At 69.7% G+C, this 164,417-nt stretch carries 154 protein-coding genes and 6 pseudogenes; 77 read left to right on the top strand and 83 right to left on the bottom strand.

Annotated elements, in window-relative coordinates; genetic code table 11:
- Positions 1-99 precede the first annotated feature (99 nt).
- Positions 100-615, bottom strand: coding sequence for a GNAT family N-acetyltransferase (locus N4G66_RS18560; RefSeq protein ID WP_261705252.1), 516 nt, complete (start codon positions 613-615; stop codon positions 100-102).
- Between the two features lie 158 nt (positions 616-773).
- On the opposite strand from N4G66_RS18560, the gene N4G66_RS18555 reads away from it, so the two are divergent.
- Positions 774-1,151 carry a VOC family protein gene (locus N4G66_RS18555; protein WP_261705251.1) on the top strand — a complete coding sequence of 126 codons (378 nt, stop codon included), beginning with the start codon at positions 774-776 and terminating at the stop codon, positions 1,149-1,151.
- Positions 1,152-1,358: 207 nt separating this feature from the next.
- Here the strand turns inward: N4G66_RS18555 and N4G66_RS18550 are convergent, their stop codons facing one another.
- Positions 1,359-1,703: a PadR family transcriptional regulator gene (locus N4G66_RS18550; protein ID WP_261705250.1), complete on the bottom strand. Its 345-nt coding sequence runs from the start codon at positions 1,701-1,703 to the stop codon at positions 1,359-1,361.
- Positions 1,704-1,978: 275 nt separating this feature from the next.
- Positions 1,979-2,428 (bottom strand): NUDIX domain-containing protein, encoded by a 450-nt coding sequence (locus N4G66_RS18545; protein WP_261705249.1) that lies wholly within the window; start codon positions 2,426-2,428, stop codon positions 1,979-1,981.
- A 124-nt stretch (positions 2,429-2,552) separates the two neighbouring features.
- Between N4G66_RS18545 and N4G66_RS18540 the strand changes: the two genes are divergently transcribed.
- Together N4G66_RS18540 and N4G66_RS18535 are read left to right on the top strand one after the other, a co-directional pair.
- A complete protein-coding gene (locus tag N4G66_RS18540; protein WP_261705248.1) occupies positions 2,553-2,735 on the top strand; it encodes a hypothetical protein in 183 nt (60 codons plus the stop codon).
- A 737-nt stretch (positions 2,736-3,472) separates the two neighbouring features.
- Positions 3,473-4,294 (top strand): SAM-dependent methyltransferase, encoded by an 822-nt coding sequence (locus N4G66_RS18535; protein WP_261705247.1) that lies wholly within the window; start codon positions 3,473-3,475, stop codon positions 4,292-4,294.
- 417 nt (positions 4,295-4,711) lie between these two features.
- Here the strand turns inward: N4G66_RS18535 and N4G66_RS18530 are convergent, their stop codons facing one another.
- Complete coding sequence (locus N4G66_RS18530) at positions 4,712-5,323, bottom strand: hypothetical protein (RefSeq protein WP_261705246.1); 612 nt, start codon at positions 5,321-5,323, stop codon at positions 4,712-4,714.
- 377 nt (positions 5,324-5,700) lie between these two features.
- Here N4G66_RS18530 and N4G66_RS18525 point away from each other — a divergent pair, with 377 nt between their 5' ends.
- Positions 5,701-6,975: an aromatic ring-hydroxylating oxygenase subunit alpha gene (locus N4G66_RS18525; RefSeq protein ID WP_261705245.1), complete on the top strand. Its 1,275-nt coding sequence runs from the start codon at positions 5,701-5,703 to the stop codon at positions 6,973-6,975.
- Positions 6,976-7,064: 89 nt separating this feature from the next.
- Here N4G66_RS18525 and N4G66_RS18520 read toward each other — a convergent pair whose 3' ends face one another.
- From N4G66_RS18520 to N4G66_RS18495, 6 genes are all read right to left on the bottom strand, one after another.
- Positions 7,065-8,279 carry an MFS transporter gene (locus N4G66_RS18520; protein ID WP_261705244.1) on the bottom strand — a complete coding sequence of 405 codons (1,215 nt, stop codon included), beginning with the start codon at positions 8,277-8,279 and terminating at the stop codon, positions 7,065-7,067.
- Positions 8,280-8,698: 419 nt separating this feature from the next.
- Positions 8,699-9,799, bottom strand: coding sequence for a histidinol-phosphate transaminase (locus N4G66_RS18515; RefSeq protein WP_261705243.1), 1,101 nt, complete (start codon positions 9,797-9,799; stop codon positions 8,699-8,701).
- A 3-nt stretch (positions 9,800-9,802) separates the two neighbouring features.
- On the bottom strand, positions 9,803-10,822 hold the full coding sequence (locus N4G66_RS18510; protein WP_261705242.1) for a 3-oxoacyl-ACP synthase III family protein: 1,020 nt from the start codon (positions 10,820-10,822) through the stop codon (positions 9,803-9,805).
- On the bottom strand, positions 10,819-11,472 hold the full coding sequence (locus N4G66_RS18505; RefSeq protein WP_261705241.1) for an SRPBCC family protein: 654 nt from the start codon (positions 11,470-11,472) through the stop codon (positions 10,819-10,821). The genes N4G66_RS18510 and N4G66_RS18505 overlap by 4 nt, the downstream gene beginning before the upstream one ends.
- Positions 11,444-13,297: a thiamine pyrophosphate-binding protein gene (locus tag N4G66_RS18500; protein ID WP_261705240.1), complete on the bottom strand. Its 1,854-nt coding sequence runs from the start codon at positions 13,295-13,297 to the stop codon at positions 11,444-11,446. The genes N4G66_RS18505 and N4G66_RS18500 overlap by 29 nt, the downstream gene beginning before the upstream one ends.
- Complete coding sequence (locus tag N4G66_RS18495) at positions 13,294-14,310, bottom strand: GlxA family transcriptional regulator (RefSeq protein ID WP_261705239.1); 1,017 nt, start codon at positions 14,308-14,310, stop codon at positions 13,294-13,296. The genes N4G66_RS18500 and N4G66_RS18495 overlap by 4 nt, the downstream gene beginning before the upstream one ends.
- Positions 14,311-14,821: 511 nt before the next feature.
- Between N4G66_RS18495 and N4G66_RS18490 the strand changes: the two genes are divergently transcribed.
- The 4 genes from N4G66_RS18490 to N4G66_RS18475 all read left to right on the top strand — a co-directional run bounded on the left by N4G66_RS18490 (position 14,822) and on the right by N4G66_RS18475 (position 17,200).
- Positions 14,822-15,235 carry a hypothetical protein gene (locus N4G66_RS18490; protein ID WP_261705238.1) on the top strand — a complete coding sequence of 138 codons (414 nt, stop codon included), beginning with the start codon at positions 14,822-14,824 and terminating at the stop codon, positions 15,233-15,235.
- Between the two features lie 301 nt (positions 15,236-15,536).
- Positions 15,537-15,761: a DUF7660 family protein gene (locus tag N4G66_RS18485; protein ID WP_261705237.1), complete on the top strand. Its 225-nt coding sequence runs from the start codon at positions 15,537-15,539 to the stop codon at positions 15,759-15,761.
- A gap of 100 nt (positions 15,762-15,861) precedes the next feature.
- Positions 15,862-16,185, top strand: coding sequence for a hypothetical protein (locus tag N4G66_RS18480; protein WP_261705236.1), 324 nt, complete (start codon positions 15,862-15,864; stop codon positions 16,183-16,185).
- A gap of 259 nt (positions 16,186-16,444) precedes the next feature.
- A complete protein-coding gene (locus N4G66_RS18475; protein WP_261705235.1) occupies positions 16,445-17,200 on the top strand; it encodes a tetratricopeptide repeat protein in 756 nt (251 codons plus the stop codon).
- A 55-nt stretch (positions 17,201-17,255) separates the two neighbouring features.
- Here the strand turns inward: N4G66_RS18475 and N4G66_RS18470 are convergent, their stop codons facing one another.
- On the bottom strand, positions 17,256-18,257 hold the full coding sequence (locus tag N4G66_RS18470) for a hypothetical protein (protein ID WP_261705234.1): 1,002 nt from the start codon (positions 18,255-18,257) through the stop codon (positions 17,256-17,258).
- A gap of 279 nt (positions 18,258-18,536) precedes the next feature.
- Between N4G66_RS18470 and N4G66_RS18465 the strand changes: the two genes are divergently transcribed.
- Positions 18,537-18,887 carry a PRC-barrel domain containing protein gene (locus N4G66_RS18465; protein ID WP_261705233.1) on the top strand — a complete coding sequence of 117 codons (351 nt, stop codon included), beginning with the start codon at positions 18,537-18,539 and terminating at the stop codon, positions 18,885-18,887.
- A gap of 110 nt (positions 18,888-18,997) precedes the next feature.
- On the opposite strand, the gene N4G66_RS18460 is transcribed toward N4G66_RS18465, so the two are convergent.
- Together N4G66_RS18460 and N4G66_RS18455 are read right to left on the bottom strand one after the other, a co-directional pair.
- Positions 18,998-19,822, bottom strand: a complete 825-nt coding sequence (locus tag N4G66_RS18460; RefSeq protein WP_261705232.1) for an SDR family oxidoreductase — start codon at positions 19,820-19,822, stop codon at positions 18,998-19,000.
- Between the two features lie 201 nt (positions 19,823-20,023).
- The gene (locus N4G66_RS18455; RefSeq protein WP_261705231.1) at positions 20,024-21,295 is read right to left on the bottom strand and encodes a phosphatase PAP2 family protein; all 1,272 of its coding nucleotides are present in this window, start codon (positions 21,293-21,295) and stop codon (positions 20,024-20,026) included.
- Positions 21,296-21,671: 376 nt separating this feature from the next.
- Between N4G66_RS18455 and N4G66_RS18450 the strand changes: the two genes are divergently transcribed.
- Together N4G66_RS18450 and N4G66_RS18445 are read left to right on the top strand one after the other, a co-directional pair.
- On the top strand, positions 21,672-22,472 hold the full coding sequence (locus tag N4G66_RS18450; protein ID WP_261705230.1) for a class I SAM-dependent methyltransferase: 801 nt from the start codon (positions 21,672-21,674) through the stop codon (positions 22,470-22,472).
- Positions 22,473-22,841: 369 nt separating this feature from the next.
- A complete protein-coding gene (locus tag N4G66_RS18445; protein WP_261705229.1) occupies positions 22,842-23,753 on the top strand; it encodes an oxidoreductase in 912 nt (303 codons plus the stop codon).
- 92 nt (positions 23,754-23,845) lie between these two features.
- Here N4G66_RS18445 and N4G66_RS18440 read toward each other — a convergent pair whose 3' ends face one another.
- The gene (locus N4G66_RS18440) at positions 23,846-24,661 is read right to left on the bottom strand and encodes a spermidine synthase (protein WP_261705228.1); all 816 of its coding nucleotides are present in this window, start codon (positions 24,659-24,661) and stop codon (positions 23,846-23,848) included.
- A gap of 495 nt (positions 24,662-25,156) precedes the next feature.
- Positions 25,157-25,813, bottom strand: coding sequence for a hypothetical protein (locus tag N4G66_RS18435; protein ID WP_261705227.1), 657 nt, complete (start codon positions 25,811-25,813; stop codon positions 25,157-25,159).
- Between the two features lie 489 nt (positions 25,814-26,302).
- On the opposite strand from N4G66_RS18435, the pseudogene N4G66_RS18430 reads away from it, so the two are divergent.
- Together N4G66_RS18430 and N4G66_RS18425 are read left to right on the top strand one after the other, a co-directional pair.
- Positions 26,303-26,413, top strand: a pseudogene (locus N4G66_RS18430) (DUF899 domain-containing protein); the annotation flags it as partial.
- Between the two features lie 208 nt (positions 26,414-26,621).
- Entirely contained in the window at positions 26,622-26,933 is a 312-nt protein-coding gene (locus N4G66_RS18425; RefSeq protein ID WP_261705256.1) for a hypothetical protein, read from the top strand.
- Between the two features lie 113 nt (positions 26,934-27,046).
- On the opposite strand, the gene N4G66_RS18420 is transcribed toward N4G66_RS18425, so the two are convergent.
- Positions 27,047-27,814: an AraC family transcriptional regulator gene (locus N4G66_RS18420; protein WP_261705226.1), complete on the bottom strand. Its 768-nt coding sequence runs from the start codon at positions 27,812-27,814 to the stop codon at positions 27,047-27,049.
- A 54-nt stretch (positions 27,815-27,868) separates the two neighbouring features.
- Between N4G66_RS18420 and N4G66_RS18415 the strand changes: the two genes are divergently transcribed.
- A complete protein-coding gene (locus N4G66_RS18415; protein WP_261705225.1) occupies positions 27,869-29,089 on the top strand; it encodes an MFS transporter in 1,221 nt (406 codons plus the stop codon).
- A gap of 55 nt (positions 29,090-29,144) precedes the next feature.
- Here the strand turns inward: N4G66_RS18415 and N4G66_RS18410 are convergent.
- Positions 29,145-30,248 (bottom strand): annotated as a pseudogene (locus N4G66_RS18410) (GNAT family N-acetyltransferase).
- Between the two features lie 31 nt (positions 30,249-30,279).
- On the opposite strand from N4G66_RS18410, the gene N4G66_RS18405 reads away from it, so the two are divergent.
- The 3 genes from N4G66_RS18405 to N4G66_RS18395 all read left to right on the top strand — a co-directional run bounded on the left by N4G66_RS18405 (position 30,280) and on the right by N4G66_RS18395 (position 32,443).
- The gene (locus tag N4G66_RS18405; RefSeq protein ID WP_261705224.1) at positions 30,280-30,747 is read left to right on the top strand and encodes a MarR family winged helix-turn-helix transcriptional regulator; all 468 of its coding nucleotides are present in this window, start codon (positions 30,280-30,282) and stop codon (positions 30,745-30,747) included.
- Positions 30,748-31,031: 284 nt separating this feature from the next.
- Positions 31,032-31,673: a tetratricopeptide repeat protein gene (locus N4G66_RS18400; protein ID WP_261705223.1), complete on the top strand. Its 642-nt coding sequence runs from the start codon at positions 31,032-31,034 to the stop codon at positions 31,671-31,673.
- A 122-nt stretch (positions 31,674-31,795) separates the two neighbouring features.
- On the top strand, positions 31,796-32,443 hold the full coding sequence (locus N4G66_RS18395) for a class I SAM-dependent methyltransferase (protein WP_261705222.1): 648 nt from the start codon (positions 31,796-31,798) through the stop codon (positions 32,441-32,443).
- Positions 32,444-32,582: 139 nt separating this feature from the next.
- Here N4G66_RS18395 and N4G66_RS18390 read toward each other — a convergent pair whose 3' ends face one another.
- The 3 genes from N4G66_RS18390 to N4G66_RS18380 form a co-directional block, all read right to left on the bottom strand.
- Positions 32,583-33,326 (bottom strand): class I SAM-dependent methyltransferase, encoded by a 744-nt coding sequence (locus N4G66_RS18390; protein WP_261705221.1) that lies wholly within the window; start codon positions 33,324-33,326, stop codon positions 32,583-32,585.
- 680 nt (positions 33,327-34,006) lie between these two features.
- Positions 34,007-35,005, bottom strand: coding sequence for a patatin-like phospholipase family protein (locus N4G66_RS18385; protein WP_261705220.1), 999 nt, complete (start codon positions 35,003-35,005; stop codon positions 34,007-34,009).
- A gap of 395 nt (positions 35,006-35,400) precedes the next feature.
- Entirely contained in the window at positions 35,401-36,024 is a 624-nt protein-coding gene (locus tag N4G66_RS18380; RefSeq protein WP_261705219.1) for a TetR/AcrR family transcriptional regulator, read from the bottom strand.
- Positions 36,025-36,357: 333 nt separating this feature from the next.
- Between N4G66_RS18380 and N4G66_RS18375 the strand changes: the two genes are divergently transcribed.
- Positions 36,358-36,759, top strand: a complete 402-nt coding sequence (locus tag N4G66_RS18375) for a nuclear transport factor 2 family protein (protein WP_261705218.1) — start codon at positions 36,358-36,360, stop codon at positions 36,757-36,759.
- 431 nt (positions 36,760-37,190) lie between these two features.
- Here the strand turns inward: N4G66_RS18375 and N4G66_RS18370 are convergent, their stop codons facing one another.
- The 12 genes from N4G66_RS18370 to N4G66_RS18315 all read right to left on the bottom strand — a co-directional run bounded on the left by N4G66_RS18370 (position 37,191) and on the right by N4G66_RS18315 (position 46,420).
- Entirely contained in the window at positions 37,191-37,994 is an 804-nt protein-coding gene (locus tag N4G66_RS18370) for an SAM-dependent methyltransferase (protein ID WP_261705217.1), read from the bottom strand.
- Between the two features lie 77 nt (positions 37,995-38,071).
- Entirely contained in the window at positions 38,072-38,302 is a 231-nt protein-coding gene (locus N4G66_RS18365; RefSeq protein WP_261705216.1) for a DUF397 domain-containing protein, read from the bottom strand.
- On the bottom strand, positions 38,299-38,511 hold the full coding sequence (locus N4G66_RS18360) for a hypothetical protein (RefSeq protein WP_261705215.1): 213 nt from the start codon (positions 38,509-38,511) through the stop codon (positions 38,299-38,301). The genes N4G66_RS18365 and N4G66_RS18360 overlap by 4 nt, the downstream gene beginning before the upstream one ends.
- Positions 38,512-38,673: 162 nt before the next feature.
- Positions 38,674-39,048 (bottom strand): hypothetical protein, encoded by a 375-nt coding sequence (locus N4G66_RS18355; RefSeq protein ID WP_261705214.1) that lies wholly within the window; start codon positions 39,046-39,048, stop codon positions 38,674-38,676.
- A 303-nt stretch (positions 39,049-39,351) separates the two neighbouring features.
- The gene (locus tag N4G66_RS18350; protein ID WP_261705213.1) at positions 39,352-40,344 is read right to left on the bottom strand and encodes an ACP S-malonyltransferase; all 993 of its coding nucleotides are present in this window, start codon (positions 40,342-40,344) and stop codon (positions 39,352-39,354) included.
- A gap of 430 nt (positions 40,345-40,774) precedes the next feature.
- On the bottom strand, positions 40,775-41,488 hold the full coding sequence (locus N4G66_RS18345; protein WP_261705255.1) for an alpha/beta hydrolase: 714 nt from the start codon (positions 41,486-41,488) through the stop codon (positions 40,775-40,777).
- A 5-nt stretch (positions 41,489-41,493) separates the two neighbouring features.
- The gene (locus N4G66_RS18340; protein WP_261705212.1) at positions 41,494-42,807 is read right to left on the bottom strand and encodes a beta-ketoacyl-[acyl-carrier-protein] synthase family protein; all 1,314 of its coding nucleotides are present in this window, start codon (positions 42,805-42,807) and stop codon (positions 41,494-41,496) included.
- On the bottom strand, positions 42,804-44,096 hold the full coding sequence (locus tag N4G66_RS18335; RefSeq protein WP_261705211.1) for a beta-ketoacyl synthase N-terminal-like domain-containing protein: 1,293 nt from the start codon (positions 44,094-44,096) through the stop codon (positions 42,804-42,806). Before N4G66_RS18335 ends, N4G66_RS18340 begins: the two co-directional genes overlap by 4 nt.
- Positions 44,086-44,892 carry an SDR family NAD(P)-dependent oxidoreductase gene (locus N4G66_RS18330; RefSeq protein WP_261705210.1) on the bottom strand — a complete coding sequence of 269 codons (807 nt, stop codon included), beginning with the start codon at positions 44,890-44,892 and terminating at the stop codon, positions 44,086-44,088. Before N4G66_RS18330 ends, N4G66_RS18335 begins: the two co-directional genes overlap by 11 nt.
- Complete coding sequence (locus N4G66_RS18325) at positions 44,892-45,365, bottom strand: MaoC family dehydratase (RefSeq protein WP_261705209.1); 474 nt, start codon at positions 45,363-45,365, stop codon at positions 44,892-44,894. The genes N4G66_RS18330 and N4G66_RS18325 overlap by 1 nt, the downstream gene beginning before the upstream one ends.
- Positions 45,366-45,390: 25 nt before the next feature.
- Positions 45,391-46,158, bottom strand: a complete 768-nt coding sequence (locus N4G66_RS18320; RefSeq protein ID WP_261705208.1) for an SDR family NAD(P)-dependent oxidoreductase — start codon at positions 46,156-46,158, stop codon at positions 45,391-45,393.
- A complete protein-coding gene (locus N4G66_RS18315; RefSeq protein ID WP_261705207.1) occupies positions 46,151-46,420 on the bottom strand; it encodes a phosphopantetheine-binding protein in 270 nt (89 codons plus the stop codon). Before N4G66_RS18315 ends, N4G66_RS18320 begins: the two co-directional genes overlap by 8 nt.
- A 440-nt stretch (positions 46,421-46,860) precedes the next feature.
- Between N4G66_RS18315 and N4G66_RS18310 the strand changes: the two genes are divergently transcribed.
- Entirely contained in the window at positions 46,861-47,475 is a 615-nt protein-coding gene (locus N4G66_RS18310) for a helix-turn-helix domain-containing protein (RefSeq protein WP_315903654.1), read from the top strand.
- A gap of 199 nt (positions 47,476-47,674) precedes the next feature.
- Here N4G66_RS18310 and N4G66_RS18305 read toward each other — a convergent pair whose 3' ends face one another.
- Both N4G66_RS18305 and N4G66_RS18300 read right to left on the bottom strand, forming a co-directional pair.
- Positions 47,675-48,991: an alpha-amylase family glycosyl hydrolase gene (locus N4G66_RS18305; protein WP_261705205.1), complete on the bottom strand. Its 1,317-nt coding sequence runs from the start codon at positions 48,989-48,991 to the stop codon at positions 47,675-47,677.
- 11 nt (positions 48,992-49,002) lie between these two features.
- The gene (locus tag N4G66_RS18300) at positions 49,003-49,506 is read right to left on the bottom strand and encodes a MarR family winged helix-turn-helix transcriptional regulator (RefSeq protein WP_261705204.1); all 504 of its coding nucleotides are present in this window, start codon (positions 49,504-49,506) and stop codon (positions 49,003-49,005) included.
- A gap of 183 nt (positions 49,507-49,689) precedes the next feature.
- On the opposite strand from N4G66_RS18300, the gene N4G66_RS18295 reads away from it, so the two are divergent.
- The 3 genes from N4G66_RS18295 (at position 49,690) to N4G66_RS18290 (ending at position 53,783) form a co-directional block, all read left to right on the top strand.
- Positions 49,690-51,231 carry an FUSC family protein gene (locus tag N4G66_RS18295; protein ID WP_261705203.1) on the top strand — a complete coding sequence of 514 codons (1,542 nt, stop codon included), beginning with the start codon at positions 49,690-49,692 and terminating at the stop codon, positions 51,229-51,231.
- Positions 51,232-51,478: 247 nt separating this feature from the next.
- On the top strand, positions 51,479-52,324 hold the full coding sequence (locus N4G66_RS45650; RefSeq protein ID WP_315903653.1) for a hypothetical protein: 846 nt from the start codon (positions 51,479-51,481) through the stop codon (positions 52,322-52,324).
- The gene (locus N4G66_RS18290) at positions 52,263-53,783 is read left to right on the top strand and encodes a peptidoglycan recognition protein family protein (RefSeq protein WP_315903652.1); all 1,521 of its coding nucleotides are present in this window, start codon (positions 52,263-52,265) and stop codon (positions 53,781-53,783) included. The genes N4G66_RS45650 and N4G66_RS18290 overlap by 62 nt, the downstream gene beginning before the upstream one ends.
- A gap of 195 nt (positions 53,784-53,978) precedes the next feature.
- Here N4G66_RS18290 and N4G66_RS18285 read toward each other — a convergent pair whose 3' ends face one another.
- Complete coding sequence (locus N4G66_RS18285; RefSeq protein WP_261705202.1) at positions 53,979-55,049, bottom strand: protein kinase family protein; 1,071 nt, start codon at positions 55,047-55,049, stop codon at positions 53,979-53,981.
- Positions 55,050-55,284: 235 nt separating this feature from the next.
- On the opposite strand from N4G66_RS18285, the pseudogene N4G66_RS18280 reads away from it, so the two are divergent.
- The 3 genes and pseudogenes from N4G66_RS18280 (at position 55,285) to N4G66_RS18270 (ending at position 57,357) form a co-directional block, all read left to right on the top strand.
- Positions 55,285-55,802, top strand: a pseudogene (locus N4G66_RS18280) (hypothetical protein).
- Positions 55,803-55,886: 84 nt separating this feature from the next.
- Complete coding sequence (locus tag N4G66_RS18275; RefSeq protein WP_261705201.1) at positions 55,887-56,561, top strand: alpha/beta fold hydrolase; 675 nt, start codon at positions 55,887-55,889, stop codon at positions 56,559-56,561.
- A 211-nt stretch (positions 56,562-56,772) separates the two neighbouring features.
- Positions 56,773-57,357, top strand: coding sequence for a maltokinase N-terminal cap-like domain-containing protein (locus N4G66_RS18270; protein ID WP_261705200.1), 585 nt, complete (start codon positions 56,773-56,775; stop codon positions 57,355-57,357).
- Positions 57,358-57,544: 187 nt separating this feature from the next.
- Here the strand turns inward: N4G66_RS18270 and N4G66_RS18265 are convergent, their stop codons facing one another.
- From N4G66_RS18265 to N4G66_RS18255, 3 genes are all read right to left on the bottom strand, one after another.
- Complete coding sequence (locus N4G66_RS18265; RefSeq protein ID WP_261705199.1) at positions 57,545-57,979, bottom strand: ankyrin repeat domain-containing protein; 435 nt, start codon at positions 57,977-57,979, stop codon at positions 57,545-57,547.
- Positions 57,980-58,282: 303 nt separating this feature from the next.
- The gene (locus N4G66_RS18260) at positions 58,283-60,205 is read right to left on the bottom strand and encodes a glycoside hydrolase family 5 protein (RefSeq protein WP_261705198.1); all 1,923 of its coding nucleotides are present in this window, start codon (positions 60,203-60,205) and stop codon (positions 58,283-58,285) included.
- A 440-nt stretch (positions 60,206-60,645) separates the two neighbouring features.
- Positions 60,646-61,377 (bottom strand): TetR/AcrR family transcriptional regulator, encoded by a 732-nt coding sequence (locus N4G66_RS18255; RefSeq protein WP_261705197.1) that lies wholly within the window; start codon positions 61,375-61,377, stop codon positions 60,646-60,648.
- Positions 61,378-61,439: 62 nt separating this feature from the next.
- Here N4G66_RS18255 and N4G66_RS18250 point away from each other — a divergent pair, with 62 nt between their 5' ends.
- Positions 61,440-62,888, top strand: coding sequence for a hypothetical protein (locus N4G66_RS18250; protein ID WP_261705196.1), 1,449 nt, complete (start codon positions 61,440-61,442; stop codon positions 62,886-62,888).
- Between the two features lie 283 nt (positions 62,889-63,171).
- On the opposite strand, the gene N4G66_RS18245 is transcribed toward N4G66_RS18250, so the two are convergent.
- The gene (locus N4G66_RS18245) at positions 63,172-64,758 is read right to left on the bottom strand and encodes a peptidoglycan-binding protein (protein ID WP_261705195.1); all 1,587 of its coding nucleotides are present in this window, start codon (positions 64,756-64,758) and stop codon (positions 63,172-63,174) included.
- Between the two features lie 519 nt (positions 64,759-65,277).
- Between N4G66_RS18245 and N4G66_RS18240 the strand changes: the two genes are divergently transcribed.
- Entirely contained in the window at positions 65,278-65,640 is a 363-nt protein-coding gene (locus N4G66_RS18240; RefSeq protein ID WP_261705194.1) for a hypothetical protein, read from the top strand.
- A 62-nt stretch (positions 65,641-65,702) separates the two neighbouring features.
- On the opposite strand, the gene N4G66_RS18235 is transcribed toward N4G66_RS18240, so the two are convergent.
- Positions 65,703-66,014: a WhiB family transcriptional regulator gene (locus tag N4G66_RS18235; protein WP_261705193.1), complete on the bottom strand. Its 312-nt coding sequence runs from the start codon at positions 66,012-66,014 to the stop codon at positions 65,703-65,705.
- Positions 66,015-66,268: 254 nt separating this feature from the next.
- Between N4G66_RS18235 and N4G66_RS18230 the strand changes: the two genes are divergently transcribed.
- A complete protein-coding gene (locus tag N4G66_RS18230; RefSeq protein ID WP_261705192.1) occupies positions 66,269-66,634 on the top strand; it encodes a nuclear transport factor 2 family protein in 366 nt (121 codons plus the stop codon).
- Positions 66,635-66,692: 58 nt separating this feature from the next.
- On the opposite strand, the gene N4G66_RS18225 is transcribed toward N4G66_RS18230, so the two are convergent.
- Entirely contained in the window at positions 66,693-67,592 is a 900-nt protein-coding gene (locus N4G66_RS18225) for a LysR substrate-binding domain-containing protein (protein ID WP_261705191.1), read from the bottom strand.
- 139 nt (positions 67,593-67,731) lie between these two features.
- On the opposite strand from N4G66_RS18225, the gene N4G66_RS18220 reads away from it, so the two are divergent.
- Together N4G66_RS18220 and N4G66_RS18215 are read left to right on the top strand one after the other, a co-directional pair.
- Positions 67,732-68,742, top strand: coding sequence for an aldo/keto reductase (locus N4G66_RS18220; RefSeq protein WP_261705190.1), 1,011 nt, complete (start codon positions 67,732-67,734; stop codon positions 68,740-68,742).
- Between the two features lie 53 nt (positions 68,743-68,795).
- Positions 68,796-69,227, top strand: coding sequence for an SRPBCC family protein (locus N4G66_RS18215; RefSeq protein WP_261705189.1), 432 nt, complete (start codon positions 68,796-68,798; stop codon positions 69,225-69,227).
- Positions 69,228-69,346: 119 nt separating this feature from the next.
- Here the strand turns inward: N4G66_RS18215 and N4G66_RS18210 are convergent, their stop codons facing one another.
- A complete protein-coding gene (locus N4G66_RS18210) occupies positions 69,347-70,363 on the bottom strand; it encodes an Lrp/AsnC family transcriptional regulator (protein WP_261705188.1) in 1,017 nt (338 codons plus the stop codon).
- A 165-nt stretch (positions 70,364-70,528) separates the two neighbouring features.
- Between N4G66_RS18210 and N4G66_RS18205 the strand changes: the two genes are divergently transcribed.
- Positions 70,529-71,962, top strand: coding sequence for an MFS transporter (locus tag N4G66_RS18205; RefSeq protein WP_261705187.1), 1,434 nt, complete (start codon positions 70,529-70,531; stop codon positions 71,960-71,962).
- A gap of 360 nt (positions 71,963-72,322) precedes the next feature.
- Here the strand turns inward: N4G66_RS18205 and msrA are convergent, their stop codons facing one another.
- Positions 72,323-72,835, bottom strand: a complete 513-nt coding sequence (gene msrA / locus N4G66_RS18200; RefSeq protein WP_261705186.1) for a peptide-methionine (S)-S-oxide reductase MsrA — start codon at positions 72,833-72,835, stop codon at positions 72,323-72,325.
- A 319-nt stretch (positions 72,836-73,154) separates the two neighbouring features.
- Between msrA and N4G66_RS18195 the strand changes: the two genes are divergently transcribed.
- A complete protein-coding gene (locus tag N4G66_RS18195) occupies positions 73,155-74,123 on the top strand; it encodes an MHYT domain-containing protein (protein WP_261705185.1) in 969 nt (322 codons plus the stop codon).
- 210 nt (positions 74,124-74,333) lie between these two features.
- The gene (locus N4G66_RS18190; RefSeq protein ID WP_261705184.1) at positions 74,334-75,149 is read left to right on the top strand and encodes an alpha/beta fold hydrolase; all 816 of its coding nucleotides are present in this window, start codon (positions 74,334-74,336) and stop codon (positions 75,147-75,149) included.
- Positions 75,150-75,572: 423 nt separating this feature from the next.
- Here N4G66_RS18190 and N4G66_RS45920 read toward each other — a convergent pair whose 3' ends face one another.
- The gene (locus N4G66_RS45920) at positions 75,573-76,181 is read right to left on the bottom strand and encodes an ATP-binding protein (RefSeq protein ID WP_391858833.1); all 609 of its coding nucleotides are present in this window, start codon (positions 76,179-76,181) and stop codon (positions 75,573-75,575) included.
- A gap of 242 nt (positions 76,182-76,423) precedes the next feature.
- On the opposite strand from N4G66_RS45920, the gene N4G66_RS18180 reads away from it, so the two are divergent.
- Positions 76,424-77,020, top strand: a complete 597-nt coding sequence (locus N4G66_RS18180; protein ID WP_261705182.1) for a TetR/AcrR family transcriptional regulator — start codon at positions 76,424-76,426, stop codon at positions 77,018-77,020.
- A 126-nt stretch (positions 77,021-77,146) separates the two neighbouring features.
- On the opposite strand, the gene N4G66_RS18175 is transcribed toward N4G66_RS18180, so the two are convergent.
- Positions 77,147-78,793 (bottom strand): sigma-70 family RNA polymerase sigma factor, encoded by a 1,647-nt coding sequence (locus tag N4G66_RS18175; RefSeq protein WP_261705181.1) that lies wholly within the window; start codon positions 78,791-78,793, stop codon positions 77,147-77,149.
- Positions 78,794-79,159: 366 nt separating this feature from the next.
- Between N4G66_RS18175 and N4G66_RS18170 the strand changes: the two genes are divergently transcribed.
- Positions 79,160-80,578, top strand: coding sequence for a DEAD/DEAH box helicase (locus tag N4G66_RS18170; protein ID WP_261705180.1), 1,419 nt, complete (start codon positions 79,160-79,162; stop codon positions 80,576-80,578).
- Between the two features lie 255 nt (positions 80,579-80,833).
- On the opposite strand, the gene N4G66_RS18165 is transcribed toward N4G66_RS18170, so the two are convergent.
- Positions 80,834-81,286, bottom strand: a complete 453-nt coding sequence (locus tag N4G66_RS18165) for an iron chaperone (protein WP_261705179.1) — start codon at positions 81,284-81,286, stop codon at positions 80,834-80,836.
- A gap of 160 nt (positions 81,287-81,446) precedes the next feature.
- Here N4G66_RS18165 and N4G66_RS18160 point away from each other — a divergent pair, with 160 nt between their 5' ends.
- From N4G66_RS18160 to N4G66_RS18150, 3 genes are all read left to right on the top strand, one after another.
- Positions 81,447-82,046, top strand: coding sequence for a TetR/AcrR family transcriptional regulator (locus N4G66_RS18160; protein ID WP_261705178.1), 600 nt, complete (start codon positions 81,447-81,449; stop codon positions 82,044-82,046).
- 195 nt (positions 82,047-82,241) lie between these two features.
- Positions 82,242-83,162, top strand: coding sequence for a helix-turn-helix domain-containing protein (locus tag N4G66_RS18155; RefSeq protein ID WP_261705177.1), 921 nt, complete (start codon positions 82,242-82,244; stop codon positions 83,160-83,162).
- Positions 83,163-83,347: 185 nt separating this feature from the next.
- A complete protein-coding gene (locus N4G66_RS18150) occupies positions 83,348-84,319 on the top strand; it encodes an SMP-30/gluconolactonase/LRE family protein (RefSeq protein ID WP_261705176.1) in 972 nt (323 codons plus the stop codon).
- Positions 84,320-84,416: 97 nt separating this feature from the next.
- Here N4G66_RS18150 and N4G66_RS18145 read toward each other — a convergent pair whose 3' ends face one another.
- The 3 genes from N4G66_RS18145 to N4G66_RS18135 all read right to left on the bottom strand — a co-directional run bounded on the left by N4G66_RS18145 (position 84,417) and on the right by N4G66_RS18135 (position 88,536).
- Entirely contained in the window at positions 84,417-86,057 is a 1,641-nt protein-coding gene (locus N4G66_RS18145; RefSeq protein WP_261705175.1) for a WD40 repeat domain-containing protein, read from the bottom strand.
- A 408-nt stretch (positions 86,058-86,465) separates the two neighbouring features.
- Positions 86,466-87,371: an LLM class flavin-dependent oxidoreductase gene (locus N4G66_RS18140; protein ID WP_261705174.1), complete on the bottom strand. Its 906-nt coding sequence runs from the start codon at positions 87,369-87,371 to the stop codon at positions 86,466-86,468.
- 145 nt (positions 87,372-87,516) lie between these two features.
- The gene (locus N4G66_RS18135; protein WP_261705173.1) at positions 87,517-88,536 is read right to left on the bottom strand and encodes an aldo/keto reductase; all 1,020 of its coding nucleotides are present in this window, start codon (positions 88,534-88,536) and stop codon (positions 87,517-87,519) included.
- Between the two features lie 184 nt (positions 88,537-88,720).
- On the opposite strand from N4G66_RS18135, the gene N4G66_RS18130 reads away from it, so the two are divergent.
- Positions 88,721-89,314 carry a TetR/AcrR family transcriptional regulator gene (locus tag N4G66_RS18130; protein WP_261705172.1) on the top strand — a complete coding sequence of 198 codons (594 nt, stop codon included), beginning with the start codon at positions 88,721-88,723 and terminating at the stop codon, positions 89,312-89,314.
- Between the two features lie 74 nt (positions 89,315-89,388).
- On the opposite strand, the gene N4G66_RS18125 is transcribed toward N4G66_RS18130, so the two are convergent.
- The gene (locus N4G66_RS18125) at positions 89,389-90,147 is read right to left on the bottom strand and encodes an ABC transporter permease (protein WP_261705171.1); all 759 of its coding nucleotides are present in this window, start codon (positions 90,145-90,147) and stop codon (positions 89,389-89,391) included.
- Positions 90,137-91,069 (bottom strand): ABC transporter ATP-binding protein, encoded by a 933-nt coding sequence (locus N4G66_RS18120; protein ID WP_261705170.1) that lies wholly within the window; start codon positions 91,067-91,069, stop codon positions 90,137-90,139. The genes N4G66_RS18125 and N4G66_RS18120 overlap by 11 nt, the downstream gene beginning before the upstream one ends.
- Positions 91,070-91,130: 61 nt before the next feature.
- Between N4G66_RS18120 and N4G66_RS18115 the strand changes: the two genes are divergently transcribed.
- A complete protein-coding gene (locus tag N4G66_RS18115; protein WP_261705169.1) occupies positions 91,131-91,766 on the top strand; it encodes a TetR/AcrR family transcriptional regulator in 636 nt (211 codons plus the stop codon).
- On the opposite strand, the gene N4G66_RS18110 is transcribed toward N4G66_RS18115, so the two are convergent.
- The gene (locus N4G66_RS18110) at positions 91,767-93,227 is read right to left on the bottom strand and encodes a PucR family transcriptional regulator (protein ID WP_261705254.1); all 1,461 of its coding nucleotides are present in this window, start codon (positions 93,225-93,227) and stop codon (positions 91,767-91,769) included.
- A 100-nt stretch (positions 93,228-93,327) separates the two neighbouring features.
- Here N4G66_RS18110 and N4G66_RS18105 point away from each other — a divergent pair, with 100 nt between their 5' ends.
- From N4G66_RS18105 to N4G66_RS18095, 3 genes are all read left to right on the top strand, one after another.
- Positions 93,328-94,863, top strand: a complete 1,536-nt coding sequence (locus N4G66_RS18105; RefSeq protein ID WP_261705168.1) for a purine-cytosine permease family protein — start codon at positions 93,328-93,330, stop codon at positions 94,861-94,863.
- Positions 94,864-94,937: 74 nt separating this feature from the next.
- A complete protein-coding gene (locus N4G66_RS18100; RefSeq protein ID WP_261705167.1) occupies positions 94,938-95,339 on the top strand; it encodes a YybH family protein in 402 nt (133 codons plus the stop codon).
- A gap of 17 nt (positions 95,340-95,356) precedes the next feature.
- A complete protein-coding gene (locus tag N4G66_RS18095; protein ID WP_261705166.1) occupies positions 95,357-96,796 on the top strand; it encodes a gamma-aminobutyraldehyde dehydrogenase in 1,440 nt (479 codons plus the stop codon).
- Positions 96,797-96,870: 74 nt separating this feature from the next.
- On the opposite strand, the gene N4G66_RS18090 is transcribed toward N4G66_RS18095, so the two are convergent.
- The gene (locus tag N4G66_RS18090) at positions 96,871-97,647 is read right to left on the bottom strand and encodes a polysaccharide lyase family 7 protein (RefSeq protein ID WP_261705165.1); all 777 of its coding nucleotides are present in this window, start codon (positions 97,645-97,647) and stop codon (positions 96,871-96,873) included.
- A gap of 265 nt (positions 97,648-97,912) precedes the next feature.
- On the opposite strand from N4G66_RS18090, the gene N4G66_RS18085 reads away from it, so the two are divergent.
- The gene (locus N4G66_RS18085; RefSeq protein ID WP_261705164.1) at positions 97,913-98,404 is read left to right on the top strand and encodes an SRPBCC domain-containing protein; all 492 of its coding nucleotides are present in this window, start codon (positions 97,913-97,915) and stop codon (positions 98,402-98,404) included.
- Between the two features lie 186 nt (positions 98,405-98,590).
- Here N4G66_RS18085 and N4G66_RS18080 read toward each other — a convergent pair whose 3' ends face one another.
- Entirely contained in the window at positions 98,591-100,204 is a 1,614-nt protein-coding gene (locus N4G66_RS18080; protein WP_261705163.1) for a sodium/solute symporter, read from the bottom strand.
- 293 nt (positions 100,205-100,497) lie between these two features.
- On the opposite strand from N4G66_RS18080, the gene N4G66_RS18075 reads away from it, so the two are divergent.
- Both N4G66_RS18075 and N4G66_RS18070 read left to right on the top strand, forming a co-directional pair.
- Positions 100,498-101,127 (top strand): ParA family protein, encoded by a 630-nt coding sequence (locus N4G66_RS18075; RefSeq protein WP_261705162.1) that lies wholly within the window; start codon positions 100,498-100,500, stop codon positions 101,125-101,127.
- Positions 101,124-101,348, top strand: coding sequence for a hypothetical protein (locus N4G66_RS18070; protein ID WP_261705161.1), 225 nt, complete (start codon positions 101,124-101,126; stop codon positions 101,346-101,348). The genes N4G66_RS18075 and N4G66_RS18070 overlap by 4 nt, the downstream gene beginning before the upstream one ends.
- Before the next feature lie 100 nt (positions 101,349-101,448).
- On the opposite strand, the gene N4G66_RS18065 is transcribed toward N4G66_RS18070, so the two are convergent.
- Both N4G66_RS18065 and N4G66_RS18060 read right to left on the bottom strand, forming a co-directional pair.
- Positions 101,449-101,709 (bottom strand): hypothetical protein, encoded by a 261-nt coding sequence (locus N4G66_RS18065; RefSeq protein ID WP_261705160.1) that lies wholly within the window; start codon positions 101,707-101,709, stop codon positions 101,449-101,451.
- A 99-nt stretch (positions 101,710-101,808) separates the two neighbouring features.
- On the bottom strand, positions 101,809-102,648 hold the full coding sequence (locus N4G66_RS18060; protein WP_261705159.1) for an alpha/beta fold hydrolase: 840 nt from the start codon (positions 102,646-102,648) through the stop codon (positions 101,809-101,811).
- Between the two features lie 71 nt (positions 102,649-102,719).
- Here N4G66_RS18060 and N4G66_RS18055 point away from each other — a divergent pair, with 71 nt between their 5' ends.
- Together N4G66_RS18055 and N4G66_RS18050 are read left to right on the top strand one after the other, a co-directional pair.
- Positions 102,720-103,199: a MarR family winged helix-turn-helix transcriptional regulator gene (locus tag N4G66_RS18055; RefSeq protein WP_261705158.1), complete on the top strand. Its 480-nt coding sequence runs from the start codon at positions 102,720-102,722 to the stop codon at positions 103,197-103,199.
- A 113-nt stretch (positions 103,200-103,312) separates the two neighbouring features.
- Positions 103,313-103,846 (top strand): GNAT family N-acetyltransferase, encoded by a 534-nt coding sequence (locus tag N4G66_RS18050; RefSeq protein ID WP_261705157.1) that lies wholly within the window; start codon positions 103,313-103,315, stop codon positions 103,844-103,846.
- Positions 103,847-103,892: 46 nt separating this feature from the next.
- On the opposite strand, the gene N4G66_RS18045 is transcribed toward N4G66_RS18050, so the two are convergent.
- On the bottom strand, positions 103,893-104,303 hold the full coding sequence (locus N4G66_RS18045) for a YrdB family protein (protein WP_261705156.1): 411 nt from the start codon (positions 104,301-104,303) through the stop codon (positions 103,893-103,895).
- 260 nt (positions 104,304-104,563) lie between these two features.
- Here N4G66_RS18045 and N4G66_RS18040 point away from each other — a divergent pair, with 260 nt between their 5' ends.
- Positions 104,564-105,481 (top strand): NADP-dependent oxidoreductase, encoded by a 918-nt coding sequence (locus N4G66_RS18040; protein WP_261705155.1) that lies wholly within the window; start codon positions 104,564-104,566, stop codon positions 105,479-105,481.
- Positions 105,482-105,578: 97 nt separating this feature from the next.
- Here N4G66_RS18040 and N4G66_RS18035 read toward each other — a convergent pair whose 3' ends face one another.
- Complete coding sequence (locus N4G66_RS18035; protein ID WP_261705154.1) at positions 105,579-106,145, bottom strand: TetR/AcrR family transcriptional regulator; 567 nt, start codon at positions 106,143-106,145, stop codon at positions 105,579-105,581.
- 130 nt (positions 106,146-106,275) lie between these two features.
- Between N4G66_RS18035 and N4G66_RS18030 the strand changes: the two genes are divergently transcribed.
- Both N4G66_RS18030 and N4G66_RS18025 read left to right on the top strand, forming a co-directional pair.
- Positions 106,276-107,211, top strand: coding sequence for an SDR family oxidoreductase (locus N4G66_RS18030; RefSeq protein WP_261705153.1), 936 nt, complete (start codon positions 106,276-106,278; stop codon positions 107,209-107,211).
- A gap of 107 nt (positions 107,212-107,318) precedes the next feature.
- Entirely contained in the window at positions 107,319-107,690 is a 372-nt protein-coding gene (locus N4G66_RS18025; RefSeq protein ID WP_261705152.1) for a VOC family protein, read from the top strand.
- A 145-nt stretch (positions 107,691-107,835) separates the two neighbouring features.
- On the opposite strand, the gene N4G66_RS18020 is transcribed toward N4G66_RS18025, so the two are convergent.
- Positions 107,836-109,026, bottom strand: coding sequence for an MFS transporter (locus tag N4G66_RS18020; RefSeq protein WP_261705151.1), 1,191 nt, complete (start codon positions 109,024-109,026; stop codon positions 107,836-107,838).
- A gap of 240 nt (positions 109,027-109,266) precedes the next feature.
- On the bottom strand, positions 109,267-111,882 hold the full coding sequence (locus tag N4G66_RS18015; protein WP_261705150.1) for a PA14 domain-containing protein: 2,616 nt from the start codon (positions 111,880-111,882) through the stop codon (positions 109,267-109,269).
- A gap of 159 nt (positions 111,883-112,041) precedes the next feature.
- On the opposite strand from N4G66_RS18015, the gene N4G66_RS18010 reads away from it, so the two are divergent.
- From N4G66_RS18010 to N4G66_RS17990, 5 genes are all read left to right on the top strand, one after another.
- On the top strand, positions 112,042-113,055 hold the full coding sequence (locus N4G66_RS18010) for a LacI family DNA-binding transcriptional regulator (RefSeq protein ID WP_261705149.1): 1,014 nt from the start codon (positions 112,042-112,044) through the stop codon (positions 113,053-113,055).
- 143 nt (positions 113,056-113,198) lie between these two features.
- Complete coding sequence (locus N4G66_RS18005) at positions 113,199-114,299, top strand: ABC transporter substrate-binding protein (RefSeq protein ID WP_261705148.1); 1,101 nt, start codon at positions 113,199-113,201, stop codon at positions 114,297-114,299.
- A 1-nt stretch (position 114,300) separates the two neighbouring features.
- Positions 114,301-115,857, top strand: coding sequence for a sugar ABC transporter ATP-binding protein (locus N4G66_RS18000; protein WP_261705147.1), 1,557 nt, complete (start codon positions 114,301-114,303; stop codon positions 115,855-115,857).
- Positions 115,850-116,812 (top strand): ABC transporter permease, encoded by a 963-nt coding sequence (locus tag N4G66_RS17995; protein ID WP_261705146.1) that lies wholly within the window; start codon positions 115,850-115,852, stop codon positions 116,810-116,812. The genes N4G66_RS18000 and N4G66_RS17995 overlap by 8 nt, the downstream gene beginning before the upstream one ends.
- On the top strand, positions 116,809-117,831 hold the full coding sequence (locus N4G66_RS17990; RefSeq protein ID WP_261705145.1) for an ABC transporter permease: 1,023 nt from the start codon (positions 116,809-116,811) through the stop codon (positions 117,829-117,831). The genes N4G66_RS17995 and N4G66_RS17990 overlap by 4 nt, the downstream gene beginning before the upstream one ends.
- 502 nt (positions 117,832-118,333) lie before the next feature.
- On the opposite strand, the gene N4G66_RS45645 is transcribed toward N4G66_RS17990, so the two are convergent.
- The 5 genes from N4G66_RS45645 to N4G66_RS17965 form a co-directional block, all read right to left on the bottom strand.
- A complete protein-coding gene (locus N4G66_RS45645) occupies positions 118,334-119,185 on the bottom strand; it encodes a lamin tail domain-containing protein (protein ID WP_315903651.1) in 852 nt (283 codons plus the stop codon).
- A 439-nt stretch (positions 119,186-119,624) separates the two neighbouring features.
- Entirely contained in the window at positions 119,625-120,110 is a 486-nt protein-coding gene (locus tag N4G66_RS17980) for a hypothetical protein (RefSeq protein ID WP_261705144.1), read from the bottom strand.
- Positions 120,111-120,139: 29 nt separating this feature from the next.
- A complete protein-coding gene (locus N4G66_RS17975) occupies positions 120,140-120,511 on the bottom strand; it encodes an ArsR/SmtB family transcription factor (protein ID WP_261705143.1) in 372 nt (123 codons plus the stop codon).
- Positions 120,508-120,954, bottom strand: coding sequence for an SRPBCC domain-containing protein (locus tag N4G66_RS17970; protein ID WP_261705142.1), 447 nt, complete (start codon positions 120,952-120,954; stop codon positions 120,508-120,510). Before N4G66_RS17970 ends, N4G66_RS17975 begins: the two co-directional genes overlap by 4 nt.
- 166 nt (positions 120,955-121,120) lie before the next feature.
- Positions 121,121-121,471, bottom strand: a complete 351-nt coding sequence (locus tag N4G66_RS17965) for a hypothetical protein (protein WP_261705141.1) — start codon at positions 121,469-121,471, stop codon at positions 121,121-121,123.
- Between the two features lie 806 nt (positions 121,472-122,277).
- Here N4G66_RS17965 and N4G66_RS17960 point away from each other — a divergent pair.
- From N4G66_RS17960 to N4G66_RS17950, 3 genes and pseudogenes are all read left to right on the top strand, one after another.
- On the top strand, positions 122,278-122,454 hold the full coding sequence (locus N4G66_RS17960; protein WP_261705140.1) for a hypothetical protein: 177 nt from the start codon (positions 122,278-122,280) through the stop codon (positions 122,452-122,454).
- A 557-nt stretch (positions 122,455-123,011) separates the two neighbouring features.
- Positions 123,012-123,446 (top strand): annotated as a pseudogene (locus N4G66_RS17955) (carbohydrate binding domain-containing protein); the annotation flags it as partial.
- Between the two features lie 57 nt (positions 123,447-123,503).
- Positions 123,504-123,647: pseudogene (locus N4G66_RS17950) on the top strand (IS701 family transposase); the annotation flags it as partial.
- A gap of 204 nt (positions 123,648-123,851) precedes the next feature.
- Here N4G66_RS17950 and N4G66_RS17940 read toward each other — a convergent pair.
- Positions 123,852-123,974, bottom strand: a complete 123-nt coding sequence (locus tag N4G66_RS17940) for a hypothetical protein (protein WP_261705139.1) — start codon at positions 123,972-123,974, stop codon at positions 123,852-123,854.
- 665 nt (positions 123,975-124,639) lie between these two features.
- Here N4G66_RS17940 and N4G66_RS17935 point away from each other — a divergent pair.
- Positions 124,640-125,173 (top strand): COG4315 family predicted lipoprotein, encoded by a 534-nt coding sequence (locus tag N4G66_RS17935; protein WP_261705138.1) that lies wholly within the window; start codon positions 124,640-124,642, stop codon positions 125,171-125,173.
- Between the two features lie 74 nt (positions 125,174-125,247).
- Here N4G66_RS17935 and N4G66_RS17930 read toward each other — a convergent pair whose 3' ends face one another.
- Positions 125,248-127,113 carry a glycoside hydrolase family 76 protein gene (locus N4G66_RS17930; RefSeq protein WP_261705137.1) on the bottom strand — a complete coding sequence of 622 codons (1,866 nt, stop codon included), beginning with the start codon at positions 127,111-127,113 and terminating at the stop codon, positions 125,248-125,250.
- 357 nt (positions 127,114-127,470) lie between these two features.
- Between N4G66_RS17930 and N4G66_RS17925 the strand changes: the two genes are divergently transcribed.
- A complete protein-coding gene (locus N4G66_RS17925; protein ID WP_261705136.1) occupies positions 127,471-127,923 on the top strand; it encodes a hypothetical protein in 453 nt (150 codons plus the stop codon).
- Positions 127,924-128,488: 565 nt separating this feature from the next.
- On the opposite strand, the gene N4G66_RS17920 is transcribed toward N4G66_RS17925, so the two are convergent.
- Positions 128,489-128,947, bottom strand: a complete 459-nt coding sequence (locus tag N4G66_RS17920) for a hypothetical protein (protein WP_261705135.1) — start codon at positions 128,945-128,947, stop codon at positions 128,489-128,491.
- A 113-nt stretch (positions 128,948-129,060) separates the two neighbouring features.
- On the opposite strand from N4G66_RS17920, the gene N4G66_RS17915 reads away from it, so the two are divergent.
- Complete coding sequence (locus N4G66_RS17915) at positions 129,061-129,747, top strand: hypothetical protein (protein WP_261705134.1); 687 nt, start codon at positions 129,061-129,063, stop codon at positions 129,745-129,747.
- A gap of 112 nt (positions 129,748-129,859) precedes the next feature.
- The gene (locus tag N4G66_RS17910; protein WP_261705133.1) at positions 129,860-130,192 is read left to right on the top strand and encodes a deoxyxylulose-5-phosphate synthase; all 333 of its coding nucleotides are present in this window, start codon (positions 129,860-129,862) and stop codon (positions 130,190-130,192) included.
- A 173-nt stretch (positions 130,193-130,365) separates the two neighbouring features.
- Here N4G66_RS17910 and N4G66_RS17905 read toward each other — a convergent pair whose 3' ends face one another.
- Together N4G66_RS17905 and N4G66_RS17900 are read right to left on the bottom strand one after the other, a co-directional pair.
- A complete protein-coding gene (locus tag N4G66_RS17905; protein WP_261705132.1) occupies positions 130,366-131,448 on the bottom strand; it encodes a DNA polymerase III subunit beta family protein in 1,083 nt (360 codons plus the stop codon).
- A gap of 88 nt (positions 131,449-131,536) precedes the next feature.
- Entirely contained in the window at positions 131,537-133,582 is a 2,046-nt protein-coding gene (locus N4G66_RS17900; RefSeq protein ID WP_261705131.1) for a serine/threonine-protein kinase, read from the bottom strand.
- A 732-nt stretch (positions 133,583-134,314) separates the two neighbouring features.
- Here N4G66_RS17900 and N4G66_RS17895 point away from each other — a divergent pair.
- Both N4G66_RS17895 and N4G66_RS17890 read left to right on the top strand, forming a co-directional pair.
- On the top strand, positions 134,315-134,941 hold the full coding sequence (locus tag N4G66_RS17895; RefSeq protein WP_261705130.1) for a hypothetical protein: 627 nt from the start codon (positions 134,315-134,317) through the stop codon (positions 134,939-134,941).
- Between the two features lie 102 nt (positions 134,942-135,043).
- Entirely contained in the window at positions 135,044-136,516 is a 1,473-nt protein-coding gene (locus N4G66_RS17890; protein WP_261705129.1) for an FUSC family protein, read from the top strand.
- A gap of 81 nt (positions 136,517-136,597) precedes the next feature.
- On the opposite strand, the gene N4G66_RS17885 is transcribed toward N4G66_RS17890, so the two are convergent.
- From N4G66_RS17885 to N4G66_RS17870, 4 genes are all read right to left on the bottom strand, one after another.
- Positions 136,598-137,152, bottom strand: coding sequence for a TIGR03086 family metal-binding protein (locus N4G66_RS17885; RefSeq protein ID WP_261705128.1), 555 nt, complete (start codon positions 137,150-137,152; stop codon positions 136,598-136,600).
- Positions 137,153-137,178: 26 nt separating this feature from the next.
- Positions 137,179-137,691, bottom strand: coding sequence for an SRPBCC family protein (locus N4G66_RS17880; RefSeq protein WP_261705127.1), 513 nt, complete (start codon positions 137,689-137,691; stop codon positions 137,179-137,181).
- Entirely contained in the window at positions 137,688-138,050 is a 363-nt protein-coding gene (locus N4G66_RS17875) for an ArsR/SmtB family transcription factor (RefSeq protein WP_261705126.1), read from the bottom strand. The genes N4G66_RS17880 and N4G66_RS17875 overlap by 4 nt, the downstream gene beginning before the upstream one ends.
- Before the next feature lie 124 nt (positions 138,051-138,174).
- Positions 138,175-138,684, bottom strand: coding sequence for a molybdenum cofactor biosysynthesis protein (locus N4G66_RS17870; RefSeq protein ID WP_261705125.1), 510 nt, complete (start codon positions 138,682-138,684; stop codon positions 138,175-138,177).
- A 172-nt stretch (positions 138,685-138,856) separates the two neighbouring features.
- Here N4G66_RS17870 and N4G66_RS17865 point away from each other — a divergent pair, with 172 nt between their 5' ends.
- The 5 genes from N4G66_RS17865 (at position 138,857) to N4G66_RS17845 (ending at position 144,489) form a co-directional block, all read left to right on the top strand.
- Entirely contained in the window at positions 138,857-139,435 is a 579-nt protein-coding gene (locus N4G66_RS17865) for a hypothetical protein (RefSeq protein WP_261705124.1), read from the top strand.
- Between the two features lie 208 nt (positions 139,436-139,643).
- A complete protein-coding gene (locus tag N4G66_RS17860) occupies positions 139,644-140,090 on the top strand; it encodes an SRPBCC family protein (protein ID WP_261705123.1) in 447 nt (148 codons plus the stop codon).
- Positions 140,091-140,313: 223 nt separating this feature from the next.
- Positions 140,314-141,315, top strand: a complete 1,002-nt coding sequence (locus N4G66_RS17855; RefSeq protein ID WP_261705122.1) for an acyl-CoA desaturase — start codon at positions 140,314-140,316, stop codon at positions 141,313-141,315.
- A gap of 397 nt (positions 141,316-141,712) precedes the next feature.
- A complete protein-coding gene (locus N4G66_RS17850) occupies positions 141,713-143,440 on the top strand; it encodes an ATP-binding cassette domain-containing protein (RefSeq protein ID WP_261705253.1) in 1,728 nt (575 codons plus the stop codon).
- A gap of 95 nt (positions 143,441-143,535) precedes the next feature.
- On the top strand, positions 143,536-144,489 hold the full coding sequence (locus N4G66_RS17845; protein WP_261705121.1) for an NUDIX hydrolase: 954 nt from the start codon (positions 143,536-143,538) through the stop codon (positions 144,487-144,489).
- 25 nt (positions 144,490-144,514) lie between these two features.
- Here N4G66_RS17845 and N4G66_RS17840 read toward each other — a convergent pair whose 3' ends face one another.
- Positions 144,515-145,744, bottom strand: a complete 1,230-nt coding sequence (locus tag N4G66_RS17840) for an AI-2E family transporter (protein ID WP_391858832.1) — start codon at positions 145,742-145,744, stop codon at positions 144,515-144,517.
- A 749-nt stretch (positions 145,745-146,493) separates the two neighbouring features.
- Here N4G66_RS17840 and N4G66_RS17835 point away from each other — a divergent pair.
- The gene (locus tag N4G66_RS17835; protein ID WP_261705119.1) at positions 146,494-149,337 is read left to right on the top strand and encodes a SpoIIE family protein phosphatase; all 2,844 of its coding nucleotides are present in this window, start codon (positions 146,494-146,496) and stop codon (positions 149,335-149,337) included.
- 24 nt (positions 149,338-149,361) lie between these two features.
- On the opposite strand, the gene N4G66_RS17830 is transcribed toward N4G66_RS17835, so the two are convergent.
- A complete protein-coding gene (locus tag N4G66_RS17830) occupies positions 149,362-149,907 on the bottom strand; it encodes an ArsR/SmtB family transcription factor (protein ID WP_261705118.1) in 546 nt (181 codons plus the stop codon).
- A 57-nt stretch (positions 149,908-149,964) separates the two neighbouring features.
- Between N4G66_RS17830 and N4G66_RS17825 the strand changes: the two genes are divergently transcribed.
- On the top strand, positions 149,965-150,870 hold the full coding sequence (locus N4G66_RS17825; protein WP_261705117.1) for a S41 family peptidase: 906 nt from the start codon (positions 149,965-149,967) through the stop codon (positions 150,868-150,870).
- An 85-nt stretch (positions 150,871-150,955) separates the two neighbouring features.
- On the opposite strand, the pseudogene N4G66_RS17820 reads toward N4G66_RS17825, so the two are convergent.
- Positions 150,956-151,486, bottom strand: a pseudogene (locus tag N4G66_RS17820) (ABC transporter substrate-binding protein); the annotation flags it as partial.
- Positions 151,487-151,749: 263 nt separating this feature from the next.
- Positions 151,750-152,577, bottom strand: coding sequence for an alpha/beta fold hydrolase (locus tag N4G66_RS17815; protein WP_261705116.1), 828 nt, complete (start codon positions 152,575-152,577; stop codon positions 151,750-151,752).
- Positions 152,578-152,948: 371 nt separating this feature from the next.
- Between N4G66_RS17815 and N4G66_RS17810 the strand changes: the two genes are divergently transcribed.
- Positions 152,949-154,190, top strand: a complete 1,242-nt coding sequence (locus N4G66_RS17810) for a cytochrome P450 family protein (protein WP_261705115.1) — start codon at positions 152,949-152,951, stop codon at positions 154,188-154,190.
- 154 nt (positions 154,191-154,344) lie between these two features.
- Complete coding sequence (locus N4G66_RS17805; RefSeq protein WP_261705114.1) at positions 154,345-155,118, top strand: crotonase/enoyl-CoA hydratase family protein; 774 nt, start codon at positions 154,345-154,347, stop codon at positions 155,116-155,118.
- Between the two features lie 88 nt (positions 155,119-155,206).
- On the opposite strand, the gene N4G66_RS17800 is transcribed toward N4G66_RS17805, so the two are convergent.
- Entirely contained in the window at positions 155,207-156,094 is an 888-nt protein-coding gene (locus N4G66_RS17800) for a GntR family transcriptional regulator (RefSeq protein WP_261705113.1), read from the bottom strand.
- Between the two features lie 297 nt (positions 156,095-156,391).
- On the opposite strand from N4G66_RS17800, the gene N4G66_RS17795 reads away from it, so the two are divergent.
- Together N4G66_RS17795 and N4G66_RS17790 are read left to right on the top strand one after the other, a co-directional pair.
- On the top strand, positions 156,392-157,825 hold the full coding sequence (locus N4G66_RS17795) for a cellulose binding domain-containing protein (RefSeq protein ID WP_261705112.1): 1,434 nt from the start codon (positions 156,392-156,394) through the stop codon (positions 157,823-157,825).
- A gap of 230 nt (positions 157,826-158,055) precedes the next feature.
- On the top strand, positions 158,056-158,508 hold the full coding sequence (locus tag N4G66_RS17790; RefSeq protein ID WP_261705111.1) for a hypothetical protein: 453 nt from the start codon (positions 158,056-158,058) through the stop codon (positions 158,506-158,508).
- 132 nt (positions 158,509-158,640) lie between these two features.
- Here N4G66_RS17790 and N4G66_RS17785 read toward each other — a convergent pair whose 3' ends face one another.
- From N4G66_RS17785 to N4G66_RS17770, 4 genes are all read right to left on the bottom strand, one after another.
- On the bottom strand, positions 158,641-159,564 hold the full coding sequence (locus tag N4G66_RS17785) for an SGNH/GDSL hydrolase family protein (protein WP_261705110.1): 924 nt from the start codon (positions 159,562-159,564) through the stop codon (positions 158,641-158,643).
- Positions 159,565-159,798: 234 nt separating this feature from the next.
- Positions 159,799-160,473, bottom strand: a complete 675-nt coding sequence (locus N4G66_RS17780) for an acetoacetate decarboxylase family protein (protein WP_261705109.1) — start codon at positions 160,471-160,473, stop codon at positions 159,799-159,801.
- Entirely contained in the window at positions 160,470-162,194 is a 1,725-nt protein-coding gene (locus N4G66_RS17775; RefSeq protein WP_261705108.1) for a GMC oxidoreductase, read from the bottom strand. The genes N4G66_RS17780 and N4G66_RS17775 overlap by 4 nt, the downstream gene beginning before the upstream one ends.
- Entirely contained in the window at positions 162,194-162,844 is a 651-nt protein-coding gene (locus N4G66_RS17770) for a TetR/AcrR family transcriptional regulator (protein WP_261705107.1), read from the bottom strand. The genes N4G66_RS17775 and N4G66_RS17770 overlap by 1 nt, the downstream gene beginning before the upstream one ends.
- A gap of 227 nt (positions 162,845-163,071) precedes the next feature.
- Between N4G66_RS17770 and N4G66_RS17765 the strand changes: the two genes are divergently transcribed.
- Positions 163,072-164,409: an NAD(P)-binding domain-containing protein gene (locus N4G66_RS17765; RefSeq protein ID WP_261705106.1), complete on the top strand. Its 1,338-nt coding sequence runs from the start codon at positions 163,072-163,074 to the stop codon at positions 164,407-164,409.
- Positions 164,410-164,417 lie beyond the last annotated feature (8 nt).

Here is a 164,417-nt window from a genome sequence, read left to right as displayed (position 1 = left end):
CACACTCCGGGCGTCGAAGCCCTGTACAGGTCCGCCGGTTCACCTGGGGAGCAGGGTCACGTTCGCCGGACGGCCGCCCGGACCGAGACACCGTTCGGCTCAATCCCGCGTGAGCCGGAACTGAGCCACCCGCAATCCGGGGGCGGGCTCGATGGTGCCCTCACGGGAGAAACCCAGACGCTCGTAAAGCGCCACTGCCGGAAGATTGTCAGCACCGGTACTGACCAGAACGTGCCCGCCGGGAACCAGGTCTGTCAGGAGATGACCGAGCAATCCTGAAGCCAGGCCGCGGCGGAACCATACGGGGTCGACGCACACGCGGTCGATGTCGAGAGTGTCCTCTCCCGCTGGCCTCTGCCAGGCGACGAAGGCGGCAACCTGTCCGTCGTCCGTCACCGCCCCGAGCCAACGCAAAGACCGGGCCCGCATCTCTTCTACGCTCTCCCGCAGGGCCGGGATGCCGTCGAAGCCGATCAGGTCAGCCTCGACCGCGTACGCACGGCGACCGATCCGGTGCACCGCTGCCGCCGTCGTCCCCTCGGCCAGATCCAACTCGCGCACGCTGAAGCCCTGGTGAATGTGCTCAGCGCGTTCAAGAGGCTCAGGAAACGACATCCCCCGATGCTAAACGACGCCGAAACGGAAACGTATGCTCCATATCTCCAACGTCAAGGATGGAACGCTCCTTTTGCACTCCTGTCGACCGGCTGATTCCCGTGGGCCCGGTAATCCAGCTGTAGATCGTGATCAGGCGTCGTGAGACGCTTCCCTTCGTGATCGCCAAGCTGCAGTGCGTGGTGCTGGACTGTGCCGATGTCCTTGAGCTGTCCCGCTTCTACCAGTCGCTTCTCGGCGGCGCAGTGAACCAGCCGGATCCGCGATGGTCGCTCGGCGAGGGCTGGGCGACGCTCCACACCGACGGTGGTTTCGTGCTGGCCTTCCAGCGCGTGAAAGACCATCAGCCGCCGCGGTGGCCGGACTCCACTCACCCCCAGCAGATACACCTCGACCTGGGGGTCACGGACCTGGAAGGAGCCCAGGCAGACGTCCTCGAGCGGGGCGCCACCCTGCTCGACGAGGGTGACGGAAAGCGGAGTTGGCGCATCTTCGCCGATCCGGCGGGACACCCGTTCTGTCTCGTGCGGGACTGACAGGGACGCCGATGGGGGCGGCCACCGGTGAGCAGCTTCGGCTGTCCCCTCCGTCCCCGGACAACGACGCCACCGACTCAGGACAGGCACGAAGGTCAACCTCTCCTCGCTGCACCCCCCGAACAACACGTTCGCTCACCGGCAGATCGTCATCGGACGGGCGTTGATCCCCGCGCCTGCTGCGCCACGTCCGTAACCGCGCAGGGCTCATGGCACTCCGCCGTCGGTGGGACGAGCCGCCGCCCATCCCGGCAACGACTGCTTGCGGGACCGGTAGTCGCGCGCCAGGGCGTCACGGGCCTGTTCGGCGCCGTCGTGCGTGATCCGGTAGAAGCGCCGCCGCGGTCGGCCCACCTCCTCGTGCACCGCCGGGTCCTCCCACGCGCTGTCCACCCAGCCGACCTGTCCCAGACGGGCCAGGATCGGATAGACCGTGCCCGAGGGCAGTCCCGCCAGCTCGCACAGCTCCAGGCCGTACCGCTGCCTCGCGGGATCCTCCAGCAAAGGCCGCAGCACCAGTTGGGTCTGCAGGGTCATCCGCAATGTCGCCACACTTGCACTCTATATAGCCCATATACAGCCTATCCAGAGATACCGCAGGCCACCACAGCTCTCAACACGGCTGTGCAAAGCCTCCGTTCAGACGTCCGCCATGCCCCCGCCCATGTCCCAGGGCCCGTCAGTGCGTGGAGGAAGTTCCACATCCCGCAGGCCTGAGCGACTACCCCCGCGGGGTCGGACTGCCACAGCGGCCCGACCCGCCGCATTCCCTGCTCTGGTCAGTCCTGGCCTTCTGGTCTTCTGGTCTCCTGAGCGGGAGGGCAGGGTCACACCGCGTCCAAGTCCATCAGCAACTGCGGCCAGGTGGCCGCGAATCCGGGGTGGAGCGGAAGCGAGTCGGTCTCGGCAGGGGTGCACCACCGGTAGGCGACACCTTCGCCGTCGCCATGGCGTGGAGAGAACGACTCCATGACGTCCATGACGAGCGTGTGGTAGGCCCATCCGCCGTGGTCGTCCACGAAAGTGCGGACGTGGCGCAGTGCCGGAACAACGCCGAGTTCCTCCCCGAACTCTCGCCGGGCCCCCTCCCGCGGGCTTTCACCGGCCTTCAGCGCTCCGCCCGGAATGCTCCAGGTGCGGCGATGATGGACTCTCCAGGAACGGCGCTGGAGCAGGAACCGACCGTCCTGGCGCAGGAGCAGTCCCGCGGCGCCGTGCGGGCCCCAATGACGGCATCCGCGCCGGTCCCTGACGTATCCGCGGCTGCTGTCGGCCATGCTGCCTCCCGTGCGTGGTGCCTGCCTGGGCCGGACAGGCTGAACAGACTTCAGTACCGAGTGCCATCCTGCAATGCACAGCGTCCCGCCATGGACAACAGCGACGAGAAGGAGATTCATCAAGGTGAAAACAGCTGTTGTCATTGTGCTCTGCGTGTTGGCGGTGGTTCTGATCGTGGCCGTGGTGGGGTTCTGCCTCCTGCTGGACCTCCTGGAGGAGCGACGCGTCGATGACGCGGCACGGCGTGGCGCGGAGGGGCCGCGTTCGGGCGAGCGCGACCGTCAGGAGCGGCCGGAGGAGAAATGAGCGTGCGCGGTCCTCAGCGCGACGCCGCAATTCGTTCCCCACGCCATCTCCACCATGGTTCGGTTGGTGGCGCGCGTGGTCATCAACAGGAGCGCAGCCCGGCCGACGCGGCCGGCCACGATGCCCAGAGCGACCACACCCGATGACAACACCCAGTCGCACCAGGCGACTTCAAGCAGATCTTGTCGCAGCCTCATAGGCCGTGAGTCCCCGCAACAAAAAGACCCTGCCCGGACAACACGGGACAGGGTCTTCACAGAGCGCCGGGCAGGCCTTGCACCTGCATCTCCCCGCAGGAAGCGGGACGTCTTTCCTTGGACCACCAACGCATCGCGAACCAGGACGACTTCCACCGACCAGCTCAAGATCAATGTTAGCGCACGCCCTGGCTCGCACAACACGCCGACCCGTAGGGCTCATGTGCCTCATGCGGCAGCACCGCGGGAGTCCCGGCCGGCGTCGGTGGACGGTGCGCGGGGGCGGCCAGGGCCGGCAGCCGTGCCGGGCCAATTCGAACGAACCGGTCTGCCTGCTGTTTCAGCGTGCCTACGATGCTGTCGTGCGGAATATCAAGGCGCTCAAGGGAGCCGCTCTCCGGACGCTCGCCGAGTCGGCCCGGCGACGCTCGAGGCGGCAATCGCAGGTCCCCGTCGTCGGAGCCGACCGGTTCCTCGTGGTGCGATGAACCGCTGTGGATCCAGGGCGAAGACCCGTCATACGTAGCCGAGGAGAATACGTTGTTACCTGAGTCAGGTCGAGGGTCGACGCCCATCGATACCAGCAAGCCGCACCCTGCCCGCATGTACGACTACTACCTGGGGGGCAAGGACCACTACCCGGTGGACGCCGAGGCGGCTGAGCAGGTACTGGGCCACACCCCGGACGCCCGCACCTTCGCCCGCGCGAACCGACTGTTCATGCACCGGACCGTGCGCGTCCTGGCCCGCGACCACGGGGTGCGGCAGTTCCTCGACATCGGCACCGGCGTGCCGACCGAGCCCAACCTGCACCAGATCGCGCAGGCGGAGGCCCCGGAGTGCCGGGTTGTCTACGCCGACAACGATCCGATCGTGCTGGCCCACGCGCGGGCACTGCTGCACGGTACCCCCGAGGGCCGGGTCGCCTACCTGCAGGCGGACGTGCGTGAACCGAAGGCCGTCCTGGAGTCCGACGAGACCCGGACGACACTCGACTTCGACCAGCCGATCGCGCTGAGCCTGTGCGCCCTGATGCATTTCGTACCGGACGAGCACGGCGCGTACGAGATAGTGCGGGAACTCATCGAGGCGCTGCCGTCCGGCAGTTTCCTCACCCTCAGCCACGGCACCACCGACTTCGACCCGGAGGGCATGGCCCGGACCCAGGACGTGTACGTCCGTGCCGGCATCCCGATCCAGCTGCGGTCCGGGACCCGAATCGCCCGGTTCTTCGACGGGTTGGAGCTGCTGCCGCCGGGGCTGGCCGTAACGCATCGCTGGCACCCGGAGCCGGACCAGCCGCTGGCCGGCATCACCGACGCCCAGGCCGGCTTCTACGGCGGAGTGGCCCGCAAGCCGTGACCGCGCGCCGTCCCGCCCGCCAATCCAACCTCCCCCGGACTCCGTTGCCGACCTCGATTCCGGGGAACCTGGATCCCGGACGCTCGGGCACCACCGCCATTCACCGCTGCGGCGTCTGCGAGTGCCCGATCGAACAGGGCGGACTGCGTCAGGTGTGGATCTCACTGCGCGTGGCCACCGACGTATTGCCACTGCTTGTCAGTGCCTGCTCATCGGCATGTGTCGCCGCACTCCCCGGCGGTGCTCGTGACCACCCTTCACCTCACGAGGGCGGCCGAGTCGACCAGTGAGCGACCTGGATCGAGGTCCGCCTGACCTGGTCCGCCTGCGTCGGTGGGTGCGGCTTCCTCACCAGGTCATCGCGCGGCGTGGATGCCGCGTGGCCCCGAGCGACACTGCGCAGCGTCCGGGCCGCGACTACCGATGGCCTTGCTGTCTGCGCTCGCTGCGCCGCAGCGCGCGGCGCTGCTTTCCCGGCAACGTGGCGGCCAACTCGCCCACCGGGGAGACGTCGTGGCACTCGCCGTCCCCGCTGCCCCGGCACCACCACACCGGCGGGCCGTCCGAGTCCGTTTCGCCCCCGAACCAGTCTTCAGTGGTTCCCGCAGGGCGGGGGTGCATTCCGGTCTTGTGTTCCCGGCAGACGGGCCAGACCTGCCGGAGCAGTTCCATGACGGTCGCCTGCACGGCATCCGCGACCACGGTCAGGACCGTCCTGGCATCGTCCGGCTCCGGCGGGTCGCCCTCCTCCAGATCACACGCATTCACCGAGTCGCCGTGCCAATGGCCATCTGGCAGCGCCACGTAGATCTGATCCCCATCGATCGCGCCCCGGGACGTCGGCTCCCCTTGCGGGACGACCGTCAGTACCAGCGCGTCCTGACCCGGCAGTGTTGCCATCAGGTCGCGGTTGACGACCGTGAGCGCAGCCTCCGACTTCGGCCACTGGCCCGGGTCGGCTCGCCTGGGCTGCGGGCCGTGCTGCCTGTCCTGATCGGGACCGATGCTGAAATACGAGAAATAGCTCACCGAGGCGTCGTCCCAGCCATGCCGTCCTACCCACCTCGTCCGTCGACTGCCTCACCGCGATTGGCCTGCCCGCCTCACCGCGATTGGCCTGCCTGAGGCGCGACCGACTCGACGGAAATCTCAGTAGCGGCATCAGGCCCCGGCCGCCTCGGCGCGGGCCTGCCCGGCTGCGACACCAACGCGCTTCTGCGGTTGACGACCGGGGTGCCCCCGGAGACCGTAGGGAGGTGGAGCCCCTGCGGCGGCGGGCGGATCACCCCCGTCGGCGGCGGCTGTCCGCAATGGCGTCGCGGGCGGGCGGGACACCGAGAACCTGGTGGGCGGGGTCCCCGACCGCACGACACGATCTCCCGCGCGAGCGCAAAGGACCACAACCCATGACCGAGGCCCGACCCAGCGGCTCCGGAGCAGGCCACCAGCAGAACCGGTCGGCCACCACCGGCCCGGTGGCGTATCCGCCCCATCGCGTGGACGGCCGACTCAGGGACCTGCCCGGTCCGGTCCCCGACCTGCGGCGGATCGGTATCTCCCCGGACCACTGGTATCCGGTGGCGACCTCCCGGAGCGTGCGGCGCAACCGGACGTTCGCGGCCGTGTTCGCCGGTCAGCGGATCGCGCTGTACCGGGGGCGCAGCGGCACGGTCCACGCGTTGGAGGACCGCTGCGCGCACCGTCAGGTACCGCTGAGCATGGGTGTGGTGGAGGGTGACATTCTGCGCTGCTGCTACCACGCCTGGGCCTACCGGGGCGACGGCCGCATCTCGCAGATCCCCTACCTGCCCAAGGGCTGCGAGCGACCGCCGCGCGGGGTGCGTTCCTACCCGGTCCGAGAAGCCTACGGCCTGGTGTTCGTGTTCCCCGGAGACCCGGCTCTGGCCGCGGCGGCGCCGTTCCCGCTGCTGCCCGAATACCATTCGGCCGCCCATCGCACCATGACGTTCTCCCGTACCGTGCGGTGCCACTACTCCTTCATGCACGAGAACCTGCTCGACATGAACCACCAGTTCCTGCACCGGAGTGTGCTCGGCAGGATCCGGCCCGAGCTGCTCGGGTACGAGACCGGCCCACGCCACGTCGAGGCCCGGTACCTTTTCGTCCCCGCCGGAGGGCGCAAGGACCGGGGCGCGGGTCTGCTGTCCGCGGAGGGGATCGGCGGCCGGGACAGGCCCGACGTCATCACCATCCGCACCGAGTATCCGTACCAGACCCTGCGGGACGTCCCTGAAGGCACCGGCCTCCCGGTGTTCTCCCTCTGGGCCGCCTACGTGCCGGAGGACGCGGAGCAGCGCGTCAACCACGCCTACGGCCTGCTGACGATCGCGAAACCGTCGGTTCCCGGGGCGCTCCAGCTCGCCTGGCCGCTCATCCGCCGCTTCACCGAGCGGGTCTTCACCCAGGACCGCACGGCGGTCGAGGCCGAACAGCGTGCCTGGGACGAACAGGGCGAGGACCGCAACCACGAGGTGTTCCCGCTCATCCTGGACCTCCGCGACGTGCTGCGCAGCAATGGCGTGCCGCTGGGCCCGGACCAGGCTTCCGGATGTGCGCCGTGCGGGTTCGCCGCCCCGTCGCACCACGCCGGCGTCACGGACCATGCCGGGCCGATGCAGTCCGCCGACCCGGCCGCGGAAGGCGCCGTCAGGTCCGAGTAGACCCGACGGCCTTTCGTCCGAGCAGTCTCAGCGTTCTGTCGTCCGAGCAGTCCCAGCGCCCTTTCGAAGGTCGGTCGAAGGACAACGCGTCAGTCCGCAATGCCGACGCGTGCCTCTGGTTCGGCCGCGGGCGATGCTTGCGCGATCACTTCGGAGCGTCGGTAGCCCCGTTCCATGAGACCGCCCGTGAAGGCGAGGCCGAGACCGGCCAGGGCGAGAGCCGCGCCGACCAGGTTGGGGGAGGCCCAGCCCCAGCCCGCCGAGATGACCAGGCCACCGAGCCAGGCACCACCCGCGTTGGCCAGGTTGAAGGCGGAGTGGTTCGAGGCCGCCGCCATCGTCGGGGCGTTCTTCGCCTTGGACATCAGGAGCATCTGAACCGGCGTGGTGATGAGGGAACCCATGGCGCCGATGAACGTGATGGTGATCAGGGCGGGCACGGTGCTGTGGACCGTGAAGTAGAACGTCGTGAGCGCCGCGGCGAGCAGGACGAGCCCCCAGTACATCGTCGGGCGCAGTGCGCGGTCCGTGAGCGGTCCGGCGATCAGGGTGCCGAGCGTCATCCCTACGCCATAGAGCGCGAGTACCCAGGTGGTCGAGGAGCCGGCGATTCCGGTCAGGTGCGTGAGCATGGGCACGAGATAGCTGTAGACGGCGAAGAATCCGCCGAACCCCACGACGGCCGTGGCGAGGCCGGTGGCGACCTGCTTGTTGCCCATGGCCCGCAGTTCGTGCCGGATGCCGGACTGCTGCCCGCGCGGCTGGTGCGGGACGAAGGCTGCCACTCCGGCCAGGGCGACGAGGCCGATGACAGCGACGGCGCCGTACGCGGACCGCCAGCCCAGGTGCTGCCCGAGGGCCGTACAGGCCGGAACCCCGACGATGTTGGCGATGGTGAGACCGAGGAACATCTTCGACACGGCGCGTGCCGCTCTCTCCGGGGCGACCAGTCGTGAGGCGACGACGGCGCCCACGCCGAACAGCGCCCCGTGCGGCAGACCTGCCAGGAAGCGTGCGGCGAAGAGCGTGCCGAAGTCGGGGGCGAGCGCGGACGCCATGTTGCCCACCACGAACAGCCCGGTCAGGAGCAGCAGCAGGCGCTTGTGCGGGACGCGCGCGCCGATACCCGTCAGCAAGGGCGCGCCGACGACGACACCGAGCGCGTAGGCCGATACGACGTTGCCGGCGTGCGGCACGGACACACCGATCCCGTGAGCGATCTGGGGCAGCAGCCCCATCGTGGCGAACTCCGTCGTGCCGATACCGAACGCGACGACTGCCAGGGCCAGCAGAGCCAAGGGCATGGTGCAGGAAAACCTTTCGAAGACAGCGGGCCAGGGCATGGAAGCAGACAGGATCGAGATCGTTGACGGTTCTCGTGTCCAGTCGTACCGAGCACCATCGCCCGGAGCACCCCCAGAACAGGGCGAGCCCGTAGCGAGTGCAGCAATGCCGAGGGGCCATACATTCCAAGATCGACCTGCGGCTTGCCGCATCGGGCAGGGCCCGGTCCCCCAGGCTGTGGCGGTCGGCCCCGGCCGGTGAGAAGGATAGCCGCTGCGGCTACGGCACCCTCCTCGGCAGTCGCTGTCGCATCCCCCGCCGCAACGGCAGCCGGGGTATCTGGGGGAAGCCGCCCCGCCGGGGCATGAGCTCGTATCCGGTGACAGGCTCATGGCCGACGGTCGTGCTCTCGTCACCAAGGGACTTGCGCGCGACTCGTTCAGACCCGGGGGCGACCTCGTACACGACTCGGATCGCCGACAGGGCGTCGTGCCGACGCGGCCACCGATGAGACAGCGTCGAGGTCCCGCGATGCGAACCCGTGCGTGGGCAGTCCCGCCAGTGCGGCAAGCACCGTGTCGTTGGCCTTCCGGCTGCCGACGGTGACCCGCAGGCCCTCGCCGGGATAGTGGCGTGTCAGGACGCTCGCGTCGGTGAGCGCCTCGGCGCCCTCGTCGATCGGATCGGGCGCGGCGAGCCAGACGGAATTGGCGTGGCCGGGACGTACATGCCAGCCCAGGTCGAGAAGTTCGTGCCGGAGCCGTTCGCGTTCGGCGACGATGGTGTCCACGCGTAGACGCAGCTCGCCGTGGGCGCGCAGGGAGGCCTGAACCGCTGCGGTCGCCACCGCGTTGATCCCGAAGGGCAGCTGTTGCCGGCGGATCCGATCCACCAGGGCGGGGGCGCCGAGGCCGTAGCCGATCCGCAGGGCGGCGAGTCCGTAGGCCTTGGAGAAGGTGCGCAGGACCAGCACGTTGGGGTGCGTGCCCAGGAACGTGGGCATGTCCGCCACGCCGGTGTCGTCGGCGAACTCCACGTATGCCTCGTCGAGGAGCACGGTGATGTGTCCGGGAACCCGGTGCAGGAACGCCGACAGGGCGTCGACGGTGATCCGGCTCCCGGTGGGGTTGTGCGGATTGCACACCACTACAACGCGGGTGCGGTGGTCGAGCGCGGCCAGCAGGGCGTCCAGGTCCTGCCGGCCGTCCGGCGTCAGGGGCACGGGAACGGGTTCGGCGCGGACCATGGTGGCCAGCAGGGGATACGCGTCGAAGGTGCGCCAGGCGTGGACCATCGTGTCGCCCGGCTCCATCACCGCCTGAAGCGACTGCAGCGCCACCCCCACCGATCCGCTGCCGACCGCGACGCTGTCGGGTGGCACCCCGCACCAGGTGGCGATCCGCTCAGCGAGGTCGTCGGGATAGAACTCCGGGTACCGGTGAGCTTGTGCGACGGCCCGCCGCATCGCCTTGCGCACGGAGGGCAGCGGAGGGTACGGGCTCTCGTTCAGGGCCAGTCGGTGCAGTGCGGGAACGCCCATGGGTCAGCCCCGCCCGCCGTGCCAGCGGACGGCGGCGCCGCCGGCGAAGTCGCCGGCGTGGGCGAATCCCCCCAGTACCACCAGGTCACCGTCCTTCACCTGACCCGAGCGGATCGCGTGGTCCAGGGTGACCGGGATCGCCGCTCCGAAGAGGTTCCCGTACTGGTCGAAGGTGTTCAGGTGCCGTTCGGCGGGCAGTTGCAGCGCCTCGCGCCAGTTCCGCAGGAAGGTTCGGTTCGGCTGGTTGGTGACGAGGACGTCGATGTCGCCGGTCGCCACGCCGAGCCGCCGGCACAGGTCCGTGATCACCTCGGGAACGAGGCGGTTGCCGCGCGCCAGGACCTTGGCGACGCTGGCGTCGGTGAACCCGATCCGAAGCTGTGACTCTCCCGGTTCCCAGTACTTGCGGCCGTCGTCGACCGCCACGGTCATGTCCCCGGCGTAGTCGCCGATGTGCCGGGTCTCCACGTCGAGGACCGGGGCGCCGGCCGATGTCGTTACGAATCCCACCCCGCAGCCGTCGCCCGGGATCGCGGCCTGCGCGAGCCTGCGCACCTCGGACTGGGTGAAGCACTGGCCCGCGGCGCTCTGCGCGTTGCAGATCAGCGCGGTCTTCGCATCGGTGGTGCTGAGGATCTGCCGGGCCAGCTTCAGCATGTACACGAAGGAGGCGCAGCCTGCGTTGGCCACATCGACGAGCCACTCCGGGTTCAGCCCCAGTCGGCGTGCCACCTCGGTACCGGCACCGACGAACGGCAGATCCGGCAGCTGGCTGTGCACCAACAGCACGTCGACACTCCGGATCTCGTCCCTGCCGTGCCGTTCGATCAGGGGCTGCACCGCACGCTCGACCATGTCCGCGTTGGTCTCGTCCGCGGCCACGTGGTGCCGTGACGGCGGGACCTTGAACATGGGGTGGTTTCGGAGCTTGTCCTCCGCTCCGGGGTAGTCGGTGTAGAACTCCGCGGGGACCGGTTTCCCGGGAAGGTAGCTCGCGACGTCGGTGAGGCTGACCGTGGTCACTGTGCCACCGCCTTCACCGGAGCGACGCTGATCGGAAGTCCGTTGCGGTGGCGGTGTTCCAGGATCGCCTTGAGGTTGTTCATCTCCACGGTGTGCCCCGCGTAGAAGAGGTCCCAGTAGTCACCCACCCAGGGCCGGTCCGGGCGGGGAGCCAGGCCGGGGTGCGGGTTGTTGTCGTAATAGGGGTGCCGGCAGTTGGTCCAGGTGATCACCGATCCCGGCTTGTCGAGCACCCGGCGGGCCGGTACGACACGCATCAGGTAGATCATCCACAGTTTGTCGCCCTGGTCCCAGGAGCAGTGGTAGTCCACGGTCATGGCCTCGGGGTTGGCGACCACCTCGCAGTAGATCCTGGTGTCGTCCTCCAGCCGGTCGTGGCCGACCCACAGACCCGGTGTGCCGGAGGGAGCGAAGTCCCGCAGGCTGCAGGTCCACTCCTCCAGGTGGTGGCCCTGGCGCAGGTAGTCGTAGACCAGTTCCGGGGGACAGTCGACGTACTCGTGGATGGTGCAGTACTGCCCGTAGACCTGGTGGTGGGGGTAGACGGCGTGGGTGAGCTCCATGCAGTGGGCGGTCAGCTCGTCCCTGCCGGGGTTCTCGATCCGCATCAGGCCGGGGATGTCAGCCAACGTGGACGACTCGTCGCTCATCTGAACTCTCCTTGCTGTCGGCGTGCTGGGTACTGCCGGTGGCTTCGGCGAAAGGCTGGAAGGGGAGGAACGGAGGGACCTCCTCCGGGTCGCAGTCCAGCGCGACGAATGCGGGGCCGATGCCCGTGTTGCCGCGCAGCAGCGCGTTGCGCAACTGCGCCGCGTTCTCGGCACCGGTGACGTCGAGGGACGGGAAGGCGGCGGCCACCCCGGCGGCGATGTCCGTCCGGCGGAACAGGTCGTCGCTGCGGACGCCGCCCTGAAGGAACTCCTCGCGCAGCACGCACATGGCGTGGGCGTCGTTGTTGAAGATGACGAACGTCACGGGTGCGGCGTACTCCACGGCGGTGTGCACTTCCATCCCGTGCATGAAGAAGGACCCGTCACCGGCGAGTACGTAGGTACGTCGCCCGGTGGCGAGGGCGGCTCCGATACCGGCACCGAAGGTGTAACCCATGCCCCCCATACCGAGCGCCACCACGAAACGGCCGTGGCGTGGTGCCGGGAGGAGGTGGACCGCGCTGGCGCCCGCGTTGCCGGCGTCCACGAAGACGTGCGCGTCCTGAGGGAGCGCCGCCTGAACCGCGGCGACCGCCTGGGGGTAGGGAATGCTTCGCCCCCTCGCGGCCGAGGAAGCCGGGCCCGCCATGACGGTGGGAAGGGGACCGGAATGCTCGGGGCAGTCCTGTGGGCGTGACGGGAGCCGGACGGTCACCGCGCGCAGCGCGTCCCGCAGGTCCCCGCCCAGTGCCGTGGCCGACACGAACGGCGGCTCGGGCCCGAGGCATACGACGTCCGTGGCGGCCAGTGCCTGCTCCAGCCCACCGCGTGCCAGGAGTGGCAGCCGGGTACCGACCAGCAGGCACACGTCGGCCCGCCGCAGACAGTCTTCGACGTTGGCGTGGCCCATCACTCCGGCCACACCCGCGAACCGGGGATCACGGTTGTCGAAGACGTCCTTGGCGTCCGGGGTGACCGCCACCCATGCCCCGAGGCTCCGGGCCAGTTCGGCCAGTTCAGCACGCGCGTCTGCCGCGGCGACACCCTCACCGGCGATGACGAGGATCCTGTCCGCCCTACGAAGGATGTCCGACACCTTGGCGAGAGCCGCACTGTCGAGCCGTATCGCCGGTGCCGTCGGCGCCGGTATCGGCAGGTCATGTGCGGACGCCGGTGTCGGCCCGCCCGATGTCAACGCCGGTGCCGGTATCGGCCCGCCCGATGCCTGTGCCGGTGCCGGCACCTGGTCGCGGCCGGGCAACCGGATCCGTGCCTGCTGCACGTCCTTGGGCAGCAGCAACACCGCTGGACCGCGCGGATCGGCCTGTGCCGCCGCCAGCGCCCGCGGCAGCAGTTCCACGAACGAGTCCGCGTCATCGACCCGGGCGCAGAACCGGGAGATCGGCCTGAAGACCTCCCCGGCGTCGAACGAGTCCCCCTTGCCGCTGGTGTCCTGGAACGCTCCGTGGCCTTCCTGGCCGGTCGGCGGCTGGCCCACCAGGGCCAGCACGGGCACCCGGGAGGCGTACGCCTCCGCCAGACCCGGTACCAGGTTCATCGCACCGCCGCCCGAGGTGGCGGCAACAACGCCCAGGCGCCCGGTGGTTCGGGCGTAACCGTCGGCCATCGTGACGGCCGAGAACTCGTGCTTGGCGACGACACCGCGGACGGTTCCCCCGCGGTGAACGGCGTCATACAGGTCCTCGATGTTCGCGCCGCCGACGCCGAACACATGGGTGACGCCCGCCCTCGCGAGCTCGTAGGCCACATAGTCGACCAGGCGTACCGTTCCTGCCTCGGGCTCGTCCGAGGTGGTGATGGTCATGCGGGACTCCTGTCCGTCTCGTGGCGCCGGTCGATGAGGCCGGATGACGTGATGACCTGAAAGCGGTGCCGGTACTCCTTCGGGGTGACTCCCAGGGTTCGTCCGAAGGAGCGGAAGAAGGTCTCGGGGGCGCCGAATCCGCAGCGGCCGGCTATCTGACCGATCGGCAGATCGGTGGTCTCCAGCAGCTCGCGCGCACGGGAGATGCGCGTGCGCTCGACGTACTGGCCAGGGGTCGTGCCCACCTCGCGCCTGAAGACGCGGGCGAAGTTGCGCGGGCTCATGTTGGCCCGCTGGGCCATCTCGGCCACGGGTAACGGGTTGTGCAGGTTCTCCAGAATCCACTCCTGCGCGGTCCGGATCGGCGGATGGTCGGCCAACTGGGCGTCGAGCATCGCGCTGAACTGGGACTGCCCTCCATGCCGTTTGAGGAAGAGCACCAGAAACCGTGCCGTCTCCAATGCGAGTGCCGCACCGTGATCGGCCTCCACCAGGGCCAGCGCCATGTCGATCCCGGTCGACACGCCCGCCGAGGTCACGAAGGGGCCGTCCCAGACGAAGATCGGCTCCGCGTCCACCGTCACGGCCGGATAGCGGCAGGCCATCGCCTCGCTGTACGCCCAGTGCGTGGTGGCGCGTCTGCCGTCCAAGAGGCCTGCCTCGGCCAGCAGAAAGGATCCGCCGCACACAGAGGTGACCCTGCGCGACCGGGCCGCCGCCGCGCCGATCCACGAGACCAGCGCCCGGTCCCGAAGCGCTTCTCCGACACTCCATCCGCCCGGAACGAGGAGGGTGTCGACGGGACCCTGCCCCGCCTCCAGCGGCAAGGCTCCCACGATCAATCCTGAACTCGTGCGCACCAGTGGCGCGTCGGCGGAGACCACCTCGATCCGATAGGGGGCCGCCGCCGGGGGAAGGAGCCGGTTGGCGACATCGAACACTTCAATCGGTCCGGTGATGTCCAGCGCCATGGCACCCGCGTACACCAACACAACAACACGTCGCTCTGCCACGGTCACAGCCTGTATTGGACCTCACACCGACCGCAATGACAGATTAATGACGCATACGGCCAACACGCGGCCGCCGGATGACCAAGAGGGGCTACTGGCCAGGCAGTTCGTGCACGGGAACCGACCGTGCCGGGTGAGGCAACTCACAGGCGATCAGGTGCTGATCAAACCGGACGAGGGGTTCCGTGTCGCCGGCCGGCTGATCTCCCAGGCGTCCCCCCGGCCAGGAACTCGGGACGTGCGGGCACCAGCAGCGTGAAGGTCGTCGGGTCGCTGTTCGCCAGGCCCAGTCTGCCGACCTGCTCATGTGCTCCGGCCGGTCCGGTTCCTCGCCGATCGCCTCGCGCGGGACATCGTGCTGCGGACCGAGCGCGAACCGCTCGCTTTCCGGAACAGGCAAGATCACGATTGAGGCAGGAGTGTGGACCCGGTGAAGGATTCGGGGTTAATTTGTGCCGCCCGACTCTTCGCGCACGGTGTCGTTGCCGGTCAGGGCTCCGAGGGGGTTGCCGTGGAAGACACTCCGAACGCTTTGCCGGAGGACTATGAGAGCGACCCCGAGTACCTGGCCATCATGGCGAGACTTGAGAAGCCCTGGTGGAGACGGTCGGCCGTACTTGTGACGGGCGGCATCGCCATTGTCGCCGCGGTCTTCTTCGCAGGCGTATGGGTCGGGTCCTCCGACGGCAGTTCGGGCACGTCGTCCCCGGACCCGTGGGTGCAGGGTCAGCTGGATGACCAGTCCCGGAACAACCAGCCGCAGGACAACCAACCTGCCGGGGTGACCGCCGCTCAGAAGTCCCAGCTCCTGAGCAGGTTCTGCACCCAACAGGCCGGGGGCCCGTACGACGTGTCGGAGGCTGCGCTCCTGGAGTGCCTCAACACCTACTACGTCACGGATCAGGGCCAGGTCCTGCCGAAGTAGTCCTGGGCGCCGACTGCGTCACGTAGTGCGGGCATGTTGTGCGGACAGGGAGTCGAGCGGGCGCCGACGGTGCTGTGGGAGAGGCCACGACGTCCTCCGCCTCCCCATAGGGTCAAGATCGCGCGCCGACCTGCGGAAAGTCCGGACAGGAGGCTTCCCGGAGGCAGGGCGTGGACACTGGCGGCGAGGTCGCTGGGCGGGCTGACGCGATGGACCTGCGGTGTGCTCGCCGCGTATGTCCTGCCGACCGAGCCAGGGTCCAGCCATGTCCAGCGACGCGCCCGATCCATTCAAGGAAGTCATGACGCGGGAATCCCTCGCCGCCGTGATCTACAGCCTGTGCGACGACTTTCACCGCCGGGGCGAGGAATGGGAGAACCGCACCGTCGAGGAATACCTCGGTGCGCCGGCCGCGTGGATCACGGACTCGTCCGGCTGGTACCGGAACTCCGACAAGGAGATGCCGCCGGACGGCGACTGGACGTTCTTCGCTCGGGCGCTCTGCGCGGCCGTCACCTACGAGTAACGGGATGGGACGTCGTCGATATCGGTATCTGGTTGTCGGCCCCGAGCGTTTCCGGTGGTGGGTCAGCCATCAGCATGTGCCGGCTTCGGACCCTGGCCAGGTGGTCGGACCCTCGTGCCGCGAGGTGCTCACGTTCGCGCGCGAGGGCACGCGGGGCATGATCCGCGTCGTCTTCGGTTCGGGTCCCGATCGCGTGGTGGGCGGCGGTGGTTGGGGTGCTCACGAGGGAGGGGTCGGCCGGATCAGCGGGGGCTGCCTCGACCTCCACAGGCCCGCGACCGTAAGAGCGTTGATCGACGAGGTCCTGGCGGACGGGCAGCACTTCGGGCACGCCACCCATGTCGACGGGTGGCAGTTCTTCGACGCCGCGCTCACCCGCCTGCCACCGGAGCCTCCGGAGGCGTCGCGCGATCCATCCGGATGACCGTCTCGAATCGTGCCCTTGGACCGCACTGCGATCGGTACCCGTCACGTCGCCGCAGCGGCCACTGAAAACAGGTCACGATGGCGATCCACGTCGACCGCCGAGCGGGCTTTCCGACGACCAGGCCTACGATTGTGCCGACCGGCAAGCCATGGCATCGGTGAGGCCCGACGCACCGGGACGACGTACGGGAACAACCGGCTTGTCCCTCACCGTCGATACGGCCCTCATCGCGAGGCTGTGGAGGAACGAACCGCACGTGCCCGCCGAGGCAGGCCAAGACGCGAAAGGCAGCGACGTGGTGCAGTGGCAGGGGACCAACTTCACCGTGGACGGCCATGAGCCGACCAACGCCGACGAGTACTACCAGATCGGCCTGCACTGCTGGAACACCGCGCAGCACCCCGGTGCGGAGGTCTTCTTCCTGGAGTCCGCGGCGTCCAGGGGCCACAGTGCCGCGATCGAGCTGCTGGGGCACATCGACTATGTACAGGGACGGTACGCGAGCGCGGTGCCGCGCCTGCGGCGCAGCGGCGGTTCGCCGCGAGCGACCTTCTACCTCGCCTCGCTCTACCACCACGGCTGCCCCCAGGCGGGCATCGTGGAGTCGTTGGACGAAGCAGCCCGCTGGTATCACGCCTCGGCCGAACTGGGCGAGCCCGAAGCGATGCTCGCCCTGGGCGACCTGTACCTGGAGCGGCTGCTGCCTCTCACCCGGGCCCCTGCAGAACATGCCCTGGAGCAATTCCTCGCGGCCGCCGCCCGCAACCACCCCTACGCCCAGTACCGTGCCGCGGAGGTCTACCGCACCCTCTACCAGGACAGCGAACGAGCCGCCGTGATGTACCAGTCCTGTGTGGACAACCCGAGGACCGAGCGCCACGCGCTCGGCTCGATGATGATGCTTCAGAGTCAGGCGCACCTGCGGGAGATATCAGCCGTCAGGACAGCCCGCCTGCAGCAGCAGCGGCGTGACAACGTCAACCCGGCGCAGCGCCGAGACGACTTCTACTGAGGCCCCCTGCCACGGGCCTGACCCACGACCGCCCGCAGCGACGTGCTCCGACCCGTCAGCTGCACGCCAGGATCAACGAGAAGACTGCGACCGCCCGCACCAGGTGTTCCGTTTCCTCGGTCTGGGCCACCAGTGCGCCCGGTACGCGGGTCGGTTCCCAGGAAGCCGGGTCCGCGGGTTCGTGCGGCTCCGCCTCCCACAGGCGCCCGACCTCCTCGGTGCTGACCGCCAACCTGGCGCACGCATCGGCGGTGGCACCGAGGACCTGCGCCAGCGGGCCTGCGCTGCCCCGGCCGTCGATCGGCAGCGTGCCGGCTGCGCTGGACAGGGCCGCGGCCGTATCGGCCAGGCGCGACGCCCGTTCCAGCCAACTCGGTGACGGGTGCCCGTACGCGGCGGACGTCTCGGCCGGTGGTTCCCAGTCCCGGCCGATCCGTGCGCCGACGGACCGTTCCTGGTCGCTCGGCTGCCATGCCCCCTGCTCCCGCAGATCGTCCGCCCGCCCCATGGCCCGGCGAGCCAGGGCAAGGGCCGCCGGCCAGTCGCCGAGCTCCCAGTCGGGCGTCGCCCGCAGCTCCCGGACGCGGTAGCCGACCGTCACAGGCGCCCCGGCGGGGCGCGGCCGCGGTGGATCGGCCGAGACATGGGACTCGAGTACGGGCCTGATTCCGGCCACCGATGCGGCGCTGCCGACTCCGATCGCAGCGTCGCGGGCAGCGGCGGGCAGCAAACCTGTGTCCAAGGGGTCGGCCCCCTGGACGCAGTACCGCATGGCATCGGTCAGGGGGACCTCGTCGACCAGGATCCCGGTCTCGTAGGCGGCCCGCCACAGCAGCAGGCCCACCGTGGTGTGCCGGGCCGCCCCCCACGGCCATTTCACCCGCGGACCGGGATCCGCGTAGAACCGCCGGGGTACCGGCGCGCCGAAGCCGAGATCGCGCTCCTCGTGCCAGGCGACCAGCAGGCGTGCCTGGTGACAGGCCCGCTCCCACGCCCCGCAGTCGTAGGCGACCTGGTGCCCCGACTCCCACCCCTCCACGTCCACGTGCGTGTTCACGGGGCGAACCGTACCCGGCCCGCCTGGGCGCACGCCCCTCGTGGATCCACTCTCGAATTTCGTCACCCTGAGTCCCTGTCGAGCCCCTGCCGTTCCTCCGCCGGGACGCACGGCGGTGAATACGGATTTCGAATTCCTTCGGTGCGAAATGTGTGACGGCGACATCCGGAAGGCGAGGCGAGCGACGTTCCGCGAATGGGTCATCTAATCTGGATGACGCCTGTGCGATTCCCCGGTTCTGCTGCGGAAGAGCGCGGAATTTCGATGAGGGAGCCGTTCATGAGTGACAACATCTGGGGCTACCACCCGGCCTCCGGGCACATCGTGGGCACCGATCTGATCGGGTACAAGGTCGAGGCCACCGACGGCGCCATCGGGAAGGTCGACAAGCATGCGGACGACGTCGGCTCCTCGTACCTCGTCGTCGACATCGGTGTATGGATCTTCGGCAGGCATGTCATGTTGCCCGCCGGCACGGTGAAGAAGGTCGACCGCGACGAGCGGAAGATCTACGTCGCGCTCACCCAGGAACAGATCAGGGAGTCACCCGAATTCGACAGGGCGAAGCATGTCGGCGATGCCGACTATCACCAGCAGGTCGGCGGCTACTACCAGAGCCACCGCGCCTGACCTCTGGGCACCGGGCGACAGGTGGGGCGACCGGAGACACTCCGATCGCCCACGTTCCTTTGCGCCGCACAGGGTCCGGTCACTCGCTCCGTGCCGAGTCCGGCCGCTGCTCAGCCCTGGGCCAACTCCGCCACCGGCTGCCACTTCTCCCATGACGCCAGACGCTGCTCGTAGTCGGCCTTGGCGATACCCAGCGGTGCCGAACCGAAGAAGCAGCGCAGCGGCGGCTCTTCGGCGTCCACGATCTCCAGCACCGCCGCGGCGGACGCGCGCGGGTCGCCCGGGGTTCCGACGCGCTTGCGTCGCTGTTCCTGTACTTCCTTGTGGAAGTCGGCATACGCCGGCAACTGCTGGGACGTACTCGCCGAAGATCCGGCCCAGTCGGTGGCGAACCCGCCGGGCTCGATCAGTGTGACCTTGATGCCGAACGGCGCTACTTCCTGTGCCAACGCCTGGCTCATTCCTTCGAGCGCCCATTTCGAGGCGTGATAAATGCCCACCAGCGGGAAGGCGCTGATACCGCCGATGGAGGAAACCTGCAGAATGTGGCCGCCGCCCTGCTCCCGCAGGAACGGCAGCGCCGCCTGGGTGACCCACAACGCCCCGAACAGGTTGGTCTCCAGTTGCGCGCGCGCCTCCGCCTCGGTGAGCTCCTCGACCATCCCGAAGTGGCCGTAGCCGGCATTGTTGACCACCACGTCGAGCCGCCCGAACCGCTCGTGCGCCAGCCTCACCGCGGCGAAGTCGGCGTCGCGGTCCGTGACGTCGAGTTGCAGGGGCAGCAGCCGCTCTCCGTACGTTTCACGAAGATCACCCAGCGTCGACAGGTCACGCGCCGTCGCGGCCACCGAATCGCCGCGTTCCAGTGCGGCAATCGCCCACTCCCGCCCGAAACCACGTGAGGCGCCGGTGATGAACCAGATCTTCTGTGTCATGGAGTGCTCCTCATGAAACCCGTCGTCCACTCGGTCACCACGTCGCGACGCGGTGTCTCATCCACCACCCAACACCCTTGAGTGGGCTCCAAGACAACTCCAGACTTCCCGGGCGCGGCCCGCCACCGGCTCCAGCCCCCCGTCCCAGAAGGCCTCCGCGGCCGGTCCAAGGCGTTTCGACAGGTTGTGGGCGGACAGCGGTCACACCTGTACGAGTTGCGGTTCCGGTTGCTGCGCCGGTACGGCCTTCGGATTCCACTGCTTGGTGGTCCGCACGTAGCCGTACACCACTGAGGCCATCGCCAGAAGAAGGCTCGGCCCGAACACCCAGGGATGTCTGGCCATCTCCAACGGCAGGTAGCGATACGACACCAGGAGCACGGAGAAAACAATGGCGCCGTAGCTCACCAGCCGGATTCCCGAGCGGTCCCAGCCGCGGTCGAACGATCGCATAGCCGCCTCGACCGTGAGCGCGAACACCACGCCGGCAACGAGATCCGCGCCGTAGTGGTAGCCGAAGCCCAGGGTTGCGGTGAGCGTGCCGACCAGCCAGAACGTTCCCGCGAACCGCAGAATCCGTGAGGCCTCCCGGGAATGGATGAAGAGCGTGGTGGCCCAGGCCGTATGCAGGCTGGGCATGCAGTTGCGAGGAGTGACCTCGTCGAACAGCATCTTGTGCGGGGCACCGATCGGCGGTGCCGTCTGCGGCCACAGGTTGGCCGCCGCCCAGTGCCCGCCTTCGGCACCGTAGGCGAAGACCGGTCCTGCCACCGGGAAGATCATGTATATGACCGGCCCGAGCAGGCCGATGACCAGAAAGGTGCGCACCAGATGATGGCCCGGGAATCGGCGCTCGACCGCCACCTTACGCAGCTGGTACAGCGCGAAGACGGCCGCTGCCAGCGGGAGCTGACCATAGACGAGGTGGAGAGCATGGCTGCCGATCGGCCCGGTGGCCGCGACCATCCGGCCTGCCACCCATGACGGGTTGCCCAGCGCGTGATCGGCTGTTGCCACGTACGGGTCGAGGACGGCCGGTCGCGTCTTCGATGTGATGAGCAACCAGGTGTCGCCGGTCTTGTGGCCGGCCACCAGGAGCAGGCCCAGCCCGACACCCTTCAGCAGCAGGACACGTTCCCGGCCCGTGCGCCGCGTGACGGCGATGAACGCATAGGCCAAGATCACCCAGAGCGCGCCATTGCCGAAGCTCATTTTGGCGTCGACCGCCCACCGCACCAGCACGAAGACAACGTCGATACCGAGCGCCACAGCCACAGCGATGGCCCGTTGCCGCCAGGTGAGCACCACCATCATCAACGCCAGGCCGGCATACAGCAGCGGCCCCGAGGTGGGGGCGACTATCACCTCCCGCGCCTGGTTGGTCATCGGCCCCGGCAGGCCGTAGTGACGCGCGACGATCTCCATCGTGACGAGGAATACGAAGGCCACCACACCCGCCACGACCCACAGCATCGCCCGTGGTTGACGTCGTGCGACGAACGCAATTCTGTTGTTTATTCGCGAAAGCATTCGCGATGATATAGATATCAACTAATTGGCCGATTTGTTAGATATTGGTCAAATGACTCACCCTTCACGCTAGATGGCGTGTTCTTCTAGTGAAGGACGGACGATCAGGGTAATCGTCGTGAGTTCGATCATGTTATGAGCGTTACGGGCGGGTTTCAAGGGTCACAGCCGGTGCAAAGGTCAGCCGATCCTGTGATCAACATCTGCCGTGCGGCCCGAAAGCTGTCACCCTGGCCGTAACCGATCTTCAATGCTGAGGAGTTCGCATGGCACGGACCGGCAGGAGAGGTACAGGAGGACCGAGGCTGGAGGGCCGGTCATGACCGGCCCTCCAGCCTCCGGCGGCCATTACGGACAGGACCTGTTCGAGCCGGAGCACCCCCAGGAAGCCGAGCGCATCGACGCGGCGGCGCTGGTCTACGACCCTGTCACCACGGGTCGTCTGCGCGCTCTGGGCCCAGGGCCGGGCAGCCGCTGCCTGGAAGTGGGGGCCGGAACGGGGACTGTGGTCCGCTGGCTGCTGGAGGAGGCGGGCGCCGCGGAGGTGGTCGCACTGGACCGGGACACCGCCGGTCTGGACGACCTCGCGGGTCCGCGGATGCGGGTGGTCACCGCCGATCTGCGGGACGAGAGCCTGGACCTGGGCGGCTTCGACCTGATCCATGCCAGGTTCGTTCTCATGCACCTGCCCGAACGCCGTCGGCTCGTCTCGCGTCTCGTGCGATGGCTGAACCCGGGCGGCCGGCTGCTGCTCGGTGATGCCGTGGAGGTGCCGAATGCCCTGGACACCTCGTCGCCCTACCGACGGACCATGGACGCCATGTGGCAGGCACTGCGGTCGACCATCGGCACGGACACGTCGGGCGTCCCGGCATATCCGCACTTCCTGAGAGAGGAAGGCCTCCAGAACGTCGCCGGTGAACTCTTCTGCCCGCCGCTGGTCGCCGGCAGCCCCCTGGCTCGTTTCTGGTCCGAGACGTGGAACCGGATGCGGCCCGCCCTGGAGGAAACCGGGCGGGTGGACGCCGCCGACATCGACGACGCACTCGCCTACCTGGCCTCACCCCAGCTCGCCGAACTCGGCCCCGGCCTGATGATGGCCTGGGGGCAGCGCCTCTGAGCCACGGACACCGGCCGGCATCGCCGACCGGCCGACGTTCGCCCCGCGACGTTCACGCCGCGGCCCGCGCGGAACGGGTCCGACGAGAGACTCGCCCACCCGGCGGTCGGTGGCAGGTCCCGGACGCTGCTCCGTGGTGGCGTCCGTATATCTTCCAACGCGACACGGTGCCAACTCGTTCCAGTTCTCCATGTGACTCTTCCCGCCCGGTTCATGCCTTCTTTTCGTAGTGAACGCGACCTCATACTCCGAGGTCGGCAGAGGCGGCGAACCGCGGTAGCCCTTGTTGGTGCCGGACAGGGTCCCCCGCCCTCGCCGAAGGATCAGAGCATCTTCAGTCGCTCCAAAGTCGTAAGGAAGGCCTGAATCTTGATCTCGGAGACGACCACCGCGGCGGCCGCGGGCACCTGGAAGCTCGGCGACCGGGAAGTCAACCGTCTCGGCTTCGGCACGATGCGCCTGACGGGGAACGGCATGAGGGGGAGCACCGATGACGCCCCGACCGACCGCGACCTCGCGGTCAGGGTCCTGCGTCGCGCGGTCGAGCTCGGCGTGAATCACATAGACACCGCCGCGTTCTACTTCTCCCCGTTGCGCTCCGCCAACGAGCTGATCAACCGGGCGCTTGCCCCGTACCCCGATGACCTGGTCATCGTCACCAAGGTCGGACCGGGGCGGGATCCGTCGGGTGAGTGGCTGGCCTCGGCCACGCCCGAGCAACTGCGCGGGCAGGTCGAGGAGAACCTGCGCCAACTCGGCCGCGACCATCTCGATGTCGTCAACCTGCGCAGGATGGACCAGGACTCGATCGCCGAACACTTCGGCGCCCTGGCCGAGTTGCGCGACGCCGGGCTCATCCGCCACCTGGGCATCTCCAGCGTCAAGCCCGAGCACCTCGCCGAAGCCCAGGCCATCGCACCGGTGGTCTGCGTGCAGAACTGGTACGGCCTCGACCACCGACTCGCTGATGCCAACGGCCTACTGGACAGCTGTGGCGAGCAAGGTATCGCGTTCGTACCGTACTTCGCGATCTCCGGAGACCGGCGCGAGGCGAGTGCGAGCGACACGCACGACGACGAACTGCTCGCCGTCGCGCGCGCACACGGCGCGACGCCCGCGCAGGTCCGGCTGGCGTGGACACTGCACCGTGGACCACATGTACTGGCCATCCCGGGCACGCGCGACCCCGACCACCTGATCGAGAACGTCGCCGCCGGTGCGCTGCGGCTCTCGCAGGACGACCTGGCCCGCCTCCAGCCCCTCCACCGGAGTGGAGTCTGAGGCCGGCCACGCGAACCGGCCAAGGTCGTCCCACGTCCAGACAGTCCGGCCCCCAGCCCCGTTCGGGGTGGTCGCAGTCCGCCTCGGGGCTGTCAGCCGTCGCGCCTTCGGGCGACGTAGACGGTGTTGGCCGAGGTCCCGCCTTGTAGTGGATTGTCGAAATCCACTACGTGCGCGGCGGTCTCCGCGAAGACTTCCGCGAGCACCGAGCTGAACTCCTTGTCCGGTGGGTCGTTCGACCACAACGCGAACACGCCGCCGGGATACAGCAGTTCGGCAAGAGCCGTCAGACCGGCCCGGGTGTAGAGCACGGCGTGGTCGGGGTGCAGCACATGACGCGGCGAGTGATCGACGTCCAGCAGGATCGCGTGGAAACGGCGGCCAGGAGATTCGGGGTCCAAACCGTGCGGCGCCGCACCGGCGCCGTCGGCAGCCTTGTCCCCCGTCGGCACCGGAGCGTCCGCCCCCGCACCACCGGCAGACGACGGTTTCCCCGCCACGCTCCCAGCAGTCATCGCGAAGAAATCCCCGCGCACCAGGCGGCATCTGGGGTCCGACGCCAGTCCCGCTCCCAGCGGCACAAGCCCGCGACGGTGCCAGTCGATCACTTCGGCCAGGGTGTCGACGACGATGAGCGAACGCACACGCGGATCGTCCAGCGCCGTCCTGGCCGTGTACCCGAGACCGAGTCCACCCACTACGACGTCGAGCGGGCCGTCGGACAGCTCCGCCAGGCCGAGCCGGGCCAGCTCGACCTCGCCCGTGGTGAAGAGACTGGACATCAGGTACTCGTCACCGAGCTTCACCTCGTACACGTCCTCGCCCGACAGCGGATCTCGCCGGCGACGCAGGCTGATCTCGCCCATGGCCGTCGGCCGCCAGTCGATCTCCTCGAAACGTGCGCTCATCCGATGCCCTTCTCCCCAACCTCGTCCCACCAGCGCGGGCCGAGGGACAGCCATCAGCGCCGACTGCCACGGCCGGTTCGAGATGCGGAACCAACAGCCACCGCACCGTCCGGCTCGGGCCCGACGCTTTGGAGGATCTTCACACGGAGCGCTTCTGACGGGGTGCTCAAACGGCCGTACGGCACCGGATCGAGTCCGTCTGCCTGCTCCGGCCTCGCCGGAGGACCGCCTCACGCCCCAAAAAAACCACCTGCACCACCCTTCTCGTGCCGTCGCGACGGCACGAAGGTGCCTGGGATCGCGGGACAGGAACGGGCGGACCGCGCGGCACGGTGCGTGGCCCAGCGGTCGGCCTGCCCGACGAGAGCGATGGCGAGGCCCTCGCAGTCGGCAAGTCCTTCGGGGCCGCGCACGGTCGTACTCCGCTCATCCCCCGGAGCCGACGGTCATCGCGGACAGGGACAGCAAGGCCACCTGCCCCTGCGCGCCGCCGAGTCAGGAGTGCGGGGCGGCCTCGCTGATGTCCTGGTGCATATGGCCCATGAGTTCGCCCATCTCGCGGACGTCCGGACTCGGGGTGTCGGCGTTCCGTGCCGCACGGCGCAGCCAGTCGGCGGTCGTCAGGGCGAGTGCGGTGGCGTCCTCTTCGCGGTTGTCCCCGAGGAGTTCCTCGATCCGGAAGGCGAGACCGCCCAGGGTTTCGTCGTTCGTCTCCGGCGTCAGGTAGCCGCGCAGGCCGACGGGGTACGGGTCCTGAGCTCTGGCGTGCCGCACAGCCGCGAGTACCGCCGGGTCGTCGCTGTACTGGTCGAGGTGGCCCAGGAGGACGTAGATCCGCGCGATCAGCCGTGCTCGCCCGGGGTGACGGTCCAGCCAGGCCATCAACTCCGGCTGGCCACCGAGGTGGTCGATGACCGGAGTCAGTGCCTCCACCGACTTGGTGGGGAGATCCCAGTGGTGCGGAAGAAGCTGGGCGACTTCGTCGGCGAGCGTCGCTTCGTCCTCGGCACTGAGCGTACCGGCGATGAACCCGCTGGCCTTCAAGCCGTCCAGGGTGAACCCGTCCGGCCCCGCCTGCTGGGTGCGGCCCGAGGAACCGTGCCGTCGGCGCAGCAGTTCACCGACGCTCTTGAGGAGCGGCTTGTCGTGCACGAAACCTCCTGGTGAATGCGCTCAAGGGCCTCTCGTCCGGGACAGGAACCGCGGACGACGCCGCGGTCCGGACGGCGATTCCGATCGGTGGTCTCCGACGTCGGCACCACTACCCTGCCGCCCGGTCGCGGTGTCCGCGCGCCCGGTGACCCGGATGAGTTCGGGGCGCCGGGTGCCGGAGGAGCGTGACCCCTGAGCAGCAGCGCGATGCGATCGGCAGGCCGTCGGACGGCGTGGGTCCGACGCCCCGCGTCGACGACGGTCCCGCGGCTGAGTCGGCCACGCGTATGGACATCACCCCTGAGTCGCGGGTGCCCGGCAAGCCTGCCGAGAGCGCGACCGTGACCTCGTCGGCACGACGTGGTCCGTACAGGTTCGACCGGGGGCACCTTCTGCCGCGATGAGTTCCGGCCGTGTCGCGAGTCCGTTCTGGTGACCGTCATAGAAGTCGTACGGCCATGCCCGGCACGAGACACCGCGGAGGACACCATGACGACCACGCCGAACGATCCGGCCATCGCGCTGCCCGGTCGCCCGCCCGTCGTTGACCTGGCCACCTGGCAGACGGCCCGTGACGAGCTCCTGGTCCGCGAGAAGGCCGGGCGGTGGGGTGGGCCATCCCCGTCCGATCGTCAAGGCCACAGGGGGTGGCCCACGTATCGTGGATGCGAGGAATCGTCGTCTGGTCGTTCGGGGGTCGGGGGCGGGTCGAACACCATGCTGCCTGGGGGCGGGACTTCCCGGTCAAGTACCTGCTGGTCCGTGAGGACGAGGAGGGCGAGGAGAAGCTCTGGGGCGGTGCACCGGCGTGGAGGGCCTGTTCTTGGACAGGGTGCCGCCGCCGCGCGAGGTCCTGACCCTGCGGGGATGTACGCCCGACGGGGCGTTCTCAGATGCCCTTTCCCAGGCCGGGAAGGCGACCGGATTGCTGGGCGACGTATGCGTCGAGGTCTGGGACCACCAGGGGCCGGTGCAGTGGTGGAACCTGGTGGACACAGTCGTCATCGCTCACCGGCCCAGCCGGACTGATCCCTCCCTGGTGGATGTCGTCGTGGGGGCTGGGGTCGAAGAGGAACACGCGTGGTCTGCCACGCCGCCGGAGTCGGTTTATCGCCGCTGACAGCCGTGCCTGACTGGCGAGTTGGATTCAGCGAGCGTCGGATCCGCTGGCGCGCTGCCTTGGGGACCGTGCCGTGCGAGCGTTACTCCGCGACCGCCCCGCCGCTTTGGCCATCATTCCTCCTGCGAATTGCCCACGCCTGCGCGGTAGATACCTGGGGTGATGCCTACCGTCTGGGCGAAGGTTTGGACGAAGGCGCTGGTTGTCGCCCATCCGCAGGCGTGGGCGGTGTCGGTGACGGTGGCGCCCTCGGCGAGCATGACCATCGCGGTGAAGATCCGGGCGCGGGTGCGCCACTGGGGGAAGGTCATGCCGAACTCGTCGCGGTAGAGGCGGGAGAGGGTGCGCTCGCTGGTGTGCACGCGGCCGGCGAGCTGGGCGAGGGTGCAGGGCTGGTGCAGGTCCTCTTCGACGAGGCGGCAGGCGTCGGCCAGTCGTTGGTCGCGGGCGGCGGGCAGGGCAACGGGCTGGGTTGTCACGCGGCGCAGTCGGTCGCGCAGCACTTCTTCGATGTGCCGGGTCTCGGTCCGTGTGAGGGTGGTGCTGGTGAGCGCGATGAGCAGTTCGCGCACCAGGGTGTCGACGGCGATGACCGTGGGGAGTTCGGCGTCGAGCAGGGGCGTCCTGCCTTGGGCGGGGAAGCCGATGGTGTGGAAGCGACTCTGGCCGTAGAAGCGGTGTTCGTGCCAGGTGTTCGCCGGAATCCACAGGGCGCGGTCGTTGGAGGCGATCCAGGAGCCGTGTTCCGTGGTGATCGCCAGCACGCCCGAGCTGACGTAGATCAGCTGGTGGTCGTCGTGGCGGTGCCGGTCGATGGTCTCGCCGCCACCGAGGAACCGTGTGCTGGTCGGCGCGATGGGCTGGTGGCGGATCTGCGACATGGATAGGCAGAATACGGGAAGCGCGCAGGGGGTGCTTTTGTCCATCGTGAGTGTGTGACAACGATCCAGGAAACAAGTACTCCCCGTGAGGCGGGCCGTCCGCCCGGGCACTGGCGTCGGATGCGGATCTGGGCCGGCGCCCATGCCGTCGACGACTTCTACCAGGGCCTCGTACCCGCGGCGGTCCCATACTTCGTGCTGCAGCGCGACTTCAGTTACGTGCAGGCTTCGGGGCTGGCACTCGCCGCGACACTCGGCAGTGCATTGCCGCAGGTACCGATCGGACTGCTCGCCGACCGGTTCCGGCTGCGGTGGATGTCGCCGCTGGGAATCAGCCTGGCGGGTATCGGGGCAGGCATGTCGGGACTGGCGCCCTCCTACCCGCTGGTTTTCGCCCTCCTGCTGATGGCGGGTGTCGGTATCGCGATGTTCCATCCGCCCGCGGGGCGCGACGCGCGCCGTGCGGCCGGGGGCAGTGCCACCGCGATGAGCTACTTCGCCGCGGGCGGCAGCGTGGGTTTCTTCATCGCCCCGGCGCTGGTCACACCGGCCCTGGGCAACCTCGGGATGGGCGCGACCGCGCTCTTCATCCCGCCTGCTGTCCTCATGGGCTTCGTCCTGCTGCGCCACCACAACCGCACGTCCGACACGGCGGTCAAGAAGGTGCAGCGCCAGGGCAAGGACCGGCCAGGCCGGTTCGCGGCCCTGACCGCCGTCGAGATCATGCGGTCCACCATCTCGACCGGACTGAACACCTTCATCTCGCTGTACTGGATCCGCCACCTGGAGGCGAGCAGCGGCCTCGGTGGTCTCGCGCTGACGCTTGAACTCGGCGGCGGTGTGGCCGGCACGCTGCTCGGCGGGCGGCTGGCAGACCGCATCGGCATGGTGCGCACCGTGCAGATCGGCAACGCGGCTATGCTGCCCGCCCTGTGGCTCATGCTGATCTGCGACGACAAATACGTCGCGCTGCCACTTGCGTTGCTGGTCGGCCTGATCTCGAACATCCCGTTCGCCGTCCTCATCAAGCTCGGCCAGGACTACCTGCCCAGCCGGCCCGGGACCGCTGCCGGCGTCACTCTCGGCCTCGCGATGAGCGCCGGTGGACTGTTCATGCCGCTGCTGGGCGTCATCGCAACCCACTACGGTCCCCGAGGCGCACTCGCGGTACTCGCCACCGTGCCGGTGCTCGCGATGCTGCTCTCCGCCTTCTTGCGCGAACCGGTCCAGGACGAACCGGTGCCCGCCGAGGACGCATCCCTCACCGCCCCCTGACGTTCCGATCAGACGTACGCTGTTGCGCCCGGCCCGGTGCACGGCCGTTCGGGCATCAGCGATGAACCTGATCACCGGTCGTCACCTGCGGCTGTCGGGTCACGTCTTTGGTGAGGCGGACGGTCTCGTCAGCGCTGCCGCATGACGCCGGCTCGTATCCCTCGCTCCGGTAGAGGTCGATGTTCCGCCGACTGCGCGCGCCGGTGGACAGCACGATGCGACGGCAATTCGGCTCGACTGCGGCTTCGGCAGTGCGCAACAGCCAACGACCCAGCCCCTGACCTCACAGGTCGGGCACGACGCCGAGCCGGCCCACGTGCCAGTCCGTGTCGGTGCGGCGGGCCCGCACCATGCCCAGAAGCCGACCGTCGCGCCACAGGCCGGTGGCATGCCAGGTCGCCAGCCACTCGCGCACCTGCTCCGGTGACTCATGCAGAGCGGGGATGGCCAGGGTGTCGTTGACGAGGGCCTCGTCCAGCCAGCAGCACCGCTGCAGCACGGTGACCTCGGGCGCATCATCGGGGACCAGTCGCCTCGTGTAGGAGCCCGGCAGCGGACCGGGCGGTAGTCCAGGTCGTACCCTCTCGCGCATCGGCCGCAGAGCGTGGGCAAGCCGGACCAGCTCGTCCAGGACGCCGACTGCCGCCCCGACGAGAGCGGCGTCCGGGCGGACTCGCCCCTCCTTCACCGCATCACTGATGCGCAGCGCGACCGTGGAACCCAACGGCACCAGACGCAATGTGGTCACTACCTGCTTGGCGTGCTGGACCGACCGCGTGCCGGCCGAGGTATTCCCGTAGCTGACGAAGCCGATCGGCTTCCACGCCCACTCGCGGCCGAGGTAGTCGAGCGCGTTCTTCAAGGTCGCGGGCATCCCGTAGTTGTACTCGGGCGTCACCACGATGAAGCCGTCAGCGGCGTCCACCATCGCGCTCCACCGTTGCGTGTGCTCGTGTCTGTAAACACCCGAAGACGGGTGTTCCTCCTCGTCGAGGAACGGCAGATCAAGGTCGCCGAGGGCTATCGGCGCGAGCTCGACACCGAGGTCAACGGCACGAGGCCCGATCGTCTCGGTCAGCCACTTCCCGACCGTCGGGCCGAGGGCACCGGGGCGAGTGCTGCATATGACCACGAGAACACGTACCGTTTTCGTTGACATGGAAACGAAGCTTAGACAGTAGATTGATTACATGTCAAAGAAACCGTCGGCCGCGACTGCGCACTGGCTGAACCCGGACGAGGAGCGAGCGTGGCGAGCCTTCCGTCGCATGATGATCGCCGTGCAGGCAGCCACAGCGCGTGACCTGACCGCAGTCGGACTCTCCGAACCCGACTACGAGGTCCTCAGCACGCTGTCGGAGCGCCCCGACCACACCAGCACCCTGCGTGAACAGGCCGCCAAGATGGGATGGTCCCGCAGCCGGCTCTCCCGGCACGCCACCCGGATGGAAGCGCGCGGTCTCTTGCGACGTGCACCCGACCCAGTCGATGGCAGAAGCTGCTTCCTCGTTCTCACGGACCACGGTCTGGAGACGCTCGAGAATGCCGCACCAGCGCATGTCGCGTCGGTACGACGCCACTTCATCGACCGGCTTGCGCCCGACGATCTCACCGCTCTCGAACACATCGCTCTGAAGCTGGAGGGCTCCGAGGACTGAACCCCAGCCATCACCGACCGGTCGGCGCTCGTCCCGTCCGTCGCGTACGCGGACAGGAGGACGGATCCGAACGGACGGCCCGACCCATCCCTTCCGGCCGTGGCCTACGAATCCCATCAGCGGATTTCGCCCGAAGGTCTTCTTCCAGGCCGCGGGGAACGCACCGGCGGACTCGGCGGCCTACGTGGGCGTCATCATCGCGGACGCGGTAAATCCCGGATGCTGCACAACTACCTGACGGTAACCTCGCCGCGGGAGCCATGCGACAGCGGGAGGGACAGGCGATGCGGGAGCAGGACCGGATCGAACGGGCTCGGGAACTCTACGAGTTGGCGATGTTCGGCGGAGACACGTCCGCCCTGGCTACGGCCGATCGGGAGCTCGACGCCGTCGAGGCAGCGGTTTCGTTGGAACGCGGGAAACTGTTGCACGTACGCTTCCTCGACGATCGTCGGGAGGACCCGCAGGAACTGGTGCTGTTCGAGCGTGCGGCCGAGCTGTACCACCGCCTGGATGACGCGACTGGTGAGGCCGACGCCCTGTTCTGGATCGGTTGCTGGCACCAGGTGGTACGCGACGACACCGGCACCGGCAGGCCGCACTTCGAGAGGTCGTATGCGCTGGCGCAGACCGCCGGTGATCAGAAGACCATGTCCTACGCGGTGCGCCATCTCGGCTTCGCCGAGAAGGAAGCGGGGCGGTTCGACCGAGCACGCGCCCTGCTGACCGAATCGGTGAGCCTGCGACGGGACATCGGCTTTTTGCCCGGAGTGGCGGCGGGTCTGGTGGCGCTCGGTTACCTGTCAGCTGAGACCGGCGACCGCGAGGCGGCCATCGGACACCTCGACGAGGCGCAGAACATCGCCGAACAGTGCGGCGCCGAGGGCGTGTTGGGATGGATCGAACGGGCACGAACGCACATCTGAACCGAGCGCCGCCGCAGCGTTGTGCCGCGAATGCATGCTGCAGTTTTGATCACTTGGGCCTGTTGCTCAAGTGGACCAGGTTGCGGCGAATGGAGTCACGAACGACCGTATGCTGCTCTCGCATGAAGGGTCTTGCTGGTCAGATCGCGTACTGGGGCAGCGTCGGCGCAACGAAGACGTTCACCCACCCGGTGAACCTCGACTGGCTGACGGGGGTGAGCCGGGTCGCTCGATTCCTGGACTACGGCTGCGGATACGGCCGCGTCATGGGAGAGCTGAGCGGGTACGGCTTCTCCGGCATATCGGGTGTGGACCTGTCCCCCGCGCTGATCGACCGAGGCCGTCAGCTGAGGCCCGAGCTGCGCTTCGCGGTCCTGGAGTCCCCGCCGGCTCTGCCTGATGCGTCGGGGAGTTTCGACGTCGTCCTGTTGTTCGCCGTGCTGACGTGCATCCCCGACGACAACGCTCAACAGGCGCTCATCGCAGAGCTGGTCCGGGTCTTGGCACCTGGCGGGCTGCTCTACGTCAGCGACATGGTCTTGCAGGACGACGAGCGGAACCGGAGCCGCTACGCCGCGCATGCCCAGGAGTTCGGTACCCCCTATGGAGTGTTCGCCACCGACGACGGCGCGGTGTGCCGACACCACGACATCACCGAATTGCACGCCCTCCTGGCGGACTTCGACCTGATGGACGAGCGCCGCATCGACGTCGCCACGATGAACGGCCACCGGTCGCAAGCGGTGCAGCTGCTGGCCCGCAAGCGGTGACGCTCACAGCCACTCGTCGAGGGCCGCGACCAACACGGTCGCTTCGTGGCGGACGGAGTGCCTCTCGTACCTTGTGGCTGATTTTGACGTTGCGAACTCGGCACTACGAGCGCGTTCCTCGCCCGACTCCTGGCGCAGGTCAGGCGTCTGCCACCAAGAGTCGATAGCCGACGTCGATGGTGTCGAGCGCGAGCAGATCAGCGTGCCGATGGTTCCAATGGCCGGTCTCGAGGTCGTCGGTCAGCATTGCCAGGCCGGGAGCGAGGACGTCTTCTCCGGTCTGGGCGAACATGGAGATTCCGGCGCGCACCTGTGGATCGAGGTAGGCGTGGGGGCGGCGCCAGTAGGCCGCACCGAACCCGTCCGTGCAGTCGTGCGGGACATGGACAGGCTCCAGGTGCGCCCCGCCGAGCAGGGTGGCCAGCCGGTCGATCGGGATGGCTCGGCTGTCGTCGAAGGCTGCGGCCTGGGGGAGGTATTCGCGCACGAGCCAGAACTTCTCGCGGAAGATCTGCTGGTCCCAGGTCAGTATCACGACGCGGCGGCGCGCGACCCGGCGGAGTTCGGCGATGCCGGCCGCCAGGTCACTCCAGTGATGGACGGTCAGCAGTGCCATGACGGCGTCGGCGGCGTTGTCGCACAGCGGAAGGTGTTCGGCGACCGCGCGCACCGCGGACGCGGACCGGCACGGACGCTGGGCGATCATGATCTGGCTGGGCTCGACGGCGAGAACTGTCTGCGGTGGCTCGTAGGAACCGGTGCCCGCTCCTACGTTGATCACATCCGCGGCGTCCCCGAGCGCCGCGTGGATCTGCGCCGCGATCCGCGCATCCGGCTGCCGGGTCCGGCCGTACGTCGTGCCGAGCGTGTCATAGATGGCCATGCCTATCAGTATGCGAAGGAGCGGCCACGGCGGGGCCCGCTCCGCGCAAGGGAGCCAGTGGCTTTGCAGAGGTGGGGAGTGCCTTCTGCGTCAGCGGCGGAGCTGGGATCTCCGCGTTGGCAGGGGTGCCGAAGGGCGGCACGGAGGCGTCCGTGACCCGTCTCGTCTCGGCTCGGCTCGGCTCGGCTTTGGCGCAGTGACGCTGACAGCGACATATGAGCCTGCTGTTGGGGTTGGACAACAAAAGACCCTGCCCCCGCGGATCACGGGGCAGGGTCTTCACAGAGCGCCGGGCAGGCCTTGCACCTGCATTTCCCCGCAGGAAGCGGGACGTCTTTCCTTGGACCACCAACGCATCACGAACCGGCGCGACCTCCGCCGATCAGCTCAAGATCCATATATCAGACGAGCACGCTTGTCTCCTTGCCCAGCCGCGAGTGCGCGGTCGCTGTCGGCGCTGCCCGATTGCCGGCGCGCGTCGACAGCATCGCCCGACCGTGCAAGACGTCCGCGAAGGCACCGGATGTCCCACCAAGTCGCGCGCGCTGCCGCCGGCGTCGATCCTCGTCGCTGCGCGCTCCTCGTCACATCCTCGAGTTCCGCGCCACCCTCGAACACCATCTGGATGTACGCGATTTACGCGTTGCCACAACTCCGCCCGGCGTGGGTCCGCGAATCGGTCAGTGGCCGCTGGGCGTTCGCGCGCCGTACAGATGGCCATAGGCGTCGTGCACGGCGGCGCGCCCGGCTTCCAGTGCGGTTTCGAGGAGGTCGCCCTCGCGAGCCAGACGGCCGACCGGAGGCGAGCCCGCGGCGGGGCGGATCGAGACGATGGCCGAGTGGTCGGTCAGGCGGGCGTCGTCTTCGGCCAGGCGTGCTTCGCGGTCGAGGAACACCTGGCGCAGGGCCACGGGCTCACGGCGCAGCACCGTCTTGGCGATGAGTGGGGCAGAGCGCGACGGTCGCGCGACGTCGATCGCACGCCGGGATCGCAGCACCATGACGTGGGTCGCGCCCTGAGCCAGCGCGGTCCGGTACGGCACGGATTCGGAGACGCCCGCGTCATAGAACCGGCGCCCTCGCAGCGTCACCGGGTCGCCCGCCAGGAGCGGCAGGGCGGCACTGGCCCGCAGCGCGAGGCGCAACTCCGCGGCGTCGCCTATGAAGGGCCGCAGGTCGGTGGATTCCCCTGTCTCGGCGTCGGTGGCCAGCGGGTGGTACTCGACATCGCTGGCGAGTATCGACGCGAAGTCCATCGGCGCGCAGTCCTGGTCGCCGTAGCGGTAGAGCACCTCGTAGAAGGCGTGCAGGTCCACGAGCGGTCGCCCGCGCAGCGGGTTCGAGCGCCGGATCAGTGTTCTGGCGTACTTGGGGACCGCCCAGAAGCGCAGTGATTGCGGGCTCGTGCTCAGCAGCCACGCACCGGAGGCCGCACCGGCGGAGGCACCGTAGACGGCGTCGAAGCTGTTGGTCAGGCCGAGTTCGTGGAGCGCCAGGGCCATCCCGCCGGCGATGATGCCGCGCATCCCGCCGCCCTCGATGGCCAGTGCGACGCGGTGCCCGTCGGCGCGTGCGCCGGGGCGGCTGCCGACCCGCGCGCGCTCGGTGAGTACGCGCCAGACCGGGTGCGGCTGCTCGGGCCCGGGCGTCGCGGCAGGGGTCGTGGCGATCGTCGTCATGGTGGTCAGGGCTCCAGGAGACTGCTCGGGGGTGTTATCTGCGCGCAGGGGGTGAGGACAACTCGGCGCGATCGCCTGCCACCCCGGATCACCGCGTGGCTGCTGGTGGGCCGCGGAGCGGGCGGCTGGCCTCGCCGACGGTAGTGGCCTCACGAATACGCCGATCACTTTACCAGTAAATAGCCACTCACTAGCCGATGGCTAGCGAAATATGTTCCGCACCGGCCAATTGGCCAGAGTGGGGGCTACAGCACCGGCCGAGACTCGGGACGAGGTGAGGTCGAGTTCTCCGAGGGCGCCGGGGCTCCGTACGCAGCACCTCGTCCTACCGAGCCGAGGCCATGGGGTCTCTACTTCGCATTCATCAGCCGGTACCGGCGATCATCGGCGCTGGCTCAGACCTCGCCGGTCGGCGCGGCCAGGAGACCGCGGGCGGTCAGGAGAAGCGTGGCCCTCAGGTCGTCGTCCGAGAGATCGGACAGTTCGCCGAGCCCCTCCAACATCCACACGCACATCACATAGGCCATGCGTTCCGCCGGGGTGGGTGAGGTGCCGAACAACACCCGAAGGACACGGCGCCTTCGCCCGTCGTTCTCGGCGTAGATGCTGGCGGCCCGAATCTCGGGATCGTGCAGGAGCATGGTTCCCAGTTCACGGTTGCGCACCAGGAAGTCGACCCAGCCGACCGCGTAGGCGTCCAGCTTCTCCTGGCGTGACGTCATGCCCGCCAACTCGTCCAGAAGCACGGTCATCTCCTCCACCGCCGGATCGAGCGAGGCCTGGAGGATCTGCGCCTTGGTTCGGAAGTGGTAGTAGACCGCGGCCTTGGTGAGGCCCATTTCGTTCGCGATGGCCTGCAACGAGGTGGCTTGGTAGCCACGGCGGGCGAAGAGTCGCTGGGCCGTCTCGACGATCTGCTGCCGCGTCGCCGCGGCCTGGGCGGATCGACTGACCACCGGGACGTCCGACTCTCGCTCACTGAGCACGCTCGCTCGCTCCCGCATCGGTCTTGCCTTCATGGGTCCGTGGTAGCCAAAAGCCGAGTGTCCACTTTACCCCGCGCTGTCCGTCGACCAGCCACTGGCTAGCCACTCCGGACGCCTGGTCGTCAGCCGGCCACAGCCGGATCAGGTCTGCCGGAGACTCTCCGCGTCGGCCATGTTCGCGACATCGGTCGTTGAGCACTGTAGGTGTATTCGAGCGATCAAGAATCGGGGCCCGACTCCCGCGGTCGTCGGCGGGTGCGGGTACGGGGCCGTGCGGCGCTGTGCCGTGCCGTGCCGTGCCGTGCCGTGCCGATGACAGGATGGACGCTCGGCTCGGCCGTCGGCGCCGGGCAGGAGAGGACGCGTGTGTCACTCACTCTTGAAGATCGCTTGGCCATCACCGAACTGGTCTCCTTGCACGGTCACATTGTCGACGACGGACGTCTCGACCGGTTCGAGGAGTTGTTCACTTCGGATGTCGTCTACGACCTCACAGACTTCGGCCAGGCGCCACTGTTCGGGGTGGACGCCATCCGCGACGCGGCTTTGGCGCTGGGCTCCGCCAACCCCGTCGCGCATCACGTCACGAACGTCGTCGTGACGACATCCACGGACGGCCGGGTACAGGTCCGGTCCAAGGGCTTGGGTATCAAGGCGGACGGCTCGTGCGGTTCCGTCGCCTATCACGACACGGTCGTGCTCACCGCTGACGGCTGGCGGATCAGCCATCGCAAGGTATCGCCACGCCGCACACCCTTGAGCCCTTGAGCCCTTGAACTCCTGAGCTCCTGAGCCGTCGAGCAGCGCCGCCATGACGCGGCGGCGTCCGAAATACGTAGAGCGCTGGTTGGACGGACCAGCGGCAGAAGCTGAGGTCCGGGTCGCTCAACGCCGCGGCCATCAATGGGGCCCAGAACTCCTCGGGCGGGGCAGCGCGTTCGAGCAGTGGCCTGCGGACCGCATGGGCCAGGAGCCGCACGCGCCGGTCTTCCGGCACCCCGGCCGATTCCATGACATCGAGCAGCCGGGCCACTTCAGCCGCGCACCACAGGAACGAGCGCCCTTCTACGCCGTTGTCCTCATGCTCGGACATGGCAGCACTCTGGACCGTGCCGCACCTGGCACGTGCAGAAGTGTTCGGATTCTCCACGTCGGCCGCGGGCCGGTGCAACGACCCGGCCCGTCGGTCCACGTGGCCTCTACAGCTTCCGGGCGACACCCACGTACAGGGGGATCTGTTCACCGTCGGTGTGCTGATGCTCTCCCTCGGGGTGCCAGCGCGCGGCGAGTTCGATGCCGGGGGCGAGGAGCTCAAGTCCGGTGAAGAACCTGGCGAATTCCCCGCGCGATCGGACTTGCGCCGATGTTCCGCCCTTGCGGTAGACCTCGACGACTCGCTCCCACGCTTCGGGGTCGAAGTCTCCCGTCGCGTGGGACAGCGCCAAGTGGCTTCCGGGGGCCAGGGAGTCGAGGAGTTCCACCACGATGCCGTAGGGATCGTCCTCGTCCCCCACCAAGTGCAGCAAGGCCACCATGGACAGTGCGATCGGCTGATCGAAGTCGAGGGTGTCTCTGGCCGCGGCCAGGATCTTCTCCGGTTCCTGCACGTCGGCCCGGATGTAGGCGGTACGTCCCTGCGGGGTGCTGTGCAGAAGTGCTTCCGCGTGCCTGAGGACGATCGGGTCGTTGTCGGCGTACACCACGCGGGCGGCAGGGGCAATGGCCTGGACGATCTGGTGGAGGTTCGGCGCGGTCGGAATCCCGGTGCCGATGTCGAGAAACTGGCGGATGCCCCGCTGTGCCAGCAGACGAGCGGCACGATGCATGAAGTCCCGGTTGGTCCGGGCCATTTCCTTGACGGCGGGGAAGAAGGATATGACCTGCTCGGCAGCTTCCCAGTCGACCGGATAGTTGTCCTTGCCGTCGAGGAAGTAGTCATACATGCGCGCCGACTGGGGTTTGCTGGTGTCGATGTCGTCGGCACCTGTGCCTGTGTCCGTCACTTCAGTCCTCCGCCGCTACGGCGTGATCGTAGGAGTTGATCCGGTTGCGGCCGGACACCGTCGTCAAGGGGCGAGTCTCAGGTGATGAGGAAGTCGGCTCGCCCTTCCTTGGCGGCGCCTACGAACTCGGCGACGACCGAGGAGGCGCAGATGAGGGCCGGGCCGTCGGGGTCTGTCGACTGCCTGACCGCCACGATGCCGCCGCCGAGCTTCTTCATTTCGACGCAGCTGCCGTTGTTGCCGGCGCTCCAGGGCTTGCGCCAGCCATGGGGTCCCAGCTCTGTGGCGGCGTTCATGGCGTGCTTCATCGTTCTGTCTCCTTGCGGACGTCGCCCAGGGACTGCCTGGTACGTCGTTTGGGCATGGCTTGGGCACTCATCCGGTCGAACACCTCGGGGTACAGGGCGACTTCCTCGTGGACCTCCGCGGTCCTCGCGGCCCCCGCTGTACCGAGCACCGCCGAGTTGAACTGGGCGCTGGTGAGCTGTACTGGGCACTGGGCACTGGTGAGCTGCACTGGGCGCTACTGCGGCTGTCCGAGGCGTCAATGTCCAGGAAATCCGGCATCGGAAGGTGAAGGAGGCGGACGCCCTCCTCGGCCACCGGGGCCACCGGGGCCCTAGGGAGCTTCCGGGCGCAGCCGGGCGGCGCGACCCAGCTCTTGAAGGGTCGAAAGGGCTCAGGTCAGAACGTCGTGCGCGGAGCCCTTGGCCCACAGCAGCCCGGTAACCGCACGGGGTGCGTCGCCGCGAATCCGGGCGGCCGAGTTCTCCCGACCGACCTGCACGGCGAACCGGTTCGGCAGGGCATCGCGGTAACTCCGCCGGCAGCCGGGCTCGTTGGCCTGGTCCGGCAGAGCAAGCGAGCCCCCGGCCTCGGCCACCTCGATGCCGTAGGCCTCCGGCACTGTCTTGACCGTCGCCCGCTTCAGCGCGGCCTTGGCCCGCTCCATCCGGATGACCTCGGTGTGCGCCTGCCGCAGCTTTCCACCGGCATCCTGCGCCAAGAGGCCCTTCGCGCGGCGCAGTTGCCGGCGTTGTTTGCCCAGCACCATCTAAAGAACGGTCGGAGCAGACCGCGTTGCGCTCACGTCTCACGCCTCATCGACCCCCTGGACGCCGAGCAGTCTGCCATGCCCCGCCCCCTCACGGACAGGTCTGGTGATCCCGACAGCGCACGAGGACCGGAACTCCCTGCGCCGGCTCCGGGGGAACCTGCGTGACTGCGCTCAGGTCGGGTTTCCGCCAGGCAGGGCGGTGACGACGGAGGCAGGCAACGGACCTTCCCGGCGGCGGTGTTGTAGTGGCGGTGTCGTAGCAGGGCCGGTCTCCGCGCGCCGTTGGTCTTGCCGGCCCGGTCAATGCCACCACTCGGCGACAAGGGCCTCCACCTGAGCCGGAGTTGCGACGGAGCGAACCGGGATCTCCGCGGGCAGAACTCTGCGTGCGAGGTTGGCCAGTGTGGACCCTGGGCCGACTTCGACAAGGCGGAGACGGCCGCGTGCCATGGCGGTGAGGGTGCGCATGGAGCCTGCCCAGCGCACCGGCATGACGAGCTGACGGAGCATCATCGCCCGCCATCGCTCCTGATGGTGAAGGTGGGCGCGCGCATCGACGTTCGCGATCACCGGACAGTGTGCGGGGTGCAGGGGAGTTCGGTCGACGGCTTGCGCCAGGCGTGGGCCGGCCGGAGCCATCAAGGGTGTGTGGAAGGCACCACCGACCGGGATACGGATCGCCCGCGCGCCGCCGCGAGTGGCCTCCTCCACCAACGTCGCCACGGCATCGACGGCTCCGGAGATCACGACCTGTTCGGCGCCGTTGATGTTGGCGACCCACACCTGGGCTCGCCGCACGGCACGCATCCGGGCGGCGAGTTTTTGTGTTCGCGGCACGATGTCGGTTCCGATGAGTACCGCCATGGTGCCGGGCGTGAGCCGGTTCGCCTCCTGCATGGCGGCCCCGCGCTCGGCGACCAGCCGTGCGCCGTCCTCAGGGGCGAGCACCCCGGCGGCGGTCAGAGCCGCGTACTCGCCGAGGCTGTGCCCTGCGCACGCCGCGGGCCGCAGCTCGCCCACCGCCGTGCGCAACGCGTCGAGCACCACCATCTCCAGCGCGAAGGTGGCCAGTTGAGCGGTGTCGGTGCGGGTCAGCTGCTCTGCTCCGGCGTGCAGCAGCAGCCGTCCGAGGTCCCTTCCGCAGACCTCGGAGAGACGTGCGACGACCTTCCAGTGCGGGGTGTCGCGCCAAGGCTCGCCCATTCCGGGCCGCTGGGCGCCCTGACCCGGGAAGAGCAGGCCGACACCGAACGGCTCGGCCTCCGGGAGGCGGGCCGCCCTCAGGGGCGACACCCGTGACACCTGTGACACCTGTGGCACCTGTGACATCAGTGCAGACAACTTCCAGTCCCTTCCCGGTGCAGGTACGGCGTCCGGGCCAACCGCGTTGCGGCGCGGTACGACGACGAGCCGATGGTGACGAGATGGCGCACAGGACTCGGCCGGCCTCGATCTGTCCCCCGATCCGTCCCTGTCGGCGGTTGTCGGGCCGGAGCGGGTCCCGTCCGGCCCGACCCGTCTCCCCGGGACCGGGCGACGGAGTGCCGACCGAGCGCGGTGTCCGCGGACGAACACCTCAACAGGACCGGGCCGTGCCTTGCCTTGCCGTGCCTTGCCGTGCCTTGCCGTGCCGGATATGGACACACCCCGGACTTCCGGAACCTGGAGAGGGATACCGGTTCCGGTAGTCCGGGCCGTGCGGGACGCATGCCGGGATCCCCGCTCAACGCGCCCGCGCTGCCGGCCCTGACCCGGGAATCCGCGGCACGTGGACATCCAGGACGTCACCGAGGTAGGCGGGCAGCGACGCCCGTACTCCGGCGAACGGCTCGTGTCCGCCGGGATAGCGCTGCCACGTCACCGGATGTCCCCAACTGGTGAGCAGGTCTCTCAGCCCGGCACCACTGCGTTCGGGGACGACCCAGTCCCGTGCCCCATGGCCGATCCACACCGGCAGGCCGCTGTTGGCGGGCGACGGCCGACCGGCCGGGAGCAGTGCGGGCAGATCGGGAGGGGTGAAGGGCGCGTAGAGGGCCACGCCCGCCAGCCGTTCGGTGTACGTCAGTGCCAGTGTCAGGGCGACCGTGGCGCCCTGGGAGAAGCCCGCCAGCACGATCCTTCCGGCGCCGATCCGGTCCGCTTCCGCCTTCAGCAGCGTCGAGAGCGGCCGGTGCGCCGCCAGGAGCCCCTCGACGTCGATCCGGTCGATCGTGAGGAGGTTCTGCGGGAACCAGCACGGCACCGACAGACCGCTCAGCAGGCTCGGGGCCGCGACGGGCGCGCGCGGGAACACCCCGCGCACCCCCGCCTCGGGGAGCCGGAACCGCTGGGTCACGGCCATCAGATCGCCCGGTGCCTGGCCGATGCCGTGCAGCCAGACGACGGTGCCCCGGTGCGGTCCGGCGGGATCGGCCGTCTCGTATTCCAGCCGGTCCATCGCGCTCACACCGGCTGGGGTGCCGGCCGTGGCGTGGCCGGACGACGGAAGAGCATCGAGGCGTACTGGCCGCCGAAACCGAAGGAGTTCTTCAGTACGGTGCCGACCGGCCGCCTCACCGGGGTGAGGGAGGTGCGCACGGCGCAGGCGGGGTCGGGCTCGGTGCAGGTCGCGACGGGCGGGATGATTCCCCGGCACATCGTGAGGGCCGCCACCGCCGTCTCCACCACACCGGACGCCGCCGATCCGTGCCCGGTCAGCGACTTCACGGCGCTGACGTCGAGGTCCGCCATCCGCTCGCCGAAGAGCCGGTGCAACGCGCGGGCCTCGGTGACGTCGTTGAGACGGGTGGAGGTGCCGTGGGCATTGACGGTGTCGACGTCGTCCGGGTGCGCGTCGGCCTGTTCGAGGGCGGTCCGCATGACCCGTTCGATCATCTCCACGCTGGGAGCGGTCATGTGGCGGGTGTCCACCGCCAGCCCCCAGCCACCGATGACGGCGTACGCCTGCGCCATGCCGCGCCGGGCGGCGTGCTCGGCCGTCTCCAGGACGAGCGCACCCGCGGACTCGTTGATGACCATGCCCGTACGGCGTTTGTCGAAGGGCATGGAGGCCAGGGCGGGCTCGCCCTTCCAGCGCGACAGCGCCATGAGCTGGCCGTACTGGGAGAGCACGTACGGCGTGTTGCGGGAGACGGCCGCCGACACCACCGCGTACTGCGCGCGTCCCGAGCGCAGCAGCCGGGCGGCTTCCGCTATGGCACGCAGGCCTCCGGAGCAGGTGGCTTCCAGCCGGACGGGGATGACAGCCGTCCCGAGGCGTTCGGTGATCTCGGTGGGATAGGCGGACAAGTCGCGTGTCTCGGGCGGGAGATGCCTGCCGCGCAGATGTTTCAGGACGGCCGAGGGCTCGTTGCCGATCCTGTCGTAGCGTTCGGCGAGGTCTTCCATGTGCGTGACGTAGTCCTGGGGGAACGATCCGGTGGGGCCCGGCCACACTCGCGCGTAGACCAGGGCGGCCGGCCCGTCCTCCGCGGGCAGTTCGTCGAGGCGGGCGTCGCCGAGGGCCTGGTCCACGGCGGCGAGCATGAGGGAGTCGCCCCAGGAGCGGTCGGGTGCGCCGTAGTCGGCGGCGACCTTCGCCTTGACGTCCTCCGGGATCAGTCCGGCCGTCCAGCCGCAGGGCAGTCCGGCGGTGTCCATCCGCTCCTCCAGGACCACTCCGGAGCGGCCTTCGAGGTTGGCCGACCAGAAGGTCTCGACGTCTCCGCCGATGGGGGTGATCACCCCCATACCGGTGATGACGATGTCGCCGCTCATGTCCGTACCTTCCCGTCGCCGGTGGCAGCCCCGTGCGTCGATGCGATGACGATGGCTCCCGCCGCTGTCGAGTGGTGTCCCTGGTTGAACGCCGTGACCAGCGCCATCGGCGCCGGGCTGAGGGGACGGGTCTCCCCCATGACCGGATCGAGACCGCCGAGTCCGGGGTCGGGGCGACGCAGCAGGCCCACGGGGGGAAGTTCGCCGCGTCCGAGGCTCTCCACGACCAGCGCGGTGTCGATGAGCGCCGAACACTCGAAGGCGTTGCCGATGGTGCCCTTCGAACCGGTGACGGGGAGGCTGCCCACCCGGGGCAGTACCGCCAGGGTTTCCACGCGGTCGAGGAGCGGCGAACCGGCGCCGTGTGCCCACCACATGGTGGGTGTGGTGTCCGCGTCGGCGAGTACGGAGTCGACGACAAGGCGCGCCGAGGCCGCGACGTCGGCGGCGACCAGCACCTCACAGCCGGCGAGCCGGGCCCGAGCCGTTCCGCGCGCGGTGTCGGCACGCTCCAGCAGGACTGCGGCGGCCCCCTGGCCGACCAGGGTCCCCGACCTGTCGGCGTCGAAGGGACCCGCACCGGCCGTGGCGCGCGTGCCGAGCGGTTCGTCCTGGTCGAAGGCGGCCATCGCGGTGATCGTGAGCGGCGCTCCGACGCCCACGACGAGCATCCGGTCGAGTTCGCCGCTCTCCAACAGCCGTACGGCCAGGGCGAGTGCGCCCGTGCCGCCCGCCGCCGCCTCGCCGTAGGCCGCGACGTTCGATCCCCGGAATCCGCTGGCCATGGAGACGAACTGGCCCAGCTGGGAGGGGATGCCGCGTATGTAGGAGTAGTCGGGCACCTCGTCGTGGAGGAACTTCGCCAGCGGCCTGGGATCGTTGCGGAAGCGCGAGGCGAGCTGTGGGATGACGTCGCTCAGTTCGTCGCTGCTGCTGCCCACGGCCATGACGGTTCCGCCGCGTACGTCCTCCGTGTCGCCGGTGATCCCGGCCTGTTCCAGGGCCTGACGCGCGACGGCGACCGCCCAACGGGCCGACTGGTTGGCGTACTTGCCGGCGTTGGCCCAGTCACGGCCGGCGGGCCAGGTGATCTCCGTGGTGTCGACGGCGGCCGACGGCCACGGCAGCGCGGGGGCCGGCCCGTCGTTGCCACCCGTGTCGAAGAATGTCTTGCCTGCGGCCATGGCCTCCCACAGCCGGGCCGCGCCGATGCCCGCCGGGGAGATCACACCGATACCGGTGACGACGATGTCGGGACGGTCCTGCCGCCCGCCGCGCTCACTCGGCACGACGGCCTCCACCGCTGATCCCGCCCCACAGACGGTATCCGCCGTCCACGGTGATGGTCTGCCCGGCGATCCAGGACGCCTCTTCCAGGCAGAGCAGCGCCACCACGTCTGCACTGTTCTCCGGCGTCGTCATGCGGTCGCCCGGCCACGGAGAGACGGACAGTTCCTTGGTGACACCGTGGGCGAAGTCGGGACGGACCTTGAAGACGCCGGTCTGTACGAGTCCGGGACGCACGCAGTTGGCGACGATGCCGTACGGCGCCAGCTCGTAGGAGAGGTAGTCGGTCAGCGCCTCGAGTCCCGCCTTGGCCGCCGCGAAGAGACCGGCGCGCGGGATGATGCGCGTGGTCGTGGAGTTGGTGATGGTGATGAAGCGGGCTCCCGCGCGCTCACGCATCAACGGGAGCGCGTGCTTGGCGAGCAGCCAGGTGGCCCGGGAGTTGGTGTCCTGCACGAACTGCCAGTCACCGAGGGAGGCTTCGGCGAGCCTGGCGAACTTGGTGGCGGCCGCGTTCTGGACGAGGATGTGCAGGTCGTGGTGGATCTCGCCGATCTCCGCGATCAGGTTCTCGATCTCCTCGGGCTCGCTGAGGTCGGCGCGGTGCAGGGTCACTTCCGTACCTTGTTCACCGAGTTCGGCCGCGAGTTCCTTGGCCGGTCCCTCCCGGTCGACGTAGTTGATGGCCAAGGTCGCTCCCCAGGCCGCGAGTTTGCGGGTGATGCCCGCGCCGATGCCCCGCGAGCCGCCGGTCACCAGGGCCACCCGCCCCTTGAGCGGCTGATACTGACTGCCCATCACTGAACCCTTCCTGCCGCTGCGGTCCGCTGCGCGGCGTGCCGCAGCAGTACGACGCTCATGCGTCCGATGGCGTACGTCCGGTCGTTCTCGTCGAACACCCGGCGTGTGGTTTCGACCAGGCCGATCCGGTCGTCGATCTCCTCCGCCCGGTCGGTTGCGGTGGTGAACCAGAACGGGGTGTCGGGATACAGCGGTCTGACGAAGTCCCAGCTCAGTCTCCGCATACCGACGATGGCGGCCGGGGAGCCGTGCTGGACCACCCAGCCCGAGGTGATGGAGTGGATGAAGCCCCCGGGCACGATGCGCTGCCGGCGGTCCGTGCCCTGGGCGAAGTCGTCGCTGTCGTGCACCGGGTGCTTCTCCCCCATCAGATCGAGGAGTTGGTCAAGGAGCGCGCCGCCAAAAACCACCGGCCCGAACCGGCGCACCGGTGCGTGCGCCAGGTCCTCCCAGTACTTCACTGCCCCCACGGCTGTTCCTCCGTTCGCCCCGGGCTCACCGGGATCGCCGACCCGGGCTGCGCATGATCATGCGGCCGCCGTCCACCGTGAACGTCTGGCCCTGGATGTAGTCCGCCTCGTCACGGGCGAGGAAGGCGATCAGTCCGCTGATGTCCTCGGGGAGCCCCCAGCGGGTGCCGTCACTGTCCGAGCCGAGCTGATCGGCGACGGCCGCGGTCATCTCGGTGCGGACCTTGCCGGGTGCCACGCAGTTGACGCGGATGCCCTTGCGACCGACCTCCACGGCCAGGGCGCGGGTGAGTGCCTCGAGGCCGCCCTTGGACGCCGCGTAGGCGCTCTGGCCCGGTCCTGGGGTACGGGCCGAGTTGGAGGAGATGTTCACGATGCGGCCCCAGCCCTGGTCCAGCATCGCCGGCAGAACCGCCCTGCTGGTCAGGAAGGGGCCGGTGAGATTGGTCCGCAGAACGTTCTCCCAGCGGTCGGTACGGGTGACCGCGAGGAGTTGATCGTCGATCACCGCCGCGTTGTTGACCAGGACGTGCAGTGCGGCCTCCTGTGCGGTCACCTGCTCGACCAGGTCCTCGACCTCGGCCTCGACGCCGACGTCCGCCTGGTGCAGGACGGCGCGGCCGCCTGCGGCCTCGATCTCCTTCACCACGCGACGTCCGGCGTCCAGGGCGCTGCGGCAGACGAGGTGCACCGTGAGTCCGTCGGCGGCGAGGCGGTGCGAAACAGCGGCCCCGATCCCCCGCGAACCACCCGTGACGAGAGCGACGCGGTTGGTCGCAGCCGGCTCAGGCACGACTGCCGGCGGCTACGACGGCCACGATCGAGGCGATGCTCCGGTGGTGCTCGTCGGCTTCGGCGTTCCACTGGTCGAGGTCGAACTCGACGCCGAAGTGCCGGTTGATGCGACGGGCGAGCTGCAGCAGGTCCAGTGAGTCGAGGCCCAGGTCCTCGACGACGGAGTGCCCGGGTTCGACCGTCTGATCGGCTATACCCGGCTTGACTTCCTTGATCAGTTCGATGATTTCACCGAGAGCGGCGTTGGACACGGTTGTCATTGCATTCCTCCGCTGATTCGACAGGATCAGGAGTGACCGGCACCTCCGGCCGGCCAATCCATGTCAGCAGAGCGGCGAATGAGCCAGCAAGACCGTTATGCAGCAGGATTCTGGACACCCACTGGGCCGCTTACCCGACGCCCGCGCAAAACCCCATGTGGACGCACGGATCTCACCACTCCACTTCTCGGACAAAATGAACCAAACATCCACCGAAAGGAAAGGGATTCCCATGCAGAGTAAAGTAAAGTAAAGCCTCCTTGACTCTTCATCGGGGTCATCCATAGCGTCGATATACGTGAGCCCAAGTAAAGACCAAAACGGGCCCTCCTAGCAGTACGCAATCCTCGGGTCCCGATATCGACCGAATCAATGGGCGTCGTCGATCGACATACCATCGGACGCGTCACGCATCCGGCAGTCTCGACATCCAGGGGGCAGTGGTGGGGCGGAGCAGAACGCCGATCCCGCAATCCGCACAGTGTTACGAACTGGCTCAGTGGCTACGCTCGCTGCGTCAACGATCCGGACTCACCTACCGGCAGATGGCGGAGCTGACCGAAGGACTCCGGATCGCGGATCCGGCTTGTTCGGCCGTCACCCTGTCGCGGGCCGACCGTGGCACCTTCCTGCCTCGTCGCCATGTCGTGGAAGCGTATGCGCAGGTCTGTGGCGCCACACGGCGCGAGGCCCGACAACGCTGGGAGCAGGCGGCCCGGCAATCCGGCCACACTCCCGACGGCCGCGAGGTTCCCTCCGCGCCACGCGTCGGACGCAAGCTCGAACTCGTATACCACCCGGCTCATCTGCTGGAGGCCATGCACCAGGCGCGGCTCGCCGCCGGCCAGCCGTCCCTGCGTGAAATGGAGAAGAAGGCCCGCGACCTCGGGGCGGGACCGTTGCCGCGCAGCACGGTGGCCGACATTCTGGCCGGTTTTCGCATGCCGTCGGAGGAAGTCCTGGTCGCCTATGTCCAGGCATGCGGACAGCACGGGCGCCGGCTTACGCTCTGGCGCAATGCATGGGCACGCGCATTCAGTGCCGACGCCGCGTGAGACGAGTGCCTGAAATTAACTTCCGAGAACATTTCAACAATGTGAAAATTGCGACGCCCTCAACGCGACGGAAGCGTTTTCCGACAGTACAGATTTGATACGTCAACAGTTTCCGTACACCTGACATCATGGCCGACACGCCATCCTCGGTCCTCGTTCCGGCCGATGTCCGGAAAACCGAGGGCACGGCGGCCGAGAATCAATTGCGGCTTCCCGATGTCGTGGCGATGAACCAGCCCACGGGTGGAAGCGAGACGGAACCGGTGACGGAATCGACGGAAGCGTCACCCGCGACAGGCGCCCACGGTGCGGCCGGAATGCCGGCGGTGGCCGGGGCAGGCCCGAAGTTGAGGGCGACCGCGAGGGTGGCGCCGGCGTCGGGCGCGGCCAGGGTGTAGCTGAGGACGGTGTTGTCGAGGGAGTGGATCCGGGTCTGCGCACGTACGAGCCAGGGGTGGCGGCGACGCATGCCCACCAGGGTCTGATGAAGCCGCTGGACGGCCAGCCCGTCGGGGCCGAGATCCGAAGGGGAGACGGGAAACGCGGGACGGATGGCATCGTCCCCGCCCGCGCGGTCCTCCTTGACTCCCTCCCAGGCACGCTCGTCTCCCGCGTAGATGGACGGTGTCCCCCCGACGGTGAACAGCACGGTGAGCGCGTGCGCCAGGTGACGGGGCTCGCCCAGCCGGCTGGCGACGCGCGTGACGTCGTGGTTGCCGACGAATGTCTGGGGCGCAAAGGTGTCGATCATGGAGTTGTGGCGTTTGAGCGCCCAGGCCAGTTCGTGCGGGTTGCTGTCGTTGAGCGAGCTCCAGACGGCCTTCCACAGCTCGTACTGCGTGACGGTGTCCAGTCCGCCCTCGACGACGTACGCCGCGTAGTCACCATGGATCACCTCACCGCTGAACCACACGCCGGGGTGGCGGGACCTGACCCGGTCCGTGACAGTACGCCAGAACGGCCGGGGAACCGCGTAGGCGGCATCCAGCCGCCAGCCGGCGATGCCCCGGTCCAGCCAGTGGTCGAGAACCTCGACGACATGGTCGGCGACCGCCGGAGACCCGTGGTTCAGGGCGACGAGATGACGGTGCCCCTCGAACGTGCGGAAGTCGTCACCCTCGGGGACGAACCAGTCCGCGTACGGGGAGGCGATGCCGCGTCGCGCCACGTCGGCGAAGGGGCCGAAGGACCTGCCGACATGGTTGAAGACGCCGTCGAGCAGGACGCGGACCCCGCGCGACGCGGCCCGGTCGACCAGTTCGCGCAGGTCTTCCTCGGTGCCCAGCCGGGGATCGAGGCGGAAGTAGTCGGTCGTGTCGTAGCCGTGGGTCTCGGAGGCGAAGACGGGCCCCAGGGCGAGGCCGTTGCAGCCGAGCCCGACCAGATGGTCAAGCCAGTCGGCAAGGACCGGCAGGCGGTGCCGCACCGGTGCACCGGCGGACAGGGCGGCCGGCTCCGCGCCAAGGAAACTCAAGGGGTGGACGTGCCACCAGATGGCGTGGTCGGGCCAGGACACGGGAGCCTCCGTCAGTGGGGTCGGTTCGTGGAGCCGGGCACGGTGGCCGACGAGTCGGCGAGGCGGTTCATCAGGCGGGCGGCGAGCAGCAGGACCTGACGCTCCGTCTCGGTGAGGTCGACGAGGGCGATGTCGAGCCATGCGTCGCGCTGCGCCATGTCACGGGCCAGGGCCTCACGGCCCGCTTCGGTCAGTTGCACCACGCGCTGTCGGCCGTCGTGCATGTCGCGCGTGCGGCTGATCAGGCCTTCTTGTTCGAGGTCGGCGAAGACCCGCGTCAGGGACTGCGGCTGCTGATGGTCGGCGGCGGCCAGCGCACCGGCCGGCATGGGTCCGTTGCGCCGCAGGTGACCGAGGACGCTGCTCTTGTTGAGGCTGAGCCCGTCGGCGGGGCGCTCCGCGCTCAGCCTGCGGGCGAGCCGGATGACGCCCTGCCGGATCTCGGCGGACGCCCGGCCGTCCCGCCGCTCGGACCCATATCGTTCCGCGTCCTCGTGTTCTGTTCGCTCTCCCATCACATTGCTAAGGTATCACTTACGATACGGCTGGAGGGTGCATCTCCAGATGGCTTGCTCCATGGCTTGTTCCAGGGGTCCTCTTGGCGGTGGTTCTACGTGTTGCGTAGCTTTTTGACGTCGTCGCGCCGTGCACTGCACTTCGATCCGCGAGGGACGCACCTGCGTACGACGGTCGTGGCCATGGCCACGGTGCTGGGCACGTACGGCTGGGCGCTGCTCGTCGAGCACGAGGCGGGGCTGTACGTGGACAGCGTGGTGCAGGCGGTGGTGATCGCCTCGGCGCTCGGTCGCGTGCAACGCCTCTTCGACCGGACCGATCGGCTGCTGGCCTGCGTCGTGCTGCCCTGCGCGGCAGCGGCGGGCACGGAGCTGAGCACCTTGATCCAGCAGCACCCCCTTGCGGGTGACGCGGCGTTCGTCGTGGGAGTCGCGGGGGCGATCTGGGTGCGCCGGTTCGGAGCGCGCGCCACCCGGGCCGGCACACTCGTCGTTCTGCCACTGATTGCGGTCCTGGTGGTGCCCGCCGGGACGGTGCCCGTGAGCGGGCACGAGCACACCGGCTGGGCGGCGGTGACGGCCCTGGCGGCGGTCGCCTGGGGAACCGTGGTGACGTGGACGGCGCAGCGCACCGGCCTCGTGGCGCGACCGCCCTCCGCGAAAGTGACCACGGCGCCACGCGCCACGCGCCGCCGGCTGCCCGCCGGCACCCGGATGGCTCTGCAGATGGCGGCGGCGTTGACCGCCGCGTTCGCGATCGGCCGGAACCTGTGGCCGGACCACTGGGCGTGGGTCGTGCTCACGGCGTTCCTGGTGTGCAGCGGTGCGCGCAGCCGCGGCGACGTACTGGTCAAAGGGGCCTGGCGCACGCTCGGCGCGGCGGCCGGCACGGTGGTGGCCTCCGCTGTCTCCGGACAGTTCGGACCGCGGTCGGACACCGCGGTCGTCGTGATCTTCGTCGTGCTGGCCGTGGCCACGTGGCTGCGCGAACTCAGCTACGCCTACTGGGCGGGCTGTGTCACCGCCGTACTCTCGCTGCTCTACGACTGGTTCGGGCAGAACCCCGGAGACCTCCTGCACACCCGGTTGGCGGGAATCGCGGTCGGCGCGGTTCTCGGCCTGACGGCCTCCTGGCTGATCCTGCCCATCCGTACAGAGGCGGTGATACGGGCCCGCGCCGCGGCGGCGCTGTCGGGTCTGGGCGAGTTGATGGAGGCCGACTGGCGCGACGGCCCGGCCGTACGCATGGCGCAGGCTCGATTCGCCTACCGCGTCGAGCAGTTGGGAGCCGTGACGGCTCCGCTGCGGATCCTGGCCGCCGTGCCCGCACCCCGGGCACTGTCCGCTCGGCGGCACCCGGACCACTTCACGCTCCGGTCCGTGACGGCGCTGCGGCGCTGCGGCGATCCCGTCGACCACCTCGCCCTCGCCGTCGGTGCGGCCCCGGACGCCCTCGCCGCCGATCCGGCCGTCCTCCGACGCCGCACTCAGGTCGCGGCGCACGCACTCACCGTGCGCCGGGCGATCGGCCGCCGCCCGGCCCCGCCCACCGCAACGGGAGCGGCACCGCCGGAACAGGTGCGGACAACTGGAGCGGCGCCACCCGCGCATCGATCGGCCCTCGCCGCCCTCGACGCGATCGACACCCAACTCGGCACTCTCGGCGCGTTGTTCGGACTGTCCGCCGCACCCGCGGCCGGCACGACCACACCCGCGGGCGACTGACCGGCGAGGAACCCGGCGGCCTCCCCGCAGAACAGTTGCGCACCGTCCCGGTCGACGGCCGGCGTTCGGGGCCGGCCCGCGGACCGGCGGTCGGGGCGGCAGGTGGCCAGGTCAGGCCGGCGCGGCTCCGTGGACCGGTGACACACAATCGAGCCAGAAACCGTTTCCAGCCATTGTTTAACTCTCATATATTTTCCCTGTACATCACATACATGCGTGACACACGGAGAAGTGAGAGGGTAGGGCATTGAGACGTCGTGGGTGGGGTGCGGCCGTTCTGGTGGCCGCAGCGGTCTCCGGAACGTTGGTCGTCCAGGGGGTCACCGGCGGGGGCAGCGGTGACTCGGGGAACGAGGGGAAGTCCGGGCCCATCCGGACCAGCGCGAAGACGGCGGCGTTGAAGGTGGCCGCCAGCGGCACGTCCGCCGGCCTGGTCCGGCGGGGTACCGCGCCCTTCAGCATGCTCGGGGTCACCTGGGCCGAACCGTCCGCACGGGTGACCGGCACGATCGAGGCCAGGGCGCGGAACGCGGAGCACGGTACGTGGTCGAAGTGGCTGCGGCTGGACGGCAACAGCGGTGACGGCGAGCAGGGCGCGTCCCGCGGCGGCACCGATCCGGTGTGGGTGGGCCCATCCGACGGCGTGGAGGTGCGGATGTCCGGCCGGACATCACAGCGGCTGCCCGCGGGCCTCCGGCTGGACATGATCGACCCTGGCGGCGGCAAGAACTCCCGGATGCAGCCGGCCGGGTTCGTGATGGACCCGACCGATCCCGCCGACCCGACCGATCCCACCGACCCGGCCGTGACGGACCCGCCCGCGGAGACCACCTCCCCCGACCCGTCCCCGTCCCTCCCCTCCGAGCCTCCGAGCCTCCGAGCCTCCGACGGAGACGACGACCTCCGCCGCGCCCACGGAGTCGGAGACCTCGGCCGAGAGCGCGTCTCCCAGCGCCCCCACGTCGGACTCCTCCTCCCCGACCCCGACCGCCTCGTCGACGGCGACCGTCCCGCCGGCCCCGCCGTCCACCGTGCCCCGCCCGTCGATCGCCTCACGAGCGGACTGGAGCGCGGACGAGTCCATCAGCCCTGAGGAGCCCGGCTATCTCCCCGGCGGGAAGATCAAGGCGGTGGTGCTCCACCACACCGCAGGGTCCAACGACTACACCTGCGCCGAGGCCCCGGCCATCATCCGGGCCACGTACGCCTACGACGTGGAACAGCTGACCTGGAAGGACATCGGCTACAACTTCCTCGTCGACAAGTGCGGCACGATCTACGAGGGGCGCAAGGGCGGCGTCGACCGACCGGTGATGGGCGCGCACGCCTACGGCTTCAACTCCGAGACCACCGGCATCGCCATCATGGGCGACTACAGCTCGATCGCCCCGTCGAAGGAGTCGATGGCCTCGGTCGCCCGGCTCGCCGCGTGGAAGCTCGGCCAGTACGGCGTCGACCCGACCGGCACCACCACCCTCACCGCGGGCGCGACCGGACCGAACTACTACCGCCAGACGTGGGAGGCGGGCACCAGGATGACCCTCCCCACGATCCACGGCCACCGTGACGGCTACAACACGGTCTGTCCGGGCGACGCCTACTACGACCTGCTGCCCACGATCCGTACCTGGGCGGGCGGACCGGTCACCGGCCTCACCCTGAACTCCGTCACCGGCGCCGCCCAGTCCGGCACCACCGTCCTCACCAAGGCCGCCGTCACCCTGAACTGGTCGGCCACGACCCCGGCCGCCCTGGTCAAGCAGTACGACGTGCTGGTCGACGGCAAGGTCGCGGCCACCGTCCCCGGCACCGCGGCCTCCGCCAAGGTGAACCTGGCCGTGGGCACACACAAGGTCGCCGTACGGGGCGTCCACCAGTCCGGGAGGACCGCGACCACCTCGGAGGCCACGGTCGTCGCCGAGACCACCGCGCCCGTCTTCTCCACGAAGCCGAACCTCGCCCTGGGCGCCGGCACGGTGAACACCACGGCCGTCCCGCTGACCCTGAAGTGGAGGGCCACCGACACGTCAGGGCTGAAGGAGGTCCGCCTCACCGCCCCGGTCGCGAAGACCTACGGTCCGACGGTCACGAGCGCGGCCTTCACCGCCAAGTCCGCGGTCGCCACGAGCTGGAACATGACCGCGTACGACCAGGTCGGCAACACTGCCTCGGCCTCGGTGAGCGGTACCCTGGTCATCCTCCAGGAGACCTCGGCCACCCGGTCGGGCACCTGGACGGCCAGGTCTTCGACCAGCTACCTGGGCGGCAAGGCCTACGGCAGCTCGACGAAGAACGCCTCGCTGACCTGGACCTTCACCGGCCGCTCGGCGGCCCTGGTGGTCTCGCGCGCCGCGACCTCCGGCCAGGTGTACGTCTACGCGGACGGCAAGAAGACCGCCACCGTGGACCTGAAGTCGACCACGACCAAGTACCGCGACGCGATCTGGACGGACACCTGGACCACCACCGCCAAGCACACGGTGAAGATCGTGGTCGTCGGCACCAGCGGCCGGCCCACGGTCACGACCGACGGGCTGGTCTACCTCAAGTAGCCGGTCGAACAACCCCTCAGGGGCCACCGCGCCACGCCGACGCGGTGACCCCTGGGTTCCGGACGGTACGACGTGACGCCGGACGACCCTCTCCTGTGACCCGCCACATCGAACGCGCGGAGGACCCCACCGCACCGCGGCGAGCACACGCCGACGAAGGAACGCCTCACCGTCGGCCGCACGTCAGGCCAGGCCTCAGCCCGTGCGCGATGCGAGGATCCGCTCGATGGCCGCCTGCGGGTACGCGATCTCTCGGCTCTCGTCCCGGAGCCTCTCGTGGAAGTCCGTCACGGCTGCCGCGAGAGGAGCGTGACGGTCAAGGAGCGCCGTGGCCTCCGGCGGGCCCGCGGGAGGGCGTGCCCCTTGGGCACACGCGCGTATCAGCGCCACCCGTTCCGCCCGCTCGTAGCCGTACAGGCCCGTGATCAGCCAGTTCACCAAGTAGCTGAGCGTGTACGCGCGGTCGTACGTCCGGTGCCGCTCGAAGAAGTCGGCCTCGGCGGCGGACAGGTCGAAGCGGGCCGACAGGGCAAGGCCGTAGTCGGCGAAGTAGAGGCGCCGGCCGTCGGTCAGGATGTTCTCGAAGTGGGCGTCGAAGTGCAGGAGACTTCGGTCGTTCATGAACGAAGTACCGGCCGCCAGTTCCCTCTCCACCAGGGCACAAGCCCGGTCGACGGCCCCGTCGCCGGCTCGTACCTGCTCGTTGAGCCAGTCGTGCAGCGTCTTAGGGATGTACTCGAGGAACAGCACGAGGCTCGCCGGGGACTCCCTGAGGGCCTCGATACGACGACGTACCTCCGGCCCGCCTCCCCAATAGGCCACGGCCTGATCCACGTCGGCGAGCTCGTCCGGAAGGGTGGGTGCCTCGTCCGGCAGCACCCGCCAGTGGTACATCAGCGGAAATCCCTGATGCTGCCCTGCGAGCACCCAGTTGGTGGTCATGGTGTGGACGGCGGCTTCCCGCCACGCCCCGAACCCCGGCCCCCCGATGCCGTACTGGCAGAAGACAGGTAGTCCGAACATGTTCGCCGTGGACCGCACGCGGTCGGGCCGAAGCTCGACCTCCGTCAAGGGGACCCGCTTGACGAACACCGGCGTGCCGGCGACTTCCAGCAGCGCGGACCGCCCGCCGATACCGGAACCGAGCGGTGCGGCGGCGTCCACGAGCTCGCTGAGCCCTCGATCACTGTGCAGGGCCAGATGAGTGGAAACGGTGCTGTACGCGGCCGGCCGAGCACCATGCGGCGCGCCGACGCCCTCGGCCATGGCCCGCATCGAATGCCTACCTCGTCTCTCGCCTCGGACCACGAGCTTCCAAGAGGCAACAGTCGCTGCCGAAAGGCGAGTCCTGACCGCACTGTACGTTGACGCCGGCGCCCCGGGACCAGCGATCGCATCCGGTGGACGGGTACCCGCTCCCCGATCACCTGACTGTGTCGACAGCTCGATAAGGGCGTAATTCCCCATGTCCTGGCCGTGGCGCCGGTCTAGGTTGGCCGGTATGAAGGCACCGGGACGGGACTACCGCTATGTGGGGCCCAGTGATCTTAGGGGTCTTGTCCGGCCTGGCGGAGAGGGCGCACGCATCCGCTCGCCGACGGACTTCACTCGGTGGGTGTCGGCTCGCGACGTGGAAGAACTGGCTGAGCCGTTCACCTTCGTAGTTGATACCCAGGGCGCCCTCCGATTGGCGCGCCGCGCCGCAGCGAGCACGTGGTCTGCGCGGGCGGGGAAGCGGTGCTGGGTGCTGGTGAGGTGAGCTTCCGCGAGGAGTTCGGGCAGTGGGTGGTCGACGAGGTCAGCAATCAGTCGACCGGATACTGCCCGGACGTCGGCTCATGGTCGGCCGTAGCGGATGCCCTGGAGCGAGCCGGGGTCGATCGCCCCGACCGGTTCACGCACCAGGTGGTGTTCCGGCGCTGTGTGTCATGCCGACAGGTCAATGTCGTGCGTGAGGACGACTTCGTCTGCGTGTTCTGCGATGAAGCCCTGCCGTCCGACTGGAACATCGACCGATAACGGTGTCAGGTCGTCACCGCGACCGATGAGTTCCGTCGCTGTCGGCGGTCTGTACGTCGTGAGGGTGAACGGACGGAGGCGAGGATGAGCGTGTTTGTCTTGGTTCCCGGGGCCGGGGGTGCGGCCTGGTACTGGCATCGGGTGGTGTCCGAGTTGCAAGCGAGGGGGCACGAGGCGGTCGCGGTGGATCTGCCCGGCGCCGATGAGTCCTCGGGGCTGCCCGAGTACACCGACGCTGTGGTCGCGGCGATCGGCGATCACGACGATGTCGTCCTGGTGGCCCAGTCGATGGGCGGCTTCACGGCACCGATGGTCTGCGCCCGTGTTCCCGTAGGACTGCTGGTGCTCGTCAATGCGATGGTGCCGCTCCCGGGCGAGACGCCCGCACAGTGGTGGGGCAACACGGGATCGGAGCCGGCCCGCCTCGCCGCGGCCGAAGCGGGCGGCTACGGCACCGAGTTCGACCTGGACACCTACTTCCTGCACGACGTACCGGCGGCGGTCGCCGCCGCAGGGGCGGATCACGAGCGACCCGAGGCCGACATCGCCTTCGGCCAGCCATGCGACATCAAGCGATGGCCCGACGTGACCACGCGTGTGCTTGCCGGGGCCGAGGACCGGTTCTTCCCTCTGGAGTTCCAGCGCCGAGTGGCCCACGACCGCCTCGGGATCGAGGCCGAGACCGTTCCCGGTGGGCATCTGGCCGCACTGTCACACCCGGCCCCGCTCGTCGACCGGCTGGTCGAGCAGCTTCCGTGAGTCGTCCTTCGACCTCCGGTGTTCTGTGACACCACCCCCTTCGGGAACGTGACTGTCCGAGGCGACATGGGCAACGGGCAAGCCTGTGGGGCCAGTTGCTGTCGCTCGGGAAGCACAGGAGGTTTCCGACAGGTTCGATCACACCCCGTCGGAGGACGGGCCCGGACCTACGCGTGAGGGAGCTCGCACGGCCTCTGTCCACCACACCACCATGACGCCCACCAAGCCGGAACTGCTCACCGGCTGGCTGCCGAAGCAGAGTTGGTACGTGGGCGACACGGAAGCGCCGGAGCTCGTCAAGGCCGGCGGGTTCCGTCTGGACGATCCCGAGGGCGCTGTCGGGATCGAGTTCATGGTCGTGGTGGACGCCACCGCGCAGCCGCCGGTGGCGTATCCGGTGCCGATGGGCTACCGCGGTGCGGTACTGGAAGGTGTCCCCGACGAGGCGTTGATCGGGACCTCCGAGCACGCGGTGCCCGGCACCCGGTGGATCTACGACGGCGTCCACGACCCGGTGGTGATGGCGCAGTTGCACGCGCTGCTGCGCGGCGAGACGGAGCCACAGCATCAGAGCAGGAGCGACACCCCTGACCCGACCGTCGCTGTCCACGGAATTGGCCCCGGCGACGCTTTTGACGTTCAGGTCAACCGCGTCCCGCGGCCGGAGGAGGTCGCACAGAGTTCGTCCGGTCGCCTCGTCGCCGGGTGGGCCCGGCCGAACGGAACGACCGCTCGGGGAGTACTCGCGGACCTGGTCGAGCGGCGGATCGTATCCCTCGGGCACGAGGCTCGTTGAAGAGGTCATCGCGCAAACGCCCCCGACGGATGCGCGGCACGTGAGGGCCCGAATCCCTGCCCGGTCTCGGGCCCTCACCCCAATCCATCGCACACATGACGTCCTGCCGCCCGTCGGCGGCCCGACGGCTCCGTCCCACGGCGGCCTGGAAATCGAGCCGAGTGGCATGCTGACGACGAACGGCGATCTACGTGGTTCCCCCGCTTGGGGTGGCTCGCGCTGCGGCGAGGAGTTCGGCGGTTTCGGGGTGGGGGCCGTTGTTCGCCCAGTCCAGGGGGGACCAGCCCGTTCCGCGATCTTCACGAAGGCTCGGGTCCGCGCCGTGCGCCAACAGTTCGCGAACCGTTTCGACGTGCCCCCAGCATGCGGCTGCGCACAACGGCGTGCCCTCCGAACCGAGTCCGCTGCTCTCGGTGTCGGGGGAGGCCCCGGCCGTCAGGAGAAGGCGGGCTATCTCTGCTTCCCCGTTCACGGATGCCGCGTACAGAGGGGTAGTGCCCTCACTGTCTCTCCGCTCCGGGTCGGCTCCAGCCCGCAGAACCCATTTCACTCGGGCGGCGTCACCTGTCACTGTTGCCGCGAAGAGATGACGGGAGAGCTTCTTCCGCCTGCGCTGGTTCATGGGTGGCGAGGTTAGCGACCAGGTACACGGCAGGGCCAGTCATATCCACTCGGTGTCGACGTCGATGGGCGGCTCCTTCTGCAGATCCCCTCGGGTCCCCTGCATGTTCGTCAGGTGTCCGAAGTCGGCGTGGAGTCGGGTGGACACGCCGCCGGGACCCAATCGGCCTGTGTGCGCAGGGGCTTGGTCGGCCGGGTCCCGGCGGCGAGGGCTTTCGCGCGGCGGTACGTCACTCACGGCACGGCACCTCTTGGGCACCCTCCGCCCAGTGCGCGGACCGCGTCCATGCCGGACGAGCGGTGATCAGCTCAGCTTGCGGCAGAGCAGGGCGGCCGGCCCCTGACCGGCGCCGAAGCGGGTCGTGAAGGCGATCCCGGCGGCGTACTCGTCATCGGCGCACTGGCCCTTGTAGTCGCCGTTCGCGAAGTCGCCGCCGGCCGCGTTGGCGGGCCGGTTGTCGGAACGGTCGAACCACACGGTTCGCCCGGCGCCCGCCAACGCGGGGCCGGCGGGAACGCACAGGCCCGCCGACGTCCGGCCGCCGCGGCGGCTGTAGCCGATGAGGAAGTTCCCCGTCGGACACTGCAACTTGGTGTATCCGGAGGCCCAGTCACCGCCCGCGGGAACGTAGCGCTCGTCGGTGACGACAGTCTGGCTATTGCCCGCGGAGCGCAGGTCGCCCGTGGAGACGTCGGTGCACAACGCTCGGACGCCGCTGTGCCCGAGACCGATCAGCCGCTGCCCGTCGGGGCAAGTGGCCTTGGACGCACCCGAGTTCCAGTCGCCGCCCGCCCGCACCCGGAGCGACTGCACATAGTCGCCGTGATCCGTGGCGAGCATGCGCCAACTGGGGACCGCGGCGACGGACCCGGTGCGGGTCGGGGCGGTCATGAGCCGGTTCCATGCGCTCCCGCGCCAGTCGGACTGGTCGAGGATGCCGTACCGGTTGCCCGAGGTGTCGTAGCGCAGCAGGGACCAGTCGTCGTGGCCCTCCCAGCCGACGAGCGGCCAGTAGGCGAAGTCGGCGTCGTGGTCGGCGAAGTAGTCGGTGACGTTGCCGAACCAGGTACGGGCGGCCGTGTTCGTCTCACCGGCTCCGATGCCGAACTCGCTGATCCACACAGGTGCGGTGAAGTGCTGGTTCTCCTCCGAAGAGACGAAGAAGGCCTGGTCGTTGAGGACTTGGTAGAGCTGGTCGCGCGTGAGGTCCTGGTAGCGGGCGTCGTGGGTTTCGCCGATCCCGCTGGCGCCGCTGTGGTTGGGGCCGGTGTATCCGTAGAAGTGGGCGGAGTACACCAGCTTGTGAGCGGCGACGAGGGTGTGCGAGAGCATGCGCGCGGGGGTGAGGGTGGGGCGGCCGTGCGGCAGCCCGTCGACCGGCAGACCGGTCCAGTTGATCCCCTCGATGACGATGAGGAGGTTGGGGTTGGCCTCGGAGAGGATGCGGTCCCCGGCGAGCTGGGCGGCCGCGTACCAGTCGTGGGCGTCGCCCAGGCCCCAGTTGGGGTCGTCCAGTACGTCACGGCGTACTTCGTTGTAGAGGTCGGCGCCCACCACCCGCGGGTCACCGGCGTAACGGCGGGCCATGAAGACCCAGTCGTCCGCCCACTGCTGGGTCGACTGCCCGCTGTTCCAGCGTTCGTTGCCGTCGACGCCGCAGCACCATCGAGAGGTGTTGGTGTGGTTGTTCAGGATGACCGCGAACCCGTCCTGGGTGAGGGCGGCGACCACGGCGTCGTAGACCTGCAGGGGTGTCTTGCCCCGTAGCCCCGGATTGGCCGTGACGGCGACGTCCGGCACCGGTGTCGTCGCATGGATCATCTCGTTGGAGAAGGGCAGCCGGATACTGTTGATACCCAGCCGGTGGAAGTCGCCGAGCAGTTGGGGCAGGGAAGCACGGTCCAGGCCGAGGGGTATGCCGTAGGAGTCCTGGCCTGCGTGATGGTTGGCCGGGTCGTCGATGCTGCCGCTGCCTGTCCAGGAGCCCTGCGCGCCGTCCCAGTTGGCCGACTTCAGCCGGAAACGGTTTCCGTCGGCGTCCACGACGTACCGCCCGCGGGTGGACAACGGCGGTTGCCACGTCTCGGTGGCGGAAGCGGTGGCCGAAGCTGCCTGCGCGCTGCCCGCGGGATCCCCGGTGGCGGCGACCGCCCCGGGGGCCGTGGCGAGCAGCAGAAGGGCCGCGGTCGCTAATGTCAGGTACTTGCCAAATCTGAGGGTGGGCATCGGACCTCGGTGAGTAGGTGTTGATACGTGGACGGGCGTGTCTGCCGGTCGGCGCCCGAGCAGCAGTGCCGACGGGCGCGTCCCGGGGTGGCGGGCCGAGTCGGCTCCCGTTCGGGCGGCGGCCACCGGTATACGAAAGCCGGATACCGCGTGGACGGACGGGTCGTACTGTCGTGCTCTTGAACAGGGTCTTGCGAGGCGCTCGTGACCGGAACGCCGGCTACGCCACGGGCGCTTCATCCTTCCCGCTGACCACAGGTACGAACCTGAGGGAACCTGAGCCTAGCGGGAAGGCCGGGCCCGGGCGACGGTTCCGGTCAGGCGTGACACCCGGCCCGGAAGGGCATGTCCGCCGAACCACCATGCCGGGCCACAGGCTCGCACGGACACCTGCAGCGCCGACCCGTCGGGCGCATCTGGCAGCTCCGCTCGCCAGGGACTCAGCGGTTCAACTCGGACTCGATGCCGTCGAGCAGAAAGGTCAGGCTGATTTCGAACTGCTCGTCCATGCCGGGTCCGGTCGGTGCTTTCATCCAGCGGGCGAGCAGTTCGTGACCTCCCTGCTCCGCCAGCCCTTGGGCCGCGGCGACGGCTTCGGTGAGCCGCTGCGGGGTGTCGAGGCCGAGCCGGCGCCGCATCGCGTGTTCCTCGGCCACCTGTTGCGCGCTGCCCAGGACATGGCGGTCGAGGAGTGCCGCGTAGGCGACGGCCCGGCCCAGGTCCGCACCCTGCTCCAGCAGGACACGGAGCTGGAACTCTGTACGGCGCATCGCATGCGGGCCCAACGGTGGCCGGGTCGGGGCGAGTTGGGCGTACCAGAGGTGCCGTTTGGCCATTGCCCAGGTCTCCGTGGCCACCGCCCTCAGGTCTGACCATCCGTCAGTTCTTCGCTCCGGAGGCAGTGGGACTTCCGCGGTGGCGGCGTCGAGCATCAGATCGACGAGTCCGTCCTTGCTCAGTACGTGACGATAGAGGGCCATGGGCGTGTACGGGCCCAGCCACCTGGCCACCGCGGACATCGTCAGCGCCTCCGCACCGCCCTCGTCGGCGACGGCCATGGCCGCTCGCACGATGTCCTCGCGCTCCAGCGGGCTCTGCCGACGCCGGGGCTCGGGATGGGTCCAGATCAGCGAGACGCCGGGCTCCCCGACCGTTTTCCGCACTTCGTCCACGGGCGTAGTTTATACCATCAGCTACAGTTTAAGGCGTATACGTAAGCACGAAGGGAAGTGTCATGGAGAGGGAAGCAGTACCGGCCGGGATCCGGCTGGGTATCGGCCGGGGCATCGGCTACGGCCTGTTCGGTGAGCCGGACGCCTTTGTGCCGCAGGTCCGGGCACTCGGCGGCACCCTCGTACGGGTCTACGTGTACTGGGCCCAGGTCGAGCCGGAGCCCGGCCGCTTCGACTGGGCGACGGTGGACGCGATCCTCGACCAGCTCGACCCGGCCGCCGAGACCTGGTTCACGGTCTGCTCCAGCTCGCCCTGGGCCACCCGTACCCCGTCCGGCTTCCTGCCGTCGTCTCCGGCGAAGGACGACGCGCGGTACGCACACTTCGTCGATCGTCTGGTGTCCCGGTGCCGGGGCCGTGTCGAGTACTGGCAGTGCGACAACGAACCCAGCAACACCGGTCTGCTCTGGGACGGCACCGCACCCGAGTACGTCGAGCAGCTCGCCGTCTTCGCCCGGGCCGTACGGGAGGCCGACCCCGCAGCCCGTGTCGTCCTCGGCGGCTGCGGCTACGACGTACTGTCCAGCCCGCAGGACAGCACGGCCAGGCAGTTCTTCGACCATGTGGTGGACCGGGCCCGCGACGACTACGACCTGTTCTGCGTGAACCTGTACGGCGACCCGCACGACATCCCGGTACACGTCGACGATGTCCGCGCCATGATGCGGCGACACGGCTACGAGCGGCCCGTGGTGGCGGGCGAGTACAACGGCCCGACACTGTTCGAGTTCCCCGAGGCGCAGACGGCGTTCGAGCGGGAGATGACCGCGGTCTTCACCGCCCCGGTCCCGGGTCCGGAGACGGAGCCGCCGGACCGCCGCACCATGCGTGCGTTGTACGACCGCGCGGCCGAACTCCCGGACACCCTGCGGATGTTCATGGAGGACTGCCCGCCGGAACTGAGCGCGCGGCGGGACCGGATCAACTGCCGGCAGATCGTGACCCGCAACATCCTCGCCCTGGCCGCCGGCATCAGCCGCACGGTGTGCTGGAACCTCGCCCCGGAGATCCCCGGCTACCACGACCGGCTCAACCTGATGGGATTCCTCTACGGCAAGCTGGCACTGCTCGACTACGACGGAACCCGGCTGACCGTCCGCCGTCCGTCGGCGGACGCCTTCGCGCTCCTGGCCGCGCGGCTGGAGGGCGTCGATCATGTGCGCCGGGTCGCCGTCGAGCACCGTCCCGACCTCTACGTCTTCACGGTGGAGCGGCACGGGCGCGGCGCCCTGGAGGTCGCCTGGACCGCCGGTGACGTGTTCGCGGGCGAGGAAGAGGCCGCCACGCGTGTCGAGCGCCCCTGGCCCCATGCGGAGGCGCACGCAGTCGACGTCTTCGGCACACCCGTGCCGGTGGAACGCGACGGCGGAGTGATCGCCCTGCCGGTCTCGGTGACACCGGTTTTCCTGTCCGCCGAGTCGGCTCCCGGGCCGGTGTCGGCCACGGTGTGACCGGACGGCCCGTCCGGTCACACAGAAGGCCCGCAGGCCGCGATCCATTCGGTGGTGCCTGTTGGATCACGGCCTGCCGCCTCACCGACGCGGCCACGTCTCGCGGCGGGGACCCGGCATCACGGGCTCGGTCTCCGGCCGCGAGACGAAACGCCTGGGTGAACGCTCTCGGCGAGACACCCGATCAACGGGCCAGCCGGTGCACCGGTCAACGGTGCACCGGTCAACGGTGCACCGGTCAACGGTGCACCGGTCAACGGTGCACCGGTCAACGGTGCACCGGTCAGCGGACTCGGATGAACAGCACGTCGTATCCGCTGTTCTTACCGCGGGTCTTGACGTAGACGCCGTCCGAACCGCCGTTGGGATTGCCGGTGTTGCCTTCGACGGTGGTGAAGCTGGAACCGCCGCTCACCGTTCTCACGATGCCTATGTGCTCATGCCCGCCGGTGTAGTCGTTGCCACCGTTCCAGTCGAAGGCCACGATGTCGCCCGGCTGCGGGTTGGTCGTCACCGACAGGTGGTAGTTGCCGGCCCGAGCCTGCTTGACCCAACCCGAAACGTAGGTGTTGCGGTACGAGGAGGCCCCGGTCTGCTTGGCCACCCAGCTCACGAAGGTCGCGCACCAGGCGTAGTTGCTGGTGGACAGCGACAGGCCCACGGCCGAACCGTAGCTGTTGGCGCGAGCACTGCCCTCGACCGTGCCGACCTCGGCCGCGGCCACATCGAGGATCTTGCTGTACCCGCCGCCGGGCGCGGGCGAGGACGGCGGGGTGACCGCGCCGTACAGAGCGGCCTTGGTGTTCGGGCCCACCTGGCCGTCGACCGACAGGCCCTTCTCGGCCTGGAAGTCCCGCACAGCGCTGTCGGTCATCGACCCGAAGTCGCCGTCGACGGCGAGATCGGCCCCGTGGTGGTTCAGCAGGCTCTGCAGCTCGGTGACGCAGCCGCTCTTCTGGCCCTTCACGATGTTGCTCGGGCACGAGCTGGAGTTCAGGTTGATCGGCGCCGGTGCGCCGCTGCCGCCACCGGTGCTGATGTTCGAGTACAGGGCGGTCTTGGTGTTCGGGCCGACCTCGCCGTCCACCGAGATGCCCGCCGAGGACTGGAACGACTTCACGGCCGTCAGCGTCAGGGGCCCGAACTGGCCGTCCACATCGAGATGTTGACCCTTGCCGTTGAGCAGGGCCTGCAGCGTCGCGACACAACCGCCGCTCTGCCCCTCCACTATGTTCGACGGGCAGGACGCCGATCGCAGGTCCAGAGCCGTCGACGGCGACTCGTCGGTGTCGTAGAGCTCCCGCTTGGTGTTCGTGCCGACCTGGCCGTCGACCGACAGGCCGTGCGCGGACTGGAAGTTGCGGACCGCGCTGTCCGTCGCCGGCCCGAAATCGCCGTCCACATCGATCGCGTAACCGAAGTGGCGGAGCAACCGCTGGAGTTCGGTGACGCATCCGCCCTTGTTGCCCTGGACGATGTTCGCCGGACACGACGAGGACGTGAGATTGACCGGTGCTGGCGCCGAACCCCCGGTCGCGTACAGCTTGCTCTTGGTCTGGGGGCCCACCTCCCCGTCCACGGCGATCGCGACGGAGGCCTGGTACTCGCGCACCGCGTAGAGCGTGTTCGCCCCGAAATTGCCGTCCACCACCAGACCGGCACCGTGCGCGTTGAGCAGGTTCTGCAGCTCCGTGACGCAGCCGCTCACCTGGCCCCGCAGGATCACGCCAGGGCAGGACGAGGAGGTCAGTTTGATCGCCGCGGGCGCCGCCGACGCCGGATTGGCACCGAGCAGGGTGCCCGCCGAGAGAAGCGCCGTCGTGGCGGCGAAGACCCCGACCCGGACCCTCCAACCCGGTCTCGCGCTCATGATGCTCCCCTGCCGGATGCGCGCTTTGTCTGCGTGAACATGAAATGAACCGTTTATCATGACTGCGAAACATCTCCTTCGATGGATCTGCGGACATCCGTCGGACTGGTCGACCGACCCGAAACCGCACAGTGCTGCGATGTGTCGTTCATGGAAGGAGTCGCCCGCCCGGCACCCGCCTTGCTCAGGCCTGGAGCCGGTAAATGGCGGAGAAATTGGCATTTTTGCCGTGTCGGCGCATTTGCCGGCCAACGGCCTTACCTGGCAACGGAGTTGAGGTCGTCGAAAGTCATGATCGGGCTGTTCATTCCGCGCATGACGGTGACAGTTCACGCCCCTGCGCACAATGTCGCACCACACAACTGGCTGGATTTCATCGCTGCCGGTGGCCGGTAAAAACGCACACGTGACAGCTTTTGCGAATTAGGGCCTTTTCGGCGACCTGTCTCGTTGAGCCGTCTCCCACCTCATTTTGCGCAGACCAAGCGGAAGGCGAAGATCGCCCGGCCGAGGTCGGCAATGCGGGGGTGGGGTGCCGCGGCGGAGATCGCGGAGAATTCGCTGCGCGGTGAGGGTGGCCACGGCTTGCTCGCCCTTGCCGCGATCGTGGCGTGGGAGACATCGACGGCCATCGGGTGGCACCCCGCGCCGGGCGCCGGGGTCGGCCTCCGCATCCACTTCATTCACGGCGACGTCGAAGCGTCGACTCATGCGGCCATCGCGATCGAGTACGGCCCACGTCCGAGTACGGCCCACGTCCTGCACGACCGGCTCGGACTCCCCGCGCCGCATGAGCCGTCGTCGCCCGTCACCGTCGCCCGGGCCACCACGGTGACGGCGGCGTCCGTCCGGAGAACGGACGAGGCCCGGCCAACGTGGTGACAAGGCGAGCCGCACCGGTGATGCGTTCTCCGGAGCCTTGTGCCTGCGGAGGTGCGAGGGCGTCAGCTCGCCCGGTGTGCGACAGCGGTGGCGTCGTGTGTGCGCTCGTGTTCCACGCGCGCCGTCTCCAGGAGGTGCAGCCAGGAAGTGACCGTCGGACGGCGGCGCAGCAGGGCCCTGCGCTCGCGCTCGGTCATGCCTCCCCATACGCCGTGCTCGATGCGATGGTCCAGCGCATAGGCGAGGCACTCGGTGAGTACGGGGCAGCCGCTGCACAGTATCTTGGCCCGGTTCTGCGCGGCGCCCTCGACGAACAGGTCGTCAGGATCGGCCGTACGGCACAATCCTCGGTCGCTCCAGTCGGTGCTCGTCATCTCGTGATGCCGTCCTCTCCCCTGGCCCCCGCCTGCGAGTTGCCCGCCTGCCCTGGGCAACAGGCATATGACACTACGCCTTTCGAGGACCGTCACTCTATCTGCCGTACGGACCACACCTTCGAGTGAGCGCCGCTTGCCTCCCGCGCACAGCAGCGCTATGGAGGTACCGCAACGGTCTACGGTCCGGTTCAGGGCCTCCGGAGAGCGATGCAGTCGTCCTTGCGCCTTCCTTGCGCTGGAAAGCAGGAGCCATGTCCCGGAACAAGCAGACCGTCGAGACCTATCTGGACGGCTTCCGCAAGAACGATCACGCACAGATCCTGAGTTGCCTGACCGATGACATCGAGTGGACGGTCTTCGGCGGTTTCCATCTGACCGGAAAAGAGGCGTACGACGCCGCCATCGAGGGCCCCGGCTTCGTCCCGCCTCCCCAGTTGGAGGTGGTACGCATGGTCGAGGAGGACGACGTGGTCATGGCCGAGCTCACCGGAACGGTGATGCGTGACACGGGAGAGGTGATGCGCATGTCGATGGCCGAGGTGTTCCGCATGCGTGACGGGAAGATCTGCGAACGACGCGCTTGGGTGATCGAGCTCAAGCAGAACGACTACCTCTGAGGTCGCCGGGGGCTGCTCGCCAAGCCTTCTGTGTCGGTGCGCGGGCCGCCGCCTGCGCTCACGTCGCGACCCGATCCGCGAGCACCGTTTCGCGGAACGCGGCCACCACGGGCCGCAGATCGACTCGGTGCCAGGCGGCCCACAGCTGAACGGACCCTTCGTACCAGGGCAGTTCACGTACCGCGACGCCTTCGGACGTGCCGCGCACCATGCTCTTCTGGATGAGCGCGAGGCCCAGACCGGACGCGACCAGACCCAGCGCGGTGAGAGGGTCGGCCGCGTCGAGACGGATGTCCGGCGTGAAGCCGGAGGCGACGCACGACGCGACGAACGTGTCACGCCACGCCGGATCCCGGGCGTCGCCCACCGCGATCCACGGCTGCCCTGCAAGGACGTCGGGCGTCAACTCCTCCGTCAGGGCGAGGGGATGCTTCTCGGGCAGCGCGAGCAGCAGGGGGTCCCGCAGCAACGACGCCGCCTTCAGGTCCGGGTCGTCCTCGGGCGGCGGCGTGCGCACCAACGCGATGTCGAGGCTGCGCTGGCGCAGCCCCTCGAACTGCTCGGCCGACTCCTGGTCGTACAGCGCTACGTGGATTCCTGGGCGCTGATCACGCAGGGTGCGCAGGGCCGAGGGGAGGACGCCCGTGTGCATGGCATCGGCCACGTATCCGATGCACAGGCCGCCCTCCTCCCCGCGGCCGAGTCGGCGGCCGAGGTTCTCCAGCCGGTCGGCGTGGCGCAGCAGGGCCCGCGCCTCGGTCAGGAATACCCTGCCGTCGGAAGTCAGCCGGATGCGCTGCTGACTGCGTTCGAAGAGGGTGAGCCCCAGGTTCTTCTCGAGCTGGGCGATCTGCCGGCTCAGGGGTGACTGGGAGATGTGCAGGCGCTCGGCGGCACGGCCGACGTGTTCGGCCTCGGCGACGGCGACGAAATAGCGAAGTTGTCGCAGGTCAAGCATTTAGGACCTCGGAGGACTCAACCATGTCCAAGCAAGTCTTGGACAGTCTCATGTAGGGATCCTAGCCTCGAACAGGCAAGCCCGACGGATCGCACATTCAGTGATGTATCCGTCCGAACCACCATCCCGAGGATCTTCCATGAGCATCAAGTCCCTCCTGCCCGGCGCGCTCGGCTTCGGCACCGCACCGCTCGGCAACATGTTCCGCGCCATCCCCGACGAGGAGGCGGCTGCCACCGTCGAGGCCGCCTGGGACCAGGGCATCCGCTACTTCGACACCGCGCCCTTCTACGGCGCCGGCCTCTCCGAGATCCGGCTCGGCGACGTACTGGCACAACACCCGCGCGAGGAGTTCGTGCTCAGCACGAAGGTCGGCCGCGTCGTCCTCGACGAGATCGAGGACCCGAGCGCCCGGGACCTCGGCGAGAAGGGCGGCCTCTTCGAACACGGCCGCCCGAACAGGATGGTCAACGACTACACCGCCGATGCCACCCTGCGTTCCATCGAGGACAGCCTCGAGCGCCTGCGGACGGATCGCCTCGACATCGTGTGGGTGCACGATGTCGCGCAGGACTTCTACGGGGACGAGTGGCTGGCCTCGTACGAGAGCGCGCGCACCGGTGCCTTCCGAGTGCTGCAGAAGCTGCGCGAGGAAGGCGTGATCAAGGCCTGGGGCCTTGGCGTCAACCGCGTGGAGCCCCTGGAGCTCACCCTGGACCTGGACGAGCCGAAGCCCGACGCGTTCCTCCTCGCGGGCCGCTACACACTTCTCGACCACGACCGGGCCCTGCAGCGGTTGCTGCCGGCCGCCGCCGCCCAGGACGTCGACATCGTGGTCGGCGGCCCGTACAGCTCGGGCATCCTCGCCGGAGGTACCCACTTCGAGTACCAGAAGGCTCCCGCGCACATCGTCGACAGGGTGGAGCGGATCAAGGCGGTCGCCGAGCGGCACGGGGTCGGTATCAAGTCCGCCGCGCTGCAGTTCTCCCTCGCCCATCCGGCGACGGCCGCCGCGATCCCCGGTGCCACCAGGCCCAGTCGCATCGCCGAGGACGTCACCGCTCTCGGCGAGCGGATCCCGGCCGCGTTCTGGACCGACCTGCGCGACGAGCGGCTGATAGCGCCGGACGCCCCCGTCCCCGCCGCCTGACCCCCGTCCCCGCCGCCCGCCCCTCGTCACCCCGCACACTCCAGGAGAATCCCGTGGCCACGACCACCGCGTCCATCGACATCGCCGCGTCACCCGACCGCGTCTGGCAGCTCATCGGCGGCTTCGACTCGCTGCCCGACTGGCTCCCCTACATTCCCACCAGCGAACTCAGCGACGGCGGACGTCTGCGCCGCCTCGTGAACGAGGAGGGCGACGTGATCGTCGAGCGGCTCGAAGCCTTCGACAACGAGGCCCGAACATACAGCTACTCGATCCTGCGGGCCCCGTTCCCCGTCACCGGCTACCGCTCCACGCTCAGCGTGCACGAGACGTCCCGCCAGGACACGGCCCGCGTGGAATGGTCCGGCACTTTCACGCCCGACGGCATCAGCGACGACGACGCCATCACCCTGTTCCACGGCATCTACACGCAGGGCCTGACCGCGCTGATCCACACCCTCACCCCGCCCCCCTCCTCGTTCTAGATCCAGACCGAGACCGAGACCGAGACCGAGACCGAGACCGAGATCCAGACCGAGATCCAGATCCGGACCTGCGCCTGCGCCTGCGTGCTTCGGCCCGCCCATCGTTTCGGCGGACGGCGTCAGCCCGAGCGCAGCGTCGCCGCCGCCTTGTAGGTGCGCAGTACCGGCGCCGTCTCGATCCGCGTGACCGCGTCCCAGGCCACCCGCCGCGTCAGGTAGTGGTGCAGGGCCTCGGCGTCGCGGCACAGCGCGTGGGCGACGAGGTTCGTCGGGCCGGTCGTCGCCGCGACCACCGCGAGTTCGTCGTGTAGGGCCAGCGCCGTCGCCACCGTATCCAGGTGTGCGGGGGCCACCTGCATCCACAGCAGCGCGGACACCGTCACGCCCAGAAGCGCCGGATCGATGTCGATGTCGAAGAACAGCGCGCCGCGTTCCCGCAGTTGGGCCAGTCGGCGGGCGGCGGTGGACGCGGTGGTGCCGGTGGCGGTGGCCAGTTCCGCATAGCTGAGGCGCGCGTCCTCGCGCAGTGCGGACAGCAGCAGCCGGTCCGCGTCCGTGAGGAGGTGGGCGGTGTCGTCGAAGGCCGCGGGGCCGGAGGCGTCCGCGGTGTTCGACGTCTCCGCCGTGCCGGTCCCGGAGCGCAGTCGCGCCTCCTGGTCCGCGTTCAGGGCGTCGACCCGGCCGCGCCACGCTGTCGGCCCGCCCAGGTAGGTGTGCAGCAGGTAGTGCGCGGACACGGCGGTGATCCCGGCGGTGCGGGGGATGTCGCGCAGCAGCAACGCGTGCGCGTCCGGACCCGCGGGCGCGGTGTGGATGATCGCGACGATCTCCGTGCCTCCGGAGGTCAGTCGTACCCAGGAGGTGTCGGGACGTCGGGCGAGCGCCAGCGCGATGTCGTGCGCGCTGCGCGTCGCGGCGGTCAGCCGTACGAACCACTGGTGCGTGCCGGAGCTGCGGGGCGTGGGCAGGGCGACCACGCGCAGCCCGGCCTGCGCGTACAGCCGGCGGTAGCGGCGGACCACTGTCTGCGTCGAGGAGCCGAGGACGTCGGCGACGAGCGTGAAGGGCGCCCGTGCGTCCACATGCAAGGCGTGGATCAAACCGCGGTCCAGCTCATCCAGTACGAGCACACTCACCAAATTAGCCGACCGCGATGGAAGTAATCACTGAAGGTGGCTGAAGAAATGGAAGTACGTGTGGGTCGGGCGGCACGGTGGTCACCGACCGTCCGCCGTACGGCGGCTGTCTTGTCCACGGCCCGGCCGCCACCGACACGCCCGTGCAGTCCCGGGGGGAGACCCATGTCCCGCGCCACGCGTTCCACCACCGGCCCCGGTCGGCCCACTACCGTTGCCCCGCCGTCCTCCGGCCACCGCGGGCTCGCACTCGCCGCGGTACTGACCGCCGAGGCGATGAACCTCCTCGACGCCACGATCGTCCAGGTCGCCGGCCCCGTCATCCACACCGACCTCGGCGGGGCACGGGGCACGATCCCGTGGTTCAGCGCCGCCTACACCCTCGCGTTCGCCCTCGGCCTGCTGACCGGCGCCCGGCTCGGCGACATCGCCGGCCGCGGGCGGGTCTTCCGCATCGGCGTCATCGTGTTCGCCGCCACCTCCCTGGCCTGCGCACTCGCGCCGGGCAGCATGACACTGATCGCGCTGCGCACCGTGCAGGGCGCTGCGGCCGCCGCGATCATCCCGCAGACATTCGGGCTGATCCGCGCCATGTACAAGGGCGACGAGCTCACCCGGGCTCTCGGCATGATCGGTCCGGTCATGGGCCTGTCCGCGGTCATCGGCCCGGTTCTCGGTGGCGTCCTGACCCATGCCGACATGTTCGGCTCCTCGTGGCGCGCGGTCTTCCTCGTCAATCTCCCGCCGGCCGCCGCGGTCCTGGCCGCGTCCCGGTACCTGACCGAGGACCGCGCGCCGACACGGCCCCGCCTCGACCCGGCCGGCACCGTCCTCGCCATGCTCGGCACCGCTCTGGTCGTATGCCCCCTGGCCTCGGGCAGCCCCGGCCCCGCGAGGTGGGCCGTCGCCGCCGCGGGAGCCGTGGTTCTGGGCGTGTTCGTCGTCCACCAGCGCCGCGCCGGCCGTCGCGGGCATGCCCCGCTGATCGAGCCGGCCCTGCTGCGCGGCCGGGCGTTTCCCGCCGCGCTGGCCACGTCGACCCTCTTCTTCGCCGTGATGAACGGCGTCATGATCACCGTCGTCCTGCACCTCGAACTCGGCCTCCACGACGGCCCGCTCACCGCCGGACTCACCCTGCTGCCGTGGTCCGCCGGACTTGCGATCGGCTCCTGGGCGGCCGGCGCGCGTCTGGTCACGCGATACGGGACGCGCGTCATGCACACCGGCATCGCCGTCCTCGCGATCGGCCTGGCAGCCGCCGTCCTCGCGTACCGCGGTGCGGACCCCGGCAGTTATCCGGCCGGATTGCCGGTCGCGCTCGCCGTCGCCGGGCTGGGCACCGGCCTGTTCACCCCGCCGTTCTTCAGTACGGCGCTCGGCGGGGTCGGCCCGCAGGAGACCGGCTCGGCCGCGGGTCTGCTCAACGCCGTACAGCAACTCGGCGGCACACTCGGTGTCGCGGTCATCGGCGGCATCTATCTGGGGGCGGCGGGCAACGCACGCGGCGCGGCCCAGCACGCGCTGGGGGCGACCGCGGTGATCCTGGCGGCCACGGCGGTGGCCGCCACGGTCATGACCGCACGCCCCACCGCCCGGTGACGGCGAACGGCGGGACAGCCGGGAACAGTCGAGGACGGCCGGGCCGCCACCACTGAGGGGAACGGCCCGGCCGACATCGGCGGCGTGAGGACGAAGGACCCGCGCCCGCAGCCGACTCACCGGGGTGCCCGGACGGGCGCAGGGACCGCTCGCGGATGCCCCGCCGCGCACCGGCCCGAGGCACCCGCCCGCGACCGGCGCAGACGCGCGCGACGCTCGCCCGCAACCGGCACCGGCACCGGCACCGGGCCCGGGAAACCCGCCCGCCACCGACTCGGGCGCATGGCACCGGCCCTCGACGGGCGCAGACGCGACATCAGGCTCTGTCGGCGGCACGGGCCGCAGGGGGTCAGGCCCGGCTCAGGATTCCGCGCGCCTCGGCAGCCGCCAGTTCGGACGTACGAAGTGGCAGGTGTACCCGTCGGGGTAGCGCTGCAGGTAGTCCTGGTGTTCCGGCTCCGCCTCCCAGAACGGACCGGCCGGCGCCACCTCGGTCACGACCTTCCCCGGCCACAGCCCGGAGGCGTCCACATCCGCGATGGTCTCCTCGGCGACACGCTTCTGCTCGTCGTCGACGTAGAAGATGGCGGACCGGTAGCTGAGACCGATGTCGTTGCCCTGCCGGTTCTTCGTCGACGGGTCATGGATCTGGAAGAAGTACTCCAGGATCGTCCGGTAGTCGGTCTTCGTGGGATCGAACGTGATCTCGATCGCCTCGGCATGCGTGCCATGGTTGCGATACGTCGCATCGGCCACGTCGCCACCGCTGTACCCCACCCGCGTGTCCAGCACGCCCGGGAACGTCCTGATCAGGTCCTGCACGCCCCAGAAGCAGCCGCCGGCCAGCAGCGCCTTCTCCTCGTTCCGGCTCATCGCACGCACCCTTCTTCCTCGTCTTCGTCGGACTCGCACAGGCGCCACCGCACACGCTCCCGGCGGTCCGTTCTCCCCCGCCGTCGCAGCCGCATGGCGCTGAACTGCACAAGGCCCGAAGGGCCGGTCGAAATTCCCGGTCGGGCCCCTGGGACGTGAGAGAGCCCGGCTCCCGTCCCGACCGGCAGGGGCGGACGCCCGCACGACACCGATAACAATCCTGCAAGTTTCAATCAACATCCGCTTGAGAATTTGCTATCGCTACCAGGAAAAGGGCTCAATGTCCTTGCTATGTCAGCAGAAAAGCGTTAGGGAGCGGATGAACGGCACGATCGACGGCTTCAGCTACGGGCTGGTCACACCGGTGGCCGCCTACGTCATGGCCTGTGTGGGCTCGGCGTTGGGGCTGCGCTGTGTGGTGCGGACGGTGCACCACGAGCCCGGCTGGAGGCTGGGCTGGCTCGCACTGGGAGCCAGCGCTCTCGGCTGTGGGATCTGGACGATGCACTTCATCGCCATGACCGGCTTTTCCGTGGCGGAGACGCCTATAACCTACGACGTCCCCATGACCGTGCTCAGTCTGGTCGTAGCGATCGTGATGGTCTCCGCGGGCGTGCTCATCGTCGGGCACCGCGGTGCCACGCGGGCCGCCCTCACCGTGGGCGGCAGCATCACCGGACTCGGTGTCGCGATGATGCACTACCTCGGCATGTTCGCGATGCAGCTCAACGGAGACCTCCGCTACAACGCGTTCACCGTGACCCTGTCCGTGGTCATCGCCCTCGTCGCGGCGACCGCCGCACTGTGGGCCGCCGTCTCCGTGCAGGGCCTCCTTCGCACCCTCGGCGCCAGCCTCGTCATGGGCCTGGCTGTCACCGGCATGCACTACACGGGCATGGCGGCCGTGAGCGTCCATCTCCACAACGGTATGCAAGAGGCGGTCGGCGGCCAGGAGGGCACCTCGCTCCTGCTGCCCATGCTCCTGGGCCCGATCATCTTCCTCATCCTCGCCGCGGCCATCGTCATGTTCGACCCGGTCCTGATCCTCGGAGACGGCGAGTGGAACAAGTCGGCCGAGCGACGCTCCAAGGTAGTGGCGCGCGGAAACCGTATGCCGGTGCGCGTGTCCGGCATCGAGAGCTCTCCGGCGCCTATGGCACCCGGTGGCCGACAGGCCGACGGCTGGTCGTCGTCGGCACCCCAGCGGCCGGCCGCCGATGAGCGCGCCGCGCATTACAGCGACGCGGGAGCCGGTGACTCCTACGGACCCCGCTACGAGGCGGAGTAGTCCCGCCGCTTCTGATCCGATGGCCCGGCCGGTGCGTTCGACCTCGCGCTCCTGCCGGGCCATCGCCACATGTGACGGGCGGTTTCGGCGCGGCGCCAGGCCGGGCGGGCAGACGGGCAGACGTACTGGATCCCCGCAGTGACGCGCAGCGTGAAGCACTCCAGAGCACACTCCGGCCCTTCGGATGATCTTGAGGCTAGTGTGCCAGGCATGACTTCCATAGCCTTGCGCGGTACGACGTTCCACTACGACGACACCGGCTCCTCGGCCGGCCTGCCCGTCCTGTTGGTCCACGGACATCCCTTCAACCGGACCCTGTGGGCTCCGCAGGTCGAGGCGCTCGTCGCGGCCGGACACCGTGTCATCACCCCGGACCTGCGCGGCTACGGCGACAGCGGGGTGGAGGCGGGCACCGTGTATCTCGCCGACTTCGCCGACGACCTCGTCGCGCTCCTGGATCACCTGGGCATCGAGGAGGCGGTGGTGGGCGGCGTCTCGATGGGCGGGCAGATCGCGATGGAACTGCAGCGCGGCCACGCCCACCGTGTGCGCGCCCTCGTCCTCTCGGACACCTCCGCGCCGGCCGAGACGGACGAGGGCAAGGCCTTCCGCAACCGGCTGGCCGACCGCCTCCTGACGGAGGGCATGGGCGGCTACGCGGACGAGGTCATCGGCAAGATGCTCGCCGAGTACAACGTCACCGCCATGCCGGACGTCGCCGCGCACGTCCTGGGCATGATGCGTGCCACCGATCCCCGCGGTGCCGCTGCGGCCCTGCGCGGCCGGGCCGAACGTCCCGACTACCGGGACACCCTCGGCGCCGTACGGTCCCCCGTACTGATCGTCGTCGGCGCCGACGACGTGTACACACCGGTCGCCGAAGCCGAGGCCATCCACGACCTCGTGCCGCACGCGGTCCTGACCGTCATCGACGGCGCCGGCCACCTCCCCGGCGCAGAACAGCCCGCACGGTTCAATGCCGCACTGCTCGACTTCCTCGCCGACGGTGTGGCCGTCCGTACCTGAGCACTCCGACCGGTCGTCGCGGGGACACCGGAGCGGGGCCGCCGAGGTGGTCGTCGACTTCGGCGTGCCTCGACGTCGTACGGGGGGGTGCTCCTCGTCGCGACTTCAACGGCAGAGCGCCCCAGATGACGGTTCGCGCTGCGCGGCGGGCTTTCCTTCTGGGAGGCGCACTCGGCTTCGCTGCGTACGAACGGGTCCGTCACCGCTCGCTCGGGGGCGCGCCCTGGAGGTGGCTGCCTTTCGGGGCGGCCGCGGCGGCCACTCTCAGCGCCTTGTTTCCGCGACGGCGGGAACGTCGGCGACGGGCGGTCGCCGCCGGCCCCTCATCGACGGGGCTGGAGCGGTCACAGCAGGTGAGGAGGGGAGGGGAAGGAAGGGAAGGGCGGAGCCGGAGCGGTCACAGCAGGAGGGGTACAGCGGGTGCTACGACGGAGTCTGTGTCGGCATTTCGAACCACATGGTCTTGCCGGTGGGCGTACACGTGCTGCCCCAGCTTTCGGCGAGCAGGCCGAGCAGTTCCGTACCGCGTCCGCCCTCCGCGTCGGCGTCGGCCTCGCGACGCACGGGGCGGGACGGCTCCGTGTCCTCGACCTCGCACAGCAGGCGGTCCCCCCGCACGCACAGGTTGAGCCGCAGCGGGCCGCGCGTATGACACAGAGCGTTGGTGACCAGTTCGCTGACCAGGAGCTCGGCCGTGTCGGCCAGGTCTTCCAGGCTCCACTCGTCCAGTTGCGCCGTCACGAGGCGGCGGGCCCGGCGGGCCGACGTCAGCTCCCGTGACAGGGGCCAGGAGGCGTCCCAGGGGGTGACACAGGCGCGAGGCGCGTCGAACGGCCGAATCGGTTCCAGCGCACGCGACCAGAGTGCCCGGTTCCGGGCGAGCCACGAGGTGGATGCGGCCTCGGCGGACCCGTCCTCCTGCTGAGCTCGTTTCGCGGCGTCCCCCCGCCCCGACCCCTCAGGCCGACGGTAGAACCGGGCAAAGCGCCTCCGGCGAGATATCGCCGGGAAGTCGATGGCCCCCGGGGCCATGAGAATCAGTCCCTTCTGCACTGCTGGCGACCAGACTGCCGGAGCGGCGCGGACCCGTCGACGACCGGTCCGAACATACGCCAGGTCACACGTTCACGTAACGCCCGTCACGATAACAAATATACATGTAGCACTCGCTACGGTAAATATCCTTTTCGAGGGTACAGATTCGGATATATGGGATGTGTTCGGTGTCACGCCACCACACCGTAGCCATACCGCAGCCACTCTGGGGAGCCTTCATGCCACGGCCGTCCGACCAGGCCAAACGACGCGACCTGATCGACCGGATCCGCGCGTACCTGATTCACAACGGCCTGGCCGACCTGTCCCTGCGCCCTCTCGCCCGAGCGCTGGGCACCAGCGACCGCATGCTCCTGTACTACTTCGGGACCAAGGAAGCCATGGTCGCCGAGGCACTGGCCCTGGACGAGAGGCGACCGCTCCTGCGGGCCCGGGGCATGCTCGAACCTGCGGAGTCCCCCGGCGACCCGGCGGGACTCCGCAGGTTCATGGAGGGGATCTGGCAGCAGTTCAGCGCCTCCGACCTGCGCCCCGCGCTCCCCCTCTATCTCGAGATCATGACCGCCAGCCTGCTCCACCCCGATCGGTACGGGCCTGTCATGCGCGACACGCTGGCCGAGTGGACCGACCTGCTCACCTCCGCCTTCCGCGGCCTCGGCATGACCGAGGTCCGAGCCCGAACGGAAGCGACCCTCCTGGTCGGCGCGACCTTCGGCCTGCTTGCCGCTTCCCTTGCCGAGGGCGACCGGGACCGGGCCGACGCGGCCTACCGTGCTCTCCTCGACCGCCTAGAACCCGGCTGGCACGTCACGTGAGGCGTGTCCGGACCCGGGGCTCGGCCGGACTCTCGGTGCGTCCGGACTCCCGGTTTGTACGGACTCCCGGTGCGTCCGGCAAGACCGTGACCAGCGGATTTCCCGCCCGGGAGGAAACACCCGGCGTCACAGCTTCGCCCCGAAGTCCTGTGTCCACCACGGGCCGCCGGACCCCTTGTGCACACCCACCCCTATGTTCTTGAACGAACAGTTGAGGATGTTCGCACGGTGCCCCGGGCTGTTCATCCAGGAGTCCATCACGGCCTGTGGAGTCTGCTGGCCCTTGGCGATGTTCTCGCCGTACGTGGACCAGCGGTAGCCCGCGGCTGTGATGCGCTGACCGGGGTCGGCGCCGTCGGGGTTGGTGTGGTCGAAGAAGGCACGGGCTGCCATGTCATCGGAATGGGCCCGGGCGGCGTCCTCCAGCTGCGCGTCCTCCGTGAGCGGACCGCAGCCGGCGGCCGCCCGCTCCTTGTTCACCAGTGCGACCACCTGTGCCACGGTGCCCGTCGGGGCCGACTGCGCCTGGGGTGCGCCGGACACCCGCCGGGTCGGCGGGGCCGAGGACGCGGCGGCCGACGCACTCGACTCGGCAGGGCGAGGTTTCCTGGAGGCTTTCGCCTTTGCCGTTTCGGACGCGGACACCGACGACGACGGAGATGCGGAGGCCGAGGGCGGCGACGAGGTGGCGCCGGGTGCCGAGAGGTCCATGACGGGGTCGCCCGCGGTCCGCGAGGGGGCTGCCCCGTCGGTTCGTGTTCCGGGCCCTGTACCGAGGTACCAGAGGCCGCCGCCCACGACACAGGCCGCCACGAGCACGCCACCCAGGGCCCGGCGCCGGACGCGTCGGCGTCGGCGCGCCTCACTGCGCGAGGCCGCTCTGCCGTGCGGCGCGCGATGCCCGGCCCCCGCCGAGCCCGCTTCTCCGTCGCCCGCGACGGCCGCGGTCTGTGATGCCGAGCCCGCGGCGGCCATCCCGCCGGGGGCGGTCCGCAGTGCCGCGGCCAGTCCAGGTGATACGGCGATCAGCGCCAGGCCGGCCAGCAGTCCCTCGGCGGGCACCAATCCGCTCCACAGGCCGGAGCAGCGGACACAGTCGCGGGCGTGCCGGGCTATTCGCTTGCGCCACAGCGCCGAGGGCCGGCCGTTCCAGGAGGCGAGGACACCACGCAGTTCCTCGCAGGGCGGGCGCGCGTCGAGGGCCCGTACCACCACACGGGCCGTCTCCAACTGCGCCTTCATCCGCTGCACTTGGACCGCGGTGTGCTGAGGCGACAGTTCCAAGGCCTCGGCGACCTCGGTCCGGGTCAGTTCACCGGCGCATTCCAGCCACCACAGCGAGAGCACGCCTCGATCGTCGGGTTCGAGCCAGCGGGTCGCCAGCGCGGTCTCGCGACGCTGGCCGGAAAGCTGGAGCCGCACCATGGTCAGGTCCACGAAGTCGGCGCCGGGGTCCGCGAGATCCTCCGCCTCCTCCACGGAGCCCGGAGCGAGCTGCCGGTCCCGCCAGTGCGCCCGGACCTGGTTCATCGCGATCGCCACGAGCCAGGAGCGGAAGCTCGCCGGTGTACGCAGCCCCTCCAGGCCGTCCAAGGCGCGGAGCATGGTGTTCTGCACGACGTCGTCGACATCGACAGAGCCGTTCAGAGCGCGTCCGACGATGTTGTAGACCAAGGGGAGAAACGCGCTGACCAAGGCGTCCTGAGCCGCCGGGTCGCCCGACCGGGCGGCAGTCACCAGTGCCGCCGGCTCCACCGCGTGCTGTCTCCTCATGAAAACTTCCCTGTCCTCGACTCCGAACGATGCTGCCGTCGCCTGGGAGACCGCCCGCGGAACCTCGGATAACAGTTCTTCGAACACTCGTTGCGGAGAGACTGACCACACCGGCCCGCCGATCGCAAGGGAGCAGGTCACATCGGGGGCCATCTCCTGACCCGGCCGGTCCGTGCTCGGCACCCGCCCGTCCCCGCCACCGGATCCGCCCGTCCCGGCCAGCGGCCCGGCGGGTGCCGAGCAGTGGACCGGCGGGCGCCCGTGTGCCCGCTGGTAAAATGGAGCCACGCTTCGAAGTCGCCGGGGCCCGTACCAAGGGGTACGGGCCCCGGGGCGTTCCGGGCGTCAGACTGAGGAAGGTTCCCCATGAACGCGAAGCCGCCGGCCCCTGGACTCTCCGACGCCGGCGAGCACCAGCCGACGACAGCGGCGGAGGGCGACGTCCCGACGCCACAGGCCCTGGCCAAGGGCCTGCCTCCGGCCGCGTCGTTCGACGCCCTCGGCCTGCCGCCGGTGCTGGTGAACAAGATGACCGGCCTCGGGGTGACGGAGCCTTTCCCGATCCAGGCCGCGACGCTGCCCAACGCGCTGGCCGGCCACGACGTCCTGGGCCGGGCACGGACCGGGTCCGGCAAGACGCTGGCCTTCGGACTGGCCCTGCTCGCCCGGACGGCAGGTCGCCGAGCGGAGTCGAAGCGGCCGCTGGCGCTGGTTCTGGTACCGACCCGGGAGCTCGCACAACAGGTGAGCGACGCGCTGGAACCGTACGCGCAGACCTTGAACGTGCGACTGGCGACGGTGGTGGGGGGCCTGTCGATCAACCGGCAGCAGGCCCTGCTGCGGACCGGCGTCGAGGTGCTCATCGCGACACCGGGGCGGCTGACCGACCTGGTGTCACGCCGGGACTGCATCCTGAACCACGTGCGGATCACGGTGCTGGACGAGGCGGACCAGATGTGCGACCTGGGCTTCCTGCCGCAGGTCTCGGAACTCCTTGACCAGATCCCGGCCGACGGACAGCGGCTGCTGTTCTCGGCCACGCTCGACCACAACATCGACCAGCTCGTACGGACCTACCTTCACGACCCGGTTCCCGCCTCGGTCGACCGGGTGGCGGGCTCGGTCACCACGATGGAACACCATGTGCTGAACATCCACGCCGCCGACAAGTACGCGACGGCGACCGAGATCGCCGCCCGCGACGGCCGGGTGCTGATGTTCCTGGACACCAAGGCCGGCGTGGACCAGTTCACCCGACATCTGCGGGCCAGCGGCATTCGGGCCTCCGCGCTGCACAGCGGGAAGTCGCAGCCGCAGCGGATGCACACGCTCGCCCAGTTCAAGAACGATGAGATCAACGTGCTGGTGGCCACCAACGTCGCCGCCCGGGGCATTCACATCGACGCGCTCGACCTCGTCGTCAACGTCGACCCGCCCGCCGACGCCAAGGACTACCTGCACCGGGGCGGGCGCACGGCGCGCGCCGGGGAGTCCGGGAGCGTGGTCACCCTGGTCACGCCCAATCAGCGGCGCGATGTGAACCGGCTGATGTCCGAGGCCGGTATCCGGCCGACCGTCACCCAGGTGCGCTCGGGCGAGGCGGCGCTGACCGCCATCACCGGCGCCAAGCGCCCGCCGGCCGGGCCGAAGACCAGCACCGGCAACGCGCCCTTCCGCGGTATGGGCACCCGTCCGGGACGCCCCGCCAAGGAGTCGCGCAAGACCGCGGACGCCCGAAAGGCCGCCGAGGCCCGTGCGGCGGCCCGGGTGCGCAAGGGCCGCTGACATCGGACGGAACCGTCCTGGGCCCCGGTCGGGTTCCGCGGCGCTCGCGCGCGGCATCCTCTAGGCGGCCGCCCAGGAGTGACCGACCGCGAAGTGGTACGGAAGGGCCCGGGGCATGACGCTCCGGGCCCTTCCGTTCGGTCGCTCCGGGTGGGGGTGTGCGGCATGCACACACTGCCCCGGCCAGGGACCGGAGCGCGGCCCGCGCGGTGACGCGGGTCCTGGTGCGGGTGCGAGGTGCGGGTGCGGTGCGCCTCAGCTCACCGCCTGCTTCACGAGCGCGCCGATCCGCGTCTCCACCTCGGCCGTCAGCTCGGTCAGGGCGAACGCGGTGGCCCACATCGCGCCCTCGTCCAGCTTCGCCAGATCACTGAACCCGAGTGTCGCGTATCGCGCCTTGAACTTCTCCGCGCTCTGGAAGAAGCAGACGACCTTCCCGTCCAGCGCGTAGGCGGGCATGCCGTACCAGAGCTTCGGCGCGAGGACGGGAGCGCCGGCGGTGATGACGGCATGGACGCGCTCGGCCATGATCCGGTCGGAGTCCTGCATCTCGGCGATCTTCGCGAGTACGTCCCGCTCCGCCTCGGCCGCCTTGTCCGCGCGCGAGCCGCGGCGGGCCTCCTTCTTCAGCTCCTGGGCATGGTCCTTCATGGCGGCCCGTTCCTCGGCCGTGAATCCCTCGTGTTTGCCGCTTTCCGTACTGCTCATGGCAGAGCTCCCCTCGAGGATCCGATGTGCGGAATGCCGGGCGCGCAGATGGAGACACGCCGCCTTCCATCATCGGCACGGGCCGTGCCGATGATGGATGAATATTCCGCGCAACCCCCGGCATTGTCAACGGCACGGCACGTGCCGATAAACTGGCCCCATGACCGACCCGCCCGCCGCGCCACGACGCCGAGGTGCCGCGCGCACCGACGAGCTGCTGCAGGCAACCCTCGATCTGGCCGCGGAGGTCGGGTACGCGGGCCTGAGCATCGAGGCCGTCGGCCGCCGGGCCGGAGTCGGAAAGCACACGATCTACCGGCGCTGGCCCTCGAAGGCGGCGCTGCTGCTCGACGCGCTCAGCCGTGTGTGGACCAGCGACCTGGACTACCGCGACACCGGGGACGTCCGCGAGGATCTGCGCGAGCAGTTCTTCCGTTCGGGCGTCGCCCTCTCCAGTCCGCCGATCGGTCCCGTCTACCGCGCGGTCATCGCCGAGGCGCAGGGCGATTCCGCGCTGCGGGCGACCCTGCACGAACGCTTCCTTGCCACCGTCGAGCAGCGCACCCTCGACCGGATCACCCGCGCCCAGCGCACCGGCGAACTGGCCGCGGAAGCGAACCTGGAATTCGCCGCCGAGGTGCTGTGCGGCGCTCTTTACTACCGCAGCCTGCTGTCGACCCGTCCCATCGACGAGGACGCGGTCGACGGTCTCCTGGACATGTTCATGGCCGCCTACGGAACCACCGGCCAGACCGGGTGAGACCTGTCCTCCGGGTCCGGGCGTCCGGGTGTCCGGGGCGGGATCCATCGCCGGACCGAACCCGGTCGGCCACGCTCCGCGAGCGGGGAGCCCGACCCGGGGCGCCGGGGCGCCGCGAGTGAGGAGCCGAACCCACCGGTTCCTACCCACAGTTGGGGCAGGCTGTCCGTCCGGAGTCGGCCCATACTCGGATCCATGACCGGAAAATCGCAGCTCGGGGACTTCCTCCAGGCCCGGCGCTCCCAACTGCGCCCGGAGGACGCCGGGGTGACCACGTACGGGGAGCGGCGCCGTGTGCCGGGGCTTCGGCGTGAGGAGCTGGCGCTGCTCGCCGGAGTGAGCGCCTCCTACTACACCCGGCTGGAACAGGGGCAGTCGCTGAGCGCCTCGCCCGAGGTGCTGGATGCCATCGCGGGTGCGCTGCGTCTGGACGAGTCCGAGCGCGGCTACCTGCACGACCTGGCGCGGGCCGACCGGCCTCGCGCCCGGCGCCGACGGCCCGCGCCGGAGCGAGTGACGCAGGCGACAGGACAGTTGCTGGACGCGCTGGCGGACACTCCGGCGATCGCGCTCGGCCTGCGGGGTGACGTGCTGGCCTGGAACCCGATGGGCCACGCCCTGTTCGCGGGGCACCTGGATCCCGGCACCCCCGACTCGCCGGACCGACGCCCCAGCATGGCCCGACTCGTCTTCCTCGACCGTCACACCCGCGACCTGTACGCGGACTGGCCGAGCAAGGCCCGAGCGGTGGTCGGCAACCTCCGCCTGGTGGCGGCCCAGCATCCGCAGGACACCGCGTTGCACACTCTGCTGGGTGAACTGAGCGCACAGAGCAGCGAGTTCGCCTCGATGTGGGCCGACCATCGCATCAAGGCGTGCACCGTCGCGTCCTATGAGATGCGGCATCCACTGGTCGGTCCACTCACTGTCCTGCAGCAGACCCTGAGCCACGGGCCGGGCCCCAGCGTCGTGATCGCCACGACCGAGGCGAACTCGTCCTCGCGAGCGGCGCTGACTCTCCTCGCCCAGGTCGCCGTCCCCCTTGCCGGTCGGGACCCCGTCCAGGCCCACCCGCCCCACCCGGCGCGAACGGGCGCCGCTGCCGCCACCGACTGACCCCGCACCGCCGCGCTCTCCGCTCGCCCGGAACCTCCGAGCGCCTGTCCTGTCCGGGCCGGCTCGTCCCACAACCAGCCACCGCCCAGAGCCGGTTCGGGGCCCGCATACCGAGCGGAACTCACTCACCCACCCCCGCGCATCGGCCTGTCACAGCCGCATGCCCGAATACAAGTGAAGGAACCATGTCCAAGAAGCTCTCCGCGCCCGCTCTGTCGACGGCCGTCCTTGCCGTGGCCGCTGTCGCCACCGCGACACTCACCCCCGTACCGGCGTCGGCGGTCTCCGCCCCGCTGGACAACGCACGAATCGCCGTGCACTTCGACCTGGCCGAGGGCCAGACGCCGGAGAACATCGCCCTGACGCCCCGCGGCACCGCATACGTCACGTTCGCCCAGGGTCGTCAGATCGCCGAGATCTCCGCCAAGGGCTCGACCCGGATTCTGGCCACCCTGCCCGAACCCGCAGACGGCGGCGTCCACACCCCCGTCCTCGGCTTCCCACTGACCTCGGGCATCGTCCGCGCCCACGACGGCACCCTGTACTTCCTGTACGCCACCGGCACGCCCGACCTGACCGGCGTATGGCGCCTGCGCGCCGGCGGCGAACCGCAGCGGATCGCCGAGCTGCCCGCGGACGGCCTCCCCAACGGCCTGGCTCTGGACCCGCGCACCCGCACCCTGTACGCCGCCGACTCCGCACTCGGCACCATCTGGAGCGTGCCCACCTCGGGCGGCACAGCCACCGCCTGGTCCACCGCCCCCGAACTGGCCTCCACCGGGTTCCTCGGCGCCAACGGCCTGAAGGTCCACCACGGAGCGGTCTGGGTCACCAACCTCGACAAGGGCACCGTCCTGCGCATCCCCGTCCACCACGACGGGCGCGCCGGTTCGGTCCGCACCCGGGCCACCGGTCTGCCGGGCGTCGACGACTTCGCCTTCACCGGCCACGGCGACCAGCTCCTGGCCGCCCTGGACGGCCCGAGCGAGGTCGCGCTCGTCCAGCCCGACGGCAGCCACTCCACCGTGCTGAACCCCGCCGACGGCCTGCAGAACCCCACATCCATCGCGCTGCGCGGCGATGCCGTCTACGTACTGAGCGCGGGCTGGATCACCGCGAAGGACCCCAACCTGATCCTGGCCCACCTCAACGAATAGGACCTGTCCGGTCGAACCGTGGGGATCAGCTCTCCAACTGGACCGCGACAGACGGACGCACACGCCCACGCACACCCACGCACACCCGCGCGCGAAGTCAGGGAACGACAGTGGCCGCGTCCCACACGATGAGGGTGCCTTCACGGTCCATTGTCAGCAGGTACTTCCGGTCGGGTGACATGTGGCACTCCAGAACGTTGTCCGTGTGGACTTCGAGCGTGCGCAGAAGGTCACCGGTGCGGATGGACCGGATCTGCACGCGCCCGAAGTCGGGCACGGCCAGCCAGTCGTCGGTCGTGACGAAATCGGTGCCTCTCTGCGGCAGCGTGAAACGCTCCTCCCCGCCGGGCAGTTCCACCACCCGGATGCCGTACACGTCGCCGATCGCGATCCACGAGCCGTCCGCGGCCATACCGAGCCGGTTGACCGCGTGCGGATGATCGGGCAGCTCCGCGATCCGGCGGCCGGTACGCGGGTCCCAGAGCCCGAGTTGACCGCGCGCGTTCCCCATGGCCAGAGCCGACCCGTCGGCGGCGAGGGCCAGATGCCCCACCTGCCGGGCCAGAGGCTTCGTACGCAGGCGTTCGCCGGTGAACGGGTTGACGAGGTCGCCGGTGGCCGCGTCGTAGGCGAGCCACATGTCGTCGGGGCCGTACACGGAACCCGTCACATGGCCGGCTTCGAACGGGATCCGCTCCTCGCCGTCGGCCGCGTCCCACGCGCGCGCTCCCTCACCGGCGGACCGGGTCATGATGAAGCTGCCGTCCGGAGCCACGGCGCAGTGGTATCCCACCTCGGGCTGGGCCGGGATCACCCGTCGTACGGCCCGGGTCGCCACGTCGTAGATCCTGATGTGCTTGTCCCGGCCGACCGCCACCAGCCAGGTGTTGTCCGGTGACATGGCGAAGTCCTGGGTGAACCGCGGTAGTTGCAACACCGCGTGCAGCCCCTGCGGCTCCCGGGCGGCGAGGGCGGCGACCTGCCCGGCGTGGCCCAGGGCTTGCAGCAGCTCTTGGGCCAGCTCCCCCGGATCGTGGGGTACGTCGGGATCCAGCCCGCTGACGACCCCGTCGATCACCGAAGCGGTGGCCCTCGACTCCGGGGAGTCGACCAGCGTCAGATCGGCCAGCAGTCCCCGTACCTCGAGCCGTTGGATCCTGGCGATCTGCCAGCGCGGATCCGCGAGCAGCGCCGCGGCCCTGCCGGGATCGCAGTGCCACATGTGCCACACCAGGTTCCGCCACCAGTACCCGGCCAGAAGGGGCAGATCCAGCCAGGTGCCGCCGGGCTGCGCCAGTGCGCGAGCGTTGTCGAGGAGTCGCTCGTGCCACTCGGCCTCCTGGTCCGCCGGCCAGCGTGACCTCAGGCGGTCGTGCAGTCCTACGGGGACGGTGACCCGCATCCTGCCGTCGTCGGCCGGGGCGATGGTGACGAGTCGCGCGTCACGGAGACGTTCGAGGAGGTTCAGGGTGAAGGCGTAAGGTCCTCCGTCCACCCCGGTCCAGGCCTCCTTGACCTCCGTCACGCCCAGTTCGACGCCAGGGCGAAGTGCCGACAGGCGCCGGGCATCGAGAGACTCACGCAGGTTGAGCACAGACGTCAGCGCGGTGCCGATCCGGTCGTCGCCCCAGTCCTTGTGGCCGGTCGCCTGCTCCCACTCCTCGGCGTCGCGCACCCTGCGCATGGCCTCGTACCGACGTAGGCGCCACCCGTCCCACATCGCCCACGGTGTTCTCATCGCCCGTGCCCCCGCCCGCAGATGGAACGTCGGTGAAACCACTCGAACGCCTGCGCGTAGGCATTCCCTTGAGCGCCTCGCACGAACCCGCCGCAGTCGTCGGCATCAGTCGGCATCCGTCCGCGCGACGAACCACGTCGATCGCTCCGCGTCACGGCGCCGGAGACGGTTCCGGCGAGGGACCGCGACCCTCGCTCTGTCCGGCACCCGCACCCGCTGCCTACGTGTCCTCATCACGGGCAACACCGGCCGGCCCGCGGGGCAGTTGTCCGAACTCGAGGCCTGCACCGGCCGAGTACGGCGACCTTCCTTCGCGTCGGTGGCGGCCCCACCCGGAACTCCGCCCCGGGCGGGGCCGTCGGAGTCCGCTCCCGATCCCCTCACACGAGCGGGTCAGCCACGAATCGATCAGGCACGAGCCGGTCCGGCACGAGTCGGTCCGGCCGACGCGCCGATGAGCTCGTCGGCGACCCACCGTGCGACCTCGGCGGGGTAGGGCGCCGAGAGTCCGAGGACGATATGCCCGAAGCCCGCCGCGAGCGCTTCACCGATCGCGTCCCGGGTCGCCTCGGGCCGGTCGTAGGAGACGGGCAGGACCATCGAGCGGGCGATCGAGGCGGGGTCGCGACCGATCTCGCCGCAGTAGCGGTCAAGGAGCGCGCTGCGGCCGACGGCGTCCTCGATGTCGCCGCCGGGGATGTTCCACAGGTCGGCGTGCTCGGCGACCACGCGCAGCGTCGCGGACGAGCGTCCGCCGATGAGGATCGGCGGGTGGGGGCGCTGGACGGGTTTGGGGTTGCCGAACGCTCCGGTGAGCTGGTGGTGGGTGCCGTGGAAGTCGAACGGTTCCGCCTCGGTCCACAACCGCCGGATCACCGTGCAGGCTTCGGCGAGGCTCCCCACGGCGTGCGCGGAGTCGTGGAAGGGCAGGCCGTGGGCTTCGTACTCCCGTCGGGCCAGGGGATGTCCGGGGCGCGAGCCGGCGCCGATACCGAAGTCGAGCCGTCCGCCGGAGACGATGTCGACGGTCGCGGCGATCTTGGCGAGGATCGCGGGAGGCCGGAACCGGTTGCTGGTCACCATCACGCCGAGCCGCAGTCGTCGGGTCTGCGCGGCCAGGGCGGAGAGCAGCGTCCAGCCTTCGTAGGCCGGGCCGCCCGGATCGCCGAAGATCGGCATGAGGTGGTCGAACAACCACGCGTGCTCGATCTGCGGGACGGTGTCCGCCTCGCGCCAGACCCGTAGGACGTCGTGGTAGTCGACCTGCGAGGGGGCGGTCATGATTCCGAAACTGGGCCGGGGTGTGTGCGGCATGGGGTCGCGGATCCTTTCGGCACCGGCAACGCCGACGGGGGCGCACCGGCAGGACGGAGAAGGAACGGTCCCTCGCAAGGCACCCGCGCGATGCCCGCCGTCTCGGGAGCTGCGGGCGCGGACGAGGAGGCCGTTCTCCGGACGGTCAGCGGCGTCGCAGTGACGGGTCGAGGAGCGCGGGCGGAGTGTCGAACTTCTCGTGGGCGGCGAGGTCCGTGCCAGGGGCGACGATCGCGTCGATCGCGTCGAGTACGTCGGCGGGGAGCACGGTGTCGGCCGCGGCGAGCTGCGCGTCCAGGTGGTCCGGCGTTCGGGGGCCGATGAGCGCGCTCGTCACGGCGGGATGCGCCGTCACGAATCCGAGCGCGAGCTGGATCATGGTCAGGCCGGCCCCGTCGGCGACTTCGGCCAGTTTCTCGACGGCGTCGAGCCTGGCCCGGTTGGCGGGGATGGTGGTGTCGAACCGTTGCGGCATGAGCGTCGAGCGGCTGGTGGTGATCTCCCGGCCCGCACGGACCGCGCCCGACAGCCAGCCCGAGGCCAACGGGCTCCAGGCCAGGACACCGAGCCCGTACTGCTCGGCCACGGGCAGGACATGGGTCTCGATCCCGCGCTGCAGGATCGAGTAGCTGGGCTGTTCGGTGACGTAGGGCCTCAAGTGATGTTCGCGGGCGGCCCATCGGGCCTGCACGAGGCGGTAGGCGGGGAAGGTCGAGGAGCCGAAGTAGCGGATCTTTCCAGCGCGTTGCAGGTCGGTGAGGGCCGACAGCGTCTCCTCGTCGCTGGTGCCCGGGTCCCACCGGTGGATCTGGTAGAGATCGACGTGGTCGACACCGAGTCGGCGCAGGCTGTTGTCCAGTTCGGTGACCAGCCAGCGGCGCGAAGAGCCCCGGTGGTTGCGTTCGTCGCCCATGGGCATGGCCGCCTTCGTGGCCAGCACGATGTCGTCGCGGCGGCCCGCGATGGCTTTGCCGACCATCTCCTCCGACTCGCCGTCGCCGTACATGTCGGCGGTGTCGATGAGGTTGATCCCGCCGCCGAGGGCGGCGTCGACGATGGCGGTCGCCTCGTCCTGGGTGGTACGCCCGATCCTGCCGAAGTTCATCGCGCCGAGCGCGAGGGTACTGACCTGCACGCCGGTGCGGCCCAAGGTGCGGTACTGCATGACCTGTCTCCTCCATTGCGGGTGAAGCGTGGTGGCAGCGTGGATTGGTTGTCGGGTCCCCGGTCTGCCATCATGAACAAACGGAACACCGTCCCGTTTGACGATACGGAACACCGTCCCGGTTAGCAAGGCGATACGGAACGATGTCCCGCTTAGCGGGTTCGGCCACGGAGGGAAGGGCGCGATGAGCGACAGTGACGAGAGGGCCGCACCGCAGGCGGCCCGGCCCAGACGGGCCGACGCCCGGCGCAACCAGGAGACGCTGCTCGACGCGGCCGCCGCGGTCTTCGCCACGTCGGGCGTGGAAGCGCCCGTACGTGACATCGCGGCCAGGGCCGGCGTCGGCACGGCCACGATCTACCGGCACTTCCCGACGCGGGCGGATCTCATCGTCGCGGTCTACCGGCACCAGGTCGAAGCCTGCGCCGAGGCGGGACCCGTCCTGCTGAGGGACTGCGCGTCCCCTCATGCCGCGCTGGCCCGATGGATCGACCTCTTCGTCGACTTCCTCGTCACCAAGCACGGACTCGCCGCCGTTCTGCAGCCCGACAACACGGCCTTCGACGCCCTGCACACCTACTTCCTCGACCGCCTCCTCCCCGTGTGCGCCCAACTCCTCGACGCCGCGGCCGACTCCGGCGAGATCCGCCCCGGCCTCACGGCCTACGAACTGATGCGCGGCGTCGGCAACCTCTGCATCGGCGCCCACAACGACCCTCGCTACGACGCACGACGGCTGGTCGCGCTCCTCATCACGGGCCTGCGCCGACCCCGCTGACCGCGCGCCCGACCCGATCCCGTCGATCTCCTTGAACTCCCGATCCAGGCAAGGGAGTTCAAGGAGGTGCTCACCTAGAGCGCCACCAGCCGACCGCTGCGGCCCTGCAGCCGGACCGAGGCCACGGCGCCGCAGACCAGAGCCACGCCCAGGAGCGCTCCGCAAGCCAGCGCCACGGTGTACGTGTCACCGGCGAGGGCGGCGTGCAGACCGCGAACCGCCCAGTAGCCGGGCGAGGCCGGGGCCACGTCCGAGACCCACACCGGCAGAGCGGCGAGCGGGACGAGTGCGCCGCCGACGCTGCTCAGCAGCATGCCGCCGATGTCGTAGGCGGCCGAGAGCGCACCCGTGCTGCGGACCAGCACGCCGAGCAGCGTGCCGAGTCCGAGCAGCGTGCAGCTCCAGCTGAGCAGAACACCCAGCAGCAGGAACGGGTGCGGAACACGCAGGCCGAAGACGCACACGCCGAAGCCCACGACGAGGAACTGCTGGGCGAGCAGGACCGCGAGGACGGGGACGGCCTTGCCCGCGAGCAGCTCCGCGGGATGCAGAGCGGTTCCGCGCAGGCGGTCCCAGGTACGGCCGAGCCGTTCGGTGAGGATCGCGTTGCCGCAGATGCCGAGGGCGAGCAGCGAGAAGGTGACCAGCGTGCCGACGACCGCCTGTTCCGTGCCGGCCGTACGGCCTTGACCCGCCAGGTAGAGCGGGCGCAGCAGCGTGATGAAGACGAGCGGCAGGATCATCCGGCTCAGTACCGGTCCGGGTTCGCGCGCCATCAGCAGCGCGTTGTGGCGCACCAGCACGCCCAGGCGGGCGGCGGACTCACGCGGCATCACGGACCCCCGTCCCCCTCTCGGCCGCCGCCCGCCCCTCGGCCGCCGCCCGCCCCTCGGGCGCCGCCTTCCTGTCGGCCGCCGCGATCTCCATGGACCGGTAGAGGTCGTCGAGTCCGGGGCGGCGTACGTCGACGGACACGGGCGTACGACCGGACGCGAGCAGGGCCGCCAGATCGGCACCGGGGTCCGTGGTCGGCCGGCGCAGCTCGGGTTCGGCCGGGTCGGCGAACGTGACCCTGAGTTCGCCGGGCAGGTGGCGGGTGAGCTCTTCCTGGGTGCCGCGCGCGATGATCCGCCCGGCCCGCGCGAGAGCCAGCGTGGCGTCGAGGTCGACCAGTTCCGGCAGGTAGTGGGTCGTGTAGACGACGGCGGCGCCCGCCTCGGCCCGAGCCCTGACGGCGCTCAGCAGAGCCGAGCGGGTTTCCGGATCGGCTCCGACGGTCGGCTCGTCCAGGAGCAGGAGCGGCGGTGCGCCGACCATGGCGGTGGCCGCCTGGACCCGGCGGCGCTGCCCCCCGGAAAGGGCGCCTACGGGCCGGTCCGTCACGGCTGTCAGGCGAAGCTCCTCCAGGACCTGGGCGATCTCCGCGTCCCGGTGCCGTCCACGCAGCCCAGCGAGCCCGGCGAACAGCCGCACGTTCTCCCGCACGGTGGCAGTGCCGTACAGAGCCAGCTCCTGCGGAGCCACACCGAGGAGCCGCCGTGCGGCCCGGCCGGCACGCAGTGCGTCGAGCGTCGCGATGCTGATCCGGCCCGTGTCGGGGCGTACGAGACCGGCGACGATCTCGACGAATGTGGTCTTGCCGGCCCCGTTGTGACCGATCAGGCCCACGATCTCACCCGCCTGGACCGTCAGGTCGAAGCCGTCGAGCGCGCGACGCGGCCCGTAACGCTTCACCAGTCCTTCTGCGATCAGCATCCATCCTCCACGAGGTCTACGGCGTAGACGTATACGCCGTACACGTCTACACTGTAGACCCATGAGTGGCAGGCGGGAAGAGATCCTGGACGCGGCACTGGCCATCGCCGACGAGCACGGCGTCGACGCGGTCTCGATGCGCACGGTGGCAGATCGCGTCGGCGTGACACCGATGGCGTTGTACCGGCACGTCAAGGACAAGGCGGCGCTGCTGGACGGGATGGTCGGACGTCTGCTCGCCGCGCTGCTGCGGCCGCATCCGGCCGAGGACCAACCCTGGGACGCACGGCTCGACGCCCTCGCGCACGCCTGCCGAAAGGTGACCCAGCAGCACCCCTGGGCCGCGCATCTGCTCTTTTCACGGCCCGCCGTCACCCCGGATGCCGTGCGAGCGGTGGACATCATCTACACCGCCCTCATCGAGGCCGGGGTTCCCGCGCCCGAGGTGCCCCGGCTGGAACGCCTGATCAGCACCTTCGTCATCGGATTCGCCGCCTCCGAGGCCGCGGGCCGCTTCACCCCCGGCGACCTCGACCCGCGCAGCCGTCGCGGCCACCTCCCGGACAGCGAACTCCCCGGCCACCGCGCACTCGGGCCATGGCTGGACCTGCCCGTCGACCTCACCGCCGAGTTCGAGGCCGACCTCGCCGACATCCGGCGGCTGGTCGAGGCCGCCGCGCGGCGGTCACGCACCTGATCAGTCGGTGAGGCCCAGCGCTCCCGCTGCCTGGATCGCCAGCCAGACCTCGGCCAGAGCCCCCGTCGACGTCAGATCACGGTCGGCGAGAGCGCCGAAGCGGCGCAGCCGGTAGGCGAGGGTGTTGGGGTGGATGTGGAGCGCCGCCGCGGCTGTCTCGGTGCGCCGGTCGCGCTCCATCCAGGTGCGGGCGGAGACCAGCAGCCGCGAGTCATGACTCTCGTCGTAGCGCAGGACGTCGCCGAGCACATGCTCGACCAGCGCGCTCAGGACGGCGGGGTCGTCGGGCAGCCATCGGCCCGCTCCGTCGTCGCCGTAGTGCACCACGGGCCGGCCCGACTCGACGGCTTTGGACACCGCCCAGAGCGCCTCGCGCTGCGCGACCTTCAGCGCGGCACCCGGCCGGAAGGGACGGCTGGTACCGGCCGCCACGGCCGGCAGCTCACCGACGGCCGTCGCCAGTTCCGGTGCCCCGAGGACATAGCGGTCCTCGCCCCGTGTGAGCAGCAGATGAGGCCGGTCCTCCAGGCAGCGCAGCAGTGCCTCGTCGGTGGTGCGCCGCACGATGAGGAGAACGGTGTCGCCCTCGATCGCATGCCGGGCGAGCCGGCGTCGCGCCGCCTCCGGGTCGAGCACCTCCTGCAGCAGTTCGGCGAACGTCTCCGCTCCCTCGCGGCGCAGCGTCTCGCGCTGGTTGCGGACCATCGCGAGCCGCAGCGCCGCGACAGTGGCGATGTGCTGGACGACGGCGAGTCCCGCGGGCCGGGCGCCCGCACGCTCGTACGCGACGAGAAAGCCCGCGGGGCCGCCGGGCGCGGGAACGGGGAGGACGAAACCGCCGGGGATCGCCGGCGGGGCGTCGACCGACGCGGGCAGGACGGCGGGATCCGGCACGGGGACCCCGGGCAGGAGCGGACGGCCCTGGGGTGTGCAGAGGAAGACGTCGTAGCCCGACAACCCTTCGAGGCGGCGCAGGAGTGTCGGTGTGTCGAGGTTCTCGGTGACCAGCCAGCGCAGCGCGCCGAAGACCTGGAGCTGCGCGCCCAGCCGGTGCCGGGCATCCTCCTGCGCCGCGGCCGCGACCTCCTGGGCGACGGCGATGAAGGGGACCGCCAGCGGCACTTCGAGGACGGGGAAGCCCCGTTCCTCGGCCGCCCGGAAGAACGCGTCGTGCAGCGGGGGCATGTGCAGCTGCGCGGAGAGCGCGAGAGCGGACGCCCCGGCGTCGTCCAGCCGCTCCAGGTAGGCGCGCTGTTCGGCGGCGGTACGGGGGATCGCCAGGCCCGCCGTCATGATCACCTCGGCTCCCAGGAGCCACGGGGTCGGATCGACGAGCTCGCTGGCGTGCGCCCAGGACACGGACCGGTCCAGACCGTCCCCGCCGGCCTTCAGAGAGAGCTGGAGTGCCGGGGAGGAGAGCAGATCCCCGACCGTGAGTTTGTCGCTGGCCACAAAAGACATCGTACGCATCTGTGATCGACACCATTGTCGCAGGTCACCGGGGACCGCACACTGTGGGAGCCACCGATTGAACGGTGCACTAACGGACACTGGAGGGCCCGTGACGAGCTCGGTCACCGAAATCGAGACCTACGGCGTCGAGCGAATCCCGGACGAGGACCGCACGGCCCGGCCGATCGACCTGTTCCGGCTCGCCTTCGGCGGCGCCAACACCTTCGCGACCTGCGTACTGGGCGCCTTCCCGATCCTCTTCGGCCTCTCCTTCTGGCAGGGGCTCGCGGCGACCGTCCTCGGCCTGGTCGCCGGTGCGCTGCTGCTGGCCCCGATGGCACTGTTCGGCCCCGCCAACGGCACGAACAACGCGGTCTCCTCCTCCGCGCACCTGGGCGTGCACGGTCGGGTCGTCGGCTCCTTCCTCTCCCTGCTCACCGCCATCGCGTTCTTCTCGATCTCGGTGTGGTCCTCGGGTGACGCGCTCGTCGGTGGCGCGCACCGGCTCGTGCACGTCCCCGAGTCGGACGTCACCTACGGCATCGCGTACGCGATCTTCGGCGGACTCGTGCTCGTCGTCTGCATCTACGGCTTCCGCTTCATGCTGCTGGTCAACAAGATCGCGGTGCTGGCGGCCTCGGCCCTGTTCGTGCTCGGCGCCTTCGCCTTCGCCGGTGACTTCGACCCCGGTTACGCGGGAGCCTTCGCCTCGACCCACGACGCACTGTTCTGGCCGTCGTTCATCGGCGCCGCGTTGATCGTGCTCTCCAACCCGGTCTCCTTCGGCGCGTTCCTCGGTGACTGGTCCCGCTACATCCCCGCGAACACCCCGCGCCGCCGGGTGATGGGGGCCGCGTTCCTCGCCCAGATCGCCACCCTGCTGCCCTTCGTCTTCGGCCTGGCCACGGCGTCGATCATCGCGACGAAGGCCGCGAAGTACGTCGACCCGGCCGCCCCGAACTACGTGGGCGGACTGCTGGCCGTCTCCCCCGGCTGGTACTTCCTGCCGCTCTGCCTGATCGCCCTGATCGGTGGCCTGTCGACCGGCACGACGTCCCTCTACGGAACGGGGCTGGACTTCGCCAGCGTCTTCCCGCGCTTCAACCGCGTCCAGGCCACCTTCTTCATCGGTGTCCTGTCCATCGGATTCATCTTCCTCGGCCGCTTCGCGCTCAACCTCACGCAGTCCATCTCCACCTTCGCCACGCTGATCATCACCTGCACCGCGCCGTGGATGGTCGTCATGGCGCTCGGCTACGTCACACGGCGAGGCTGGTACGACGCCGAGGCGCTGCAGGTCTTCAACCGGCGTCAGCGCGGTGGCCGCTACTGGTTCGCGCACGGCTGGAACTGGCGCGGCATGAGCACGTGGCTCGTCAGCGCCGTCGTGGCGCTGCTCTTCACCAACCTCCCGGGCCAGTTCGTCGGCCCGCTGGGCAACCTCGCGAACGGCGCGGACATCTCGCTGCCGGTCGGCCTCGCCCTGGCGGTCGTGCTCTACCTCGCCGCGCTCGTCGTGTTCCCCGAGCCGCGCGCCGTGTTCGGGCCGGCCGGTCCCCGCTTCGTCCGGGCGTCCGACGCCGAGATCGCGCCGATCACCGGTGGCACCGAGGAGAAGACCCCCGAGCCCGCCGCGGCCCTCTGAGTCCTCGGCGCCACCGACACCACCGACTGGGCGCCCGGTCCTGACCGCCGGGCGCCCCTGACCAGGAGCCGCGCATGAGCACCACCACCGCCCAGGAAGTACGGACCGCCGCGGACGCGCTCGTCGCCGCCTTCGCCGAGGGCCGCCTCGACGACTACTTCGGCGCCTTCGCCCCGGACGCGACGTTCGTCTTCCACACCACGCCGCAGCGTCTCGGCTCCACGGCCGAGTACCGCGCCCTGTGGCGGCAGTGGGTCGAGCAGGACGGTTTCCGCGTCCTCGGCTGCACCTCGTCCGCACAGCTGATCCAGCCCTTCGGCGACACGGCTGTCTTCAGCCACGACGTGGAGACCCAGGTCGCCGCCAACGCCGGCGAGGAGACGGTGCACGAGCGGGAGACCATCGTCTTCGCCCGCTCCGAGGACGGCACCTGGCTCGCCGTCCACGAGCACCTGTCCCCCCGTACCGCCGCCTGACCAGGAGAGACGTTTCCATGAGCAGCACGTTCCGCAACTACATCGACGGTGCGTTCGCGGACGCCTCCGACGGCCGGACGCTCGATGTGGTGGACCCCACCACCGGTGACGTCTACGCGACCTCCCCGCTCTCGGGCGCGGTCGATGTCGACGCGGCGATGGCCGCCGCGGCCGCTGCGTTCCCCGTCTGGCGGGACGCGACACCGTCGGTGCGGCAGCGCGCCCTGCTGAAGATCGCCGACGCGATGGAGGCACGGGCCGAGGAGCTGGTCGCCGCGGAGAGCCGGGACACCGGCAAGCCGCTGCACCTCACCCTCAGCGAGGAACTCGCCCCGGCGATCGACCAGGTCCGCTTCTTCGCGGGCGCGGCCCGGATGCTGGAGGGCCGCTCGGCCGGCGAGTACATGGACGGAATGACCTCGATCATCCGCCGCGAGCCGGTCGGTGTGTGCGCCCAGGTCGCCCCGTGGAACTACCCGCTGCTGATGGCCGTGTGGAAGTTCGCCCCGGCCCTCGCGGCGGGCAACACGGTGGTCCTCAAGCCCTCGGACACCACCCCGGCCTCCACGGTGCTGATCGCGGAGATCATCGGCGGTGTCCTGGAAGAGCTGGGCCTGCCCCGGGGCATCTTCAACGTGGTCTGCGGCGACCGCGAGACCGGCCGCCTGATGGTGGAGCACCCGACCCCGGCGATGGCCTCCATCACCGGTTCGGTGCGTGCCGGCATCCAGGTCGCCCAGAGCGCGGCCAAGGACGTCAAGCGGGTCCACCTGGAGCTCGGCGGCAAGGCCCCGGCCGTGGTCTTCGAGGACGCCGACCTGGCGAAGGCGGTCGAGGACCTGGTGGTCGGCGGCTTCTTCAACGCCGGTCAGGACTGCACGGCCGCGACCCGCGTCCTGGTCCACGAGTCCGTCCACGACGAGTTCGTCGCCGCCCTCGCCAAGGCCGCGGCCGAGACGAGGACCGGGCAGCCGGACGACGAGGACGTGCTGTACGGGCCGCTCAACAACGCGAACCAGCTCGCCCAGGTCAGCGGCTTCGTCGAGCGACTGCCCGAGCACGCGAAGGTCGAGGCGGGCGGTCACCGGGTCGGCGACAAGGGCTACTTCTACGCCCCGACCGTGGTCTCCGGTCTCCAGCAGGACGACGAGATCATCCAGAACGAGGTCTTCGGCCCGGTCATGACCGTCCAGTCGTTCACGGACGAGGCCCAGGCCGTCGCGTACGCCAACGGCGTCGACTACGCGCTGGCCTCCTCGGTATGGACCAAGGACCACGCGCGGGCGATGCGGATGTCGAAGAACCTCGACTTCGGCTGTGTGTGGATCAACACCCACATGGCACTCGTCGCCGAGATGCCGCACGGCGGGTTCAAGCGGTCCGGCTACGGCAAGGACCTCTCCGCGTACGGCTTCGAGGACTACACCCGGATCAAGCACGTGATGACGTCGCTCTGAGCACGCGTTCCACGCGAGAGGGGTGAGTGCGGCGCCTTCGCCGCACTCACCCCTCTCGCGTGTACGACGACCCGTCAGCCGTGCGAGACGTTCAGGCCGTAGAAGGCGACTCGCGCCCCCTTCGTGGTGCTGTCCGAGGACGACTGGTTGTACGAGCCGGCCTTGAAGTACTGCTTGTAGGGGAAGAACGACGACGGAATCGAGTAGTGCGTGGTGCTGCCGTTGACGGTCAGGTCGACGGTGTTGCCTCCGGAGACGGCGATCGAGTAGGTCCACGTCTTGCCGACCGCCACATGCCCCACGGTGTGGGACGTCTGTCCGCCGGAGGGCGAGTTCTCGGTGCCGAGGACGATGTCGCCGCTGGAGCGGTAGTACAGCTCCACCAGCGGTTTGGTGGACGATCCGCCGGAACCGAGGTGGATCTGGCCGACGCACACGTTGGACGTCACCGACACCACGCGCAACGTCGCATTCAGCCGGTGGCTGCCGCTGAGCGACCAGTCCGCCGCGCTGCCACTGCGGTTCATCTCCCGCAGTTCGGAGCGGGCGTAGGAGGAGTTCGGCGTCGTGACCCCCTTCTCGGGCGCCCAGAAGGTCATCGCGCCGTCGCGGGTGTCGGTGTAGAAGTACGCGTCCTGGTACCCGTTCGCCCCCTGCAGCCGGGCGGAGGAGATGGTGGTGGGCGAGCCCGGGGAGCCCACGGGCTCCTGCAGTTGCCAGACGGACAGGTCGAAGTTGCCGCCGGGCGCGACCTTCGGGTCGGCGGCACCGGCGCTGGACGTGCCCAGGACGGTCACCGCGGCGACGAAGCCCGCGACGACGGCCGTCGTCAGAAGCCTGGAACGGGTCATGTTGACGTCCTTCACTGATCGTGGGGGAGGGAAGGTCGGGCGGACTGCGCCAGTCGTTCCAGAGGTATGGGGCTACCGCATGGGGCTACCTCTGACAAGATCTCGACGTTCACATGGCTGAACATTGAGTTCACCTGTGAACCACCGTGTGTCGTGACGGTAAAGGTCTGAACCAGGGCCGTCAAGAGGTTGCGCTCGGGCACGGAGATCGTGACCCGCCCCGGCTGAAGCCCCGTCAGCGTCCGCGCTGTGTAGCCTGAAAGGCGTGTATACGACGCGCGTCTCACGGCGGATGAACGCCTCGCGAGCAGAGGTCTACCGGGCGCTGCTGGACGCGACCGCTGTCGCGAAGTGGCGGGTGCCGACCGGTATGCGCAGCGAGGTGCACGAGTTCGATGCCCGCGAAGGCGGCGCGTTCCGGGTCTCGCTCACCTATGACGTGCCGAACGCGACCGGCAAGTCGAAGGCGCACACCGACACGTACCACGGTCGTTTCGTGGAGCTCGTCCCGGACGAGCGGGTGGTCGAGGTGGTCGAGTTCGAGACGGCCGATCCCGGGCTCCGCGGTGAGATGACCATGACGACGGAGCTGACCGAGGCGGACGGCGGCACTGAGGTGGTCATCGTGCACGAGGGGGTGCCGGACGCGGTGCCCGCCGCCGACAACGAGACCGGAACACGCATGGCCCTGGACCATCTGGCCCAGTTGGTCGAGCCGGGGCGGAACGTCAACCCCGGTGAAGCACAACGGAGTTGACGACCGCAGTCTGTTCCGGGCCGCCGCGGACGCGTTCGTCGGCGCCCTCCGCCGAAGGTCACCTCGACAACTGCTTCAAAACCACCTCTCCCCGAACCCGGCGATCACGCAGCGGCGCCGGACGGACCGGAAGGCCCCCGACGCCGCTCGTGCCGAGGGTGGCAACTCCCCGGTTCTTCGAGGGCTTCAGGTACGTCTCGCAGGGGCGGATCCGCGCGGACCGGCCGGAACCGGTCCTGCCGACCTGTCCTGCCAGGAGTGCTGGGCAGCGCGGGGGCGAGTGCGGCCGACGAGCCCGAGGAGGAAGCCGGCCGGAATGGTGATCAACCCCGGGGTCTGGAGCGGGAACCAGCGGATGTCGTGGTCCGGGAAGACCGCGAAGGGGGTGCCCGACATCGCCGGGGATCCCGTGAGCAGCAGCACGACGAGGGGAAGGGTCCCGTAGACGGTCCAGCGCACGCCGGTGGCGGAGTGGCCGGGCAGGAAGAGCGCGTACAGCAGGACCGGCGCCAGCACCGAGGCCGCGACGGTGAACGACAAGGAGATCAGCGTCAGTCTGCCGCGGTCCTCAAGCATCGCCGACACGACGACGGCGACAGCGCCGACCAGGACGATGCCCAGCCGCGCCCGGCGGATCTCTCCGGTCGGCGAACGGCCTCCGCTCCCGTGGGCGGGCCGGCCGCCGAAGTCGCGGGCGAGGCTGGAGGCGGCCGCCAGGGTGATGCCCGCGACGGCCGCGAGGGTGGTCGCGAAGACGGCGCAGGCGACGATCGCGAACAGCATGCTGTGCCGGGCGCCCCCGGCGACCGGGTCCAGCGCGCCCGTCACCATCAGCAGCGCGGTCGCTCCCCCGGGGTCGGCGGCCCGCACCGGGTCCCGGCCCATCAGGGCGCAGGCACCGAGCCCCGCCACCACGACCCCGGCGCACACCAACGCGACGGGACCGACCGCCCAGCCGACGGCGCGCCGCGCGGTGCGGGCCTCCCTGACCGGGTGCAGCCTCATGGTGATGTGCGGCAGGCAGGCGGCCCCGACCAGGAGGGTGGCCTCGAAGCTGATCAGGTCGAGACGCCCGGCGACGGAGTGGCCGAAGTGGAGTCCGGGGCGCGCGTAGCCGGCGCCCGCTCCGGAGTGGTCCCGGGCGGCGTCGAAGAGGGCCGGTGGTGACCATCCGTACCGGGCGAGGACGACCCCGGCGAGTAGCAGCATGGCGGTGAGTGCCACACCCACCTTCAGGATCTGCACGTATCCGATGCCGCGCATCCCCCCGAACGCGGCGTAGCAGACCATCAGGGTTCCTCCGGCGACGGTGCACCCGGTGAGCGCGCCGTCGGGGAGCCCGAACATGGCCGCCGTGATACGTCCGGCGGTGGAGAGCTGCACCAGGAGCAGTGGGGCGAGGACGACGAGCGTGGCGACGCCGAGGGCCCGGCGTACGGAGGGGGCGCCGAGCCGGTCGGCAAGGAAGTCACCCAGGGTGAACACCCCTTTGCGGCGCAGGGGTTCACCCAGGATCCGCATGACCAGGTAGAGCGAGACGACGGTGGCGCACGCGAAGAGGATGCCGTCCGCCCCGTCGAGGGCGACCGCGCCCGTCGTACTGAGCAGGGTGGCCGCGGAGATGTAGTCACCGGCGATGGCCAGCCCGCCTCCGACCGGGCCGAAGGCCGCGCTGCCGCCCGCGTAGAAGTGCTCGGGGTCGTCCAGGTCGGCCGCCGCCAGCCCGCACAGCAGCAGGGACACCGCGACGAAGCCGAGGAAGACCACGACGGCGAGCGACTCTCCGTCGCCGGCGCTCACCGGTGGCGCTCCGGTGCCGCTGGTGCGTGTGGGCCTGTCGGTGCGCCCGGAACCGGAGCTGAAGGAGATACGGGAGACATGCCGGGCATGGCATCAGCCGCACAGTCCCGCGTACAGGGGGCGGCACTTTCGGGAGGCTGGTGCACAGCGTTGGCCGGGTGGACCTGTGCGGGGGCACACCACGTTGGTCCATTGGAATGATTCACCGGCGCCGCGGGGTGAACGACGGGACGGTACACCCCGCGTGGACGGCCGTCGGTCCCTCGCGGTCACTAGCGTGGCCTCTTGTGTCGATGAGCTATGCCTTTGTGAACCTGAAACCCGGAGTGGGCAAGACGACGAGCGCGGTGTGGTTGGCTCACGCACTGCACGAGTCCGGCTTCTCACCGCTGTTGGTGGACAGCGACCCCGCGTCATCGGCGCTGCGCTGGAGCGAACTGGCGGGGGGCTTCCCCTTCCCCGTGTTCTCCCTTCCTGTGGGTGACGTGCACCGGCGCGTGAACGACTTCCTCGGTGACCGGCAGGCCGTGGTGTTCGACGCCCCGCAGATGGAGGACCACGCCCACATCGCCCGCAGCGTCATGCGGTACGCGAGCGAGTGGATCGTGCCGGTGACCCCGTCCCCCATCGAACTGGACCGCATGGCACCCATCGGCGGCGAGATGGGCGACGTGCAGTCCCTGAGGGCCCGGCCGGCCCGCTCCGCCGTACTGCTGAACCGTACGAACCGTCCCGACGCCACGCGTACCGGTCCCGACGCCGACGCCCGCGAAGCGCTCACCGAGCGCGGCTTCGACGTGTTGTCCACCCACATTCCCCGACTCGACCTGTACTCCCAGTCGTTCGGCAGCCCGGTCGAGGTCAAGGGATCCGCGTACATGGACCTCGCGGACGAACTCATCAAGCGTCAGGACACGATGTGAATCAGCGCAAGGACACCTACCGGGCCGCCCTGCAGCGGGAACCGGATGTCGCCGCGCCCCGCCATGCCAAGGTCGCGCGGCTGCACACGCGATACGTCCGGGTGACGATCGAGCTGGACCCGGCGTTGCCGCGCGAACTGACCCGGTGGGTGGGACCGCCCGTGTCCGCGATCCTGCGTGCCGGCGCAACCGTACTGCGTCCGCTGACGGGCACCTCGTAAGCCCGGTGCCGCGTGGCCGGCAGCGCGTGCCCGCAGAGGGCATCGAGGAGCGGGGGGGTAGGGCCGGTTTCGCGACGCGGCGGGAATCCGTGACGAAGGCTCAGGTCTCCATCGGGTGGCCGCCGTCGCCCTCGACCACGACCCGGTCGACGCCCGGCTCGTCGGCTCGTTCGACCATCGTCAGGTCGATCTCCCCGTCACCGGTGGTGTCGAACTGGTAGAGATCGGCCTTGCCGTCGCCTGTGGTGTCGGTCATCCAGACGTCGGTCCTTCCGTCGCCGTTGGTATCGGCGCTGAGGACGACGTGATGCTCGTCCCCCTGGGTCTCGATCACTTCGTCCGTGCCGTCGTTCGTCTCCATGACGGCCGGTTGCCCCGGTCGACAGGTCCAAAACAATGGCCCGTTCCGGCCTGGCGGGCCGCGCGGCCCTGCCCGGCGGCCCGATGACGGCTGGACGGTTCAGGTCAGGAAGTGCGTGAGCAGAGAGTTGAGCTCGGCCGGTTGTTCCGTGGGGAGGGAGTGGTGGGAGGCGTTCGAAAGGAGGTCGACACGCGCCCCTGGCATGAGCCGGCGGGCCTCCGCGGCCGCCCTCCGCGCGTTGTGGGCGCGGCTGCGCCCGGCCAGGAGTACCAGGGCCGGAACAGCGCAGGACCTCAGCTCCTCCGGCCTGGGGCGTCGCATGGCGACGACCTTCGACCGGCGGGCGCCGGCGGTGCTTCCCAGGAACGCCTGCCAGGCGGGATTCTCGGGGGTACGGCCCGTTTCCCACCGGTGGAAGGCCTCCACGCGTTCGGCGGTGGGTCCGAGCAGCATCGGCAGTGCGCGCAGGACATATCCGACGCTCATGCCGGCGAAGCAGTTGGTGGGGTCCAGCAACGCGAGGCGGCCGATCCGCCGGGGTGCGCGCAGCGCGTAGTTCAGGGCGATCCAGGCGCCGTAGGAGTGGCCGCACAGGTGCGCGCCGTCGAGACGCAACTCGTCGAAGAGGGTGTCGAGCCAGGTCATGAGGTCCTGGGCTCCGCGCAGAGGCGCCCCGTCGTGCACGCTGCACCCTATGTCGCCCATCAGGTCGGGGGCGTACACCCTATGGCCGACGGCCAGAGCACCCACGTTGGCGAACCACACCACCGAGGTGGTCCCGCCACCGGGCAGCAGCACGAGCGGGGTGCCGTTCTTCGGACCGCTGACATGGACCCGGGTGCTGCCGTAGCGAGACGGCACGTCGACGCTGTCGACCTCCACGGGCCACTGCTGCAGAACGGTGTCGTACGCCGAGAGAAACGCCGCCTCGTCACTCATGATCGCCGCCTTATGATTACTCGACCAACGATAATCTCGATGAACGAGATAATATCGCCGGGAGGAGCAGCGTGGACGATCGGGAACCGGACCTGCAACTGGTCCATCTGCTACGAGCCGTCACCGTGGAACTGGATCTCTTCGCCGCCGAGTTCGCCGGACTCCATGGGCTGCATCCCACGGATGTGCGTGCGCTGATCCACCTGCTGGATGCCGCACGGGCCGACACCCCCGCCACGCCTGGGTGGCTCGGTGCGCAGCTCGGGGTGAACTCGGCATCGACCACGGCCCTGGTCGACCGGCTGGAACGTCTGGAGCTCGTCCGCCGGGAACGGGACACCCACGACCGCCGACGGGTCCGGATCACCGTCACGGACCGGGCCGTCACTCTGGGCTGGTCGTTCTTCGGGCCGCTGATCAGCGAGATGGTGGCCTCGATGCGTACTTTCGACGAGGAGGACCTGGCCACGGTACGGCGTTTCCTGCTGGCCATGCGTGACGTCGCCGCCACCGGGCGAAGGAACCAGCGCGACGGCTCCGCCGGGCGCTGAAGGCCGCCGAGGTCTCCGCCGGGCCGGTCTCCCTTCCCGGCCGCGCTCCGAAGCAGTGCGTCGCCGCCCCCGGCCACCGGCCGGTGCCTCACCCGTAAGGCAGGATGGGTGTCATGACCGAGATCCGCACCCCCCGCCTCCTCCTCCGCCGCTGGTACGACCACGACCTCGCCCCGATGGCGGACATCAACGCGGACCCCGATGTCATGCGCTGGATCGACGACGGGTCGGTCCGCGACCTGGAGGCCACGGCCGAGGCGATCGAGCAGTGGGAAGACGAATGGGACGAGGAAGGCTTCGGTCTCTTCGCCGTCGAGTTGCTGGCCTCGGGCGAGATGGCCGGCTTCGCGGGGCTGTCGGTGCCCGAGTACCTGCCCGAGGTGCTGCCCGCCGTGGCGATCAGCTGGCGGTTCGGCTCACAGTTCTGGGGTCAGGGCTACGCCTCCGAAGCCGCCCACGCCACACTGGAGTTCGCGCTCCAGGACCGCGGCCTCGACCGCGTCATCAGCATCAACCGGATGGGCAACGAGGCCTCGGAGAACGTCGTCCGCAAGCTCGGCATGAAGCCGGAGGGCGAGATGACGCACCCGGTGTACGGCTTCCCCTTGAGCATCCACGCCATCGATCTCACCGAATTCCAGGCGTGAATCCCTCAATCTTCGTCTCGGTGTCGTGAGCCCACTTCGGTGGGTCTCAGCCGGACTCCGTTGAGCCGGTCGCGGCCTCCGGCCCCGCAGGCCGGCCGGGCACGCTGCGACGGAGGGTTTCGGCCACCGCCGTGTTGGCGACCACGACGATCGCCATGACCACGGCGGTCACGGGATGCCCCACCGCGTACACGGCCGCCGCGCCACCCCCCAGAACCACCGCCTTGACGAGGAGCACGAGAGGCAATCCGGGGCGCAGTCGCGCCTTCGGTGCCGCGAACAACGACCACAGGACGATCGCCGACAGAGGCGTCCCCACGCCGAGCAGGATGTGGAGCAACTGGCCGTGACCGGTGGTGAATCCCCACCAGCCCAGACATGCCAGCGCGACAAGCTCCACCACGAACGCCAGGATCTCGTTGGCCGCGAACCAAGGCCGCTCAGCGAACAAAGCCATGTCGTGGTCGGTTGACATGAAGTCCTCTCCGTATGCCGTGGCGCCCAGCATGACAGGGCGGCCACACCTGATGTGTCCGTTCACCGAACCCGTGGCCAGAGCCTCTCGGAAGGTCGGTGGACATTTCTCGGACGACCGTTGGTCCTGGGAACACAACTCGGTTCCCGGGCCGTTGTGCGCGATGGCACGGTCGACGTGTGGCCGTTCCGAGGCGTGGCAGTCCAAGGCCTGTCCGAACGAGGAAGAGCGGTGATCACGCGATGAAGGCGGTGCGGTTCCACGAGTACGGCGGGATCGATGTGCTGCGGGTGGAGGAGGTGGAGCGGCCGGTGCCCGACCCCGGGCAGGTGCTGGTCGAGGTCCGCGCCGCCGGGATCCAGCCGGGCGAGGCGATGATCCGCGAGGGCGCGCGGCACGGACGCTGGCCGGCGGTGTTCCCCTCCGGGCAGGGCAGCGATCTGGCCGGTGTCGTGGTGGAGGTCGGTCCGCAGGTGCGCGGCTTCGCGGTGGGCGACGAAGTCCTGGGCTTCACCCACAACAGGGCGAGCCATGCGGAGTTCGTCGTGGTCGACGACGTGAATCTGACCTCGCGTCCGGAGGGTCTTTCCTGGGACGTGGCCGGGTCGTTGTACGTGGCCGGTACGACCGCGTACGCCACCGTGTTCGCGGTGGACCCCGGACCGGCCGACACGGTCGTCGTGTCCGGTGCGGCGGGCGGCGTCGGGTCCCTCGCCGTGCAGCTCGCACGGCGGCACGGCGCCACGGTGATCGGGCTGGCGAGCGAACGGAACCACGCCTGGCTGAAGGATCACGGTGTGGTCCCGGTCGAGTACGGGGAGGGCGCGGCCGAGCGGATCCGGCAGGCTTCCGGCGGGAACGTCGACGCGTTCATCGACACGTTCGGCGACGGCTATGTCGAGCTGGCGGTGGAGTTGGGAGTTCGGCCCGAGCGGATCAACACGATCCGCGACTGGCAGGCCGCGGCCAGGGTCGGCGCGCGAACCTACGGAGAAGGCGCTGCGGCGTGTGCGGTGGTGGTCGGCGAGCTGGCCCGGCTCGCCGCGCGCGGGGAGCTGGAGGTGCCGGTCGCCCGCGCCTACCCGCTGGAGCGGGTGCAAGACGCGTTCCGCGAACTGGAAAAGCACCAGACCCACGGCAAGATCGTGCTGCGGCCCTAGAGCCTGTCTGTACAGTTCGGCGAACTACCGGACGCCCGGGCCGACTTCGAGCCTTCCCGGGATCGGGAGGCCGGGATCGGGAATCCAGGATCGGACGTCACGCGTCCGCGGTCACTGCCTTGAGGCCGGTCAACGACTCTCCGATGAACTGGGACAGTTCCTTGTCCCCGGCCTGCTCGACCCAGCGCCGGAACGCGATCTTGAAGACGGCGATGCCCACCTCCGCGGCAAGGCCCGCGGAGGCGTCATCCACACCACGCTGCCGCAAGGCGCCGGCGAGCGCCGTGGACAGCGAGGCGAGTTTGATCAACTCGCGTTCCTGCAGCTCGGTGTTGGCGTCGATGACGGAATGCCGCCGACGGGCGTGCTCCTGGCGTTCCTGCAGCACGGCCGCGGCAGCCTCAAGGGCTGCCGCCACGGCGTCCATCGGGGTGGCGGACTCGGGAGCACGGGCGACGGCGTCCACGAGCACCTCCTGCAGCACGCTCGAACCCGCGAACAGGACTTCGCGCTTGTCCGCGTAGTGCCGGAAGAACGTCCGCTCCGTCAGCCCCGCCCGTTCGGCGATCTCCGCCACCGAGGTGCGCTCGAAGCCGCGCTCGACGTAGAGCTCCAGCGCCGCCCGTTCCAGGCGGCCGCGCGCGTCCGGCTGCCATCGACCCATGCCCGGCATCGTACTCGATGACAGTCCCTGACATCGAGTGCTACCGTTTGATGACAGTGACTGACATCGCTCGGTCGCCCCACGCACCTTCCCGGCGCGAGGGCGATCACCCGACGCTGGAGGCTTTCTCATGCGCGTTTTCGTCACCGGGGCATCCGGATGGATCGGCTCCGCACTCGTACCCGAACTCATCGGCGCGGGTCACCAGGTCGCCGGGCTCGCCCGCTCGGACGCGTCCGCCGCGGCCCTCACGAAGGCCGGGGCCGACGTGGTGCCCGGCTCCCTCGACGACGTCGACGTCCTGCGCGACGCCGCCGGGGCGTCGGACGGCGTGGTCCACCTCGCGTTCAAGCACGACATCGCCTTCTCCGGAGGTTTCCAGGACGCCGCCGACGCGGACCGCCGCGCCGTCGAGACGTTCGGTGAGGCGCTCGCGGGTTCCGGCCGGCCGTTCGTACTCGCCTCGGGCCTGCTCGGACTGACCCCGGGCCGGGTGAGCACCGAGTCGGACGGGCGGACGCCCGACGAGCTGCCCGCGCACCTGCCGGGCGGCCCACGGACCCGGATGGGCACGGCCCACCTGACCCTCGCCCTCGCCGAGCGGAACATCCGTTCGTCCGTCGTACGGCTCCCCCCGACCGTCCACGGTGAGGGCGACCACGGGTTCATGGCGGCTCTGATCGGCATCGCCCGCGACAAGGGCGTCGCCGGGTACATCGGCGACGGCTCGCAGCGCTGGCCGGCCGCGCACCGCGACGACGTCGCCCGCCTCTTCCGGCTCGCCCTGGAGGGCGCACCGGCCGGATCGGTCCTGCACGCGACCGCCGAGCAGGGCGTGCCGATCCGTTCGGTCGCCGAGGTCATCGGCCGCCACCTCGATCTGCCCACCCGCTCCGTCCCCACCGAGGAAGCGGCCGGGCACTTCACCTGGCTGGCGGGATTCCTCGGTCTCGACAGCCCGGCCTCCAGCGGGCCGACCCGCGAGCTGCTGGGGTGGCACCCGACCCAGCCGGGCCTGCTCGAGGACCTCGACAAGGGTCACTACTTCCGGACCGGCGGGCAGTAGTCGCCCCTCACAGTCGTCCAGGGGCAGGGGGCGCCGGGCGTCCTGCAGGGTCGTAGGAAGGCGGCCGCCAGATGCCGTCCGGGCAGAACCAGGGCAGATTGACCGATATGCCCCTGTCGCTGCATCACATCGTCATCGACGCGCACGACCTCCCCTCCCTGGCCCGGTTCTGGACCGATGTGCTGGGCTGGCGGATCCTCTCCGAGCGGGAGCGGGAGGTCGTGATCGGGCCGGACGAGACGGCGCCGGTGGGCATCTGCTTCATGCCGGTGACGGACGGCAAGATCGTCAAGAACCGTCTGCACCTCGATCTGACATCGGCGGCCGAGGACCGGGAGGCGGAGATCGAACGTGTCCTCGCACTCGGCGCCCGCAGAGCGGACGTCGGGCAGAGCGGCGAGGAGTCGTGGACCGTGCTGGTCGATCCCGAGGGGAACGAGTTCTGCGTGGTCCGCCCGAAGGCGACCCTCATCGGCTAGGACCGTTCGGGTGATCGGGTCTCGGTGATCGGGTCTCGGCGATCGGGTCTCGGCGATCGGGTCTCGGCGATCGGGTCTCGCGCCGGAGGCCGGGACGCTCTGTCACCCGGCCACTCGGCCACCCGACTCACCGCGTCCGTTCGGACTAGCTCTTCACCGACGTCGGTCGGCGGAGCAGGTAGACGCCCGCGACGGAGACCAGGACGGCCATGCAGGCGATGAACACGAGCCCCGCGCCCTCCAGACCGATCGGGCCCACCAGCACGCCGACTCCGATCACCGGCACCGAGATACCCGCGTAGGCCACGACGAACAGGGTGGAGATCACCGCCGCCCGCTGGTGTTCGGGAGACGCCTGCGCCACCGTGGCCAACGCGGCGCGGAACGCCAGACCCTGGCCGGCTCCACCGACGATCGCACTCAGCACCACCAGGACCAGAAGGTCCCAGCGCAGCGCGCCCGCGAGCAGCGCGAGACCGCCGAGGAGAGCGGCGCAGCCCAGCGGGAGTGACCGCACCACTCCGACCCGGCCGACGGCGAGCTGCCCGGCGGTCGAGGCGAAGAAGGCGAGTGCGACGACCAGTCCGCTCACGGCGTGGTTGTCCACGTCCAGGGACTTGGCGAGGAACGACGGGCTGACCGATGTGAAGACCCCGAACAGGGCGAACCCCACGAAGGCGGCGATCGCGGGCGGCCCGAACACCGGCCGCACCTGTGGGGGCAGGCCGGGCCGTTGCGGTCGTACGGTGCTCAGCGGTCGCCGTTCCCGTACGGTCTCCGGGAGCCGCAGCAGGACGGCGGCCGAGCAGGCCACCAGGGCGAGGTGGACGGCGAAGGGCAGGTACAGCGGCCAGGGCGCGTACTGCGCGAGCAGCCCGGCGAGCAGGGGACCGCAGCCGAGTCCGCCCATGTTGGCGGCCGTCGCGACGAAGGTGGCCCGGGCGGCGCCGCCCGGCGGCGCCAGCTCCATCACGTACGCCGTGGCGGCCCCGGTGAACAGGCCGGCGGACAGGCCCGACAGCAGCCGCCCGACGTAGAGCCAGCCCAACCCGGTGGCGCACAGGAAGCAGACGGCGCTCGCCGCCGCGAACCCGAGGCCCCACAGGAGCACCGGCCGCCTGCCCACCGAGTCCGAGGCGTTGCCCGCCAGCAGCAGCACGCCGATGACCCCGAAGGCGTACACGGCGTACACGACGGTGACCGTCAGCTCGGAGAATCCGAACTTCTCCTGGTAGAGGCCGTAGAGAGGGGTCGGCAGCGTGGTGCCCGCCATGCATACGGCGAACACCGCCCCGCCGAGCAAACACTGGCGCCACCCTTGGCGATCACCGTCCATGCCGCCGACAGTAACGGCGTGGGCCGCCGTGATCCGGCCCGACGTGCCGCCGATCGGAACCCGGGACGCCACGGGGCCGGTGCACGCGATCCGGAGGCTCGACTTCCCGCGGGTGCGCGCCGGGCCTGGCATGGTCCGCTCTCCCTTCGCGGGGAGGGCGGACCATGTCGACGACCCGTCAGCGGGCCGGGGCGAGGCGCGCACGGAGCAGCGGGGAGGCGTGTGCCGGGCGCCTCGTCGTCAGGAGCAGCCGGCCGGGGTCGCCTGTGACGCGTCGTGGATCAGCGCGTCATGGGCTGCCTTCAGCCGGGCCACGTCGGGCTTGACCACCCTGCGGTCGTACGTGATCAGCCCGTTCAGCTCTCCTTCCACGTCCGAGATCTGGGTGTAGACGGCGCCGTTGCCGCCTTTGCAGGCAAGCTTGTGGACCTCGTCCAGCCGGGCGAGGTAGTCGTCGGTGTACGTCGTGGGATCGACGTCCACGTAGGACTGCTGGACGGACCAGGCGTGTCCGGGTACCGCGAGGCCGAGGCCGCCGTACTCGCCGCTGACCAGGGCCCGTCTGCCGTCGGGAGCCGGTGGCAGTGCGGGGCTCGGGTAGCCGTGCTCGTCGATGATGTCGCCGGTGCCGCCGTCCACGCCGAGGTTGATGCCCGACATGGAGTTGACGAGGCGCGTCGGGTCCCAGGCCTTGGCCTGGTCGGCGATGCGGGCCTCGTCGTACTGGCCCCAGCCCTCGTTGAAGGTCACCCACATGACGACCGACGGGCTGCTGATGTGCTCGTCGATCATCTGCTTCATCTCGCGCTCGTACTCGGCGCGGGACGCCCCGTTCGGATCGACCCCGGCGGTCATGGCGGGCATGTCCTGCCAGACCATCAGGCCGAGCCGGTCGGCCCAGTAGAACCAGCGGTCGGGCTCCACCTTGATGTGTTTGCGGACCGCGTTGAAGCCCATCCGCTTGTGCATCTTCAGGTCGTACGCCAGGGCTTCGTCGGTGGGCGCGGTGTAGAGGCCGTCGGGCCAGAAGCCCTGGTCGAGGGTGGCCATCATGAAGACGGGCTTGCCGTTGAGGACGGTGCGCGGGGTTCCGTTCACCTGCTCCACGGCGATCGAACGCATCCCGAAGTAGCTGCCGACGCGGTCGGCTCCGACGGTCACCTTCAGGTCGTAGAGGAAGGGGTCCTCGGGTGACCAGAGGTGCGGCTCGGTGATCTTCAGGACGAGCGGCTGCCCGGTGCGGCCCCGCGCGGTGGCGACCTTGCGGTGTCCGGCGTAGGCGGTCGCGGTGACCGGTACTCCGTTCCGGATGCCCTGCGGCTCGACGGTGAGCCGGCCGTTCTTGACGTCGGGCGTCAGCTTGAGCGAGTCGACATGGGCGGCGGCGACCGGCTCCATCCAGACCGTCTGCCAGATTCCGGAGGACGGGGTGTACCAGATGCCGCTGGGGTCGAGGCGCTGTTTGCCGACCGGCGGGTTCTCGCCGCCCTGCGCGTCGGTCGGGTCGTAGACGCCGACGATCAGTTCCTGGGTGCGGCGGCCGGGCTTGAGCGCGGCGGTGATGTCGGCGCTGAACTTGTCGTAGCCGCCCTGGTGTTCGGCGACCTGGGTGCCGTTGACAAAGACCTCGGCCCGCCAGTCGACGGCGCCGAAGTTGAGCTGGAGGCGCTTGCCCGAGCCGACCTTCCAGTCGGAGGGAACGGTGAAGGTGCGCCGGTACCACATGCGGTCCTCGTGCCGTTCGATGCCGGAGAGCTGGGACTCCACGGGGTAGGGCACGAGGATCTTCTCGGCGAGCTTCTTCCCGACCGGAGGCTGCTCGCCCGCCTTGGCGGCGGCGAACTGCCACGAGCCGTTCAGGTTGCGCCAGTCGGACCGGGTGAGCTGGGGCCTGGGGTACTCGGGGAGGGCGTTGCGGGGGCCGACGTCGTCCGCCCACTTGGTGCTCAGCTCGTGGGTGGAGCGGTTGGCGCCGCTGCTCCAGAAGGCGTTGACAACGTTGCCGTTCGTTCCGGAGAGGCCTCCCTTGCCGTCGTAGCGCAGATCGGCGGTGCCTTTGGCCGTGCCGGTCTTGTTGCCGACGACGGGTTCCTTCAGGCCGACGATCAGGGACTTGGGATCGGCGGGGTCCAGTGTGGCCGTGGTCAGGGGCCACTTGGCGCCGCCGATGACGGCTTCGACGTGGTCGGTGAGACCGGCCGGGGGCGCGGTGAGCGGCTGGGCGAAGTCGAGGCGAAGGGTACGGCCGTCGCCCTGGACCGTGGTGGCGACTGCGCCGTCGTAGGCGTATCCGTCGGGCAGCCGGAGCGCCGACTGCGGGACGGCCGTCTTGGCACCGCCGGGCGGGGTCCAGCGCAGATGGAGGTTGGAGCCGCCGAAGTGCTCGAAGTACTCGACCTTGATGTCGTAGGCCTGTCCGGCGGTCAAGTCGATGGACTGTGAGGTCTGTTCGCGGTCCCAGTCGTCGACCCAGTGGTCGATGGCGAGGTGTCCGTCGACCCACAGCCGGAAGCCGTTGTCGCCGATGATCGAGAACGTGTGCGCGCCGGTCTTCTCGGGGACGATCCGGCCGGTCCAGCGGACGTTGACGTCGTCCGACCGTCCGGTGGCGAAGGCCAGTCGCGGCTCCAGGTTGTCGAAGTCGAGATTCGTGTCCAATCCGGTGGCCTTCAGCTCGTGGAAGTCGAAGGCGCCGGGGGCGGACTGGGTGTAGTACTCGCCCTTCAGGCCGTGGACTTCCACGGGGTCGTCGGCGGCGGTGGCGGCCGGGGCGGCGGTGAGTCCCGCGAGGCCGAGCACCGCGACGAGCAGGAGTGCCAGTCGGGTTCTGATGCTTCTGGGGTTTCTGATGCGCACGGATCCTCCTTGGCTGAGGAAGGGTGGCGGCTCGTTGCTTCAGTCTGTACAACGTTGGAAGGAACGGGAGTTGGCATCACAGCACGGGTCCCGGCCTCTGTCCAGGGGCATGACAAACGCCCAGGTGGCAGAGGCGCACATCGATGAAGAGGAGATCCCTTGCGGGTCAGCCTGAAGGACGTCGCCGAGCACGCCGGCGTCTCGATCAAGACGGTTTCGAACGTCGTGAACAACTATCCGCACGTCACCCCGGCCATGCGGGCGCGGGTCCAGGAGGCCATCGACGAGCTGGGCTACCGGCCGAACCTCACGGCGCGCCACCTGCGCAAAGGGCGCACGGGCATCATCGCCCTCGCCATCCCCGAGCTGGGCAACCCGTACTTCGCGGAGCTGGCGGGGGCCGTCATCGACGCCGCCGCCGAGCACGAGTTCACCGTGCTCCTGGACCACACACGCGGTGACCGCGAGCAGGAAGTGCTGGTGAGCCAGGGATTCCGGGCCAATGTCATCGACGGCCTGATCCTCAGCCCGCTGGAGCTGGAGGACGAGGACCTGCGCTCCCGCACCGACGACGTTCCGCTCGTACTGCTCGGCGAGCGGGAGTACGAAGTGCCCTACGACCACATCGCGATCGACAACGTGGCGGCCGCGCGCAGTGCCGTACGCCATCTGCTGAGCCGCGGACGCTCGCGGATCGCCTACCTGGGAGCCCGTACGGATTCGGCCAACCGGCCGGCGCATCTGCGACTGGCGGGCTGGCGCGAGGAGTTGACGGAGGCCGGGGTGCCCGCGCCCGACGAACTGGTGGTTCCGGTCGGCGGCTGGGACCGGGACGAGGGTGCGCGCGCGATGGCCCGGCTGCTGGACTCGGGGGTGCGTCCGGACGCCGTGTTCGCGTACAACGACCTGGTCGCGATCGGCGCGATGCGGGTGCTGCACGAACGTGGTCTGCGGGTTCCGTGGGATGTGGCGGTGGTCGGCTTCGACGACATCGAGGAGGGGCGGTTCGGCGCGGTCACGCTGACGACGATCTCGCCGGACAAGCTGGCCATCGCGAGGATGGCGGTGGCCTCCCTGTTGCGCAGCCTGTCGGGCCGAACAGAGCCCGGCGGACGTGAACTGACCGCGGATTTCAGGCTCGTTGAGCGCGAGAGCACACTGGGGCGGCGCTGACGAGATTTCGGACAGAAGGCTTTACAGGCTCCTTCCAACGATGTAAAAACCTCCCCGGAACGACGTGTACACCGAGTTGACCGCAAGAGCCGATCATCCCCGGGAGCGCTCTCAGCGCCGGGGCCGCGCCGTTTGGGGACTCCATGAAGCCGATCGCACCACGTCATCGCACCTCCGCCAGGACCCTCCTCGCCACCGGCCTCATCACGAGCCTCGCGCTCGTCTCCGGATGCGCGAAGTCGGAGAACGACACCGCCGGCAACGACAAGAACTCCACCAGCCAGGGCGACGGGGGGCAGGTCGTCGCCTCGCCGTCCACGGGCTCGGGACCGACCTGCGCCATCGACGCCTACGGCGCCAAGAAGATCGACCTGAAGTCGGCCACCGTCGGCTTCTCCCAGTCCGAGAAGGAGGCCAACCCCTTCCGGATCGCCGAGACCGCGTCGATCAAGGCCGAGGCGGACAAACGGGGCGTGAAACTGCTGACGGCCAACGCGCAGTCGCAGTTCTCCAAGCAGATCAGCGACGTCCAGGACCTGATCGCCAAGGGCGCCGACCTCCTCGTGATCGCGCCGCTCAACTCCGACGGCTGGGAACCCGTACTGCGCTCGGCGTCCGCCAAGCACATCCCGATCATCACCATCGACCGCAAGATCAACGCCACCGCCTGCAAGGACTACGTGAGTTTCATCGGCTCCGACTTCGTGGAGCAGGGCAAGCGGGCCGCGGACCGGATGATCGAGGCGACCGGCGGCAAGGGCGACATCGCCATCCTGCTCGGCGCGGCGGGCAACAACGTGACGACCGAACGCACGAAGGGCTTCGAGGAGCGCGTCAAGGAGAAGGCCCCGGGCCTCAAGATCGTCTTCAAGCAGACCGGTGAATTCGCCCGGGAGAAGGGCCAGTCGGTCACCGAGAACCTCATCCAGTCCAAGCCCGGCATCACCGGGATCTACGCCGAGAACGACGAGATGGGCCTCGGCGCGGTCAACGCGCTCAAGGGTGCCGGCAAGAAGCCGGGAGCGGTGAAGATCGTGACGATCGACGGCACCCGCAACGCCGTCCAGGGCATCGTCGACGGCTGGATCGACGGCGTCATCGAGTCCAATCCGCGCTTCGGGCCGCTCGCCTTCCAGACCCTGGACACCTTCACCCAGGGCGAGAAGGTCTCCCAGGACATCGTCATCCAGGACAGCGCCTACACCAAGGACAACGCCAAGTCCGACCTGGGCAAGGCTTTCTGACATGTTGTCAGTGACCGGTCTGTCGAAGACCTTCCCCGGCGTGAAGGCCCTGTCCTCGGTGGACTTCACGGCCCGCGCCGGGGAGGTGCACGCACTCATCGGCGAGAACGGCGCGGGCAAGTCGACCCTGATCAAGGTCCTCACCGGCGTCTACCAGGCGGACGAGGGCGAGGTGACGTACGACGGCGCCCCGGTCCGCTTCGCCACGCCGCTCCAGGCACAGCACGCGGGTATCTCCACCATCTACCAGGAGGTCAACCTCGTCCCGCTGATGAGCGTGGCCCGCAACCTCTTCCTAGGCCGTGAACCCCGGGGCCGGCTCGGCCTGATCGACTTCCGTCGCATGCACCGGCAGGCCGACGAGGCTCTGCGCGATCTCGGTCTGCGGGTCGACGTGCGCCGGCCGCTGCGTGAACTCGGCGTCGGGGCCCAGCAGATGGTGGCCCTCGCCCGCGCCGTCTCCGTCGACGCCCGCGTGGTCGTCATGGACGAACCGACCTCCTCGCTCGAACCGCGCGAGGTACGGACCCTGTTCGGAGTGATCCGGATGCTGCGCGAGCGGGGCATCGCGGTGATCTACGTCAGCCACCGGCTCGACGAGCTGTACGAGATCTGCGACGCGGTCACCGTGCTGCGCGACGGCAAGGTGGTGCACACGGGCCGGATCGCCGAACTCGACCGCCTGAGGCTCGTGGCACTGATGCTGGGGCGGGAGATCGCGGACGTACGGCAGGAGGGCCTGACCAAGTTCGCGGGCAGTCACGACACCGAGGCCGAACCCGTCCTGGAGGCACATAAACTGACGATACGTCACCAATTGCACGACGTGTCCGTCTCAGTGCGGCCCGGCGAGGTGGTGGGGCTCGGCGGGCTGCTCGGTTCGGGCCGTACCGAGACCGCCAAGGCCATCGCGGGCGCGCTGCCCACCGACTCCGGGCACGTCGTGGTGGCGGGCGTCCGTGTGCGCACCGGCTCGACGCCCGCCGCGATCCGCGCCGGCATCAGCCTGCTTCCCGAGGACCGCAAGGCCGAGGGGATCGTGCCGGGCCTCTCGGTCCGCGAGAACATCGCCCTCGCCGCGCTGCCCGGCCTCTCACGCTTCGGTCTCGTCGACGAAGCCCGCATCGACCGGATCGTGGACACCTTCATGAAGCGGCTGCGGATCAAGGCGGCGAGCCCCCACCAGAAAGTGGGCGAACTGTCCGGCGGCAACCAGCAGAAGGTGCTGCTGGCCCGCTGGCTGGCCATGCAGCCCAAGGTCCTGCTCCTCGACGAGCCGACCCGGGGCATCGACGTCGGCGCCAAGGCGGAGGTGCAGAAACTGATCGACGAACTGGCCGACGACGGACTCGGCGTCCTCCTCATCTCCTCGGACCCCGAGGAACTGATCGAGGGCAGCGACCGGGTGATCGTCCTCAAGGACGGCGCGGTCGTCGAGGAGCTCACCGGCGAAGCCGTCACCGAGGACCGGCTGATGCGCGCCATCGCCACCGCACCCGCGGCCTCCGCCGTGGCGGCCACCGGCACGGGCACCGGCCCTGGAGGCCACGATGACTGACCTGACACTCGGCAGGGTGACAGCCGACCGCGACCGTCTGCTGGGCCTGCTCCAGGAGTACGGCGTCTACCTGGGCGTCGTGGCCCTCTTCCTGGTGAACACCGTCTTCACCCCGCACTTCCTGTCCACCGAGAACTTCCGCACCCAGGCGGTCCAGGTCGCCCCGGTCCTGATCGTGGCGCTCGGCATGGCGCTGGCCATCGGCAGCGAGGGGGTCGACCTGTCGGTGGGCTCGGCGATGGCCCTGTCCACCTCGCTCCTGTCCCTCTACCTCGGCTACGGGCCCGGCGTCGCCATCCTGATCGCACTGGTGGGCGGCGCCGTGATCGGTGTCGCGAACGGATCCCTCATCGCGTTCGTCGGCGTCCAGCCGATCGTCGCGACACTCGCCCTGATGGTCGCCGGGCGCGGGCTGGCCCTGGTGCTCCTCCCCCAGCTCAAGGTCGTCCAGGACCCGGCCATGGCGAAACTCGGCTCCGGCGATGTCCTGGGCGTCCCCTACGTCGTGCTGATCGCCGTCGGCCTCGCGCTGCTCGTCGCCTTCGTCGTGCGCCGCACGACCTTCGGCCGCCAGCTCCTCGCCATCGGGGACAGCCGCCCGGCGGCGCGGCTCGCCGGACTGCCGGTACGACGCGTCCTCATCCTGGTGTACGTCTGCTCGGGCGTCCTCGCGGCCGTCGCGGGTGTGCTGGCCACCGCCCGCCTCACCGCCAGCGACCCGTCATCGCTCGGCAACCTGATGGAACTGTCCGCGATCACCGCGGTCGTGGTCGGCGGTACTCCGCTGAGCGGCGGACGGGTGCGCATCGGCGGAACGGTCGCCGGCGCCGTCCTCATCCAGTTGCTCACCACCACGCTCATCAAGCACGATCTGCCGCCGTCGTGGACCCAGATCGCCCAGGCCGTGGTGATCGTCCTCGCCGTCTACGCGGCACGGGAACGAGGAAAGCGATGACGACCGACGTGGACACTCCGGTGCGCGCGAAGAACACGCCCGAGGAGGAACCGTCCGGCGCCGGGCGCTCCGAACGGCTCAGCGCCCTCGCCCAGCAGCACGGCGCGCTGGTCACCCTGATCGTCGCGATGATCGCGGCGTCCCTCAGCTTCGACACCTTCCTGACCGGCGACAACCTGGAGAACATGGCGCTCTCCTCGGCGTTCCTCGCCGTGGTCGCGCTCGGCATGACCTTCGTCATCGTCACCGGTGGCATCGATCTGTCCGTGGGCTCGCTCTTCGCGCTGGGCGGCGTGCTGGCGGCCTGGGCATCGCGGTACGGAACGGTCGTCGCACTGCTGCTGCCGCTGGCCGTCTGCGGGCTGATCGGTCTGGTCAACGGCCTGCTGATCGCCCGTTCGCGGCTCGCTCCTTTCATCGTCACGCTGGCCTCGATGCTGGGCGCCCGGGGCATCCTGCTCTCCGTCACCGACGAGGGCTCGAAGACGTATCTCGTGGACAAGGAGTCGTTCTTCGCGAAGCTCGGGCAGGGCGCACTGCTCGGCGTCGGTGTGCCCGTGTGGATCACCGTGGCGCTGTTCGTGCTCGGCGCGGTCGTGCTACGGCGCACCCGGTTCGGCCAGTACGTCTACGCGGTCGGCGGGAACGAGGACGCGGCGGCTCTGATGGGCGCCCCCGTGGCCCGTACGAAGATCTCCGTCTACACGCTCTCCGGGCTGTGCGCGGGACTCGCCGGAGCCCTCAACGCGGCGTGGCTGGCGTCGGGTGTGACGATCCTCGGCTCGGGCATGGAACTGGAGGCGATCTCCGCGGTCGTCATCGGCGGCACCCTGCTCACCGGCGGGTTCGGTTTCATCAGCGGCTCACTGGTGGGTGTGCTGCTGCTGAAGGTCATCCAGAACGTCATCAACCAGATCGGCTCCCTGGACTCCGCCTACCAACAGGTCGTCAGCGGCGCCTTCCTGGCCGTCGTCGTCATCGCGCAGACCTGGCTGGGGCGCAGACGCCGGGTGCTGTGAGAAGCAGACGCCGGATGCTGTGCGGCGTGGAAGCCGGGTGCCGTGAAGGGCGTGGCCCGGTCCGGAGCGGGCCGGTCGCGGATCATCCGTACGCGTCACGGACCCGGTTGCCGTGGCGGCGCTCTTCCGTTCGACCGTACGCCGTAGGGCCTCTTCGGGCTGCGGACGAGGGTGTCCCGGAGTCGGTGTGCTCCGCCGGGAGCCTCGGCCGACGCCTCCGTTCAGGGATCCGTCCGCCGAGAACAGGGCTCGAACCGCGCTCGGGGACGATACGCACCGGGTCTCGTCGGCATCCGTAGGCGGGGCGGAGCAACGGGAGACCGTTCGCGCTCGGACGCGGAAGACCCGCACCGAGTGGTGCGGGTCTTCCGCGGCGATGCAGTCCTGCGGGTTCGTGGCTTTCACCGGGCCCGAACAGGCCCGGGGCTACAGCCGGTCATCTCCACGTCCTGACCGGATGCCACCCGCGTACACCCTGAACGGGTGTGCTTTCAGGCGCTGTTCAGTGACCGATGAGGCCCTGGATCGGGTTGTGGCCATGCCCCTGTCCTTGGCCCTGGCCCTGGCCCTGACCATGCCCCTGTCCTTGACCCTGGCCCTGGCCCTGGCCCTGACCCTGACCCTGACCCTGACCCTGACCCTGGCCCTGACCCTGACCATGCCCCTGGCCCTGACCCTGACCATGCCCCTGTCCTTGACCCTGACCCTGGCCATGGCGGCGGTCGTCGCCGTGGCCACGGTGGTCACCGTGCCCGCGGTCGTGGTCACGGCCGTGGCCGCGGTCGTCGCCGTGCCCGCGGTGGTCGTCACGGCCGTGGCCGCGGTGGTCGTCACGGCCGTGGCCGCGGTCGTCGCCGTGCCCGCGGTGGTCGTCACGGCCGTGGTCACGGTCGTGGTGCCGGCCCCAGGAGACGCTGTCGACGAAGCGGCCGCGATCGGTCCGCAGCGTGGCGGCGTCGGAGCGGTTGTCCCACACCTCGTTGCGGCGGTCCTGGTAGAGGTCACGGCTGGTGTCGCGGCCGTAGCCCGTGTGGATCCGGACGGTGGAACGGCCGGCCAGACGGTAGTCGTCGAAGGTGTAGCGGTTGCCGTCCCTGTCCGACAGCGTCCAGCCGTTCAGGTTCACTCCGCGGGATGCGGAGTTGGTGATTTCCACCCACTCAGCGTTCAGGGAACGGCTGGAGCGGTCGTCAAAGCCCGGCGCGTCGCTCTGGACCCTGCTGATGGCGACATGAGTGCGCTCGAAGCGCGGCTCCGCGGCCGAGGCGGACACGGCGGCCGAGCCGACCAGTGCGCCTGCCGCGATGGCCGCGGCCGCCACACGGCGGGCCGTGACAGACGTGGAAACGGACATGAATGCTCCTCAAGGTTCGAGAGCCGGCACACCCCGTACGAGCACCCCAACTGCGGGGAACTGCACGGTGCGACCCTGTGCGAGTCCCGGCCCGGTGGCCGAGGACTCATAAGTTGCTCCACATCCCCGCCCGAGATGAGCGACACCCGACCGCTGTTACCAATTACGGACATATCAGTTACAGGCGTCTGTATATGGCCTTTAACTACGGAAAGCTGAAAAGTGATGGACTGTCATCGTCAACTCCCGTACTCCTGCAGTATCCAGGTCTTATCGGGGCATCTCTCGCGTCACCGCAGCTCACCCACCCGTCACCCGAAAGTGAGTAACACGCCTCCGGTCCGATCCGGCCACAGGAAGGCGCGCCGCACCTCTTCGCCACGGCGACCCCGTCGCGCTTGCGTGCCGCAGCCATCAGCTCAGGCGGACGGTCCGGCCTTCAGACGGCGCGCCCTGGGACCGCGACGCGAAGGTCCAGGAGCTGCTGGGTGTGCCGGGGCACATGGTCTTCGGCGAGGCCGTCGATGAGGGCGGCGAGCGGAACCGGCTGGTCCAGCCCGAGCGCGTTGTTGGACAGGAGGAGCGAGGGCACCAGGACCGACGCGGCCTGCTCGCTGAGCAGATCGGCGATGCCGCAGAGGACGGCGACCTGGCTGCGGAGATGAGCCGTCAGGTCCGCCCTGCCCGAGTGCTCGGCGATGATCCGGTCGAGATTCCAGGGGTCGAGCGAGACGCGGTTGTCGAAGGTCGGGCGCGAACCCGAGACGACACCCAGTGCGACCGCGGCGACGGCGGCGTCGACGCTGAGCAGATGAGCCAGGATCTGATCGGCGTTCCATCCTCCGTCGTCGGCGTCACCGAGGTCGGGCATGGCCGCGGCATCGAGCAACTTGTCGTAGGACGCGCGAAGCCCTGTCGTATTCATGGGTACTTCCTTTCGGCGAGTGCTTCGTGTCAGTCGGTCCGATGTGAGCGCGAGGCCTGTTCCGCCGACTCGGCGACGCGCTTGATGTTCGCGAGCCGCCGGTCCCAGTCGGCCGCGAGCGCGGCCATCCACCGTGCAGCCGCGTCCAGCGCCGCGGGCCGCAGCGCGTAGCGCACCTCGCGTCCGACCCGGCTGCCGGAGACCAGTCCGGCGGCATCCAGGACGGCGAGGTGCTTGACCACCGCCTGTCGCGAGACAGGGAGCCGTTCGGCGAGGGTCGTCGCGGTGGCGGTGCCCTGTTCGGCCAGCAGATCGAGCAGAAGACGCCGCGTCGGGTCGGCCAGCGCACCGAGGACGCTGTCGACGTCCTCGGCGGCGCGACCGGATCGCTCCTCCCTCACGGCGAGGGCTGCTCGGCGCGCTTCTTGAGCGCGTCGAGCTCCAGGGGCCACCCCTGGGTGTGGTCCTTCAAGTTCTGGCTGCGCAGTTCCTCGGATCCGGCCAACGCCGAGAACCCGCTCTCCACGACGCGCAGCCGTGTCCGGTCGCCCTCCTGGGTCAGGGTGAACTCCACGAGCGTGCTGTTCTCCTCGCGCAACTCCTCTCCGGGGAACGCGCTGGTCCAGCGGTACGCCAGATACGTCGGCGGCTGAACCTTCTCCACGCGTACCGGGAAGTCGCCGTGCTCGGGGTTCTTCGCCACCATCGACTCGCCCTCCTTCGCCACGGTGCCGGGCAGGCTCGCCTTGTCGGCGACCCAGAAGCCGGGCTGGGCCACCAGCGACCAGACCCGTTCCAGGGGCGCTTCGATCAGGGTTTCGCGTTCGATCCGGTCCTCGCTCATGAGGGGCTCCTTCATCGCCACGATCAGATGCAACTCCAGGGTTGCACAATGCCCCGTAAGGCGCAACCGGAGAGTTGCACGTCGAGCGAGGGGTGGCACACCGGTCCCGCATGATTCCCCGACCGCCGGACCAGCCCGCTCGGCGTCCGCCCGGTCACCCCATCGCTCAGCGGAACTCGTGCACCAGTTGAATCCTGCCGACGATGTGGGCGTTGAACTCGTCCAGTTCCTCAGCGGGCACCCACAGCTCCAGGATCGTCCGGCCACCCGCCTGCCGGACGGGATACCGGCGCAGGAACTCCGATTCGACCTCGAAGCGGGTGACGAAGCCGGCGCCGTCGTGCTTGACGTTCCAATCCCTCGCGATCCTCACCGCGTAGTCCTCGTTGAGGACGGGGTAGAAGATCGGCTGCTCGGGCAGTCGAGGTGGCCAGGCACTCCAGTCCAGGGCCCGGACGAGGTCCAGCTCTTCTGGGCCCGTCGGGCGCCACAGAGTCGTCGTGTGCCGGCTGTTCATGGGAACCGCTCTCTGGACGTGGCCCACCGCTGGAGCGGTCGGCCGGAGATCCAGACGATATGACGACGCGAACCCAACGGCCACGCCGTTTCCGTACCTGCGGCTGCCCGACGGCGAGGTCCACACACCGTCGGGGACGGCTCCGCCCTGAGTGCCGGCCCCGGACAGACGCGCGCAACAGTTCCTACCAACAAAGCCTGAACAAAGGGCTGTTGGACATGTGACGGGTCGTCGTCCAGGTCCGGGTGCGCCGGCAGGAGCCGGCTTCTCAGACCGCTGACGGCACTACCGGTTCAAGACCGTGTTCCGCGCGTGCCGGGGGTGGAGGAGTTCGCCGGTTTCCGGGCCGATCAGGGGGAGCGCTCGGCGGCAAGAGAAACGGCCCCTACCGAAGCGGGGGCCGTTTGCGTCCGTCTACTCCAGTGTCAGCAAGAGAAGGGAAGGCGCGTGGCAGACGCTAGCACCATCGGTGACCAGCGGCAATGCCTGGAAACTGGGCGAGGAGATCAAGGAACAGGGCTACCCGGACGGCTACGGCAAGCCCGCAAGGCAGCCGACGCCGACACCGGACCCGAGGTTCCCCCGCAGCCGCCCTCCACCACCAGCCAGGCCGTCATCACCCCGCTGCCCGCGGCTGTCAGGGCCAACCTGGCCGTTGCCGCTCCTCGCCGAAAAACTCGTCGCCCTTGGGACGGTGAAGGGCGCCGGCTCCGTCGGATGCGTCGAAATGCCGAGCATCGAAATGTCCCCTTGCTGCAGATCGCACCCTCGAAGACCGACGAGGAGCGGGCCATCCTGGTCAGCCCTTGACCGGCCGGCCGGGTCTCCCCGGCACCGCCATCAGGGAAGTGGACCTGCTCCTCCGGCACGACCGGAACACGCAGAAGCCGAGGGCCATGCGTTACGGCCGTCGCGGCACCAACGCCGCGCGCATGAAGGTCGAGGACTTCGGACCGGCCCGCGTCAACGCCCGATCGACGTAGGGCTGTTCCTGACCTCACGGGCGACCCGCGTGGCTTCCCCGGACTCGGCGTCGGCTGAACCTCCGGAGCGGGCGTTGCGTATCAATTCCAGAGGGACAGCTCAGGTCTCTGCCACGGGACGGAAGGAGAGCGCCGTGCCCACACCGCCCGCGTCCGACTCACCGGACGACCGCCCGGCGCTGGAGCCCATCCGCGTGCTGCGCCCGCGCCGCACCGACGCACTGGCCCAGCTGCTCGACGAGATACGCCAGGACAAGGACTACCGCAGCCCCGAGACCATGGCCGCGCCCGTCCCGGACACCCGGACCGGCGGCGAGACGGAGGAACTCCCGCCTGTCCCCGGCGGCAATACGGAGGAACTCCCCGCACCCGACGGCGACGCCAGCCCGCCGCGTCCCGCAGGTCGCCCGCGCCTCGGGCCCGGACAGCGCCGGGCGGCCGCGGTGATCGCGGTCGTCGCGGCGGCCGTCGTCGGCTTCGGCTGCTCCCTCCTGATCCCCAGCCGCACCGACGCCACCCCGGCCGCGCCCTCGGCGAGCGCGTCGGCGGCCCCGACGCCGGCCGCCCCGGGCACAGGCGGGGCCGCCGACGTCCTGGCCGACCCCGGCTTCGAGTCGGGCAGCCTCTCGCCGTGGAGCTGCACCGGCAACCCGGGCTCGATCGTCTCCGCCCCCGTCCACGCGGGCTCCAAGGCTCTCCAGGGGACGGTGAGTTCGAGCGACACCGCGCAGTGCAACCAGACCATCGCGGTACGGCCGAACACCACCTACTCACTCAGCGGCTGGGTCCGCGGCTCCAACGTCTACCTGGGCGTGAACGGCGGTGCCTCCACCTGGACCACTTCCCCCTCCGGATACAGCCCACTGACCGTCTCCTTCACCACAGGCGCCTCCCAGACCAGCGCGACGATCTACGTGCACGGCTGGTACGCACAGGGCAGGTACTACGCCGACGACATCACCCTGGACAGGCCCGGTGGCGGCGGTGGCGGCGCCCAGTAGGACTCCGTCAGGTCTCCTGTCAGTACTGGCCAAGAGCATGTCGTGCGTGTGGACGCCCATGAAGTGAACCGTGTCCGGGCGACGTTGGCGTTGTTCGTCGCTGATGCGTTCGCCTCGGTGCCGCACAAGGACCAGCGGGCCGAGGGCGACTGCTATCTGCGGGGGCTGCTGCTGGACGGCCGCCGCGAGTCGCGTGAGTGCTGTTGTGCCGTCGCTTCCGGCGCTTGAGCCGACGGCCCCGGAAAGGTGCGCGGACATGGCGGCCGGCCCCTTGGTACGCCTTGTCCGCCCAGCAGTTCAGCCCTGCCGTTGCGGGCGCGTCGATGCTGTCGTGTTCACGCGCGGCGGTCAGGTCGTGGGGGGAGCCGGACAGGACGCTTGTGCGTCTCCTGGTCATTACCCGGCGGCGCCGGACGTCACGGAGGGGGACGGCGGCGGATAGGCCGGGTGCAGCGAGGAGGGCAGCGGCACCAGCGACTCGCACAGCGGGGACGGGAAGGCGGGCTCTTTTCGCTGCACGTCCCGGCAGCCTCCGGCCGAGGGATCGACGCAAGAACTCTTCCCCCTGGGACACACCGACGTTTCCCGGGCCGATACAGGGCTGTCGTTGAGAGGGCCCGGCATGCGCTGGTAGTCGGCAAGCCGGCGCCGGCGCTGCGGTTGCTGCTCGCCAGCATCCTGGGTCTGCCCGCCTACCTCACGATGAGCGTGTCACAGCTCCTGATGGCCCTCGCCCGGGACCGGGCGCCGACCACGGTTCGATTGATCCCCGAGGCCGAAGTCGCATTGCAGCGCACCCACTTCGTCGGCCGTTCGGCGCAGACCCCGAACCCCTCCGGGCCTGTCTCTCCGCGCTTGGCCGGCGAACCGGGTTGGGGCCGGCGAGTGGCCTGGCCGGATCCGTCGGCTGCGGCGGACGACCCCAACTCCGAAGGCCGTAACCCCGTTACGGGGATACGAACACGGTAATGGAGGGAGCGACGGACCAATCCATACGACGCCGCACAAGTGCAAGATCAGGTCAGAGAGAGCACCGCAGGCGCGCGCACCGCGGGCCTGCGGTGGTGACGGGACGGTCCTGTGGCCGGGTTGTCGATTCTGGCGTGTAATGGAAGGTGCGCGACGCGCGCCGAAGTGCAACGGCCGCAAGACACTCCGAGGCGATCACAGCCAGAGGACTTCTCGTGAAGTACCACACCCGAGCATTCATCGCAGCCACCGGAACGGCACTCTTCGTGTCCGTGGCCACCGTGGCGTACGCCGATGGCAGCAGCCACGGTTCGGCAGGCAGCGTACAGGCCGCGCGATCGGCGGTGAGCGCCTCGTCCTCCGCGACGGTGTCCACCAAGTCCGGTCCGCTCGGCAAGATCCTGGTCAACAGCAAGGGGCACACCCTCTACCTCTTCCAGTCCGACAAGACCAACAAGTCCACCTGCAACGGGGACTGCGCCAAGGCTTGGCCACCGCTGAAGGCGCACGGGAAGCCGACCGCCGGGGGCGGCGTCAACAGCAAGCTGCTGTCGACCATCACCCGCAGTGACGGCTCGAAGCAGGTCACGTACAAGGGGCACCCGCTCTACACGTTCATCGACGACACCAAGGCCGGGCAGACCAACGGGCAGGGGCTCGACGCCTTCGGCGCCAAGTGGTACGTGCTGGGCACCGACGGCAAGCAGATCACCAAGACCTCGCCATCGTCACAGAACGGCGGCTACTGAACCGTCTCGGCGGCTGATCACGGCAGGTCAGGGCAGGTCAGGGCTCCGCATACGGCGGCTCCTCGAACCGGTCGTCAGCCCGCGGCGGCGGTGAGCGCTCCGAGAGCGCCGGCCTGAGTGCGCCAGTCGGTCTGGTTGGGGAGGGTGCCGGCCCAGCGTTCACCGAGGGCGTTGAGGGAGCTACGGTCCTGGGCCCACAGCGTGTCAGCCTGCTTCTGGAGGTAGCCCTGGTAGGTGCTGGAACCGGTGGCCTTCGCGAGGTCGGCGAAGTTCCGTATGAAGATGCCCTTGAACTGCTTCTGGTTGTCGTCGCAGGACGCCGAGCCGACGTCGCAGGACTCGGTGAGCACTCCGTCCCGGGTCAGCGTCGGGCTGCTGATGGCGGCATCGGCCAGGGTCCGCGCGGTGGCCAGCAACGAACCGTCCCCGGTCGACTTCCACAGCTCGGCGAAACCGCCGATGGCCAGTCCCTGGTTGTAACTCCACACGGTGCCGCTGTTGTTGGCGCAGGTGGAGGTCAGCCCGTCGTTCACCAGCCCGGAGGAGTTGATCATCCCGCTTGACCTGTACCAGGCGGCGGCGGTTCTGGCTCGCTGAAGCCATACCATGTCGCCCGGGATGCGCTGGTGCAGCGCGGTGGTCAGCCAGAGGTACTGGCCGTTCGTGACGGCGTTCTTGTAGGTGCGTTCCCGGTCCCACCACACGCCACCTCCGCAGGTGCCGGGGTCCCAGTACTGCTGGACGTAGCCGCCGATGGTGACGGCCTCGTCGAGATAGCGGGAGTCGCCGGTGTAGTCGTACGCGTCGAGCCAGGCGATGGCCCACCAGCCCGAGTCGTCGATGGAACGGCTGATGAAGTGACCCTCGATCGCGTCCGAACTGCGCACGCCGGCGGCGAAGGCGCCCTTGTTCTGATCGTAGGTGCGCGCGATGACCCAGTCGTAGTCGTGCGTGCCGGTCGTCCTGGCGAAGTCGACGAGCGAGGTGAGAGTGGCGGCGGAGTTCCACCAACTGCTGGGCCACCAGCCGTTGTAGGGGTCGTACGACGACATGAGCGCGTCCGCCGCGGCGCGTGCCCTGGTCGGTGTGGGCCTGGCCCACACCGTGCAGCCGCCCTCTTGGTGGCCGGCCTCGCGGCCGCACGCGCGGACCGCACCGCCGTAGAGAAGGCCGCGCGGATCGCGGGTGGCGTACATCGTCGTACGGGTGCCGGCGGCTCCCTGCGGGACTGCGGTGCGGCCGAGGGAGGAACCGTCCGGCCAGGTCGAGCCGCCGTCCCAGGAACGGTCCAGCCAGATTTCGTCGCCGCCTGCACCGGATTCGATGCTCGCCCAGGCCATGGAGTTCTTCTGGTCGACGTGCAACCGGATCGTGCGGCCGTAGAGAGTAGTGGACGGCACCGGCTGGTTGTCACCGGCCGCCTGGCCGGCGTCGGTGCGGTCGCAGAGCGTGTCGCAGACGGTGGGATAGGCCCAGCCGGTGCAGCCGACGGCGGCGGCGTCGCCGCACGCCCGGACCAGCCCGCGTCGGTGGTTGCGGGGATCGGTCATGTTGTACATCAGCGTTCTGGTGCCGGTCCAGGTTCCCGGGATGGCGGCCTTGCCGAGCAGTCCTTCCCAGGTGGCGCCGCCGTCCCAGGAACGGTCGAGCCACACCGAGTCGCCGGTCACGCCGCCGTCGATGCTGGCCCACGCCATGTCGTCCGCGTCGGTGACGTGCAGTTCGAGGCGACGGCCGTTGAGGTCCTTGGTCGGTACCGGAAAGCTCTCCTGCCGCGCCAACGAGGGATCCAGCGTGTCGCAGGCCAGTACGCACACCTGGGTGGCGGCGGCCGCGGGCGTCGCGGCCGGGAGGACTGCCGCACACGCGAGAACGGCCGCAGCCAGGAGGAACCTGAGGAACCGTGATCCGACAACGATGTCGGCGCTGCGCAAGGACACCGGAACTCGCCTCGATTTCACGATGGGGGATGCCGGTCGGCGAGCGTGGCCGGGGCCGACGGCCCTGTGACGGGCCGAGCGGGCGGCGGTCGAGCCTGGTCCGTACCTTCTTCAAGGCAGTGAACCGACTTGGCGCGCCCCTGTCAATGCCACCAACAGGGTTCTTACGTAAGGCAGTTCATGGTGGTGACGACGGGCGATCGGCCACTGAGCCACTTCGGGCGGCGCATGGCTGCACATACGCCAAGACCCCCGGCTCGTCACCGGCGCGCCACCCACCGGACCGCCACCGGGCCGGTACTCCGGCCGTAGATCGTGATCATGGGAGCTGAGACGGCTCGTCGGTAGTGTGCCCACGTGGCTGAGACCTGGGACGAAGAGCAGCTGATCGCGGACGGCTTCGAGCGTGCGCACGTCGAATTGGAGTGGTACGACGGACCGCGAGCGGGCCTCGCCGACATCGGTGGAAAGCCCCACTACTTCCAGAGCTACCACTACGCCCTCGCCGACGAAGCCGACGAATACAGTGTCTGGCCCGCGAGCAAGGCTGCCGTGAAGTGGGAGCGCGAGCAGTGGGCGATCTTCGCCAGGTGGAACCAGCGATACCTGGCGGGGACGGTCGCGTTGGAGAGCCACCCGGGCGAGGTCGGGGTCGACGCCCGCTACGACGAACTGGACCTGCTGCTGGCGCCGCACCGCCAGGCGCCGGACACCGCGCAGCGGCTTGTGGGCGAGCTGCGGTTCGATGCCGGCGCTCGCTACCGGGTCGACGGACTCGACTACTGGTTCCGGTGGCGCCCAAGCAGATGAGGCCGCCGTTGATCACCTCCGACGATGCCGCAGTGCGTGGTGCGCCGCAAGGCGCATCACCCGTGCGCTGGGGCGTACTCGGGTGATGCGCCGCGGTCCTCGCGCCTGGGACGATGCGGTGATGTCATTAGGCGTTCGCATGCTCCCGCCATGAACAGCGGGGATCTTGAGTGGCAGGAGCGGGCGCTCGGGGGGATACGAAGGTGGGCCGTCCGATCTCGACGGCATCGTCGATCAGGGACACCACGACCGCGTGACTACTGGAAGAAGCCGGACGCGTAGACGAGGCCATCTCCTTGCTCCAAGCGTCCACTGAATCTCGAGCGGCCCCAGAGCTGGCCGAGCTCCTGATCAGAGACGGCCGCTCCGAGGAGGGCATCGCCGCTTTCCCATCCGTCGGCGCTCAACGCGAGCAGGCGGCGCAAGCGCGGCACCACGCCGAACCCAATCCCTTCGACTGATCACGCACATCACGCCGCGGTGGCTGTGACGTTGCTCAACGGACCCAGCATGCGGGCTTCGAGCGGCCCCGGTTGGTGAGGTCGGAGAGGGCAGGTGCCGAGTGTCACTGTGCACCGCTCGATGGCGATCGAAAGCGGGCCACGACCTGCTGTGCGTACTGATCGTCCGGGCCGAGGTCTTGGACCGCTCGTTGGGCCTCTTTGGTCCGGCTCGTCTCGCACAGCAGCCGAACAAGGACGTACAAGGCCCCACGATCACCGTCTTCGGCGCGGTTGCGCAGCGCCGACTCCATCCCCCGCTCGCGAAGCGATGTGTTGAGTCTCCGACGTGCGTGGACATCCGTGAGAGCGCGCTCCGTGAGTTCCGGGAGCCGTTCCGCACGGGCGAGCAGATCCATGTGCCACAGATGGCTGTTGTGCCTGTAGGGATCGGTGGAATAGCACTCGGCGTGGGCGCTCACCAACGCGATGGCCGCATCCCAATCCCGCCGCTGTTCCGCTGCCTGAGCCTGCTCGAACCACTCCACCTGACGAGTATCGCGTAGCACTGCCTCGTACAGCATCGTGGGATTGGTCGCCGACAACCGTCCACCAGGATCAAAGGACGACTGCGCGTGTACGTGGCCGGGCCGGCTGACGGCTTGGCCCGCGAGGGTGGGCGGTATTCAATGGCCCGGTGACCACGCCGACACCCCCGTCCTCGGGTACCTCACTCGAGACAGTCGCGGGCCAGGTCCCGTTGGACGACGTCCTCGCCCATCTACGAACGCACAGGCCGGTATTCCACTCCGAGGCCGATCTCCAGCACGGGTTTGCCCGGGCTCTGTGGGAGCTGGCGCCGGACGTACGGTCCCGTCTGGAGGTGCCGGTACGTCGGCCTGGCCAGGCGGAGTACCTGGACCTGCTGTGCCTGGGACCGGCAGGTCGTACGGCGATCGAATTCAAATACGTCACCCGCCGGTGGTCAGGCACCGCTGGAACACCCGCCGAGGAGTACGACCTGCGGAACCACGGCGCACCGGACGTGACGCGGCGGGACTTCGTACGCGACGTGGAGAGGCTGGAACGCTTCTGCGACCGAGCGGACCAGAACGGCCTCGCGCTGCTCGTGACGAACGAGTCGTCCTTGTGGAACCCTCAGCCGCCAGGCCGCGCGCGAACCAGGGACGACGACTTCAGAATCCACCAGGGACGCAGCCTGAGCGGCACGCTCCTGTGGGCCGAGGGCACGTACGCCCCCAACACCCGTGTACTGCGCGGCGAGTACTCCCTTGCTTGGCGCACGTACGCACAACTGGGGGGTGCAGGGGGCGAGTTCCGCTGCTTGGCGGTGTTCGTGGACCCGACGTCGGGACAGACGTGAACAGGCGCGCAACCGGACCCGTCGCCGGCGCGTAGTCAGGTGACTTGACCGTCAGTGATCGCCGCGCGACAAACCCGTCGCGTTCTCCGCACACGCTGCCTACCCTGACACCATGTCCCCCTCGAAGTCCTCGTACGTCTGCCTGCCTTGCCGGGCTTCGTACAAGCAGCCGTACGACACGTACCGGCCGCAGCGGATCTGCCCCCGCTGCGCCGAGCCGCTGATCCACGTGGGGTCGGCCTTCGCCCCGCCCCGGCGTCGGGACACCGCGACCTGGAGGACACTCTCCGTCCTGCTCCACGCGGGCGTCCGCTTCCACAAGAGCTGCTGCTGCGGGCCCGGTTACCGCCCTCGCACCCTGCGCGAGGTCCGCGAGCGGATGACGTACGCCCGACGTACCGGGGAGCCCTTCGCCAGGGCGCTCGTGCGTCCCGAAGTTCCCTGACGGCCGGCGCGGGGCCGGTCACCGATGGCCCTGTCGGTCACCGGTGCACCCTCCCCCTGCCCCGTCCGGCGACACAGGGGGAAGCCCGCACCTCGGCGCCCGGCGGTCGTCACCGCGCGACCGCCGCTGTGTCCGGGCTGACCAGGAGTGAGCGGCGGAAGCGCAGGCTCGGCTCAGTTGTCCAGACGGACCGGCATCAGCAGGGAGAACGTGTCCTCGTCGTCGGGCCGTCGGATCGCGATGGGCGCGGTAGGGGCGCCGATCTCCAGGATCAGTCGGTCCCGGGCTCCGGCGGCGAGCGCGTGCAGCAGGTACTCGCGGTTGACGGCGACAAGACTCTGGTCGTCGTCACCGTCTACGCCTATGGTCACCGTTCCGTCGGCCGTCACCTTGAGCAAACTGAGGTCCGCGGCCGTTTCGTCCGGTCCGCTTGCTTCGCTCGGCCGGACGGGTCCGGTCTCCACCGCCTCCTGGAAGTTCGCCACATCGACCAGCGCGCGCCGGCCGGCCGGCAAGCGGACGAGTCGGCGGTAGTCGGGGAAGTCGTGGCCGAGGCACTGGCCGGCCGTCTGCCGGTCTCCGCTCTCCAGCGTCACACGGGCGCCGTCGACGGCGAGTTGGACGGATTCCTCACCGCTGAGCAGGGCCCGCATCGCGTCGGCGAGCGGGGACGGGACGATGACCTGCACGCGGGTATCGGCGTGCCCGGTGGTGCCGGCCTGCGCGACGGCCATCCGGTAGCGGTCGGTGGCCACGACGCCGAGTGTCTCTCCCTCGATGTCGAACAGGACACCGCCGAGCATCGGCAGCTCCGGATCGGTACCGGCGGCGAAGCGGACCGCGTCCAGCGCGGCGGCGAGTTCCGGCGCGGAGACGGACAGGCGGACGGCGCCGGTGCGGGGCAAAGTCATGGGTTTCTCCCTGCGTTCGAGGAGTGCTCGGAGCGTGGAGAACTCGTTGCGGGCATCGGACAGTCCCACCTCAAGACGGCGTACATGCGCCTGAAGGAGCTTGCGCACCAGGTCGGTGTCCTCGCTGGACCAGCCGGCGAGCACCAGGCGGATGTCCGCCAACGGCATGCCTGCCCGGCGCAACCGGGCCAGCAACCGGGCTTCTTCGAGTTGCTCGGGGCCGTACCAGCGGTAGCCGCTCACCGGATCCACCCAGGCGGGGACCAGCACACCACCACGGTCGTAGAACCGCAGGGCGCTCACGCTCAGGCCGCTGTCCCTGGCCATCTCACCAATGCTGCGCATCTCGCTCTCCACACCCAGAACCCTGAGGCCTCGACCAGGTCGAGGGTCAACCCCGGTCGCGCTCGGGCGGTCCTCGGGCGGTCCTCGATCAGGCGGGGCAGTCGGCAAGTGCGCCCGCCGTACCCCAACGGATCATCAGGTAGCCGGAGTCGCCCCTCTCCGCCACGGCGTAGCGGGAGTACGGCCACAGATCGCCCGCGCTGTCCCGCTGCTTCACCAGAGCCCGGCACGCCTCGCCCGCCGCCATGTCCGCCCAGGTCGCGACCTGCCCCTGGTCCCATGTGACGTAGTCCGACCACACGTACATCGCCGAGTTTCCCGGGTCGAAGCCCATCTTGAGCTCCGCGTTGCCGAGCAGGCGATCGGTGCCGAGCGTCGTGCGCATCCCGTTGGTCCGCTCGATGATCTTCCTGGTCGCGCGGTCCGCGATGTCGATCTCATCGCTGTCGGTACTGGGGATCATGGCCTGGCCGAGGCCCTGTTCGTCCGGCTCCCAGCCCAGGCCGGCATCGGAAGCCTGTCCGGTGTCGTTGTCTGCGGCCGACGTGCACCGCGCGTTGGTGAGGAAGTCGTCGTCCCAGGTCACCTCCGGGTCGTGGCCCGTCGTTTCCTTCACCATGACGTAGGTGCGGTACGGCAGTTCCGGGTGCAGGCGCAGAACGACATCCCTCAGCGTCCGGCACATCAGACCGGCGACCTTCGTCTCCGCGTACATCGTTTCCTGCTCGTCGGAGGAGAGCCGGTACGAGAGGTACACCTCTCCGCGCGATGCCTGGAACCGCACGGCATTCGGGCCGAAATCAATACCGGCGCCCAGTTCCTGGACGAGAACATCCTGGTCGTGCAGGACGGCGCGCGCCACGTCGTGCTCGCCCTCGCCCCGTGCCGACCGCGCCTCGGCCCAGCTCGCCGCGCTCGCCGAACCGTCGCTCGCGGCCCGCGTCCGCTTCGGCGCCGTGCTCGCCGCCGTACCCGCCGCCGAGTTCTCCGCCGACTTCTCCGCGGACGCGGACGGCTGCGGGGATCCGGTCGAGGAGTGAGCCGAAGCGGAAGCGGAAGCCGCGCTCGAGGTTCGGTGGCGGATGCCCTCCGCCTTGCCGGGCATCAGGGCCACGACTCCGCCGATCAGGCCCCCGACGACCGCTGCCGCGACAACGGTCATGCCCGCCCATGGTCGTCGTGGACGTCTCGGGGGCTGCGGCCACACCGGATCGTTCGCGTCGGGTAGGTCCCAGACGGCTGTGACCATGTCCTCGGCCCGCGTGAACAACCTGTCCGCGCGCATCACTTGGGTGACCTGGGAGCCCAGAAGTTCGAAGCACTCCTCGGCGGCATCGGCAGCCTGGGGACGATCCCCGGGTTCCTTGGCCAGCGCCCGCTGCACGATCCCGCGCAGGGGCGCGGGGACACCGTCCAGGTCGGGAGCACCCGACAACACGCGGAACGCGACCGCATCGGGTGTGCCGGTCCCGAAAGGGGTTCTTCCGGTGGCCGCGTAGGCCACGAGCGCTCCCCAGGCGAACATGTCGCCCGCGGGCCCGGTGGCCCCCGTGCGGTACTGCTCGGGGCTGATCCAGCCGGGGGTACCGGTCATGACTCCGGTACGGGTGACACTGGTGCCGTCGGCGGCGTGCGCGATTCCGAAGTCCAGGACGCAGGGGCCCGAGGACGTGAGGATGACGTTCTGCGGTTTCACGTCGCGGTGCACCACGCCGACGGCGTGGACGGCGGCCAACGCCTGCGCGGTGGCCGCCGCGAAAGCGTACAGACTCGCTCCGGCGAGCCGTCCTTGGGCGAGCACCTGCTGGTTCAGCGTCGGTCCGGCGACGTACTCGGTGGCCAGCCAGGGGTTTTCGGCGTTGGCGTCAGCGGTGAGCAGGGGGATCAGGTACGGGCCGGTGACACGGGAGGACAATTCCACTTCGCGCCTGAAACGGGCCCTGAATTCGGGCTCTTGGGCCTGCGCGGGGTGAATCACCTTCACCGCCACACGCATTCCGTCGGACGCCACTCCGGCATGGACGGTACCCATGCCTCCGGCACCGAGACGACCTATGATCCGGTACGGACCTATACGGGAGGGATCGCCGGCATGAGCCGGCTGGACTCTTCCGGAGGATCCGGCTTCGCTCACTGATGGTTCCTTCGTGCGGGACTGAACGTTTGAGCAGGCGGAGATGTCACAGGTGGCCGGGGGTAGGGTTCGGACCCCAGCAGGCTGCCCCAGCAGGCCTTTTGGGTGAGTTCCCGTCCGGATGTTATGCGCTGACCCGCGTCCTGGATAGAGAAACCCCTGACCAGACGGTGTGCACTCCCCCGGCGGGTGACGACGCGCTTGCGGACCGTGTCACGGGCTCGGCGTGCCGGTGGCCGTCCTTCGGCCCCGGCTCGCACAACTGCCGTACCACGCCTCGCTGTTGCGGCCATCACCCACGGCAGACTCACGGCCACCCGGAGCGGAGGCACCGGTCGGCCGATGCGAAGGCGTAGCCCGAACCGAGCAGAACCATCGGTCGGCCTGAGCAGAGCCATCAGTGGGCCGGAGCGAAGCCATCAGTCGGCCTGAGCAGAGCCACCGTCCGGCCGTGCGGCGCCATCAGTCGGCGGTGCGGCGCGACAGAGGTTGCCCCGGGATGCGGCCCGGCGGAGTCGTAGCCGCACGGTCCGTCCGGCGAGGCGTGGGCCCCAGCGTGTCACAGGAGTGCGCCGACCGCCCGCTCCGGCTCGGGCCGCCGTCCGAACGGTGTCCCCGTTTTCCGGGCAGGGACCGGGCCCGGGACAGTCGTGCTGCCCGTGACCCGGTCCCGGCCGACAATGGACGTACGGCGGGGACGGGCCCGGGGAGGCGTCGGGGAAGGAAGCGCCCATGCCGAAGCGGCCCCCCTCCCCCGGTCGCGTACGGGCCGCCCGGCAGTCCGCCCGTGTCACGGTCGCGTCCGCCGCGGGCTTCTACGCGGCCCTCTACCCGCTGGACCAGCCGGTCGTCGCGGTCTACGCCCTCTTCGCGCCGATCGCCCTCGGCGTCCTGTCCCCGATCCCCGGCAGCGGCCGGGACCGGGCACGTACCGTCCTGTTCGTGCTGCCGGTCGCCGTGGCGCTGACAGCCCTCGGCACCGCTCTCGCCGTCACGACCGCCTCCGCCGTCGCGGGAATGCTGGTGATCGGCTTCACCGTCTCCTTCGCCGCCGCGTACGGACCGGCGGCGGCGAGTGCAGTCCCGGGGATGCTGCTCTTCTACGTGCTCGCGTGTTTCCCGCCGTACGCGCCGGACACCCTGCCCGAGCGGCTGGTCGGCCTTCTCGCCGGTGTCGCCCTGCTGGTCCTGTGCGAGCTGCTGCTCCTGCCCGCCCCACCCGTTCAGCCGTACCGCGCGCGGATCGCCGCCGCCCTGGATCTCGCGGCCGCTTCGGCGCGCGCGGCGGCTCAAGGCCACCGTCACGGTCCCGAGCGTGCACGGCGCCTGCGTGAGGAGGGACTGTCCTTGCGCCTGTAGCAGGCGCCACCGGCTTCCCGCCCGACCGGGGCGGGCCGCACCGACCGCGGACTGGCGCAGGCGGGAGCCGCGACACGGCGTGTACTGGACCAGCTGGCCCGGATGGCCGAGCGGCCGGAGTCCGCGACGGCCGGGGATCCGCCCTCCGAGGCCCTGCTGCGCGGGGTCGCGGCCGGATGCGCCGCGACGGCGGAAGCCCTCCGTGGTGCGCGCGCCGTTCCAGGACCCGAGGCCCTGGAGGAGATGGTCGCCGACTTCGTCGCCGTACGCGGACGACCGTCGGGGACCGGGCTCGACACGGATGCCAAAGCGTCGCATCGGCTGTTGGAATGCCGGTCCGACCTGCTGACCACCGCGGCCTCGGCCCTGACCGTTCAGGCCGCGGTGGCCGTGGCGATCGGTGGGCGTCGCGACTCGGCGGGGCTGCCTGCCGAGCAGTTCTGGTACGCGGAGCCACCCACGACACGGCTCCTGGCGCTGCGGCTGACCGGCAATCTCACCTTGCGCTCGGTCCTGTTCCAGAACGCCGTACGCACTGCTCTCGGGCTCGGCGCGGCCCGTCTCGTGGCCGGAGCCCTGGAGCTCTCGCACGGCTTCTGGGTGCTGCTGGCCGTGCTGACCCTGGGTCGCACGACCGCCGGAGCGACCTGGTCCACGGTGCGCTCGGCGGCGGTCGGCACACTGTTGGGCGCGCTGGCCGCCGGGGTGCTGATCTTCGAGGCGGGCGGCACCGTCAACGTGTACGCCGTCATCCTGGTGCCGACGATGTTCGTGGCCTTTTCCGTGGGACCGATCGCGGGACCGGCCTGGGCGCAGGGGCTGTTCACCCTGGTCGTCTCGGCTGCCTTCAGCCAGCTCGCTCCGGCAACCTGGCGGCTGGCCGAGACACGGCTGCTCGACGTCCTGGCGGGCTGCGCGATCGGGCTGGTGTGCGGTGTGCTCGCCTGGCCCGCCGGCGCCCGCCCCGAGGTCAGACGCAGTGTGGCGGAGTTGCTGCGTGCTGTGGGGCCCCTGGTGCAGGTCACCGTGGTCGCCGCGGTCTGCGCGTCCGGCACATCCGGGGATCCACGGCCTCGGGACGGTGCGGCCGAGGAGGCGCTGCGGCTGACTCGGCACCGGCTCCGCATCGCGGAGGGCGCCTACGCGCAGTACCGGACGGAGGGCGGCAGATATCCCGTCGACGGCGGACCCGACTGGCATCTGGCGCTCAACTGCGCCACCCACGCGGAGATCGGATCCCATTGGCTGCCCCGGCAGGCGTACGGTCCGGCACCGCCCGACGCGGTCCGGTGGGCGCGGGAATCGGTCGGGCAACTTGCCACAGCCATGGACCAGGCGGCCGCGTTCCCGCCCGGTGGCGTACGGGTACGGCCGACCCCGCTTCCCCCCGAGGTCGTCTCCGCGACCCCGGCCCCCGTACTGCCCGCGCTGGTCGACATCGACAGCTGGCTGCAGACGCTCGCGGCCGAGCTGACGGCGATCGGCGGGAGCGGTCCGGACGGGCCACCGACCGTCCGGGGCGGCGGAACGGACCCGGCAGCCGCCCGCGATGCCACGGCCCGTACCGGACGGTGAACCGGCCGGACCGTGAACCAGGAGGGTGGCGATCCGGCCGGGGGTGATCAGCCTGAACGGTGATCAGGATGGTGATGTCTCTCAGGGCTCGCGTCCGATGAAGGCGAGCAAGCGAGTCTGCACGTCAGCGGTTTCGGGGACCTCGACCCGTGGCCCGTACTGCCCGCTCATACGCAGCACATCGTCGAGCGGCAGCATCCCGTCGAGCAGCTGGGCGCACCTGCCGGGATCGAGGCGCTCCTCCTGGCCGCTGGCCCGCGCCAGGTCCCAGGTGTGCATGAAGACGTCGGCGGTGTAGAAGCGGTCGACCGCCTGGTCCAGCGGGAGCTCTCCGATGTGCGGGTTCGACAGCGTCTTGTGCTCCGTGGCCGGATCGTCGAGGAGGGCCTGCACTCCGTCACTGTGCACCGTCCAGGCCTTCACCGGGTCGTCGTCCACCGACGGGCCTTTCGGCAGTTCGACTCCGGCGCCCGCCTTCAGGAAGTCCGGGAACCACTCGACAAGGTGGCGCACCACGTCCCGGGCGACCCAGCCTTCGCACGGCGCGGGGTTGTCCCATGCCCCGGGCCGCACTCCGCGCACGCGGTCCGTGAAGACCCCCGCGACGGTTCGGTGCTCATCGGCTGCGCTCGTCATGATCTCAAGCCCTCCGTCTCGTTCCGTCATCCTGCGTCGCCGCTCCGGCGGTCGCCGAGCAGTTCGTCAAGGCGTTCGTGGCCTTCGCGGACGCCGCGTCTCATGCCGCTTCTGATCATCGCGTCGCGGGCGTCCATGGAGCCCATGAGCGATGTGGTGGTGACCCGGGTGCGGGCGCCGAGGTCCTCGAAGACGGTGGTCTCCAGACTCACGCCGTCCGGGAAGCCGTCGTAGGCGAAGGTCTGCACGATGCGCTCGTCGGGACGCACCTCGTGGAACACGCCGCGGAAGCCGTACTCCGTCCCGTCGGCCTCGCGATGCACATAGCGGTACGAGCCACCGCTGCGCGCCTCGTACGCGTCGATGCGCATGGTGAGCCGGCGCGGGCCGAGCCACTGGACGACGAGATCAGGATCGGTGTACGCCCTGAAAACGCGCTCCGGAGAGGCGTCGAAATCCCGGGTGATGAGGATGGTGGGCAGCGCCGGGTCGGCCACGATCCGCGTCTCGTGCCGATCGCCCGCGTTCGCGGTGCTCACGATGCCGCCCTCTTCGCCGAGGCGCCTTTCACCGGCTGTTCCTCCATCTTTTCGAGGACGGCATCGAGCCGACGGAAACGGTCCTCCGCCTCACGGCGGTAGCGTTCGATCCATTTCGTCATCAGGTCGAAGACCTCACCCTCGAGGTGGCAGGGCCGACGCTGAGCGTCCCTGCTGCGACTGACCAGACCGGCGTCCTCCAGCACCCTGATGTGCTTGGACACGGCCTGCACGGTCACGTCGTAGGGCTCCGCCAGTTCGTTGACCGTGGCATCCGCCGTGGCCAGCCTGGCCACGATGTCGCGCCGGGTCGGGTCGGCCAGGGCGGAGAACACCCGGGACAGCCGGTCGTCGGCCACCTCTCACCCACTTATTCAACCGATCGGTTTAACAACCGTACGACCGGCCCGCGCTTTGGTCAACCAACTGGTTGAACAAGCGCCGGCGGACCGGCTCTTCGCGGGTGGCGACCGGATCCGCCGGTCAGTCCTTCGCGGGTGCCGGCTCCACCACCGTGAACACGGCAGGTCCGACGATGAGGGTGCCGTCGGACAGCGGGCGGCAGCGGACTCCCCCGCGGTCGCGCAGCGCCCGTTGCGCGCCGGGGCCGAGCGTGGTGTTCATCCACGCGCAGGGCCTGGCCGCACTGCGTACGGCCAGCAGCACGGGCCCGGTACCGCAGTCCAGCGAGACGGTGGCGCCGACACACGCGTCGATGTCCACACCTCGCAGGAGGACGTTGCGCCGGGTCAGCCGGAGGTCGGCATCAGCGGCCAGACCTCGCGGGAACCGCTCGGCGGACATGAGGGTGATCGACGCGTCGCGGTGGGCCGGATGGTTGAAGTAGCGGTCGCCGACGATTCCGAGTCCGGCACGCACCCGCGCCGTCGTCACCAGATCGGCGTCGGGCAGCGCCGGCGCACCTTCGCTCGGGCGGCCCTCGAAACGGTGCACGGCCGAGACCAGCAACTGAAGGACTTCCACGCGCTGCACCCCATCGAGCCTAAAGGACGCCCTCGTGAACGATCTACGTACGTGTGGGGGCGGAGGGCACCGAAGCGGCGGGCACCGAAGGGGTCGCGTGCCGGACATCCCGCTGACACGGAGACGCCCCGCGTGACAGGGTCAATGGCGATCGAAGGCAACAGCGGCAAAGGGGGCTTCCGTGGACACCCGAACGTGGGACACGCTGGTCGGCTCGATGAAAAGCACCTACGTCAACGGAGTACGCGACGGCGCGGCGCCCCGGCCGGTCATCATGCCGCTGGTGCGAGGCGAGCTCGTCGGGCTGATCTGGGTCCGCCCGGCCAAGCCCGGGGCCGACGCGCTCACCGGCATCGCGGCGCTGTCGAACATCGCCGCGGCCGCCTGCGCGGACGAGATCGTTCTCGCCTGGGAGACCCATGAGGTCGCCACCACCTGTGAGCTGCCCGTTGTCGGCCCCGTTCCCTGTCTGAACATGGTCCGCGCCACCCCGGACGGTCATGTGCTGCACCAGTTCCCCTACACCGAGGAGTTCTCGTCCGCCGGCTCCGAGGACACGGGCGAGTCCACGGCCACCCTCGACTGGAAGCCGGCTCCCGCGCCCCAGCCGGGCGGCGAACTTCCGCCGCCCGTTCGGGCCGCCGTCGACTATGCCTTCACCCCGATGGAACTGGACCATCCCAACCCCTTCGGTGTCACCGTCGTCCTGATGGAAGAGGACGGTTACACCGTGCGCCTGACCGACAGCTTCGACCACTGAACGTGCGGGGCCCTCGCGCGGAGATCTGAACGGGTATCGCCCACCCGACCCCCACTCCCCTCTCCTGTTCCTTCCGTTCTTTGTGTCGGTCACCGTACGAATGGGTCCGTGCGACGCGCCGGTGGGGCTCCTGCCCCCTAGGCTGAGCACGCGCGGCAAGTCCGCGCGCCCTCAGCGGGCGATCCGTGATCGCAGCACAGGAGGAACAGTGTCCGGTCAGTTCGAGGCGACAACCGAGATCAACCGCCCCATCGAGGAGGTTTTCGCCTTCCTCGCCGCCGGCACGAACGACCCCAAGTTCAGCCCCAGGGTGCAGGCGATCACGAAGACGCCGGAGGGGCCGACGGCAGTGGGCACGATCTTCACCAGTACGGTCAAGGACGCCGGCATGAAGACGGGCCGGAAGTTCCGGATCACCGAGTTCGAGGCGCCCCGCCGGATCCGCTGGACGGAAGTCTCGAAGAACACGGTCACAGCGGACGAGGGCGGCTACGACCTCGAGTCCACCGGCGACCGCACAACCCGTGTCAGGATCTACAACGTCCTTGAGGGCCATGGCATCGGAAAGCTCCTGGTGAGCCTCGCGCTGAGTGCGGCCCGCAAGGACGCGAACGCGTTCGGCCAGCGGATCAAGGCGGCCGTGGAGGCCTCCTGAGGAACGCGGCCCCGGCCGCGGAAGCCGCCTGAGGGATCCGGCCCGGCCGCGGTCGTCGCGTGGTCGGGACCGCCTCGCTCCGGACGTGCGGGCGTAGGGTGAAGGAAGCGAGGACGCTTCATACGCCGCTGTCCGGACCGGTCCAGCTCTCACGATTTCCCATCACAGGGGCAGTCCCCCCTGACCCCGGCGCGCCACCCGCACCGAGGTCCAGGAGCTCCCCATGTCGCCCGTGTCCAGCACATCCACGACGGCCGTTCCGTCGAACGATCCATCGCCGCCCCAGTTCTACGACGGAACATCCCCCTTCCCACCGGACGGGGCACTCCCCGCGCGCGACGGCGGGGAGCGGGTGTACGTGACGGTGACGACGATGATCGTCGTCCTGCCGTTCGTGGCGCTCGGCCTGGCCGGGTGGCTGCTGTGGGGACGCCTCATCCATCCCGCCGACGTGGTGATTGCCGCCGTCCTCTACACGGTCACCGGCCTCGGCGTCACCGTCGGCTTCCACCGCGGCCTGACCCACGGCGGCTACCGGGCCGTCCGCCCCGTGCGCATCGCGCTCGCGGTGGCCGGGTCGATGAGCTTCCAGGGTGACGTCATCGACTGGGTCGCCACGCACCGCCGCCATCACGCCTTCACCGACCGGCCCGGCGATCCGCACTCGCCGTACCGCTACGGCACGCATCTGCGCGGCCAGTTGCGCGGGCTGTTCCACGCGCACATCGGCTGGCTCTTCCGCAACGACCGCACACCGCCGGAGCGTTACGCCCCCGACCTTCTCGCCGACCGGGACATTCGGACCGTCGCCCGAGCCTTCCCGGCGCTGTGCGTCCTCACCCTGGCCCTGCCGTTCGGGCTGGGCTGGGCGATCGGCGGCACCTGGGTGTACGGCGTAACCGCCCTTCTGTGGGCGGGACTTGTCCGCATCGCACTGCTCCATCACGTGACCTGGAGCGTCAACTCGCTGTGCCACATGATCGGCGAACGCCCCTTCCACACCAGGCGCCACGACCGAGCCACCAACCTGTGGCCGCTGGCCCTGCTGTCGTTCGGGGAGAGCTGGCACAACCTCCACCACGCCGACCCCACGAGCGCCCGACACGGTGTGGACCGCGGCCAGATCGACCCGTCGGCCGCCGTCATCCGCGTCCTCGAACGCCTCGGCTGGGTGTCCGAGGTCCGCTGGCCCACCCCTGAGCGTGTCGCCGCCCGCCGCGTCTGAGGTCGGCACCGTTCCGGGGCGACCCTCCACAGGCCACCGAGCAAACCCCATCCGTCACATACGTATCATCCGCGGCGATTCGGCCATCGGCTCGTGAACGCCGGGCCCCGTATCCCCGAAAGCCGCGTCCGGCCTCCCTGCCAGGCACGGAATCCGATGCGGCCGAAACACGTGTGTTCGATATCGCGGTAGCTGTCGTTGAGTCCTCTGAAGTCGTCTTCATCCCCATCAAATCGCGCAGGGAGACGAGCAGTTGACCTCAATTTCGGCGTCCGCTCCACCGCCGCCCCCCGCTGAGATCACGTACTCCGGGCAGTACTCCGTCAATCCCCTCGGCGAAGTGAGCTTCCGTGCCCTGTGCGCCCAGCTCCCGCGGGTCCTCGGGCGCATCGCCCGGATGGCCTGGGGGATCGATCGCCGCGCCGTACTCCTCGTCCTTGCCTGCCAGTCGGCCACCGGCATCACCGCCGCCGTACTCCTCGCCGCCACAGCGAGGGCGATGTCCCCCATCCTCGGCGGCGGGGCGATGGCGGACCGCCTGTACGAGGCACTTCCGGCTCTGGCGGTCGTCGCGGGAGCGAGCGCGGTCGCCCGGCTCTCGGTCGCCGTGGCGGCGTACGCGGAGCGCCGCATCACCCCGCGGCTGTCGACGACCACGGACTCGGCCCTGGTCGAAGCGGTCTGCCGGGTCGAAGCCTCGGCGTACGCCGTCGACGGCTTCTCCGACCGTCAGGAGGCCGCGGAGATGGGAGTGCTGCGCACGCAGGTCATGGTCACGGACGCTCAGCGGTTCCTGTCCGCCCTGATCAAGATGATCACCGCGGGCGGTGTCCTGTCCGTGCTCAACCCCCTGATGCTGCCGCTGCTCCTCCTGGCCGTCACCCCGGCCGGTGTCGGTGCGGTCCTCACCGCGCGGGTCGACTACGAGATCCACTACGCGAACGTCGCCGACCGCAACGTCCGCGGGATGACACGCTGGTGGGCCACCACACCGAAGTACGGCGACGAGGTCCGCGCCAACGGCATGACCGACTACCTCCTCTACTGGTACCGGGCCCTGTCCGAGCGGGTCGACCGACGCACGCTCGCCGCGGCACCCCGGACTCTGCGGATCGCGCTGCTGTCGTCCGTCGCCGGCGGCACGTTCCTCGCGGCGGCCTGGGGAATGCTCGCCTGGCTGGCTGTCACTGAACGGATCGCGCCCGCCATCGCGGCCACGGCGGTCGTCGCCGTCCAGACCACCCTGGCCGCGCTGTCCCAGGTCGTCATCAACGGCGCCGCCGTGTTCCACACGAGCCTGTACCTCGGTGACATGCAGGCGTTCTTCGACGACGCCGCCGAGCGCGCGCCCAAGCGAGGGCGAACGACCGTCGAGGCCCCCGTGGAGGAGATTCGGCTGGAGGAAGTCACCTACCGGTACCCGGGAAAATCCGGACCCGCGGTGGACGGCGTCTCCCTGACCCTGCGACGCGGCGACATCCTCGCCATCGTCGGCGTGAACGGCTCGGGCAAGAGCACCCTGACGCGACTGATCACGGGTGTCTACCTCGCGGACAAGGGCCGGGTCACCTGGAACGGCACCGACCTGGCTCACGCCGATCCCGCCACAGCCTGGAGCTGCACAGGGCTCGTACCGCAGATCTTCGCCCAGTGGCCGCTTCGGGTGCGCGAGAACGTGACGCTGGGCCAGCCCAGGTCCACCGACGACCGGCAGGTGTGGGACGCCATCGAGGCGGTGGGGATGCGCGAGGCCGTCGAGGACCTCCCCGCCGGGCTCGACACCCTTCTCGCGCGCGAGATCTTCGGCGGCGCCGAGCTCTCCGGCGGGCAATGGCAACGCCTGGCCTGCTCCCGCGCCCTGTACCGACGGCCGCCATTGCTGATCCTGGACGAACCCACCTCTCAGATGGACCCGCGCGGGGAGCACGGCATCTTCGAGAAGATCAAGAGCATCTCCGCGGACCGCATCACCATCGTCGTCACGCACCGGCTGGAGAACACCCGGATCGCCGACCACATCGTCGTCATGGAACAGGGCCGCCTCACCGAACAGGGCACGTACGACGACCTCGTCCACGCCGGCGGCACCTTCGCCGATCTCCTGCGCCTGTCTCAGGAACGCTGAATACCGGTCCTGGTCCACACGCACGCTTCACGCCCACGCCCACGCCTCACACCCCTGACTCGTTCGCCATCGCACGACACGAAAGGACTCTCCGCGTGACCGACACCAGCGCTGCCGGCCTCCCGTCCAGCCGTCTCTCCATTGAGGCGCACGGCACTGCCGCCCTTCTCGTCGATGACTGCGGGCGCTACCTGCTGCACCTGCGCGACGCGAACAAACCCATCTGGAGTCCCGGTACTTGGGGACTCCTCGGCGGAGGCACCGAGCCGGGCGAGACGAGTGCTCAGGGCATCGCCCGCGAACTGCGCGAGGAGACCGGCCTCACCGTCCCGGACCTCGTTCCCTTCCTCACCGTGGAAACCCTCGACGCCTCCGGCACGCTCAAGGACCGTGTCCTGGTCTACCGGGGCACCCTGAACCGGCCCGCCCACGAGATCCCCCTCCACGAAGGTATCCAGCTTCGCTGGACCCACCCCGACGAGACGGCGTACATGACCATGGACCCCGGCACGGCGGTCGTCGTCCACGAACACCAACGGCATCCGCACCCCCGCGTCGACAGCGGCGGCACACCGCCGACCGTGCGCGTCCGGCAGGGGAGCGAGCACCGGGAGCGCAGCATCGTCGGCGCCCACCTCGTCCTCGTACGCGACGGCGCGGTCCTGCTCGGCAGACGCCACCCTGACAGCCCCTTCGCACCCTCGACCTGGCACGTCCCGGCCGGACACCGCGAGCCGGGAGAGTCCGCGCTGGCCTGCATGGTCCGAGAGACGTCGGAGGAAACCGGCATCACGATCGAGGCGCGCGACCTGTCCCTCGTACACACCCTGGATCAGCGCAACCCCTGGAGCCCCTTCCCCCGCCTGCAGTTGTTCTTCGCCGCCTCCCGCTGGAGCGGCGAGCCCCGAGTCCTGGAACCCGACCGGTGCACGGAATGGAAGTGGTGGCCGCTGGACGCGCTCCCCGGCCAACTGGTCGAGTACACCCGTACCGCTCTCACCGCCATCGCCTGCGGGAAGACCTACACCGACTCGGGCTGGACGGAGTGAACCCGGCTCGCCCGGTCCGTCGCCACTACGGTTCCTCGGCCCGGGACGGCCGGGTCGGCTCCGGGTGCGGTTCGGGCGGATCGGAGGCGTGACCCGGTGAAGGCCCGGACGGCTCCGGCCCGGGGCGTGCGCGCAGCTCGGAGATCACGGACCAGGCCACCGACACCATCGGTACGGCCACGACGGCGCCGGTCACCCCGGCCAGGATGCTTCCGGCGATGACGGAGAGGGCCACGACCACGGGGTGCAGCCGGACCGCCCAGCTCAGGACGAGCGGGTGCAGTACGTGACCTTCCAACTGGCCGATGACGACGATCAGTGCGAGCACGATGATCGCGACGACCGGCCCCTTGGTGGCCAGCGCGACGACGGTGGCCACGCCGAGCGCGACGGGCGAGCCCACCAGGGGGATGAACGCGGCGAAGAACTCCAGCAGCGTGAGCGGCAGCGCCAGCGGAACGCCCAGGACGTAGAGGGCGATTCCGACGAGAATGGCGTTGGTCGCCGCCACGATGATGATGCCGCGTGTGTAGCCGGCGAAGGTCCGCCAGGCCGCCCGCCCGGCGCGGTCCCACGGGTCCCGCGCGCCCTGAGGCATCAACTCCTGGAACCAGCGCCAGAACTTGTCCCCGGAACGGATGAAGAACAGCGAGCAGAACAGGGCGAGCACCAGGCCGGTGACGAACTCCACCGCCCGGCCGGCACCGCTGAGGGCGCTGCTGATCAGTACGGAACGGTGGTCGGAGACGAAGGTGGCCACCTTGCCCTGGAGATTCGACATCACCGCGTGGCTCAGATGAAAGGGGGAGCCCTCCAGCCATCGCTCGATCCGTCCCAGCCCCCCGGCGAACTCGTGGCCCAGCTGCCCCGACTCGCCCGCCACGACGCGACCGACCAGCGCCATCACGCCCAGCACCAGCAGGAGGCTTCCGAGGATGCTCACGATCACCGCCACGGTCCTCGGCATGCGACGCGCCAGCAGATCGGCGAGGGGACGCAGGACCGCCGTCACGACCAGCGCGAGGAACAGGGCCACGGCGACCAGCTGCAACTTGCCCAGAAGGGCGAAGATCACGTAGACGACCACGCCGACGACGAGCAGCCGCCACGCGTGGGCCGCGGCCACCCGCAGCCCGCGGCTCACCGGGACGCCCGTGTGCTCCCCGGTACCGCGCCGCACCTCGGTACCGGCCGTACGCGCCTTCGTGACCGACCAGACGCCACGGGAGGAACGATTCCCCACGACGTACCGCATCCGGCGCCCGCCGCGACCCGTGCCGGGCTCGCCCGGCCGCCGGCGAGGACGACGCGATCCGGCGTTCACCTGTGCGCCACCGTCCTCACGTCGTCGGGACCACCCGCCACATGCGCCCGTGCCCGGGCCGCCGCGCGGCACCATGGGAAACGGGCGACCGCTCCCGAGCCGTCGATCACGCGGGCGTTCCGGCCAGCGTGATGTCGCGCACCGCGCCCCGCAACCGGGACACGCGCGGTCCTCGGCCCCGACCGGTTGGCCGAGGGCGCCCGTCTTCCGGCGCCGGCCGGACGGCCTGCCGCCGATGTACGCGCCGACCTGGACCTGCGGGTGAATCGTGGACGTCCCGGGCCGCGATGACCCGGGACGCCCACGATTCCCGTAGGACGAGCCGACCGAGGCACCGTCCGCCCGGCGGGATCGCGCCGGGCGTGCCCCCTGCGACCTGATCCGAACGCCGGCCCCTGGCCAGCCGGCCGATGCCCGCGAACGTGATCGGGCCCTGCTCCAGGCCGGTGTCGCCGACGCTGAACACACGGCCGTCGAGGCCCAGATCGCTGATTGAGCCGTACCGTGGCGCGCCGCGGCTCGGCGGAGCCGCCCATCACGCACGCGCCACGGGAGGGCCTCCAACCCCTGGGGAGGGGAAAGCCCGGCCCCGCGAGGGAAGGAACCCCCGACCGAGAGCACTCTCGGTAGCAGACAATACTATTAGCGTCATTTGCGGCATTCCATCCTATATTGGGTCTGTGATCAGGCGGCTGGACCTACTCGACACCGCTGACGACGGCATCACGGAAAGCGAGGTCTTCCGGCTCGCCCTTCAGCACTCCATCGCGGAGCTGGGCTGCGTCGGCGGGGCCGTCTACCTGCGGGGCCCGATGTCGGCTCTGCGTCTGGTGTCCTCCACCGGACTGCCGTCGTCGGTCACCCGGGCCTGGGAGATCGTCGACCAGGACGGGCCCACGGCGACGGCCCGTGCCGTACGCTCCGGCGAGCACGTATGGGTGGCCGCTCTCCCCGCCGACCTGGACGAACCCACCGCGCCGCTGCTGTCACGGTCCGGCTGGTTCTCCGTGCCCCTGGTCAACGACGGCCGTGCCATCGGTGCGATCACCTGCCTCACCGGGGACAACGAGGAACCGACGCCCGCGCAATGGACGTTCCTCACCTCGGTGGCCGAGTGGACCATGGACCGTCTGGGCAGGATGCCGGCGCCCGACCGCCTGCGCACCGACCTCGACTTCACTCCGGTCGGCTCCTGGGAGTGGGACGTGAGCACCGGTGAGCTGCTGTGGGACGAGGCGGCCATGAAGGTCTACCAGACCGATCCCGCGGCCTTCGTGCCCGGCGTCGAGAGCTGGATGAAAGTGGTGCACCCCGACGATCTCCCGAGCACCCTGGCCGCGGCCGAACGCTCCATCAGGACGCATGCGCCGTTCGAGGCCGAATACCGGGTCCGGCGCGGCGACGGGAGCTACACATGGACGCGCGCGTCCGGTCATGTCGTCCTCGACGAGCAGGGTCAGGTCACGCGCATCGTCGGGAAGGGCTGGGCGAGCGACGCGTCACGCTCGACGCGCGATGCCCTCAGCCGTGCCCTGCAGCACATGACCGACGCCTTCCTGTCCGTGGACGACGGCTGGCAGATCACCTTCGCCAATCTGGAGGCGGAACGCATTCTCGGTTCGCCCGACGAACAGCTCTTCGGACGTGACCTGTGGGACCTTCCCGCACTGCACCGGATGCCCGGCCTGCAGGAACGGTGCCGACGCGGCGCCGCGGAGTCCGTCGCCACCGGCTTCGACGTCACGCTGGCCGACACCGGCCGCCGTTACGACCTGCGGCTCGTCCCGGTCCCCAGCGGTCTCACCCTGTACTTCACCGATGTCACCGCTCGCCGCCGCCGCGAGGCGGAGCAGGCGGCGGCGATCCGGACCGCGGCCGAGCGGGCGAGCCGGACGGCGGAGTTGACCACACAGCTCGCCGCGGCGACCACCTCGCAGGACGTGGTGAAGGCCACCGCCCAGCGCGTCCTGCCGCCGTTCGACGCGCAGGGCCTGCTCGTGCTCGTCATCGAGGACGACAGGCTGGTGCACATCGGGTCCGTCGATTACCCGAGCTCCTTTCTGCAGCAGATGCACGGCGCCCACGGCATGGAACTGTCCGATGCCGGTCCCGCCGGGCAGGCCGTCCTGACGGGCGAACCCCGTTTCTACTCGTCGCGGGAGGAATGGTTCTCGGCCTTCCCCGACGGCGGCAGCCGCCCTCCGAGCAGCAAGGAGGCCTGGGCCTTCCTCCCGTTGACGGCCTCCGGCCACACTTTCGGCGTGTGTGTCATCGCCTTCGACACCGCACGGCGTCTCACGTCCGAGGAACGCACGCTCCTCATCACCATCAGCGCGCTCGTGGCGCACGCCCTGGAGAGAGCACGGCTCTACGACGCCGAGCTCACCCGCTCCGAGGAACTCCAGCAGGCTCTGCTGCCCCTGCGGCTGCCCACCGTGCCCGAGGTCACCGCCGCGGCGAGATATCTGCCGGCCGGGCAGACCTCCGACGTGGGCGGGGACTGGTACGACCTGATCCCGTTGTCCGCGGGCCAGGTGGCCCTGGTCATCGGTGACGTGATGGGCCACGGTCTGTCCGAGGCCGCGACCATGGGACGCCTGCGCACCGCTGTGCACACGCTGGCCGCCCTGGAACTGCCTCCCGACGAGATCATGGGCCACCTCAACGACATCGTGGGGGGCCTCGGCGAGCACGCGTACGCGACCTGCCTGTACGCGCTGTACGACTCCACCGACGGATCGTGCACCGTGGTGCGGGCGGGGCACCCGCCGCCGCTCGTCGTCCGGCCCGACGGCAGCGCCTACTTCCCCGAGGTCGCCGTCAATCCTCCCCTGGGCGCCGCGTTCCCTCCGTTCGAGACGACGGAACTGAAGTTGTCGGCGGACAGTCTTCTGGTCCTCTACACCGACGGGCTCGTGGAGTCGTCGCACCGGGAGATCGACCAGGGCATGGCCCAGCTCGCCGATCTGCTCCCCCGCGAAGCCTGCTGTCCCGATCTGGAGGACCTGTGCGACACCGTCACCGCGGGCCTGCTGCCGGGTGGGCCCACCGCCGACGACGCCGCCCTGCTGATCGCCCGTCTGCACACCGTGGCCGACCGGCAGATGGCTTCCTGGGCTCTGCCGGAGGGGCCGGAGGCCGCAGGTGAGGCTCGCCGCCACGTACGGGAGCAACTCGCCCAATGGCATCTGGACGACCTGGTCATGACGACGGAACTACTGGCCAGTGAGCTCGTCGGGAACGTCATCCGCCATGCCAGGGGGCCCATCGGGCTTCGCCTCCTGTACAGCGGGACACTCGTCTGCGAGGTGTCCGACGCGAGCCTGACCATGCCTCGCATCCGGCGCTCCTCGGACACCGACGAGGGGGGCCGTGGACTCCAGCTCGTCAACGCCCTCTGCGAACGCTGGGGCAGCCGCTACACCCCGGAGGGCAAAGCCATCTGGACGGAACAGTCCCTCCCCGGCACGGAAGACCCGGCCGGGGACGACCCGCCGGCCGCGAACGCCGGCCGGCCGTCCTGAGGCGGGGTACCGGAGGCACCTCGGCTAGGGGGCACTGTCGGTGCCGGCCGGCCGGGCGGCCTGCTGATACAGCGTCACCAGCACGCTGTGCATGGGCTGGTCCTCTCCGTCCTCCTCGGATTCGTCGACCAGTCGGGCGAGGGTCTCGGCGAGCTGTTGTGCTTTCGCGGGGCCGAGTCGAAGGTGACGCAGCGTCAAAAGAATTTCCGCGGGCGACCGTTGCAGTTCCTGGGCGACCGCCGCCAGCATCGCCGCCGTGCCGTCCGCCCGGGGTTCGGCGACGACCATGCGGCGGGCCGTGCGCTGGTAGTAGTGCTCGGTTCCGCCACGAACCCGGCGGGTCTCGGCGATGTGGACCAGCCCGGCTTCCCGCAGCACTTTGAGGTGATGGGCCACGTTGCCCTTCCTCGCGTCGAGGTGCGCCGCGAGCTGGCTGATGGTGGCGGGCCGGTGGCCGAGGACGAAGAGGAGCCGCTGACGCAGGGGATGGGCGAGCGCCGCGAACTGCTCGGGCGCGCCGATCTCCTGGAGCTCCTCGGGGGGCTGCGGACTGGGAGGCTGATCGTGCATTCCGAAAGTGTCTAACTCTCTTGACGCTTTCGCAAGGACGATGTTCTACTCCCTGCCATGACGACTCCGACGCAGCTGCGGTCCGCCCCTGTCATCGAGGAAACGGCCCGACTCCTGACCGAGCACTACGTCTTCCCGGACACAGCCGAGCGGCTCGCGGGACTGTTGCGAGAGCGCCTCACCGAGGGGGCCTACGACGTCGACAGCGCCGAAGAGCTCGGCAGGCTGGTCACCGCGGACCTTCAATCCGTCAACGGCGACAGGCACTTGAGGCTGAAGTACCACGCCGACCCGGTGCCCGCGGAGCAGGGGGCGGCGGCTCTGGCGGCCATGCGCCGGGACTTCGACGCCTCGCTGGGCGGCGTACCCCGGGTGGAGTCGCTCGATGGCGGGGTGGCCGTGGTCGAGCTGGCGCCGGCGCTGTTTCCGCTGGAGTGGGCGGCCGAGCCGCTGGGGGCCGCGCTCGCTCTGGCCGCACCTGCCCGTGCGCTGATCGTGGACCTTCGCGGCAGCCTGGGCGGTGACCCGGACACGGTCGCCTTCGTCTGCGGTCACCTGCTGGATGCGCGCACCCACCTCAACACCATGCACTGGCGGGACGGCGACCGCTGCGAGCAGTCCTGGAGCCCCGCGCACGTGCCGGGCCCGCGCTTCGGCGGCACCAAGCCGTTGTACGTGCTGACCAGCGGCCGCACCTTCTCCGCCGCCGAGGAGCTGTCGTACGACCTGCAGCAGCTCGGCCGGGCCGTCGTCGTCGGCGAGCGCACCGGAGGCGGGGCGCACCCGCGTGAGGGCTGGACGGTGCACCCGCACCTGGAAGCCACTGTTCCGGTCGGCCGCGCGGTCAACCCCGTCTCCGGTACCAACTGGGAGGGCACCGGTGTGGAGCCGGACATCGCCTGCGCCGCCGCCGACGCCCTCGACCGCGCCCACGCACTGGCCCTCGCGCGACTGACGGACTGAGGCGGCCCACCTCCGCAGCGCCGGGGAGGGCCTGGCGGCGGCCGTGGCGCACGTGACTGGGCAGGACCGCGAGGCAGGCCCCGGATCAGGCCTTCTTGAGCTGGTCGTAGCGGCCCAGGAAGTGCGAGGTCCCGTTCTGCACGCGGTGCAGGAAGAGGCCGTTGACCCAGTGGAACTGGTCGGTGACCGGGTCGAATTGGATGGTCTTGGCCAGCCCCTTGTACGTGGACGTGCGGAGTCTGTGCACCATGGCGCCCCGTTCGACCCCGGTGCCGCCCAGTTCGCGCAGGCCTTGAGCGACGAAGTTCAGCGCGTCGTACGCCTCGACGGCGAAGCGCTCGACGGTGCGTACGCCGAAGCGCTTCTTGTACGCCGTCACAAAGCGGGCCGCGGCGGGGAGTTCGGCCGGGTCGACGTAGGTCGTGCAGATCACCCAGCCCTCGGCCGCCCGGCCCGCCTCCTCGATGAACGCGGCCTCCAGGATCGGTTCCGGTCCCATCCGCGCGCCCCGGAAACCGGCCTGTTCCAGCGCGCGGGCGCACCGGGCGGCCCGGTGCGGTGAGGAACCGCCGTAGACCACGGCCTCCGCCTTGTCGGCGAGCACGGCGGCGGCGACCGTGTCGAATGCTCTGCTCCGGAGGAATCTGTTCCCTCCCCCCTGGGGGACTTATCGACTATGCCTCCGGGGCACTACGCATGCGCCCCGGTCCGTTGCGCTCGATCGGCCGCGACGCGTGCGACGGGCCGCTTCGCCGGATCTTCACCGCGCCTGTCCGCGCCCGGCACGTGCCGAACAAGCGGTCCGGGCGTCTCTCGGCGCCGGACCGCCTGTTCGGTCCTGTGGGCCGGCCTCCCGCGTGCTGTCAGGAGGCCGCTGGTTCAACCGCGGGCGAACTCCAGGAGGTCGGCGTTGAACACCTCGGCGAACTCGGGCACCATGGCGAGGCCGTGGGGAGCGCCCGGGTACACCTTGTAGACCACGTCCTTGACGAGCTTCGAGGACTTGTCGCCGGAAGCCACGATGGGGACGATCTGGTCGTCGTCTCCGTGCACGATGAGGGTGGGTACGTCGATCTTCTTGAGGTCTTCGGTGAGGTCGGTCTCGGAGAAGGCCTTGACGCAGTCGTAGGCACCCTTGATGCCCACGGTCATTCCCCAGAGCCAGAACTCGTCCCGCGTCCCCTGGGTGACGGTCGACCCGTCACGGTTGGCGCCGTAGAACGGGCCGCTGAGGTCCTGGTAGTACTGCGACCGGTCGGTCTCCACGCCCTTGCGGATCTCGTCGAAGACGTCGATCGGCAGACCTTCGGGGTTCTGGTCCGTCTTGAGCATGAGCGGCGGGATCGCGCCGACCAGGACCGCCTTGGCCACCCGGCCGGTGCCGTGCCGGCCGATGTAGCGGGTGACCTCGCCACCGCCCGTCGAGTGGCCGACCAGGATGACATCCTGGAGGTCGAGCGCTTCGATGACCGCCGCCAGGTCGTCGGCGTACGTGTCGAGATTGTTGCCGTCCCAGGTCTGGCCGGAGCGCCCGCCGCCGCGCCGGTCGTGGGCGACGGCCCGGAAGCCGTTGTCCGCCATCACCTTCATCTGGGGGTCCCAGGCATCCGCGGTCAGCGGCCAGCCGTGGGAGAAGACGACCGGTTGGCCCGATCCCCAGTCCTTGTAGAAGATCTGCGTGCCGTCCTTGGCGGTGGCGAAGGGCATGGGTGGTTCCTCTCGCATCTGGTCCGGAATTCCACGCTTCACACGATGTCGGTGTCCGCGCCGCCTCGGCGATGGCGCCGCCGCCGAGGCGTACGGCAGCGAATCCCAGCGACAGCCCTCAAGGCATTCCTGACACGCCACGAACAAGCGGCAGACGCACGAGAGGCGGCGGGTCGGTCGGCAGCACGAAATGACCGGAATGAGCACGTCGTCCACATCACCCTAGCCGAGGGGCCACGCTCCGTCGCGTCGGACGGATACCGCCCCCGAGCCCACAGGACGGACTGACCCGTCGGGGCGATCCTGGCTCTCCAGTCGCGCGGAATTCCGATGGTTTCCGCACCCTTCGGGCACGTCCGGGCGTTGGCGCGATGTCCTTGTCGATCATCGAGTCCGGAGCCAGCGTGCCCGCTCCCCGCGTACCGTCCCCGCCCCCTGGCCTGCTGGCCACGCGGGTGCGGGATCCGTATCCCTACTTCGCCTGGCTGCGCCGGCATGCGCCCGCTCACGCGGACCGCAGGCCCGGCCGGCCCACCGTGTGGCAGATCTCCCGCTACGCGGACGTCCGAGCCCTGTTGACCGATGGACGGCTGAGCAAGGACCCGGGCCGGGTGCCCGGATACGTTCCGGGGCCGGCCGGGCTGAACCGGCATCTGGTCCACGCCGACCCCCCGGACCACACCCGTCTGCGGACCCTGGTGAACGCGGCGTTCGTGCCCCGCCGTATCGCCCGGTTGAAACCCTTCATCACGGACACCGCCAACCACCTGCTGGACCGGATCGAGCACGACACCCACGTCGATGTGATCGCGGCATTCGCGGCGCCTCTCACCTTCCGGATGATCTGCGCGATCCTCGGTGTCCCCGAGGAACTCGACAACGCGGCGACCCGGGACACCCTCATGGCCACGATCGCGCCCGCTCCGGGCCGGGATCCGGCCCGGGTGGAAGAGGATCTGCATGCCCTCCTCGACCGCCTGATCGCCGGCAAACGAACCGGCGGTGCGAGCAGCGCAGTGGACCTGCTGGGTGCTCTGGTACGGGCCGGCGACCACAGCGGCGCGATGAGCGAGGAGGAGCTGCGCTCGACCGCGTACCTCCTGTTGCTGGTCGGCCACGACACCACCATGAACCTCATCGGCGACGGCATGCTCGCGCTGCTCCGGAACCCGGACCAGGCCGCCCGGCTGACGGGACCGGAAGCCGGCCCGGAGCTTGTCGGCACGGCGGTCGAGGAGCTGCTCCGCTACGACTCCCCGGTACGGGACGCGACGTTCCGGTGCGCCGCCGAACCGATCGGCCTGCACGGTCGGTCGATCGGCGAGGGGGACATCGTCAGCCTCCTGATCGGCTCCGCCAACCGTGACGAGGCCCGCTTCCCGGACGCCGACCGGCTCGATGTGGGCCGAACGCCCAATGACCATCTCGCCTTCGGCTACGGCCCCCACTTCTGCATCGGGGCCGCCCTGGCCCGGCTCGAAGGCGCCGTCGCCTTTCCCCTGCTGCTCCAGCGTCTGGGCCAGGTGCAGTTGGCCAAGCCCGACGACGAACTCCCCTGGCGACCGGCCCGGGTGATGCGCGGACTGGCCGCGCTGCCCGTCGTACGGATCTGACCCGACCTTTCCCGCGGGCGCGCGGGCCCGCAAGCCCGCGCACCCGCCCGGCGATCCGGCTCGCCCGCGTGGCCGCCTGGCCGCCTGGCTGATACGTGTCCGCCCGCCCCGCCCGCCCTTCCTTGCGAACATCCCCGGACCAGGAGCACACCGTATGGACAGCCATGACCCCGCAGTGATGACGGCCGAACCACGCCCCGGCGTCCTGCTCATCACGCTCAACAGGCCCCGCGTCCGCAACGCCGTCGACCGGGCACTGGCCGGCGCCCTGGACTCGGCCCTCACGCGCCTGGAGTCCGAACCGTCCCTGTCCGTCGGCATCCTGACCGGAGCGGGCGGCCACTTCTGTTCGGGGATGGACCTCAAGGCCTTCCCCGGCGAAGGCGTTCCGCTGGTCGCGGACCGAGGGCTCGCCGGACTGACCCGCGCCCGCATCCGCAAACCTCTCATCGCCGCCGTCGAGGGCGCGGCCGTCGCCGGCGGATTCGAACTCGCCCTCGCCTGCGACCTCATCACCGCTTCCGACACGGCGTTCTTCGCCCTGCCCGAAGTCGCCCGGGGGCTCGTCGCGGCCGAGGGCGGGGCCGTCCGCCTCCCGGGACGGCTCCCTTACCACGTGGCCATGGAGATGCTGCTGACCGCGACCGCCCTGCCCGCTCCGGACGCGGCCCGGTACGGGCTCGTCAACCAGCTCACCCCCGAAGGCGGAGCCCTCGACGCGGCGCTCACCCTGGCCGAACGCGTCCAGACCCACTCCCGCGACGCCGTCCACATCACGAAGCGGATCGTCCAGGACACCCGCGGCCTCGACGACCACTCTGCGTACGCCGTCCAGGATCCCCTGAGTGCACCGGTCTTCACCACCGTCGCAGCCACCGAGGGCGCCCAGGCGTTCACCGAGAAGCGTCCGCCGGCCTGGAGCCGGTGAGAGGTTCGGCCTGGCGCCGGTCAGAGGTTTCGGTCCCGCGTCGGTGAGGGCTTCGGCCTTCCGCCGCTGTCACGTCGTGGGCCCGCTGTCAGGTTGCGGGGCCGCCCTCACCTCGACCGCCGGTGTGTCCGAAGGGGCCGCCGGCCACCACGCCGCGGGTGGAGAAGGTGACGGGTTCGCCCGGCAGGAAGTCTCCCGGCGGGATACCGGGGTGGTGCCCGTCGCGGGGCGCCGGGTGCCCGGACCGCGGGCCGAGTGCCAGCCGGGAGACGATGCGGTAGCGGTCTCCGCGGTAGATCGAGTGGACATACTCCACCGGTCGGCCCAGGGCGTCCGAGGTGAGGCGCTCGAACAGCAGGGCCGGGGACAGCTCCGGCACGTCGAGCAAGCCTGCCTCGTCGCGGGTCACCACCGTGGGCTCGATCGACTGGACCGCCTCACTGACCTGGATTCCGTGCCGCTCGCCGAGGTGCTCGTACAGGTCGCCGTTCTCCAGTTCGTCACTGGTCAGGTCGGGCACGAGGTCGGCGGGGACGTGCAGGTACTCGATGGCCATGGGCGAGCCGTCGACCAGCCGGAGCCGTGCCACGTACCGGATGCGGGCCGCGGGCGAGATGCGCAGCCTGCGGCCCACGCGAGCACCGGCGGACAGGGTGCTGAACTCCAGGAGCCGGCTGGTCCATGTGCCCGCGGCCTGGGGCAGGCTGAAGGTCTGTCGGTCCGGGACCAGTTCCTGGGTGATCTTCTCGGCGGCCACGAACATGCCTCGTCCGTGTTCACGCACCAGGAGTCCGGCGACCACGAGTTGATCCACAGCCGCCCGCAAAGTGGGCCGGGACACCCCGAGCTGGGCGCACAGAGCGCGCTCGGAGGGGATGGCGTCGCCGGGGCGGCGTTCCTCGATGAGTTCGAGGATCGTGTCACGGACTCTCTCACGCTTGAGTACCGCGCGGGAGGCGGCGGGATCGATCTCCATGCAGGACTCTCGTTCGTCATCGGTACCGGCCAACTGGTATGGCTTCCGACCCTAACTGGTCTGCTGGTCAAGGGGGTTGGTTCCGACCGGCTTCACGGCACAGGTAACCCGAACCGACCCGATCCGAGCAAGTCCCCTTTGATACAAGGGGGTTGACGGACGCAATGGTCTATGCCACTTTCAGGCGACGCCAACTGGTAAGCCCGATCGGCCAACTGGTCAAGCACGGAATGTCTTCTCGTGTTCCTGAGCACCCCACCTCCCGCGGCCGGCGGGAGCCCACCGAAAGGAACTCACATGAGAAACCGTCCCCCCACAGGCCGCCGTCGCGTGGCCCTCGCTCTGTCGGCTCTCCTGGGCGGCACCGCCCTGGTCGCCGTTCCGATGTCGGTCCCCGCCGCCGCGGCCGGAGGTCTCGCCGTCCAGTACCGCACGAGCGCGAGCGGGGCCACCGCGGACCAGAGCGAGCCCTGGTTCAAGGTGCGCAACACCGGATCCGGGGCAGTGCAGTTGAGCCAGGTGAAGATCCGCTACTACTTCAAGGCGGACTCGGCGAGCACCACCTACCGCTTCGCCTGTTCCTGGGCGGTCAAGGGATGCGCGAACGTCACCGGCACGTTCGGCACCCTGCCTCATCCCACCGGAACCGCGGACCGCTACCTGGAGATCGGCTTCACCTCCACGGCCGGCGCACTGGCACCGGGCACGGACACCGGCGACATGCAGCTACGCTTCTACCAGTCCAACTGGCAGTCCGTGAACCAGGCGGACGACTACTCCTTCAACGGCGCGCAGACCTCGTACGCGGACTGGAACAAGGTCACGGCACAGCTCGCCGGAGCCACCGTGTGGGGCACGGCGCCGGAGGGCAACGACCCCACCGATCCGACCGACCCCACCGATCCGACGGACCCGCCCGGCGGCGGCCAGGCGCTGTTCGACGACTTCACCTACTCGTCGTACACCGACCCCGCGATCTCCGCGCACGGCTGGAACGTCCGCTCCAACTCCGGCGGCCCCGGGGTCCCCGGCGCGACCTGGGACCCCTCCAAGGTCACCTTCCCCACCGTCTCCGGCAACTCGGTGATGAACCTGCGGACGTCGACCTCGGGCACCGCGGAGTCCACCCGGCAGACCGAAGTCGTGTCCAAGAGCATGAAGTTCAAGAACGGCACCTACGCGGCGCGGGTGAGGTTCGCCGACGCCCCGGAGTCCGGCCCGGACGGCGATCACCTGGTGCAGACGTTCTTCACCATCAACGACCTCACGGCCCCCATGGCCGACGACTACGCCGAGTACGACTTCGAGTACCTGCCCAACGGCGGCTGGGGCGAGTCGGGCAACATCCTCTACACGACCTCCTGGGAGACGTACAACCCGGATCCCTGGCAGGCCGTCAACCAGCACACCGAGGCACGCCAGAGCTACGCCGGATGGCACGACCTGGTGCTCACCATCGACAGCGGCAGCATCAAGTACTACATCGACGGACAGCTCTTCGGCACCCACGACGCCCAGTACCTGCCCGAGCGGCCGATGTCGATCAACTTCAACCAGTGGCTGATCGACCTCGCCGGACAGACCTCGACAGCGGCACGCGCCTACGACGAACAGGTCGACTACGTCCTGCACGTCAAGGACCAGGTCCTCACCCCGGCCCAGGTGGCCTCGAAGGTGGCCGCGTACCGCAGCGCCGGCACCGCGTTCGTGGACGAGGTTCCAACTCCCTGACACAGCCGGTCAGTACGGTCCCCGTCCCGGCCCGGCCGCCGGTTCCGCCGGGCCGGGGCCGACGCCCGCTCCCTTCGGTGCTCGAGCGGGCACCTTGCCCCCACGGTTCGTCCGGAGCGGCCTGACGCAGGGGGCCGGTCGCTCCAACCAGCCTCCCCCGCACCGGAGTTGTCCCTGAGTCCGACAGCACATCCGGGTTGGACGAGTCGCGGCCGGAGCACAGTAGGTGTGTGGAATGGACCAACCTTCTCAGCACCACGATGGGTGCGCTCATCGCCCTCGCCGCGTCCGCGCTGGCGGAACGGCGGCGCTGGCTGCGGGAGAGCGAGCAACGCACCAGGGCGGACCGCCGCGCCGCGTACGTCGCCTTCCTCAACGCCACCGCGGACGCAAGCGAGATCCTCATCAACATCGCCCGCGGCCACGATCGCGACGAGACGGCGCTCTCCCGGGCCGGGACCGTCCTGCGCGACAGCAACACGCTGGCCCGTCGGCTGGAACTCTCGCTCGTGGCCGACGATCACGTCGTAGAGCAGGCCATCCTCACCGTCACGCTGCTGCGCGCCTACCGCGACGCCGTCGCACAAGGGCTGGCCTTCGAAGCCGAGGAGTTCCAACGCGCCCGCGCCGCCTTCAACGAACAGCGCGACCGTCTCACTCAGCAGATGCGCGGCACCCTTTGAGCACGAGCCGTCCCGCTCGCGTGACCGACGACGGCGCCGACGCCCGGGCGGCGCCCCCGGAAGGCCTGTCGGCGAGCGCACGGGCACTCGCCGACAGGGACGCTCACGCGTCGGGTGTCACGACCGGAACGGTCAGTGGTGCCGGGCTCGCTTGCCCAGGTGCGCCAGCACCGCACGCGCCATGGCTTCCTGGCCCTTGGCGTTGGGGTGGGCCGGAGCGGCGGGCGAGGTCGGGCGCAGCGGCTCGATCCAGCGATCGGCGGGCGCCTTGCACATGTCGTGGCCCACGGTCGGGCCGTAGGTGTCCACGTACTCGGCCCGGTTCAGCAGCGCCACGGTACGCAGCATCAGATTGAGCCGCTTGCCGGTGTCCCGCAGATAGGGGAAGTCCTTCGCGGCGAACGGAACGGTCGGATAGCAGCCGCTGCCGTCGTCGGGCAGGAGGTCGGGATAGCCGACCACGACCACGCGGGCGTGCGGAGCCCTGGCGTGGATGTCGCGCAGCACCCGGGCGACCTTGGGGGCCGTTTCGAGGATGTTCAGGGTGAGTTGGTCGTATCCCGCGGCGCCGTAGTACTGCTGACAGGGATTGCCCGCGAGGTCCTTCGAACTGAGCCCGGCGCAGGTGGCGATGATGGGGCCGAACCCCATGTCGTTGCCACCGATCTGCAGGGTCACCAGGTCGGTGTCGCGCTTCACCGCGTTCAGCTGGGGCCCGTTGGTCCCCTGTGCCTTCCACATCTCGTCGGTCTTCGCGCCGGAGCAGCTGACGTCCGTGAACGAGGCGACCTTGCGTACGGCAGCGGTGATCGAGGGGTAGTTGTGGTCGGACCGAGCGCAGTTCGCGTCGACCTGCTGAGGAATCAGAGGCCCGGACGTGTACGAGTCACCGAGCGCGACGTAGTCCACGCCATGCGATGTGTGCCCTTCTCCCGCCGCGGCGGGCGTCGCCGCCGCGACGCCGGCGACGAGCGCGCAGCTGCTCAGCGCGGCCCCAAGCGCCATGGCGCCCCGGCGCCCCGGGACGCCATTGTCCGGACGCGTGTGATGGTTCATCCTGCCCCTCCCCTGAAGCCATGACGGCCTGCTGAACGGGTACCGGCTCACCTCGGCGCACCAGGGATCGCGGCGCCGCGGCAGGCCGGACGGCTCCTGCCCGGCAGACCCAACCTGGTCTGTATACCGGCCGGTAGGCCGCCGGACCAGAGTTTGATCGCCCTCCGCTTGTTCAACTCTCATCCAACGCTCGCCGGTTCAGTCCGCGAAAAGCCCTCCGACGAGCTGCTCGGCTCAGGCAGAGCCGCGGCCACGATCCTGTGCCGAGGACGGCCCAGACGGTGCGGGGGCGGGGGCGGCGTCCCCGAATCGGATGGTGAAGTCGTTCAAGGTCAGGCTGAACAGGGGCGGGCGGCGGCCCAACTCCCGCAGCGGGCCGCTTTCCTGCGCGGTCCAGCGCGCCCTTGCGGTTCGTACGGTGGAGCGCGAGCGGACGGAGCTGGTCTTCAGTCCGCCGTCGAGGGTCTGCGTGACGCGATAGGTGAGCGGCCAGCGGCCGGGTATCCGGCGGCCGGGCTCGAAGGCGGCGGTGGCCAGCACGTACTCCTCCGTGGCCGCCGCGGCCCGTACACCGGCGGTCCGGTCGATGTCGAAATCCGCCATCTCCTTGGGGATGCCCCACAGTTGGCGGCCGCCCGCCATCGAGGCGGCGCTGTCCACCCAGATGTCGGTGATGCAGACACGCGGGCGGCGGCCGTCCCTTACGAGGACCGCCCGGAGCAGTTCGTTGTAGTGCAGGACGCTGTCGTTCTCGTAGACGACCCAGGCGGCGGCGACCACACCGCGCCCGGCGATGGCGACCGGCCGGGTGCCCTCCGCCACCCGGGGCAGTTCGCGCGTCGGCACCAGCCACAGCGACAGATACATCTGGCCGGCCAGGTGCCAGGGTTCCTCGGGGTAGGGCGTCACAGGGTGTCCTTTCCGGTGGGGGGTCCGGTGGGGGGTTCCAGCCGCAGCGCCGCCGGCGCGTCCGCGGGCACGGCGGGGTGCCTCGGCGGTACCGGCGGCACCCGGCGATAGGGCACGCCGGGTGCGGGCCGGGGGTCGTCCTCGCCGCGGTTGGGCCACAGGGCGACGGCCCGCTCGGCCAGGGCGGTGATGGTGAGGGAGGGGTTCACCCCGAGGTTCGCCGAGATCGTGGACCCGTCGATGACGTGCAGACCGGGATATCCGTGCAGCCGGTGATAGGGGTCGACGACTCCGGTCTCCGGGTTCTCGCCGACGGTGCATCCGCCGATGAGGTGTCCGGTGGTGGGGATGTCGAACAGATCGGCCCAGGTGCCGCAGGCCTGGCCGCCGATCCGCTCGGCCGCTCTGCGAGCCGCCCGGTGTCCCGCGGGAATCCAGGTCGGGTTGGGGGTGCCTTCGCCGGGGCGGCTGGTCAGCCGCTTGCGTCCGGTGAGGGTACGGCGGAGGTACGTCGTCACGGAGTTGTCCAGGGACTGCATGACCAGCAGGACGACGGACTGTTGGGACCAGCGGCGCGGATTGTGCAGGCTGGGCAGGTCGCGCAGGTTGCGTGCCATCGCGCCCAGACCGACCAGCAGGCGGGAGCGGCCGGGGACGGGGTCGACGAGCATCGCGCCGAGCAGCCCGAGCAGATTGCTTCCGCGGCCGTAGCGGACGGCTTCGACGTGCGTGTTCTCGTCGAGATGCACGGAGGAGGTGATGGCGACGCCCCGGCTGAAGTCGGTGGTCCTGTCCCTGGCCCGGACACCGAGGATGGCCTCGGAGTTGGTCCGGGTCAGCCGGCCGAGGCGGGGCGACACCCGCGGCAGGGATCCGCCGGCCCGCAGCCGGTGCAGCAGCCGTTGGGTGCCCAGGGCACCCGCCGCGAAGACGACATGCCGGGCGGTCAGCGTCTGCTTGCGGCGCAGTGGCCCGCCGCCGGTGCGTACCGAGGTGACGGCCCAGCCCTCACCGTCCCGGGTGACGTCGGTGACCGTGCGCAGCGCCAGCACGTCTGCGCCCGCGCGTTCGGCCAGGCCCAGGTAGTTCTTCGGCAGTGTGTTCTTCGCGTTGTGCCGACAGCCCGTCATGCACGCGCCGCAGTGCAGACAGGCGTTGCGGTCGGGCCCCGCCCCGCCGAAGTAGGGGTCTGCCACGCGGGCTCCGGCTGCGGTGCCGGGCGGTCCGAAGTGCACGCCGACCGGCACGGCCTTGAAGGTGTCCGCGCAGCCGAAATCGTCCGCGGTGTCCCTGAGGAGCCGGTCGGCGTCGGTCAGCACGGGGTTGGGGGTGACGCCGAGCATGCGGTGGGCCTGCGCGTAGTAGGGCGCGAGTTCGCTCCGCCAGTCGGTGATCGCGGCCCACGGCGAGCCCTCGTAGAAGGCGTCGGGAGGCTCGTAGAGCGTGTTGGCGTAGCCGAGGGAGCCGCCGCCGACACCCGCGCCCGTCAGGACGAGCACGTCACCCAGCAGGGTCATGCGCAGAATTCCGGTGCAGCCGACGCGCGGGGCGAAGAGGTAGTCGCGCACATGCCAGGACGTACGCGGGAAGTCGCTGTCGGCGAAGCGGCGGCCGGCTTCCAGGATCCCGACGCGGTACCCCTTCTCCGTGAGGCGCAGCGCGGTGACACTCCCGCCGAATCCGGAGCCGATGACGAGTACGTCGTAGTCGGGCTTGTCCATCAGGGCTCCTTCGGCACGAAGTCGGCGAGGACCGGGCCGATCAGGCGCGCGATGTTCGCCCGGCGGACTTCCGGGTGTTCGCCCGCGAGCCGCACCGGTCCTTCGAGGCCGGGCGTGTGGGCCGCGAGCGCGAAGTGCGGCAGCAGGACGAGCAGCAGGGACAGCAGGGCGTCGATGTCTGCACCTTTACGCAGGTCGCCGGTCTCGACCGCCCGCTCGACCAGGGGTCGCAGACCGGCCAGGTAGATGTCCCGCACCGGGACGCGTACGGCGTTGCGGACGGCCGGGTCCAGCTCCATGTTGGTGGCCGCGGTGACCCCGCGTTCCAGTGGATGGCGGGCGAAGTAGTCGAGCCAGGCTTCCAGGGCGTCGGTGAGGTAGCGGGAGAACTCGGTGGAGCCGTCGTACCCGTCGAGCCAGGGCTGCATCGCGCCGTATACGCGCAGCGAGGTCTGCTCGGCCACGTAGGCGAACAGGTCGAGTTTGCCTTCGAAGTACTGGAACAGCGAGCCCTTGGCCACGCCGGCCTCGCGGGCGATGACGTTGAGGCTTCCGGTGGAGTATCCGTGCGTGCCGAACTCGTCCATCGCGGCGACCAGGACCCGTTCGCGGCGCACCGGTGACAGGCGGGTCCAGGTGGAAGTGGGCATGAGCGCTCCTGCGTCTGACCGGGCTGCGTATGACCGGGCGGTCATGTGACCGCCCGGTCATCGTCGGTGCGGCAAAGCCGCCCTGTCAACGAGGCCGACAGGAAACGTCGTTGCCCGTCGGCGCACCCGAACTCCACCTCGCGTCAAGGTCATTGACACAGTGGTGATCGCGCAGCAGCCTGTGACCACCCGGTCATGTGACCGGGTGGTCACAGGAAGGGGTGGACATGGAACGGGTGTGTGTGATCGGGGCGGGCTCGTCCGGAATCGCCGCCTGCCAGGTGCTCGCGGCGCGCGGGATCGCGTACGACTGCTACGAGACCGGATCCGACGTCGGCGGCAACTGGCGCTATCTGAACGACAACGGGATGTCGTCCGCCTACCGGTCGCTGCACATCAACACCTCGCGCCAGATCATGGAGTACGCGAGCTTCCCCATGCCGGAGGACTGTCCGGTCTACCCCAGCCACTTCCAGATCGCCCGGTACTTCGACGGCTTCGTGGACCACTTCGGGCTGCGGCCGTCGATCACGTTCCGCACGGAAGTGGTGCGCGTGGAACCGGTTCCCGGCGGGCTGTGGCGTGTCACGACCCGCCACCTCGACTCGGGCGAGACGACGGAACGGATCCACGGGGCCGTGCTGGTCGCCAACGGCCATCACTGGAAGCCCCGTTGGCCGAGGCCGTCCCTGCCGGGAGCCGAGGAGTTCACCGGCACGCAGACGCACTCGCACGACTACCGTACGCCGGAAGCCTTCGCCGACCGGCGTGTCCTCGTCCTCGGCATCGGCAACTCGGCCTGCGACATCGCGGTGGAGACCTCGCGGGTGTCCCGGCGCACGGTTCTCGCCATGCGCCGCGGCGCGCACATCCTGCCCAAGTACCTCTTCGGTGTGCCCACCGACCATCTCACCGGTTCGTGGCTGGCGAGGGCCCCGCTGTCCGTGCAGGAGCACGGCCTGCGGCTCCTGCTGCGGCTCAGCCGGGGCCGGCTGGAGGACTACGGGCTGCCGACGCCCCGGCATCGCGTGCTGGGCGCCCACCCCACCATCTCCGACGACCTGCTGTCGCGCCTCGGCCACGGCGACATCGCCGTGAAGCCCGCTCCCGTACGACTGGAGGGCGACCGGGTGACGTTCGAGGACGGGAGCACGGAGGAGATCGACGCGATCGTCTACTGCACGGGCTACGACATCGCGTTCCCGTTCCTCGATGACGACGTGATCGACCCGGCCGACAACGACATCGACCTCTACCACCGGGTGGTCGCGCCGGACCGTCCCGGCCTCTACTTCATCGGGCTGGTCCAGCCCCTCGGCGCGATCATGCCGCTCGCGGAGGCGCAGTCGCACTGGGTGGCGGATCTGCTGGAGGGCCGGTGCGCGCTGCCCGGACCGGAGCGGATGCGCCAGGAGACCAGAACGTACCGCGCGAGACTCGCACGCCGTTATGTCACCTCGACCCGGCACACGATCCAGGTCGACGCGCAGGCCTACCTCCGGGAACTGCGGACGGAACGGCGCAGGGGCGCGGCCCGGCTTCGAAAGCAGGCCGCCACCCGCTGAGAACCCGC

The sequence above is a fragment of the Streptomyces rhizosphaerihabitans genome (genome assembly GCF_025399795.1).
In the GTDB taxonomy this organism is placed as follows: domain Bacteria; phylum Actinomycetota; class Actinomycetes; order Streptomycetales; family Streptomycetaceae; genus Streptomyces; species Streptomyces rhizosphaerihabitans.
The sequence above is the reverse complement of the archived record's forward strand: the minus strand, read 5'-3'. Positions and strand labels throughout refer to the sequence as shown.

Bases quoted from the DNA above. Each gene is read 5' to 3' on its own strand.
- N4G66_RS18515 (WP_261705243.1), bottom strand. From the start codon at position 9,799: ATGGGCGTTCCCGCACTGCACCGACTGGCCCTGAACGAGAGCCCGTAC.
- N4G66_RS18135 (WP_261705173.1), bottom strand. From the start codon at position 88,536: ATGCAGTACCGCACCTTGGGCCGCACCGGCGTGCAGGTCAGTACCCTC.
- N4G66_RS18315 (WP_261705207.1), bottom strand. From the start codon at position 46,420: ATGACAACCGTGTCCAACGCCGCTCTCGGTGAAATCATCGAACTGATC.
- N4G66_RS17830 (WP_261705118.1), bottom strand. From the start codon at position 149,907: ATGCACGATCAGCCTCCCAGTCCGCAGCCCCCCGAGGAGCTCCAGGAG.
- N4G66_RS17825 (WP_261705117.1), top strand. From the start codon at position 149,965: ATGACGACTCCGACGCAGCTGCGGTCCGCCCCTGTCATCGAGGAAACG.
- N4G66_RS17775 (WP_261705108.1), bottom strand. From the start codon at position 162,194: ATGGACAAGCCCGACTACGACGTACTCGTCATCGGCTCCGGATTCGGC.
- N4G66_RS18300 (WP_261705204.1), bottom strand. From the start codon at position 49,506: ATGGGAGAGCGAACAGAACACGAGGACGCGGAACGATATGGGTCCGAG.
- N4G66_RS18355 (WP_261705214.1), bottom strand. From the start codon at position 39,048: ATGGTGCTGGGCAAACAACGCCGGCAACTGCGCCGCGCGAAGGGCCTC.
- N4G66_RS17810 (WP_261705115.1), top strand. From the start codon at position 152,949: ATGTCCTTGTCGATCATCGAGTCCGGAGCCAGCGTGCCCGCTCCCCGC.
- N4G66_RS18100 (WP_261705167.1), top strand. From the start codon at position 94,938: ATGAGCACCACCACCGCCCAGGAAGTACGGACCGCCGCGGACGCGCTC.
- N4G66_RS18075 (WP_261705162.1), top strand. From the start codon at position 100,498: ATGAGCTATGCCTTTGTGAACCTGAAACCCGGAGTGGGCAAGACGACG.
- N4G66_RS18095 (WP_261705166.1), top strand. From the start codon at position 95,357: ATGAGCAGCACGTTCCGCAACTACATCGACGGTGCGTTCGCGGACGCC.
- N4G66_RS18390 (WP_261705221.1), bottom strand. From the start codon at position 33,326: ATGGCCATCTATGACACGCTCGGCACGACGTACGGCCGGACCCGGCAG.
- N4G66_RS18395 (WP_261705222.1), top strand. From the start codon at position 31,796: ATGAAGGGTCTTGCTGGTCAGATCGCGTACTGGGGCAGCGTCGGCGCA.
- N4G66_RS18505 (WP_261705241.1), bottom strand. From the start codon at position 11,472: ATGAGCGACGAGTCGTCCACGTTGGCTGACATCCCCGGCCTGATGCGG.
- N4G66_RS17990 (WP_261705145.1), top strand. From the start codon at position 116,809: ATGACGACCGACGTGGACACTCCGGTGCGCGCGAAGAACACGCCCGAG.
- N4G66_RS18110 (WP_261705254.1), bottom strand. From the start codon at position 93,227: ATGTCTTTTGTGGCCAGCGACAAACTCACGGTCGGGGATCTGCTCTCC.
- N4G66_RS18065 (WP_261705160.1), bottom strand. From the start codon at position 101,709: ATGGAGACGAACGACGGCACGGACGAAGTGATCGAGACCCAGGGGGAC.
- N4G66_RS18220 (WP_261705190.1), top strand. From the start codon at position 67,732: ATGAGCATCAAGTCCCTCCTGCCCGGCGCGCTCGGCTTCGGCACCGCA.
- msrA (WP_261705186.1), bottom strand. From the start codon at position 72,835: ATGAGCCGGAACGAGGAGAAGGCGCTGCTGGCCGGCGGCTGCTTCTGG.
- N4G66_RS18340 (WP_261705212.1), bottom strand. From the start codon at position 42,807: ATGAGCGGCGACATCGTCATCACCGGTATGGGGGTGATCACCCCCATC.
- N4G66_RS18025 (WP_261705152.1), top strand. From the start codon at position 107,319: ATGCCCCTGTCGCTGCATCACATCGTCATCGACGCGCACGACCTCCCC.
- N4G66_RS18270 (WP_261705200.1), top strand. From the start codon at position 56,773: ATGACGCCCACCAAGCCGGAACTGCTCACCGGCTGGCTGCCGAAGCAG.
- N4G66_RS18170 (WP_261705180.1), top strand. From the start codon at position 79,160: ATGAACGCGAAGCCGCCGGCCCCTGGACTCTCCGACGCCGGCGAGCAC.
- N4G66_RS17805 (WP_261705114.1), top strand. From the start codon at position 154,345: ATGGACAGCCATGACCCCGCAGTGATGACGGCCGAACCACGCCCCGGC.
- N4G66_RS18295 (WP_261705203.1), top strand. From the start codon at position 49,690: ATGGCCACGGTGCTGGGCACGTACGGCTGGGCGCTGCTCGTCGAGCAC.
- N4G66_RS18155 (WP_261705177.1), top strand. From the start codon at position 82,242: ATGACCGGAAAATCGCAGCTCGGGGACTTCCTCCAGGCCCGGCGCTCC.
- N4G66_RS18345 (WP_261705255.1), bottom strand. From the start codon at position 41,488: ATGGACCGGCTGGAATACGAGACGGCCGATCCCGCCGGACCGCACCGG.
- N4G66_RS17885 (WP_261705128.1), bottom strand. From the start codon at position 137,152: ATGACGAGCGCAGCCGATGAGCACCGAACCGTCGCGGGGGTCTTCACG.
- N4G66_RS18205 (WP_261705187.1), top strand. From the start codon at position 70,529: ATGTCCCGCGCCACGCGTTCCACCACCGGCCCCGGTCGGCCCACTACC.
- N4G66_RS18235 (WP_261705193.1), bottom strand. From the start codon at position 66,014: ATGACGAGCACCGACTGGAGCGACCGAGGATTGTGCCGTACGGCCGAT.
- N4G66_RS18165 (WP_261705179.1), bottom strand. From the start codon at position 81,286: ATGAGCAGTACGGAAAGCGGCAAACACGAGGGATTCACGGCCGAGGAA.
- N4G66_RS18465 (WP_261705233.1), top strand. From the start codon at position 18,537: ATGAGTGACAACATCTGGGGCTACCACCCGGCCTCCGGGCACATCGTG.
- N4G66_RS18225 (WP_261705191.1), bottom strand. From the start codon at position 67,592: ATGCTTGACCTGCGACAACTTCGCTATTTCGTCGCCGTCGCCGAGGCC.
- N4G66_RS18380 (WP_261705219.1), bottom strand. From the start codon at position 36,024: ATGAAGGCAAGACCGATGCGGGAGCGAGCGAGCGTGCTCAGTGAGCGA.
- N4G66_RS18005 (WP_261705148.1), top strand. From the start codon at position 113,199: ATGAAGCCGATCGCACCACGTCATCGCACCTCCGCCAGGACCCTCCTC.
- N4G66_RS18190 (WP_261705184.1), top strand. From the start codon at position 74,334: ATGACTTCCATAGCCTTGCGCGGTACGACGTTCCACTACGACGACACC.
- N4G66_RS17980 (WP_261705144.1), bottom strand. From the start codon at position 120,110: ATGAATACGACAGGGCTTCGCGCGTCCTACGACAAGTTGCTCGATGCC.
- N4G66_RS18365 (WP_261705216.1), bottom strand. From the start codon at position 38,302: ATGAAGCACGCCATGAACGCCGCCACAGAGCTGGGACCCCATGGCTGG.
- N4G66_RS18275 (WP_261705201.1), top strand. From the start codon at position 55,887: ATGAGCGTGTTTGTCTTGGTTCCCGGGGCCGGGGGTGCGGCCTGGTAC.
- N4G66_RS18245 (WP_261705195.1), bottom strand. From the start codon at position 64,758: ATGAGCGCGAGACCGGGTTGGAGGGTCCGGGTCGGGGTCTTCGCCGCC.
- N4G66_RS18120 (WP_261705170.1), bottom strand. From the start codon at position 91,069: ATGCTGATCGCAGAAGGACTGGTGAAGCGTTACGGGCCGCGTCGCGCG.
- N4G66_RS18045 (WP_261705156.1), bottom strand. From the start codon at position 104,303: ATGGCTTTGTTCGCTGAGCGGCCTTGGTTCGCGGCCAACGAGATCCTG.
- N4G66_RS18250 (WP_261705196.1), top strand. From the start codon at position 61,440: ATGGAGAGGGAAGCAGTACCGGCCGGGATCCGGCTGGGTATCGGCCGG.
- N4G66_RS17905 (WP_261705132.1), bottom strand. From the start codon at position 131,448: ATGCGCAGCATTGGTGAGATGGCCAGGGACAGCGGCCTGAGCGTGAGC.
- N4G66_RS18330 (WP_261705210.1), bottom strand. From the start codon at position 44,892: ATGGGCAGTCAGTATCAGCCGCTCAAGGGGCGGGTGGCCCTGGTGACC.
- N4G66_RS18150 (WP_261705176.1), top strand. From the start codon at position 83,348: ATGTCCAAGAAGCTCTCCGCGCCCGCTCTGTCGACGGCCGTCCTTGCC.
- N4G66_RS17850 (WP_261705253.1), top strand. From the start codon at position 141,713: ATGGCCTGGGGGATCGATCGCCGCGCCGTACTCCTCGTCCTTGCCTGC.
- N4G66_RS18450 (WP_261705230.1), top strand. From the start codon at position 21,672: ATGACCGGCCCTCCAGCCTCCGGCGGCCATTACGGACAGGACCTGTTC.
- N4G66_RS18030 (WP_261705153.1), top strand. From the start codon at position 106,276: ATGCGCGTTTTCGTCACCGGGGCATCCGGATGGATCGGCTCCGCACTC.
- N4G66_RS18265 (WP_261705199.1), bottom strand. From the start codon at position 57,979: ATGAACCAGCGCAGGCGGAAGAAGCTCTCCCGTCATCTCTTCGCGGCA.
- N4G66_RS17840 (WP_391858832.1), bottom strand. From the start codon at position 145,744: ATGCGGTACGTCGTGGGGAATCGTTCCTCCCGTGGCGTCTGGTCGGTC.
- N4G66_RS45645 (WP_315903651.1), bottom strand. From the start codon at position 119,185: ATGTCCGTTTCCACGTCTGTCACGGCCCGCCGTGTGGCGGCCGCGGCC.
- N4G66_RS17890 (WP_261705129.1), top strand. From the start codon at position 135,044: ATGGCCGAGCGGCCGGAGTCCGCGACGGCCGGGGATCCGCCCTCCGAG.
- N4G66_RS18140 (WP_261705174.1), bottom strand. From the start codon at position 87,371: ATGCCGCACACACCCCGGCCCAGTTTCGGAATCATGACCGCCCCCTCG.
- N4G66_RS17770 (WP_261705107.1), bottom strand. From the start codon at position 162,844: ATGCCCACTTCCACCTGGACCCGCCTGTCACCGGTGCGCCGCGAACGG.
- N4G66_RS18160 (WP_261705178.1), top strand. From the start codon at position 81,447: ATGACCGACCCGCCCGCCGCGCCACGACGCCGAGGTGCCGCGCGCACC.
- N4G66_RS18090 (WP_261705165.1), bottom strand. From the start codon at position 97,647: ATGACCCGTTCCAGGCTTCTGACGACGGCCGTCGTCGCGGGCTTCGTC.
- N4G66_RS18145 (WP_261705175.1), bottom strand. From the start codon at position 86,057: ATGAGAACACCGTGGGCGATGTGGGACGGGTGGCGCCTACGTCGGTAC.
- N4G66_RS18260 (WP_261705198.1), bottom strand. From the start codon at position 60,205: ATGCCCACCCTCAGATTTGGCAAGTACCTGACATTAGCGACCGCGGCC.
- N4G66_RS17800 (WP_261705113.1), bottom strand. From the start codon at position 156,094: ATGGAGATCGATCCCGCCGCCTCCCGCGCGGTACTCAAGCGTGAGAGA.
- N4G66_RS17785 (WP_261705110.1), bottom strand. From the start codon at position 159,564: ATGAACCATCACACGCGTCCGGACAATGGCGTCCCGGGGCGCCGGGGC.
- N4G66_RS17795 (WP_261705112.1), top strand. From the start codon at position 156,392: ATGAGAAACCGTCCCCCCACAGGCCGCCGTCGCGTGGCCCTCGCTCTG.
- N4G66_RS18180 (WP_261705182.1), top strand. From the start codon at position 76,424: ATGCCACGGCCGTCCGACCAGGCCAAACGACGCGACCTGATCGACCGG.
- N4G66_RS18440 (WP_261705228.1), bottom strand. From the start codon at position 24,661: ATGAGCGCACGTTTCGAGGAGATCGACTGGCGGCCGACGGCCATGGGC.
- N4G66_RS18520 (WP_261705244.1), bottom strand. From the start codon at position 8,279: ATGCCCTTGGCTCTGCTGGCCCTGGCAGTCGTCGCGTTCGGTATCGGC.
- N4G66_RS18035 (WP_261705154.1), bottom strand. From the start codon at position 106,145: ATGGGTCGATGGCAGCCGGACGCGCGCGGCCGCCTGGAACGGGCGGCG.
- N4G66_RS17965 (WP_261705141.1), bottom strand. From the start codon at position 121,471: ATGAACAGCCGGCACACGACGACTCTGTGGCGCCCGACGGGCCCAGAA.
- N4G66_RS18195 (WP_261705185.1), top strand. From the start codon at position 73,155: ATGAACGGCACGATCGACGGCTTCAGCTACGGGCTGGTCACACCGGTG.
- N4G66_RS18460 (WP_261705232.1), bottom strand. From the start codon at position 19,822: ATGACACAGAAGATCTGGTTCATCACCGGCGCCTCACGTGGTTTCGGG.
- N4G66_RS18400 (WP_261705223.1), top strand. From the start codon at position 31,032: ATGCGGGAGCAGGACCGGATCGAACGGGCTCGGGAACTCTACGAGTTG.
- N4G66_RS45920 (WP_391858833.1), bottom strand. From the start codon at position 76,181: ATGGCCCCGGGGGCCATCGACTTCCCGGCGATATCTCGCCGGAGGCGC.
- N4G66_RS18230 (WP_261705192.1), top strand. From the start codon at position 66,269: ATGTCCCGGAACAAGCAGACCGTCGAGACCTATCTGGACGGCTTCCGC.
- N4G66_RS17970 (WP_261705142.1), bottom strand. From the start codon at position 120,954: ATGAGCGAGGACCGGATCGAACGCGAAACCCTGATCGAAGCGCCCCTG.
- N4G66_RS18545 (WP_261705249.1), bottom strand. From the start codon at position 2,428: ATGGCCGACAGCAGCCGCGGATACGTCAGGGACCGGCGCGGATGCCGT.
- N4G66_RS18285 (WP_261705202.1), bottom strand. From the start codon at position 55,049: ATGGCCGAGGGCGTCGGCGCGCCGCATGGTGCTCGGCCGGCCGCGTAC.
- N4G66_RS18385 (WP_261705220.1), bottom strand. From the start codon at position 35,005: ATGACGACGATCGCCACGACCCCTGCCGCGACGCCCGGGCCCGAGCAG.
- N4G66_RS18500 (WP_261705240.1), bottom strand. From the start codon at position 13,297: ATGACCATCACCACCTCGGACGAGCCCGAGGCAGGAACGGTACGCCTG.
- N4G66_RS18040 (WP_261705155.1), top strand. From the start codon at position 104,564: ATGAAGGCGGTGCGGTTCCACGAGTACGGCGGGATCGATGTGCTGCGG.
- N4G66_RS18000 (WP_261705147.1), top strand. From the start codon at position 114,301: ATGTTGTCAGTGACCGGTCTGTCGAAGACCTTCCCCGGCGTGAAGGCC.
- N4G66_RS17895 (WP_261705130.1), top strand. From the start codon at position 134,315: ATGCCGAAGCGGCCCCCCTCCCCCGGTCGCGTACGGGCCGCCCGGCAG.
- N4G66_RS18405 (WP_261705224.1), top strand. From the start codon at position 30,280: ATGTCAAAGAAACCGTCGGCCGCGACTGCGCACTGGCTGAACCCGGAC.
- N4G66_RS18560 (WP_261705252.1), bottom strand. From the start codon at position 615: ATGTCGTTTCCTGAGCCTCTTGAACGCGCTGAGCACATTCACCAGGGC.
- N4G66_RS18240 (WP_261705194.1), top strand. From the start codon at position 65,278: ATGCGGGGGTGGGGTGCCGCGGCGGAGATCGCGGAGAATTCGCTGCGC.
- N4G66_RS18050 (WP_261705157.1), top strand. From the start codon at position 103,313: ATGACCGAGATCCGCACCCCCCGCCTCCTCCTCCGCCGCTGGTACGAC.
- N4G66_RS18455 (WP_261705231.1), bottom strand. From the start codon at position 21,295: ATGCTGTGGGTCGTGGCGGGTGTGGTGGCCTTCGTATTCCTCGTCACG.
- N4G66_RS18125 (WP_261705171.1), bottom strand. From the start codon at position 90,147: ATGCCGCGTGAGTCCGCCGCCCGCCTGGGCGTGCTGGTGCGCCACAAC.
- N4G66_RS18020 (WP_261705151.1), bottom strand. From the start codon at position 109,026: ATGGACGGTGATCGCCAAGGGTGGCGCCAGTGTTTGCTCGGCGGGGCG.
- N4G66_RS18060 (WP_261705159.1), bottom strand. From the start codon at position 102,648: ATGAGTGACGAGGCGGCGTTTCTCTCGGCGTACGACACCGTTCTGCAG.
- N4G66_RS17920 (WP_261705135.1), bottom strand. From the start codon at position 128,947: ATGCTGTACGAGGCAGTGCTACGCGATACTCGTCAGGTGGAGTGGTTC.
- N4G66_RS18175 (WP_261705181.1), bottom strand. From the start codon at position 78,793: ATGAGGAGACAGCACGCGGTGGAGCCGGCGGCACTGGTGACTGCCGCC.
- N4G66_RS17765 (WP_261705106.1), top strand. From the start codon at position 163,072: ATGGAACGGGTGTGTGTGATCGGGGCGGGCTCGTCCGGAATCGCCGCC.
- N4G66_RS18130 (WP_261705172.1), top strand. From the start codon at position 88,721: ATGAGCGACAGTGACGAGAGGGCCGCACCGCAGGCGGCCCGGCCCAGA.
- N4G66_RS17855 (WP_261705122.1), top strand. From the start codon at position 140,314: ATGTCGCCCGTGTCCAGCACATCCACGACGGCCGTTCCGTCGAACGAT.
- N4G66_RS17910 (WP_261705133.1), top strand. From the start codon at position 129,860: ATGTCCCCCTCGAAGTCCTCGTACGTCTGCCTGCCTTGCCGGGCTTCG.
- N4G66_RS18485 (WP_261705237.1), top strand. From the start codon at position 15,537: ATGACGCGGGAATCCCTCGCCGCCGTGATCTACAGCCTGTGCGACGAC.
- N4G66_RS18420 (WP_261705226.1), bottom strand. From the start codon at position 27,814: ATGTCGCAGATCCGCCACCAGCCCATCGCGCCGACCAGCACACGGTTC.
- N4G66_RS18115 (WP_261705169.1), top strand. From the start codon at position 91,131: ATGAGTGGCAGGCGGGAAGAGATCCTGGACGCGGCACTGGCCATCGCC.
- N4G66_RS17815 (WP_261705116.1), bottom strand. From the start codon at position 152,577: ATGCCCTTCGCCACCGCCAAGGACGGCACGCAGATCTTCTACAAGGAC.
- N4G66_RS18525 (WP_261705245.1), top strand. From the start codon at position 5,701: ATGACCGAGGCCCGACCCAGCGGCTCCGGAGCAGGCCACCAGCAGAAC.
- N4G66_RS17995 (WP_261705146.1), top strand. From the start codon at position 115,850: ATGACTGACCTGACACTCGGCAGGGTGACAGCCGACCGCGACCGTCTG.